185 protein-coding genes and 13 pseudogenes (1 of these 198 cut by a window edge) are annotated in these 230686 nt (G+C 67.8%); 118 read left to right on the forward strand and 80 right to left on the reverse strand.

What is annotated here, in order from left to right:
• On the reverse strand, positions 1–97 hold the 5' end (the start) of the coding sequence (locus QAD21_RS03755) for a DUF6882 domain-containing protein (RefSeq protein WP_280360547.1). The gene continues 659 nt to the left of window position 1, outside the view; 97 of the gene's 756 nt are visible here — the first part of the coding sequence; it begins with the start codon at positions 95–97; its stop codon lies off the left edge, out of view.
• Positions 98–278: 181 nt separating this feature from the next.
• On the opposite strand from QAD21_RS03755, the gene QAD21_RS03760 reads away from it, so the two are divergent.
• From QAD21_RS03760 to purB, 3 genes are all read left to right on the forward strand, one after another.
• Entirely contained in the window at positions 279–872 is a 594-nt protein-coding gene (locus QAD21_RS03760) for a TetR family transcriptional regulator (protein WP_171011670.1), read from the forward strand.
• A gap of 99 nt (positions 873–971) precedes the next feature.
• The gene (locus tag QAD21_RS03765) at positions 972–1373 is read left to right on the forward strand and encodes a hypothetical protein (protein ID WP_065631490.1); all 402 of its coding nucleotides are present in this window, start codon (positions 972–974) and stop codon (positions 1371–1373) included.
• Positions 1374–1436: 63 nt separating this feature from the next.
• On the forward strand, positions 1437–2864 hold the full coding sequence (purB, locus tag QAD21_RS03770) for an adenylosuccinate lyase (protein ID WP_058251227.1): 1428 nt from the start codon (positions 1437–1439) through the stop codon (positions 2862–2864).
• A 223-nt stretch (positions 2865–3087) separates the two neighbouring features.
• Here purB and QAD21_RS03775 read toward each other — a convergent pair whose 3' ends face one another.
• Complete coding sequence (locus QAD21_RS03775) at positions 3088–3375, reverse strand: SelT/SelW/SelH family protein (protein ID WP_058251226.1); 288 nt, start codon at positions 3373–3375, stop codon at positions 3088–3090.
• A gap of 89 nt (positions 3376–3464) precedes the next feature.
• On the opposite strand from QAD21_RS03775, the gene QAD21_RS03780 reads away from it, so the two are divergent.
• Entirely contained in the window at positions 3465–4361 is an 897-nt protein-coding gene (locus tag QAD21_RS03780) for a phosphoribosylaminoimidazolesuccinocarboxamide synthase (RefSeq protein WP_137810234.1), read from the forward strand.
• A complete protein-coding gene (locus tag QAD21_RS03785; RefSeq protein ID WP_280360548.1) occupies positions 4361–6529 on the forward strand; it encodes a S9 family peptidase in 2169 nt (722 codons plus the stop codon). Before QAD21_RS03780 ends, QAD21_RS03785 begins: the two co-directional genes overlap by 1 nt.
• Before the next feature lie 154 nt (positions 6530–6683).
• On the opposite strand, the gene QAD21_RS03790 is transcribed toward QAD21_RS03785, so the two are convergent.
• Both QAD21_RS03790 and QAD21_RS03795 read right to left on the reverse strand, forming a co-directional pair.
• Positions 6684–8231, reverse strand: a complete 1548-nt coding sequence (locus QAD21_RS03790) for a DHA2 family efflux MFS transporter permease subunit (protein ID WP_280360549.1) — start codon at positions 8229–8231, stop codon at positions 6684–6686.
• A gap of 132 nt (positions 8232–8363) precedes the next feature.
• The gene (locus tag QAD21_RS03795; RefSeq protein ID WP_159370083.1) at positions 8364–8870 is read right to left on the reverse strand and encodes a MarR family transcriptional regulator; all 507 of its coding nucleotides are present in this window, start codon (positions 8868–8870) and stop codon (positions 8364–8366) included.
• Positions 8871–8996: 126 nt separating this feature from the next.
• On the opposite strand from QAD21_RS03795, the gene QAD21_RS03800 reads away from it, so the two are divergent.
• From QAD21_RS03800 to QAD21_RS03815, 4 genes are all read left to right on the forward strand, one after another.
• Positions 8997–9479, forward strand: a complete 483-nt coding sequence (locus QAD21_RS03800) for a glutathione peroxidase (protein WP_159370084.1) — start codon at positions 8997–8999, stop codon at positions 9477–9479.
• Positions 9480–9574: 95 nt separating this feature from the next.
• Positions 9575–9814 (forward strand): phosphoribosylformylglycinamidine synthase subunit PurS, encoded by a 240-nt coding sequence (purS, locus tag QAD21_RS03805; protein ID WP_010844201.1) that lies wholly within the window; start codon positions 9575–9577, stop codon positions 9812–9814.
• A gap of 10 nt (positions 9815–9824) precedes the next feature.
• Positions 9825–10505, forward strand: a complete 681-nt coding sequence (gene purQ, locus QAD21_RS03810; protein WP_280360550.1) for a phosphoribosylformylglycinamidine synthase subunit PurQ — start codon at positions 9825–9827, stop codon at positions 10503–10505.
• Between the two features lie 14 nt (positions 10506–10519).
• Positions 10520–11812 (forward strand): M18 family aminopeptidase, encoded by a 1293-nt coding sequence (locus tag QAD21_RS03815; protein ID WP_280360551.1) that lies wholly within the window; start codon positions 10520–10522, stop codon positions 11810–11812.
• A gap of 495 nt (positions 11813–12307) precedes the next feature.
• Here QAD21_RS03815 and QAD21_RS03820 read toward each other — a convergent pair whose 3' ends face one another.
• Together QAD21_RS03820 and QAD21_RS03825 are read right to left on the reverse strand one after the other, a co-directional pair.
• Entirely contained in the window at positions 12308–13075 is a 768-nt protein-coding gene (locus QAD21_RS03820; RefSeq protein ID WP_280360552.1) for a lytic murein transglycosylase, read from the reverse strand.
• Between the two features lie 218 nt (positions 13076–13293).
• On the reverse strand, positions 13294–14604 hold the full coding sequence (locus QAD21_RS03825) for a PQQ-binding-like beta-propeller repeat protein (RefSeq protein WP_137810228.1): 1311 nt from the start codon (positions 14602–14604) through the stop codon (positions 13294–13296).
• Between the two features lie 117 nt (positions 14605–14721).
• Here QAD21_RS03825 and QAD21_RS03830 point away from each other — a divergent pair, with 117 nt between their 5' ends.
• On the forward strand, positions 14722–15195 hold the full coding sequence (locus QAD21_RS03830; protein ID WP_165630580.1) for an anthrone oxygenase family protein: 474 nt from the start codon (positions 14722–14724) through the stop codon (positions 15193–15195).
• Position 15196: 1 nt separating this feature from the next.
• On the opposite strand, the gene QAD21_RS03835 is transcribed toward QAD21_RS03830, so the two are convergent.
• The 3 genes from QAD21_RS03835 to QAD21_RS03845 all read right to left on the reverse strand — a co-directional run bounded on the left by QAD21_RS03835 (position 15197) and on the right by QAD21_RS03845 (position 18007).
• Positions 15197–16528 (reverse strand): VOC family protein, encoded by a 1332-nt coding sequence (locus QAD21_RS03835; RefSeq protein WP_280360553.1) that lies wholly within the window; start codon positions 16526–16528, stop codon positions 15197–15199.
• Complete coding sequence (locus tag QAD21_RS03840) at positions 16525–17064, reverse strand: RNA polymerase sigma factor (RefSeq protein ID WP_175404299.1); 540 nt, start codon at positions 17062–17064, stop codon at positions 16525–16527. The genes QAD21_RS03835 and QAD21_RS03840 overlap by 4 nt, the downstream gene beginning before the upstream one ends.
• A gap of 73 nt (positions 17065–17137) precedes the next feature.
• On the reverse strand, positions 17138–18007 hold the full coding sequence (locus tag QAD21_RS03845) for an alpha/beta hydrolase (RefSeq protein ID WP_165630578.1): 870 nt from the start codon (positions 18005–18007) through the stop codon (positions 17138–17140).
• A 68-nt stretch (positions 18008–18075) separates the two neighbouring features.
• On the opposite strand from QAD21_RS03845, the gene QAD21_RS03850 reads away from it, so the two are divergent.
• The gene (locus tag QAD21_RS03850; RefSeq protein ID WP_165630577.1) at positions 18076–18678 is read left to right on the forward strand and encodes a TetR/AcrR family transcriptional regulator; all 603 of its coding nucleotides are present in this window, start codon (positions 18076–18078) and stop codon (positions 18676–18678) included.
• Between the two features lie 13 nt (positions 18679–18691).
• On the opposite strand, the pseudogene QAD21_RS03855 reads toward QAD21_RS03850, so the two are convergent.
• From QAD21_RS03855 to QAD21_RS03870, 4 genes and pseudogenes are all read right to left on the reverse strand, one after another.
• Positions 18692–20259, reverse strand: a pseudogene (locus QAD21_RS03855) (GMC family oxidoreductase N-terminal domain-containing protein).
• Positions 20256–21782, reverse strand: coding sequence for an aldehyde dehydrogenase family protein (locus tag QAD21_RS03860; RefSeq protein WP_068970472.1), 1527 nt, complete (start codon positions 21780–21782; stop codon positions 20256–20258). The pseudogene QAD21_RS03855 and the gene QAD21_RS03860 overlap by 4 nt, the downstream one beginning before the upstream one ends.
• A pseudogene (gene betT, locus QAD21_RS03865) lies at positions 21779–23967 on the reverse strand (choline BCCT transporter BetT). Before betT ends, QAD21_RS03860 begins: the two are co-directional and overlap by 4 nt.
• Positions 23968–24040: 73 nt before the next feature.
• A complete protein-coding gene (locus tag QAD21_RS03870) occupies positions 24041–25663 on the reverse strand; it encodes an HNH endonuclease signature motif containing protein (protein WP_068970500.1) in 1623 nt (540 codons plus the stop codon).
• Positions 25664–26295: 632 nt separating this feature from the next.
• On the opposite strand from QAD21_RS03870, the gene QAD21_RS03875 reads away from it, so the two are divergent.
• Both QAD21_RS03875 and QAD21_RS03880 read left to right on the forward strand, forming a co-directional pair.
• Positions 26296–28836 (forward strand): ATP-dependent Clp protease ATP-binding subunit, encoded by a 2541-nt coding sequence (locus QAD21_RS03875; protein ID WP_058251205.1) that lies wholly within the window; start codon positions 26296–26298, stop codon positions 28834–28836.
• Between the two features lie 149 nt (positions 28837–28985).
• The gene (locus QAD21_RS03880) at positions 28986–29852 is read left to right on the forward strand and encodes an enoyl-CoA hydratase-related protein (protein ID WP_068970474.1); all 867 of its coding nucleotides are present in this window, start codon (positions 28986–28988) and stop codon (positions 29850–29852) included.
• 4 nt (positions 29853–29856) lie between these two features.
• Here the strand turns inward: QAD21_RS03880 and QAD21_RS03885 are convergent, their stop codons facing one another.
• Positions 29857–30231, reverse strand: a complete 375-nt coding sequence (locus tag QAD21_RS03885) for a hypothetical protein (RefSeq protein WP_058251203.1) — start codon at positions 30229–30231, stop codon at positions 29857–29859.
• A 356-nt stretch (positions 30232–30587) separates the two neighbouring features.
• Between QAD21_RS03885 and QAD21_RS03890 the strand changes: the two genes are divergently transcribed.
• Positions 30588–31085, forward strand: coding sequence for an HNH endonuclease (locus tag QAD21_RS03890; protein ID WP_058251202.1), 498 nt, complete (start codon positions 30588–30590; stop codon positions 31083–31085).
• A gap of 27 nt (positions 31086–31112) precedes the next feature.
• On the opposite strand, the gene QAD21_RS03895 is transcribed toward QAD21_RS03890, so the two are convergent.
• From QAD21_RS03895 to QAD21_RS03905, 3 genes are all read right to left on the reverse strand, one after another.
• A complete protein-coding gene (locus QAD21_RS03895; RefSeq protein WP_068970475.1) occupies positions 31113–31775 on the reverse strand; it encodes a DUF305 domain-containing protein in 663 nt (220 codons plus the stop codon).
• Positions 31772–33247, reverse strand: a complete 1476-nt coding sequence (locus tag QAD21_RS03900; protein WP_189340055.1) for a hypothetical protein — start codon at positions 33245–33247, stop codon at positions 31772–31774. The genes QAD21_RS03895 and QAD21_RS03900 overlap by 4 nt, the downstream gene beginning before the upstream one ends.
• Positions 33248–33497: 250 nt before the next feature.
• Positions 33498–33824, reverse strand: coding sequence for a hypothetical protein (locus QAD21_RS03905; protein WP_068970477.1), 327 nt, complete (start codon positions 33822–33824; stop codon positions 33498–33500).
• Positions 33825–33984: 160 nt separating this feature from the next.
• Here QAD21_RS03905 and QAD21_RS03910 point away from each other — a divergent pair.
• Positions 33985–34829 (forward strand): annotated as a pseudogene (locus QAD21_RS03910) (3-hydroxybutyryl-CoA dehydrogenase).
• Between the two features lie 142 nt (positions 34830–34971).
• A complete protein-coding gene (locus QAD21_RS03915; RefSeq protein WP_068970479.1) occupies positions 34972–35838 on the forward strand; it encodes an oxygenase MpaB family protein in 867 nt (288 codons plus the stop codon).
• Here the strand turns inward: QAD21_RS03915 and QAD21_RS03920 are convergent.
• Entirely contained in the window at positions 35835–37121 is a 1287-nt protein-coding gene (locus tag QAD21_RS03920) for an MFS transporter (protein WP_068970480.1), read from the reverse strand. The two genes, QAD21_RS03915 and QAD21_RS03920, sit on opposite strands and share 4 nt — an antisense overlap.
• A gap of 62 nt (positions 37122–37183) precedes the next feature.
• On the opposite strand from QAD21_RS03920, the gene QAD21_RS03925 reads away from it, so the two are divergent.
• The gene (locus QAD21_RS03925; RefSeq protein WP_159370094.1) at positions 37184–37876 is read left to right on the forward strand and encodes an SDR family NAD(P)-dependent oxidoreductase; all 693 of its coding nucleotides are present in this window, start codon (positions 37184–37186) and stop codon (positions 37874–37876) included.
• Between the two features lie 114 nt (positions 37877–37990).
• On the opposite strand, the gene QAD21_RS03930 is transcribed toward QAD21_RS03925, so the two are convergent.
• Together QAD21_RS03930 and QAD21_RS03935 are read right to left on the reverse strand one after the other, a co-directional pair.
• Positions 37991–38539: a DUF2716 domain-containing protein gene (locus QAD21_RS03930; RefSeq protein WP_159370095.1), complete on the reverse strand. Its 549-nt coding sequence runs from the start codon at positions 38537–38539 to the stop codon at positions 37991–37993.
• 61 nt (positions 38540–38600) lie between these two features.
• Entirely contained in the window at positions 38601–39005 is a 405-nt protein-coding gene (locus QAD21_RS03935) for a hypothetical protein (RefSeq protein WP_159370096.1), read from the reverse strand.
• 163 nt (positions 39006–39168) lie between these two features.
• On the opposite strand from QAD21_RS03935, the gene QAD21_RS03940 reads away from it, so the two are divergent.
• Complete coding sequence (locus tag QAD21_RS03940) at positions 39169–39447, forward strand: hypothetical protein (protein ID WP_139114201.1); 279 nt, start codon at positions 39169–39171, stop codon at positions 39445–39447.
• Positions 39448–39515: 68 nt separating this feature from the next.
• On the opposite strand, the gene QAD21_RS03945 is transcribed toward QAD21_RS03940, so the two are convergent.
• The 3 genes from QAD21_RS03945 to kstR all read right to left on the reverse strand — a co-directional run bounded on the left by QAD21_RS03945 (position 39516) and on the right by kstR (position 41759).
• Positions 39516–39977 (reverse strand): MaoC/PaaZ C-terminal domain-containing protein, encoded by a 462-nt coding sequence (locus QAD21_RS03945; protein WP_058251191.1) that lies wholly within the window; start codon positions 39975–39977, stop codon positions 39516–39518.
• The gene (locus QAD21_RS03950; protein WP_065629288.1) at positions 39974–40984 is read right to left on the reverse strand and encodes an alpha/beta hydrolase family protein; all 1011 of its coding nucleotides are present in this window, start codon (positions 40982–40984) and stop codon (positions 39974–39976) included. The genes QAD21_RS03945 and QAD21_RS03950 overlap by 4 nt, the downstream gene beginning before the upstream one ends.
• 124 nt (positions 40985–41108) lie before the next feature.
• Positions 41109–41759, reverse strand: a complete 651-nt coding sequence (gene kstR, locus QAD21_RS03955) for a cholesterol catabolism transcriptional regulator KstR (protein WP_065629124.1) — start codon at positions 41757–41759, stop codon at positions 41109–41111.
• A gap of 134 nt (positions 41760–41893) precedes the next feature.
• On the opposite strand from kstR, the gene QAD21_RS03960 reads away from it, so the two are divergent.
• The 7 genes from QAD21_RS03960 (at position 41894) to QAD21_RS03990 (ending at position 50913) form a co-directional block, all read left to right on the forward strand.
• A complete protein-coding gene (locus QAD21_RS03960; RefSeq protein ID WP_165630576.1) occupies positions 41894–44101 on the forward strand; it encodes an acyl-CoA dehydrogenase in 2208 nt (735 codons plus the stop codon).
• Between the two features lie 123 nt (positions 44102–44224).
• Positions 44225–45379: an acyl-CoA dehydrogenase family protein gene (locus tag QAD21_RS03965; RefSeq protein WP_165630575.1), complete on the forward strand. Its 1155-nt coding sequence runs from the start codon at positions 44225–44227 to the stop codon at positions 45377–45379.
• Entirely contained in the window at positions 45369–46532 is a 1164-nt protein-coding gene (locus QAD21_RS03970; protein WP_068970485.1) for an acyl-CoA dehydrogenase family protein, read from the forward strand. Before QAD21_RS03965 ends, QAD21_RS03970 begins: the two co-directional genes overlap by 11 nt.
• Positions 46529–47590, forward strand: a complete 1062-nt coding sequence (locus QAD21_RS03975; protein WP_205333416.1) for an OB-fold domain-containing protein — start codon at positions 46529–46531, stop codon at positions 47588–47590. Before QAD21_RS03970 ends, QAD21_RS03975 begins: the two co-directional genes overlap by 4 nt.
• The gene (locus tag QAD21_RS03980) at positions 47587–48042 is read left to right on the forward strand and encodes a MaoC family dehydratase (RefSeq protein WP_240198815.1); all 456 of its coding nucleotides are present in this window, start codon (positions 47587–47589) and stop codon (positions 48040–48042) included. The genes QAD21_RS03975 and QAD21_RS03980 overlap by 4 nt, the downstream gene beginning before the upstream one ends.
• Positions 48042–49214, forward strand: coding sequence for a lipid-transfer protein (locus tag QAD21_RS03985; protein ID WP_205333417.1), 1173 nt, complete (start codon positions 48042–48044; stop codon positions 49212–49214). The genes QAD21_RS03980 and QAD21_RS03985 overlap by 1 nt, the downstream gene beginning before the upstream one ends.
• A 64-nt stretch (positions 49215–49278) precedes the next feature.
• Positions 49279–50913, forward strand: coding sequence for an AMP-binding protein (locus tag QAD21_RS03990; protein ID WP_205333418.1), 1635 nt, complete (start codon positions 49279–49281; stop codon positions 50911–50913).
• Here QAD21_RS03990 and QAD21_RS03995 read toward each other — a convergent pair whose 3' ends face one another.
• Both QAD21_RS03995 and QAD21_RS04000 read right to left on the reverse strand, forming a co-directional pair.
• Positions 50914–51558, reverse strand: a complete 645-nt coding sequence (locus tag QAD21_RS03995; protein WP_205333419.1) for a LysE family translocator — start codon at positions 51556–51558, stop codon at positions 50914–50916.
• A gap of 184 nt (positions 51559–51742) precedes the next feature.
• The gene (locus tag QAD21_RS04000; protein ID WP_065629130.1) at positions 51743–52087 is read right to left on the reverse strand and encodes a nuclear transport factor 2 family protein; all 345 of its coding nucleotides are present in this window, start codon (positions 52085–52087) and stop codon (positions 51743–51745) included.
• 124 nt (positions 52088–52211) lie between these two features.
• Between QAD21_RS04000 and QAD21_RS04005 the strand changes: the two genes are divergently transcribed.
• Positions 52212–53039, forward strand: coding sequence for a MerR family transcriptional regulator (locus QAD21_RS04005; RefSeq protein ID WP_205333420.1), 828 nt, complete (start codon positions 52212–52214; stop codon positions 53037–53039).
• A 34-nt stretch (positions 53040–53073) separates the two neighbouring features.
• Here QAD21_RS04005 and QAD21_RS04010 read toward each other — a convergent pair whose 3' ends face one another.
• Together QAD21_RS04010 and QAD21_RS04015 are read right to left on the reverse strand one after the other, a co-directional pair.
• Positions 53074–54369 carry an SLC13 family permease gene (locus QAD21_RS04010; RefSeq protein WP_205333421.1) on the reverse strand — a complete coding sequence of 432 codons (1296 nt, stop codon included), beginning with the start codon at positions 54367–54369 and terminating at the stop codon, positions 53074–53076.
• Between the two features lie 13 nt (positions 54370–54382).
• Complete coding sequence (locus QAD21_RS04015) at positions 54383–56041, reverse strand: MFS transporter (protein ID WP_205333422.1); 1659 nt, start codon at positions 56039–56041, stop codon at positions 54383–54385.
• A gap of 219 nt (positions 56042–56260) precedes the next feature.
• Between QAD21_RS04015 and QAD21_RS04020 the strand changes: the two genes are divergently transcribed.
• Positions 56261–56458: a hypothetical protein gene (locus QAD21_RS04020; protein WP_065629132.1), complete on the forward strand. Its 198-nt coding sequence runs from the start codon at positions 56261–56263 to the stop codon at positions 56456–56458.
• Between the two features lie 52 nt (positions 56459–56510).
• On the opposite strand, the gene QAD21_RS04025 is transcribed toward QAD21_RS04020, so the two are convergent.
• The 7 genes from QAD21_RS04025 to QAD21_RS04055 form a co-directional block, all read right to left on the reverse strand.
• The gene (locus QAD21_RS04025) at positions 56511–56942 is read right to left on the reverse strand and encodes a hypothetical protein (protein WP_058251180.1); all 432 of its coding nucleotides are present in this window, start codon (positions 56940–56942) and stop codon (positions 56511–56513) included.
• 125 nt (positions 56943–57067) lie between these two features.
• Positions 57068–57931 (reverse strand): MaoC/PaaZ C-terminal domain-containing protein, encoded by an 864-nt coding sequence (locus tag QAD21_RS04030; protein WP_280360554.1) that lies wholly within the window; start codon positions 57929–57931, stop codon positions 57068–57070.
• A 4-nt stretch (positions 57932–57935) separates the two neighbouring features.
• Complete coding sequence (kstD, locus tag QAD21_RS04035; RefSeq protein ID WP_068970492.1) at positions 57936–59675, reverse strand: 3-oxosteroid 1-dehydrogenase; 1740 nt, start codon at positions 59673–59675, stop codon at positions 57936–57938.
• A 262-nt stretch (positions 59676–59937) separates the two neighbouring features.
• Positions 59938–63651, reverse strand: a complete 3714-nt coding sequence (locus QAD21_RS04040) for a P-loop NTPase fold protein (RefSeq protein WP_139115458.1) — start codon at positions 63649–63651, stop codon at positions 59938–59940.
• Between the two features lie 222 nt (positions 63652–63873).
• Entirely contained in the window at positions 63874–64962 is a 1089-nt protein-coding gene (locus tag QAD21_RS04045) for an acyl-CoA dehydrogenase family protein (RefSeq protein WP_068970494.1), read from the reverse strand.
• Positions 64959–66107, reverse strand: coding sequence for an acyl-CoA dehydrogenase family protein (locus QAD21_RS04050; RefSeq protein ID WP_068970504.1), 1149 nt, complete (start codon positions 66105–66107; stop codon positions 64959–64961). The genes QAD21_RS04045 and QAD21_RS04050 overlap by 4 nt, the downstream gene beginning before the upstream one ends.
• Positions 66104–66919 (reverse strand): enoyl-CoA hydratase-related protein, encoded by an 816-nt coding sequence (locus QAD21_RS04055; RefSeq protein WP_068970495.1) that lies wholly within the window; start codon positions 66917–66919, stop codon positions 66104–66106. The genes QAD21_RS04050 and QAD21_RS04055 overlap by 4 nt, the downstream gene beginning before the upstream one ends.
• Before the next feature lie 144 nt (positions 66920–67063).
• On the opposite strand from QAD21_RS04055, the gene QAD21_RS04060 reads away from it, so the two are divergent.
• The 3 genes from QAD21_RS04060 to dmpG all read left to right on the forward strand — a co-directional run bounded on the left by QAD21_RS04060 (position 67064) and on the right by dmpG (position 69914).
• Positions 67064–67852, forward strand: a complete 789-nt coding sequence (locus QAD21_RS04060) for a 2-keto-4-pentenoate hydratase (RefSeq protein WP_068970496.1) — start codon at positions 67064–67066, stop codon at positions 67850–67852.
• 65 nt (positions 67853–67917) lie between these two features.
• Complete coding sequence (locus QAD21_RS04065) at positions 67918–68823, forward strand: acetaldehyde dehydrogenase (acetylating) (RefSeq protein WP_068970497.1); 906 nt, start codon at positions 67918–67920, stop codon at positions 68821–68823.
• Positions 68820–69914 (forward strand): 4-hydroxy-2-oxovalerate aldolase, encoded by a 1095-nt coding sequence (gene dmpG, locus QAD21_RS04070; RefSeq protein ID WP_068970498.1) that lies wholly within the window; start codon positions 68820–68822, stop codon positions 69912–69914. The genes QAD21_RS04065 and dmpG overlap by 4 nt, the downstream gene beginning before the upstream one ends.
• Before the next feature lie 35 nt (positions 69915–69949).
• Here the strand turns inward: dmpG and QAD21_RS04075 are convergent, their stop codons facing one another.
• Positions 69950–70867, reverse strand: a complete 918-nt coding sequence (locus QAD21_RS04075) for a LysR family transcriptional regulator (protein WP_083229332.1) — start codon at positions 70865–70867, stop codon at positions 69950–69952.
• Positions 70868–70969: 102 nt separating this feature from the next.
• Between QAD21_RS04075 and QAD21_RS04080 the strand changes: the two are divergent.
• Together QAD21_RS04080 and QAD21_RS04085 are read left to right on the forward strand one after the other, a co-directional pair.
• A pseudogene (locus QAD21_RS04080) lies at positions 70970–72122 on the forward strand (TDT family transporter).
• A gap of 201 nt (positions 72123–72323) precedes the next feature.
• Positions 72324–73568, forward strand: coding sequence for an HNH endonuclease signature motif containing protein (locus QAD21_RS04085; protein WP_280360555.1), 1245 nt, complete (start codon positions 72324–72326; stop codon positions 73566–73568).
• A gap of 129 nt (positions 73569–73697) precedes the next feature.
• Here QAD21_RS04085 and QAD21_RS04090 read toward each other — a convergent pair whose 3' ends face one another.
• Both QAD21_RS04090 and QAD21_RS25305 read right to left on the reverse strand, forming a co-directional pair.
• The gene (locus QAD21_RS04090; RefSeq protein ID WP_068971140.1) at positions 73698–75233 is read right to left on the reverse strand and encodes an MFS transporter; all 1536 of its coding nucleotides are present in this window, start codon (positions 75231–75233) and stop codon (positions 73698–73700) included.
• A 176-nt stretch (positions 75234–75409) separates the two neighbouring features.
• Positions 75410–76203: pseudogene (locus QAD21_RS25305) on the reverse strand (VOC family protein).
• A 206-nt stretch (positions 76204–76409) separates the two neighbouring features.
• On the opposite strand from QAD21_RS25305, the gene QAD21_RS04105 reads away from it, so the two are divergent.
• Positions 76410–76925 carry a hypothetical protein gene (locus QAD21_RS04105; RefSeq protein WP_280360557.1) on the forward strand — a complete coding sequence of 172 codons (516 nt, stop codon included), beginning with the start codon at positions 76410–76412 and terminating at the stop codon, positions 76923–76925.
• Here the strand turns inward: QAD21_RS04105 and QAD21_RS04110 are convergent.
• The 3 genes and pseudogenes from QAD21_RS04110 to QAD21_RS04120 form a co-directional block, all read right to left on the reverse strand.
• Positions 76900–77416: pseudogene (locus QAD21_RS04110) on the reverse strand (NlpC/P60 family protein). The gene QAD21_RS04105 and the pseudogene QAD21_RS04110 sit on opposite strands and share 26 nt — an antisense overlap.
• 135 nt (positions 77417–77551) lie before the next feature.
• Positions 77552–77950 (reverse strand): hypothetical protein, encoded by a 399-nt coding sequence (locus QAD21_RS04115; RefSeq protein WP_065629138.1) that lies wholly within the window; start codon positions 77948–77950, stop codon positions 77552–77554.
• A gap of 25 nt (positions 77951–77975) precedes the next feature.
• A complete protein-coding gene (locus QAD21_RS04120; protein WP_068971143.1) occupies positions 77976–79214 on the reverse strand; it encodes a Rieske 2Fe-2S domain-containing protein in 1239 nt (412 codons plus the stop codon).
• Positions 79215–79439: 225 nt separating this feature from the next.
• Between QAD21_RS04120 and hsaA the strand changes: the two genes are divergently transcribed.
• The 7 genes from hsaA to QAD21_RS04155 all read left to right on the forward strand — a co-directional run bounded on the left by hsaA (position 79440) and on the right by QAD21_RS04155 (position 86080).
• Complete coding sequence (hsaA, locus tag QAD21_RS04125) at positions 79440–80624, forward strand: 3-hydroxy-9,10-secoandrosta-1,3,5(10)-triene-9,17-dione monooxygenase oxygenase subunit (RefSeq protein ID WP_065629140.1); 1185 nt, start codon at positions 79440–79442, stop codon at positions 80622–80624.
• Between the two features lie 96 nt (positions 80625–80720).
• Positions 80721–81632 (forward strand): iron-dependent extradiol dioxygenase HsaC, encoded by a 912-nt coding sequence (hsaC, locus tag QAD21_RS04130; RefSeq protein WP_068969867.1) that lies wholly within the window; start codon positions 80721–80723, stop codon positions 81630–81632.
• A 16-nt stretch (positions 81633–81648) separates the two neighbouring features.
• Positions 81649–82248, forward strand: a complete 600-nt coding sequence (gene hsaB, locus QAD21_RS04135) for a 3-hydroxy-9,10-secoandrosta-1,3,5(10)-triene-9,17-dione monooxygenase reductase subunit (protein ID WP_068969869.1) — start codon at positions 81649–81651, stop codon at positions 82246–82248.
• Positions 82245–83489 carry a hypothetical protein gene (locus QAD21_RS04140; protein ID WP_068969866.1) on the forward strand — a complete coding sequence of 415 codons (1245 nt, stop codon included), beginning with the start codon at positions 82245–82247 and terminating at the stop codon, positions 83487–83489. Before hsaB ends, QAD21_RS04140 begins: the two co-directional genes overlap by 4 nt.
• Positions 83486–84277: an SDR family oxidoreductase gene (locus QAD21_RS04145; protein WP_068969865.1), complete on the forward strand. Its 792-nt coding sequence runs from the start codon at positions 83486–83488 to the stop codon at positions 84275–84277. Before QAD21_RS04140 ends, QAD21_RS04145 begins: the two co-directional genes overlap by 4 nt.
• Positions 84270–85412, forward strand: coding sequence for a sulfotransferase (locus tag QAD21_RS04150; protein ID WP_068969864.1), 1143 nt, complete (start codon positions 84270–84272; stop codon positions 85410–85412). The genes QAD21_RS04145 and QAD21_RS04150 overlap by 8 nt, the downstream gene beginning before the upstream one ends.
• 38 nt (positions 85413–85450) lie before the next feature.
• The gene (locus QAD21_RS04155) at positions 85451–86080 is read left to right on the forward strand and encodes a TMEM175 family protein (RefSeq protein ID WP_068969863.1); all 630 of its coding nucleotides are present in this window, start codon (positions 85451–85453) and stop codon (positions 86078–86080) included.
• A 7-nt stretch (positions 86081–86087) separates the two neighbouring features.
• Here QAD21_RS04155 and QAD21_RS04160 read toward each other — a convergent pair whose 3' ends face one another.
• The 6 genes from QAD21_RS04160 to QAD21_RS04185 all read right to left on the reverse strand — a co-directional run bounded on the left by QAD21_RS04160 (position 86088) and on the right by QAD21_RS04185 (position 92435).
• A complete protein-coding gene (locus tag QAD21_RS04160) occupies positions 86088–87194 on the reverse strand; it encodes an acyl-CoA dehydrogenase family protein (protein WP_068969862.1) in 1107 nt (368 codons plus the stop codon).
• Positions 87191–88159, reverse strand: coding sequence for an acyl-CoA dehydrogenase family protein (locus QAD21_RS04165; RefSeq protein WP_068969868.1), 969 nt, complete (start codon positions 88157–88159; stop codon positions 87191–87193). The genes QAD21_RS04160 and QAD21_RS04165 overlap by 4 nt, the downstream gene beginning before the upstream one ends.
• Before the next feature lie 5 nt (positions 88160–88164).
• The gene (locus QAD21_RS04170) at positions 88165–89331 is read right to left on the reverse strand and encodes an acyl-CoA dehydrogenase family protein (protein ID WP_058251161.1); all 1167 of its coding nucleotides are present in this window, start codon (positions 89329–89331) and stop codon (positions 88165–88167) included.
• Positions 89332–89337: 6 nt separating this feature from the next.
• On the reverse strand, positions 89338–90252 hold the full coding sequence (locus QAD21_RS04175) for an enoyl-CoA hydratase (RefSeq protein WP_068969861.1): 915 nt from the start codon (positions 90250–90252) through the stop codon (positions 89338–89340).
• 658 nt (positions 90253–90910) lie between these two features.
• Positions 90911–91384 (reverse strand): hypothetical protein, encoded by a 474-nt coding sequence (locus QAD21_RS04180; protein WP_058252577.1) that lies wholly within the window; start codon positions 91382–91384, stop codon positions 90911–90913.
• 121 nt (positions 91385–91505) lie between these two features.
• On the reverse strand, positions 91506–92435 hold the full coding sequence (locus tag QAD21_RS04185; RefSeq protein WP_068972226.1) for a helix-turn-helix domain-containing protein: 930 nt from the start codon (positions 92433–92435) through the stop codon (positions 91506–91508).
• Positions 92436–92497: 62 nt separating this feature from the next.
• On the opposite strand from QAD21_RS04185, the gene cysD reads away from it, so the two are divergent.
• The 3 genes and pseudogenes from cysD (at position 92498) to QAD21_RS04200 (ending at position 96172) form a co-directional block, all read left to right on the forward strand.
• Positions 92498–93460 (forward strand): sulfate adenylyltransferase subunit CysD, encoded by a 963-nt coding sequence (gene cysD, locus QAD21_RS04190; RefSeq protein WP_171011707.1) that lies wholly within the window; start codon positions 92498–92500, stop codon positions 93458–93460.
• The gene (gene cysC, locus QAD21_RS04195) at positions 93460–95322 is read left to right on the forward strand and encodes an adenylyl-sulfate kinase (protein WP_068972225.1); all 1863 of its coding nucleotides are present in this window, start codon (positions 93460–93462) and stop codon (positions 95320–95322) included. The genes cysD and cysC overlap by 1 nt, the downstream gene beginning before the upstream one ends.
• Positions 95323–95393: 71 nt before the next feature.
• Positions 95394–96172 (forward strand): annotated as a pseudogene (locus tag QAD21_RS04200) (3'(2'),5'-bisphosphate nucleotidase CysQ).
• Between the two features lie 12 nt (positions 96173–96184).
• Here the strand turns inward: QAD21_RS04200 and QAD21_RS04205 are convergent.
• From QAD21_RS04205 to eccA, 3 genes are all read right to left on the reverse strand, one after another.
• A complete protein-coding gene (locus tag QAD21_RS04205; protein ID WP_068972223.1) occupies positions 96185–96724 on the reverse strand; it encodes a hypothetical protein in 540 nt (179 codons plus the stop codon).
• Between the two features lie 14 nt (positions 96725–96738).
• A complete protein-coding gene (locus tag QAD21_RS04210) occupies positions 96739–97167 on the reverse strand; it encodes a hypothetical protein (RefSeq protein WP_068972222.1) in 429 nt (142 codons plus the stop codon).
• 64 nt (positions 97168–97231) lie between these two features.
• On the reverse strand, positions 97232–99013 hold the full coding sequence (eccA, locus tag QAD21_RS04215; RefSeq protein ID WP_068972221.1) for a type VII secretion AAA-ATPase EccA: 1782 nt from the start codon (positions 99011–99013) through the stop codon (positions 97232–97234).
• Between the two features lie 200 nt (positions 99014–99213).
• Here eccA and purL point away from each other — a divergent pair, with 200 nt between their 5' ends.
• The 3 genes from purL (at position 99214) to QAD21_RS04230 (ending at position 102471) form a co-directional block, all read left to right on the forward strand.
• On the forward strand, positions 99214–101508 hold the full coding sequence (gene purL, locus QAD21_RS04220; RefSeq protein WP_171011706.1) for a phosphoribosylformylglycinamidine synthase subunit PurL: 2295 nt from the start codon (positions 99214–99216) through the stop codon (positions 101506–101508).
• A 146-nt stretch (positions 101509–101654) separates the two neighbouring features.
• The gene (locus tag QAD21_RS04225; RefSeq protein WP_058252586.1) at positions 101655–102026 is read left to right on the forward strand and encodes a CD225/dispanin family protein; all 372 of its coding nucleotides are present in this window, start codon (positions 101655–101657) and stop codon (positions 102024–102026) included.
• A gap of 88 nt (positions 102027–102114) precedes the next feature.
• A complete protein-coding gene (locus QAD21_RS04230; protein WP_068972231.1) occupies positions 102115–102471 on the forward strand; it encodes a DUF2752 domain-containing protein in 357 nt (118 codons plus the stop codon).
• Here QAD21_RS04230 and QAD21_RS04235 read toward each other — a convergent pair.
• Positions 102457–103323 carry a glycerophosphodiester phosphodiesterase family protein gene (locus QAD21_RS04235; RefSeq protein ID WP_068972232.1) on the reverse strand — a complete coding sequence of 289 codons (867 nt, stop codon included), beginning with the start codon at positions 103321–103323 and terminating at the stop codon, positions 102457–102459. The genes QAD21_RS04230 and QAD21_RS04235 overlap by 15 nt on opposite strands.
• A 302-nt stretch (positions 103324–103625) precedes the next feature.
• Here QAD21_RS04235 and QAD21_RS04240 point away from each other — a divergent pair, with 302 nt between their 5' ends.
• The gene (locus tag QAD21_RS04240) at positions 103626–104705 is read left to right on the forward strand and encodes a diacylglycerol kinase (RefSeq protein ID WP_068972219.1); all 1080 of its coding nucleotides are present in this window, start codon (positions 103626–103628) and stop codon (positions 104703–104705) included.
• 43 nt (positions 104706–104748) lie between these two features.
• Here the strand turns inward: QAD21_RS04240 and QAD21_RS04245 are convergent, their stop codons facing one another.
• The 3 genes from QAD21_RS04245 to QAD21_RS04255 all read right to left on the reverse strand — a co-directional run bounded on the left by QAD21_RS04245 (position 104749) and on the right by QAD21_RS04255 (position 108430).
• Positions 104749–106368: an HNH endonuclease signature motif containing protein gene (locus QAD21_RS04245; protein WP_280360558.1), complete on the reverse strand. Its 1620-nt coding sequence runs from the start codon at positions 106366–106368 to the stop codon at positions 104749–104751.
• Between the two features lie 365 nt (positions 106369–106733).
• Positions 106734–106856, reverse strand: a complete 123-nt coding sequence (gene ykgO, locus QAD21_RS04250; protein WP_033205406.1) for a type B 50S ribosomal protein L36 — start codon at positions 106854–106856, stop codon at positions 106734–106736.
• Positions 106857–106921: 65 nt separating this feature from the next.
• Positions 106922–108430: a glutamate--cysteine ligase gene (locus QAD21_RS04255; RefSeq protein ID WP_068972217.1), complete on the reverse strand. Its 1509-nt coding sequence runs from the start codon at positions 108428–108430 to the stop codon at positions 106922–106924.
• Between the two features lie 55 nt (positions 108431–108485).
• Between QAD21_RS04255 and QAD21_RS04260 the strand changes: the two genes are divergently transcribed.
• The 3 genes from QAD21_RS04260 (at position 108486) to purM (ending at position 111859) form a co-directional block, all read left to right on the forward strand.
• On the forward strand, positions 108486–108893 hold the full coding sequence (locus QAD21_RS04260) for a sterol carrier family protein (RefSeq protein WP_068972216.1): 408 nt from the start codon (positions 108486–108488) through the stop codon (positions 108891–108893).
• Positions 108894–109044: 151 nt separating this feature from the next.
• Positions 109045–110655: an amidophosphoribosyltransferase gene (gene purF, locus QAD21_RS04265; protein ID WP_065629157.1), complete on the forward strand. Its 1611-nt coding sequence runs from the start codon at positions 109045–109047 to the stop codon at positions 110653–110655.
• Between the two features lie 97 nt (positions 110656–110752).
• Complete coding sequence (purM, locus tag QAD21_RS04270; protein WP_065629158.1) at positions 110753–111859, forward strand: phosphoribosylformylglycinamidine cyclo-ligase; 1107 nt, start codon at positions 110753–110755, stop codon at positions 111857–111859.
• Between the two features lie 485 nt (positions 111860–112344).
• Here the strand turns inward: purM and QAD21_RS04275 are convergent, their stop codons facing one another.
• Positions 112345–113286, reverse strand: coding sequence for a helix-turn-helix domain-containing protein (locus QAD21_RS04275; protein ID WP_003941078.1), 942 nt, complete (start codon positions 113284–113286; stop codon positions 112345–112347).
• A 108-nt stretch (positions 113287–113394) separates the two neighbouring features.
• Here QAD21_RS04275 and QAD21_RS04280 point away from each other — a divergent pair, with 108 nt between their 5' ends.
• Together QAD21_RS04280 and QAD21_RS04285 are read left to right on the forward strand one after the other, a co-directional pair.
• Complete coding sequence (locus QAD21_RS04280) at positions 113395–113706, forward strand: antibiotic biosynthesis monooxygenase (RefSeq protein ID WP_048547633.1); 312 nt, start codon at positions 113395–113397, stop codon at positions 113704–113706.
• A 637-nt stretch (positions 113707–114343) separates the two neighbouring features.
• Positions 114344–115665: pseudogene (locus QAD21_RS04285) on the forward strand (ISL3-like element ISPfr2 family transposase).
• Between the two features lie 195 nt (positions 115666–115860).
• On the opposite strand, the gene QAD21_RS04290 reads toward QAD21_RS04285, so the two are convergent.
• From QAD21_RS04290 to QAD21_RS04300, 3 genes and pseudogenes are all read right to left on the reverse strand, one after another.
• Positions 115861–116040 (reverse strand): DUF3073 domain-containing protein, encoded by a 180-nt coding sequence (locus QAD21_RS04290; protein WP_083229484.1) that lies wholly within the window; start codon positions 116038–116040, stop codon positions 115861–115863.
• A 94-nt stretch (positions 116041–116134) separates the two neighbouring features.
• Positions 116135–116800, reverse strand: a complete 666-nt coding sequence (locus QAD21_RS04295) for an MOSC domain-containing protein (RefSeq protein WP_068972215.1) — start codon at positions 116798–116800, stop codon at positions 116135–116137.
• Between the two features lie 8 nt (positions 116801–116808).
• Positions 116809–117992: pseudogene (locus tag QAD21_RS04300) on the reverse strand (folate-binding protein).
• Positions 117993–118050: 58 nt separating this feature from the next.
• Here QAD21_RS04300 and QAD21_RS04305 point away from each other — a divergent pair.
• The 5 genes from QAD21_RS04305 to cydC all read left to right on the forward strand — a co-directional run bounded on the left by QAD21_RS04305 (position 118051) and on the right by cydC (position 125245).
• Complete coding sequence (locus QAD21_RS04305; protein ID WP_280360559.1) at positions 118051–118920, forward strand: aminodeoxychorismate lyase; 870 nt, start codon at positions 118051–118053, stop codon at positions 118918–118920.
• Between the two features lie 226 nt (positions 118921–119146).
• A complete protein-coding gene (locus QAD21_RS04310) occupies positions 119147–120730 on the forward strand; it encodes a cytochrome ubiquinol oxidase subunit I (RefSeq protein ID WP_065629162.1) in 1584 nt (527 codons plus the stop codon).
• 12 nt (positions 120731–120742) lie between these two features.
• Positions 120743–121825 carry a cytochrome d ubiquinol oxidase subunit II gene (gene cydB / locus QAD21_RS04315; protein ID WP_065629163.1) on the forward strand — a complete coding sequence of 361 codons (1083 nt, stop codon included), beginning with the start codon at positions 120743–120745 and terminating at the stop codon, positions 121823–121825.
• Entirely contained in the window at positions 121822–123543 is a 1722-nt protein-coding gene (gene cydD, locus QAD21_RS04320; protein ID WP_068972214.1) for a thiol reductant ABC exporter subunit CydD, read from the forward strand. Before cydB ends, cydD begins: the two co-directional genes overlap by 4 nt.
• Positions 123533–125245 carry a thiol reductant ABC exporter subunit CydC gene (cydC, locus tag QAD21_RS04325; protein WP_068972213.1) on the forward strand — a complete coding sequence of 571 codons (1713 nt, stop codon included), beginning with the start codon at positions 123533–123535 and terminating at the stop codon, positions 125243–125245. The genes cydD and cydC overlap by 11 nt, the downstream gene beginning before the upstream one ends.
• Positions 125246–125439: 194 nt before the next feature.
• Here cydC and QAD21_RS04330 read toward each other — a convergent pair whose 3' ends face one another.
• The 3 genes from QAD21_RS04330 to QAD21_RS04340 all read right to left on the reverse strand — a co-directional run bounded on the left by QAD21_RS04330 (position 125440) and on the right by QAD21_RS04340 (position 128067).
• The gene (locus QAD21_RS04330; protein WP_068972212.1) at positions 125440–126939 is read right to left on the reverse strand and encodes an aldehyde dehydrogenase; all 1500 of its coding nucleotides are present in this window, start codon (positions 126937–126939) and stop codon (positions 125440–125442) included.
• Between the two features lie 129 nt (positions 126940–127068).
• A complete protein-coding gene (locus QAD21_RS04335) occupies positions 127069–127704 on the reverse strand; it encodes an LON peptidase substrate-binding domain-containing protein (RefSeq protein ID WP_068972211.1) in 636 nt (211 codons plus the stop codon).
• Positions 127705–127758: 54 nt separating this feature from the next.
• Positions 127759–128067, reverse strand: coding sequence for an antibiotic biosynthesis monooxygenase (locus QAD21_RS04340; RefSeq protein WP_035717146.1), 309 nt, complete (start codon positions 128065–128067; stop codon positions 127759–127761).
• Between the two features lie 111 nt (positions 128068–128178).
• Here QAD21_RS04340 and QAD21_RS04345 point away from each other — a divergent pair, with 111 nt between their 5' ends.
• Positions 128179–129009 (forward strand): alpha/beta hydrolase, encoded by an 831-nt coding sequence (locus QAD21_RS04345; protein WP_068972230.1) that lies wholly within the window; start codon positions 128179–128181, stop codon positions 129007–129009.
• Between the two features lie 69 nt (positions 129010–129078).
• On the opposite strand, the gene QAD21_RS04350 is transcribed toward QAD21_RS04345, so the two are convergent.
• Together QAD21_RS04350 and QAD21_RS04355 are read right to left on the reverse strand one after the other, a co-directional pair.
• Positions 129079–130029, reverse strand: a complete 951-nt coding sequence (locus tag QAD21_RS04350; RefSeq protein ID WP_068972210.1) for a hypothetical protein — start codon at positions 130027–130029, stop codon at positions 129079–129081.
• A gap of 163 nt (positions 130030–130192) precedes the next feature.
• Positions 130193–131089 (reverse strand): A/G-specific adenine glycosylase, encoded by an 897-nt coding sequence (locus tag QAD21_RS04355; RefSeq protein WP_280360560.1) that lies wholly within the window; start codon positions 131087–131089, stop codon positions 130193–130195.
• On the opposite strand from QAD21_RS04355, the gene QAD21_RS04360 reads away from it, so the two are divergent.
• From QAD21_RS04360 to QAD21_RS04375, 4 genes are all read left to right on the forward strand, one after another.
• Positions 131088–131738: a carbonic anhydrase gene (locus tag QAD21_RS04360; protein WP_055475232.1), complete on the forward strand. Its 651-nt coding sequence runs from the start codon at positions 131088–131090 to the stop codon at positions 131736–131738. The two genes, QAD21_RS04355 and QAD21_RS04360, sit on opposite strands and share 2 nt — an antisense overlap.
• 133 nt (positions 131739–131871) lie before the next feature.
• Positions 131872–132642 carry a hypothetical protein gene (locus QAD21_RS04365; protein ID WP_058252679.1) on the forward strand — a complete coding sequence of 257 codons (771 nt, stop codon included), beginning with the start codon at positions 131872–131874 and terminating at the stop codon, positions 132640–132642.
• A gap of 283 nt (positions 132643–132925) precedes the next feature.
• Positions 132926–133726, forward strand: a complete 801-nt coding sequence (locus tag QAD21_RS04370; protein WP_280361580.1) for an alpha/beta hydrolase-fold protein — start codon at positions 132926–132928, stop codon at positions 133724–133726.
• A 29-nt stretch (positions 133727–133755) separates the two neighbouring features.
• Positions 133756–133908: a hypothetical protein gene (locus QAD21_RS04375; protein WP_280360561.1), complete on the forward strand. Its 153-nt coding sequence runs from the start codon at positions 133756–133758 to the stop codon at positions 133906–133908.
• Between the two features lie 53 nt (positions 133909–133961).
• Here the strand turns inward: QAD21_RS04375 and disA are convergent, their stop codons facing one another.
• Positions 133962–135047, reverse strand: a complete 1086-nt coding sequence (gene disA / locus QAD21_RS04380; protein WP_055475230.1) for a DNA integrity scanning diadenylate cyclase DisA — start codon at positions 135045–135047, stop codon at positions 133962–133964.
• A gap of 127 nt (positions 135048–135174) precedes the next feature.
• Here disA and QAD21_RS04385 point away from each other — a divergent pair, with 127 nt between their 5' ends.
• Positions 135175–135702 (forward strand): PaaI family thioesterase, encoded by a 528-nt coding sequence (locus QAD21_RS04385; protein ID WP_171011614.1) that lies wholly within the window; start codon positions 135175–135177, stop codon positions 135700–135702.
• A 22-nt stretch (positions 135703–135724) separates the two neighbouring features.
• Here the strand turns inward: QAD21_RS04385 and radA are convergent, their stop codons facing one another.
• On the reverse strand, positions 135725–137104 hold the full coding sequence (radA, locus tag QAD21_RS04390; protein WP_055475228.1) for a DNA repair protein RadA: 1380 nt from the start codon (positions 137102–137104) through the stop codon (positions 135725–135727).
• An 86-nt stretch (positions 137105–137190) separates the two neighbouring features.
• A complete protein-coding gene (locus tag QAD21_RS04395; RefSeq protein ID WP_280360562.1) occupies positions 137191–137874 on the reverse strand; it encodes a hypothetical protein in 684 nt (227 codons plus the stop codon).
• Between the two features lie 446 nt (positions 137875–138320).
• Between QAD21_RS04395 and QAD21_RS04400 the strand changes: the two genes are divergently transcribed.
• The 3 genes and pseudogenes from QAD21_RS04400 to ispF all read left to right on the forward strand — a co-directional run bounded on the left by QAD21_RS04400 (position 138321) and on the right by ispF (position 139995).
• A complete protein-coding gene (locus tag QAD21_RS04400; protein ID WP_004020903.1) occupies positions 138321–138809 on the forward strand; it encodes a CarD family transcriptional regulator in 489 nt (162 codons plus the stop codon).
• Positions 138810–138839: 30 nt separating this feature from the next.
• Positions 138840–139531, forward strand: a pseudogene (ispD, locus tag QAD21_RS04405) (2-C-methyl-D-erythritol 4-phosphate cytidylyltransferase).
• Positions 139528–139995 carry a 2-C-methyl-D-erythritol 2,4-cyclodiphosphate synthase gene (ispF, locus tag QAD21_RS04410; RefSeq protein WP_055475225.1) on the forward strand — a complete coding sequence of 156 codons (468 nt, stop codon included), beginning with the start codon at positions 139528–139530 and terminating at the stop codon, positions 139993–139995. The pseudogene ispD and the gene ispF overlap by 4 nt, the downstream one beginning before the upstream one ends.
• Here ispF and QAD21_RS04415 read toward each other — a convergent pair.
• Together QAD21_RS04415 and QAD21_RS04420 are read right to left on the reverse strand one after the other, a co-directional pair.
• A complete protein-coding gene (locus tag QAD21_RS04415) occupies positions 139992–141224 on the reverse strand; it encodes a nucleotide disphospho-sugar-binding domain-containing protein (RefSeq protein WP_055475224.1) in 1233 nt (410 codons plus the stop codon). The genes ispF and QAD21_RS04415 overlap by 4 nt on opposite strands.
• Positions 141221–142579, reverse strand: coding sequence for a hypothetical protein (locus QAD21_RS04420; RefSeq protein ID WP_055475223.1), 1359 nt, complete (start codon positions 142577–142579; stop codon positions 141221–141223). Before QAD21_RS04420 ends, QAD21_RS04415 begins: the two co-directional genes overlap by 4 nt.
• Positions 142580–143076: 497 nt before the next feature.
• Here QAD21_RS04420 and QAD21_RS04425 point away from each other — a divergent pair, with 497 nt between their 5' ends.
• The 5 genes from QAD21_RS04425 (at position 143077) to rlmB (ending at position 149784) form a co-directional block, all read left to right on the forward strand.
• On the forward strand, positions 143077–144585 hold the full coding sequence (locus QAD21_RS04425) for a condensation domain-containing protein (protein ID WP_068972229.1): 1509 nt from the start codon (positions 143077–143079) through the stop codon (positions 144583–144585).
• A complete protein-coding gene (locus tag QAD21_RS04430) occupies positions 144585–146036 on the forward strand; it encodes an acyltransferase (RefSeq protein WP_068972203.1) in 1452 nt (483 codons plus the stop codon). Before QAD21_RS04425 ends, QAD21_RS04430 begins: the two co-directional genes overlap by 1 nt.
• Positions 146033–147379, forward strand: coding sequence for a condensation protein (locus tag QAD21_RS04435; RefSeq protein WP_068972202.1), 1347 nt, complete (start codon positions 146033–146035; stop codon positions 147377–147379). Before QAD21_RS04430 ends, QAD21_RS04435 begins: the two co-directional genes overlap by 4 nt.
• A gap of 63 nt (positions 147380–147442) precedes the next feature.
• Positions 147443–148834: a cysteine--tRNA ligase gene (gene cysS, locus QAD21_RS04440; protein ID WP_065629179.1), complete on the forward strand. Its 1392-nt coding sequence runs from the start codon at positions 147443–147445 to the stop codon at positions 148832–148834.
• A complete protein-coding gene (rlmB, locus tag QAD21_RS04445; RefSeq protein ID WP_068972201.1) occupies positions 148834–149784 on the forward strand; it encodes a 23S rRNA (guanosine(2251)-2'-O)-methyltransferase RlmB in 951 nt (316 codons plus the stop codon). The genes cysS and rlmB overlap by 1 nt, the downstream gene beginning before the upstream one ends.
• A 15-nt stretch (positions 149785–149799) precedes the next feature.
• On the opposite strand, the gene QAD21_RS04450 is transcribed toward rlmB, so the two are convergent.
• A complete protein-coding gene (locus QAD21_RS04450; RefSeq protein WP_055475217.1) occupies positions 149800–150558 on the reverse strand; it encodes a 5-oxoprolinase subunit PxpA in 759 nt (252 codons plus the stop codon).
• A gap of 99 nt (positions 150559–150657) precedes the next feature.
• Here QAD21_RS04450 and QAD21_RS04455 point away from each other — a divergent pair, with 99 nt between their 5' ends.
• Positions 150658–152208, forward strand: coding sequence for a carboxylesterase/lipase family protein (locus QAD21_RS04455; RefSeq protein ID WP_068972200.1), 1551 nt, complete (start codon positions 150658–150660; stop codon positions 152206–152208).
• A gap of 471 nt (positions 152209–152679) precedes the next feature.
• Here QAD21_RS04455 and QAD21_RS04460 read toward each other — a convergent pair whose 3' ends face one another.
• Positions 152680–153483, reverse strand: coding sequence for an alpha/beta hydrolase (locus QAD21_RS04460; protein WP_068972228.1), 804 nt, complete (start codon positions 153481–153483; stop codon positions 152680–152682).
• Between the two features lie 221 nt (positions 153484–153704).
• Between QAD21_RS04460 and QAD21_RS04465 the strand changes: the two genes are divergently transcribed.
• The 4 genes from QAD21_RS04465 to QAD21_RS04480 are packed head-to-tail and all read left to right on the forward strand — an operon-like array spanning position 153705 to position 160490.
• On the forward strand, positions 153705–155666 hold the full coding sequence (locus QAD21_RS04465) for an LPXTG cell wall anchor domain-containing protein (RefSeq protein ID WP_137809742.1): 1962 nt from the start codon (positions 153705–153707) through the stop codon (positions 155664–155666).
• A gap of 5 nt (positions 155667–155671) precedes the next feature.
• Positions 155672–157282 carry a hypothetical protein gene (locus QAD21_RS04470; RefSeq protein ID WP_165630538.1) on the forward strand — a complete coding sequence of 537 codons (1611 nt, stop codon included), beginning with the start codon at positions 155672–155674 and terminating at the stop codon, positions 157280–157282.
• Positions 157279–158838, forward strand: a complete 1560-nt coding sequence (locus tag QAD21_RS04475) for a glycosyltransferase (protein ID WP_165630537.1) — start codon at positions 157279–157281, stop codon at positions 158836–158838. The genes QAD21_RS04470 and QAD21_RS04475 overlap by 4 nt, the downstream gene beginning before the upstream one ends.
• Positions 158835–160490 (forward strand): glycosyltransferase family 39 protein, encoded by a 1656-nt coding sequence (locus tag QAD21_RS04480; RefSeq protein WP_165630536.1) that lies wholly within the window; start codon positions 158835–158837, stop codon positions 160488–160490. The genes QAD21_RS04475 and QAD21_RS04480 overlap by 4 nt, the downstream gene beginning before the upstream one ends.
• Positions 160491–160514: 24 nt before the next feature.
• On the opposite strand, the gene QAD21_RS04485 is transcribed toward QAD21_RS04480, so the two are convergent.
• Complete coding sequence (locus QAD21_RS04485) at positions 160515–161663, reverse strand: beta-mannosidase (protein ID WP_280360563.1); 1149 nt, start codon at positions 161661–161663, stop codon at positions 160515–160517.
• A gap of 13 nt (positions 161664–161676) precedes the next feature.
• Between QAD21_RS04485 and QAD21_RS04490 the strand changes: the two genes are divergently transcribed.
• On the forward strand, positions 161677–162222 hold the full coding sequence (locus QAD21_RS04490) for a DUF2599 domain-containing protein (protein ID WP_165630535.1): 546 nt from the start codon (positions 161677–161679) through the stop codon (positions 162220–162222).
• 52 nt (positions 162223–162274) lie between these two features.
• Here the strand turns inward: QAD21_RS04490 and QAD21_RS04495 are convergent, their stop codons facing one another.
• Genes QAD21_RS04495 through QAD21_RS04505 form a run of 3 tightly spaced genes read right to left on the reverse strand, consistent with a single transcriptional unit; the run spans position 162275 to position 164966 of the window.
• A complete protein-coding gene (locus QAD21_RS04495; RefSeq protein WP_058252624.1) occupies positions 162275–163144 on the reverse strand; it encodes a metal ABC transporter permease in 870 nt (289 codons plus the stop codon).
• Positions 163141–163935 carry a metal ABC transporter ATP-binding protein gene (locus tag QAD21_RS04500; protein WP_223259038.1) on the reverse strand — a complete coding sequence of 265 codons (795 nt, stop codon included), beginning with the start codon at positions 163933–163935 and terminating at the stop codon, positions 163141–163143. Before QAD21_RS04500 ends, QAD21_RS04495 begins: the two co-directional genes overlap by 4 nt.
• Before the next feature lie 44 nt (positions 163936–163979).
• Positions 163980–164966 carry a zinc ABC transporter substrate-binding protein gene (locus tag QAD21_RS04505; RefSeq protein ID WP_137809735.1) on the reverse strand — a complete coding sequence of 329 codons (987 nt, stop codon included), beginning with the start codon at positions 164964–164966 and terminating at the stop codon, positions 163980–163982.
• A gap of 127 nt (positions 164967–165093) precedes the next feature.
• Here QAD21_RS04505 and mshA point away from each other — a divergent pair, with 127 nt between their 5' ends.
• The 3 genes from mshA (at position 165094) to QAD21_RS04520 (ending at position 168820) form a co-directional block, all read left to right on the forward strand.
• Positions 165094–166449, forward strand: a complete 1356-nt coding sequence (gene mshA / locus QAD21_RS04510; RefSeq protein ID WP_137809734.1) for a D-inositol-3-phosphate glycosyltransferase — start codon at positions 165094–165096, stop codon at positions 166447–166449.
• A 60-nt stretch (positions 166450–166509) separates the two neighbouring features.
• Positions 166510–167130: a YbjN domain-containing protein gene (locus tag QAD21_RS04515; RefSeq protein ID WP_065629192.1), complete on the forward strand. Its 621-nt coding sequence runs from the start codon at positions 166510–166512 to the stop codon at positions 167128–167130.
• An 82-nt stretch (positions 167131–167212) separates the two neighbouring features.
• Complete coding sequence (locus tag QAD21_RS04520; protein ID WP_137809733.1) at positions 167213–168820, forward strand: AMP-binding protein; 1608 nt, start codon at positions 167213–167215, stop codon at positions 168818–168820.
• A gap of 71 nt (positions 168821–168891) precedes the next feature.
• Here the strand turns inward: QAD21_RS04520 and QAD21_RS04525 are convergent, their stop codons facing one another.
• A complete protein-coding gene (locus QAD21_RS04525) occupies positions 168892–170340 on the reverse strand; it encodes an APC family permease (protein WP_280360564.1) in 1449 nt (482 codons plus the stop codon).
• Positions 170341–170491: 151 nt separating this feature from the next.
• Here QAD21_RS04525 and QAD21_RS04530 point away from each other — a divergent pair, with 151 nt between their 5' ends.
• The 4 genes from QAD21_RS04530 (at position 170492) to QAD21_RS04545 (ending at position 173875) form a co-directional block, all read left to right on the forward strand.
• On the forward strand, positions 170492–171238 hold the full coding sequence (locus tag QAD21_RS04530; RefSeq protein WP_058252630.1) for a phosphoglyceromutase: 747 nt from the start codon (positions 170492–170494) through the stop codon (positions 171236–171238).
• An 81-nt stretch (positions 171239–171319) separates the two neighbouring features.
• Positions 171320–171640, forward strand: coding sequence for a GNAT family N-acetyltransferase (locus QAD21_RS04535; RefSeq protein WP_058252631.1), 321 nt, complete (start codon positions 171320–171322; stop codon positions 171638–171640).
• Between the two features lie 139 nt (positions 171641–171779).
• Positions 171780–173192, forward strand: coding sequence for an ATP-binding protein (locus QAD21_RS04540; protein WP_058252632.1), 1413 nt, complete (start codon positions 171780–171782; stop codon positions 173190–173192).
• On the forward strand, positions 173189–173875 hold the full coding sequence (locus QAD21_RS04545) for a response regulator transcription factor (RefSeq protein ID WP_058252633.1): 687 nt from the start codon (positions 173189–173191) through the stop codon (positions 173873–173875). Before QAD21_RS04540 ends, QAD21_RS04545 begins: the two co-directional genes overlap by 4 nt.
• A 26-nt stretch (positions 173876–173901) precedes the next feature.
• On the opposite strand, the gene QAD21_RS04550 is transcribed toward QAD21_RS04545, so the two are convergent.
• Positions 173902–174762 (reverse strand): hypothetical protein, encoded by an 861-nt coding sequence (locus QAD21_RS04550; RefSeq protein ID WP_068970362.1) that lies wholly within the window; start codon positions 174760–174762, stop codon positions 173902–173904.
• Between the two features lie 55 nt (positions 174763–174817).
• Here QAD21_RS04550 and QAD21_RS04555 point away from each other — a divergent pair, with 55 nt between their 5' ends.
• From QAD21_RS04555 to QAD21_RS04605, 11 genes and pseudogenes are all read left to right on the forward strand, one after another.
• The gene (locus QAD21_RS04555) at positions 174818–175795 is read left to right on the forward strand and encodes a Ppx/GppA phosphatase family protein (RefSeq protein WP_171011611.1); all 978 of its coding nucleotides are present in this window, start codon (positions 174818–174820) and stop codon (positions 175793–175795) included.
• Between the two features lie 54 nt (positions 175796–175849).
• Positions 175850–177646, forward strand: coding sequence for a hypothetical protein (locus QAD21_RS04560; protein WP_165630533.1), 1797 nt, complete (start codon positions 175850–175852; stop codon positions 177644–177646).
• Positions 177647–177698: 52 nt separating this feature from the next.
• Complete coding sequence (locus tag QAD21_RS04565) at positions 177699–178601, forward strand: sugar phosphate isomerase/epimerase (protein ID WP_078113004.1); 903 nt, start codon at positions 177699–177701, stop codon at positions 178599–178601.
• Between the two features lie 38 nt (positions 178602–178639).
• Positions 178640–179497 (forward strand): thioesterase family protein, encoded by an 858-nt coding sequence (locus QAD21_RS04570; protein WP_058252638.1) that lies wholly within the window; start codon positions 178640–178642, stop codon positions 179495–179497.
• Positions 179498–179503: 6 nt separating this feature from the next.
• Positions 179504–180363, forward strand: a pseudogene (gene proC, locus QAD21_RS04575) (pyrroline-5-carboxylate reductase).
• Positions 180364–180551: 188 nt separating this feature from the next.
• Entirely contained in the window at positions 180552–180785 is a 234-nt protein-coding gene (locus QAD21_RS04580) for a helix-turn-helix domain-containing protein (RefSeq protein WP_004019963.1), read from the forward strand.
• Between the two features lie 293 nt (positions 180786–181078).
• Positions 181079–181180 (forward strand): AURKAIP1/COX24 domain-containing protein, encoded by a 102-nt coding sequence (locus QAD21_RS04585; protein ID WP_003402602.1) that lies wholly within the window; start codon positions 181079–181081, stop codon positions 181178–181180.
• A 97-nt stretch (positions 181181–181277) separates the two neighbouring features.
• Positions 181278–182330: an NAD-dependent epimerase/dehydratase family protein gene (locus QAD21_RS04590; RefSeq protein ID WP_058252640.1), complete on the forward strand. Its 1053-nt coding sequence runs from the start codon at positions 181278–181280 to the stop codon at positions 182328–182330.
• Positions 182331–182522: 192 nt separating this feature from the next.
• Complete coding sequence (locus QAD21_RS04595; protein WP_171011610.1) at positions 182523–183698, forward strand: lysophospholipid acyltransferase family protein; 1176 nt, start codon at positions 182523–182525, stop codon at positions 183696–183698.
• Between the two features lie 71 nt (positions 183699–183769).
• The gene (locus QAD21_RS04600) at positions 183770–184933 is read left to right on the forward strand and encodes a zinc-binding dehydrogenase (RefSeq protein ID WP_137809731.1); all 1164 of its coding nucleotides are present in this window, start codon (positions 183770–183772) and stop codon (positions 184931–184933) included.
• Positions 184934–185299: 366 nt separating this feature from the next.
• The gene (locus tag QAD21_RS04605; RefSeq protein WP_280360565.1) at positions 185300–186988 is read left to right on the forward strand and encodes an HNH endonuclease signature motif containing protein; all 1689 of its coding nucleotides are present in this window, start codon (positions 185300–185302) and stop codon (positions 186986–186988) included.
• A 36-nt stretch (positions 186989–187024) separates the two neighbouring features.
• Here QAD21_RS04605 and QAD21_RS04610 read toward each other — a convergent pair whose 3' ends face one another.
• Positions 187025–188152, reverse strand: coding sequence for an HAD-IB family hydrolase (locus tag QAD21_RS04610; RefSeq protein ID WP_068972464.1), 1128 nt, complete (start codon positions 188150–188152; stop codon positions 187025–187027).
• Positions 188153–188332: 180 nt separating this feature from the next.
• Between QAD21_RS04610 and QAD21_RS04615 the strand changes: the two genes are divergently transcribed.
• The 9 genes from QAD21_RS04615 to QAD21_RS04655 all read left to right on the forward strand — a co-directional run bounded on the left by QAD21_RS04615 (position 188333) and on the right by QAD21_RS04655 (position 196434).
• Positions 188333–188587, forward strand: coding sequence for a glutaredoxin family protein (locus QAD21_RS04615; RefSeq protein ID WP_226512566.1), 255 nt, complete (start codon positions 188333–188335; stop codon positions 188585–188587).
• Positions 188588–188737: 150 nt separating this feature from the next.
• The gene (locus tag QAD21_RS04620) at positions 188738–189544 is read left to right on the forward strand and encodes a redox-sensing transcriptional repressor Rex (RefSeq protein WP_226512567.1); all 807 of its coding nucleotides are present in this window, start codon (positions 188738–188740) and stop codon (positions 189542–189544) included.
• The gene (locus QAD21_RS04625; protein WP_226512568.1) at positions 189541–190920 is read left to right on the forward strand and encodes a glutamyl-tRNA reductase; all 1380 of its coding nucleotides are present in this window, start codon (positions 189541–189543) and stop codon (positions 190918–190920) included. Before QAD21_RS04620 ends, QAD21_RS04625 begins: the two co-directional genes overlap by 4 nt.
• On the forward strand, positions 190917–191861 hold the full coding sequence (gene hemC, locus QAD21_RS04630) for a hydroxymethylbilane synthase (RefSeq protein ID WP_065629205.1): 945 nt from the start codon (positions 190917–190919) through the stop codon (positions 191859–191861). Before QAD21_RS04625 ends, hemC begins: the two co-directional genes overlap by 4 nt.
• Before the next feature lie 49 nt (positions 191862–191910).
• Positions 191911–193602 carry a bifunctional uroporphyrinogen-III C-methyltransferase/uroporphyrinogen-III synthase gene (locus QAD21_RS04635; RefSeq protein WP_068972462.1) on the forward strand — a complete coding sequence of 564 codons (1692 nt, stop codon included), beginning with the start codon at positions 191911–191913 and terminating at the stop codon, positions 193600–193602.
• A gap of 17 nt (positions 193603–193619) precedes the next feature.
• Positions 193620–194597, forward strand: a complete 978-nt coding sequence (gene hemB / locus QAD21_RS04640; RefSeq protein WP_159370155.1) for a porphobilinogen synthase — start codon at positions 193620–193622, stop codon at positions 194595–194597.
• A gap of 48 nt (positions 194598–194645) precedes the next feature.
• The gene (locus tag QAD21_RS04645; protein WP_280360566.1) at positions 194646–195437 is read left to right on the forward strand and encodes a hypothetical protein; all 792 of its coding nucleotides are present in this window, start codon (positions 194646–194648) and stop codon (positions 195435–195437) included.
• On the forward strand, positions 195434–195859 hold the full coding sequence (locus QAD21_RS04650; protein ID WP_078113010.1) for a hypothetical protein: 426 nt from the start codon (positions 195434–195436) through the stop codon (positions 195857–195859). The genes QAD21_RS04645 and QAD21_RS04650 overlap by 4 nt, the downstream gene beginning before the upstream one ends.
• Positions 195860–195864: 5 nt before the next feature.
• A complete protein-coding gene (locus QAD21_RS04655; protein WP_065629209.1) occupies positions 195865–196434 on the forward strand; it encodes a DUF3093 domain-containing protein in 570 nt (189 codons plus the stop codon).
• On the opposite strand, the gene QAD21_RS04660 is transcribed toward QAD21_RS04655, so the two are convergent.
• Together QAD21_RS04660 and QAD21_RS04665 are read right to left on the reverse strand one after the other, a co-directional pair.
• The gene (locus QAD21_RS04660; protein ID WP_280360567.1) at positions 196416–197120 is read right to left on the reverse strand and encodes a hypothetical protein; all 705 of its coding nucleotides are present in this window, start codon (positions 197118–197120) and stop codon (positions 196416–196418) included. The two genes, QAD21_RS04655 and QAD21_RS04660, sit on opposite strands and share 19 nt — an antisense overlap.
• 249 nt (positions 197121–197369) lie before the next feature.
• Complete coding sequence (locus tag QAD21_RS04665; RefSeq protein ID WP_137809723.1) at positions 197370–199463, reverse strand: acyl-CoA dehydrogenase; 2094 nt, start codon at positions 199461–199463, stop codon at positions 197370–197372.
• 157 nt (positions 199464–199620) lie between these two features.
• On the opposite strand from QAD21_RS04665, the gene QAD21_RS04670 reads away from it, so the two are divergent.
• Both QAD21_RS04670 and QAD21_RS04675 read left to right on the forward strand, forming a co-directional pair.
• Positions 199621–200316, forward strand: coding sequence for a TetR family transcriptional regulator (locus QAD21_RS04670; RefSeq protein WP_078113015.1), 696 nt, complete (start codon positions 199621–199623; stop codon positions 200314–200316).
• Between the two features lie 170 nt (positions 200317–200486).
• Positions 200487–201650, forward strand: a complete 1164-nt coding sequence (locus QAD21_RS04675; RefSeq protein ID WP_078113016.1) for an acyl-CoA dehydrogenase — start codon at positions 200487–200489, stop codon at positions 201648–201650.
• 83 nt (positions 201651–201733) lie between these two features.
• Here QAD21_RS04675 and QAD21_RS04680 read toward each other — a convergent pair whose 3' ends face one another.
• Positions 201734–202999 (reverse strand): hypothetical protein, encoded by a 1266-nt coding sequence (locus QAD21_RS04680; RefSeq protein ID WP_280360568.1) that lies wholly within the window; start codon positions 202997–202999, stop codon positions 201734–201736.
• A gap of 248 nt (positions 203000–203247) precedes the next feature.
• Between QAD21_RS04680 and QAD21_RS04685 the strand changes: the two genes are divergently transcribed.
• From QAD21_RS04685 to QAD21_RS04740, 12 genes and pseudogenes are all read left to right on the forward strand, one after another.
• Positions 203248–205431, forward strand: coding sequence for a protein kinase (locus QAD21_RS04685; RefSeq protein ID WP_280360569.1), 2184 nt, complete (start codon positions 203248–203250; stop codon positions 205429–205431).
• The gene (locus QAD21_RS04690; protein ID WP_280360570.1) at positions 205359–207521 is read left to right on the forward strand and encodes a hypothetical protein; all 2163 of its coding nucleotides are present in this window, start codon (positions 205359–205361) and stop codon (positions 207519–207521) included. The genes QAD21_RS04685 and QAD21_RS04690 overlap by 73 nt, the downstream gene beginning before the upstream one ends.
• Entirely contained in the window at positions 207518–211123 is a 3606-nt protein-coding gene (gene pglX, locus QAD21_RS04695; protein ID WP_280360571.1) for a BREX-2 system adenine-specific DNA-methyltransferase PglX, read from the forward strand. Before QAD21_RS04690 ends, pglX begins: the two co-directional genes overlap by 4 nt.
• The gene (locus QAD21_RS04700; protein ID WP_348534491.1) at positions 211054–214848 is read left to right on the forward strand and encodes a phage resistance protein; all 3795 of its coding nucleotides are present in this window, start codon (positions 211054–211056) and stop codon (positions 214846–214848) included. The genes pglX and QAD21_RS04700 overlap by 70 nt, the downstream gene beginning before the upstream one ends.
• A 74-nt stretch (positions 214849–214922) precedes the next feature.
• Positions 214923–216449 (forward strand): annotated as a pseudogene (gene pglZ, locus QAD21_RS04705) (BREX-2 system phosphatase PglZ); the annotation flags it as partial.
• Positions 216450–216541: 92 nt separating this feature from the next.
• A complete protein-coding gene (pglZ, locus tag QAD21_RS04710) occupies positions 216542–217510 on the forward strand; it encodes a BREX-2 system phosphatase PglZ (RefSeq protein ID WP_280361585.1) in 969 nt (322 codons plus the stop codon).
• A complete protein-coding gene (brxD, locus tag QAD21_RS04715; protein ID WP_280360572.1) occupies positions 217507–218787 on the forward strand; it encodes a BREX system ATP-binding protein BrxD in 1281 nt (426 codons plus the stop codon). The genes pglZ (QAD21_RS04710) and brxD overlap by 4 nt, the downstream gene beginning before the upstream one ends.
• Positions 218787–220896 (forward strand): annotated as a pseudogene (locus QAD21_RS04720) (DEAD/DEAH box helicase). The gene brxD and the pseudogene QAD21_RS04720 overlap by 1 nt, the downstream one beginning before the upstream one ends.
• A gap of 242 nt (positions 220897–221138) precedes the next feature.
• On the forward strand, positions 221139–222962 hold the full coding sequence (locus tag QAD21_RS04725) for a DUF2075 domain-containing protein (protein ID WP_280361588.1): 1824 nt from the start codon (positions 221139–221141) through the stop codon (positions 222960–222962).
• Positions 222962–223465, forward strand: coding sequence for a hypothetical protein (locus tag QAD21_RS04730; RefSeq protein WP_280360573.1), 504 nt, complete (start codon positions 222962–222964; stop codon positions 223463–223465). The genes QAD21_RS04725 and QAD21_RS04730 overlap by 1 nt, the downstream gene beginning before the upstream one ends.
• Before the next feature lie 57 nt (positions 223466–223522).
• Complete coding sequence (locus QAD21_RS04735; RefSeq protein ID WP_280360574.1) at positions 223523–226333, forward strand: PD-(D/E)XK nuclease family protein; 2811 nt, start codon at positions 223523–223525, stop codon at positions 226331–226333.
• A 1-nt stretch (position 226334) separates the two neighbouring features.
• A complete protein-coding gene (locus tag QAD21_RS04740) occupies positions 226335–229577 on the forward strand; it encodes a UvrD-helicase domain-containing protein (protein WP_280360575.1) in 3243 nt (1080 codons plus the stop codon).
• Positions 229578–229581: 4 nt separating this feature from the next.
• Here QAD21_RS04740 and QAD21_RS04745 read toward each other — a convergent pair whose 3' ends face one another.
• The gene (locus QAD21_RS04745; RefSeq protein WP_280360576.1) at positions 229582–230676 is read right to left on the reverse strand and encodes a hypothetical protein; all 1095 of its coding nucleotides are present in this window, start codon (positions 230674–230676) and stop codon (positions 229582–229584) included.
• Positions 230677–230686 lie beyond the last annotated feature (10 nt).

The following is a 230686-nucleotide window of genomic DNA, read 5'->3' on the forward strand; positions in this document are numbered from 1 at the left end:
CGAGCCGTTCGCGCAGGAAGTCGGCGAACGCGACCTGCCGCAGACAGGTGTAGAGCGCCGCGTAATCGGCGACAGCATGGAGGCCGTCGAACTGCATGAGGTCACGGTAACCGCGGGTGTGGTCGTCGTACCCCTCTGTCCGACGTCCGACTGACGGTCGACCGCCGTCGGGCATTCCGCCGAGGTCAGCGGGCTTATACGGGAATCCGCCTGGGCGTGTATCGCTTTGGTGAAAGCGATACGACGGTACCGGCCCTTTGGCAGCATTGACTCCCATGATGACCTCGGCGGCGACACCGAAGGGTGCGCGGCGGCGGTCTCGACTGATCGAGGCTGCCGGCGAGTTGCTGCTCGAAGGAGGCTTCGATGCAGTGCGTCATCGCGCGGTGGCCGAGCGCGCGCAACTACCGCTGGCGTCGACCACCTATTACTTCGGTTCCCTCGACGACCTGATGGCCGAGGCCGCCGCCAATCTGTGCGCGCACGACGAGACCGCAGTCGCCGCCCGCTGCAACGCCCTTCCGCGCCGGCACCGGGGCAGCACGGCGACGGCGGGTGCCCTCGCCGACGTCTTCGTCGGCTCCGACACCACCCTCCAGCAGCTGTCCGCGCGGTACGAGATGATCGCGCTCGCGGCGCGGTATCCGCTTCTGCGCGAGGTCGTCGCGAGTCGGGGACAATCGCTGGCGTTCCACCACTGCGAGGTCCTGGTGAAGTCGCACCGGGTCGCCGATCCGGCGCACATTGCGCAACTGATCGGCATCGAGGACGGAGCCATCGTGGGAGCGTTGTCCCAGACGGCGGTGCGACCGGTCGACGCGGTGCGCGACGCGCTGCTCGACGTCGTCGACGTCCTCGCCCCGCGGGAGTGACCGGACGGAGCGCCCGGGCCGAACCTCGCGAACTCACCGCGCGGTGGACGCGGCGATGACACGATGGGGCGTCAGGTCACCGACGGGGAAGGGGATCGCGTGTCAGCGAGACGATGGATGGTGGGAGTCGGGGCCGCGCTCGGCGCGGCGGTCATGGGGGCCACGGCGTTCGTCGCCCCGACGGCGCAGGCGGCGCCGGCCGGGCGGGTCGATGCGTCGATCCCGTTCTCCTCGGCGGTCTACGGCACCGGCTGCACCTATCCGCTGACCGTGGCGGTCAACTCGTCCGGCTGGGTCGAGTTCTTCGAGGTCAAGGCGGGTCTGCCGCCGCGTTTCGTCGGCCGCGACCTGCCTCAGGGGGCTCTCGCCTCGACCACGTGGGTCCCACACCGGACCGGTGACAAGTATCTGTATGCCGTGCAGAACGGGAAGGTGTCGGCGCCGACGTTCGTCCGCGTGCGACAGGGTTACGGGTCCAATGGAGCGTGCATCGCATTCTGACCGCGCGTGCGCGGCCCTCTCCGGGTTTTGAGGATCGCGACGGCCGCGACCTACACTGACCGGGTGTCGAAGCCCGTCATCGCCAACGTCCTGGCCAGCCGCTATGCCTCCGCCGATCTCGCCGAACTGTGGTCGGCGAGCACCAAGATCGAGCTCGAACGGCGACTGTGGATCGCGGTCCTCAAGGCGCAGCGCGACCTCGGCATCGATGTACCGGCCGACGCCATCGCCGACTACGAACGCGTCGTCGACCAGGTCGATCTCGCATCCATCGCGGAGCGTGAACGGGTCACCCGCCACGATGTGAAGGCCCGGATCGAGGAGTTCAACGCCCTGGCCGGCCACGAGCAGATCCACAAGGGCATGACCAGCCGCGACCTCACCGAGAACGTCGAGCAGCTGCAGATCCTGCGTTCGCTCGAACACGTCCACGCCCACGGGGTGGCCGTGCTCGCGCGCATCGTCGCGCGCGCCGCCGACTACTCGTCGACGGTGATGGCCGGACGCAGTCACAACGTCGCCGCCCAGGCCACCACGCTCGGCAAGCGGTTCGCCTCGGCGGCCGACGAGCTGATGATCGCGCTCACCCGGTTGCGCGAACTCATCGACCGCTACCCGCTGCGCGGGATCAAGGGGCCGATGGGCACCTCGCAGGACATGCTCGACCTCCTCGGTGGCGACGCGGTGAAGCTCGCCGACCTCGAGGGCCGGGTCGCCGACCACCTCGGGTTCGCCCGCTCGTTCACCTCGGTCGGCCAGATCTATCCGCGGTCGCTCGACCACGACGTGGTGTCGGCACTCGTGCAGCTGGCGGCCGCGCCGTCGTCGCTGGCCCACACCATCCGGCTGATGGCGGGCCACGAGCTGGTCACCGAGGGCTTCCAGCCCGGTCAGGTCGGCAGCTCGGCGATGCCGCACAAGATGAACACCCGCAGCTGCGAACGCGTCAACGGGCTCGCGGTCGTACTCCGCGGATACGGCTCGATGGCCGCCGAACTGGCGGGCGCGCAGTGGAACGAGGGCGACGTCTTCTGCTCGGTCGTCCGTCGCGTGGCCCTGCCCGACGCGTTCTTCGCGATCGACGGACTGATGGAGACCTTCTTGACCGTGCTCGACGAGTTCGGCGCCTACCCGGCGGTGATCGCCAACGAGCTCGACCGTTATCTGCCGTTCCTCGCGACCACCAAGGTCCTGATGGCCGCGGTGCGCGCCGGCGTCGGGCGGGAGACCGCGCACGAGGCGATCAAGGAGAACGCGGTCGCGGTCGCGCTCGCCATGCGGGAGGAGGGACGCGAACCCGACCTCCTCGACCGGCTCGCCGCCGACGACCGTATCCCGCTCGACCGCGCGCAGCTCGACGCGTTGCTGGCCGACAAGACGGCCTTCGTCGGTGCCGCCGAACAGCAGGTCGCCGACGTCATCGCGGCCGCGGAGAAGATCATCGGGCAGTACCCCGACGCCGCGGGCTACTCGCCGGCGCCGATCCTGTAGCTCTCCGCCACCTCACTCCGGCTCGCTGACGTCGGAGTGCCTGCTACCCCTGCTCCCTGAGGAGCGCGACCCCGTCTGCTCCCTGAGGTGCGAGCGAAGCGAGCCACGAAGGGCTCCGCAACGTGTCTCACCAGGCCCTTCGTGGCTCGTCGCTATCGCTCCTCACACCTCAGGGAGCAATGGGGTCGCTCCTTTCGGATTAGGGAGCAGAAGGTCGGCTCTGTCACTCGGGGGTCGAGACGTCGGAGTGGCCGAGGTTCCAGTCCGGGAGCGCGGTGTCGCGCACGCGACGCTTGAGTTCGGGAGCACCGGGGAAGCCGCCGTCGCGCTTGCGTTCCCAGATCTGGGTGCCGTCGACGTCGATGACGAACACCCCGCCCGTGCCGGGGACGAGGGTCACCGAGCCGATCTCGGTGCCGAAGGTGTTCAGCAGTTCCGAGGCCATCCACGACGCCCGCAGCAGCCAGTTGCACTGCGTGCAGTAGGTGATGGTGATGTGCGGCTCGCTCATCGATCCAGGATCGCAGACCCCGGGGCCCACGGCTGGACGGGTGGTCCCTGCCGCCCCGCGGGGTCACCTCACCCTCTAGGGTCGAGTCCATGCGTCCTGAACTGCAGTCCTACCGTCATCTGGCGTCGGGGAAGGTCCGCGAGATCTACGAGATCGACGCCGACACCCTGCTGCTGGTGGCGTCCGACCGGATCTCGGCCTACGACCACATCCTCAGTCCCGCGATCCCCGACAAGGGGCGCATCCTCACCGCGATGAGCTTCTACTGGTTCGACGAGCTCGGCGTGCCCAACCACCTGGCCGGCGGCCCCACCGACGAACGGATCCCGGCGTCGGTCGTAGGCCGGTCGATGGTGGTCCGTCGACTGCCGATGGTGCAGGTCGAATGCGTTGCCCGCGGCTACCTGACCGGCTCGGGCCTGCTCGACTACCAGGCGACCGGGTCGGTGTGCGGCGTCGAACTGCCGGCGGGACTGGCGGAGGCGAGCAAGCTCCCCGAACCGATCTTCACGCCGGCCACCAAGGCCGAGCAGGGTGAGCACGACGAGAACATCAGTTTCGAGCGGGTCGTCGAGCAGGAGGGGGAGGAGTTGGCGCAGGCGCTACGATCGGCCACCCTCGACATCTACGCCCGCGGCGCCGCCGTCGCCGCCGAGCGCGGAATTATCTTGGCCGACACCAAATTCGAGTTCGGCCGCGGGGCCGACGGTGAACTCGTCCTGGCCGATGAGGTGCTCACCCCCGACTCGTCGCGGTACTGGGAGGCCGCCACCTACGAGGCCGGCAAGGTGCAGCCCAGCTTCGACAAGCAGATCGTGCGAAACTGGCTCACCGGTGCCGAATCCGGGTGGGACCGGGCCTCCGATGAAGCGCCGCCGCCGTTGCCCGACGACGTCGTCGACCGCACGAGGCAGCGCTATATCGATGCCTACGAATGGATCTCGCGAAAGTCCTTCGCGGACTGGCCCGACGCAGAGGTGATCTGATGACCGACGAGAAGACCATCATGAACGCAGCGCCGGTCACCGCGCCGGTGGCCAAGAAGGTGCCCACCGAACGCACCCACCACGGCGACACCTTCGTCGACGACTACGAATGGTTGCGCGACAAGGACGATCCGGAGGTCATCGCCTACCTGGAGGCGCAGAACGCCTTCACCGAATCGCACACCGCGCAGCTGGCGGACCTGCGCACGCAGATCTTCGGCGAGATCAAGAGCCGCACCAAGGAAACCGACATGTCGGTGCCCAACCGGCGCGGGCGGCACTGGTATTACGGGCGAACCCATGAGGGCAAGCAGTACTCGACATCGTGCCGCTGCCCGATCCGGTCCGAGGACGACTGGACCCCGCCAGAGGTGGGCGACGACCCGCTGCCCGGCGAGGAGATCCTGCTCGACGCCAACGTCGAGGCGGAGGGTCACGATTTCTTCAGCCTCGGGGCGCTGACCGTCAGCGACGACGGCAACTGGCTCGCCTACAGCATCGACATCGTCGGGGACGAGCGATACACCCTGCGCGTCAAGGACCTTCGCACCGGGGAACTCCTCCCCGACGAGGTCCGCGACACCTCGGGGGGTGCGGTGTGGTCGGCGGACGCCCGGCACGTCTTCTACTCGACGGTCGACGCCGCCTGGCGCCCGGACACGGTGTGGCGCCACGACATCGGTGCCGGGACGGCCGACGTCAAGGTCTTCCACGAGCCCGACGAGCGGTTCTGGGTCGGGATGGGCACCACCCGGAGCGACAAGTACCTCGTCATCGGCGTCGGGTCCAAGATCACCTCGGAGAGCTACCTGCTCGCCGCCGACGACCCGACGGGTGAATTCCGCAGCGTCGCACCGCGGGTCGACGGGGTCGAGTACAGCGTCGAGCACGCCGTCATCGGCGGCGAGGACTATCTGGTCATCGTGCACAACGAAGTCCGCGACGGGCAGAAGGCGGAGAACTTCGCCATCGACCTCGCGCCGGTCGCCGACCCGTCGGACCGTCGTCCGCTGATCGCGCACGACCCGCAACGCCGGATCGAGGACCTCGACGCCTTCGCCGACTACCTGGTCCTGTCCTACCGCCGAGATGCGTTGCCGCGTCTCGCGATCGTCGATCTGCGGCAGATCGACGGCATACCGGTCGAATCGGATTTCCGCGAGGTGACGTTCGACCAGGAACTCGGCTCCGCGGGCCTCGGCGCCAACCCGGAATGGAGTGCCCCGAGGCTCCGCATCGGATACGGCAGTTTCATCGAACCGGCGGAACTGTTCGAGCTCGACGTCGCCTCCGGCGAGCGGACCCTGCTCAAGCGGCAGCCGGTGCTCGGCGGTTACGACCCGGCCGACTACGTGCAGTCGCGGGAGTGGGCCGTTGCCGAGGACGGCACCCGGATCCCGCTGTCGGTGGTGCGGCGCAAGGAAACCGACGCCGCCAAGCCGGCGCCCCTGCTCCTCTACGGCTACGGCTCCTACGAGGCGAGTATCGACCCGTACTTCTCGGTGGCGCGACTGTCGATGCTCGATCGCGGCATGGTGTTCGTCCTGGCGCACATCCGCGGTGGTGGGGAGATGGGTCGCTACTGGTACGAGAACGGCAAGGAACTCAGCAAGCGGAACACATTCACCGACTTCGTGGCCGCGGGACGGCATCTCGTCGACACCGGGTGGACGACACCGCAGCAGATGGTCGCCGAGGGCGGGTCCGCCGGCGGATTGCTGATGGGTGCGGTCGCGAACCTCGCGCCCGAGTTGTTCAACGGGATCCTGGCGTCGGTGCCGTTCGTCGACGCGCTGAACTCGATCCTCGATCCGTCGTTGCCCCTCACGGTGATCGAGTGGGACGAGTGGGGTGACCCGCTGCACGACCCGAAGGTCTACGAGTACATGAAGACCTACACGCCGTACGAGAACGTCGACGCGAAGCCGTATCCGCCGATCCTCGCCTTGACCTCGCTCAACGACACCCGGGTGCTGTTCACCGAGGCGGCGAAATGGGTTGCGCGACTGCAGGAGAAGACCACGTCTGGCAATCCGGTACTGCTGAAAACCGAGATGTCCGCCGGCCACGGCGGCGTCAGCGGACGCTACAAGCAGTGGGAAGAGGTCGCGTTCGAGATCGCGTGGATCCTGCAGCAGTCGGGCGCGCTCGATACTCCCGCCGGTTGAGCTCACCCTTCCGCTGGTTGAGCTCACCTTCCGCTGGTTGAGCTCACCTTCCGCTGGTTGAGCTCACCCTTCCGCTGGTTGAGCTTGTCGAAACCACAAAGCCCCACCGACCCGGAAGTCGGTGGGGCTTTGGTTTGCGATCAGCAGGAGATGATCAGTGCATCATGATCGGACCGCGGTCCATGTCCTCTTCGGTGAGGGGCGACGCGATCTTCTTGCGGGGCAGGAAGAACGCGGGGATCAGGGTGAGGACGATCAGGACCACCGAGATGGTGAACGTGCTCGAGAACACGTCCGCCGCGGTCTCGAAGAACGACTCCGGCAACGGGTTCGGCACGCCCGGCGGCAGCGGATCGTCGGAGGTGTTCGCCATGATCGCCAGTCCCGCCTCGGGTCGGCTAGCCAGGCTGCTGGCCAGGATCACCGAGATGACGGCCGTACCGATCGACGTGGCCGACTGCTGGATGACGTTCAGCAGCGTCGAACCGTCCGGGACCTGCGGGTTGCTGAGGGTCGCGAGGGCCGCGGACATGATCGGCATCATCGTCATGCCCATGCCGAGACCCTGCACGAACAGCGAACCGCAGATCAGCCAGTACGAGGTCTCGGCGCCGAGGAACATGAACGTACTCAGACCCAGCACGATCAGGACGATGCCGGCGAGCACGAACTTGCCCGGACCCATCTTGTCGGTGAGACGGCCGGCGATCGGCATGGTGAGCATGGCGCCGATGCCCTGCGGGGCCAGCAGCAGACCGGCGGTCAACGTGGACTCGCCGCGCACGCCGATGAAGTACTGCGGGAACAGCAGCGCCGCACCGAAGAACGCGACCATGAACAGCACCATCGTGATGACGGAGATGCTCAGTGTGCGGTTCGCGAAGAGCCGCAGGTCGAGCAGCGGGTTCTTCTTGCGCAGGGCGTGCACGATGAAAGCGACGATCAGGATGGCACCGATGATGGTCGGCACCAGAACCGATGCCGTGACGAACGTGCGGTGCTCGGCGCTCGAGGAGATACCGAACAGGAACAACGCGAGACCCGGCGACAGGAGCAACAGACCGACGACGTCGATCGAGGGGCGGCTGGTCTCCGCGTCATCGCGCAGGACGATCCACGAGTAGACCAGGGCGATGATGCCGATCGGGACGTTGATCAGGAAGATCCAGTGCCAGCTCAGCTGCTCGATGAGGACGCCGCCGAGGATCGGGCCCGAGATCGGACCCAGGAGCATCGGGATACCGAGCACGGCCATGACCGAACCGACCCGCTCGGGACCGGCCGCCTTGGTCAGCATCATCATGCCGATCGGCATCAGCATGCCGCCGCCGAGTCCCTGGATCACGCGGAAGGCCACGAGCATGCCGATGTTCGGCGCCAGCGCGCACAACACCGAACCCACCGTGAACAGGACCAGCGAGACGAGGTAGACGCGCTTGGTGCCGAAACGCGATGCCGCCCAACTCGACAACGGGATCACCGCCGCCAGTGCGAGGGTGTAGCCGGTCGCGGTCCAGGCGGCGCCCGCGGCGTCGGTGCCGAACTCCTGCTGGAAGGTGTTCTGGGCGACCGCCACCACGGTGACGTCGAGGATCGACATGATCGCGCCGAGCACGACCACGCCGGCGACCAGCAGGACGTGGCGGTCCAGCTTGGTGTCGGGTGGGCCGTCGTGCAGGTGGCCACCTGTGGATGAGGTCATTCGCGTGTTCCTATCGGTCGGGCGAGAAATGGGCGTGCCGCGGCCATCCGCGGCAGAGAAGTCTGTGGGCTCGTTCGACCCCGTGAGGGTCGGTGGTCAGAGATCAGGGAGCGACGAGGTAGGAGAGGGGAGTCACGAGGCCTGCCGTCCGTCGGTGGGCAGACAGAAATGGTCGACGCCGTCGTCGACGATGGGACGCAGTGCCGCGCAGAGGTTGTCGCGCATGTCTGCGGGCAGGTTGGCGACGAAGTGCCGGATGGTCCCGCGCTTCACGGCCAGATGGGTCTCGAGGTAGCGCCGGCCCGCGTCGGTGAGGGATATGCGCTTGACCCGACGGTCGGACGGGTCCTCTCGACGGTCGACGAGACCTCCGGTCGCCAGCTTGTCCACCGTCCGGCCGGCGGCCGCGAGGGACAGCTGAACGCGATCGGCGATCGCGTTGACCGGCATCGGCCCGGGTTGACATGCAAGCGTGGAGAGGATCCGGAGCTGCGAGAACGTGACCTCGCTTGCCGCCAGACTCTCCAGCGCCTCGGGCCGGCTCAGATCGAGGAGCCGCTCGAGGAAGGCGTTGAGCGCCGACGACGCAGCGTTCACCGACTCGTCGGCGCCGCTGTTCGACCTGCATTCTCCGGACACCGGAAGATGCTAACCCGAATGCAACTATTGCCGAAACGCAATTAACGGTGACGTTGCGCATACCGTGGCGGCACCTGTGACCCGGGTCTCCCGAAGGCGGCGCGGGCGCCGTCTAATCTGGCAGCCATGGCCAACATCAAGGACATCCCCGTTACCGCTCTGGACGGCTCCGACGTCTCGCTGAAGGACTTCGGCGGACCGCTGCTCGTGGTGAACGTCGCCAGCAAGTGCGGCCTCACGCCGCAGTACGCCGGGCTGGAGGAACTCGCCAAGACGTACGGAGACAAGGGACTCACCGTCGTCGGAGTGCCCTGCAACCAGTTCATGGGGCAGGAGCCGGGTACCGCCGAGGAGATCGCGACCTTCTGCTCGGCGACCTACGGGGTGACCTTCCCGCTGCTGGAGAAGACCGACGTCAACGGCGAGGCGCGTCACCCGCTCTACGCCGAACTCACCCAGCACGCCGACGACGACGGGGAGGCCGGCGACATCCAGTGGAACTTCGAGAAGTTCCTCGTGAACGCCGACGGTGAGGTGGTCAACCGCTTCCGTCCGCGCACCGAGCCGACCGATCCGACGGTCGTCGCCGCCATCGAATCCGTGCTCTGAGCCGATTTGGCGCACCCGGTAAGCTGACCGGCGTGAACTGATCGGGAGAACACCGGTCAGGCGACAACCGACCAGCAGACATTGAGGAGCGGTCCATGGCGCGAGTGGTGGTCGACGTGATGCCCAAAGCCGAGATTCTCGACCCGCAGGGGCAGGCCATCGTCGGCGCCCTGGGCCGGCTCGGGTTCAGTGGGATCGGCGACGTCCGTCAGGGCAAGCGCTTCGAGCTCGAGGTCGACGACACGGTCGACGACACGACGCTCGAGCGCATCGCCGAGGAGTTGCTGACCAACACCGTCATCGAGAACTTCAACGTCTCGCGCGTCGCGGAGTAGAGAGCAGCACATGACAGCACGAATCGGGGTCATCACCTTCCCCGGCACCCTCGACGACGTCGACGCCGCCCGCGCGGTCCGGCTGGCCGGCGCCGAGCCGGTCGCCCTGTGGCACGGCGACGCCGACCTGAAGGGCGTCGACGCGATCATCGTCCCCGGCGGATTCTCCTACGGCGACTACCTGCGCGCGGGGGCCATCGCCCGCTTCGCCCCGGTGATGGGATCGGTCGTCGAGGCCGCCGGCAAGGGGATGCCGATCTTGGGAATCTGCAACGGTTTCCAGGTGCTCTGTGAGGCCGGGCTGCTGCCGGGCGCGCTGACCCGCAACGAGGGCCTGCACTTCATCTGCCGGGACGAGTGGCTGCGCGTCGAGTCGAACACCACGGCCTGGACGACCCGCTTCGAGCAGGGTGCGGAGATCCTCATCCCGCTCAAGTCCGGCGAGGGACGTTACGTGGCCTCGCAGCGCAAGCTCGAGGAGCTCGAGGGTGAGGGACTCGTCGTGTTCCGGTTCCCGGAGCGGAACCCGAACGGCTCGTCCCTCGACATCGCCGGTATCTCGAGTCCGAACGGGCGGATCGTCGGCCTGATGCCGCATCCCGAGCACGCCACGGAGCCGCTCACCGGACCCAGCGACGACGGCCTCGGCCTGTTCTACTCGGCGATCGACTCGGTCCTCCCCTCGGCGTGAATGCGCGTTCGTCGATGAGTGCGTCCGCCAGGATTCCGACCAGCGCGACCGCACGCGGCCTCGGCGAGTTCGTCGACGCCTCGCCGTCGCCGTTCCACGTCTGCGCGACGGTGGCCCGCGAACTCGAAAGTGCCGGGTACACAAGGCTGTTCGAGGATCAGCCGTGGGCGGACGCCGGCCTCGACGCCCCGTCGGCGCGGCACTACGTCATCCGTGGCGGCTCGATCATCGCCTGGGAGACCGGGCAGACCGGCGCCTTCCGCATCGTCGGCGGACACACCGACAGCCCGAACCTGCGGCTCAAGCAGCATCCCGACCGCTCGTCGGCCGGGGTCGCGATGGTCGCGCTCGAACCCTACGGCGGCGCCTGGCTCAATTCCTGGCTCGACCGCGATCTCGGCCTCTCCGGCCGCCTCGCGTACCGATCGGGGAACTCGGTGGCGCACACGCTGGTTCATGTGACCGAACCGGTGGTGCGGGTACCCCAACTCGCCATCCACCTGTCCGAGGACCGGAAGGGCGTGTCGCTCGATCCGCAGCGGCACGTCAACGCGATGTGGGGGATCGGCGACGACGTCCCCGACGTCCTCGGCTGGGTGTCGGAGTACGCGGGCATCGACCCGGACGCGCTCCTCGGCTGGGAACTCATGACCCACGACGTCGCGCCGTCGGCGATCATCGGAGCCGACGGAAACCTGCTCAGCGCACCGCGATTGGACAACCAGGGCACCTGCTACACGGGTCTGCGCGCACTGCTCGACGCCGGTTCATCGGCGCACACGAAGATGCTGGTGCTGTTCGACCACGAGGAAGTCGGCAGCGGTTCCGAGCGCGGTGCCGCTTCGGACTTCCTGGGGTCGATCTGCGAACGAATCGTGCTCGCGCGCGGCGGATCACGCGCGGACTTCCTCCAGACGATGGCCGCGAGCATCTGCCTGTCCGGCGACATGGCCCACGCGACCCACCCGAACTATCCCGAGCGCCACGAACCCGGGCACCGCATCTCGATCGGCGGCGGACCGGTGCTGAAGGTCAACCAGAACCTGCGCTATGCGTCGGATGCGGTGGGAGAGGCCGTCTTCGCGCTCGCGTGCGACGCCGCGGGCGTCCCCATGCAGCGATATGTCCATCGCGCGGATCTGCCGTGCGGGTCGACGATCGGGCCCATCACGGCGTCACGCACGGGCCTCACCACGATCGACGTCGGTGCGCCGCAGCTCGCGATGCACTCGGCGCGCGAGCTCATGGGTGCCGACGACGTGCCGATGTATTCGGCTGCGCTGCAAGCGTTTCTGACGCAGGGCTAGGAACGACGCGCGAGTCGACGAGCGCCCCTGAGGAGCGAGCTTGCGAGCGCCTCACCTCGCTCCCTGAGGAGCGAGCTTGCGAGGAGCGTCTCACCTCGCTCCCTGAGGAGCGAGCTTGCGAGTGCCTCACCTCGCTCCCTGAGGAGCGAGCTTGCGAGCGTCACGAAGGGTCTCGCAAGCCCAGTCGCCGGACCCTTCGTGGCTCGTCGCTTGCGCTCCTCGCACCTCAGGGAGCGGTGGTGGGCGTTCCTCGACTTCAGGGAGCGGTGGTGGGCGTTCCTCGATCAGGGAGCGGTGGTGGGCGTTCCTCGACTTCAGGGAGCGGTGGTGGGCGCTCCTCGACTTGTGGGAGCGGTGGTGGGTGCTCCCCGACTTCAAACCGGTGGTGGGCGCTCCCTGCATTTGTAAGTGGCGCGAGCGTCGCCTACCGCTCCCTGAGGAGCGCCCGGAGCTTGCGGAGGGCGCGTCACGAAGGGTCCTGGTGAGGTAGCGGGATCAGTATTCGCGGGCGAACCCGAGGACCTTGTTCACGTACTCCATCGAGTTGTTGTACCGCAGGACAGCGGTCACCAACGAGGACGAGTCCCGCAGGTCGAGATCGTCGTCGCACAGGTAGTTCGCGGTGGTCAGCGCGGCGTCGAAGATGTTCTGCGGGTCGGACTTGCCGTCACCGTTGCCGTCGGCGGCGTACATCTTCCACGTCGACGGCAGGAATTGCATCGGGCCGACCGCGCGGTCGTAGACCGGGTCGCCGTCGAGTTCGCCGCCGTCGGTGTCACCGATGACCTGGTTGCCGGCGAGGGAGCCGTCGAGGCGCGGACCGAAGATCGCGCTGCGCAGGACGCCGTCGGGGTTCACGTTGCCCTGGTCGGCGTGGTGGGACTCGACCCGGCCGATCCCGGCGATGACCTTCCAGTCGATGCCGCAGCGCGGGTGGGTGCTCGTGACGGACTTCGCGGCCGCCTCATACGCGTCGTAGTTGGTCACCGGGACCGCACCGGTCGTCACGCTCGCCGGACGGACCGGCGGCGGCGGCGGGGGAGTGGGTGCCAGTGGGTGTGCCTTCACAGCCGGTGTCACGGACGGTGGCGTGGTCGGGGCCTCGGACGTCACCTGCGGCGCGGACACCGGCGTGGGGGCCAGCGTGTTGCCGGAGAGTTCGGCCCCGGCGGTCGCCGCGCCGGCCAGAACGCCCACCGGTAGCAGAGCGGTGGCCCACAACGGTGTGCGTGACCTCTTCCGTGGCTTGGAGTGCTTACCCAAAACTGATCGACCTCGCGTGTACATCTCGTGGTTCGTGGTTGCGGAACCGAGCCGACCGTACACGCGGCCGTGAGCAAAGCGTTACCTTGTCGTGATCAATTCAGGTCTGGACACCACCACCGATTTGTGTCTTTGCAGGTGAGGCCGGAAGCTCGGCCCGGCATGTGAAACGGCCCACAAAGGGGATTGAGACCCTCGGGTTAACGGGAAGACCGGGGTCAATTCGGGCGGAGCATCGACAGGGTGCTGCCTTCGCTGACGACGATGTATCCGTCGACGACCCGCACGAGTCCGGGGGAAGACAGGCCGCGCTCCCAGGCCGCGGTGTTCGCCGGGGTGAGCCCGGTCAGCAGGCCCTGGTTGACGACGACCATGGTGGTGCCGCTGGACCCGACGCACCGCGGGTTGGCGAGGATCGGCTGCTGCGGTCCCGGCGGCGGTCCGCTGCCGATGTGCGTGCCGTCGGCGAGCGCGTAGGTCGTCCGCGAACCGTCCAGGCGACCGAAGTTCACGAGGGACCCGCACGCGATGGCATTGGCCTTGGACAGTTCACCGTCGCGGATCTGCCACAGTGCCCCCGGACGTGCCGGGTCGCGGACCTCGTACTGCCCCTCGGCGGCGAAGACCAGGTTCGCCGCGTTCAGGACCGGGAGGGTCGACGGCCCGGGCAGCACGCTCAGACCGTCGGCCTCGGCGACCGGATCGGCGTCCACCCGGCCGTTGACGGTGGCGTAGGTGACCACCTTCTCCTCGCCGTGCGTCTGGTGGTCGACGGTCACCCCGGTCGGGTAGAGCTTGATGCTGCACTGATCGCAACCGATGCGGTCCTCACCGGTGGCGGGGTTGACCAGGTGTTCGCTCGCGTCGGCGGTCCTGATGACCACGGTGTCGCCGGTGACCTCGATACCGACGACCGGTGCCGCGAAGGTCCGAGCCCAGATGCCGTTGCCGGCCGGTGTGTTCAGGGTGACCTGGTGCCCGACCCGGTTGACGCGCAGGAAGTTGTTGCCGAGGCCCTCCACCGATTTGGTGTCCAGGTATTCGGCGGTGCGGGTCGGGATGCCGGCGTCGTCGACGAGGTAGAAGCCGTCCTCGAGTGGGGTGCCGAGCTGTACCGCGCAACCGACCTGGCCGGCTTCGTTGACCGCGCAGTCGCCCTGCCCCGCGTTGATGGGGCTGTCCCACAGCAGGTTTCCCGATCGCCGGTCCACCATCACGAACGAGCGCCCCAGCCCGGAGGGGTAGGTGATGAGCCATCCCTCGTCGGAGGTGTCGGCGATCTCGATGGTGACCTCGCCGGAGTAGTCCGGTAGATCCTCCTGCCCGACGATCGTCCAGGCGGTCCCCGGTTCGCGTTCGTAGCCGCGCAGCTCGCCGTAGGCGTAGTCGCCGTCGTCGGTCTGGGCGGTGCCGCTCGCCAGCACCACGCCGCCGGTCACGACCAGCGCGGCGCACAGGGCGAAGACGACGGTCCCGATGCCGAAGGGCAGACGCGCGGACAGGGCCCGGACGCGGGAGCGAGAGGACATGGGTAAGAGTCAACCATGACGGTGGTGGCCGCTCCGGAGCCGGGAGCCGGACGGTGGAGCAGGAATTTCGCCGGTCCGATCATGGTTTTCGCGCCCGCAGGGCACTGGACTGTTCCCATGGACCTGTTGCGTGAAGTGTTGGTGACCCTGACGGTCGTGACCACCGGCCTCAGCGCCGGCGTACTGGCGGGGTTCGGGTATGCCGTGATCCCCGGCCTGACCCGGGCCGGCGCCGACGTCGCGGTCGCGGCGATGCAGCGGATGAACAGCGCGATCCTCAACCCGCTGTTCGCGGTGATCTTCGGCGGCGGCGTGGTGTTCGGCGCGCTGACCGTCTGGGTCTCGTGGGGTTCTGGGCTCCGATGGTGGGTCCTGACCGCGACGGTCCTGACCGCGCTCGGTGTCGTCATCACGATGGTCGTCAACGTCCCGGCCAATGACCGCCTCGACGCCGCGGGTGTTGTCCGCGGCGACGAGGCGGTGCGGGTCTGGACGCGGTTCACCGCCGTCTGGGTGCCGTGGAACATCGTGCGGTCCGTGCTGACCACCGCTGCGGCGGCGGTGCTCGTCGTCGGGTTGACCGTGGGGTGACTCAGAACAACTGACCGAGGTAGAACTGAGCGCCCTGGTCGTCGGTGCACCGCGCCGAGATGCCGTAAGGGGCCGCGTTCGGTTCCTCGAGCACCGTGCCGCCCGCGGCCCGGACACGTTCGACCGTGGCCACGACGTCGTCGGTCGTCCACATCGGCACCGCCACCGAGCTCTCGGCGCCGCCCGCGAGCCCGACCTGCGGTCGCGAGTCGTCGACCTCCCAGCCGTCGTCGATGCGTCCGCCGTGGAACGTCCAGCCGAGGACCGATCCGTAGAACGCGCGGAAGCGTCCGCTGTCGGGCGTCAGCACCGTCAGGTAGGTCATGGCCCCGGGATCGCGCGGGTGTGCCTGCGGCCGTTCGTCGGCGGGGTTCGCGGCGTAGACCGCGAACCGGACGCCCTGATCGTCGACGGCGTCGACCAGGCGATGACCGTCGGGACTCGAACCGAACTCGCCCCGCCCGCCCGCTGCGACGATGCGCTCATGTGCGGCCTCGAGATCGTCGACGGCGTACGCGCAGAAGATCGTCGGTGCGCCGTCGGTCTCGAAGATGCCGAGGCGATGGCCGACGTTGGTGACGCGTCGGCCCTCGGCGTCGAACTCCCAGCCCAGGACGTCGGCGTAGAAGCGTCGGGCGCGGACGGCGTCGGGGGTGTTCAGCGACATGTAACCGATGTCGCCCTGATGGACCATCTCGGTACCCACGGTCTTCGACGGTCCACTCAGCATCCAGCGGTGGCCGAACGGGTCGACGATCACCGCGGTGCGGGTGCCGTGGGCTTCGTACGGCTCTCGGGTCACCGCGGCTCCCGCGCGGGCGGCCGACGCGACCGCGTCGTCGGTGTCGTCGACGGCGACCATCAGGCTGACCGAGACCTGTCCGGGTGCGGGCGCCCGGAGTCCGAGGTCCGGGAACTCGGCGGCGAGATAAACGGCGCCGCCGCCCAGTTCGAGTTCGGCGTGACCGATCACGCCGTCGGACATCACGATCGGCTCGCCGCGCAGCCGGGCGCCGAGCGTGTCGACGTACCAGTCGATCGCGGCCTGCGGTTCGGCGACGACGAGATACGGGAGGGCGCCGGGGCGTTCGACCGTCGGTTCCGGTCGGGCGGGCGCCTCGGTCCGGACGGTCTCGGTTGCGTCGAGTTGTGTTGCGGTGGCCATGACGACTCCTTCGGGTAGGGTCGCCCCGCGCTCGAGGCGGTCCCGCAGCGCGGCGGCGAAATCCAGGTCGGGACGGACCGGATCGTCGAAGCCCGGCGTGCGCGCTGCGTTCAGGACGTGCAGCGGATCTCGTGCTGCGTCGAAGCGCGAGCTGTTCCGGGTGCTCATGCGTGACCTCCTCTCCCGCTGGGCTGGGGTTGTGTTTCGGGGTAGGCGGCGCGGAACGCCCGCTTGGCCCTGGTGAGAAGCGCCTCGGTGGCGCCGACCGTGCGGCCCAAAATCTCCGCGCACTCGCCGACGGGGAGATCGTCGACATAGCGCAGCGTCAGCACCGAACGGTGGATCGGCGACAACTGGCCGAGCGTGTGATGGGCGACCATCCGGTCGAGTTCGGTGTCCCACGGGTCGTCCCCGTGGTCGGGCAGGTCGTCGACCGGTTCCGGCGTGCGCTGTGCACGTCGCCAGTGGTCGGCGAGCTTGTGCCGGGCGATCCCGATGAGCCACGGAGTGGTCGGTTCGGTGTCGCGGCGTCGTCGGACGGAGTCCATGGCGGCCAGGAAGGTCTCCGAGGTGACGTCCTCGGCGGTACGACGATCCGTGCAGCGCCGCACGACGAAGCCGTACACCTCCGGCAGTGCCTGGTCGTAGACCGCCAGCAATCCCTCTGGTCCCCGGGCCGAAGAAACCGGTTGGTCGCTGCTCACATCTCTATCGTCGCGGCCGGACCCGATGATCCGACGCCCGTGGCGAAAAAAACTCGCGCCGTTCTCCGGGCGGTCACGGAGCGGTGCGTTCTCCGACGGTGAGCTCGATGATCTCGTCGGCCAGAATCTGTGGCTGGTCGAGTGAGACGAAGGTCCGGGCGTCGGGAACCTCGACGAACGGCGCCCCGCCCGGGAAGACGGCGGCCAGGCGGCGTCCGTGGGCCGGGGTGAAACACCGGTCGTCGCGACCCCACACCATTCGAACCGGGAGGTCGACGCGCGACATCCGCGGGGTGATCTGCGCCAGTTCGGCGGGGCGGATGCCGCGGAGGAACGCGATGAAGTCGTTGCGGATGCGTACGTCGCGCTGTAGCGGTTCGAAGACCGAGCCGGTGAGGGCGGGATCGGGATCGTTCAACAGCAGACCGACGCCCAGCGCGGAATGGCGCAGTGCACGCAGGCGCATCGCCTCGGCCAGCGGTTTCAGCAAAAGTCGGTGCTTCATCAGCGCGAAGTACAACCGGAACGGCTGCGGCGGAAAAAGATCGAAGGCATCGCAGTTGGTGAACACCAGCCGGCTGACGAACGCGGGATCGTCGTCGAGAGCGAATTGGGTGATGGCGCCACCGGAGTCGTTGGCCACGAGGGTCGCGTCCGACAGGCCGAACCGGTCGACGAACTCACGTAGGAGCTTGCTCATCCCGCGCGGCGAGCGGTCGGCTCCGGGTCCGAGCGGGATGCGGTGCGAGCCCAACGGCATGAGGGGCACATGGCACCGGAATCCGCGCTCGGCGAGCAACCGTGCCGTCGGTTCCCACAGCCGATGGTCGACCACGGCCCCGTGCACGAACACGACCGGCGGATGCGCCGAGTCGTCCGGACCGTAGGTCGCGTACTCGAGGGCGCCGGACGGAAGTTCGACGGTCGGCAATGCAGTCGTCATGGCGAGACCCGCTTCTCGTAGACTCGGTAACTTACGAACACTCAGTACGAAAGTTACGTGCAACCTGTATGAAAGTCAACCGTCGTACCCAGGCCGAGCGGACCGCGGCGACCCGCGCGTCGTTGATCGGCGCCGGCCGGAAGCTGTTCGGCGAACGCGGCTTCGCCGACGTCGGCACCCAGGAGATCGTCGCCGAGGCCGGCGTGACGCGCGGTGCGCTCTACCACCAGTTCGACGACAAGAAAGGGCTGTTCGTCGCCGTCTACGACGACGTGGAACAGTCGATCGTCGCGCAGATCGCGGCGGCCGTGGGGGAGCGCGCCGGCGAGGACCCGCTCGCCGCGCTGAAGACGGGTATGCGTCTGTTCCTGCGGCTGTGCACCGAGCCGGAGGTGCATCGGATCACGCTCGTCGAGGCGCCGTCGGTGCTCGGATGGAGTGAATGGCGTGCTCGCGGAGAAGAATTCGGATTCGCACTCGTCGAAGGCCTGATCGCGGCCGCGATCGCCACGGGCCAGGCGGTCGAGCAGCCCACGCGCCCGCTGGCCCACGTCGCGATCGGCGCGCTCGACGAGGCGGCGCTCTTCGTCGCCGCCGCCGACGATCGCGAGGCCGCCACCGAACAGGTCGCCGCCGTCCTGGAACGGATCGTCGACTCCTTCGCGACCTAGTCGCTCCTGGCGGTCAGCTGCTGTCGGCGCGCACCAGCTCGGCGCAGCGTTCGCCGACGAGCATCACGGTGAGGTTCGGGTTCACCGTCGTGTGTTCGGGGAACACCGATGCGTCGGCCACCCGAAGTCCTGCAACGCCTTTCACGCGGAGTTCGGGATCGAGGGGTGACAGCTCGTCGTCGGGCGCACCCATCCGCACGGTGCCGACCGGATGGTAGACGGTGTTGTGGGTGCGGGTGATGTAGTCGGCCAGTTCCGCATCGCTCGCGGCGGCGGGGCCCGGATAGAGTTCGCGCGCAACCCACGTCGCCAGCGGCTCCGCGGCGGCGATCTCCCGCGCCCTGCGCAGGCCCGCGATCATGATCCGCATGTCGTAGCCCTCGAGATCGGAGAAGTACCGCGGGTCCACGCGGGGCTTGTCGCGGAAGTCACGGGAGCGCAACCGCACCGTGCCCCGTGACCGCGCGTGCGTCACGTTCGGTGTCAGGCAGAAAGTGTTGTCACTGGTCGGATAACCCTGACGAAGGGTGTGCATGTCGAACGGCACGCTGCCGTAGTGCATCATCAGGTCCGGCCGGTCAGACCCGCATCGACGGTGGTGAAGATGCCCGCCTCCCACCACTGGGTCGACTCGCGGACCATCGGCTTCGCGGTCTCGAACCCGATCACCCCTTCGGGGTGGTCCTGCAGGTGTTCACCGACCCCCGGCGCGTCGACGAGGGCCTCGATCTCGTGCTCGCGCAGGTCGTCGGCCGGCCCGATTCCCGAGAGCATCAGCAACTTCGGGGAGTCGATCGCCCCCGCCGACACGATCACCTCGCCCCGGGCCTCGATCCGTGTCGTGCGACCGAACGCGTTGTCGGTGATGTCGACGCCCACGGCACGCAACTCGCCGTCGACCCGCTCGATGACCACCCGTTTTGCCCACGATCCGGTGCGGATGGTGAGGTTCGGCCGGTCGAGGTGCGGGTGCAGATAACTGACCGACGACGAGGCGCGCACACCGTCGGGTCGTCGGTTGATCTGGAAGAAGTTGGCGCCGTTGACAACCGTGCTGCCGCTGTTGAACTCGACGCGGGGGATGCCGACCGACTCGCAGGCCTCGAGCAGGGCGACCCCGCACGGGTCGTTCGGCGGCACCGTCATGAGGTGGACCGGACCGCTGCGACCGTGGTGCGCGCCCGGCGCGTCGTTGGTCTCGATCTGCGGGTAGAGGCGGTACAACTCCGCCGAACCCCATCCGGCGCACCCGAAGTCACGCTCCCACGAGTCGAGGTCCTCGCGCGGCGCCCAGAAGGCGATGCAGCTGTTGTGCGAACTGCACCCGCCGAGGACCTTCGCCCGGGCGTGGCGCATGAAGTCGTTGCCGTTCTCCTGCGGTTCGATGGGATAGTCCCAGTCGTAACCGGATTCGAGGAGTTCCATCCACCGGTCGAGCCGCAGGATCGCGTCGTCGCCGACATCGGACGGACCCGCCTCCAGCAGGCACACCGAGACCGAGGGGTCCTCGGACAGCCGCGACGCCACCACGGCACCCCCGGAGCCGCCGCCGACGACCACGTAGTCGTAGGTCTCGCTCATCGTCGCTCCTCGCCGTCTCCGGACCGGTCCGCGAACCAGCCGGTCACGCCCGGTCGGAGATTCTCGTAGACATGTTTGGCCTCGCGGTACTCCGCCAGACCGGACGGTCCGAGCTCCCGCCCGAAGCCCGACTGGCCGTAACCGCCCCACTCGGCTTCCGGCAGGTACGGCCCGAAGTCGTTGACCCACACCGTTCCGGCCCGGATTCGTCCGGCGATGCGGCGGGCGCGTGCCGCGTCGGCCGACCAGACGGCCCCCGCGAGACCGTAGACGGTGTCGTTGGCCAGGGTCACGGCCTCGTCCTCGGTGGCAAAGGTCTCCACGGTGACGGTCGGTCCGAACGCCTCGTCGTGCACGCAGGCCATCGAACGGTCGGCGCGATCGATCACGGTGGGCAGATAGAACCATCCGTCGTCCAGGCGCCCCGAACCCGCATCGCCCGTGGCGAACGCGCCACCGGTGCGGATGATCGCGCCATCCGCACGAGCCTGTTCGACGTAGGCGTGCACCTTGTCTCGGTGTGCCGCCGAGATGAGCGGTCCGGTCTCGGTGCCCTCGGAGTAGGGCAGGCCCAGCCGGATCTGCTCCGCGCGGCGGACCAGCTCATCGACGAAGCGATCGTGTGCGGACTCCTCGATGATGAGCCGGGCTCCGGCCGAACAGACCTGCCCCGAATGCAGGAACGCCGCGTTGAGCGCGTTGTCGACCGCTGCCGCGAGGAGTTCGTCGGTGGCGCAGGCGTCGGCGAAGACCACGTTCGGGTTCTTGCCCCCGAGTTCGAGCGCGACCTTCTTCACCGTCGCCGCCGCCTCGCGGGCGATGACCCGGCCGGTCACGAGCCCACCGGTGAACGAGACCAGGTCGACGTCAGGATGAGACGACAGCGGAGCGCCGGCCTCGGCGCCCGCGCCCAGGACGAGGTTGCCCACGCCCGCCGGGAGACCGACCTGCTCGAGGACCTGCATGAGCAGGATCGACGTGTGCGGGGTGAGTTCGGCGGGCTTGAGCACGAAGGTGTTGCCTGCCGCCAGTGCCGGCGCGACCTTCCACGCCGCCTGCAGCAGCGGGTAGTTCCACGGTGTGATCAATCCGCAGACGCCGACCGGTTCGTACACGATGCGCGAATCGGCGTCGGGTGACCCGGTGTCGACCACACGCCCGGCGTCGGCCGCCGCGAGCTTGCCGAAGTACCGGAAGCAGTTCGCGATGTCGGTTATGTCGATGTCCGACTCGTAGGGCCGCTTGCCGGTGTCGAGGGTCTCGGCGCGGACGAACTCGTCTCGGCGCTCGGCGATCTGGGCGGCGACGCGGAGAAGGAGGTCCCCACGGTCGGCGGCGGGTGTGGCGCTCCACTCGCCGGCGTCGAACGCGCGGCGGGCCGCCGCGATGGCCTGCTCGGTGTCGGACACCCCGGCCTCGGCCACCACGCCGACGACTGAGTTGTTTGCGGGACACCGGATCTCGCGGGTCTCGCCGGAAGCGGAGGGCCGCCAGCGGCCGCCGATGTAGAGGGTCTCGCTCATCGAGCCGGTGCTCCTTCGGAACTGCTGTCGGGAATGTCCGTGTCGCTGTCGGGCACGGTACCGTCGCCGGCGGCTGCATCGGGTCCGGGGTCGTGGTGATCACCGGCTGCATCCCGCAGATGCAGGTAGCCGAGATGGCGTTCGTACTGGTCGAGGATGTCACCGATGATCTGGTCGCGGGTGTACCCGGTGAGCGAGTAGCCCTGGGACCCCTCGGTGAGATACACCTCGCACCGGAAGTATCGATCGTCGGATCGCTGGGTCCGGACCGCGTACGTCGGGGTCGGCGCCGAGACCGGCCAGACGCAGTACTCGAACCGGGGGACCTCGGCGAGTTCGACGATCAGGCGCGGCGACGGCAGCCCTTCGTTCTCGGCCGACTCGTCGACCGTCGCGGTGATCCCCTCCCGGCCGAATTGTTCGGCGACCTCGGTCATGGCCGGTACGACGTTGGCTTCGATGAACTTCCGGGTCGCAACCGGCCGGGGAAGCGCAGGGTGCCGATGAGTCGCTGTCGCCAGCTGCCGTGTTCCGTCGGGCCGCGCCCGACGGCGATCACCTTGGGCAGCGTCGTCCGGAAGCTGTCGAGTTTCACCGACTCGTTGCGGACGGCACGGAGCAGTGAGATGCCGATGAGCCCGAGGACGAAGGAGAACGGCAGGCCCATGATCACCGTCGCGGCCTGCAGGGTGAGGATGGACCCGTCGCCGCCGCCGGCGAACAGCATCGACAGGGTCAGCAGACCGATCGCCACCGACCAGAAGATACGAAGCGACCGTGTGCAATCGGCCATCGGGTCGTCGAGGCGGCTGGTGAAATTGCCCATCACGAGCGAGCCGGAGTCGGCGCTGGTCACGTAGAACAGCAGGCCGGTGATGGTTGCGATCCCGATGAGCAGCGTCGAACCCGGGTACTGATCGAGCAGCGAATAGAACCCGGCCTCGGGTGTGGAGGCCGTCGTCTCGGCGAAATCCGCATCGCCGCGGGCCACCTGCAGGGCACTGTTCCCGAAGATCGAGATCCACACCAGGATGAAGCTGAACGGGACCACCAGCACGCCGAAGATGAACTGCCGCAACGTGCGTCCGCGCGAGATGCGGGCGAGGAAGAGTCCGACGAACGGCGCCCAGGCCACCCACCACGCCCAGAAGAACAGGGTCCAGCCGTCGACGAAGGCGCGGGCGTCGTTGCCGGGCGGCGGGTTCATCTGGTCCCAGGCGAAGGTGTCGAGTGTCCGGTCGGCAAATGTGGACACATAGTCGCCCGCGTTCTGGACGAGCCCGTTGAGCAGGAAGTCCGCGTCTTTGGCGACCGTGATGTATATGAGCAGGCAGATGGCCAGGATGACGTTGATCTCGGAGAGGCGTCGAATGCCCCTGTCGACACCAGAGGTCGCAGACGCGGTCGCGATCACCACAGCCAGGACGATCAGGCCGATCTGGGCCGCCTTGCCCTGCTCGATCCCGAAGATCTCGTTCAGCCCGAAGTTGAGCTGGACGACCCCGATCCCCAGTGAGGTGGCGATGCCGAAGATGGTGCCGAGGACGGCCGCGACGTCGATCGCGTCGCCCCAGCGGCCTTCGACACGTTTGCCGAAGATCGGGTAGAGCGCTGCCCGGATCGTCAGCGGGAGATTGTGCCGGAAGGCGAAATACGCGAGTGCGCCACCCATGAGCGCGTACATCGCCCAGCCGGTCACGCCGTAGTGGAAGACCGTCCAGGTGACCGCCTCACGTGCCGCTTCGTTGGTCTCCCCGGCCCCGGTCGGCGGGTTGAGGAAGTGGGTCACGGGTTCGGCGACCGAGAAGAACATCAGATCGATGCCGATGCCCGCGGCGAACAGCATCGACGTCCAGGTGAAGAGGCTGTACTCCGGACGCGATTCCTCCGGTCCGAGCCGGTAGCGCCCGTACTTGCTGAGGCCGAGGAACACCACGAGACCAACGATGGCGGTGGCGAGGATGAAGTACCACCAGCCGAACCAGCGGGTGATGAAGTCGCGTACGTCGTTGATCGTCGACTCGGCCGCTGCCGGTGCCGCCAGCGCCCAGACGGCGAAGGCGACCACGATGACAGCCGAGGCTATGAAGACGGTCAGATTGACCCGGCGCGTGGGCAATCGCCGCTCGCCGGTCTTGGTCTCGGCATGGACCGACGTGGACGGTCGAGCGGCGTCATCACTCATGGACCACGACGCTAGTCCGATCGCCGATGGGGCGGACCGTTTGGACGGATCCGTGTGAGTTGTTCTACCCGGTTCAGTGGGTGGCGAGTAGCTCCATCAGGTGTGCTTCGACGAGGGAGGGGCGGACCTGTCGTCGGCCGGGTCGGGGTGGTCGGACGTCGATGACGTGGCTGATCGTCGCCCATGAGCGGCGTGCGTCGTCGTGGGTGTGGCCGTCTGGGCGTGGTTGATCGCCGGGCCGGGTTGGTGGTCCGTGGATCTCGTCGCGCACGGTGTTCAGATGTTGTGCGAACCGCCTGGGTATGTCGGGTCGACGGTTGAGGCGTTCGGGGTTGGGTGGCGCCCCGGGTTCAGCATTCAACCGCCACATGCAGCGACCTTCGTCGGGCCCGGACCGGACGATGCGGGTGGTGTACTGCCCGGGCTTGTCGCCGACCATGCGGTTGTGGCGTGGGCACGCCGGGGCGAGGTCGTCGATGTCGGTGAGACCACCCTTGGCCCAGTCCTTCTGGGCGTGATGCATGTCGACGTGGGTGGCGGGCTGATCACACCCGGGTGCCGAGCACACTTCGCCGTCGGGGCGGGCGAACGAGACGAGGCGTTGTTCGCGCGTGGCGAGACGTTTCCCCCTACCGAAGTGCAGCGGCACGGTGGTGTGGTCTTTGAAGATCGCCAACCACGGTTGGATGTCGGCGGCCATTGCGATCAGGTCCGGGATGGGCAGCAGGGTGCCGGTGGCGGTGGTCGCGAGGCCGGCTTCACGAATCAGATCAGCGAGGTCGGCTTTGATGATCAGCTGCATCGGCAGCCCACGATGCGTGGTGCCGAGAGTGCCGTCAGCAAATTTGGCGGCCAGTGCGGCGTCGAGGGCGTCGTGATTGGTCTGGGCGGGGGTGCGGCCGTCGCGGTCGGCGGCGGCTGTCAGGGTGTCGGGGTCGGCGGTGCCGGCCGGTCCGCAGGGCGACTGTGGGTCGTCGGGGTTGTTGAGTCCGGGTTTGCCCCAGACGGCGAACATCATCGTCAGCCGGGCGTGGAGTTCGGGAGTTAGGGTGCCGGAGATGGTGGCGGTGCCATCGGCGCGTTGCCGGCCGATCCACAGGCCGCGGCGCCGTTTCTGGTCCGAATCGTCGGCGAGGGTGCCGTCGGGGTCGAGGTGAGCGAGCAGCCGGGCACCGAGTTGGGTGATGTCAGCAGGCGTGTGGTCGACGGCGATCTCGGCCATCTGTCGTTCGGCGGCGACCTTGATGTCGTGGTCGACGGCTACCGGGATGCGGTCGAGGACATCCAGGGTGGCCTGCACGTGCCCGGAGCCAACAGCTCCCACAGCGAACGCCTCGGCCAGCGTGGGGTGTTCGGGCTCCAGAATGTCGCCGCCCAGGCTGGTCCGGTGGGAGGTGGCATCCATCTGTATTCGGCGCCGCACCGGGTTGGACACCCGCAGCCGGTGGGTCATGAACTGCATGAGTGTCCTGCAGCCTGCCTTGCGGGGGAGGTCGCGGGCCTCGACCTGATCGATCTGCCGGTCACCGGCCACGGTCAGCCGGGCGATCGCTTTCTCGGTGTCGGCCGCCAGATCGGCCAACTCGGTATCGGTGCACGGCGCCAGGTCCACGGTCTGTAGTTCGTCGAGGATGCGGTGGAGGTCGGCCACCAGCTCGACGGCACGTGGTTGCGCCGTGGTGGTTTCGTCAGACATGGTCACCTCCCCCGAGTACCGTTGCTGCGAATGTACGTTCGAGTGTACACGGCCATCGGTCGCCGTCAATACCAAAAATGTTGTCGTGCAACAGAACTGAGCGCCTACATCTTGTCGGTGTCGTGTGATAGGCGTCCGCCGCGTGTCGTGGCCGTGCTCGCCGTGTACCGGGCCGTACCCGGATGCACCCTGCTGCTCGTTGGTGTGCGACGGTCGCAGTCAAGCGAGGGCCAGATCTACCGAGGCCCGGCAGCGGCCCGGGTGGTCCCCATTCGCCTCCTGTGGTCTCGTCGGCCGGCGGTTTCCGCGATACCCGGCTGCTGTCGGGCACAACGCGGGCGCCGCGTCGCGGGTCCCAGCGCCCGGTGGGGGCGCATCCCGGGCCGTCGGCGGCCCGTTCGCTCTCGGCGTAGACGGCGGGGAACACAGCCCCGGCCTGCGCAGTTGTACTGGGCACATCCCCGCCGCAACGGGGGATCCATGCACTCTGCGCAGGCGTTAACTGCAGGTGCACCCCAGACGACCTCTAGAGTGGAAGCAGGCTGGTCGTCGTCTATCCGCACCGGTTGTCCTCCGGGACCTCCGAGGTGGTCTCCGCGGCGGCCGGGGCGCTAGCAATGTGAGGGAGAACAATGTTCGAACGGTTCACCGACCGCGCGCGTCGGGTTGTGGTTCTGGCCCAAGAAGAAGCGCGCATGCTCAACCACAACTACATCGGTACCGAGCACATCCTCCTCGGCCTCATCCACGAGGGCGAGGGCGTGGCGGCCAAGGCGCTCGAGTCGCTCGGGATCTCGCTCGAAGGGGTTCGCAGCCAGGTCGAGGAGATCATCGGCCAGGGTCAGCAGGCGCCGTCGGGACACATCCCGTTCACCCCGCGTGCCAAGAAGGTGCTGGAGCTCTCGCTGCGCGAGGCCCTGCAGCTCGGCCACAACTACATCGGTACCGAGCACATCCTGCTCGGCCTGATCCGCGAGGGCGAGGGCGTCGCTGCCCAGGTGCTGGTGAAGCTCGGCGCCGACCTCAACCGGGTCCGCCAGCAGGTCATCCAGCTCCTCAGCGGATACCAGGGCAAGGAGCCGCAGGAGGCGGGCACCGGCGGTCGCAGCAGCGAGTCCGGCACCCCGTCGACCTCGCTGGTCCTCGACCAGTTCGGTCGTAACCTGACCGCCGCGGCCTCCGAGGGCAAGCTCGACCCGGTCATCGGCCGGGAGAAGGAAATCGAGCGGGTCATGCAGGTGCTCAGCCGCCGCACCAAGAACAACCCGGTGCTGATCGGTGAGCCCGGCGTCGGCAAGACCGCCGTCGTCGAGGGCCTGGCTCAGGCCATCGTCAACGGCAAGGTCCCCGAGACCCTCAAGGACAAGCAGCTCTACACCCTCGACCTCGGTTCGCTGGTCGCGGGCAGCCGCTACCGCGGTGACTTCGAGGAACGCCTCAAGAAGGTGCTCAAGGAGATCAACACCCGCGGCGACATCATCCTGTTCATCGACGAGTTGCACACGCTCGTCGGCGCAGGTGCCGCCGAGGGCGCCATCGACGCCGCCAGCATCCTCAAGCCGAAGCTGGCCCGCGGCGAGTTGCAGACCATCGGCGCGACGACCCTCGACGAGTACCGCAAGTACATCGAGAAGGACGCCGCACTCGAGCGTCGCTTCCAGCCCGTGCAGGTGGGCGAGCCGTCTGTCGAGCACACCATCGAGATCCTCAAGGGCCTGCGCGACCGGTACGAGTCGCACCACCGCGTCTCGATCACCGACGGCGCGCTGGTCGCCGCCGCCACGCTGGCCGACCGCTACATCAACGACCGGTTCCTGCCGGACAAGGCGATCGACCTCATCGACGAGGCCGGCGCGCGCATGCGCATCCGCCGGATGACCGCGCCGCCAGACCTGCGTGAGTTCGACGACCGCATCGCCGATGCGCGCAAGGAGAAAGAAAGCGCGATCGACGCTCAGGACTTCGAGAAGGCCGCCAGCCTCCGCGACAAGGAGAAGCAGCTGGTCGCCGAGCGCGCCGAGCGCGAGAAGCAGTGGCGCAGCGGTGACATGGACGTCGTGGCCGAGGTCGACGACGAGCAGATCGCCGAGGTCCTCGGCAACTGGACCGGCATCCCGGTGTTCAAGCTCACCGAGGAGGAGACCACGCGTCTGCTCCGCATGGAGGAGGAGCTGCACAAGCGGATCATCGGGCAGGAGGACGCAGTCAAGGCGGTCTCGAAGGCGATCCGTCGTACCCGTGCCGGCCTGAAGGATCCGAAGCGGCCGTCGGGCTCGTTCATCTTCGCCGGTCCGTCCGGTGTCGGTAAGACCGAGCTCTCCAAGGCGCTGGCGAACTTCCTCTTCGGCGAGGACGACGCCCTGATCCAGATCGACATGGGCGAGTTCCACGACCGCTTCACCGCGTCGCGTCTGTTCGGTGCCCCTCCCGGGTACGTCGGCTACGAAGAGGGCGGGCAGCTCACCGAGAAGGTGCGCCGCAAGCCGTTCTCGGTGGTGCTGTTCGACGAGATCGAGAAGGCCCACTCGGAGATCTACAACACCCTGCTGCAGGTCCTCGAAGACGGTCGTCTGACCGACGGTCAGGGCCGCACGGTCGACTTCAAGAACACCGTGCTGATCTTCACCTCGAACCTCGGTACCTCGGACATCTCCAAGGCCGTGGGCATGGGCTTCTCGTCGAGCGACGGAACCCAGTCGAACTACGAGCGGATGAAGCAGAAGGTCAACGACGAGCTCAAGAAGCACTTCCGCCCCGAGTTCCTCAACCGCATCGACGACATCGTCGTGTTCCACCAGCTCACGCGGGAAGAGATCATCCAGATGGTCGATCTCATGCTGACCCGCGTGGAGGGTGCATTGAAGAACAAGGACATGGCTCTCGAGGTCACCGACCGCGCGAAGGCCCTGCTGGCCAAGCGTGGCTTCGATCCGGTGCTGGGTGCGCGTCCGCTGCGTCGCACCATCCAGCGCGAGATCGAGGACCAGCTCTCGGAGAAGATCCTGTTCGGCGACATCGCTCCCGGACAGATCGTCCTGGTCGACGTCGAGAACTGGGACGGCGAGGGCGACGGCGACGACGCCCGGTTCGTCTTCACCGGCTCGGAGAAGCCGCGCATGGTTCCCGACGCACCGGTCGAGCTCACCAAGGCCGGCGAGGCCGACGCGAGCTGATAGCCGATCCGCGTGATCTGATCTGACACGATCGACGGCGGCGTCACCCGACAGGGTGGCGCCGCCGTTGTGTTGTGCCCGGCTGGTGCGCGGCTCCGCGCATTGACACAGCCGACGCGGAGTGTCCCAGCGCCCGATAGCATCGATCTGTGACGAGCGATACATCAGAGGTCGGGCGCAAGTCCCGACAGGACCAGCCCACCATCACCGTCGAGCGAGATGGGGAGATCGCGATCTTCCGGCTCAATCGACCCGACCGGCTCAACGCCTTCACCATGCAGATGGGGGAGGAACTGCGGGCCGCGTTCGACGAGACCGACGCCGACGACTCCGTTCGTGCCGTCGTGCTGACCGGCAACGGCCGCGCGTTCTGCGCCGGCGCCGATCTCGAGGCGGGCGGGTCGACGTTCGACGCCTCGTCAGTGGTGGACTCAGACGAGGTTCCGGCGGACGAGGGCGGGAAGTTGACGCTGCGGATGTTCGCCTCGCTCAAGCCGATCGTGGTGGCGGTGAACGGTCCGTCGGCCGGCGTCGGCGTCACGATGACGCTGCCCGCCGACGTCCGGATCGCCTCGGAGGACGCGAAGTTCGGGTTCGTCTTCGCCGCCCGCGGCCTGGTGCCCGAAGCCGCGTCGAGCTGGTTCCTGCCGCGGCTCGTCGGGTTGCCGACCGCACTGCAGTGGACGATCGGCGCGAAGATGGTGCCCGTCGCCGAAGCCCATGAACGCGGGCTGATCCAGCAGGTGGTCCCCAAAGACCAGGTGCTCGAGACCGCGATCGCCGTCGCCCGCGAGATGACCGCGAACAGCGCCCCCGTCTCGGCGGCGCTGACCCGACAGCTGTTGTGGCGGATGGCCGGTGCGCCCAGTCCGCTCGATGCCCACCACGCCGACTCGAAGGCGATCTTCTACCGCGGGCAGTCCGGTGACGTGTACGAAGGCGTCATGTCGTTCCTGGAGAAGCGTCCGGCGACCTACCCCAACACCGTGTCGGAAGATCTACCCGAGATCTTCTGATCACTCAGTCGAGGGTCCCGGCCTGGATGCCGATCTCGAGTACCACGAAGATCATCGCCAGCTGGATGGCGCAGCACCACGCAGCGGCCGGCCAGGCCGGGAGTCCTCGGCGCACGCGGCGGACGACGAGGGTCACCGACACCGCCACCAGCACCACGGCCGACCCGATGCCCACCCCGATGGCCACCTCGGTCCAGACCGGACTCCCGCACTCCTCGTAGGCGCACGCGTCGGTGACGAAGACCGTCAGACCCGCGACGGCGATCGTGATCAGCGCCAGCACCGCGTGCACCAGTCCCAGCACCACCGACGCGAACGCGTCGAGGGTCGACACGGGTGGCTGCGGAGGGGGATTCTCGGCGGTCTCCTCGGTGGGCATCCGCCGACGATAGCGCCGGACATTGTCCCGCGGGACCGGCACGCGGTGAAAAACTCCTGCAAACAGCCCGTGTGAACTGGGTGAACATCCGAACACGCCGGACATAAACGGTGGCAGCGTCCATCGACCGCGGTTATCGTGGCGACAGAGCAGGCCAGACCAACGAGAGGAGGTGACGCAGATGTCGATGGGTGACAAGGCTTTCGCCGGCGAGTGGCGGACGGCCCCCTCCGACCGTCCGTGCGGACTGAAGTCCGACGGAAGGCCGGGACCGATCACATCACGCGTCACCAGTTCCTGAGGTCATGAACCTCGGTGGTCGGCGCACTCACTCGCCCACGCATCGAGGAGCTGTCATGACCATCTTCGTCACCAACGCCGGACTGCAGATCCTGGCGCGCGTCACCTGGCGTCGCGCCGCGGTTCTGTTGACCACCGAGGTCGCGCGGAACGTCGAGGGCACGCCGCTGGTCCGCGTCGTCCATTCGCCGACGCTGTCCCTGCCGATCCACAAGGTGGTGGCGATCAAGCGAGATGCCTACCGCCCGTTCGCCGGTAAGACGATGGACTCCTACGCGTCGAACGCGACCATCCTGCGGCGCGATCAATGGATCTGCGCCTACTGCGACGGTCCCGCCGACACCGTCGACCACATCGTCCCGGTCTCGCAGGGTGGGCCGAGCACATTCGGAAACCAGGTCGCGGCGTGCAAGTCCTGCAACGGTTTCAAGGCCAACCGGACGCCGCGCAAGGCGGGGATGGCCCTACGGCACGCCCCGTTCGTCTACGACCCCTGGGCCGCGGACCAGAAAGAGGTGTGGGAGATGTTCATCCTGCATCCGAAGACGGACTAGACGTTCGATCCGTTGCCGCCCCTGCCATCAGGTCGGCAACGGGTCGGCGCCACGTTCCGCGAGCAGCATCGTCATCAGACCGATCTCGTCGCCCTGGTCGCCGATCATCATGAGCGCGAGGTCCTTCGTCGCGGAACCGGTCCGCTCGTCGTTGTATGCCGCCTGGGCCATCGACATCCCGCCACGGTGGTGCCGAATCATCAACTGCAGGAACAAGATCTCCGCCTCGCCGGGTGGCAGGGTGGAGAGACTGCCGATCTCGTCGATACTCGCCATGCCGGGCATCGGCCGAGGGGATTCGTCGTGATGGGTGCCCTCGTGGTGAGGGTCTCCGCCGGACATCCAGGACATCGGCTCCGGCGCGGTCACCGGTTCGTCGAACCACAGCAACCAGCCACGCATCGTGGCGGTTTCGGCGGTCTGCGTGTGGACGATCCGGTCGGCGACGCCGCGGATCTGCGGCGCGACTCCGGGCACCGCACCGATCGTCCGCGACATGAGGATCGCCTGGTCGTGGTGCGCCGACATGTCCTGCGCGAAGCCGATGTCGGACACGCTCATCGCGGATGAGTCGTGATCGCGTCCCTGCCACACCGCCCCGACGACGACACCCATGGTGACGAGCAGGGCCGCGGTCACGCCGAGGACCATCGCGCGCACCAGCGGGACGCCGAGGCGAGAAGCGCTCATCCGATCGAGGAGTTCTGGTCCGGCGGTGGCGTGTACACCGCGGGACTCAACCGCAACACCTGGAAGCCGCCGTCGGAACAGGTGACCCGCAGCTCGTTTCCGCGGAACTCGGGTGGGGACATGCACCAGTCCGTCGACATGTCACCGCCGACGATCATCCCGCTACGTGGACCGACCATCTCGTTCAACCGGACCTTGCCGTTCGCGATCGACATACCGAGGCTGAGGAATTCGACGGCGGGCAAGCCCATCAGCGAGCCGACGACGTGCGGCGAGTTGGGCGACTCCGCGATCGTGGTGCCCTTGCGGGCCGGCGGGTTGTAGTAGGCGATCTCGCGAATCCGGTCGAAGTCGCGGATGTCGAAGACCCGGATACCCGACGATTCCCAGCCGCACGCGAGCGCGGTGGGATCGGTCGCCCGGTCGACCGTGCAGTAGTGCGGATTGCTGCTGAACAGCGACCCGCCGGTCGACGACCGCAGATTGGTGTCGAGGTGCTCGGGGAGATTGATCTCGAGTTTGATCTGCGCGGTGTATCGGGGCTTGTTCACCCGCGTCACGTCGAAGATCTTGACGCCGCCCGAACCTGCTTCGTCGGCGGTGACGATGTGGGGCCGGCCCCGGTAGGTGATCGGGATCGAGTGCTGGTTCAGCTGGCCGTCCGGCCAGAGATAGGCCGCGGTGTGCGGGACCTGCGGGTGCGGCCGTCGCTCCTGGACGTCGCTGACGTCGAGCACCGTCACACCCGCCATGTTGGACAGGTACATCCGGTTGCCATCTGGCGACATGCCGAAGCCGTGACCGAGGAACGAGTGGAGCCCCTGCCAGATCACGCGGGGCGACCGGGGATCGGCGATGTCGATGGCACTGAGGTGCCCGGGGAACACCCCGGACGCCCAGTAGGTGCGGCCGTCGGGGGAGAAGCCGCCCTCGTGCGAGGTGAACGGCAACGGCGTCGTCGTGCCCGGGCCCGTGTTGAGGAGTCTGGGGCGGGTGCAGTCGGAGATGTCGTATACGGCGAAGAACCCGCCGCCCCAGAGCAACGGCACCGACGTCGCGGCCAGGAGCTTGCGTTCTTTGTTGACCTTCAGCGTCTCCCACGTGCCGCCGCGCATCGCCGGATCCGTCAGGGACCCGACGACTCGCGGCGCGCTCGGGTCGGATGCGTCGATGACCTGTACGCCCGGCGGGTTCACCCAGTTGTTTCCGGGGAACAGGCTGCCGGTGTAGCTGCAGTGCTCGAAGTTGGCCGAGACGATCCCGCCGCCGGCGCCGCGGACACCGCCGATCCGTGTGATGTTGCATCGGTAGCCGCGCATGCTGCGTCCGGACAGGCGGTCCTCGGCGCTGACGTCCCCCTGCAGGCCCGGTTCGGGGAGCGAGCCCGGTCCGCAGTCCGCCTGGGGAACCGCGACCTCGGAGATGTCGGGGAAATAGTGGTTGGCCGCGCCGGCCGGTGCCGCCACCAGCATTGTCGAGAGAAGTGTCGCGCCGGCCAGGAGGCAGGTGACGGCATGGCGACGGCGGCGCCGGCGGACCCCCGAACGGACCCTGTGTCGCGCGTCGAAACGAGTAGGCATCATCGCATCCCCCGATCGTGATCTGAGACACGCTAGTGGGCGAGCCGAGACGACATCGGCGAATCGTCGAATTCGAACGGACGAACAGAGCCGGCCCGGGGTTTCCGGGCCGGCTCGTGTCGGGTGCAGGGTGCGTCAGACGTCAGACGGCGTCGCCGCCGTCGATGCTGCCGAAGTCACCGACCTCGACATTGCCCTCGCCGTCGACCGCGGTGTCGAAGGTGCCGTCACCGTCGGTGTCGGCGACGGCGATGTCGGTGAGGCCGTCGGCGTCGGTGTCGGCCTCGATCACGTCGATCTCGCCGTCGGCATCGGTGTCGTAGGCGATCGAGTCGGCCTGGCCGTCGCCGTCGGTGTCGAGGATGGCGTCGGTGGTGCCGTCACCGTCGACGTCGGTGAGTGCGGCGTCGACGGCTCCGTCGCCATCGGTGTCGACGAGAACGGCGTCGGCAGGGATCTCGGTGCTCATTGGTATGTCCTTCCAAGTGGGGTGAGTGCTTCTGGGCGGTTCATGTACTTGGAGGCGACGTCGGGGACGAATGTTCCCGGGGTGCCGGGAGTCGTTCGGATGACCGATCCGGCGACCGACTACCGTTTGGTCTCGTATCACTCGACTTCGGAGGTTCACTGTGCAACAGATCGGCGTCATCGGCGGAGGCACCATGGGAGCGGGCATCGCGGAGGTGTGTGCGAAGGCCGGCAGCGATGTCGTGATCGTGGAGGTCAAGCAGGAGTTCGCCGACGCCGCGCGGGCGCGGGTGGAGAAGTCGCTGGCCAAGGCGGTCAGCAAGAACAAGCTGGCGCAGGACGACGCCGACGCCGCCCTCGGACGTCTGCGGGTGACGACCGACTACGCCGACCTCGCCGATCGCGAGCTGGTGATCGAGGCGGCCCCGGAGATCGAGGAGCTCAAGCGGCAGATCTTCGCGAACCTCGACGAGGCGACCGGCGCGAACACCATCCTCGCGACCAACACGTCGTCGATCCCGATCATCAAGGTCGCGACCGCGACGAAGACCCCCGAACGCGTTGTCGGCGTGCACTTCTTCAACCCGGTACCGTGATGCCGCTGGTCGAGATCATCTCCACGCTGACCACCGCGCCGGAGACGGCCGACGCCGTGAGCGCATACGTCACCGACACCCTCGGCAAGACCGCGGTCCGCGCGGGTGACCGCTCCGGCTTCATCGTCAACGCGCTGCTCATCCCGTACCTGTGCCAGGCCATCCGGATGTTCGACTCGGGCTACGCCTCGGCCGAGGACATCGACCTCGCGATGAAGGGCGGCTGCGGCTACCCGATGGGTCCGCTGACCCTGCTCGACACCATCGGTCTCGACGTGACGCTCTCCGCCGCGGAGTCGCTGTACGCGGAATTCGCCGAACCCCACTACGCGCCGCCGGCGCTGCTGCGTCGCATGGTCGATGCCGGCCGCCTCGGACGGAAGACCGGTCACGGTTTCTACACCTACTGACAGCTGGATCGCCGACGCCGAGCCCCGGCTCACCTTCGGGTGAGCCGGGGTTCGGCGTATGGCGGAGTCTTTCGGCTCCGGGATTGTCGGCCCGCGTGCTCCCCGCTAAGCTGACAGCAATCAGACAACAAGCGTTATCAGAATGGGTGGGGTCATGACGCAATCCGATGAGCGGATGTCGCGGGTGGAGATGGACAACATCGACAGCAGCTTCTTCGCGCGTTCCCTGCTCTCGATGGGGCAGACGATGAGCACGACGAACGTCATCATGCAGCTCGCCAATCCGGCGGTCGGCTACGGTGTCGCGCACAGCAAGGTCGAGAACGGGCGGCTCGACAAACATCCGGTCAAACGCGCACGGACCACCGCGTCGTATCTGGCGGTCGCGATTCTCGGCAACGCCGACGACCGGCGCCGGTACCGGCACGCCGTCAACCGCCAGCACGCGAAGGTGCGCTCCGACGAGAACAGTCCCGTGGAGTACAACGCGATGAACACCGACCTGCAGCTCTGGGTCGCGGCGTGCCTCTACTTCGGGTGGGAGGACATCTACGAGCGTGTCCACGGACCGCTGCAGGGCGCGGATCGCGAGAAGTTCTACCAGCAGGGCAAGGTCTGCGGGACGACGCTGCAGATGCCGGCCGAGGCGTGGCCCGCCACGCGCGACGAGTTCACCACCTACTGGGACGACCAGGTCTCGCGCATCGAGATCAGCGACGAGATCCGGGACTTCCTCCTCGACATCGCCAATTTCGGTTACGCGCCGGAACGCATCCAGGAGAAGTACGGTCCGGTCAAACTGCGGCGGACCATCGGCTATCTGCCGCAGCCGTTCCGCGACGCACTCCGGGTCGAGTGGACCGACGAGGATCAGGCGTGGTTCGACGGCTACGTCGGCCGGTTGGTGGAGAAAGAGCGTCGCACTCCGCTGTGGGTGTCGCAGTTGGGTTTCCGGCTCCTGCTGGCCGATGTCCGGCTTCGGGTCAAGATGGGGCGGCCGCTCGTCTAAGAGGCGCCGGCGCCGCTCCGGCGCGCGGCCAGGAAGGCGAGTGTTCCGGCGCCCAGGCACGCAACGGCGCCGACCGCGAGACCGACGCGCGCGCCGAATGTCTCGATGATCGCGCCGACGATCGGACCACCGATCGGCGTCGAGCCCATGAACGCCACCGACCACAGCGCCATCACCCGGCCCCGCATCCGCGGTTCGGAATTGAGCTGCAGGGTCGCGTTTCCCGTCGACATGAAGGTGACACTCAACCAGCCGACCCCGAAGAGTGCGCAGATCGCCGTCGGGAGGTTCGGGGCGAGTGCGGTCGCCGCGACGGCGACCCCGAAGCCGAAGGCCGCCAGCGTGAGTGGGCGCAGTCCGGTGTTCCCGCGAGCCGCGACCACGAGTCCGCCGACGACCGCACCCACTCCCATCGCCGACGTCATGAAACCGAGGGCTTGCGGCCCGCCGTCGAACACGAAGTCCGCGGCGGCGGGCAGCGTGACCGGGAAGTTGTACGTCAGGGTGCCGACGAGCGCCATCGTGGCGAGCGGGATCCACAGCACAGGACGACTCCGCACGTATCGAAGACCCTCGCGCAGCTGGCCTTTGGCGCGCGGAACCGGTGATTCGGCGGTGATCTTCGATGAGTCGAGCGCAAGCAGCGACGCGACCACGGCGATGAAGCTGACCGCGTTGATCGCGAAGCACAGACCGGAACCGACGAGGGCCAGGATCACCCCGGCCACCGCCGGGCCCACGGCGCGAGCGGCGTTCACCATGACCGAGTTGAGGGTGACCGCGTTGCGGATGAGGTCCTTGCCGACGATCTGATGGATGAACGCCTGTCGCGCCGGCTGTTCGAAGGCGTGGCCGAGCCCGAGCATCACCGCCAGCACGCCGACGTGCCAGACCTGCACCACCCCGGTGAGGGTGACGGCGGCGAGCGCCGCGGCCAGCAGCCCCATCATCGACTGCAGGACGATGAGCAGGCGTCGGCGGTCGACGCGATCGGCGATAACGCCCGCGTACGGCCCGATGAGCAGAACCGGTAGCGCCTGCAGAGCGACGATGAGTCCCAGGACGGACGCCGATCCGCTCAGCGTCAGCACGAGCCACGCCTGCGCCGTTGCCTGCATCCACGAACCCGTCATCGAGACGGCCATGCCGGCGTAGAACAGGCGGTAGTTGGGGATGCGCAACGACGCGAACATGCTCGTCCGGTCGGCGTCGTCGGGGCGACGACCGCCCGGTTCGCGCTCCCGCGGCACGTCTCCGATCTCGGGAACACGGTCGTCGGTCATCGACGACCATCGTAGGCGCGTGCGCCTCCACCCAGGGGTCCGCCTCCAGTAGGGTCGGCGGGATGACGCAGACGGTGATCGTGTCGGGCGGGACGGGCGGCCTGGGGTCGGCGGTCACCCGCACGTTGCTCGACGACGGATGGCGCGTGGTGGTGCCCGGGCGCACCGAAGCCGGGTTGTCACGCCTCCCGGAATCGGACCGGTTGGTCGGTGTGCACGCCGACCTCTTCGACGAGGCGTCGGTCGCCGAGGTCGTGGCGATCGCCGCGAGCGACGCGTCGGCGCCGGTCACCGCGGTGGTGAACCTGGTGGGCGGGTTCGCGATGGGGGAGCGGGTCGACGCGACGCCGGTCGACGAGTTCGAGCGACTGCTCCGGCTCAACCTGCGGCCGCTGTATCTGCTGTCCGCGGCGGCCATTCCGACGATCATCGAGGCCGGCGGCGGGTCGATCGTCGGGGTGTCGGCGAAGGCGGCGTTCGCGCCCTTCTCCGGTGCGGCGGGCTACATCACGTCGAAAGCAGCGGTGTGGGCGTTCATCAGTGCGCTCGCCGCCGAGTACAAGTCCGACGGCATCCGGGCCAATGCGATTCTGCCGTCGGTGATCGACACCCCGGGCAACCGCGCCAGTCAACCGGATTCGTCGCGGGCGGGCTGGGTGTCGCCCGAGTCGATCGCTCAGACGATCTCGTTCCTGGTCTCCGACGCCTCGAGTGCGATCACCGGCGCGCAGGTCCCCGTGCCGGGCGTCGGCTGAGCCGGAGAACCGCTGGTGCGCAAGAATCTGCGTTGAGCGATGGTGTAATCGATCGCACCGCAGACGATTCAACGATGCCTGCGTGGAAGTCGCATGCGGGATCGCATCTGTCGACTACCCCGGCAGCGGGTCACCGTTCTCGCGCTTGCGCGGGAGCCATGTTGCGAGGGTCCGGCCCAACGTCTGAACCAGCTCGGAACCGAACACGCACAGCGTCTTCTCCCACGGATGTCCGAATGTGCCAGTGCTGAAGTCGGGCCGAGCGAAGATGTAGTAGTCGCCGTTCGGGAACACCGGCACCGGCCACTCTGCGTCGAACGTCTCGGCATGTGCCGCTGCATTGAGCCGATAGCCGGGATGCTGCCAGTCGAGCACAATCCAGTAAGGATCGTCCTGCACGTGGACGAAGCAACGCTGCGCCTCGGCGTTGATCGCATCGAATTGGGCGCTCCACACGCCGGGAGAGTTCTCCGGGACAGACAGGTCGAAGGTTACCGACGGAGCAGGATCGACAACTGCGGGCCAGTCTGTCGGGTAGATGCTGGGCCGGAACGATCGAAACCGATCACGGAACAACTCCCACGCCACGTCCTCTTCGTCTCGGGGCAGGTAGCTCCATCCCGGCGGTAGCGGGTTTCCGTGGTCGAGGGCCCAACGCATCATCGGACCATCGTCGCAGAGCGTAGCGGGCGGAACACCTTCATCACGTTCCGCCACAGCACTCTCAGACGACATCCGATGGTGCGCGGCGCCAGACGAAGAGACCCACCGCGACGAGGATCTGCCCGCAGATCAGCGCGGCGGGGAGGGCAAGCAGTTCCCAACCGGTCGTGCCGAAGTTCGTCGCCCACACGACGATCGCTGCGCCGAGCGCTAGGGTGGTCAACTGGCCGAGGGTCGTGAGGATCGACGCCACCGTGCGCGAGCGTCCCCGAAAGACACACGCGCCGCCGACGATCAGTGCAACGAAGGCGCACAGCAAGCCGATCAGCGTCGGGAACACCACCATGTACTCGAAGCCGCCTGAGACCTCGACAACACCTGACAGAACGAGTGATGGCACGACGAACGACAAGATGACCACCGTGCACAGCACCGAGATGATCGAGGCGAATCGCAGTGTCTTCATCCAGTCACGGTATCTGCGGTACGGATTCCATTCGGTTCTCCGTCCGTCGTGTCTCGTCCCCCCACGGCCAGGGGTTCGTTCCGACCGTCGGCCCACGCGGATGTGGCCGGTCCACAGCAACGAAAACAGCCGTACTGCTGCCGTCAACACGTACATTGAGCATGTGCTGCTCGCCGAGGCCGGACTGTCGGAATGCGCGAGAGACGCTGCGTGCAGCGCTGACTTCAACCGGCCGTTCTACATCGCGTTCGCATTGCTGGTCTTGTTCTCGGTGTGGTTCACCCTGTCGATGTTCGCGACCGTCGACGTCGTCGGTCATCATCTCGGCCTACGAGGCAGTCTGTCGTGGGTGGGGGTCGTGTGGCTTGTCCCGGTCGTCGGAGCAGCTGTGTGGCGGCTGAGCCGGTGGCAATGGCTGGTCAGGCGCAACTCTCTCGAGTGACGCGAGGACTCGAACGTGATGGAAGCCGGAGACGTACGGTGAGAACCGCGGCAGCGCAACCGAAGATGTCAATCGCGATTGGGTCGCGCGTGCACATAGGCTTCGACGACGGTGCGCATCACCGGTTTTCCGTCACCGTTGCGCAGCTCCGCCGACGAGGTGACCAGAGCGCGGGCACGGTCATCGAACTCGATCGCGTCGATGACGGTCGACCCGGTGAGGGTGTCGCCGGGGCGGACGGGACGCAGGAATTCGACGTCGCCCAGTCGCTTGCCCGCGATCACCCGCCAATTGTTCAGCACGCCGGTGACATTGAGCCTCTGGTAGATCGACATCGTGTGCAGCCCACTGGCGATCAGCCCGCCGTAGGGGCCGCGTTCGGCAACGGCCTTGTCCACGTGGAAGTCCTGCGGATCCCATGCGCGGGCGAAGTCGAGCAGTTCGTCTTCGCTGACGTGATGCGTGCCGAACTCGAAGATCTGGCCCACGGACAGGTCATCGGCCCACAAGCGGTCCGATGCGTCGCTCACCTCAGGTCTGCCGCGATCTTCGGCCAGGTGGTCTCGAGGTCGCGTTCCCAGTAACCCCAGGAGTGGGTGCCGCTCGGCCGGAAGGTGACTTCGTGCGGCACCTTGAGCGCCCGCATGCGCGACACCATCTGCTTGGTGCACTCGTTGACCGCGGCCTCGATGATGCCGCCGATGACCATCTGGTTGGCCAGTGTCAGCGGATCGCCGGCGACCAGCGGTGCCTCGAGCCGGTCGAACTGTCCGGGCATGCCGGTGCCGCTGGTCATGTAGACCTTGGTGCCGCGCAGCTTGTCCGCGTGGATGTACGGGTCGTTGTCCCGCCACCCGGCCGAATTGACCGGTCCCCACATGTTGTTCAGGTTGCCCTGCCCGCGGTCGGCGACGACCATCCGGATGTAGGCCTGTCCCACCGGGTCGCTGGTACGCGCGCATCCGCTGTAGGCGGCGGCCGACCGGTAGAGCTTCGGTGCGGCGATCGCGAGGTTGAGCACCGATGTCCCGGCCATCGAGATCCCGGCGATGGCGTTGACCTTGGTGGTGTCGAATTCCTTGTCCACCAGCGGCGGGAGCTCCTTGGTGAGGAACGTCGTCCACTTGTTGCGGCCGAGTACCGGATCGTCGTGCTGCCAGTCGGTGTAATAGGAGAACGCGCCGCCGATCGGCGTGACGACGTTGACCTCTTTGTCGGAGAAGAACTTCGCGTACTGGGTCTTGGCCGCCCAGGTCGCGGAGTCCTCGCCGCCGCCGGCGCCGTTGAGCAGGTAGAGCGTGGGGCGCGACTTGGTGGTGTCCTTGGGGCGCAACACGTTGACGGGGATGAGTTTGCGCATCGCCGCCGAGTACACGATGAGTGTCGACTGCTGGGCGGAGTCGTGGACCACGGTGTCTATGCGAGCGCGATCGGGATCGGGGGTCGGCTCGGCCAGCGCGGCCGGAGCCCATCCGGCGGTCGCGACCGCAACGGCAGATCCGACGACGCACAGTCGTCGCAACCAGGAGGATCGCACCACTAGCCCCTTCTGTTAACAGAATTCTCAGACGTAACAAAGGTAGCCGAGTTCGACTGGCGCTCCCAAGTCGAGAAGGTGCTCGTCACCCAGTTGTGACGTCACGTTCGAGGGGAGAACCCGATTACTTGACGCGATCCTTGAGCAGGAGCCGGACGGTGAGTTCGAGCCGGTTCGTGACGTCGGTCGCCGACGCGCGACGGGTCAGCCACTGCACCAGGTTCGACATCCACACATCGGAGAGGACGCGCGCGATCGCGAGATCTTCCTCGGTGGGTTCGCCGTCGTCGACGATCGCTCCGGCGAGGAGCCGGTCGATGATCCCGGCGACCTGGTCGACCTCGGCGGTCGCCGACGCGTCGGCGAACATGAACGCACGCGTCATCGCCTCGGTGAGAAGCGGATCGCGCTGCATGGCGAAGGTGATCATGTCCAGGACATGACGGAGGCGGTCGATCGCGGTGTCGCCGCGCAACTGCGAACGATCGACCTTCGACTCGACTCGCTCGAACTCGCGGGCGAGCGCGGTGACGAGAAGGTGGACCTTCGACGGGAAGTAGCGGTACAGCGTCCCGACGGCGACGTCGGCCTTGTCGGCGACGGTGCGCATCTGCACGGCGTCGTATCCGCCCTTGGACGCCAGCGCGAGGGTGGCGTCGAGGATGCGGCGGCGGCGTTCGCGCTGCGCGGTGGAGCCGGCTTCGGGCGAGGCGGCCGGCGCCGCAGCCCCGTTGGGGGCGTCGACCGCGGCGTTGCCGGGTGCAGAACGGGCCATGTGCTCTCGAACATCCTCACGTGATCAAACGTCTCAATGGGTGGATCGTGGGTGGCTACCCGATCCGAGTACACCCATGGCATATTAGAACAGGTTCTAATTATTCGGCACAACTCGACATACAGGGATTGCCAGTGACAATCGCCACGTCTTCCGAGCAGATCGCGGTCCGTGACAGCATCGCGTCCTGGGCGCGCTCCACCAGTGTGACCGACATCGTGCGGTCCGACCTCGACAAGCCGAGCGACCAGTGGACCGGTCTATTTTCGCAGATCGCCGATCTGGGCGTGTTCGCCGCCGCGGTCCCCGAGGCGTCCGACGGTCTCGGCGCGAGTTTCCTCGACGTGGCCGCCATGCTCGAGCAGTGTGGGGCCGATCTCGTCCCCGGCCCGCTCGGTCCGACGGTGACCGCAGCGATCGCGCTGGCGGTTCGCCGTGCGGATTCGCCGCAGGGCGACACCGACCGGTCTGCCGGACTGCTGGGCGAGGTGCTGGCCGGGTCGGTGCCGGTGGTGACGCCCGCGACGAGTTACGCCGGGGTGGCCCTCGAACTGTCCGGCGGCGACCTCGACCTCGGACTCGTCGGCGGGTACGTCGAGGGGTGCGCCGTGCTGGTCGAATTCGGGACCGACGATCGGGAACGGTCCTGGTGGATCCTCCCGCCGGGTGCGGGAGTCGCCGACGTCACGCCGCAGACCCCGCTCGACGGAACCGCGTCGGTCAGCCACGTGACACTGTCCGGGGTCGCCGTCGAGGACCTCGTCGAACTGGGCGACGGGACGTTCGTCGCGGGCCTGCTGTCGGCGGCGCTCGCCGCTTATCAGAGCGGCGTCACCCGGTGGGCTCTCGACACCGCCGTCGAATACGCGAAGGTCCGCACCCAGTTCGGGGTGCCGATCGGGTCGTTCCAGGCGATCAAGCACATCTGCGCCGAGATGCTGTGCCGCAGCGAACGCGTCACCGCGGTCGCGTGGGATGTCGCCGGCGCGGTCGACGACGTGCTGGCGGCCGGGGCGGGGGACGGGCTCGCTCCGGCCCTCGAGCAACTCGAGATCAGCAGGCTGGCGGCCGACGTCGTGGTCGGTCGCGACCCGGTCGCCAACACCAAGGACTGCGTTCAGGTCCTCGGCGGCATCGGGTTCACCTTCGAGCACGATGCCCACCTGTATCTGCGCGCCGCACTCGCCGCGCAGGCGTCGCTCGCGAACGCGTCGTCGCACGCCGCCACCCTCGCCCGGCGCGGGCTCGCGGGGGCGCGACGGCGCTTCCGTCTGGACCTCTCGCAGGTCGAGGACCGGCGCGACGAGGTCCGCACCACCGTCGCGAGGATCGCCGACGCCGAACCCGATGATCGTCGCCGTCTCCTCGCCGAGACCGGCTACCTGACCCCGCACTGGCCGGCGCCGCACGGTCTGGGGGCGGATGCTGCGATGCAGCTGCTGATCGACACCGAGCTCGAGGCGGCCGGGATCGACCGGCCCGACCTGGTGATCGGCGCATGGGCGATCCCGACGATCCTGGAACACGGCACCGACGCGCAGCGCGAGCGGTTCGTCGCCCCGACGCTGGCCGGCGACATCGTGTGGTGCCAGCTGTTCTCCGAACCCGAGGCCGGCTCGGACCTGGCCGCGTTGCGCACACGGGCGGAACGGGTCGACGCCGGCTGGCGCCTGGACGGCCAGAAGATCTGGACCTCGCAGGCGCACAACGCCCAGTGGGCGATCTGCCTCGCGCGCACCGATCCCGAAGCGCCGAAGAACAAGGGCATCACCTACTTCCTCGTCGACATGGGTTCGCCTGGCATCGACATCCGGCCGCTGCGCGAGCTCTCCGGGCGGGCCAACTTCAACGAGGTCTTCCTCGACGGTGTGGTCGTGCCGGACGACTGTGTCGTCGGCGAGATCAACGGCGGCTGGCGGCTGGCCCGCACCACCCTCGCGAACGAGCGGGTGGCGATGGGCGGTACCGGCCTCGGCAAGGAGATGGAGTCGCTGCTCTCGCAGGTGCGGTCGATGGATCGGGAGCTGACCGCCGAGGAGCTAGCGTCGCTCGGCACCCAGCTCGCCGACGCCCACGTCGGCCGGGTCCTCGACGCGAGGGCGGCGACCAGGCAACTGGCCGGGCTCGACCCCGGTGCGTTGTCGAGCGTGCGCAAGCTGATCGGCGTCGAACATCGCCAATCGGTACCCGATCTCGCGCTGCGGCTCCTGGGGGTCGCGGGTCTGGCGGCGACCGAGGCGTCCGACGCGGTCCTGCAGAACCGCTGCCTCTCGATCGCGGGCGGCACCACTCAGATCCTGCGCACGGCCGCGGCGGAACGCATTCTCGGTTTGCCGCGGTAACCGGCTGCGGCGAAAGTGCCGAAACCGCAGATAAACGCCGATTCCGACACCCTTGCGCGCGGACTCTGATACAACTAGAACAGGTTCTAGTTCTTGACGGGTTCATGGTGAGGGAGGCACAGGGTGGACTTTGCCCTGGACGGCACGGCGATCGCGGTTCGCGACGTCGCCGAGGACGTGTTCGCGCGACGACAGCCCGACTGGGAGTCGACGTTCGGTGGGCGTCATTCCGGTGGGACGGCAGCGGCCGAGCAGGAGGCGACCCGCGGCGGGTTCGAGGCCGATGGCTGGCAGGCGCTCGTCGACGCCGGACTGCTCGCCCTGCCCCTTCCGGCCTCGCTCGACGGTGACGAGGTCGACGAGTCGGGTCTGCTCCCGTTGTTCCGCCGGATGGGCCGGGCCGCGGCGGTGACGCCGGCGCTCGGATCGCTGACCGCGGCGCTCGTGTTCGCCAGGGCCGCCGCCCACGACGGCGAGGGATCGGTGTGGGCGCGGTTCGGGGGTTCGCTCACCGGCGGCAGTTGGGTGTCGGTGGCGATCGGCGAACACGGCGACGCCCTGACGGCGCATCCGCGGACCTCGGTCCGTGACGGGCGGCTCACCGGCACGAAGGTCGGCGTCCTGCACGCCGACGGTGCCTCGCTGTTCCTGGTGGCCGCCGATGCCGGTGTCGTCGCCGTCTCGCCCGCCGCCGACGGGGTCACCATCACGCGCACGCCGACCTCGAGCGGCTGGGGCGAGTACACGGTGGCCTTCGACGACGTACCCGTCGACGACGCCGACATCGTGGTCCGCGACCTCGCGATCCTCCGTGATCGCTACCGCCTGGCGCTGTGCGCCTACGCCGACGGCCTGGTCGCCGGCGCCACCCGACTGACCGCCGACCACGTCTCCACGCGCGAGCAGTTCGGCAAGCCGATCGCCTTGTTCCAGGCGGTGGGCCAGCAGCTCGCCGACATCTACGTCGTCGGCCGGTCGATGGAACTCGCGACCACCTCGGCGGCCTGGCGGTTGTCCGAAGGTCTGGACGCCGCAACCGATCTCGCGATCGCCGCCTACTGGCTGGCCGAGGAGGTCCCACCGACCACGCGGACGATGACCCACCTGCACGGCGGCATCGGCGTCGACATCACCTATCCGCTTCACCGCTACTTCTCGCTCACCAAAGACCTCGCGCGTCTGGTGGGCGGAGCGCACGTGCGGCTCGACGAGCTCGCCGACATCACCGACGTCCCCGCCGACGACACCCGTATCGCAGAGGTGCCCGATGTTCATTGATCTCACCCCCGAACAGCGCGCGCTGCGCGCGGAACTGCGCGAGTACTTCGCCGACCTCGTCACTGCCGACGAGGCAGCGGTGATGCTGACCGAACGCCACGGCCCGACCTACCGCAAGGTCATCAAGCGGATGGGTGACGACGGCTGGCTGGGCGTCGGCTGGCCGACGGAGTTCGGCGGCAAGGGTTTCGGTGAGATCGAACAGCAGATCTTCACCAACGAAGCCGTGCGCGCCGACGTCCCGCTGCCGGCGGTGACGTTGCAGACCGTCGGGCCGACGCTGCAGGTCCACGGCACCGAGGAGCAGAGGCAGAAGTTCCTGCCCGCGATCCTGGCCGGTGATGTGCACTTCGCCATCGGGTACACCGAACCCGAGGCCGGCACCGACCTGGCGTCGTTGACCACCACCGCCGTCCGCGACGGCGACCACTATGTGGTCAACGGCCAGAAGATCTTCACGACCGGCGGTCACGACGCCGACTACATCTGGCTCGCCGTCCGCACCGATCGGGATGCTCCCAAGCACAAGGGCATCTCGATCCTCATCGTCGACACCTCCGACCCCGGTTTCACGTGGACGCCGATCATCACCGCCGACGGCGCGCACCACGTGAATGCCACCTACTACCAGGATGTTCGGGTTCCGGTGTCGATGCGGGTCGGCGAGGAGGGGGGCGGGTGGAAGCTGATCACCACCCAGCTCAATCACGAGCGCGTCATGCTCGGCCCCGCCGGTCGTATCGACGGACTCGCGGCCCGGGTGCGTGCCTGGGCGCAGCGGCCGGGCCCCGACGGGACGGTCATCGCCAAGCATCCCGACGTCCGTCGCGCGCTCGCGACCATCGACGCCTACGGCCGCATCAACGAGTTGCTCAACTGGCAGGTGGCCGCGACAGGTGAGGCCATCTCGATGGCCGACGCGGCGGCCACCAAGGTGTTCTCGACCGAACGCATCCAGACCGTCTGCCGGATGGTCGACGAGATCATCGGGCGCTACGGCGATTTCGCCGATCCGGAGACCGCGGCGCTGGTGAACTGGCTCGACGTCCAGGAGAAGCGTCACGTCGTCATCACGTTCGGCGGTGGCGTCAACGAGGTCATGCGCGACATGATCGCGACCGCCGGCCTCGGACTCCCGCGGGCCAAGCGGTGAGCGCGCCCGAGCTCGCCCGCGACGGCGTCGCCGGAGACGAGGCGATCCGAGCCGCCGCGCAGGAGATCATCGACGCCGGACCGAGCGTACCGGTCGCCGGGCGGGACCCGATCAATCAGCCCATGATCAACAACTGGGTCGAGGCGATGGGCGACACGAACCCCGTCTACACCGACGACGCGGCGGCCCGGGACGCCGGCCATCCCGGCATCGTCGCGCCGCCCGCGATGGCGCAGGTGTGGACGATGCGCGGCCTTCACGGGGTGCGGACCGCGGACGATCCGCTGGGTCGCGCGAGCGAACTCTTCGACGAGGCCGGCTTCACCTCGGTGGTGGCGACCAACTGCGACACCGTCTATCACCGCTACACCCGCCCGGGCGAGGAGGTCGCGCTGTCGGCCGAACTCGTCGAGGTCGTCGGGCCGAAGAACACCGCGCTCGGCGAGGGCTGGTTCTTCACCACCCGCAACGTCTGGTCGGTCGGCGGAGACGACGGGGCGCGTGAGGTCGTCGCCGAGATGCGGTTCCGCATCCTGAAGTTCCGCCCCGCCGCACGCGCTGCCGCCGAGCCGGTTTCCGACGCCGGGGTGCCCGACGATCTCGACCCGGCTCGCTTGCTCAAGCCGAGCGCGTCGAGGGACACCGCCTTCTTCTGGGAGGGCGTCGCCGCCCACGAGTTGCGCATCCAGCGCGACGGCGACGGTGCACTGCGGCATCCGCCGGTCCCGGCGACCTGGAAGCCGCGCGAGGCCGACGGAACCGTCCCGCCAACGGATTACGTGGTCGCGGCCGGTACCGGCACCGTCTACAGCTATGTCGTGCATCGAGCGCCGAAGGTGCCCGGGCGGCGGTTGCCGTTCGTCGTGGCCCTCGTCGAACTCGACGAGGGAATCCGTATGCTCGGTGAGCTCCGGGGCGTCGAACCCGAGGAGGTGGCCATCGGCATGCCGGTGCGCGCCACCTATCTGGATTTTCCGGCCGATGACGAGGCCGGGACCCCGGCCTGGACCCTGCACGCGTGGGAGCCGGCCGTGCCTACCGAAGGGGATCCCGCATGACGAGCGTTGCCACCGACCCCGCTGCCGTCGGAACGACGCTGCCGGCGTTGACGATCGAGGCGACCCCGACGTTCGTCGTGGCGACCGCGCTCGCCACACGCGACTTCCAGGACGTGCATCATGATCGCGATCTCGCGCAGGCGAAGGGGTCCAAGGACATCTTCGTCAACATCCTCACCGACACCGGGCTGGTCGAGCGGTTCGTGACCGATTGGGCTGGCCCGACCGCCCGAATCCGCTCCATCGCGCTGAAACTCGGTGTGCCCTGGTACGCCTACGACACGGTCGCCTTCACCGGCGAGGTCACCGCGGTCGACGCCGGGGTCATCACCGTCGCCGTGACCGGGACGAATTCGCTGGGCAAGCACGTCATCTCGACCGTCACGCTGACGATCGGTGCGACCGAACCCGACACGGTCGGTTCGCCCGCGGGTCGAGGGGAGGGACTCTGATGGGATCACTGTCCGGTCAGGCGGTCATCGCCGGCATCGGCGCCACCGAGTTCTCCAAGGATTCCGGACGCAGCGAACTACGACTCGCCGCGGAGTCGGTGTCGGCGGCGATCGCCGACGCCGGTCTCACACCCGCCGACGTCGACGGTCTCGTCACGTTCACGATGGACACCAACAGCGAGATCTCCGTCGCCCGGGCCGTGGGGATCGGGGACCTGACCTACTTCTCGCGCATTCACTACGGCGGTGGTGCGGCGTGTGCCACGGTGCAGCAGGCCGCGATGGCGGTGGCCACGGGTGTCGCCGACGTCGTGGTGGCATATCGCGCGTTCAACGAACGGTCGGGACTGCGCTTCGGGCAGGTCAATTCGGCGGTGGCGAACCAAGAGAACTCCTCGGGCACCGAGAACGCCTTCACCTACCCGCACGGGTTGTCGACACCGGCCGCGTTCGTCGCGATGATCGCGCAGCGCTACATGCACGACTTCGGCGCCACCAGTGAGGATTTCGGGCGGATCGCCGTCGTCGACCGCAAACACGCGGCGGTGAACCCGGACGCGTTCTTCTACGACAAGCCGATCACCCTGGAAGACCACCAGAACTCGCGGTACATCGCCGAGCCGTTGCACCTCCTCGACTGCTGCCAGGAATCCGACGGCGGTGTCGCGCTGGTGATCGTGTCCCCGGAACGCGCGAAAGACCTGCCGCACAAGCCCGCCGTGATCGCGGCCGCCGCGGCCGGCAGTGCTGCCGACCAGTACATCATGACCAGCTATTACCGGGACGAGCTCGCCGGTCTGCCGGAGATGGGGCTCGTCGGCCGGCAGCTGTGGTCGCAGTCGGGTCTGAACCCCGACGACATGGACATGGCGATCCTCTACGACCACTTCACCCCGTACACACTCCTGCAGCTCGAGGAGCTGGGATTCTGCGGTCGGGGCGAGGCCAAGGACTTCGTCCGGGAACCGGGTGCCCTCGAGGTGGGTGGCCGGTTGCCGCTGAACACGCACGGCGGCCAGCTGGGCGAGGCCTACATCCACGGCATGAACGGGATCGCCGAAGGGGTCCGGCAGATCCGCGGGACCTCGGTCAACCAGGTCGAGGCGGCCGAGAAGGTCGTCGTGACCGCCGGGACCGGCGTTCCCACAAGCGGATTGGTGCTGACCGCATGACAGCTGACTATCCGATGCACTTTTTCTCCACCAATTCACTCCGTAGAACCAAGGAGCGCGCACGATGAAGTTCAACCTCGCCGATGTCTTCGAGACCGTCGCCGACTCGGTGCCCGAGCGGATCGCGCTCAGCTACCAGGGCCGCCAGATCAGCTACGCCGAACTCGACACCCTCTCCAACCAGGTGGCACATCTGTTCGCCGGCGCGGGGATCGGTGCGTTCGACAACGTCGCGCTGTTCCTGAAGAACAGCATCGGCCACGTGACGAGTCTGCTGGGGCTGCTGAAGGTGCGCGCGGTCCCGGTCAACGTGAACTACCGCTACACCAACGCCGAACTGCAGTACATCTTCGACAACTCCGACTCCCGCGCGATCATCGTCGAACTGCCGGAGCACCAGCGCAGCGTCGCCGCGCTGCTCGCCGAGACCCCCACCGTGCGAACGGTGTTCGTCCTCGGGGACATCGTCGAGGAACTCCGTGCGGCGGTCGCCGACCTGCCCGACGGGCGCGTCGTGGAGATCGTGTCGTTCGCCGACGCGGAGTCCAAGCCCGACGGCCGGGACTTCGAGCCGCGCAACGGCGAAGAGCTCTACCTGCTCTACACCGGCGGCACCACCGGGTACCCGAAGGGCGTCATGTGGCAGCACGACGACTTCTTCCGCAAGCCGCTGTCGGGGGGCAACCCGTACGGCGAGGCCCGCAAGGATCTCGCGGAGATCGGCACGGCGGTCAAGGATTTTCCGCCCATCGCGTTCCTGCTCGCGGCGCCGCTCATGCACGGCGCGGCGTCGTACTCGTTGTTCACGTTCTTCACCCTCGGTGGCCGGCTGGTCATCCAGCGCGACTTCGACCCCGAGGCGATCGTGACCGAGATCGAGAAGGAGAAGGTCAACATCGTCCTCATCGTCGGCGACGCCATGGGCATGCCGCTCGTCGAGGAGCTCGAGAAGCGGAAGGACTCCGTCGATCTGTCGTCGATGTTCTCGATCACCTCCGGCGGCGCGATCTGGTCTCAGCACGTGCGGGACCGGATGCTCGCGGTGAAACCGGATCTGGTGCTGCGCGACAACTTCGGCGCCTCGGAGTCGGGTAACGACGGCGAGATCATGATGGACGAGAACGGGAATCTGAAGGTCCCGCCGACGGACCGGATGATGGTCGTCGACGAACGGCACAACAAGATCGAGCCCGGCTCGGGCGAGGTCGGTTACATCGCGCGCATCGGCAACGTCCCGCTCGGCTACTACAAGGACGAGGAGAAGACGGCGAAGACCTTTCCGACGCTGGCCGACGGCACCCGGATCTCGATCCTGGGCGACATGGGCACCGTGGAGGCCGACGGTTCGATCGTGTTCCTCGGACGTGGTTCGCAGTGCATCAACACCGGCGGCGAGAAGGTCTACGCCGAGGAGGTCGAGGCGGTGCTGCACGCGCATCCGGCGATCGCCGACGCACTCGTCGTCCCGGTTCCCGACGAGAAGTACGGCCAGCGGGTCGCGGCGGTGGTCAACGTCGCCGACGGGGTCGACGAGCCCTCGTTGGAGGAGATCCAGGACCACTGCCGGGAGACCCTCGCCCGCTACAAGGTGCCCCGCACGGTCGTCTTCGTCGACGAGGTCAAGCGGACCCCGGCCGGCAAGGCCGACTACCGCTGGGCCAAGGCCGCGGCCGCAGCGAACGAGGCCGCCCCGGTCTGATCAGCCCTCGAGTGCCAGGCGCACTCCGAGCCCGATCAACGCGACTCCGCCGATCGCTTCGACGCGACGGCGGATTCGTGCGCTCTGCAGCCATCCGGCGATACGGCCCGCGGCGCCCACCAGCACGGTGAAGTACGCGGCGGTCAGCGCGATGTAGATGGCCCCCAACCCTAGGGTCGTCCATCCCGTCGAGTAGCCGTCCGGCACGAAGCCTGGCAAGAGACTGATGAACAGGATGCCGATCTTCGGGTTGAGGATGTTGGTGAGCAGGCCGGCGGTGAAACCGGAGAACAGCACTCCCGCCCTCTGGCCCGCGGGCGGCTCGACCGCGTCCTGCGATGCCGCGAGATCAGGTGCGGCGCGCAGCAGCGCGCGGACCGAGCTGATACCCATCCACACGAGGTAGCCGGCCCCGACGATCTTGAGGATCTCGTAACCGGTCTCGCTGGCCTGCAGCAATGCCGACAGGCCCAGGACCGCGGCGGTGACCCAGACCATCAGTCCGCACACGATGCCGGCGGCGGTCCGGAAGGCTTCGCCGCGTCCACCGCGGACCACTCCGCGCAGGACCACCAGGGTGTCCGGACCCGGCAGCAGCACGATCAGCGTCGCGGTGACGATGAAGGACAAGAGCGCGGCGAGCATGAAGGTCATGGTAGGAACCGGGGCGCGGGCGAGCGCGCCGGGGGCGGTGGCCCGCGGACTGTCGAGGGCCCGCGGGGCGCCCGGATGACTACGCCTGGAACGGGGAATTCGTTTCTGGACGCCGCCGCGGCGAATGCCACCCCGAAGCCGCCCGGTGTCCCCCCGGTGATGAACCATCGTCGGGTCACGGCTCGATCACCAGCCGGCTGATCAGGGCGCCGTCGAGAACGAATCGGTAGTGCAGATCGGCAACGCCTCCGGGGAAGTCGCCCTGCAGATGTTGTCCGACGTCGACGGTGTCGCCGGTCGCGGTCGCGCCGGTGAACTCGGACGTGTAGGTGTACTCACTGCCGCTGACCGAGGCGGCCAGCCAGGCGCTGATCTCGTCGCGTCCCGCGTGGTCGTGGCCCTCGTCGGTCACCACCGCATCGGCGGTGAACATGGCGAGCGCCTGGTCGTCGTCCCGCGCGTCGAGCGCGGTCATGAAAGTCCTGATCGTGTCGGGGAGTGCATCCCATTCTGTGTTCATGACCCCACCGTGGGGCTTCCCCCAAGGGGAGGGTCAACCCAGCATGCTGCAGTGTTGACCTTGCCCCGGGGGAAGGTTGCACGATGTTCTCACCTGGCACACCGGATCACCGAAGAGCACGCACATGGGGGCACGGGTCTCGATCGGTGACTTCGCGGTGATGACCGGCCTGAGCCGGAAGGCGTTACGGCACTACCACGACATCGGCATTCTCGAACCGGTCCAGGTTGACTCCGACACGGGCTATCGCTTCTACGACACCGGCCAGGTCGACCACGCGCACATCATCCGCCGGTTCCGCTCTCTGGGCATGTCCATTCCCGACATCAAGGCGCTGCTGAGTGCCGTCGACGCCGCGACTCGCACCGAGATCATCACGACTCATCTCGAGCAGATGGAGGCGCAGCTCCAGCAGACTCGGGACAGCGTCGGCGCCCTGCGCGAATTACTCTCGCCGGTACGCACCCCCGCGTCGATCGCGGTGCGTCACGAACCCGCGCTTGCCGTGTGGTCCGTCGGCGGCACCATCGACACCGCGGAGATCGACGACTGGTTCGCGGTGACGCTGAGCACGCTGCGGGACGCGGTCGCCACGGCGGCCGGCGCGCCGGTGTCGGTCGTGCCCGGGGGTCTCTACGACCGCGCCCTGTTTCTCGAAACACGCGGCGAGGCAACCATGTTCGTCCCCGCACCGCCATCCGCCACCCCTCCGGAAGGTGTCCGTGCCGAGGTTCTGCCGGCGGCCGAGTACGCGGTGCTCGCCCACTCCGGCGGTCACGACGGCATCGACCGCAGCTACGGGGCCCTGGGCACATTCGCGAACGAGCACCTGATCAGCCGTCAGGGCCCGATCCGCGAGCACTACCTCGGCGGCACGATCGCCGATCCGACCGCGTTCACCACCACCGAGATCTGCTGGCCGATCCTCGGCACGAGCACACCGTCGGAATGACATCAGCCCGACACCGGGGGCCGCAGGCGGCGCGTCAGGTCAGCCGCAGCACGCCCCACAGTGCGAACACCGCGACGACGAGCGTGGCAGGAACGGTGAGTGCGCCGAGGCGTAGGTACTCGCGCGAGGTCGGGGCGCCCGTGCCCCCGCCGGAGCCGTCGCGGTGCATGATGTCGCGCCACAGCAGGTTGGCCAGCGACCCGAAGTAGGCGAGGTTGGGTCCGAGGTTGACGCCGAGGAGCATCGCCAGGACCAGGCCGGGTTCGTGGGCGACGAGCGGGATGAGCAGCAGGGTGGCGGGCAGGTTGTTCACCAGGTTGGCGAGGACCGCGGCCAGCGCGGCGACCGCGAACAGCGCGAGGAGTGATGAGTCATCCGGGATGAGGTTGCCGATCCAGTCGCCGATCGGGCCGGTTCGCACCGGGAGGATGACGACACCGAGCACGGCGACGAATCCGAGGAACGGGATGTTCAGGGCCTGCAGCGTCTCCTGCACAGTGGGCAGCGGTGCGTCGAGCAACCGCGGCACCGTGAAGGCGACCGCGCCCACGCCGGCCACCGCGGCCAACGGGACGCCCAGCGGTTCGGTCACGACGAAGGAGAGCAGCAGCAAGCCGAGCATCACCAGCATGAGGGTGGGGCGGGGCGGAGCATCCACCGGAGCCGGATCGCCGGCGATCGAATCGGCTGCCGGGGCAGCGCGCGCGAGCGAGTCGGCGAAGTACATCCGGAAGATGAGGTATTCGACGACGATCGCGGCGATCCAGGGTGCCAGCATGACGCCGGTGAAGCCGAGGAAGGTCAGCCCGGTCGCGGTGAACGCCAGGAGGTTGGTCAGGTTCGACACCGGCATGAGGGTCGACGCGGTGTTGGCCAGGTGTGCGTTCGCGAACGCGACCGGGGTCACCGGCGCGCCGATCCGCCGTGCGGTGGCGACGGCGACAGGCGTCAGCAGGACGATCGTAGTGTCGATACTGAGGACCGCGGTCGTCGTCGCCGCGGCCAGGAAGACGATGCGCAACAACCGATGTGGCGAGGCCCGACTCCACCGGGCCAGGAGGGCGCCGATCCAGGTGAAGACCCCGGCGCGGGCACAGGCGTCGGCGATCACCAGCATCGCGGCCAGGAAGCCGATGGTCGGCGCCATCGTGGCGATATCGTCGGCGGCCTGCTCGACGTCGGCCAGGCCGAGCGCGAGGAGCAGCGCGGCGACCGGTGCGGCCACCACAACGGCCGGAACACGCTGGGCGACAACGGTCGCGACGATCACCACGAGCAGGGCGGCGACTCCGACCAGGGTGCCGGCGATGCTGTCCGCGGTGAGTACCACCGGGACAGGCTACTCAGTCGCGGGCGTAGGTGTCGTCGCGGTCCTGGTCGGGGTCGGACTCGATGGTCGGCGGCACCTCGACGATGCGTCGCGGCGTGAGCCACAGCAGCGCGACCGAACTGACGAGCATGATCCCGCCCAGGACGAGGCAGGCGTACTCGAACGGCACGTAGAACGCCTCTTGACTGCCGTCGGCGATCTTCTCCGCGAGCGATGCGGCCTGACCGGACAACCGGTCCACGACGACCGTCGCCTCGGCGAGGGATCGCTCGATCAGCGTCCCGGCCTGGTCGGCCTGGGCGACCATGGCCTGGCCGCCGGCGGTGTCGCCGGCGGCGATGCGCTGCTCACCGGCGGCGGTCAGTTGATCGCGGGCCAGTTGTGCGGTCTCGCCGATGCGCGACTGGTATCCCGCGGCGACGATGCTGCCCGCGATCGCGATACCGATCGCCGCGCCGATCTCCCGGGCGGTGTCGTTCACGGCCGAGCCGACGCCCTGGTTGTCGAGCGGGGTGTTGGACATGATGGCCGTCGTGGCGGGCGCCGACGCCAGACCGATCCCGACCGCTATCAATGCGACCACGCCGGCGAGCGTCCAATACGTCTCGTACCGGAACGATCCGAGGAGGATCAGCCCGACGCCGGACAGCAGGGCGCCGGCGGCGATGACGAACTTGAGCGAATCCAGTCGTACGGCAAGCCAGTTCGCGATGAGCGTGGTGAGGCCGACGCCGGCCACGAACGGCATCAGCGCGACCGCCGACTGCAGCGGGGTGTAATCGAAGACCAGCTGCAGCAACTGCAGCAGCAGGTAGAACATGCCGAACGAGGCGAGGAACTGGACCGCGACCGACAGCGCCCCGGACCCGAAGGCGCGGTTGCCGAGCAACCGGACGTCGAACAGCGGCGACGTCGAACGCAGTTCCACGGCGACGAACCCGCCCGCGAGCAGGACGCCGCCCACGATGCAGATCAGGACAACGGGATCCGCCCAGCCCCGATGAGGTGCCTCGAGCAGACCGAGGACGACGCCGGTGATGGCCAGGACCGAACAGACGGTCCCCGGGATGTCGAAGCGACCGGGGTCGCTGTCCTTGGAGGTGCCGATCGTCAGGCACAGCGCGGCCGCGACGGCTGACGCCGCGGCGAAGGTGATGAAGATCGAGTGCCAGGAGAAGAACTCCAGGAGAAGCCCGGTGACCAGGAAGCCGGCGATGGCGCCGCCGCCGGCGATCGCCGACCAGATGCTGATCCCGACCGCGCGTTGACCTTCCGGCATCCCGGACGTGATGAGGGACAACGTGGTGGGCATGATCAGCGCCGCAGCGGCGCCGGCGAAGCACCGGGCCAGGATCAGCTGGGTCGGGCCGTCCACCCAGATCGCCACCAGCGAGGCGATGCCGAAGAGGAGAAGGCCGGCGATCAGTACCTCACGGCGCCCCAGCCGATCGCCGATCGCGCCCGCCGGGAGCAGGAGCGCCGCGAGCGCCAGGGTGTAACCGTCGACGATCCAGGTCATCTGACCGGCGTCGGCGCCGGTGTCGATCGCGATGTCGGGCAGGGCCGTGTTGAGGGCGGCCATGGCGGCCACGACCATGCTGACCGACAGGCAGGCGACGAGGACAAGCCAGGCGGACCGGGCGTCGAGGCGGATGGCGGACGGTAATCTCATTCGGCGTCCTGCGCTTTCGGGGTCGGCATGCGGAACCGGTTCGGTCGGCACGTTCGCCGCCACCGCGGTGTTGCGGTTTCGTTATCGCGACACGCTATGTGGGCGCCGACGCTACTCGAGTAACTTGTGACACATTTATCACTGCAGTATCGATACCGGGCGAACGCGAGACCGCGCCGGTCCCCGTTGGCCCCGGACAACCGAAAGTGGTGACAGGTCATGGCCTCACCCCGAATCGCACGAACCCCCGCCGCTGCTACTCCCGCTGCCGCGACCGCGGCCGCATCGCCCGACGTCGCCCCGAACGGGACCGAGATCTCGCCCGCCCGCGTCCATGTGTGGCGTGTGCTGTCGATGCTCGCCGCACTCATCGGCGTCGTCGTGGCACTCGTGGCCATCGCGTCGTCAGCGGTCTGACCCGACCCTCTGGGGAGGTCGGTGCGACCGCCGACGACGCGCGCGCCGACTGCTAGGCGGCGTGCCGCTCGATGGCGGCACCCAGACGCGGCAGTGCCGCGATCACGTACTTCTTCCCCTTGCCGCGCAGCGAGTTGTACGCCTTCGCGAGTGCGGGCTTGGCGGTCTCGGCCTGCTGGTCGGTCACCGACAGCAGGGCCTCGGCCGCGGCATCTCCGTTGGCCGAGAGGTGATCGCCGAAGGCGACACCGGCAGGCTTGGAGTCCCAGAACGGCGCCAGCGCCTTCAGGAAGTCCTCGGCCATCTGATCGGTGGCGCTGCGCACAACACCGGGCTTCACCTTCTGCACCGCGGAGTAGGCGGTCTTCACAGCGGCGCCGCTCAGACCCGACTGGTCGGCCACCTCGGCGTCGATGACACCGACGAGGTCGGTCACCAGTGCACTGCGGTTGTCGGCGAGTAGGGGCGTCAGCGAATCGCTCATGGGCGTCTCCTCGGGGATATGCGACGTGGAACCTGCGGGCCGCCTCGCGGTCCGCGTGTGTAGCGTACTGGCCCCACCAGACAGCGGCTCGGGGCTGCTGCGCCCGAGCCGCCGCGGCGTCGGTACTACTGGCGACGTTCGCAGACCACATTGCCGAGGGCCTTCGCGCCGTCGCGTTCGACGACGGTCGCGGTGGCCAGCAACCGGGAGCCGTCCTCCCAGACCTCGACCGCGAGGGTCTCGCCCGGGAGCACCACGCCCGCGAACGACGCCGAGTAGTCGGCGACCGCGGTCACGTCGCCGTCGAGGACCGCGTCGACGATCACGCGGCAGACCGTGCCGTACGTGCACAGGCCGTGCAGGATGGGCCGGGGAAAGCCCGCGCGGGAGGCGAATTCGGGGTCGGAGTGCAGCGGGTTGCGGTCTCCGCACAAGCGGTAGAGCAATGCCTGCTGGGGGAGCGTCGCAACGGTGAGGCGATGATCCGGCGCACGGTCGGGATAGTCGACCTTGGCCGACGAACCGCGTTCGCCGCCGAAGCCGCCCTCGCCCTTCGCGAAGATCGACGAGCGGGACGTCCAGAGGGTCTGCCCGCCGTCGTCGGTGGTCACCGACTCCTGCACGATCACTGCGGCCGACCCCTTGTCCTGGATCTCGGCGATCCGGGTGCGGGTGGTCGCCTTGCCGGCGGCCGGCAGCGGCCGGTAGGCGGTCACCTGCTGGCTGCCGTGGACGACCTTGGCGAGGTCGATGTCGATGCCGGGGAACGAGACCTTCGGGGGTTCGGTGGTGTGGAACCCGGCGGCCACGGTGGCGAAGGTGGGCAGCACCTTCGGCGTCGCGTCGTGGATGTACTCGAGCCCGGTGGTGTCCATCGGGTCCGCTGCGGCACCCACCGCAAGGTTGTAGAGGGCGGCGTCGGACGCCGACCATTCGAAGCTCACCTCGGGCAGTTCGGTACCGAGGGCGACGGAGAGGTCGATGGGCATCGGGTCAGGCTCCTGTCGATGTCGGGGTGGCGGCCTTGGCGGCGATGTCGGTGGCGGCCAGGTATCCGAAGACCATGGCCGGACCGATCGTCGCGCCCGGGCCGGCGTACGTGTGCCCCATGACCGGCGCGCTGGTGTTGCCCGCCGCGTAGAGACCCTCGATGACGGAGCCGTCGGCCCGCAGTGCCCGACCCGAGGCGTCGGCGTTGATCCCGCCCTTGGTGCCGAGATCGCCCGGGACCATCTTGACCGCGTAGAACGGACCCTTGCTGACCTCGCCGAGGCTCGGGTTGGGCTTGTTGGTGATGTCGCCGTAGTAGTGGTCGTAACCGCTTGTGCCACGGCCGAAGTCTTCGTCGACACCCTTGCGGGCAAAGCCGTTGAACCGCTCGGTGGTCGCGGTGAGCGCGTCGGCCGGGACGCCGATCTTGTCGGCGAGTTCGCTGATGCTGTCGGCCTTCACGACGACGCCCGACTCGAACCACTTCTTGGGCAACGGCTGTCGCGCGTTGATCCCGGCGAAGAGGTAGCGGTTTCGGCACCGCTGGTCGAAGATGAGCCACGACGGCACGTTCTCGCCGGGGCCCTCGCCCTGGCCGAACTCGCCGCCGTACATCTGGTGTACCGCTTCGACATACGGCAGCGACTCGTTCATGTAGCGCTGCCCGCGCGTGTTCACCATGAAGGTGCCCGGTACCGCCCGCTCCGACAGCGCGAACCACGGACCGCGCGGCAGCGGGATCGTCGGACCCCACCAGGCGTCGTCCATGAGCGACACCGCGGCGCCGATCTTGAGGCCGGCGTTGATGCCGTCGCCGGTGTTGCTGGGGGCGCCGGTGGTCCACTCGGAGCCGATCGGGTCGCGCTGATACTTCTTGCGCATCTCGTCGTTGTGTTCGAATCCGCCGCAGGCGAGGATCACGCCGTGGCGGGCCCGGATCTCGACGCGCTTGCCGTCGGATTCGGCGATCACGCCGACGACGCGACCGTCTTCGGTGATGAGGTCGGCCAGGCCGGTGTTCAACCGGATCGGGACGCCTGCCTCGCGGACACCGAGGAGGAGCTCGGCCGCGAGGGCGGCACCCATGGCGATCAGCTTCTTGCCGCGGCTGCGTGCCCAGAAGAACCGGCTGCCGACCTTCGCCATTCGCAGCGGGCCGCGCCAGTGCCGCAGGCCGGTGTTGAGCCAGCGGTAGTCCGACTGCAGCACGACCATGTTCAGCGGCGCCTTGGTGTACTGCGGGTGCAGCGTCTTCAGGTCGTCACCGAGGCGGCGCGCGTCGAACGGGCGCGGCTCGATCGACCGTCCGGCGAGCCGGCCGCCGGGCGCCTCCGGGTAGTAGTCGGAGTAGTTCTTGACCCACTCGAGGTCGAGGGGGGCGTGCGCCATCAGGAAGTCCAGCGCCTCGGGTCCGCGGTCGATGTAGGCGTCGATGCGGTCGGCGGGCGCGTGTTCGCCGATGATCGCGTGGACGTACTCGCGGGCCTTGTCCGGGGTGTCGGTCACGCCGTCGCGGCGGAGGACCGAGTTGTTCGGGATCCAGACCCCGCCCCCCGAGCGCGACGTCGAGCCGCCCCAGTACGGCGATTTCTCGATCAGGACCGTCGACAAGCCCTTCTGAGCTGCGGTGATCGCCGCGCTCAGGCCCGCAGCTCCGGCCCCGACGACGACGACGTCGAAGGTCTCGGGTCCAGGGGTCTCGGGTTGGGTACTGGTCTGTTCTGGTTCGGTCGAGCCGGCCATGGGGTCCCCTTCGTGCGCGCAGCTGGAACGTGTTCTACCTGAATTAGAACACGTTTCAGAAATGGGGCGCCAGGGGTAGGGGCCGCAGGTGCAGATCTGTCCATGTGGCGCAGGGACGAGTTGCTGGTCGGGGCGGCGCGGATCCCACTGCTTGTAGGTTTCCCTCTTGCGAGAGAGGTCGATTGAACACACCTCAAAGTGGCCCGGGGCGTGGTCTCGCCTACGTACGACCACACAATTGGCGGAGGAGAAGAAGTCGTGTTTACGCCAGCGTGACTCGTCTGCGGTTCCGGGCACCACCACGAGGAAGTTCAACGAGACCAGCACCTCGGATCTGATTCAGAACCTCTTTGGTCGACTCAGTAACCGGCACGTCAAACTGGTGTCCAGGCGGACCGCCGAAGCCAGAGTAGTCGCCTCCCATCACTCGGAGGAGGCCAACAATGGCCGTCCCATCGAGACCATCGGCCGTGGTCGCTATCTGCCACATCAAGTGTTCTGGGTCGGTTACGTGAGGAGCGATCAACTCGAGCTGCGAGAGCGGTAACGGCACCTTGTTGGTATATGCGAAGGACGCGGCCTCGCGGAGCGTCTGCACATCGCTTGAGTCTGGGTATGCTGACAGCTCTCCTACTACTTGAGCCTTGATCTTCCTGGGGACGTGCGGGTCCCTCAGCAGGGTTGCTACGTGGCCGCCAACAAGCTCAGGTGAGATGAAATCTGGCGCCGCTGCAGAGGTCGCGAACGCCCTAGATACTGCGTTCCATCCTGCAGATACGAAGTGCTTGAAGCTCTCCGCCGTGTCGGGTACGAGCTCGGATTCAAGTAAGTCAGCCAGCAGGTCATCGCCGGATGGTTCGAGTTCGCTGACCTCAACGGCCCCAGTGGAGAGCTGGAGCGCGAGATTGACGCGGTCACGCGACCCAAGAACGGAGGACGCGTTGAGAATGCTCACCATCAATTCTCTGACGGTAGTCGGTTCCGCGTCTTCCACTGCAGCTATCTCAACTTGGACCCCAGACTCAACCATGAGCAGGTTGGATAAACTCTCGTCCACACCGTGGACAGTTGCATAGGCATGAAGATTGACTGCACTGGGTACTACGCGGCGTGTCGTAACGAATACTGGCCACACCTCCTGCGGAACTTGAGTGATGTCGCTCAAACTTGCTGCGGGAGCACTCCGCTCGAGCAACCCCTTGATTTGATCGCTGGACCAGGACTCGCACTCTTCGGAGACGACTTCAATCAGTACAGACGGTGTCTGTACTGCGTAGATAGTTGAGCTGTCTTGACCAACAGTGTCCAAGTATGCGCCGAAGTCGTTCTTGCACCGTTCCCAAGTGGGCGCATGATTGCGAACTTGTTCCAAGGCGATTGGCTCCTCGTCAGGGAGACCAATGGCTATACGTAGGTTGTCTGCTGTGAGTTCGTACGCACCGCGCTCAGCAAATAGTGGGCGCATTGAAGCGGACAATGGGCGCAGCGAAGGGGCGAGAAGTCCCGCTCTACTAACAAGTTCGAAAATAGTCCGAGCCGTGTCCGCTTTCTGCTCTATGGTCAGCGCCTCAAACTTCGTGTGTCGTTCGACTATTAGCGCGCGAGTCTGTTCGCTGAGGTCGTAGGAATGGTCAGCCCTTGCGCTTAACAGAGCCGCATCTAGCAAAGAAGTCCTGGTTCCCTCATCGAGGACATATTCATCTAAAGCCAGGCGATCGAACAACTCCCGCCAGGGTAGGTCAGATAAAAGTTTGACCAGCTCTGACTTACAGGTCGCTTCTTCTCGTAGAAAAGCTTTCAAGAAATCTTGCGCATCCGGGCCAAAATCGGAAACTAGAAAGCGCACCACTTCCTGCGCCTTGCTGGTCGATTCCCGTAGCATGTAGTCCACGATTTGAATGTTAAGACAGCTGCGGGAGCGGGTAAAATCCGCGGGCGCTTGCTCAATTACGTTTTCAATTGCGCTACGCGCTGAAAATTGAAAATCCGGTTTCATTTTGTTTGGCCATACACTGTTGCGGAAAAAGTTCGCGACGTCAACACCAATAAACGCACCATAAAAAGCAGCCGAGTATTCCGCGTAGTATCGATTAACAAAACCGCCACGCACCAGGTCACGGGCAAGCTCCGACTCAAGAACTTCGTTGACAGCCGCATTGAAGGTTCTCCCGCCCAGAGTGAAACGGTTCTCTGTCGCGAGGGATGCGTAGTCTGCACCACGAATCGCAGCAATTTCACTATTGAGTTCAGCCACCTTAGCCGACGTCTCCTCGCTATCGGGACCTTGCCAGAGGCGGACGTCCAGTGCCTCTGAAAATAGCTGGTTCAGATCTTCCTGTCCAAATGTTGGATTGTCCGCATGGCCAGACTTGTGACGTAACGTGACGCTGAGTTGGCGGTTCTTGGCCACTTTGGACCAGAATGATGCTTGATGGATTACGTCTGCGTTTAGGGTTTCATTGCCGACTGCCAAGGAAGCGATTGAACTACCTGTATCTTGGTATAGCAGGAGGAGTCGTTTACCGAGTAGCGCAGCTATCTGCGCTTGATCTCGACGGAGGCGTTCACCGCTCAGTAGTTCCTGCTTTTCTTCTTGAAGTTGCTTAACGGCATGTGCAACCAGTAAATCTCGCTCGTTATCAAGCGAGTCCAAAGCACTCTCGCGATGTGCTAATCGCTCAAAATCCGCCAAGTGAAAGTTCTTGTACACCACAAGGCTAAACAGAGTGTCTTGGGTCAAACCTGGAGCTGGCGAGTCAATCCACAGAAGACGCTGGGCGAACACCACGAATTCGTTACAAATGTTTTTCATTAGGCGCATGTCGGTGGTATGCCGCGCGACGAGGTCAAGCAATCCACGAGAAATCTGCGAATCTCTAGGGAGTTGTCTGGCATCGATTTCTATCTGCAACAGATCTCGCGCGTTATTGTGCGATAGGAATGGAACTACTGGGACTACCACTTCGAAAAATTTGGTTCTATTGGCGCGCTCTACTGCTTCTTTTGCTGTATCGACTTTAGTCGCGACGGGTGAGTCTGCGAGCGAGTTTTGTCCATTCGTTGATGGGTTCTCGGCTACAGGCGGTTTGGCGTCGCCTAGATCTTCACCGAGCTTCTCGAAAAGGCTATCTTTTATTGCATAGATAAACTGGAGTGGGTGCATACGGTCTGCCCAGTGGGCGGACGCATTGATCAGGGTATTAAGTTCACGCAACGAGTCAAATATACGAGGATCATCAAAACGATCCAAGTCCTCAAACAGCACAAGGTCCGGCCTGGTAGCCTCGAAGAATGCCATGATTTCATCTAGATATTCATCGAAGAAAGAGTCTGTGCGCTCTTCGAACGAGATCGAGGTACCGCCCGTCGAGAACTGGGAGACTAGACGGTTACCGACAATCCAGCGGCCCGCCCACGCGGTAAGAGTAACCAAGATGAAAAAGGCGAGAAATGACAGAACAGAGCTATCGGGACCCAGTGCATTTTGAACTGGTCGAACTCCAAACAGCCAAAGCAGGCCAACGAGTACAGCACTAGCGCAAACAGCTTCTGCGAGAGTGTTCTTCCAAGTCAGAGTCCGCCGGCGTGCGAAACGAGACCGACGAATCTGACCGGGCTGTGCGCGGTAAACTAGTTGTTTTACTAGTTCCTTCTGAATCCGGTTCGTGAGGTCGTCGTCGTCATCTGGGCCGAGGGTGTTGATGCTCACGCGCAACGTCTTCTTGTTCGCCTTATGCTGCTGCTCGACGAAGCGATCGAGGATACTTGACTTCCCGGAACCGTACCGGCCCGTCAGTGCGATGTTTCTATTTCTCGGATCTACAATCGCGGACTCGAGATGGCGCACGTAGGTCGCGTGCTGTGTTTCGAGATACTCAGGGGCTAGCGATCTCAACTCGATCGAGGAGCCAGGCGGTGAATCCGCGGAGACTCCTGCTTCTTCCGCGGAATGTTGCGTGCGGTGTCGGTTCAACATCGTCTAAGTATGGACGGAGCGACTGACAACCGGAGTCATTGGGAATTTGCTCAGCGGGTGTGCTCTGGTGGGCGCACGTCGCTGGCTGTCACGAGGCCAGAAACCAGTCGATCCGTGCAACTCGTGGAATGCCCGTTTGACTACCCCATAACAGTCCCGACAGGGTTCTTAACTGACAGGTGAAGGGCTCGGCCGGCTCGGCGCCCGAAAGGAAGTTGGGGCTCAGCTGCCGGCGGGTCCTGCAGAAGGGGCGACGTCATCAGTCGACGCGCCGGTGATGATGTGCCAGGGGTCGAGGCCGTCGTCGAGGATGCGCGCCGCCAACTCCTCCGACCATTCGTGCTCGGTCCCGTACCGGTCGCGCCACGTCCACAACGCGGTGGTGAAGCGCCCCAGCGCGTGCTCGGCGGTGAACCCGATGGCGCCGTGGATCTGATGGGCGGCGGCCGCGACCTCGTGCGCGGACCGCGACGTGACGATCTTCGCGGCGGCGATCGCGTCGCGGGCCGTAACGATGTCTTCCGACGCCGCGTCGGTCGCCGCTCGGGCGGCGGTCTCCATCATCGTGCTCTGCGCGGCCATGTGCGCGAGCCTCTGTTGGATGGCCTGGAACTTCGTCAACGGCCGGCCGAACTGGACCCGCTCGGCGGCATACCGGACCGTGCGTTCGCGGACTGCCCGCGCTGCGGCTGCCAAGGCGACCGCGTAGACGAGCGCCCCACGCGTGCGGAGATCGTCGACCGTGACCGGCGACGGGGCGGAGAACGTGACCTCGGCGTCGTCGAAGACGATGTCGCTGCAGTCCGACCCCATCAGGTCAGTGCCGGGCTCGATGCGTGCCCCCGGTCCGCGGCCGTCGACCACCGCGATCACCGCATCGTCGGTGGTCGAGGCCAGGATCACGATGACGTCGGCCGAAGCGGCGTACGGGACTCCGATCGCGATGCCGCTGAGTCGAATTCGCTCTCCGTCACCTCGGACGGCCGCCTCGTCGACGACCGCGACGGTCGCACTCAGCCCGTCGAGCGAGTGATCGACGCGTCCCGCGACCCACGCCGCCAGCAATGCGTGTTCGACATACGGGGTGACCGCGCCGGCCTCGGTGAGCGTGTCGAGGACGGCGAGAGCGTCGGCGAGGTCGGCGCCCTGACCGCCGGCCGCCTCCGGGACGTCGAGAGCGGTGAACCCGGCGTCGACGAGTGCCTTCCACAATGTGGGGTCGGGTTCGGTGGCCGGGGTCCGCAGGTCGACGGGAAACCGTGCGACCATGGCGGCCGTCGCGGCGGCGAGTTCTGCTGCCAGATCGGTCATCGCATCCCCAGTCCGCGCGCGACGATGCCGCGCAAGATCTCATTGGTACCCCCACGCAGAGTGAAAGCCGGTGTTTGCAGGACGGATTGAGTCAGCACGCGCTCGAAGGCGGTGCCGCCGGTCCGACGTGGCCTCATGCCCGAGACATCTCGGATCGCGGACACCAGATCGCCTTCGAAGGTCGAACCCAGGTCCTTGACCATCGCCGCGAGCACGTCGGGTTTGCCGCCGGCCGCCAGGTCACGCGCCACCTGCAACGACATCTGACGCAATCCCCAGGCCTGTGCAGTCAGTTCGCCCAGGATTTTTCGCTGGTGCGGCGTCGCACCGTGCTGGCGGAGCACGTCGGTCCAGGCACGCAGCAGCGGCAGTGTACTGAGATAGCGTTCGGGTCCCGAACGCTCGAAGGCCAACTCGCTCATCACCTGTCGCCAACCTTCGCCGCGCACACCGAGCAGGGCCGAGGAGTCGACGACGGCATCGTGGAAGATCACCTCGTTGAAGTGCGCCTCGCCGTCGATGCTCGCGAGTGGACGGATCTCGATGTCCGGGTGGGGGAGGTCGACGACCAACTGCGAGAGTCCCTGCTGTCGGTCGTCGGGTGTGCCATCGGTGCGGGCGAGCAGCACCATTGCGTGCGCTATGTGCGCGCCGGTCGTCCAGACCTTGGTGCCGCTGATCGTCCACGAGTCCCCGTTGTCGGTGGCTCGGGTGCGGACCGCCGCCAGGTCGGAGCCGGCATCGGGCTCACTCATCCCGATCGCGAAGAACATCGTGCCCGCTGAGATCTGCGGAATGTAGCGCTGCTTCTGTACCTGCGTCCCGTTGGCGAGGACGCCGGGGGCCATCTGGCGGTCGGCGATCCAGTGTGCGGCGACCGGTGCACCGTGCGCCAGGAGTTCTTCGGTGACCACGAAACGCTCGACGGCCGTGCGCCCCTGGCCGCCGTATTCGACGGGCATGGTCATCCCCAGCCAGCCATGCTCGCCGAGGCGTCGGCTGAAGGCGGGGTCGAAACCCGTCATCCAGCTGTCGACGTCGGGACGGAAAGCACCCTCGTCGAGTTCGGTCCGAAGGAACTCACGCACCTCGGACCGCAGGGCGCGCAGGACGTCGTCGGAAACGTCCACGGCTTCCTGGCTCATGACCGGCCGGGACCGCGGGACGACCAGTTCTGCCCCTTGCGTGCCATCGACCACATCTGGGTTCCGCGTTCGATCTCGATCGCCGAGTCCCACGTCACCGCGGGCGGTCCGAGCTCGAGTCGGACGCTCGCCATCACGCGGCGTGTCAGCTCGGGGTCGCGTGCGGCGGGCCCGGTGAGGCCGTCGACCATCGGGGGGATCTCCGACACCGGCGCCGCTGCGTATGCCAGGCCGCGCTCGACGGCCTCCGCGCCGGACAGCGACTGTCCGCATACCGCGAGGGCGATGGTGTTCGCCCGGCCCACAGCGCGGTTCAGCAGGGTGAGGTGCCCACCCCCGGGGTGGATGCCGCGAGCGAGGAATCCGCTGTCGAGAACGGAGTCTGGTGTGGTGATGAGCAGATCGACGGCGAGTGCGAGGTTGAGGCCCGCCCCGACGGCCCCGCCGATGACCACTCCCACCGTCGGCACCGGCAGCGAGCCGACCCGCACGAACGCGCGGTACACCGCGGACAGCTGTGCCACCGACTCGGGCGCCGCGGGGTCGGCCGAGGCGCCGGCGAGGATCCGCGTGTCCGCTCCGCTGCAGAAGTACGAACCGGCCGCATCGACGACGACCGCGCCGATGTTGCCGTCCGCAGTGACCCGGTCGCAGAACTCCTCGATCGCCGCGGCCATCTCGAGGGTGATGGCGTTCTTGCGTCGTGGGTTGTTGAGCGTCAGCCTTCCCACGCCGTCGTCGAAGGAGGTCAGGACGGCCTCGCCGGTGTCGTCGGTGTCCGGCGAGACGGGATTCGGGGACTCGGAACTCATGACGAGAACCGTAGTCGCCCGGTGCTCACGTCATCACCGATCTCGGCCACGCCTCCAAATGCACGACGATCGGACCGAGGACTGCCCGGAGACTGCAACGTGTTCTAAACTAGAACACGTTCACATGCGGAAGGTGAGGGCACGATGACGGTTGAGCAGGGGATTCGCGGGCAGATCGCAGCCGATCTGGCGCGGGCGGAGGCGACGGCGACCGCCATCGACCGCCCCACCGACGCCCACCCCGAACTCGACGTGGTCGACGCGTACGAGATCCAGTTGATCAACATCCGTAAGCGGCTCGACGCCGGCGCGAAGGTCGCGGGACACAAGGTCGGCCTGGCCTCCGAGGCCATGCAGAAGATGATGGGCGTCGACGAACCGGATTACGGTCATCTGCTCGACGACATGCAGTACTTCGAGCACACTCCGATCGATGCCAAGAAACTCTGCTTCCCGCGCGTCGAGGTCGAGGTCGGTTTCATCCTGGGCGAGGACCTGCCGGGCGAGGGCTGCACCAATGAGGACGTGATCGACGCGGTCGCGTGGGTGGTGCCCTCGATCGAGCTGATCGACTCGCGGATCAAGGACTGGAAGATCACCCTGTGCGACACGATCGCCGACAACGCGTCGTCGTGTGGCTGGATTCTCGGACAGCAACGCGTACCGATCTCCGAGATCGACACCGGCGACATCGAGGCGACGCTGACGCGCAACGGCGAGATCGTGGCGAAGGGCAACTCGTCTGCGGTACTGGGTCATCCGCTGAATGCCGTGAGTTGGCTCGCGCGCAAGGTCGAGGGCTTCGGCGTGCGCCTGCGCAAGGGCGACGTGATCCTGCCGGGCACCGCGACGCGGGCCATCGACATCGCATCGGGTGACCATTTCGTGGCCGACTTCGCCGGTCTGGGCAGCGTCACCCTCGACTTCACCTGACACGAAGTGTCCCTCGATTTCACCGAGTCCTGAACAACTTTCACACCGAGCAAGAGGAGGAACCCGTGGCAGCCAAGCTGACCGCAGCGATCATCGGGTCGGGCAACATCGGCACCGACCTGATGTACAAGCTGGAGCGCTCCGAGGTGATCGAGCCGCGCTGGATGGTCGGCATCGATGCCGCCTCCGAGGGCATGAAGCGCGCGGCCGATCATGGCCTCATCACGATGAGTGGTGGTGCCGACGAGCTGCTGGCGTCGGCGGAACGTCCGGATCTGATCTTCGAGGCGACCTCGGCCTATGTGCACCGCGAGTACGCACCGAAGTACGAGGAGGCGGGCATCATCGCCGTCGACCTCACCCCGGCCGCGGTTGGCCCCGCGGTAGTGCCGCCGGCCAATCTCCGCGAGCATCTCGACGCGCCGAACACCAACATGATCACGTGCGGCGGGCAGGCGACCATCCCGATGGTGCATGCCGTGAGTTCGATTGTGCCGGTGCCATATGCCGAGATCGTCGCGTCGGTGGCCTCGGTGTCGGCCGGGCCGGGCACCCGCGCGAACATCGACGAGTTCACCGCGACGACCTCGGCGGGTGTCGAGACGATCGGCGGCGCGCAGCGCGGCAAGGCGATCATCATCCTGAATCCGGCGGATCCGCCGATGATCATGCGCGACACCATCTTCTGTGCCATCCCCGAGGATGCGGACACCGATGCGATCGCCGAGTCGATCCACCGGCGGGAGAAGGAGATCCAGGCCTATGTGCCGGGATACCGGTTGCTGCAGGATCCCCAGTTCGACCCGCCGAGCGTCCTCAACGGCGGACACGCCCGGGTGTCGATCTTCGTCGAGGTCGAGGGTGCGGGGGACTTCCTCCCGCCGTACGCCGGGAATCTGGACATCATGACCGCTGCCGCCACGAAGGTCGGCGAAGAGATCGCAAAAACGAAGTTGGGAGTCCCGGCATGAGCACCAATGTGGTTCTGACACCGCGCGACCCGAAGCTGATGGCGAACGCGCGCAAGTACTCCGACACCCTCGACATCCGCATCACGGACTCGTCGCTCCGGGACGGCAGCCACCACAAACGTCACCAGTTCACCGAAGAGGAGGTGCGTGCCATCGTCGGCGCACTCGACGAGGCCGGGGTGCCGGTCATCGAGGTGACCCACGGTGACGGTCTGGGCGGTTCGTCGTTCAACTACGGTTTCTCCAAAACCCCTGAGCAGCAGCTGATCAAAGCCGCCGCCGAAACAGCGAAGCGAGCGAAGATCGCCTTCCTGATGCTGCCGGGGCTGGGCACCAAGGACGACATCCGCGCGGCGCAGGACAACGGCGGTCAGATCTGCCGCATCGCGACGCACTGCACCGAGGCCGATGTCTCGATCCAGCACTTCGGACTCGCGCGCGATCTCGGCCTGGAGACCGTCGGGTTCCTGATGATGAGCCACAGCCAGCCTCCGGAGGTCATCGCCAAACAGGCCCGCATCATGGCCGATGCGGGGTGTCAGTGTGTGTACGTCGTCGACTCCGCCGGTGCGCTGGTCCTCGAGGACGTGACCGTTCGGGTGCAGGCCCTGGTGGCCGAACTCGGCGACGACGCGCAGGTCGGTTTCCACGGGCACGAGAACCTCGACATCGCGGTCGCCAATTCGGTCAACGCGATCCGCGCGGGCGCACAGCAGATCGACGGCTCGATCCGGCGTTTTGGGGCAGGGGCCGGCAACACGCCCACCGAGGCCTTCGTGGGTGTGTGTGACAAGCTCGGCATCACCACGGGCGTCGATTTCATGAAGATCGCCGACGCCGCACAGGATGTCGTCCGTCCGGCCATGCCGTCGGAGTGCCTGGTCGACCGCTCCGCGATGATGATGGGTTACGCCGGGTGCTACAGCTCGTTCCTCAAGCACGCCGAGGGTCATGCCGAACGATACGGCGTCTCGGCGGCGGAGATCCTCCTCGAGGCGGGTAGCCGCAAACTGGTCGGCGGCCAGGAGGACCAGCTCATCGACATCGCGCTCGAGCTCAAGAAGAAGCAGGACGCGAACGCGGGGGTCTGAGCAGAAATCCGGCTGGGGTCGTCGCCGGTTGCCGCTCAGCTCCGGCCGATGTGCGCGAGGAAGTCGCGCGCGGCGCCGGCGGTCGGTTGTGGGCCCGAGAGCCACACGGCGCGGAGCGGCCGGGCGAGATCGAGGTCGGTTATCGGGACGTGGGTGAGCCGGTGGCCGAGGTCGTCGGCGACCGAGAGGTCACTGAGTACCGCCGGGCCGGCGCCGGCGATCACCGCTGCCCGCACCGACGCCGTCGTGGACAGTTCCAGGACGGGTGGCGCGGCCTCTCGTCCGGGGCCGAGGGTCCTGGTCAGGGCGCGCTCGAGAAACTCTCGGGTGCCCGAGCCCTCCTCACGCGTCACCAATGGAGTGCGGGCGAGATCGGCGGCCGTGACCGGCCGCCGCAGCCGCGTCCACGGATGACCCGGCGGTACGACGAGGATCAGCTCGTCGCGCGCGACGGTCCGGCTGCGCAGACCGGTCTGGATGCGGGACCCTTCCACGAAACCCAGTTCGACGTCCCCCGCACGGACCAGGTCGTACACGTGATCGGAGTTGGTCGCGGTGAACGACACCTTGGGAGCGGGCTGATGCTGAGCGGCGAACGAGACGAGCCAGCGGGGGAGGAGGTGCTCGGCGACGGTCAGGCTGGCGGCCAGACGTAGCTGGTCACGTCGTTCGAGGCGTAGTGCGGCCAGCCCGGCGTCGAATTCGCCGGCCAACGTCAGCAGGCGGTCGGCCCATTCGGCGACGAGTCGCCCGGACTGGGTGGGCACCGATCCGCGCGGTGTGCGTGTCAGCAGGGCGACGCCGAGCTGCGTCTCCATGGCGCGGATGCGCGCTGACACCGCCTGCTGGGTGACGCCGAGTTGGGTCGCGGCGGCGTTGAGGCTGCCCGTCCCGACCACTGCCTGCAGGGTCTCCAGCGACGCGAGGTCGGGCATCCGCGGACTCAGCACCATCGCTCGAGGGTACAAGCATCGGTGGTACCCCGGGTACAAACGGCGGTTGTATCCTGCCAAGGATTCGGGTCCTACCGGCGTCGTGGGTTTCGCGGGAACGTGATGAACATGACCACGACCACTGCCTCCGCCGGACTCGCAGCACCGGACCTCGGGACCGCGACAGCCCGCGGGGTGGGGCGGCGTCGCGCCTCCTACGTGCCGCCCAACTGGTTCGCCGCGGTGATGGGCACGGGGATCATCGCGATCGCCGCGCACAGCCTGCCCTGGCAGCCCACGGGTCTGGCGGAGGTGGCAACCGTTTTCTGGCTGTTGGCCTGCGCGGTGTTCGGCCTCGTGCTGGTCGCCACGGTCCGGCACTGGGTCCGCGACCCGGAGGTCGCCCGCGGTCATCACGCCCACCGCGTCGTCGCCCACTTCTACGGGGCGGTGCCGATGGCGATCATGACGGTCGGGACCAGCACGATGGTCGTCGGAGCGACGGTGATCGGCCGGGATCTGGCGTTGGGGATCGACCTCGTGTGCTGGGTCGTCGGCACGATCGGCGGGGTCGTCACCGCCGTGGTCATCCCGTACCAGCATCTCATCGTCGGGCGCGACGGTTGGTGAGGCGTTCGGCGGCTGGTTGATGCCGGTCGTCCCCCCGATGGTCTCGGCGTCGGCGGCCGCGGTGCTCACCCCGCAGTTGTCCGCTGGTTGGGCGTCGCATGTGGTGATGGGGATCGGTTGCGCGATGTTCGTGCTGGCCGCACTCGCCTCGCTCCCCATTCTGTGGGTGCTGGCGTCGCGGCTGCGCACCGGCGACGTCGGCGCCGCGCACATGGTCCCCACCTGGTGGATCGTCCTCGGACCTCTCGGCCAATCGGTCACCGCGGCGTGCCTGCTGGCCCACGTCGCACCCCATGTCGTCGACGCGCCCATGGCTGAGACCTTGCATTCGTTCGCGGTCGGTTATGGCCTCGCCGTCTGGGTGGCAGCGACCCTCTGGATCGGTGTGGCTGCTCGGCTCACCGCGCGGACCCTGAGGTCGGGGATGCCGTTCGCAATGACCTGGTGGGCGTTCACCTTCCCCCTCGGCACCTACGTCACGGGTTCGAGTGCGCTGGCCCTCACCGTCGGCGGGACGGCCTTCGAGGTCGTGGCCGTCGCCGGGTTCGCAGTCCTCGTGGTGGCATGGAGCGTGGTGGCGGTTCGCACGGTCCGCGGGGTGGTGTCGGGAGAACTTCGCCGCGCTCCTCTGGTCCCCGTGAAGTAGAGGTCCGCTGAATTCAGCGTCTTGGTGCACCCGCACGGGACGTCTTAGCTGCTGTGACTGGTGGGGTTTCTGTTCACCACAGTCCACCACGGTCCACCGCTGGGGCACGAGCAACAATGATTGCTTTGCAACAGGATTCGATGACGATGAGGGCTGTGGAGAAATCTCGTCGTCGAACGTGATTGCGAGTAGCTTGGTGTCATGCCCTCGATCACCGAGCTCCGTGACACCCTCATCTCCCTGCCGTCACCACCCGACGACGGTAGTGGCCGCGCCCTGCACGAGCGGCTCGACGAGTTGCGTGTGCTACGCAACGTGCTGGATCACCAGATCGCCGTGCATGTAGCGCTTTTCGACGCATCTGGCGCGTCAGTGCGTGCGGGGTCGACCACACGGAACGCACTGATCGAGATGGGCATTCCGCCCGCGGCCGCGCACCGCTATGTGCGCATCGCCGGCGGAGTGGAGTCGGTGCCGAAGGTCGGAGACTGTGCCGCCGAGGGCTATCTGTCTGCCGAATGTGTCGACGCGGTGATCCGCGGGTTAGCGCTCATCGACAAACGTTCTGCCACAGCGCTGTCCGACGACGAGCGCTGCGGATATGAGAGCGAATTGCTTGCGCAGGCATTCTCCGGCGCCACCCCGACCGAGATCGACGGCCACGCCCGCGGGATCACCCAGCGGGTCGCCGACACCGACCCCAGCATCGTGGAGGCGGCCGATGACGCGTCGCTGAACACCGTGCACACCCACATCACCGAGGAGGGTCGGGTCGCGATCACCGCAGATGTGACCGCGGTGATCGGGGAGAAGTTCGTGTCCATGATCGACGAACGGTCCTGTCCGCGTCCCGAACCCGACGGCGCCGCCGACCGTCGAGGCGCGGCCGAGCGCCGAGCAGATGCACTGGAACTGTTGTTGGATCAAGCTGCAATCGGCGCGGCGATGACCACCGCCGGCGCACCCCGCACCCAACTCCTGGTCACCATCCCTGCCGACGGCGCTGACCCGGCACGCCTGCCGTGGGTCGGGGCGGTGTCGGGGTCGACGGCGCGCCGGTTGTCGTGTGATGGCGGGGTGGCCGAGATCGTCCTCGACGACGAAGGGGTGCCGTTGCGGATGGGCACCACGAAGCGGTTGTTTCCGCATCACCTGCGGCAGGCGATCATCGTCCGCGATCGGTGTTGTGTGAAATGCGCTGCGCCAGAAGCGCATACGCAAGTTCACCACTTGGTCCACTGGGCCGACGGCGGCCCCACCGATCTGGACAACGGGTGCCTGCTTTGTCAACGCTGTCACACCCAGGTCCATCACCACGGCTGGCAGGTGGTGATGGGTCCTGACCGGCATCCGTGGCTGATCCCACCGGCCGACATCGACCCGAAACGCCTACCCCGACCCGCCTACAACCGGCGCACCATGCGACTCGACGACGCCCTCGTCTAGGCGCCCCGCCCACAGACCCTCGGGCGTCGACCTCGGCGCCACACGGCCTTTGACAACTCCATAGTGTGAAAGACCCGCCCGCCGGGATCTCGTAGCGAGAATCGGTTTGTCCGGTGGCGCGCCTTCGCGCTACGAAATTCCGGTGGGCGCGGGTTGCGAAGTGTGCGCGGGCCCCGTCTGCACCGGTGCCTCATGCATCCGGTCCACGTCCTCCAGGCTGAGTCCGGTGGTCTCGACTCGGAAGGTCCACGTGACGAACGCGCCCAGCATCGACGTTCCGGCCAGGAGGAGCACGATGATCGCCGTTCCCCAGGCGTCGAGGAGGATGGGGAACAGGAAGGCGGTGAGAACTGCGCCGACCTTGGCGACCGAGGCGGCGACGCCCGCGCCGGTCCCGCGCAGCGAGGTGGGGAAGACCTCGCCGGCGAGGAGGTAGGTCATGGAGTTCGGACCCACGTTGGTCATGAGGTTGAACAGCATGAAGCCGACGAAGACGAGGATGATCTGCAGGGTGCCGTCGAGCAGGGTGGATGCGGCGGCTATCACCAATCCGACCGCACAGCCGAGGAAACCGAAGACCTGCAACCGGATTCGGCCGAACCTGTTGACCAGGTAGATCGCCAGCACGATGCCGATGAGCAGGAAGGCATCGATGAGGACCGCGCCTTCGGTGCCGTGCAGGTCGTCGGCGACGACGCCGCTGACGGTCGAGTCGTTCGCAGCGGCGGTCCCGATCGTCGCGGCGATGATCGTCGGGGTGAAGATGCCGATCCCGTAGGTCCCGAGGTCCTGGAGGAACCACGGGATCGAGGCCAGGATCGTCGATCGTCGCCAGGGTCGGCGGAAGAGTGCCGTGACATCGGTGGTCGAGGTGGCGCCGGACCCGGATCCGTCGTGGCGCGTGAGGGTGACGGTGGTCGGGTACTGCGGTCGGCGAGCCAGTAGGCGTTTCAGTTCGTACTCCGCCTCGTCGACCCGGCCCGTCCCGAGGAGCCAGTGCGGGCTCTGCACAACGAAGAGCCGGCCGACGATCACCAGTACGGACGGTACGACCGCCACACCGAACATCCAGCGCCAGTCCGACAACTCGTCGCGATTGCCGAGGATGATCACTCCGACCAGGGTTCCGGCGAGTGCGCCGACGGCTTGGAAACCGAACGCTGCCAGCACTCCTCGACCCCGGATGCTGGTCGGCATGGTCTCGGAGATCATGGTGTGGGCGGTCGGGTAATCGCAACCCAACGCCAGTCCCATGCCGATGAGGCAGACCACCAGCATCGGAAAGCCGGTGCTGACCGTGACGCCGACCAGGAAGGCGGTGAACAGGATCATCTCGGCCAAGAACATCTGGCGGCGACCCCACCGGTCGGACAGTCCGCCGAGGGCCGACGCGCCGACCATGATGCCGAGCAGCGGCGCGGCTGTCACGACGCCGGACTGGGCTGAGCTGAGCCCGAATTCGTCGATGATCAACGGCAGGGCCACGCCCACCATGAAGACGATCATGCCCTCGAGGAACTTGCCTGCGGAGGCCAAAAGCCAGATCCGCTTCTGCATGGCGGTCATCGCGCCTGCGGTGGCGGGTGTGCCGTCTCGCCAGGTGGGGACCTCGTCGAGGTAGCTCTGCACGGAGGCGGGAGGGACGGCCGAATCGTGTGCCGACATGCGAATCCTGTTCTACGCCGACGAGTTCCACGCGATATGACGGTGAATCGTGTCTGTGGAAGTCGGACGCTACAGGGTGCCGTCGGCCATCGCGTTGCGGCGGGATGAACGTTTGACGCCGCCGATGACCTGCGCGGTAGGACTCGGTGCGCACCGAGCCCTACCGCGGCTGCGCGTCACATGCCGGCGGGCGGATGTCCCAGACAGATCAGGGCGCCCATCGGATCCTTGATCGCGGCCAGCGTCCCGTATGGGGTGTCCTCGCCGGCCATGAGGATCTCCGCGCCCAGCGACTTGGCCTGCTTCACCGTGGCCGCGACATCGTCGACGGTGATGTAGACCTGCCAGAACGACGGCACCCGGCCGGGAAGAGCTTGACCGAGTCCATGATCCCCGCGTGTGACGTCTCGCCGTAGAAGATCTGGCCGTAGCTGTCGGGCCCGACGGCGTCCGGGTCGCCACCGGTGCCGATCTCCTCGATGCGCGCGCCGAGCACGGTCCGGTAGAACTCGACGGACTTGGGGTAGTCCATGCTCTGACACTCGAACCAGTAGGGCGTGCCGTGCTCGCCGAACTCGGTGTACCCCTTGTGATTCTTCGGTTGCCAGAACCCGATCGCCGCCCCCGCGGTGTCGAAGGCCATCAACATCGTGCCCTCCTCGCCGATGGCCATCGGCGGCACCATGATCGAGCCCCCGGCCGACTCGACGGCCTTCACCGTGGCGTCGGCATCCTCGGTGTGGAGGTACACCGTCCAGATGTCGGGCGGCCCGGCGCCTTCCATCACCGGGCTCAGCCCGGCCACCCGCTTGCCGTTCTTGTGAAAGTTCCGATAACCGCCCATCTCCTCGTCGGGGGCCTCGGCCTCCCAGCCGAAGATCGCGCCGTAGAACTCCTCGGCCCTTGCGGTGTCACTGCTCATCAGGTCGAACCAGATCGGTGCCCCGGAGGGGGCTGCATACTCGGCCATTGCTGGGTCCTCTTTCTTGCTCCGCGTGAACTGGTGGACGACTGCCCGTCGGAACTTCTGACTGGCAGGGTCGCGCAAACTCATCGGTCGCGGACGGCGTTGCGGATAGTCCGACTCATATCCACCGACGTCGGCTCATGGCACCCTGATCGGATGACCAAGCATGCAGGGACGGTCGAACGACTCCGCGGCCTCGCGTGGCGACGATGCTGGGGGGTGGTCTGCTGCTGGTGCTCCTGGCACAGGTGCAGTGGGGCAGTACCGATGAGGGCGTGAAGCCGTCGATCACCGGGCTGGGACGCGTCACAATCCTGGGCGCCAGCGACGACGATGTCGCGTTCTTCTTCGAGGACAACACCGGCCGCCCGGGCCTGAGCGTGGTGGTGCTCGGTGCCGTGATCGCGGTGGTCGCCGCCCTCGGCTGGTGGCGCCCACGTCTGCGCCCGTCCGCCATCGGCCTCATCGGGCTGGCGTCGGTCATCGTGCTCGTCGTCGGCATCCGCACGCTGAGCGACCCCGCCGCGCATCTGTTCTCCGACCGCGTGTCCGAGGCGCTCGACGCCGACCTCCCCGACATGCAGGCGGGTTACGGACTGATCGGGACCGTCGTGGTCGCGATCCTGCTCCTGGTCGTCGTCGGATTCTGGGTGCTGAGCACCGTGTGGCCGCGTGCGGGTGCCGCCGACCGAGTCGAGATCAACCGAACCGACGAATCGTCTTGATGTAGCCCATGTCCTTCAACTTCGTGAAGCCGATCCGGGACGCCGTTGGGGCCGTAGGCGTTGAACACCCGACCGGCGCCCGCGTAGATGCCGACGTGCCCGGCGTCGCGACCGAAGATGATGATGTCGCCCGGTGCCAGGGCGCGAAACGGTATCGCGTGTCCGACCTTCGCCTGCTGCTGGCTGGTCCGGGGGAGCTGGACGCCGGTCGTGTAGAACGCCCACCGCACCAGCCCGGAGCAGTCCCACGAATGCGGGCCGACGCCGGCCCACTTGTACGGCTTGCCGATCTGGGTGATCGCCGCCCCGAGCGCGTTGAGGCCGACGGTGGTCGGGATCGGCAGATAGATCGGGACCGACCCGGAGGAATCCGACGATCCCGCGGCCGCGGCGTGACCGGTGTCGAGGAGTGGGGAGCCGGCAAGGGGAACGCCGACCGACAACGCGGCAGTGAGTGCGATGGTGCAGGTCACGCGCCTGGCGCGCGTCATCGAAACGGACATGACGACAGCTTGGCCGAGGCGGGACGGCGTGTCGTCGATCGTTCCCCAGGAGTGACGAACGTGTGACCGGTGTGATGCCTGAGCCTTGTGTTATCTAATGGTGCTGCAGTTCCGGTTAACCGATCACCAGTAGCCGTCGGGATCGGTGGCGGGCGACTCGGCCGGGATGATGCCCTCGGTGACCCCGTGGTCGATGCTCGCCGACAGCCGGGCGCACGTCGGCATCATCGCTCCGGGCAGCAGCGGGCCGTTCCCGTCGTCGCCGCCGGCGCGCATCTGCTCGAGGCCGAGGCAGCGGTCCCGGGCGTCGGCGTTCCACTGCACGCTGGTGTGGAACGAACTGGTCTTCTTCACCAGCACACAGGCGTGGCATGCCCGGCACTCGATCTCGCGCATCCCACCCTGCAGGTAGTGCTCGCGGTCGCGGCGGGTGGCCTCGTGAACCCGGGCGAGCCGGTCCGGATCGTTCTGGAAGTCGGGCGCCTTCGCCCAACGGTCGGAACCCCCGGGAGCCCCTGCCATCCGAACCCCTGCCGCCCGGGTCACGTCAGACCTCGGCCTTCTCCGTGGTCTCCGACGCCGTGGATTCCGCAGCCTTCTCGGCCTCCTGGCGGCGCAGGTTCTCCTGGATCTCCTCGTTCCAGCTCTCGAGGGCCTTGGAGGTGTCGATTTCGTACTCGAACCGGCCGGTCATCTCGTCGGTGACGTCGGCCTTGTCGACGTAGAACTGGTCGTACCAGCGGCGGAGCTGGTAGACCGGGCCGTCCTCCTCGACGAGGAGTGGATTGTCGATGCGGGTCTTGTTCTTCCAGATCTCGACGTCCTGAAGGAAGCCCACCTCGACGCCGGCGCTGATCTTGGTGGCCATCTTCGACGCCTGTTCGGCGGTCAGGCCGTCCGGGACCTTGGCCATCACGCCGTACATCAGAACGAAGGAGTTCTCGTCGATCGGGTAGTGGCAGTTGGTGAGGATGGTCTCGACCGCGTAGCCGCCGTAGTACTGGATCATCGGGTTCAGCATGTACGACGGGCCGTAATACGCCGCGATCGATTCGAGGCGGCTGTCGCCGTAATTGGTGCCGAGGGTGACGTCGGGCCGGCCGTGCGAATTCATGTACTGCGCGGCGATCTCACCCTCGAAGACGTTCTTGAAGTAATCCGGAAGAGCGAAATGCACGTAGTAGAAGTGCGCCATGTCGACGACGTTGTCGATGATCTCGCGACAGTTGGACCCCTCGATCACGATGCGGTTCCAGGTCCAGGGCGTCCACTCGTCGGACCCGAATTCCTCGAGTTCGGGGATGATGCACTCCTCCGGGGGCGGATTGCCCTCGGGATCGTTGTAGACGAAGATCTGGCCGTTGCGGACCATCGACGGCCACGAGCGCGTCTTGGCGAGCTTCGGGTTGCGTTTGGCGTAGGGCACGCCGGCGCACCGTCCGTTGCCCTTCCACAGCCAGCCGTGGAACGGGCACGCCACGTTGTCACCGGACAGCTTGCCCTGGGAGAGGTCGCCGCCCATGTGCCGGCAGAACGCGTCGAGCACGTTCACCTCGCCCTTGGTGTCGACCCAGACCACCAGCTTGGTGCCGAAGATCGTGACGGAGTGGGGCTTGCCGTCGTCGAACTCCTCGTGCAGGCCGAGGCAGTGCCAGCCGCGCGCGAACCGGGTGGGCGGTGCACCCGTGTCGATCTCCCGGATACCCACATCGGCCCCGTCGGAGGCGACGGCTGCGCTCGGCGTGCCGGGGCTGCTCGGGGTCATCGTCTCGGGTCCTGAAGACATGTGCCCTCTCCTGTCTGTGGCTGGTGTCGCGTCGAAGAACTGTACCCAATACTAGAACACGTTTCAGATTTGTCAGCCCGATCGTCGTCCCGAACACCGATCGGGCCTGTACATGGGCATAAAGTCCCAGTCCTCGACAGAAATGAGAACGTGTTCTAATCTCGAACTCGATGGGTACAGCGGCCGGCTCGTCCGGCCGAGGAGAGACGAGTAGGAGCAGGCGAGATGCCAGCACAACGGAGCGAAGCCGCCGAGCAGGTCCTGGAGAAGATCAACGTCCTGCTCCCGGAACTCGAGCAGCGTGCGCAGTCGACCGAGGATCTGCGTCGAATCCCCGACGAGACCGTCTCGAGCCTCGAGACCGCCGGCTTCTTCCGGCTGTTGCAGCCCGAGCAGTGGGGTGGCTACCAGGTCGACCCGGTCACCTTCTACGAAGCGGTCCGCCGGATCGCGTCGGCCTGCGGGTCCACCGGCTGGGTGTCGGGCATCATCGGCGTCCACAACTGGCACCTCGCCCTCTTCGACCAGCAGGCGCAGGAAGACGTGTGGGGTTCGGACACCAACGTCCGGATCTCGTCGTCGTACGCGCCGATGGGCATGGGTGAGGTCGTCGACGGCGGCTACAAGGTCAACGGTTCGTGGGCGTGGTCGTCGGGTTGCGAGACTGCTGACTGGGTCTTTGTCGGGGGTCCGGTCATCAAGAACGGCAAGCCCGTCGACTTCGTCAGCTTCCTGATCCCGCGTGAGGACTACACGATCAAGGACGTGTGGAACGTCGTCGGTCTGCGCGGCACCGGGTCCAACACCATCGAGGTCAAGGACGTGTTCGTGCCCCGGCACCGCATGCTCAGCATGCGCACGATGTCGATGGGGCAGAGCCCGGGCCTGGAGCGCAACACCGCGCCGGTCTACAAGATGCCATGGGGCACCATTCATCCCAGCACCATCGCGACGCCGATCGTCGGCATGGCCTACGGCGCCTACCGCGCCCACGTCGAGCACCAGGGCAAGCGGGTCCGGGCCGCCTACGCGGGCGAGAAGGCCAAGGAGGATCCGTTCGCCAAGGTCCGGATCGCCGAGGCCGCCAGTGACATCGACGCCGCGTGGCGCCAGCTGTCGGGCAACCTGCAGGCCGAGTACGACCTCATCCTCGCCGGCGAGGAGGTCCCGATGGAACTGCGCCTGTCCGCTCGACGCGACCAGGTGCGTGCGACCGGACGTGCGATCGCCGCCATCGATCGGCTCTTCGAGAACTCGGGCGCCCACGCCCTGGAGAACGGGACACCGATCCAGCGCTTCTGGCGCGACGCCCACGCCGGCCGCGTGCACGCCGCGAACGACCCGGAGCGCGCCTACGTCGCATTCGGCAACGGCGAGTTCGGGATTCCCATCGGCGACACGATGGTGTGACCCTTCGTGACGCTCGCAAGCTCGCTCCTCAGGGAGCAGGGAAGTGGCTCGCAAGCTCGCTCCTCAGGGAGCAGGGACAAGACAGGATTGATCGAGATGAGTGACAGTCCGATTCGCTCGTTGGGGTACATGAGGATCGAGGCCACCGACATCGAGGCGTGGCGCACCTACGGCCTCAAGGTCCTCGGCATGATCGAGGGCTTCGGTCTCACCGACGGTGCCCTGTATCTCCGGATGGACGATTTCCCGGCCCGTCTGGTCATCGTGCCGTCCGAGCACGACCGGCTCGCCTGCGCGGGCTGGGAGGTCGCGAACGCCGCTGAGTTGCAGGATGTCCGGGATCGGCTGTCGCGTGCGGGTGTGGTCTTCCGTGAGGGCAAGGACGAGGAGGTCGCCGACCGTCGGGTCGCCGAGATGATCGTCTTCGACGACCCGGCGGACAACACCCTGGAGGTCTTCCACGGTGCCGCGCTGGAGCACCGGCGCGTCGTCAGCCCGTACGGGCACCGCTTCGTCACCGAGGAGCAGGGTCTGGGCCACGTGGTCCTCACCTGCTCCGACGACAAGGCAGCGCTCGAATTCTACCGGGACGTACTCGGATTCAAGCTCCGGGACTCGATGCGCCTGCCGCCGCAGGTGGTCGGCCGCGAAGAGGGCGACGAGGTGCCGTGGTTGCGCTTCCTCGGGTGCAACCCCCGACACCATTCGCTGGCGTTCCTGCCGATCCCGAACAGCACCGGCATCGTCCACCTGATGGTGGAGGTGGAGAACGCCGACGACGTCGGCCTGTGCCTCGACCGCGCGCTGCGCAAGAAGGTGCCGATGTCGGCGACGCTCGGCCGACACGTCAACGACCTCATGCTGTCCTTCTACATGAAGACGCCGGGCGGCTTCGACATCGAATTCGGTTGTGAGGGGCGCACGGTGAAGGACGACGAGTGGATCGCCCGGGAGAGCACGGCAGTGAGTCTGTGGGGGCATGACTTCAGCGTCGGGTTCAAGGGCTGAGATGCCCTTGTCCGAGATGCCCTCCGGCGCCGCGACCCGGCAGTCCACACGTTCGCCCTACGGGTCTGCCGATTTCGACTCCCGTCAGTTCCGAACGGCGATGGGCCAGTTCTGTACCGGGGTCACCGTCATCACGACCCTGGACGACGCGGGCAAGCCGGTCGGGTTCGCGTGCCAGTCGTTCGCCGCGTTGTCGCTCGATCCGCCGCTGGTCCTCTTCTGTCCGATGAAGACCTCCCGGAGCTGGAAGGTCATCGAGAAGACGGGCAAGTTCTGTGTGAACGTCCTGTCGAACCGCCAGCAGGACGTCAGCGCCGCCTTCGGCGCCCCCGGCGACGACAAGTTCGCGAACGTCACCTGGGACCCGTCGCCGGCCGGCCTCCCCGTCATCCGGCACAGCCTGACCTGGGTCGAGTGCGACGTGGAGACCGTCACCGACGGCGGCGACCATCACATCGTCATCGGCCGCGCACTGACTCTCGGAGAAGTGCTGCAGGACAAGCCGTTGCTGTTCTACCGTGGCGGCTACCTGTCGACCGAACACCCGCGGGTCACGCCCGCACAGGCAGAGTTGGAAAACTTCCTCACATGGACGGGCGGGGACACCTGGCTATGACCGTCGACGACGCGACGAGCACCGAGACAGCGACGACCGAGACATCGTCAACCGAAACAACGAGTGGCGCACCGCTGGTCACGCAGCCCCTCCTCGACGCGATCGCGGAGGCCGAGAAGCTGGTCGCATCGGCCGATTTCGCCGAGACCGACCAAGATCTCGCCGAAGGCTACGACTACCTCGCGGGGAGTATCGCCGCCATCGTCCAACTGGTGCGCGCCCGGTCCATCTCCCACCCGAACTTCGTGACGTCCACCGGGCCGTCGACGAAGATGGGCCTGGACAACCCGGACACGCTCTACTATCACGCCGACGTCGAACCCACCGGCACCTACCGGGTACGCGGGCGGCGGGGTACCACAACCGATCTCAGCTTCCAGGTCCTGCGCGGCGACTACACGGCCTCGTCGGTACCGGGCGGCGAGGATGCGTTCGACGACCGGCGGCTGACGATCGCCGACGACGGGTCGTTCGAGCTGACCTTCGGCCCACCCATCCCGGATGCGCCGGACGACTACTTCCCGCTCGGCGAGGGCGCGTCGATGCTCGCGGTGCGCGAGGTCTACTCCGACTGGTCCGAACGCAAGGGGTCGATCACCATCGAACGGGTCGACACCATCGGGACCGCGCCGCCGGAGCCGGACCTGGCCCGGGTGTCCCGCCGGTACGCGACGGCCGGCAAGATGCTGACGGCTCGCATCAACACCTGGTTCAATTTCCCGAAGTGGTTCTACCTCGACGAACCGGTCAACACGTTCACCGAACCGCGGCAGACCCCGGGCGGCCTCAGCACGCAGTTCTCCTCCGTCGGACACTTCCGGTTGGGGCCCGACGAGGCGATGGTGATCACCATTCCGCGGTCCGACGCCCCGTACCAGGGATTCCAGCTCGGCAGCATGTGGTACATCTCGCTGGACTACGTCAACCACCAGACCAGCCTGAACTCCGCTCAGGCGCAGGTGGATCCGGACGGCATGATCCGCATGGTGGTGTCCCACCGCGACCCGGGCGTCGCGAACTGGATCGAGACGACCGGCCGGTCGACGGGCATCCTGCAGTTTCGGTGGCAACGCAGTGATTCGCCGATCGGCCCGGACCTGGGCCCGACCGCACAGGTCGTCGCGCTCGACGAAGTCGCCGGCCATCTGCCGCACCTCGAGCACAACAGGATCGACGCCGACGGCTGGGCGGAGCGGATCACGGCACGTCAGCGCGGGTTCGCCGAGAGGATGCTGGGATGAGCGCACAGGGGGGTCTGCTCGCTGACAGGGTCGTCGTGGTCTCGGGTGTCGGTCCGGGACTCGGGCGGTCGATCTGCCTGCGTGCGGCCGCGGCGGGCGCACGGGTCGTCCTCGCCGCCCGTACGGAATCAAGGCTGAAGGAGGTCGCCGCCGAGATCGACGCCGCCGGCGGGACCAGTCTCGTCGTGCCGGCCGACATCACCGACGACGCCGCCGTCGAGAACCTGGTGGCCACCACCGTCGCCGAGTTCGGCCGGGCCGATGTACTGGTCAACAACGCCTTCGCCCTCCCGTCGATGAAGCCGTTGTCCCGCACCGACTTCGATCAGATCGCGAGCAGCATCGACGTCACCGTGCTGGGCACGTTGCGGGTGATCCGCGCGTTCACCGACGCGCTGGGCGAGTCCGACGGCTCGATCGTGAACATCAACTCCATGGTCATCCGGCACTCCGAACCCCGTTACGGCAGTTACAAGATCGCGAAGTCGGCGCTGCTGGCGATGTCGCAGTCGCTGGCCTCCGAACTCGGCGACAAGGGGATTCGCATCAACTCGGTCGCACCGGGTTACATCTGGGACGACCAGCTGAAGTGGTACTTCGGCGAGGTCGCCAAGAAATACGGGATCTCACCCGACGACGTCTACGAGCAGACGGCGTCGAAGTCCGACCTCAAGCGATTGCCGGAGCCGGACGAGATCGCCGACGCCGTCGTGTTCCTCGCCTCGCCGATGGCGCGCGCCATCACCGGGCACACCCTGGACGTGAATTGCGGTGAATACCATGACTAGTGCGGCACGCACCGACGTCGGCACGATCGAAGACCTGCATTCCTCGGCCACTCGCGCCACCGGCCTCGACGACTTCGGGGACACCGAGTACCTGGAGCCGCTGGGCATCCTGCTCGACTCCTACCGCTCCGAGGCGGGGCTGACCGAGATCGGTAGCAAGATGTTCCGCTTCTTCCTCAAGGGTGCGTTGGTCGCCCGGTTGCTCAGCGAGGCGTCGTGGAAGGCGAACCCGGGGTACGCCGACGTCGAGGTGACGCGGCCGATCTTCGTGACCGGCCTGCCGCGCACGGGAACGACTGCGCTGCACCGACTCCTGGCCGCCGATCCGGCGCACCAGGGCGTCGAGATGTGGCTCGCCGAGTTTCCGCAGCCCCGGCCGCCGCGCGAGACCTGGTCCGACAACCCCGTCTACCAGCAGATCCAGGCCGGGTTCGAGCAACATCACGTCGAGAATCCCGAGTTCATGGGGTTGCACTACATGGACGCCGGCGAGGTCGAGGAGTGCTGGCAGCTGCTCCGCCAGAGCGTCATGTCGATCTCGTACGAATCGCTCGCGCACATCCCGACCTACTCGAGGTGGCTCGCCCAACAGGACTGGACGCCGGCGTATCTCCGACACCGCAAGAACCTGCAGCTGATCGGGCTCAACGATCCCGGCAAGCGGTGGGTGCTCAAGAACCCCAGCCATCTGTTCGCGCTCGACGCGCTCATGGCGGCGTACCCGGATGCCCTGGTGATCCAGACGCACCGGCCGCCCAGCACTCTCATCGCGTCGATGTGCAGCTTGGCCGAACACGCCACCCCGGGATGGTCGACGACGTTCACCGGCGAGCAGGTGGGCCAGGACCAGCTCGAGCTGTGGTCGCGCGGACTCCGTGAGTTCTCCACCGCACGGAAGCGGTACGACCCGGCCCAGTTCCTCGACATCGACTTCACCGATCTGCGCAACGACCCGATGGGCACCGTCGAGCGGGTGTACGCGGCGCTGGACACCCCGATGTCGGAGGACGCGCGTGCGGCGGTGACCGCGCTCGACGAGGAGAGCCGGTCGGGTGCGCGCAAACCGAAGCACCGGTACCAGCTCGCCGATTACGGACTCGACGAGGCAACGGTCGAGGCGGCCTTCGCCGTCTGACCCACAGGCCGCCCGTCGGTCGTTCTACAGTGCTTCGCATGGCAGAACCGGAGAACCGACAGTCGGCAGAGGGACTGAGCCGGCTCATCGCATTCGCCGACGCGGTGGTCGCGATCGCGCTGACCCTGCTGGTGCTCCCGCTCGTCGACATCGCGAACGACCTGCGCGAGGATTCGTCGGTCGCGGACGTGGTGTCCGACAACTCGATCGAACTGGTCAGCTTCATCATCAGTTTCGGCGTCATCTGGATTTTGTGGCGCCAGCACCATCAGACGATGGAGTACTTCCGCGCCTACGACCGCACGCTGATCAACCTCCACTTCATCTGGTTGCTCACGATCGTGGCGCTGCCCTTCGCGACGGCCCTCATCGACGGCGCCCACATCGAACAGGCCAACATCCTCTACATCGGTGTGCTGGCCGTCTCGGTCGGCTCGCTCATCGGGATCGCCGAATGGGGCCGTCGGCACCGGGAACTGCTCGCCGACGACGACGCCACCGACCGATGGGTTGCCTCGTCGAGCGGAGTCGCCACGTTCATCATCCTCGCGGTCGCACTGGGCGTCGCGATCGTGTTCCCGCGCAGCGGAAATCTGCCGCTGTTCCTACTGCTGCTGACCGATCCGGTCGAGCGGCTGCTCGCCCGGTGGCGGCCGCGGCGGCACTGAGGTCGGGTCAGCGCAGTGCGCGGGCCGCTTCGGTCACCGCGGTGTGCGGGGCACCGAACATCTGCGACGTGGCCTGTGCGCGTTTGAAATAGAGCTGGATGTCGTGCTCCCAGGTGATGCCGATGCCGCCGTGCAGCTGGATGGCCTCGCCCGCGACACGACGATAGGCATCGGAGCAGTACACGTGGGCGGCCAGCGCCAGATCGGCGGCATCCGGGTCGTCGGCGGCGAGGGCGGCCACGGCGGCGCGGGAGATCGACCGCGCCGTCTCGACCAGCACGTACATGTCGGCCATCCGATGCTTGAGGGCCTGGAACGAGCCGATGGTGCGCCCGAACTGCTTGCGGGACTTGGTGTAATCGACCGTGAGGTCGAGCGCTCGCTGCGCGCCCCCGACCTGCTCGGCGGACAGCAGGGCCCAGGCGAGCGCACGGAGCCGGGACGCGAGATCGTCCGGCGCGGGGATCGCCGCGGACGCCACCTCGTCGAAGCGCACCGAGGACAGCGCCCGGGTCGGGTCGAGGACGGGCATCGGCGACACCGAGACGCCGTCCGCATCGGCGGCCACCTCGTGCAGGGTCAGGTGTGTCCCGGGGCCGGCCGCGAGCACGAGGAGCACGTCGGCCGACTCGCCGTCGACGACGAAGTGGGCTGTCCCGGTGAGGAGTCCGGCGTCGGCACGCACACCGGGGGTCTGCCAGCCGCGTTCACCGGCCCAGCACACCGCCGCGGTCCGCTCGCCGGCGGCCAGGGCGGGCAGAAGTCGCGACGACGCGTCGTCGTCACCCGCGAGCAGGATCGTGCCGGTGGCGAGTGCGGAGCCGAGCGCGGGGACGGGACTCAGTGCGGCGCCCAGTTCTTCGAGCACCGCGGCCGACTCCATCCATGACGCCCCGGCACCGCCGAATCGCTCGGGGACAGCAAGCGCGGCGACCCCGATCTCGGTGCACAGCGTCTGCCACAGGGTCGAGTCGATGCGCCCGGGAGCGCACATGGCCGCGCGGACCGTGGTCGAATCGCCCCGGCGACGCAGGAGATCCCGCACCGCCTCGACGAGTGCCTCCCGTTCCTCCGCGCCGATGGCCGGGCTTTCGATGCCGGTACTGACGGTCACAGCGTCTCCAGGATCCGTTGGCGGTGCACGGCGGGGGAGCCCCAGGCGTTGAGCAGCGCCCGGGTCTTGGTGATGTACAGCGAGATGTCGTGCTCGGCGGTGTACCCGATCGCCCCCATCACCTGCAGCGAGCGGCGGGCCGACAGGTCGCCGGCCTCGGCGGCCGCGACCTTCGCCGCCGAGATGTCGCGCGAGACGTCGGTGCCCTCCGGCACCTGGCCGTCGACGCCGAGGGCGGCCGCGTGAACGAGGGGGCGGGCCATCTCGATGGCGATCGCCACGTCGGCGAGATGATGTTTGACGGCCTGGAACGACCCGATCGGTCGGCCGAACTGCTTGCGCGACTGCGCGTATTCCGAGGCGATGGACAGCATCGCCTGACCCAGGCCGAGCAGCTGAGCAGCCGTGGCCAGTGCGCCCGCGTCCGCGGCGTCGGACGCATCGACCCCGGTGGCCAGGACGTCGCCGGCGGTGACCCGCGACAACGTCCGGGTGCTGTCGACCGAGGGCTCGGTGCTCTGCACGGTGGCCCGCGAGAGCACTCCGTCCTCGACGAGGTAGACATCGGCGGAGGCGGTGTCGGCGGCCAACGGCTGGAGCGGTCCGATCGCGCAGGTCGCCAGCCGCCCCTCGGCGAGGTCGCTGAGCGGGCCCGACACGTCGGCGTCGTGCAGCAGGATCGGCAGCACGGCGACGCTCTCGACGATCGGGCCCGGGGCACAGTGGCGTCCGAGTTGCTCGACGGCGACGACCATCTCGACGGCCCCGGCGCTGCTGCCGCCGTGTGACTCGTCGATCAGGAGTCCGCTGATGCCCGCGTCGGCCAGCTGTGAGTAGACCTTGGCGACAGCCGCGCGGTCACCGGCCGCCCAGGCGCGCGTGGCGGTCGGCATGTCGGCCTTGCCCAGCATGGCGTCCACCGTCGAGGCGAGGTCGGTGTGGATGTCGGAGAGTCGGAAGTCCATGATGATCACCGATCTCCACGGGGAAGGCCGAGCAGGCGCTCGGCGATGACATTGCGCTGGATCTCGTTGGTACCCGCGTAGATCGGCCCGGACAACGAGAAGAGGTAGCCATCGGTCCACCGGTCGTCGAGCTCGGCGGCCGGGCCCTGCAGGTCGAGGGCGGTCTCGTGAGCGGCGATGTCCCACTGCGACCAGAACACCTTGTTGATCGACGACTCCATGCCGAGCGAACCACCGGCCGCAAGACGACTAACCGTCTGATACGTGGACAGCTCGTAGGCTCGCGACCCGATCCACGCATCCGCCACGCGCGCATCGGTGTTCGCCGTCGACGGGACGTCGTCCCGGTTCGACCGCCACAGTTCGACGAGGCGGTCGGTGGTGGCCAGGAACCGGCCGGGTGCGCGCAGCGACAGCCCGCGTTCGTTGGCGGCGGTGCTCATCGCGACCCGCCACCCGTTGTCCACCTCGCCGATGACACCCGACTCGCCCGGATTCGACGGATCGTCGGGGACGAAGACGTTCTCCAAGAACAGCTCTGCGAACCCGGCCTCGCCGTCGAGCTGTGCGATCGGCCGGACGGTCACGCCCTCGCTGCGCAGGTCGAACATGAAGTAGGTGAGACCCTTGTGGCGCTGTGCCTGTTTGTCGGTGCGGAACAGGCCGAAGGCGCGGTCGGCGAAACTCGACCGCGAACTCCAGGTCTTCTGACCGTTGAGCAGCCAGCCGCCGTCGGTGCGAACGGCGGTCGACCGCAGCGAGGCGAGGTCGCTGCCGGCCTCGGGTTCGCTCCACGCCTGACCCCAGATGTCGTCGGCGTTGGCCATCCGCGGCAGGATGCGTTCCAGCTGAGCAGGACTCGCGTGCTCGAACAGGGTGGGTGCGAGCAGGAAGATGCCGTTCTGGCTCACGCGTCCGGGAGCACCCGAACGGTAGTACTCCTCCTCGAAGATGACCCAGTGCAGCAGCGGGGCATCGCGGCCGCCGTATTCCTCCGGCCAGCTGACGACCGACATCCGGTCGGCGGCCATCGTTCGCTCCCACTCGCGGTGCGCCTCGAATCCCTCGGCGGTGTCCATCGACGGAAGCGGTTCGCGCGGAACATGATCGGCCAGCCAGGTGCGGACCTCGGCGCGGAAGTCGTCGGCGGCGTCGTCGAACAGCAGGTCCATGTCAGCTCACCGATCCCGAGTGCCGGTCGACGCCGACGCCTTCATCGACTTCGCGTCCATCCCGCCGAGCGAGTCGCCACCCGCCTCGGAGTTGGCCGCGTGCGCGAAGTGGTGCCAGCCGAACACCGAGTCCATCGAGTTGCGCAGGCCCATCTGGTCTTCGCAGATGTTGACGGCCTTCTTGCTCAGGAAGAGCCCCTGCATCGGCATGGCGACCGCCTTCTCGGCGATCTCGTTCACCTTGGTCTCGAGGGCGTCCCGGGGAACGACGTGGTTGACCATGCCCCAGTCGGCCGCCTGCGTCGCCGTGAAACGTTCACCGGTGAAGAGGATCTCCTTCGCCCGGCGCGGGCCGAGCGCGAAGGCGTGGGCGAAGTACTCGACGCCGGGGATGCCCATGCGGGCGACCGGGTCCGAGAAGAACGCGTCGTCGGAGGCGACGATGAAGTCGCAGATCCAGGCGAGCATGAGACCGCCGGCGATGCACGCGCCATGGACCTGGGCGATGAGGGGTTTGGGGATGTCGCGCCAGCGGCGGCACATCCCCATGTACACCTCCATCTCGCGGGCGAGACGCTGGTCGGCACCGGTCTTGTCGGTGTGGTCCCAGTGCAGGACGGCCGCGTTCTCGTAGTAGGTGTCGAAGTCGCGTTCGGGGGTGCCGATGTCGTGTCCGGCCGAGAAGTGCTTGCCGTTCGCCTGCAGCACGATCACCTTCACCGAGGCGTCGTCGACGGCCTTGCGGAACGCGGCGTCGAGCGAATAGGTCATCACCGAGTTCTGCGCGTTGCGGTACTCCGGGCGGTTCAGCGTCACATAGGCCACCGCGCCGTCGGGGCCGCCGGTCTCGTAGGCGACCGGTGAGGTATCCGGGCCCAGATCGTCGGGTCCGAGCGGAGGTGGGATGACGGCGTCACTCATGCCCCCGAGACTAACCTAGCAAGTGCTTGGTTGGTAGTCGGTGTGGGTGATCGCCGGGGTCAGAAGTGCGGTGTGGGGCGATAGGTGAGCTCCTGGATCCGGCCGTCGAGGAGGCGGCTGTCGTCGGCATCATCTCGGCGAACTCGCGAAACATGTTGGCGACGATCACCATTCGATGTTTCCTCTGCTGTTTAGCCCTAAAGAACACCATAACCCCTGCTCCCTGAGGTGTGAGGAGCGCAAGCGACGAGCCACGAAGGGCGGGCGAGCATCGAACATGGCCCTTCGTGGCTCGCTTCACTCGCACCTCAGGGAGCATGAACAGAACGCTCTCGAGCGTTGTCTGCCGGTCACATGTCGGGGCAGCGCAAGTTCCGTCGAAGTGGCGCCGTTGTGTCGGGCCGGCAGCGTTGCAGGTCTTGCGTGGACTACGAAAGAACACTCTTAAGCGTCCACATCTCTGCTCCCTGAGGTGCGAGCGAAGCGAGCCACGAAGGGCTCCGCAACCTGTCTCACCAGGCCCTTCGTGGCTCGTCGCTATCGCTCCTCACACCTCAGGGAGCAATGGGGTCGCTTCTTTCGGATTAGGGGGCGGTTGGGTCTCCCCTTGTTCCTCGCACCTCAGCGGTCTGTCGGGGGGCGGTGGCGGGAGCCCCGCTCAGGGGATGACGATGCTCCCGCTGCAGCTCGTGGACGGCACGCTCCAGAGCGCGTTCCGGTTGACCGCGCTGAAGGTCACGTTCACCCGGCCCTTGCCGATCTGGTTGACGGGGATCACGAAGTAGTGGACGCCCTGGTACGGCGGGTTCACGCGGACGTTGCTGACCTTCGAGCCGCGCTTGCCGGTGGCCAGGTTGTGCCAGTCCAGGCGGGCCGAGGACTGGTAGCCGCCGGGAAAGTAGCTGGTGAAGTCGGCAGCGATGTAGGCGTTGCCGGCATACGTGCTCACGATCGTGCGTCGCGCCAGGAACGGGACGTCGACGACGTTCGGGCTCAGGCCCACGCAGGTCGACAGCGGATACTCGCGGGACACCGCGTTCGCGTCGCCGGTGGCCGCGACGCCGAGCCCGGCAGCCGAGGTCAGAGCGATGGCGGCGGCGGCCAACCGGGTGATCGTCTTGGTGCTGGGCATATCTCGACTCCCTTGCTGGTGGCGACGGTGACGTGTCGTGATCACCGGTCAGTTTTCCGCAGGAGGTCCGTTTCGTGGGTATTTCCGGGCGCAGTGTTCATTCGTTCGGTCGACCCGCCCCTCAGCTGAGATGACTCGAGATCTCGTCGGCGGCGGCACGCGTGGCCTCGCCGAGTCGGCGCACTTCGTCGACGTCGAGGGTGGTGTTCGGGCAGACGACGATCGCCGCGACCACCCGACGGGCGGAGTCGAAGACGGGGGCACCGATGGTGACCACGGGTACCCCCGTGCCGTCGGCCGCGCAGGCGTCGATCTCCTCGGGCAAGTAATCGATGACGGACAGCTCGGTGAGCAGGTCGCCGACCCGCGCGCGCAGGGTGTCCGACATGGTGTCGAGGGAGCTGAGGGCCTCGATCATCGCCACGTGGTCGTCGGTCATCCGCTCGATCGAGTAGCCGCGTTCGGCGACGACGTCGAGCACCATGCCCAGCCGGGTGCGGGTGGACTCGGCGGCCTGGCCGATCCAGTTCGACCGGGCGTCGTCCGGGTCGAAGGCGATGAACTCCCGACAGATCGGCGGGCGGAGCCGGATGCGGCTGCCGTTGCGCAACCAGGGATGCTGCGCGGTTTCCGGTGCCAGGTGGGGCGGAAAGGCGTGCGACGCCAGGGTCACCGCGTCGGCCGAGGTCCGTCGGGCGACGAAACAGGGGACGTCGAACCGTTCGCACAGGTCGCGCGCCGCCGACGCCGCCCACCGTACGAGGTGGTCCGCGCCGTCGGCGTTCCGGACGAGGCCGACGAAGGCCGGTCCGACGCCGAAGGTGCCGGCCGACGGGTCCCGGATCAGCCATCCGCAGTCGACGAGTTCGGAGACTACGGCGTGCGCGGTGGCGCGCGACATCGAGGTCTGACGCACGATCTCGGCCAGCGTCAGCGCCGGTTGTTCGGCGTCGGCGAGGAGTTCGACGATGCGGACGACCCGGGCGGTCGGTGGCGACGCCGCACGTGCCGGTTGACGTGCGTCGGAGAAGTCACCTACGGTTTGTGTCACATTGTCAACACATAGTGTCGAATATTCGACATGTCAAGGGGGTTGCTCCGGTGGCCATCACCATCGACGCCGACGACGGACGTCGTCCCGACGACACCGAGGACCGGCGTCGTCGTCATCACGGTTATGAGCTCTCGCATCTCGCGGCGCTCGAGGCCGAATCGGTGCACATCTTCCGCGAGGTCGCCGCGACCTTCGAGCGTCCGGTGCTGCTGTTCTCCGGCGGTAAGGACTCGGTGGTGATGTTCCATCTGGCCCGCAAGGCCTTCTGGCCGGCGCCGATCCCGTTCCCGCTCATGCACGTCGACACCGGGCACAACTTCGACGAAGTGATCGAGTACCGCGATCGCGTGGTCGCCGAGACCGGGGTTCGCCTGCTCGTCAGTTCCGTGCAGGACGACATCGATGCGGGACGGGTCGTCGAACAGACCGGGCCGGGGGCCAGCCGCAACCGGCTGCAGACAGCCGCGCTGTTGCGCGGCATCACCGAGAACCGATTCGACGCGGTCTTCGGCGGCGCCCGGCGCGACGAGGAGAAGGCGCGCGCGAAGGAGCGCGTGTTCAGCTTCCGAGACGAGTTCGGCGCATGGAACCCCCGCGAGCAGCGGCCCGAACTGTGGCGGCTGTACAACGGACGGCACGCCAAGGGCGAGCACATCCGGGTCTTCCCGTTGTCGAACTGGACCGAACTCGACATCTGGCAGTACATCGCGGCGGAGGACATCGATCTACCCGAGATCTACTACGCGCACCAGCGCGAGGTCATCCCGCGCGACGGCATGCTGCTCGCGAAAACCCGCTTCCTGCAGGAGCTCCCGGGTGAGGAGGTGCGGACCGAGACGGTCCGGTTCCGCACCGTCGGTGACGCCACGTGCACCGGTTGCGTGCTGTCGGGCGCCGACGACGTGATGAAGGTGATCGAAGAGATCGAGGTGACGAGGCTGACCGAGCGGGGCGCCACGCGCGCCGACGACCGGATCTCCGAGTCGGGGATGGAAGACCGCAAGAAGGAAGGCTACTTCTGATGGGCGACCTCATCGCCGCCGGCGGCGCGACCGAGTTGCTGCGTCTGGCGACCGCGGGCTCGGTGGACGACGGCAAGTCGACACTCATCGGTCGGCTCCTCTACGACTCGAAGGCGATCTTCACCGATCAGCTCGAGTCGATCGAGCGCACCAGCGCCGAGCGCGGGGACGAGTACGCGAACCTCGCGTTGCTCACGGACGGCTTGCGCGCCGAACGCGAGCAGGGCATCACGATCGACGTCGCCTACCGGTACTTCGCCACGCCCAGAAGGAAATTCATCATCGCCGACACCCCGGGGCACGTGCAGTACACGCGCAACATGGTGACCGGCGCCTCCACCGCCGATCTCGCGATGATCCTCGTCGACGCCCGCAAGGGCGTGCTGGAGCAGACGCGGCGGCACGCCTTCCTGTCGTCGTTGCTCGGCATCCCGCATCTGACGGTCTGCGTGAACAAGATGGACCTCGTCGACTGGTCGCAGGAGCGATTCGACGAGATCTGCGCGGACTTCGTCGATTTCGCGACCAAGCTCAACGTCGTCGACCTGACCTTCATCCCGGTGTCGGCGCTGCGGGGCGACAACGTCGTCGAACAGTCCGTGGCCATGCCGTGGTACGAGGGGCGTCCGCTGCTGAATCACCTCGAGCACGTCTACATCGCCTCCGACCGCAACCTGATCGACACCCGTCTGCCCGTCCAGTACGTGATCCGGCCGCAGCGCAGCGACGGCGCCGACCACCGCGCCTACGCGGGCACCGTTGCCGGCGGTGTACTCGCCAAGGGCGACGAGATCGTCGTCCTGCCCAGCGGTTTCAGCACGACCATCACCGAGATCTGGGCGCCCGGCGGCCAGCCGGTCGACGAGGCCTTCGCGTCGATGGCAGTGTCCGTCGAACTCGCCGACGAGATCGACATCGTGCGCGGCGACATGCTGGCCCGCCCCAACAACCGGCCGTACGTGGGACGCGACCTGGACGCGATGGTGTGCTGGTTCGCCGACGACGCCGAACTGCGACCGGGCAACCGTTATCAGCTGCTCTGCGGAACCCGGTTGACCCGCGCGCAGGTCAACGGGCTCAACTATCGCCTCGACGTCAACTCGCTGCACCGCGACGAGGACGCGGAGGGATTGTCGCTCAACGAGATCGGACGCGTCACCCTGCACACCCAGGAGCCGGTGACCTTCGACTCGTACCGGCGCAACCGCGACACGGGCAGCTTCATCCTGATCGACGAGGCCACGAATCGGACGGTCGCTGCGGGGATGATCACGGCGCCGGTGAGTCACGACAGTCATGTCGTCTGGCAGGCGACGAAGGTCGGGCGTGAGCACCGTGCGCACCGCGGCGCGACGATCTGGCTGACCGGTCTGTCCGGCTCCGGGAAGTCGTCGCTGGCGGTCGAACTCGAGCGGCGCTTCGTCGCCGAGGGGCGTCCGGCGTACCTGATGGACGGGGACAACCTGCGGCACGGCCTGAACTCGGATCTGGGCTTCTCCGACGACGACCGCCGGGAGAACATCCGCCGGACCAGCGAGGTGGCGGCGCTGTTCGCCGATTCGGGTTCGGTGGCGATCGTCTCGCTCATCAGCCCGTTCGCCGAGGAACGGCAGCGGGCCCGGGAGATCCACGCCGAGCGCGGGCTGCCGTTCTACGAGATCTTCGTCGACACCCCGCTCGCCGAATGCGAACGACGCGACCCGAAGGGGCTGTACGACCGCGCGCGGCGGGGGGAGATCAGTCAGTTCACCGGCATCGACTCGCCCTACGAGCGTCCGTCCGACCCGGATCTGCACATCACCCCCGACGACGGCCCGCCTTCCGAGGTCGCCGACCTGGTGCTGCGTAACCTGGGTCTGTGAGCGCAGCCTCATAGCCGTCCGGCGCGAAGCGCCGCGTCCTGCCACCGGTATCCCGACCGAGAGGAAACCCCGTGACCGACGATCGTGCCCTGGCCGGTGAACTGGCCACCGCCGCAGGTGAACTCCTGCTCGACATCCGACGCTCCAGCGGATTGACGGGCAAAGAGCTCGGTCAGGAGGGCGACCGCCGGTCCGACGAGTTCATCCTCGGGCGTCTCGCACAGGAGCGGCCGGACGATGCGGTGCTGTCCGAGGAGTCGGCCGACGACAAGTCGCGGCTGTCGGCGTCGCGCGTGTGGATCATCGACCCGGTCGACGGCACGCGTGAGTACGGCACCTACGAACCCGGCGGCGGCCGCAGCGACTGGGCCGTGCACGTCGCGCTGTGGTCGGCCGACGACGGGCTGATCGCCGGTGCGGTCGCCTTGCCGGCCCTCGGGGTGACCTACCTCGACGACGGTTCCGCCGTCGAGCCCGTGGAAGGCCTGGCCTCCCGGCCCCGGACCGGGTCCCGCGCGTCGTCGTGAGCAGTTCGCGCCCACCGGCCTTCGCCGACGAGGTGGCCGCGGCGATGGCCGGCGAGGTGCTGCCCATGGGGTCCGCCGGTGCCAAGGCGATGGCGGTGGTGCGCGGCGAGGCCGACGCCTATGTCCACGCCGGCGGCCAATACGAGTGGGATTCGGCCGCACCCGTCGCCGTCGCGAAGGCGAAGGGCCTGTGGTGCGGGCGGATCGACGGTTCGCCCCTCGTCTACAACAACGAGGACACCTACCTGCCCGACCTCGTCATCTGCCGGCCCGAGTTCACCGAGGCGATCCTCACGGTCACCACCGAGGGTGCCGGCGGCTGACGTCCGAGCGCCTCAGTGCGTGACCACGACCTTGATCGCGACGATCACGGTCGCCACCAGCGTGACCGCTCCGGAGCTGAACAGCGTTGCCCGACTCGGTCGTTCGTTGTTGAGACGGTCGATGACGAAGACCGTGCCGCCGATGCGCAGAAGGATCACGATCTCCGCGACGAGCTGGGCGGTGCGGGGCTCGATCCAGCCGATCAGACCGAGCAACAGGATCGCGCAAGGTAGGAGCGCCGAGGTCAGGATCGGCACCGAGTCGCGGAGATGGCCGAGTACCTCTGATCGCGTCGGCTCGACCTTGCCGTCCGACACGCGCCGGGCGACGCCCTCGGCGAAGACGTGCGCGATGAAGGTCGACGCGGCGGTGCCCGCGAGGATCGCGATACCGACGAAGTCGTCCTCGACGTGCAACGGGATGAGCACGGCCAGGATCAGGATGTTGCCGTAGATGTAGGCACTGATGCGCGGCGCGGCGTGCTTGCGTTCGAGCGGGCTGTCCCGACTGAACAGCGGCCCGTGCAGTAGGGACCACGGACTGTTGCTCATAGCTGGTGAAACTATCAGCGCGGGAGGAGTTCGGCGACGACAGCGGCGATGGTGTCGTCGGGCCGCGTCAGGCAGACCGTCGCCGCCACGGTGGCCACCTGCTGGACATTGTCGGTCACGTCCAGATCGGTCAGGACCGCCGCCCGCCGGGCGTCGTCGAGTTCGCGGAACTCCGTGCACGTCATGGTCGACGCGGAGCCGGACCCGGTATCGGAACCGGACTCGGAGCCGCGCGACGGTGACGCACTGGCCCGGCTGCTGTCCGCAGATGTGGCGGGGCTGCTCGTCTCGGTGGCGCTCGTGGTCGGGACCGCTCTGTCGGGTGAAGGCGCGGGCGCGGCGTCGTCGGACGAACACGCACCGATCGCCAGCATCATCATCGCGGCCATCGACAGGCCCGCGGCCAGCTCGGCGGGGCGGGATCGGCGGGCGGGAACAGACATCACGGAACTCCTCGGGAAGCGGACCGGGTGGTGACCCGGTGGTGCGGGATGGGATGGGGTGCGGTCAGCGCATGAGGCCGGAGAGCACGCCCGAGATGGCGGCCCGGACATCCGTGGTCTCGATGCGCATCAGGTCGTCCTGGCTGAGTGAGTCGAAGTCGCCTGCGGTGCTGAGCCGGAACTCGCGCTCCTCCTCGGCCGCCTCGATGATGTTGCGGATGAAACGGCCGTTGCCGGCGAGATCGGTGGCGCGCCGCGCGGTGCCCTGATGCTCGCGGACGTCGTGGTACAGCGGAGCGCACGCCTGCTCGATCTCGAGCATCGCCTCCCGGGTCAACGACGAATCGCGTTTGCGCGCAATGAAATCGGCGATGCGGGCGAGCTCGTCGGGAGTGTAGGAGTCGAACCGCACCCGGCGCGCGAAGCGCGACGCCAGTCCGTCGTTGGAGGCGAGGAACCGATCGATCTCGGCGTCGTAACCGGCGATGATCACGACCAGCCGGTCACGGTCGTCCTCCATCCGGGCCAACAGGGTGTCGACGGCTTCGCGACCGAACGCGTCGCCGCCGGACAGCCCCTGCTGGATGAGCGTGTACGCCTCGTCGATGAACAGGACGCCGTCCATCGCGGAGTCGATGAGCGCCGCGGTCTTGATGGCGGTGCTGCCGAGGTGTTCACCGACCATGTCGCGGCGCGTGGCCTCGACGACCTTGTCGGATTTGATGAAGCCGAGGCCGCAGTAGATCTTGGCGACGATGCGGGCCACGGTCGTCTTGCCGGTGCCGGGCGGTCCGGTGAAAGCCAGGTGCAGGCTGCGGGCCGACGTCGACAGCCCGCGGTCGGCGCGGACCTTCGCCAGGGTCGCGGTGGACTGCAGTTTGGCCACCTGCTGCTTGACCGACTCGAGCCCGATCTGTTCGGCCAGCTCCCGTTGCGCCTCGGTCACCAGCGAATTCTGTTCAGCGGGGTCCCCGGAGGTCGACACCAGGGTCTCGGCGCGATCGGGCACCGACTTCGGGTCCCACCGGTCGGTGCGCTCGGCGATCTGCTCGGGCGTCGTGGGGGGCATCCGGTAGGAGGGCGACCGGATGGCGTCGGCCGCGCCGGTCAGCGACGGGTCACGGGCGTAGGCCTGCTCGAACATCGACTTCGCCTTCTCCTCGTGGCCCTGCTCGCGCAGCGCGAGGCCGTAGACGAAGATCGCCTGCGTCGAACAGGACGGGATCGGGCCGTCGACCGCGTTCTGCAGGCGCCGCATGCCCTCGCCGTACATGCCGAGATGCACGCACGACGTCCCGGCCATGAAGTCGGCGACGGCCTGCATGTACGGGTCGTTCCACCGGTCGGACCTGGTCAGCGAGGTCAGGACGTCGGGCCAGCGCTGGGTGGCGAAGTGCAGGAACGCGCGGACGAAATCCACGATCGGCACGCGGTGCGCCGGGGGTACCTCGTCGAGGACCTCTTCCGCACCGGCGAAGTCCGCGCCGCGGACCAGACTGGCCGCGTAGGCCGCGGTCGCCTCGACGGCATTCGACGCCGGGAAGTCGATCAGCATCCCGGTGTACCAGCGCCCCGCGATCGTGCCGGGCGGGAGCCCGAGCCGGCGCTGCTCCGCGCCGATCGACCCGCGGGCACGATAGAGGCCCAGGAGGACCTCGTTGCTGCTGTCGCCGCAGGCCAGCCGGCCGATCCAGGCGTCGCCCAGGGCCGGGTCCCATTCGGTCGCACGGGTGAAGGCCTTGGCGGCCTGAGCGGGATTGTCGACCGGTTCCTGACCTTCGACCGGGATGTTCAGGGACAGGACGCCGAGTTCGAAGAGTGCCCTCGCCTTGCGGACATCGGCCATCGTTTCCCCCTGTGTCGTCCCATCGGCGCACACCGACCCCGAACCGTTCTCCCCGGGTACCACGACGACACACCCCGGGGGGCGGTCGCCGGAGACAGAGTATCGCTAGACCGGCGTGACATCCGTCGCAGATCTCCCAGGGCGCGCACCCGAGGCGCCCCGGCGGCCGCAACCGCCCGCGCACGCCTAGACTTGTCCGGGTGAGTGCCCAGGTGGATACCGTCTCAGCCGCTGCCCAGACCCCGGACCATCCGCAACCCTTCCGCGAACTCGGTCTCAAGGACGACGAGTACGCGCGCATCCGCGAGATCCTGGGTCGCCGGCCCACCGACGCGGAGCTCGCCATGTACTCGGTCATGTGGTCCGAGCACTGCAGCTACAAGTCGTCGAAAGTGCACCTGCGCTACTTCGGTGAGACCACCACCGACGAGATGCGCGCAAGCATGCTGGCCGGCATCGGCGAGAACGCCGGCGTCGTCGACATCGGTGACGGGTGGGCGGTGACCTTCAAGGTCGAATCGCACAACCATCCGAGCTATGTCGAGCCGTACCAGGGCGCCGCCACCGGAGTCGGTGGCATCGTGCGCGACATCATGGCCATGGGCGCACGCCCGATCGCGGTCATGGATCAGCTGCGCTTTGGCCCGGCCGACGCCCCGGACACCCGGCGCGTCGTCGACGGTGTGGTGCGCGGCGTGGGTGGCTACGGCAACTCCCTCGGCCTACCCAATGTCGGCGGTGAGACCGTCTTCGACGCCAGCTACGCGGGCAACCCGCTCGTCAACGCGCTGTGCGCGGGCGTGCTGCGCACCGAGGACCTGCACCTGGCCTTCGCCTCGGGCGCGGGCAACAAGATCATCCTGTTCGGTGCGCGCACCGGTCTCGACGGCATCGGCGGTGTCTCGGTCCTGGCATCGGAGACCTTCGACGATTCCGAGGGCTCGGGTCCGAATCGCAAGAAGCTGCCCAGTGTCCAGGTCGGCGACCCGTTCACCGAGAAGGTGCTCATCGAGTGCTGCCTCGAGCTCTACCACGCCGGACTCGTCGTGGGCATCCAGGATCTCGGCGGTGCCGGATTGTCCTGTGCCACGAGCGAACTCGCCGCAGCCGGTGACGGCGGCATGCACATCGACCTGGAGAAGGTGCCGATGCGCGCCGAGGGCATGACCCCGGCGGAGGTGCTCTCCAGCGAGTCGCAGGAACGCATGTGTGCCGTCGTGACCCCGGACAACGTCGAGAAATTCCTCGAGGTCTGCCGCAAGTGGGATGTGCTCGCGACCGTCATCGGCGAGGTCACCGACGGCGATCAGCTGGTCATCACCTGGCACGGCGAGACCGTCGTCGACGTGCCGCCGCGCACCGTCGCCCACGACGGTCCGGTCTACGAGCGTCCGGTCGCCCGTCCCGACTGGCAGGACACGGTCATCGCGTCGACGACCGAACCGCTGCAGCGCCCGAGCACACCCGACCAGCTGCGCGAGACGCTGCTGGCCATGCTCGCCTCGCCCGCGCTGTGCAGCCGCAAGTTCATCACCGACCAATACGACCGCTACGTGCGCGGCAACACCGTCCTGGCCGAGCACGCCGACTCGGGGATGATCCGCATCGACGAGGAGTCCGGGCGCGGCATCGCACTGGCGACCGACGCGTCGGGCCGCTACACGTTCCTCAATCCCTACCGCGGCGCGCAGCTCGCGCTCGCCGAGGCCTACCGCAACGTCGCGGTGTCCGGGGCGACGCCGAAGGCCGTGACCAACTGCCTCAACTTCGGTTCCCCGGAGGACCCGGCGGTGATGTGGCAGTTCCAGCAGGCGGTCCGGGGACTCGCCGACGGCTGCGCCCAGCTCGGCATCCCGGTCACCGGCGGCAACGTGAGCTTCTACAACCAGACGGGCGCGACGGCCATCCTGCCGACCCCGGTCGTGGGCGTCCTCGGCGTCATCGACGATGTGCACCGCCGCATCCCGACCGGCATCGGAACCGAACCCGGTGAGACACTCATCCTGCTCGGTGAGACCCGCGACGAATTCGACGGCTCGATCTGGGCCCAGGTCAGTCACGACCACCTCGGTGGCGTCCCGCCGCAGGTCGACCTCGAACGCGAACGTCTGCTCGCCGATATCCTGTCCGCATCGTCGCGCGACGGATTGATCTCCGCGGCACACGATCTCAGCGAGGGCGGCCTCATCCAGACCGTCGTCGAGGCGGCCCTGGCCGGCGAGACCGGCTGCCGCGTCCTGCTGCCCGAGGACGCCGACCCGTTCGTCTGGCTGTTCTCCGAGTCGGCCGGGCGCGTGCTCGTCGCGGTCCCGCGCACCGAGGAATCGCGGTTCACCGCCATGCTCGACGCGCGTTCGATGCCGTGGACACGCATCGGTGTGGTCGACCAGGGCAGCGACGCCGTCGAGGTCCAGGACTACTTCTCGGTGCCCCTCGCCGAACTCCGTGAGGCGCACGAGGGCACCCTCCCGAAGTTGTTCGGCGACACGGTCTAGGACACGCCGTAGTTGCATCACGCAACGGTCCGGCCTGCGAGGATTCCGTTGTATGTCAATGGAATCAATATCGTTTCCAGGCATGTCGCGCCCGGTGACGAACGGTTACGCTCCTGGAGTTCTCTGACCGAGTCGAAAGGGCGCAGATGAGCTACCCCAATGATCCGAACCAGCCGCCGAACTACGGCGCGGGTGGCTACGGACAGCAGCCGTACGGCGGGTTCCCGGGCGGCAATCCGGCCGGCCCGGAACCCGACAACAACCTCGTGTGGGCGATCCTGTCCACGGTGCTCTGCTGTCTGCCGCTCGGGATCGTGTCGATCGTGAAGTCGACCTCGGTCAGCAAGCTGTGGGCCGCCGGCGACTACGCCGGTGCGCAGAAGGCGGCCGACGAGGCGAAGAAGTGGGCGATGTGGAGTGCGATCTCGTCGGTCATCATCTGGGTCCTGATCATCATCGTCTATGTCGTCCTCTTCGTCATCCTCCTCGGCGCCTCCGCGTCCACGTCCACGTACTGAGCGTTTCGAGAGGGCCGTCCTCGGACGGGTGTCGGCCCTTTCGAAGCATCGGTACCTCGGTCCGGCGACGGTCGTCGCCGGGACCGGGATGGTCTGCGCGGCCGTGTGGTTCGCCGATCCGACGACACCGGGCGGTGCCCTGCCGGTCTGTCCGACCAAGCTGATCTTCGGGGTGACGTGCCCGGGCTGCGGGTCGCTACGGGCGATCTACTCGCTGCTGCACGGCGATGTCCCGGCGGCGCTGCACTACAACGCCCTCGGCGTGCTCGCGATGGGGTTGCTGCTCTTCGCCTTCGGCGCGTACTGCCTGCGACTGTGGACCGGCCGCCGGGTTCGCAGCTGGCAGCACCTCCGCTACTCCGGGGTCGTCGTGCTGGTGGTCGTGCTTGCCTGGTTCGTCGTCCGCAACATCCCCGTCGAACCGTTATGGTCACTGCACGTCTGAGCGTCGGGTGCCGCCGCGGATCCAGCGCACCAGGCGCGAACCGGGATCGCGTGCGGGGGCGTCGAGGTCGAGCGTCGCCAGGGCCTCGGGATCATCGGTCGTGATCTGATCGACCCGTAACTCCAGCAGTCGCCTGATGTCCGGGATGACGCGCGGTCCGACCCGCGTCACCGTGTACCCGTCAACGAGCCGACCGCGCTCGTGGAACGCGCCGATCAGGTCGTGGCCGCGGTGGTCGGCCGCCAGTATCAGCCGGTTCTCCAGGTACACCATCTCGGCCTTCGGCGATGCCGCCACCGCGCGATCGACGAAGCCGTCGAAATCCCCGGAGCGGATCGCCGCGTCGGCGGCACCGTGATGGCAAGGGTCGTAACCGATCCGGATGCCCGGTGCGGCCGAGGTCAACGTGTCGACCGCCGCGGCGTCGCCGCACGACAAGATGTAGTGCCGAGCGTGGGGTGCGACACTGCGGGCGAACACCGCCACGGCCTCGGGATCGAGCGCGGCGTCGTCCTCCTTGAAGTCGAGCTGGAGGGACGCGGTGGGCGCGATGTCGACGCCGTCGAAGAGTTCGGTCAGGTCCTCGAGCAGGAGGACGTGCTCGTCGACGGGCCGGCCGCGGTTGTCCCGCAGGGACAGTTCCCGCAGATACGACACCGGGAGCGCGGACACCGCGCCGGTGCCGGTGGTGGCGTGGTCGACCGTGCGGTCGTGCAGGACGGCGAAACCGCGCTCGGCGTGGATCACCAGATCGATCTCGACACTCGCGCCGAGCCGCATGCCCTCGACGATCCGGGTCGAGGTGAACGCCGTGTCGTCGGCGCGCCGCCGGCCGCGGTGCCACTTGAGCATCGTCCGATGGCCGTCGTGGTCGATGTGGATCGGGGCGGCGGGGTCCGGGGGCGACGTCGCGGTCACAGCTCCCGACTCTAGTGGTGTGCCTCGGAAATAAACGACTGGTCTCCAGCGCTCGATCGGCGCCTGGCTGCGTTGTCGTCGGTCGAGATAGCTCCGCTATCCCTCCCTCCTCCGCCTTGCCAGACCACCGATCGCTCCACCGGATACCGGCCACCTATTTCCGAGACACACCACTGGCGAGGCGCATCTCGCCGAATCCGCACGGCGAAGTTGGAACGTGTTCTAGTTTGGATCGCATGACATTGCGCGTGGTCGAGTGGTCGACCGGAACCGTCGGACGACATGCCATCGCCGGGATCGACGCCCGGCCCGACCTCGAACTCGTGGGTGTGTGGGTGTCCGACCCCGCCAAGGTCGGCAAGGATGCCGGCGAACTCGCCGGGCTCGACCGTGAGCTGGGTGTCGCGGCGACCGGCGACCGCGACGCGCTGATCGCCCTGAAACCCGACTGCATCGTGCACACCGCGATGACCGACGACCGCGTGCTGGAGTCGATCGAGGACCTCATCCACTTCGTGGAGAACGGGATCAACGTGGTGTCGAGCGGACCGGTGGTCCTGCAGTTCCCCCATGGCATCCTGCCCGACTCGCTGCTGGATCGGATCGCCGCCGCGGGTGCGGCGGGTGGCGCGAGCCTCCACGTCAACGGCATCGACCCGGGTTTCGCGAATGACGCACTGCCGCTGGCGATGACGAGTCTCTCCCAGCGCATCGACGAGATCCGCTGTCAGGAGATCGCCGACTACTCGACCTACTACCAGCCGGTCGTCATGCGAGACCTGTTCGGCTTCGGGCAACCACTGGACGCCACGCCGCTGCTGTTCGCGCCGGGCATCCTGTCGATGGGGTGGGGGAGTGTCGTGCGACAGATCGCCGCGGGCCTCGACCTCGTGCTCGACGAGCCGCTTGTCGAACGCGTCGATCGGGTGGCGGCCGATCGTGACTACTCCACGGTCTCCGTCGAGATCCCCGAGGGCACGATGGCCGCGGTGCGCTTCGAGGTCGTCGGCCAGGTCGACGGCGTGGATCGCGTTGTGCTGGAGCACTACACGCGCACCCATCCCGACCAATGCCCGGACTGGCCTACCCCGCACGAGGGCGACGGTTGCTATCGCATCAGCATCTCCGGAGAACCCGAGATGACCGTCGAGTTCGGGCATCACGGCGAGAACGGCGACCACAACGTCTCCGGCATGATCGTCACCGCGATGCGTCTAGTCAATTCCGTTGCGGCGGTTGTCGATGCGAAACCCGGCCTGGTCACCGCGCTCGACCTCCCGCTCGTGACGGGTCGGGGGCTCTTCGTGCAGAAGTAGCCGCGCTCGACGACGGCGGGCGATGTGATCCGACAGGCGCGAGTCATCGACTGGCGAGTAACTCCATGAGGTGTGCTTCGACGAGGGACGGCCTGGGTGTGCGTGGTCCTGGGCGGGGTGGTCGGACGTCGATGACGTGGCTGGTTTTCAACCATGATCGGCGCGCGTCATGTGGGCGTGGCTCATCGCCGGACGTGGTGCGTCCGTGGATCTCTCGCCGCACCTGTTCTAGGTGGGCCTGCAACCGCTTGGGTATGTCGGGTCGGCGGTTGATGTGTTCGGGGTTGGGTGGCGCGCCGGGTTCGGCGTTGAGTCGCCAGGCGCAGCGGCCTTCGTCGGGTCCGTCGCGGACTACCCGTGTTGTGTATTGGCCGGGCTGGTCGCCGACCATCCGGTTGTGTCGGGGACAGGCCGGTGCGAGGTCGTCGATGTCGGTGAGACCGCCTTTGGCCCAGTCCTTCTGGGCGTGATGCATGTCGACCTGGGTGGCGGGCTGATCGCAACCGGGAGCCGAGCACACCTCCCCGTCAGGGCGGGCGAACGAGACGAGGCGTTGTTCGCGGGTCGCGAGGCGTTTGCCGCGCCCGAAATGTAGGGGGACGGTGGTGGCGTCTTTGAAGATCGCCAACCACGGCTGGACCTCACCGGCCATCGCGATCAGGTCCCGGATGGGCAGCAGGGTGCCGGTGGCGGTGGTGGCGAGTCCGGCTTCTCGGATCAGGTCCCCGAGGTCGGCTTTGACGATCAGTTGCACGGGCAGGCCTCGGTGCGAGGTGCCGAGAGTCCCGTCGGCGAAGCCTGCGGCCAGGGCGGCGTCGAGGGCGTCGTGATTCGTCTGGGCGAGGGTGCGGCCGTCGCGGTCGGCTGCGGCTGTGAGGGCTTCGGGGTCGGCGGCTCCGGCCGGTCCGCTGGGTGAGGCGGGGTCGTCGGGGTTGTTGAGTCCGGGTTTGCCCCAGACGGCGAACATCATGGTGAGTCGGGCGGCGAGTGCGGGTGTCAGGGTGCCGGAGATCTTGGCGGTGCCATCGGCGCGTTGCCGACCGATCCACAGGCCGCGGCGTCGTTTCTGGTCGGTGTCGTCGGTCAGTGTGCCGTCGGGGTCGAGGTGGGCAAGCAGGCGGGCACCGAGTTGGGTGATCTCGGCGGGGGTGTGGGCTTCGGCGATCTCGGCCATCTGTCGTTCGGCGGCGACCTTGATGTCGTGGTCGATGGTGCCCGGGATGCGGTCGAGGACGTCGAGGGTGGCTTGTACGTGGGCGGTGCCGACTGCGCCTTGTGCGAAAGATTCGGCGAGGCAGGGGTATTCGGGTGGGAGGACCTCGCCGCCGAGGCTGGTCCGGTGGGCGGTGGCGTCCATCTGCTTACGGCGGCGCATCGGGTTCGACACCCGTAGCCGATGTGTCATGAACTGCATCAGGGTGCGGCAGCCGGCCTTGCGGGGCAGGTCGCGGGCCTCGACCTGATCGATCTGCCGGTCTCCGGCGACGGTCAGACGCGCGATGGCGCGTTCGGTCTCCGCGGCCACCTCGGCCAGTTCGGCATCGGTACACGGCGACAAATCCACCGACTGCAGTTTGTCCAGGGTGCGATGCAGATCAGCCACCAACTCGACCACCCGGGGAGCCGGCACGGACGCGTCGTCGGTGTGTGTGATGCCGGACATGACGGTGACCTCCCCCCGAGAACCGTTGCAGCGAATGTACGTTCGAGTGTACACGAGTCCGGCGGGTCTAGCCACGAAAACAATTGCCCGGCAATATGAATCAGAGTCATTGCGTTGCGGGAACTTGTCGGTGGGCGCCGGTAGGATCTCGCGGGACGACGACCACGTTGTCTGGGTCGGGCGGCATCATCGCCACGACGGCAGGCCGCGCCTCGAGTTGAGCGCGCAGTTCCTGCCGTCTGTGTGACTACTCGACGCCGCCCGTCGACGCGGGGACCCTGATGCTGCAGTCGCAGCACGAATGTCGTTTCCAGCGGAGTTGCTCGGCCGCGACGATAGCATTCTGGGCGGCGAGTGCTCGACGATCAGCCCTGGCGCGCCTTGAATCTGGGGTTGCCCTTGTTGATCACGTAGATGCGCCCCTTGCGCTTGACCACTTGTGAACCGGGTTGGTTCTTCAACGACCGGATGGATGCACGGACCTTCAACGGAGCCTCCTTAATGGAAATTGTTTCCATTAAAGCAGGTCCGTCGACGAGCGCCGAGGCGGGTGTCAGACCTCCCAGGTGTGCACCGGCTCGCCCTCGTGCATCTGGGTGACGTAGTCGCGGAGCATCCCGTGCAGCGCCTGTGTCCGGCTCTCGCCCGCGCGTTCGCGGGCCGCGACCGCCTGGCGTTGCCAGACCGATCCCGTCTGGCGGGAGATGCAGCGGCCCTCGATGACCGACAGGTAGCGCTTGCGGGCCTTGTCGGAGACGCCGAACCGCTGCAAACCGTCCTCGGCGAGCACGAGCAGCCGGCGCAGGACGAGTTCGTCGGGTCGCACCCAGCCGACGTCGGGCCAGTAGAGCTGCGACTCCATGCCGGTGCGGGCGCCGGACTGCAGGTTCTCGGCGGCGGCGTTGAACGACATCCGCGACCACAGCGGCCGGTCGGATTCGACGAGGCCCCGGACGACGCCGTAGTAGAACGCGGCGTTGGCCATCGTGTCGACGACCGTGGGACCGGCGGGCAGCACGCGGTTCTCGACGCGCAGGTGGGCCTGTCCCTCGTGGATGTCGTAGACCGGACGGTTCCAGCGGTAGACGGTCCCGTTGTGCAGACGCAGTTCGTCGAGGGTGGGGATGCGTCCGTCGTCGAGCTCGGCGAGCGGGTCGGTGTCGGTGCAGACGGGGAGGAGCGCGGGGAAATAGCGCGTGTTCTCCTCGAAGAGGTCGAAGATCGTGTTGATCCACCGCTCTCCGAACCACACTCGCGGCCGGACACCCTGGTTCTTCAGCTCCAGCGGCCGGGTGTCGGTGGCCTGTTCGAAGACCGGGATGCGGCTCTCGTGCCACAACGCGGTCTCGGCGAGGAAGGGCGAGTTCCCGGCCAGGGCGACCTGCACCCCGGCGATGGCCTGTGCCGCATTCCAGTGCGAGGCGAAGTCTTCCGGCGCCACCCGCAAGTGAAGCTGTAGTGAGGTGCAGGCCGCCTCGGGCAGGATCGAATCGGTCGAGGTGCGCAGGTGCTCGGTGTGGTGTCCATCGGTCAGCGGGACGCCGGTGATGTCGATCTCGAGATCCTCGCCGCGGGCGGCGAAGATCTGCTCGTTCAGCAGGTCGTAGCGCGGGTTCGCCGAGATCCAGTGATGCGCGAAGTGTTCGGACTTCAGTGTCGGCAACATGCCGATCATGACCAGGTGGCTCGACGTCTGTGCGGCCCGCTGCTCGGCCCGGTTGAGCGACGTCCGCAACGCCTGCTCGAGCGAGATCGTATCGTCGGTCGTGAACGGTCGCGGCGAGACGTTGATCTCGATGTTGAACTGGCCGAGTTCGGTCTGATAGTCCGGATCGGCGATCGCCTCGAGGACGGCGGCGTTCGCCATCGCGGGTTGCATGTCCTCGTCGACGAGGTTCAGTTCGACCTCCATGCCGAGCAACGGCTTCGGCGGACGGCCCTGATCGGTGAACAGCCCGTCGGCGAGCATCCGCGCGATCGCTTCCGTGCCGCGACCCACCTGACGCCGGAAACGAACCCGGTCCTCGCCGGTGAACTGCTGTTTGGACACCTCGGCTCCCATGCGGTCAATACTGCCCGATCCGCATCGGCGCGAACCCCCTTGCGAAGATGGCCGGGTGCCACCACGCAGGAGAGTGGACCCCGCCGAGGTCCGGGCCGCGGTGCTGGCCGTCTCGGACTGGCTCGTCGACCCGACCGTGCCGACCCCGGGACGCGCCGCCCTCGCCGACGCCGTCCGTCGATCGGCCCGGACACTCGAGCAGCTCGCCCCCGGGAACTCGGTCGAGGTCCGGATGCCCCCGTTCGTCGCGGTCCAGTGCATCGAAGGTCCCCGTCACACCCGCGGAACGCCGCCGAACGTCGTCGAGATGGCGCCGCGGACCTGGCTGCTCCTCGTCACCGGTGTCCTCACCTACGACGACGCCCTCGCCGCGGGCCTGGTGGATGCGTCCGGGCATCGCGCGGCACTCATCGCCGACCTGCTGCCGCTCATCCCGATCGGCCCGCCGGGCGACCGGGAGTAGGAGTGTGATGCATCACTCGACCGGGGCGTCGGGAATGACCCGCCGGTCGACACCGCTGGAAGATTCGCATCGGGAGCCGACCGACCCGTAAACTCACGCGTGTCTCCCAGCCCACTCGACGGACCGATTCGCAGCCCCAGGGAGCTAGTCGATGCCTGATCATTCGATCGCCCACATGAACCTGCTCGCTGCCACGACGCCGGCGGGCGGATGCTCCGCACGCGGCTCGGGTGCGATCAATCCGGCCCCGCTGGACGATCTCGAGAACGAACCGCGTGAGGAATGCGGTGTCTTCGGTGTCTGGGCGCCCGGCGAGGACGTCGCCAAGCTGAGTTACTACGGCCTCTACGCCCTGCAGCACCGCGGCCAGGAAGCCGCGGGCATCGCCGTCGGCGACGGCAGCCAGGTGGTCGTGTTCAAGGACCTCGGACTCGTCAGCCAGGTCTTCGACGAGCAGACCCTGGGTGCGATGAGCGGGCATGTGGCGATCGGCCACTGCCGGTACTCCACCACCGGCTCGACGACCTGGGAGAACTCGCAGCCGATCTTCCGCACCACCGACGCCGGGACCGGCGTCGCCCTGGGCCACAACGGCAACCTGGTCAACACCGCGGACCTCGCGGCGCGTGCACGCGAGCAGGGGATCAAGAGTTCGGCGGCGACGTCGGACTCCGATGTCGTCGGTGCGCTCCTCGCGCACGGCGCCGCGGACAGCTCGATCGAGCAGGCCGCGATGGAACTGCTGCCCACCCTCAAGGGCGCGTTCTGCCTGACCTTCATGGATGAGCACACGCTCTACGCCGCGCGCGATCCGCACGGTGTGCGCCCGCTGTCACTCGGCCGCCTCGACCGCGGCTGGGTCGTCGCCTCGGAGACCGCCGCCCTCGACATCGTGGGTGCGTCGTTCGTCCGCGACATCGAGCCGGGCGAGCTCCTGGCCATCGACGCCGACGGCGTGCGCAGCACGCGCTTCGCCGAGCCGACCCCCAGCGGCTGCGTCTTCGAATACGTCTATCTCGCCCGTCCCGACTCGGTGATCCACGGTCGTTCGGTGCATTCGACCCGCGTCGAGATCGGTCGCCGACTCGCCAAGGAACACCCCGCCGACGGTGACCTGGTCATCCCGGTACCGGAGTCGGGCGTGCCGGCGGCCGTCGGGTTCGCCCAGGAATCCGGGATTCCGTACGGCCAGGGACTGATGAAGAACGCCTACGTCGGCCGTACCTTCATCCAGCCGTCGCAGACGATCCGCCAGCTCGGTATCCGCCTAAAGCTCAATCCGTTACGCGAGGTGATCCGCGGCAAACGGCTCGTCGTCGTCGACGACTCGATCGTGCGCGGCAACACCCAGCGCGCGCTCATCCGGATGCTGCGCGAGGCCGGTGCCGCCGAGGTGCACGTCCGCATCGCGTCGAGCCCGGTCCGGTGGCCGTGCTTCTACGGGATCGACTTCGCGTCCCCGGCGGAACTGATCGCCAACGGCATGGAGTCCGAGGCCGGAATGGTCGAGGGGGTCCGGCAGGCCATCGGTGCCGATTCGCTGGGGTACATCAGCATCGACGAGATGATCAACTCGACCGGGCAGGCCGCGTCGAGCCTCTGCGCTGCGTGCTTCGACGGCAAGTACCCGATCGAGCTGCCCAAGGAGACCTCGATGGGCAAGGCGGTCCTCGAACAGATGCTGGCGAGCGCGGCCGGCGACCGCTCGGTGGACCCGCTGACCCAGCCGAACGACAACGTCAGCGCGGTCATGCGGCCCTGATTTCGTGCCGTAGGCCCTCCGGTACCGTATGACCCGTCGGCGAACACGCCGGAAACAACGTTCGACCGAGATTTTCTGGAACGGGAGTGCTGCGGTGATGACGGAGCGGGATGCTGCTGCCGACGAGACGGCCGGGAGCTCGACACCGGCGTCGTATGCGGCGGCCGGGGTCGACATCGACGCCGGTGAGCGGGCTGTGGAACTCATCGCGCCCCATGCCAAGCGTGCGTCTCGCCCGGAGGTTCTCGGCGGGATCGGCGGTTTCTCCGGTCTGTTCGCACTCAAGGGCAACTATCGGGAGCCGGTCCTGGCCGCTGCCAGCGACGGCGTCGGCACCAAGCTCGCCGTTGCACAGGCCATCGACAAGCACGACACCGTCGGCCGCGATCTCGTCGCAATGTGTGTCGACGACCTGGTCGTCTGCGGCGCCGAGCCGCTGTTCCTGCAGGACTACATCGCGGTCGGCAAGGTGGTCCCCGAGACGGTGGCCCAGATCGTCGCCGGCATCGCCGACGGCTGCGTCGAAGCCGGTTGCGCCCTGCTCGGCGGCGAGACCGCCGAACACCCCGGCCTGATGCAGGACAACCACTACGACATGTCCGCCACCGCGGTCGGTGTCGTCGAAGCCGACAACGTGCTCACCCCGGACCGCGTCCGCGCCGGCGACGTCGTCATCGGCATGGGGTCGTCGGGATTGCACTCCAACGGGTATTCGCTCGCCCGCAAGGTGCTGCTCGAGTGGGGTCACATGGACCTGTTCGGTCATGTCGAGGAGTTCGGTCGCACCCTGGGCGAGGAGCTGCTCGAGCCGACCCGGATCTATGCCCGCGACTGCCTGGCCCTGATCGCCGAGGCTGACGTGCGTACATTCGCGCACATCACCGGCGGCGGCCTCGCCGAGAACCTCGCGCGTGTGATCCCGAACGGGCTGGTGGCCGAGCTCGAGCGCAACACGTGGACGCCGGCCCCGATCTTCGCGCTCATCGGTCAGCGCGGCCGGGTCGAACAGCTCGAGATGGAACGCACCTTCAACATGGGCGTCGGCATGGTGGCGGTCGTCGCGCCGGAGGACACCGACCGCGCGCAGGCCGTGCTGACGGCACGGCACGTCGACAACTGGGTCCTCGGCACCGTCAAGCGCGCGAGTGACCGCTCGGACAACGACTCTCGCGTCACCCTGCTCGGGGAGCACCCGCGCTTCTAGCGCGATCGGTGAATCCGCAACTCTCGCAGGAACATTGGAGCGGGGGAGCAGCCGCACACACAACACCGACGCCCGCCGGAGGGATTCCCCGGCTCTTCCCAGATGAGGGTGTAGGTCGGCCGAACGCGTCGGTCCGCAGGTAGACGTCGAGGTCTCCCGACGATGGAGGTTCCTACGCCATCCATCCGAAAGACCTCGACGTGACCGACGCTACCCCGCCGGCAGGCTTCGGCCGCCCTGACCTGACCGCCTTCGCGTCTCATCCCAATCGACCCTGATCGAGTCTGCTGACCCCCTCGACGAGAACGCAGCGACATCACAGCCACCCAACCCCGACCGTCCGGGAAGCCTCGACACGTCACATGGCCTGTGCTGCGGGCGTGTCGAGTGGGTCGTCCAGGGGCGACGCAGGAGCGTCGACGCGACGTGCTGAGAGGTGGTTCCAGTCGAGCACTTAGGACACCGGCTACAGGCATGGCGATAGGTCAGGAACGGCGTCGCTCCCTACGCAGGAGGGAGCGCAGAGTCTCGGCGTTCGCGTAGCCGACCCGTAGCGCGATCTCGGCGGAGGTGAGGTCCGTGGTTGCTGAGAGGTGCCGAGCTCGTTCGATGCGAAGCCGTTGGACGAAGCCGAGCGGAGTGAGGTTGAGCGCCGCACGGACTCGTCGTTCGAGGGTGCGCCGGCTGGTGCCGAGCGACTGCGCGACGAAGGCGACGTTGAACGGTTCGTCCAGGCGGGCGCGCACGAAGCGTTCGAACTCGACGACGATCGGGTCCTCGTGCCGAAGATGTTCGTAGGCGACGAAGGCCGCCTGCGACGGACGCTCGTCGATGATGAGGAGCTTGGCGACATGTTGGGCCAGGTCGGGGCTGATCGATCGCACGAGTGAGAGCGCGAGGTCGATGTGGGCGAACGCGGCGCCGGCGGTGACGAGGTTCCCGTCGACCACGACCATGGTGTCGAGATCGAGGGCGACGGTCGGATAGCGCTTCAGGAACTCCGGCCCCAGGAACCAGCTGGTCGTCGCCCGCCGATGATGCATCCGTCCGGTCTCGGCGACAGCGAACACGCCGGTGCACGCCGCGGCGATCCGGGTGGTCGCGTCGTCGAGGCGCCCGAGCGAGGCGATGACCGAACGAGCATCTCGGCTCTGGAGGGCGTCGTTGGTAGCGGCGGCCGTGAGGGTTCCAAGCGCAGGGACGACGACCACGTCGAACTCTGCGGACTCCGACAGCGGGTGGTCCACCGACAGGGTCATCGATGCCGTCGTGGTCACTCTCCGTTTCGGTCCGAGGATGGCGAGTTCGATCGGGTCGATCCGCGGGTCGACATCGCCGCGGGCTCCGTCGGCCACCCGCACGATGTCGATGACCGACGCGACAGCCGAACCGAAGCAGCCGTCGATCGCGATCAGTCCGATACGCATGGCGCGAACAATAGCAATACTGCCGTATACGCCACTTCTCACATGCCCTTGCTCGCCATACGCTGAACTCGCTTCACCAAGAAACCTCGACACCTAGGAGAACCCCTCATGTCCACACCCGCATCACTTCCGTATGCCTTCGTCGCCAAGATCGTCGCAGCCGATGGACAGCACGACGCGCTCGCCGATCTGCTCGCCGGCGCTGTCGCGCTCGCCAACGAAGAAGTAGGAACGATTGTCTGGTTCGCGGTCAGGACCCACGCCGACACCTTCTGGATCTTCGATGCATTCCCTGACGAGGCCGCTCGCGACGCCCACGCCAACGGCGCCATCGTCGCAGCCCTGATGGCCAACCAGCACCTCCTCGGCGCAGCACCCGAGATCCTTCCGGCCGACGTCCTCGCGTCCAAGCTCCCGTAGTCCGCCAACGCACTAGACGATCGCGCCCCGCCGAGCCGTCGCCAGGTCGCGACGCAACGCAACGCCACGCTGCGTTGCCGAGCGGTGCGAGGCCTATCGGCACACGGACAGGATGCCGGCCGCGAGCGCTCAGCCGGCGAGGGGTCCGTCGCAGAGGAGAGCGACGTCGGTGTCGGGCAGAGCCGTGAGGCCAGCGCATCGCGCGACCACCAGAACCGAATCGCCCCTGCCCTGCGTTTCCGCAGGTCAGGGGCTGTTCGCCGGAGCCGCCTGTCGGAATCGAACCGACGACCTAATCACGTCGGCTTTGCGTCTATCGCTTGATGCGCCCACTGGGCGAACGAGCCGCTGACCTGCGCAAACGCCGAGCGTGGGGGACGCCGCCATCCGGTGGTGACCGACGACGACCGACCAGTACCGACCGTTTCACCGGAGCTTGCGGCGGCGTCGAAGCCGAGCAAGCTCCATTCCTTTAGCTAACCGCGCCCTCCTCCTCGCCGGTCCCGTCGTCGTCGAAGACGTTTCAGGGGTCTTCTCAGATGACGGTGTAGGTCGGCCGAGCGCGTCGGTCCGGAGATAGACGTCGAGGTCTCCCGACGACGGAGGTTCCTACGCCTTCCATCCGAAAGACCTCGACGTGTCCGACGCTACCCCGCCGGCCGGCTTCGGCCGCCCAGACCTGACCGCCTTCGCTCGACTCGACGGCCTCGGTCTGAGCGTGACCGGACAACGGCTTGAACCGGATCGTGCGGTCCTCGCGTGCCGCGTGGTGGAACCAGATCAGTGGTGCCGACGGTGCGGCCGCGAAGGCGCTGCTCGTGACACCGTGATCCGGCGGTTGGCCCACGAGCCGCTGGGCTGGCGACCGACCGTGCTGGAAGTTGTAGTGCGCCGCTACCGCTGTGCCGACTGCGGACACGTGTGGCGCCAAGACACCAGCGCCGCGGCGGAGCCACGCGCGAAGCTCTCGCGCACCGGGCTGCGGTGGGCGCTGGAAGGGATCGTGGTCGCACACCTCACCGTCGCCCGTGTCGCCGAGGGACTCGGGGTCGCGTGGGACACCGCCAACGCGGTCCTGGCTGAAGGCAAGCGGCTGCTGATCAACGACCCCACGCGGTTTGAGGGCGTGAAGGTCATTGGCGTCGATGAGCACGTCTGGCGCCACACCAGGCGTGGCGACAAGTGCGTCACCGTGATCATCGACCTCACCCCGGTCCGCGATGGCGCCGGCCAGCAAGGCTGCTGGACATGGTCGAGGGCCGGTCGAAGGCGGCGTTCAAGACCTGGCTCGCCGACCGCGACGACGCCTTCCGTGACGTGGTCGAGGTGGTCGCGATGGACGGCTTCACCGGGTTCAAGACCGCCGCTGCAGAGGAGATCCCGGACGCGGTCACGGTGATGGATCCCTTCCACGTCGTGCGCCTGGCCGGTGACGCCCTCGACAGGTGCCGGCGCCGGGTCCAACTCGCGATCCACGGGCACCGTGGGTTCAGGGACGACCCGCTCTACAAGTCGCGGCGCACGCTGCACACCGGCGAGGACCTGCTCACCGACAAGCAGAGCGACAGGCTACGCGCGCTGTTCGTTGATGACGCTCACGTCGAGGTCGAGGCGACCTGGGGTGTCTACCAGCGCATGATCGCCGCCTATCGCCACGAGGACCGGCAACGTGGCCGCGAGCTCATGGAGAAGCTGATCACCGACCTCAGCGCCGGCGTCCCCAAGGTGCTCACCGAGCTCACCACCCTGGGCCGGACCCTGAAGAAGCGAGCCGCTGACGTGCTCGCCTACTTCGAACGACCCGGCACCAGCGACGGGCCGACCGAGGCGCTCAACGGACGGCTCGAACACCTGCGCGGCTCCGCACTCGGGTTCCGCAACCTGACCAACTACATCGCCCGAAGCCTGCTCGAGACCGGCGGCTTCAGACCCCAACTCCTACACCCCCGATTGGGATGAGCCGGATTCCCTCGGCGGGCGTCGGTGTCTTTCATGGCGGGATCACCCCGGAACGTGCGTATGAGCACGCACCACCCATCAGAAACGGGTGGTGCGTACGAAATCATGGTCCCGCGTCGCCGCGGGTCCGCTCATGCGGAGAGAATGTGGGGTGATCCCGGGCGTCGAGAGATCAACGCCCGAAGAGTGTGCGCGTCAAGCGCGTCGCCACTCCTCTTCGTCCAACCAGTCGTCCACCGGATCCGGTCGTTCTACAACCGGATCGCCCTGTCCGGAGAGCTCACGCTGCAAGCTTTCCAGGTCGGTGTTCGGAGTGGAGTACTTCAGCTGACGTGCAACCTTCGTCTGCTTTGCCTTTGCCCGGCCGCGGCCCATATGGGACCCCCTCGCACAATGACGGGGCGGCCAAACAATTGGCGGCCCCGTTCTCTTGAAGTAATTCTGTCGTGGGGACCAGTCTAGCGCGCCTCTAGGATTTGTGTTGTCCACCCTGTGTTGCCGCGCCGACGCGTCTTTCCGACTTGTTCACCATCTTGGTCGCCTCGCGGCGGACCTTCGCGGGTAGATCGTCCTGCGCGAGCAACGACCGGATCGCCTCGACGTCACCGCCGGCGAGCAGATCACGTGATCGCACACCGTGACCGGGGCGGTAAACGACGGTGATCCGATCGCCCTGCGCCACCGTGCCGTTGCGGACAACGCGCAGGTAGGTGCCGAAATCTGCCTGCGCCAGGAACCGCTTCATCCAGCGTGGCTCACCCGCCCACACCGCGAAGGTCTTGCAGGGGACGCGAGGGATGGTCACCTCGAGGACCGGCCCGTCGGTGCCGACTTCCCATCGCTCCCCGACGACCGCATCGGTGACCGCCATCCCGTCGATGCGCAGGTTCTCCCCGAACCATCCGTAAGGAAGCTCACGTCCGAGCTCGTCGGCCCATCGGCGCGCCTCGGGATCGGCGTAGGCGTACACCGCCTGATCGACGCCGCCGTGGTGTCGCTTGTTACCCACGTGGTCGTCGACGAGACCGAGTTCGTCGACGTCGAGGCGCCCTCTGCGGGGCCGCTTGTCGATGGCGGAGGGGCCGATGCCCTCTAGGATCACGTCGTCGCCGGCCGCGCACACGGCCAGCACCACACCCGTGCTCAACCGTTGCGTCCCGGCGCCGCCGAACCGCTGCGGAGTCGTTCCACGGCCGCGCGTCCCGCCTGGACCCGATCGTCGTCGCGAATCGAATCCGGATCGATCCGCGCGCTGACGGCGGACTCGGCCCCGACCGACAACTCCACGTCGCGCCGACGTTGCGCTTGACGAGTGCCAGCGCGATGGGACCCCACTCATGGTGGTCGACGACCGTGCCCACCCGGCCGACGGTTCGTCCGCCGACGGTGACCGGGTCGCCGGGGACGGGTCGCTCGTCGACGCTCCCGTCCAGATGCAGCAGGACCAGCCGTCGAGGCGACTTGCCGAGGTTGTGTACGCGGGCGACGGTCTCCTGGCCGCGGTAGCAACCCTTGTCCAGGTGGACCGCGCCGAACTCGTCCGGACCGCCGATCCAGTCGACCTCGTGCGGGATCGTGCGTTCGTCGGTGTCGGCGCCGAGCCGGGGTCGGCGGGCGGCCACGCGCAGGGCTTCGAAAGCCCAGCTGCCGGCCATTCGCGCGCCGGCCTCGGACAGCGTGTCCCACCAGCGGGTCAGCACGTACTCGGGCACCACGAGGTCGACGACCGGCAGGTCCCGGTCCTCGCCGAGCGGGGGCATGCGCCGCCAGAAGCCGAGCGGTTCGTCCTCGTGGTGCGACTCGGGCAACCCGCCCGCCTGGTACACGACGGCGTCCGCGCCGATCTCCAGGAGATCAGCGACCGGACCGTCGAGGGCCCCGGGCCCGATCAGCGTCAGGACCTTCATGTCCGCACGCGCGGCGGGTTCGGCCTTGGCCCAGAACACCATCTTGGTCAGGAAGTCGAGCAGCGGTCCGCCGCGCGAACCCTCGGTGTCGATCCACGTCACGCCGTCGATGTCGGTGAGGACGAAATGCTCTTCGACACGACCGTTGAGGTCGAGAGAGAGGTCTTCGGCGCTCGACCGGTCGGCGAGGGTGGCGATGTGCTGGCTGCTGATGGTGTGCAGCCAGGTCAGGCGTTCGGCGCCGGCGATCTCGAGAACGGCGCGGTCGGACCTGTCGGCGATGATCACGCCACGTTGTGCGGCTCGTTGTTCGCCGAGGGGGTCGCCGTAGTGCCACGCGGTGTCGGCGGAGAGGAGGTCGCCGGGGCCGGGCACCGCCCCGCCCTCGGAATGCCTGGTCAGGATGGGTGAGCGGCTCACGCGTCGATTCTACGGGTCGATTCGGCGCGGGGCTGCGACGCATGACAACCTTCTATCCATGGCGGATTCGATCCTTGTCTCCCTCGACGGCACCCGACACGATGCCGACGCTCCCTTCCTCCACGCCGACGACCTGGCCGCGGTGCGCGGTGACGGCATCTTCGAGACGCTTCTCGTGCGCGGCGGCCGGGCGCGATGCGTCCGACTGCATCTCGAGCGACTGGCCCGGAGTGCGGCCGCGATGGAACTCGACAAGCCCGATCTCGACGAGTGGCGGGCGGTGATCGAGACCGCGACGCAGGCGTGGACGGAGAAGCACGGGTCGTCGGGTGAGGCACTGCTGCGGTTCGTCTACTCCCGCGGACGCGAGCACGGTTCGGCGCCGACCGCGTACGTCACCGTCGACGCGGTGCCCGACCGGGTGTCGGCGGCGCGTGCGGACGGTGTCCGGGTGGTCACCCTCGCTCGCGGCTTCTCGATCGACCTCGCCGCCACGGCGCCCTGGCAGCTCCTCGGCGCGAAGACCCTCAGCTACGCCACGAACATGGCGGCCCTGCGCCACGCGTCGGCCGAGGGCTTCGACGACGTGATCTTCGTCAGCAGCGAGGGCGCCGTCCTCGAAGGGCCCCGAGCCACGGTCGTCGCCGTGTACTCCGACACCCTGGTCACACCGCCGACCGAGATCGGGATTCTCGAGTCGACCACCGTGCGTGCGGTTTTCGATGTCGCGGAACAGGAGGGTTGGACGACCAAGACCGACGTCCTACGGCCCGAGGATCTGGTGGCGGCCGACTCGGTCTGGCTGGTGAGCAGCGTGACCCTCGCGGCGCGGGTCACCCATCTCAACCGGTACGTGATGCCGCTCGCCGCGGACGCCGCGAAGTTCACCGATCTGGTCGACCGGGCCATCTCGGTGGACGACAATTGATCCCGGTCACCCCCACCTGATCTCGTCCGCCTGGGGCACACACCCGCGTGGGTGAGAGGGAAGACACCGCTTCGAACTGGTCGGCGGGACCTTTGGCGCTTGTAAGGGCCCGGTGACCAGGCGTAACGTCGCGCCTACGACCTACTACTACCGCTAGTAGTAGGTACCCGGCAGGTTTCGACCTTGCCCCCGCAGCCCGGGGGCCGGCAACTCGATTCGAGGCGATATGGACGCTCTGGACGTCTCCAGATGGCAATTCGGGATCACGACCGTCTACCACTTCATCCTGGTGCCGTTGACGATCGGCCTCGCGCCGATGATCGCGGTGATGCAGACGGTGTGGCATGTCACCGGCAACGAGCAGTGGCTGCGCGCCACGAAGTTCTTCGGCAAGCTCTTCCTGATCAACTTCGCGCTCGGTGTCGCGACCGGCATCGTCCAGGAGTTCCAGTTCGGCATGAACTGGAGCGAGTACAGCCGGTTCGTCGCCGATGTCTTCGGCGCGCCACTGGCCCTGGAGGGTCTCGTCGCCTTCTTCCTCGAATCGACGTTCATCGGGCTCTGGATCTTCGGCTGGGACCGCCTGCCGCGCCGCGTGCACCTGGCCTGTATCTGGTTGGCCGCCATCGGTGTGAACGCGTCGGCGTATTTCATCATCGCCGCGAACTCGTGGATGCAGCACCCCGTCGGCGTCACATGGGATGACGAACGCGGCCGGCCTGCCATGAACGACTTCGTCGCGGTGCTCACCAACAACACGACCCTGGCGGCCTTCCCGCACGTCATCGCCGGCGCCTTCCTCACCGCCGGTACCTTCGTCGCGGCCATCGGCATCTGGTGGATGGCGCGGAACTCATGGCGGGCCAAGAAGATCCGCGAGGCCGCGGACACCGGTGACCTGTCCGAGATCCCGGACAGCACCTCGCCGAGCCACGTCGACGCCACACCCGAGGACCTCGAGAAGGACGCCCGCGACCTCTGGCGGCCGGTCACGAGACTCGCGTTGTGGATCACCATCGTCTCCGGTGTCGCGCTGTTCATCACCGGGGACCTCCAGGCGCAGATCATGTTCAAACAGCAGCCGATGAAGATGGCGTCCGCGGAGTCGCTGTGCGAGACCGAGACGGGTCCGGGTTTCTCGGTTCTGTCGATCGGCCGCCAGAACAACTGCGAGAACATCGAACACGTCATCGAGATCCCGAAGATGCTGTCGTTCCTCGCGAATCACGACTTCGATTCGACTCTGCAGGGCGTCGAGGAACTACAGGAGCAGTACACCCGGGCCTTCGCCGGACAGCCGAACGTGCCGGCGAACCAGAACTTCGCACCCAACCTCTTCGTGACCTACTGGGGCTTCCGGGCGATGATCACCTGGGCGCTCGGCTCGGTGGTCGTGGCCTTGGGCGGACTGTGGTTCACGCGCCGTAAGCGGGTGGTCGAATCCAGACGCTTCGGCTTCATCGCCCTGTTGATGATCCCGACGCCGTTCCTGGCCAACAGTTCCGGCTGGATCTTCACCGAGATGGGACGCCAGCCGTGGGTCGTGGCGCCCAACTGGGAGGACGACCTCGACCCGCTCCGGATCAGCATGCTGGTGCAGAACGGTGTGTCCAACCATTCGGCAAGCACCGTGCTCGTCACGCTGATCGGTTTCACGCTGCTCTACGGTGCCCTCGGCATCGTGTGGTTCATGCTGCAGCGGCGCTATGTCATCGAGGGCCCGGCCGCACACGATGCGCGACCGCCGGGCCACACCGACGACGACGAGTCCGATTCCGATGAACCCAAACAGCTCTCGTTCGCGTACTAGAGGAGCGTGCTCATGAGTCTCGAAGAAATCTGGTTCCTGGTCATCGCGTTCCTGTTCGTCGGGTATTTCGTACTGGAGGGCTTCGATTTCGGTGTCGGCATGCTGATGCCGATCCTCGGTTCGAGTCACACCGGCGGCGACGACAAGGTCGCCGCCGACGATCCCGAAGCCGACCCCGACAAACGGCGCCGCGCGCTCCTCAACACCATCGGCCCGGTCTGGGACGGCAACGAGGTCTGGCTCATCACCGCGGGTGCGGCGTTGTTCGCGGCCTTCGGCGGTTGGTACGCAACCATGTTCAGTGCGTTCTACCTACCGCTGTTCCTCATCCTCATCGGGCTCATCGTGCGGGTCTGCGCGATCGAGTGGCGGGGCAAGATCAACAACCCCCGCTGGCGCGTGTGGTGCGACGTCGGAATCGGGCTGGGTTCGTGGATTCCGGCGATCCTGTGGGGTGTGGCGTTCGCCAACATCGTGCGCGGGCTCCCGATCGACGCTGACGCCCAGTACACGGGTGGGTTCTTCAACCTCCTCAACCCGTATGCCCTGCTCGGCGGCGCCACGACCCTGCTCGCGTTCCTCACCCACGGGGCGGTGTTCATCTCGCTGAAGACCTCCGGTGTGCTGCAGGAGGATTCGGCTCGCTACGCTGCCCGGCTGGCCTGGCCGACACTGATCGTGGCCGCCGTGTTCCTGCTGTGGACCCAGTTCGCCTACGGCAGCTCGTGGACCTGGATTCCGGTGCTCATCGCCGCCGTCGCCGCGGTGGGCATGGTGGCCGCCACCCAGATCCGCCGCGAGGGTTACGCATTCATGTTCACCTGCATCGCGATCGCCGGCACGGTCGCCACGCTGTTCGCCGTGCTCTTCCCGAACACGATTCCGTCGACCCTGAATCCGCAGTGGAACCTCACCATCGAGAACACGTCGTCGAGCGATTACACCCTCACGATCATGACGTGGGCGGCCGTGCTCATCACCCCGGTGGTGATGGGCTACCAGGCCTGGACCTATTGGGTGTTCCGAAAGCGACTGTCGGTCGCGCACATCCCGGACCCGGCCGGACTTCCGTCGTTGCGAATCCCGAGCAAGTGAGACGCACCGCCCGGCCTCCGCTCGACCCCCGGCTGCTGCGGTATTCGCCGACGACGCGGCGGTATGTCGGGGTCACCGCGGCGTTCGCGGTGGCCGAGGTGGTCGCGATCATCGTGGTGGCCGCGATGGTGGCGTCGATCGTCTCCGAACTGATCGTGTCGCCCGGGGCGCGGTCGTTCGCCGCGCAGGGCGTTCACCTGACCGTGTTGGCCGCAGCACTGGCGGCCCGGGCCGCGATGGCATACGGACACGACCGATACGCGCACCGCGCCGCCGAGCGTGCGATCGCGGAGATGCGTGCCGAGGCCCTCGATGTCCTCACCGATCCGGCCCGCACGTCGCCGCGATCGCTGACGGCGATCCGCGAACACGCGAGCACTGTCCTCCTGCGCGGGCTGGACGCCCTTGGGCCGTATCTGTCGGGCTACCTACCGGCCCTGGTGGCCGCGGCGGTTCTGACGCCGACGGTCACGGTGGTCATCGCGTTCGCCGACTGGCCGTCGGCGCTCATCATCCTCGTCACCCTGCCCCTCATCCCGCTGTTCATGGTGCTCGTCGGACTGATGACGCGCGATCGCACCACACGCAAGCTGGCGACGATGAGCCGGCTGAGTGCCCAGCTCCTCGACCTCATCGCCGGATTGCCGACGTTGCGCGCACTGAACCGGGCCGGCGCCCCGGCGGTTCGGGTCGGTGAACTCGGTGAAGCCCACCGCCGCAGCACGATGAGTTCGCTGCGGGTCGCGTTCCTGTCGGGCGCCGTCCTCGAGTTACTGGCCACGCTCTGCGTCGCACTGGTCGCCGTGGGGATTGGTCTCCGTCTGGTCTATGGCGAGATGTCGTTGTACGCAGGAGTTTTCGCGTTGATCCTGGCGCCGGAGGCATACCTGCCGCTGCGTCGGGTCGGCATGCAGTTCCACAATTCCACCGACGGCCTCACCGCAGCCGAGCAGGTCTTCGAGCTCATCACACCGCAGTCTGAGGCGGCCACGCTGTCCGCCACCGGGAATCGTGGGGTCAGCGTCGCAGGCGAACCGATCACCGTGCTCGACGTCGGCATCCACGGGCGCGACGGATGGGCGCCGGAGTGCCTCCGCACGACGATCGAACCCGGGGCGCTGACCGTGTTCGCCGGACCGAACGGGTCGGGCAAGTCGACGATGCTGGCGGCGATGATGGGCCTGCTCGCTCCGGACGCGGGATCGGTGCTGATCGGGTCCATCCCCGTCGCCCAGGCCGATCCGGCGGCGCTGCACGAACAGATCGCCTGGCTGCCCCAGCAACCGGTGATCGTGCCGGGCACGGTCGCCGAGAACCTGGAGCTGCTCGGCGCGCTGGACCGCGACGCCTTCGAATCGGTGTCCACGGCAACAGGCTTCGCCGCGGTCCTGGGCGAGTTGCCGGTCCGGTTCGGCACGGTGCTGGGAACCGGCGGGGTCGGGCTCTCCGCGGGACAACGGCAACGCCTCGCCCTGACCCGAGTCCTCGCCTCGCCGGCGCCGCTGCTGCTGCTCGACGAACCGACCGCCCACCTCGACGAGGCGTCCGAGCGCGACGTGTTCGCCGCACTCCGCGATCGCGCTCGGGCCGGGGACACCGTCGTCGTGGTGGCGCACCGGGGAGTCGCCCGCGAGTACGCGGACCGGGTGGTGGACTTCCCGGCGGCCACCGGCACAGCAGCCGCGGGCACGGCCGAGGAGGTGGACCATGCGCGGTGATCCGTTGATCCGGGCCCTGGGCTTCCTCGGCCTGCGCCGGCGTCCCGCGCTCACCGCGCTCGCGCTCGGTGTCGGCGGCTCGCTCTCGGCCCTCTTCCTGGCGGCGCTGTCGGCCTGGCTCATCACCCGTGCGTGGCAGATGCCGCCGGTGCTGTACCTGTCGGTCGCGATCACCGCGGTCCGGGCGCTGGGTATCTCGCGCGGTGTGTTCCGCTATCTGGAACGGCTGGCGACCCACGATCTCGCTCTGCAGGCCATGGCCACCGCGCGGCAACGGGTGTACACGGCGTTGGCGTCGGGCGCACCGGGTTATTCGGTCACGCTGCGGCGGAGTGAACTGCTGAACCGGACCAGTGACGACGTCGACGAGATCGGGAACGCCCTCATCCGCGGCCTCATCCCGATCGGCATCGGTGCCACGACATCGCTTGCGGCAGTGGTGGTGATGGCGCTGGTCTCGGTGCCCGCGGCCGTGGTGCTCGCACTCGCGCTGGCCGTCAGCGGCGGTGTGGCGCCGTGGCTGGCCGCACGCGGTGGTGCCCGGTCGATCCGCGACGGCGCGCAGGCCGCGTCCGAGGCCACGGAGGCCGCCACGACGGCGCTGTGGCACGCGCCTGAACTCGTCGTCGCACGCAGACGCCATCACGCGCTGGCAGCGGCCGCAGCGGCGGATCGCCGCCATCTCGACGCCACGGACCGGGGTATCCGGTGGCAGGCATCCGCCGCGGCGGCGACTCCGCTGGCATTGGGTGCGTCGCTGATCGCGGCATGCGTCATCGCCGTCGAATTGGCCTCGGCGACCTCGGGTTCGCTCGCCGGGGTGAGTTCGGGGGCTGGACTGACGCCGATGATCCTCGGTGTGCTCGTCCTGCTGCCGCTGTCGGCCTTCGAATCCACCGCGCCGCTCACCGAGGCCGGGCTGCAGATCGAGCGGAGCCGACAGAGTGCGGCCCGGCTCATGGCGCTGGTGGACGGGGCGCACGCCGACGGAACAGTCGATGTAACCGACGCCGAGGTGTATCGGTCTCCGGTGCGCCTGAGGACCACGGGCTTGCGCTGGGGACACCGGGATCGGGAGGTCCTCGGTCCCGCGGCGGGCGTGGATCTCGACCTGCGACCTGGTTCGCGTCTGGTGGTCACCGGCCCGAGCGGGGCGGGGAAGTCGACGCTGCTCCTCACCCTCGCCGGGTTGTTGCCGCCGATGGCCGGGGACGTCGAGGCGGTCGACGTCGGCGACGGTTCGATCGTCGGGTTACGTTCGGCGGGATGCTATTTCGCCGAGGAGGCGCACATCTTCTCGACGTCGGTCCGCGAGAACCTGCGCGTCGCCCGCGGTGACATCACCGACGAGGAGATCGACACCGCGCTGGCGGCCGCCGGGCTGCAGCGCTGGGCCGCAGCACTTCCCGACGGTCTGGACACCGTCCTCACCGGTGGGGCCGATGCGATGAGCGGCGGGCAGCGGCGGCGACTGCTGCTCGCCCGCGCACTGCTGCATCCCGCGCCGGTCGTCCTGCTCGACGAACCGACCGAGCATCTCGACGAGGCGGACTCCGACGAGCTGTTGCGGCGCCTCCTGGGGATCGAGCGGGACCTGTTCGGGCCCGACCGCATCGTCGTCGTGGTGACGCACCAGCCACCGGCCGATACCGGTGCGGTGGAGGTCCTCGAATTGGCGGGCCGGCCCCTTTCTGCTCCCTGAGGTGCGAGCGAAGCGAGCCACGAAGGGCTCCGCAGCGTGCCTCACCAGGCCCTTCGTGGCTCGTCGCTATCGCTCCTCGCACCTCAGGGAGCAATAGTCAGCGGCTCTCTGCCTGTGGGCGGGCACGAAACAAGAACCGGGGCCGGACGTACACGTCGTCCGGCCCCGGTTCCCCCCTGTGAGAGGCGGGAGGGCTAACCCGTGGACACCTCGTATCCCATCGGCAGCATCGTCGACTTGTGCTCGAGGAAGGACTCGAGACCTTCTCGGCCGTTCTCACGGCCGATGCCCGAGTTCTTGTAACCGCCGAACGGTGACTCGGGATCGATGGCGTACCAATTGATCCCGAAGGTGCCGGTGCGGATCTTGGTGGAGATCTCGATGCCGCGCTCGACGTCGTTCGTCCACACCGTGCCGGCGAGTCCGTAGCTCGAGTCGTTGGCGATGGCGATGGCCTCGTCGACGTCGTCGTAGGCGATGACCGACAGCACGGGACCGAAGATCTCCTCCTGCGCGATGGCCATGTCGTTGGTGACGCCGGTGAAGATCGTGGGGGTGAGGAAGTAGCCGGAGTCGAGTCCCTCGGGACGCTCGCTTTCGAGAACCGCGGTGGCACCGGCCTTCTTGCCGAGTTCGACGTACTCCTCGACCTTGTTCCGCTGGTTCTCGGTGATCAGCGGTCCGAGCTGGGCCTCCGGATCGGAGGGCAGCCCGACCTTCATCGCCTTCGCGGCCTCGACCATCGCGGCCACGATCTCGTCCTGTCGGCTGCGCGGCACCAGAATTCGCGTCTGCGCGACGCATGCCTGGCCCGTGTTGAACAGGCCGAGGAACGTCAGCATGAAAGCGTTCGCGGCGAGGTCGACGTCGTCGAGGACGATGGCGGCCGACTTGCCGCCCAGCTCGAGCGAACACCGCTTGAGGGTCTGGGCGCAGGCGGCGCCGATCGCCTTGCCGGCCGCGGTCGAACCGGTGAAGGTGATCTTGTCGACGTCGGGATGCGCGACGAGCGCCTGCCCGGTCTCGGCGCCGCCGGTGACCACCGAGATCGCCTCGGCGGGCACGCCTGCCTCGATGAACAGCTGCGCGACGTAGTTGCCGGTCATGGGGGTCTCGGGTGCGGGTTTGAGCACCACCGAGCAGCCCGCGGCCAGTGCGGCACCCATCTTGTTGCAGGTGATGAACAGCGGGACGTTCCAGGCACAGATCGCGCCGACGACGCCCACCGGTTCGCGGGTGATGCGGGTGGTGCCGAACAGGCCGGTGCGGTATTCCTCCCACTGATAGTCACGGGCCGCGTTGGCGTAGGCGCGCAGGACACCGGTGCCGGGGAGCTGTTGGAGGGTGCTGATCGCGCTCGGCGGCGCGCCCATCTCGGCCGACACGAGCGCGGTGATCTCGTCGCCCCGCTCGTCGATCAGATCGGCGACCTTCGCGATGATGTCGGCGCGCTGCGCGGGCGGCGTCGAACTCCAGACCCCGGAGTCGAAGGCCGCGCGCGCCGCGCGGACCGCGGCGTCGACGTCGGTGGCGTCGGCGAGCGGTACCGAACCGACGCGCTCACCGGTGGCGGGGGAGTGGACCTCGAGGGTCTCGGTGGAATGGGGATCGGCCCATCGGCCGCCGATGAGCAACTGGGGTTGATCGCCCCCGCCGGTGAGGGTGGCGGGTTGGGACTCCACGGTCTCGGTCATTACGCGTGTGCTCCTCAGAGGACGGGGCCCTGTCCGGGCGTGGGCGGTCGACAGCCGCCGACGGACAGGTGTGAACTACGGCACACGCAATACTAGAACACGTTCTAACTCTGATGCCAGGGGTGGTCGTCAGGAACTCCCGAAGGCCACCCGGGCCTCCATCCCCTGCATCACGTCGTGGAGGATCTCGATCTGATCGGTCGGGTCCTCGGCCTCGAGGAGTCGTTGCTGGTCATGCGGTTGTCCCGCCGTCTGCGCCGCCCACCGGTGGATGGGCGAGAGGTCCGCGGCCCGGGGATCGGAGTCGATGAGGGCGAAGGCGGCGATGATCGGCTCGGGATCCTCGCCGGCGGCGCGGAACTTCCGCCGGATCAGCTCGCGGTGTCGTTCGGCGAGGTCGCGCAGACGGGCCAGATCGGAGCGGCTCGGGGTCCGCTCGGGCAACACCGTGATGCGGGCGCGCGGATACGGATCGTCGGGCAGCCACTCCTCGACCCGGAACCGGTGTCGGCCGATCGCGGTCAGCGTCGCGCGGCCGTCCGGTAGCCGGGCGGTGATCTCGGCGTGCGCCAGCGTGCCGACGCGGCAGCGTGACTCGCCGCCGCCGACCTCCGAACCGCGCTCGATCAGCACCACGCCGAATCGGACCGTGGGTGGATCGGTCGAGGTGTCGACGTGGTCGTCGAGCATCTGCCGATAGCGCGGTTCGAAGATGCGCAGCGGCAGTTCCGCGCTCGGCACCAGGGCGGTGCCGAGCGGGAACATGGGCGCGACGAGCGACGCGCCCGCCGCCGGTTCAGGGGTCAGGGCGTGCTCGTCTCAGGACTTGGGCCGCGCGTCGAGCACGACCTCGAACTCGAGCAGATCGGCACCCGAGGCGACCGGCTTGGCGCGCTCACCGGAGTGCGCCTCGCGGGCCGGACCCGCCGACCAGGCCTGGAAGTCCTCTTCGGACTCCCACTCGGTGACGACGAAGTAGCGGTCGTCGCCCTTGACCGGACGCAGCAGCTGGAATCCGAGGAACCCCTTGGACCCGTCGACCGAGTGGGCGCGATTGGCGAACCGCTTCTCCAGTTCGGGGCCCGCGCCCTCGGGGACGGAGATGGCATTGATCTTCACAACAGACATGCGTCCACCATAGGCGCTGTGCGGGGGCGGTCGTCTGGGGAACGACGACACGGTGGTCGGGCCCCGTGCCGGTCGTCGGTGGCACTGCGGTTCTGCGACTACAGTTCTGGCATGTTCGACGGTGAGGTTCCGCAGGAGACCGGACTTCGCGACCACGGTGGTCCCGAAGTCGCGGACGAAGCGAACGGATCGTCGGCCACAGTCGAGCGCGCGGCGCCGCCCATCGTGTTGCTGCACGGCCTGATGGGCCGCGGACGGACATGGCGCCGCCAGGTCCCGTGGCTGCGCCGGTACGGCCGGGTGTTCACCTACGACGCCGCGTTCCACACCGGCGCCTACGCCGAACAACCCTGCGACGACGGCGAACTCGCGACGGAGCGGTTCGTCGCCGACCTCGCCGAGGTCCTCACCTGGATCGACCGCGGGCCTGCGGTCCTCATCGGGCATTCGATGGGAGCCCTACACGCCTGGTGCGCGGCGGCGGAGTACCCCGAACTCGTCGCAGCGCTGGTCGTCGAGGACATGGCCCCCGACTTCCGCGGCCGGACCACCACGAGCTGGACCCCGTGGTTCGAGTCCTGGCCGGACCGATTCGCCTCCGAGGCCGAAGCCGTCGAGATGTTCGGGCCGGTGGCCGGCCGCTACTTCTTCGAGGCCTTCGACGACGGCCGGTTACACGGTCGGATTCCGTTGTGGGCCGCGATCGCCGAGGAATGGGGCCGACGCGATTTCTGGACGCAATGGCGTTCGGTCGGCGTGCCGGCGCTGCTGATCGAGGCCGAGCACGGGGTCACCCCGCCGGGGCAGATGCGGACGATGTGCGCGGTCAACGACCACGCCCGGCATCTCCGCGTGCCGGATGCCGGACATCTGATCCACGACGACGCGCCACATGTGTATCGCGGTGCGGTGGAGGCATTCCTGTCCGGCCTCGACCGCTGAGACCGCCGCGCAACGTAATTCGGGGCGTACACGACGAATCGTGTACGCCCCGAGGAGGAACGGGTGGCGTCAGGCGGGGTCGGCCGGCGCGATGGGCGCGCCGTTGAGCCGACGCCAGCAGTGCACCAGGAACAACTGGGCCACCGGAGCCGCGACGATGAGTCCCACGTAGCAGAGGAGCACGCCGACGAGGTTGATGGCGTAGGTGACCAGCAGGGTCAGGATCGAGTCGCCGACCTTCGACTTGGTCAACTCGAAGGACGCCTTCATCGCGTTGATCGGCGACAGACTCTTGTCGATGGTCGCGACCACCGAGAACATCAGGAAGAACATCGCGATGATGCCCGGGATGATGCACAGCGCGTAGCCGATACCCGTGATGAGGCCGACGAGGATCGCGGTTCCGATGACCGGCCCGAAGCGGATCGGGGTCAGGAACGACTTCGCCGTCACCGGTTCGCCGTTGGCCACCCGGACCGCGCCCGAGATGATGCTCGCCTGGATGTAGAGGAGGCCCAGGATGAAAACGAGGTACACCAGGCCGAGGAGGATGCCGCCGCCGAGGCCGAGCGACGTCTCCTCGTAGTAGAAGCCATTGCCGTAGTCGACGGTCTCGGTGGTGCCGAAGATCGACACCGCGGAGAACCCCACCGCGATGAGTGCTGCGCCCAACAGGAACACCGCGAGGCCCGGCAGGATCATCGCGCCGACGTTGTTCTTGAACTTGCCGAAGGCCCACGAGAACGCGGTGCCCACGTCGATCTTGCCCGAATCTCCCGGCGCGCCGTAGGGATCCGGGGCTCCGGGATAGGCCCCGGCGTCACCGTACTGCGGCCCGCCCGGAGGCGGCGGAGGCGGGGCCTGGCCGTACTGCGGCTGCGGCGGCGGCTGCTGGCCGTACGGCGGTTGCTGCCCGTACTGCGGCGGCTGCTGCCCGTATTGGGGCGGCTGCTGCCCGGGGAAGCCGCCCGGTTGCTGCGGGTCCGGCGGCGGGACAGGGGGATACGGCGGCTGACTCATGGATCGGGACATTAGCAACGATCCGGGCGTGGTGGGAGACTATCTCCGAACGATCAAACGACTGGTCAATGAACCCGGCACGGATTATGAGGTCTGTCATCGCCGGCTCGAGCGGAGTTCCGGTACAGCCGTCTCGGTGCCGTTCGGCGGAGTCCCGGCGGAGCTATGCCTCGCCGGCGAGGCAGTAGCGTCCGCTTGCGGTGATCTCCACGAGCCCGTCGACGAGCAGCGAATCCAGGGCCCGGTCGCGCTGGGCGGTGTCGGAGGTCCACACGACGTCGAGTGCGGCGCGGTCGACGGCGCCGCTCGTGTTGCGCAGGACATCGAGGAGCAGCCCGCGCACCTGGCGGTCGGTGCCGGCGAACTTCTGCACCCGGCGCGGCGGTCCGGAGTGCGTCGGCCGGCCGAGGCCGACCCAGGTGCAACCGTCGACGAGAGGGCACTTGTCGCACTTGGGGTTTCGGGCCGTGCAGACGAGCGCGCCGAGTTCCATCAGCGCCGCCGAGAAGCGTGGTGCCGACGCGGCGTAGGTGCCGTCGTCGGACCGGGGGAGCAGCGCCTGCGCGTCGGCGAGATCCCGCCGCGACGGATTCGCCGGTTGTTCGCGCCCGTGAACCGCGCGGACGATGACCCGCCGGACGTTGGTGTCGACCACCGGCACGGCCTGTCCATAGGCGAAGCAGGCGACCGCCCGTGCGGTGTAGTCCCCGATACCGGGCAGTCCCAGCATGGTCTCGACATCCTCGGGAACCCGATCGCCGTGGTCGGCGGCCAGCACCTTGGCGCACTCGTGAAGGCGGAGCGCGCGTCGGGGGTAGCCGAGCTTGCCCCACGCCCGCAGGACCTCCCCGGCCGGTTCGACCGCCATCGCCGAGGGGGCCGGCCATCGCCGGACCCACTCCCGCCAGGGTTCGACCACCCGGGACACCGGCGTCTGCTGCAACATGATCTCGCTGATGAGGATCTGCCAGCCGCTACACGACGGGTCACGCCACGGAAGATCCCGTTCATGCATATCGAACCAACCGAGCAGATGGCCCGATGGCACACTATTGGGCATGACCGCAACGACACCACGGCAGGCCTGGCGCATCCTGCGCGACGGCAACAACCGATTTGTGACAGGTGAATCTCAGCATCCCAGCCAGGGTATCGAGGACCGGGCGCGACTCGCCGGGGGCCAGCATCCGCACGTCGCGCTCTTCGGTTGCGCCGACTCGCGGCTGGCGGCCGAGATCATCTTCGACCAGGGTCTCGGCGACATGTTCGTCGTCCGCACGGCCGGTCAGGTCATCGACTCGGCGGTCCTCGGTTCGCTCGAGTACGCCGTCGAGGTGTTGCAGGTGCCGCTCATCGTGATCCTCGGGCACGACAGCTGCGGGGCGGTGAAGGCCACCCTCGACGCGCTCGACGACAACCAGATCCCCGGCGGTTACATCCGGGACGTCGTGGAACGGGTCACCCCCAGCATCCTCGCCGGCCGTAGCGAGGGCCTGACACGAGTCGACGAGTTCGAGGCCCGCCATGTGGTGGAGACCGGGCAGCTGCTCATGCAGCGCAGCCGGATCATCGCCGATCGGATCAGTACCGGCCGCCTGGCGATCGTCGGCCTGACCTACCAGCTCAGCGAGGGGCAGGTGAACGTCCAGGGCGTGTACGGGGACATCGGTGAACGCCCGGCGCCCACCGCGGTGGCCGAGTCTGCCTGACGTCGTATTCGTCTCCGCATGCGGTGGACCTGAAGGCGAACTCTAGACTTTGCCTGCTCGGGACCGCTTTCCCGCTGCGACACGCCGCACGTGATGAACCAGAAGTCAAGACCCGGCCGTTAGCGTTGTGGTCGTGATCGAACCCCAGGGCCCGCTGCCACCCGAGATCTACTGGCGACGCCGCGTCGTCGCCGCGGGTGGTGCGCTGGTCGTGGTCGGTCTGGTCGTAGCACTGATCGTGTGGATGACGTCGGGAAGCGGGGATCCGCAGAACACCGCAGCCACCGCGAGCGTGTCGTCGAGCTCATCGGCGTCGTCGACGACATCCGCGCCGCCCGCGTCGGAACCGCAGGCGGGTGGCGCCTCCGGTGAACCGGATGCGGGGGGCGGCGCCGGCGGCGGGGCGGGTGCTCCGGCGGGGCCGCCCGCGGGGTCCGCGACCCCGGTCGAATCGGCAAGTCCAGCAGGCGTTCCCGGAGCGGCCGGCGGGCCGGCCCTGTGCCCGGATCAGGCGATCTCGGTGGTCCTCTACACCGACAAGCCCACCTACACGATCGGACAGAACCCGGTGTTCACCATCGTGACCACCAACGCGGGACTGTCCGAGTGCACCCGCGACGTCGGCAAGGCCGTGCAGAACGTCATCGTCCGCACCCTGGACGGCACCCGGACGCTGTGGTCGGCGCGCGACTGCTCGCCGCTGAACACCGTCAACAACGTGGTGCTCAAGCCTGCGCAGCAGGTCAAGGACACGATCACCTGGTCGGGCACCACCAGCAGCCCCGGTTGCGAGCGCCCGCGGACCCAGGTGCCCGCCGGCTCCTACTCCGCCATCGGCAAGATCGGCGAACGTGAATCGTTCCCGATCACGTTCAACATGGTCGCCCCGGCCCAACAGCCCTGAGCGACGGTCACGTTCGCCGGGCCAGGCGACTAGTCGTAGCGCTCGATGCTGGTCTCGGCCAGGCGGGTACCGCGAACTATTCGTTCGCTAGGTAAAGTACCGACTCGTTGAGTATCAATGATGAGATCTCCTACCTCGGTCTCGTCTGGCGGGGAGGTCTCTCATCCGAGTCGGATTCAAGGCGTTCATGCGTCGCTGTGTGGTTGCCGCGGGCGTTGCGGTGACGTGCGCATCATCAGCGCTGGTGTGGGGCAGCGGGCCCGCAGTGGCATCCGACCCGGAGATGCTCAGGGCTGACGCGGGTTGCGTCTGGAGAACGCCGGCCGAGCGCGCTCAGAACCTACAGACTTGTACCTTCGACTCGACTGCGCTCGGGCGAGAGGCCACGGTCCAGATCCGAGCCGCAGACACACGAGAGCGCCAGGCAGGGCGCGGAATCTACTTCCTGGACGGATTGGGGTCGAATCCGGAGTTCAGTACGTGGACAGCGGAGCCTGAAACCGTCGCTGCCTACGATTCCGTCAACACTCTCGTCTTTCCGGCCGGTGGTGCAGGTGAGTGGATGACAGACTGGGAGAAAGCGCCCACCGGTCAGTCGATTCCGCCGCAATGGAGCTCGTTCATCGGGGTCGAACTGCCGAAGTATCTGCAGCGGAACTTCGATGTGCCGAGATCGGGCAACGGCATCGTCGGGGTATCGATGTCCGCGGGTCCGGCGATCGTCCTTGCGCTGGACCATCCAACGGTGTTCAAAGTGGCCCGTTCCTACTCCGGCTACTATCCGACTGACAACCCGCTCGGGTGGTTGGGAATACCTGCCATCCAGCGTGAGCGTGCCGACATCGAGAACGGACGCACCGCGATGTGGGGAGACCCTGAGGCGCCGGGTAACCGCTGGGCACAGAACGACGTCCTGTCCCGTATCGGCGAAGTCGCGCGAACTCGCCAGACCGTGATTGTTTCCTCCGGGAACGGAATTCGACCAGCAATGAACTCCGCGAAGCCAACCAGGTCCTTCAGGAACGATTGGCTGCTGATCCCGGATCGGGTCCGAAGCTCGTGCAGCAGGCGGCAACCGCGCTAGCTCTGGGAGTTGCGCTGGAGTCTGGCGCTATGTTCTCGACGGTGGCCCTCCAGGCCGTATCGACACGTCTCGGACTGCCGATCTCGTTCAACTATCGGAACGGCGGACACAACTGGTATGCGTGGTCGGCGGACGCGAACGATGACGCGCAGATGATCGAACGAGCACTGCTGTCCAACTAGCGGCCTCGCGGCCGTTGCCGTGATCGAGGTACCAGTCGCCCGAATACGCGCGATCAGTCGTAGCGCTCGATGCTGGTCTCGGCCAGGCGGGACAGTCCCTCACGGATGTGGCGGGCCCAGATGCTGCCGATACCCTCGACCGCCTGCAGATCGGCCGACGAGCTCGCGAGCAGCGCCTGTAGGGTCCCGAAGCTGCGCACGAGCCGGTCCACGTGGGCGAACTGCAGCCGCGAGATCCGGGCGAGCAGACGGTAACCGCGGGGACTCATCGCCGTGTCCTGGGCCTCGATCGTCGTCGGGTACCCGAAGGCCCCGGCGAGCAGGGTGAGGTCGAGAAGGTCTGCGTCGCTGAGGTTCTCGACGACCTCGAGCGCCTGGCGGACATCCTCGGCGGTCGCCGGCTCGGGGCTGGCGTAGTAGTCGCGGACGAGCAGTTCGCGCATGGTGTCGTTGTCGCTGATCAGCTCCTCGAGCTGCAGGCTGACCTGCCGGCCGTTCACACCGAGTTCGAGGACGTACTCCTCGATCTCGGCCGACACACGACGGACCATCTCCATGCGCTGGGCGGTCGACATCGCGTCGCGCAGCAGCACGTAGTCCTCGATCTCCGCGCGCGACAGCGCCGAGATCACCTCGTCGAGCCGGGCCTTGTACCGCTCGAGGGTGGCCAGCGCGACGTTGGCGCGGGACAGGATCGGGTCCGGGCTCTCGACGACCCGGCGGGCGCCGTCGACGTAGACGCTCACGATCGACATCGACGCGCTCACCGAGATCACCGGATGCCCGGTCTGGATGGCGGTCCGCTCCGCCGCGCGGTGACGGGTGCCCGACTCCTCGGTCGGGATGGAGGGATCGGGGACCAGCTGGACGTTGGCCCGCACGATGCGCTTGCCGTCGGTGGAGAGCACGACTGCGCCGTCCATCTTGGCGAGCTCGCGCAGTCGCGTCGGCGCGAACTCCACGTCGAGGTGGAAACCGCCGTCGCAGATCTTCTCGACGTCGGAGTCGTGCCCCAGCACGATGAGGGCGCCGGTGCCGCCTCGCAGGATGCGTTCGAGGCCGTCACGAAGCGGCGTGCCGGGCGCGACGCGCGCCACCGTGTCGCGCGTCAGCTCGGATCTGACCACCTCGGCAACCATGACTTCCCTCCAGTGACCCGTCCGTCCCCGCGGGGACGGCGCCCACCCGCGCCGGGCCGGATGCCAGCGACATCGGCCGTTCTGATGGTGACTAGGGTACCGGGGTGTGAAGAGCAGCAGTTTCGTGGTGCCCGACGACCTGGACGAGGTGGAACGCCACCCGAAGGCGGCGAAGCCGGGCGAACCCGTCCGCATGCACAACCCGACCTGCTACGGCTGCGGACCGGACTCCCCGCAGGGCCTGCATCTGGTGGTGCATGCGGGTGAGGGGTTCACCGTCGACGCGTCGATGGAGGTCGAGACCCGGATGGAGGGCGGCCCCGGCGTCATCCACGGCGGCATCCTGAGCACCGCGTTCGACGAGGTGATGGGCACGATCCCGCTCCTGATCGGGCCCTCCGGGGTGACGGTGCATCTCGAGGTGGATTACATCCGGCCCATCCCGGTGGGCTCGACGCTGCAGTTCACCGGCACCTTGCTGGGCCGACAGCGCCGCAAGATCTTCACCGAGGCGGTCGCCCACATCGGTAATCCGGACGAGCCGGTGGCCAGCGCACACGCGATCTTCGTGACGATCGATGTGCGGAAGCACTTCGCCGCCCATGTCGAGAAGAGCGCCCGGGCGGAGGAGTACAAACGCCGGATGTACCCCTAGGCGTAGCGGCCAGGGGGACGGGTCAGAAGGGCGCGTCCACCGGATCGGCGTCGCGGAGACCGACGGCGTCGCCGAGGTTCGCCACACGCAGGATCCGGATGCCCGTCGGCAGTTCCTCGTCGGTGGCCGCGGGGATGATCGCCTCCCGGAAGCCGAGTCGCTTCGCCTCGGCGAGTCGGCGCGCGACGGCCGAGACACGACGGACCTCACCGCCGAGCCCGACCTCGCCGACGACCACCGTCGACTGCGGGATCGGCTGGTTCTTCACCGTGGAGTACACGGCGAGCGCGATCGCGAGATCGGCGGCCGGCTCGGTCACGCGCATGCCGCCCACCGTGGAGAGATACACCTCGCTCTTCGCGATCTGTTTCAGACCCCCGCGTGCCTGCAGGACCGCGAGCACCATCGAGACGCGGTTCATGTCCAGGCCGGAGACCGCCCGGCGCGGAATGTTCATCTCGGTGCCGTTCGCCAGCGCCTGGACCTCGCCCACCAGTGCGCGTTTGCCGTCCATGGTCACCAGGGTCGCGCTGCCGCTCACATCCGAATCACGTTGATGCAGAAAGATTCCGGAGGGATCCGGGACCTGATGGATGCCGTCGTCGCGCTGTTCGAAACACCCCACCTCGTCGGCCGCACCGAACCGGTTCTTGACACCGCGGACCATGCGTAGCGTCGAGTGCCGGTCACCCTCGAACGCGAGTACGACGTCGACGAGGTGCTCCAGCGACCGCGGCCCGGCGACCGCGCCCTCCTTGGTGACGTGGCCGACGAGGATGACCGCGACCCCGCGGTTCTTGGCGAGCGAGACCAGTGCGGTCGTGACCGCCCGGATCTGGGTCACGCCGCCGGTGACGCCGTCGGCCCCGGAGGCGACGAGGGTCTGTACCGAGTCGACGATCATGAGTGACGGCGCGACGGAGTCGACGTGGCCGAGGATCGTCGCGAGGTCGGTCTCGGCGGCCAGGTAGACGTTCGGGTGCACCGCGCCGGTGCGCTCGGCCCGCATGCGGACCTGCCCGGCAGATTCCTCGCCGGTGATGTAGAGCGCCGTGCGGTCCTGTGCCGCCCAGTGTTTGACGGCTTCGAGCAGCAGCGTCGACTTGCCGACGCCGGGCTCACCGGCCAGCAGGATGACCGAGCCCGGGACGACGCCGCGGCCCAGCACCCGGTCGAGCTCGCCGATGCCCGTGGGGATCGCGGCGGACGATTCGGCGTCGACCTCGGTGATGCGCAGAGCGGGGCTCGACGGTGCGACCGCCGCGGTCGAGCGCGCCGACGGTGCCGGCCCGGCCACCTCGCCGATGGTGCCCCATTCGCCGCACTCGGGGCAGCGGCCCACCCACTTGGGCACCTGATGGCCACACGCGGTGCAGCGGAAGGACGTCTTGGTTCTGGCCACCCGGTCAGCCTAGGTGGCGGGGCCGACAGAACGAGCGAGGCCCGGCGGGTGCCGGGCCTCGCTCGTGGAAGTGGTTCGACCGGTGGTCAGTGGCCGCCTTCGCCGTGACCCTCGCCGTCGGCGCCGTGTTCGCCGGTGCCGGCCCCGGAGCCCTCTTCGCCGTGGCCCTCGTCGCCGTGATGCTGGTTGTAGAACGTCGGCTCGGCGTTACGTGCCACGTCCTGGCGCTCGAGCTCGGCGCCGCCGTCGACCGGGGCGTCGACGGTGGTCTGGCCGGCATCGACCCAGCGGCCGTCGGCCTCGCGCTTCTCGAACACGAACGTCAGCTCGGTCGTCAGACCCGCCGCGACCGTGTCACCGGTGTTGTCGAGCTCGACGCTGAGGCGCTTCTCGAACTCGGCGTTGGCGCCGACCGGGGTGCCGCCGCGCAGCGCCCCGTTGGGCGGGATGACGCGGTCATCGGCCTCAGCGCCCTCGATGAAGGTGACCTGCCCCTCCTCGGGGTTGATCCCCTTGAGGCGGTAGTAGACAAGCGGATCGGAGTTGGCGATGACGAACGCCAGCTCGAACGGTCCGCCGTCGCCGAAGACCGTCGATGCGTCGTTCTCGGGGTAGAGGATCTGCACGTCGCGGAGCTCGAGTTCGTCGTAGTTGACGTTCGCGCCGTTGATCGCGGGCAGCTGATTGGCGGTCTGCGAGATCTGACCCGCACCGCAGCCGGTGGTGCCGAGGGCGACGGCGATGCCGATCGCGGCAACCGCGGTCACCATGCGAGATGGCCGAACCGCCGACCGCCGCGCGGAAAGTGATAGCACTGACACCCGATCCTCCCAGGTCAAACGAAGCCGACATGCAGCGCGCGAAACCCTGCACTACGCAGCGTAGTGGGCGCGGTGCGGAAAAGTCCGGCCGGGTACCCGATTGGTCTGTCGCCGTCGCCGGCGCCACGGCCCCGCAGCGGTCGCCGGGTGGTCGTGCCCACGTCGTCCCAGGGGTCGGCGGGCGGTGCCGGGGAGCCCGGTCGACACCGTGGTGGGGCGTACCCCGCGCCAGGCCGACGGGGAGCTCCGGTGGGGTAGCGCACCCTCACCGCGCACCCCTCGCGACCTCGCAAGAGCCTGTCATGAAACCTGTTCACCGCGTTGACCTGCACCGTTGGGTGGGTGCCTCGGAACGCCCGTGCTAGACTGGCTTCACTCGAAAGGGGCAAGGAACATTGAATTTCAAAGTTGGCGACACCGTCGTTTACCCCCATCACGGTGCTGCCCGGGTCGAAGACATCGTGACCCGGACCATCAAGGGTGAGCAGATCGAATACCTTGTTCTCAAGGTTGCCGACGGTGACATGACCGTTCAGATTCCCTCGACGAAGCTCGAGTACGTGGGCGTTCGCGACGTCGTCGGGCAGGAAGGTCTCGATCAGGTCTTCCAGGTTCTGCGGGCCCCGCACACCGAGGAGCCGACCAACTGGGCGCGCCGGTTCAAGGCGAACCAGGAGAAGCTGATCTCGGGCGACATCATCAAGGTCGCCGAGATCGTCCGCGACCTCTGGCGTCGCGAACAGGATCGTGGGTTGTCGGCCGGTGAGAAGCGGATGCTGACCCGAGCCCGTCGCGTTCTGGTCGACGAGTTGTCACTCGCCCAGAACACCGACGACGAGAAGGCCACCAGCATGCTGGACGAGGTTCTCGCCGCCGCTTCCTGACCGCCGGTCGCACCTGGTTCAGGACTCTTCGTGACCCCTACGCCGGAGCTTTCCGGCGCAGAAGTCTGTGTCATCATCCCGGCCGCCGGGTCGGGAACCCGGCTCGGTGAGCCGGTGCCCAAGGCCTTCGTGGACGTGGGTGGACGGACGATCCTCGAGCGATGCGTCGACAACATCCCCGCCTCGCTGGGGGCGACCGTGGTCGTCGTGGTGCCCGCCGACCTCGTCGAGCGGGCATCGGCGTTGCTGACCGGCGTGCGCGTCGTCGCCGGTGGCGCTCACCGGTCGGATTCGGTGCGCGCCGGCATCGCCGCCGCCGGCCACGCCGGCATCCTGCTCGTGCACGACGCCGCGCGACCACTCACCCCCGCGCGGTGTTCACCGACGTCGTCGCCGCGATCCGCGCCGGGCATCAGGCGGTCGTCCCCGCCGTTCCCGTCGTCGACACCCTCAAACAGGTCGAGCCCGGCCCGGCCGGTCTCGAACGCGTGACGCGGACCGTCGACCGCGAGGAGTTGCGCGCCGTACAGACCCCCCAGGGTTTCACCCGTGACGCCCTCCTCCGCGCGCACGCCGATGACGCCGGTATCGCGACCGACGACGCCGGCCTCGTCGAGACATGCGGAATCGATGTCCACCTCGTCCCCGGAGACCCGCTTGCCATGAAGATCACCACGCCCTGGGACCTGCGTATCGTGCGCGACATGGTCGGTGGGCGATGAGGGTCGGCATCGGTACCGATGCCCATCGCGTCGACGCGTCCGCCGAGTGCTGGATGGTCGGTCTGTATTTTCCCGACGAACCGGGGTGTGAAGGCCACTCCGACGGCGACGTCGGCGCCCACGCGCTGTGCGATGCGGTGCTGTCGGCGGCGGGTCTGGGTGACGTGGGTTCCGTGTTCGGCACCGGTCGCCCGGAGTGGGAGGGTGTCTCGGGAGTCCAGATGCTCTCGCACGTACGGACTCTCATCGAGGCCGACGGGCTCCGCGTGGTGAACGCGGCCGTACAGGTGGTGGGCAATCGGCCCAAGATCGGACCGCGCCGTGCGGAGGCGCAGCAGGTGCTGTCCGACGTGCTGGGCGGCCCGGTGTCGGTGTCGGCGACAACGACCGACGGCCTGGGCATGACCGGCCGCGGCGAGGGGATCGCCGCGGTGGCCACCGCGCTGCTGGACGCCGCGGGCTAACCCCCCGAGCTCAGCAGGATGTCGCAGGCCCGGCCGGTGGCCTCGGCCGGCGGGGTGAGACGCGCGGCGAGACCGGCCGCGCCCGCCGCCACCGCGGGATCGGTGAGGGGGGCCAGATCGTCCGGGCCGAACCGGGCGAGACGATTGCCCGCTCCGGCGCCGGCTCCGCGCAGGGCGGCCGCCCACATCGGCTGATCGGCGCTCAACCACGCGACCACCGACGGGATCCCGGCGCGCGCCACGGCCGCCGTGGTGCCGGCGCCACCGTGGTGAACGGCACCCCCGCACTGCGGCAACAGGAGCTCGTGGTCGACGGGCCCATCGATGTGCAGCAGCCGGTCGTGGTGTGGCAGCGGGTGTTCGGTGTGCCCGATGACGCGCAGGCCGCGGGCGAGCAGAGTGGACACGATGGCGGTGATCTGCTCGCTGCTGATCTTCATGCTGCCGAAACCGACATAGACGGGTGGTTCGCCTCCGCCGATCCAGTCCAGCGCGGCGGCCGTCGCGTCGTTCCCGGCCGCCATCGCACTCCGGGACGCTTTGTCGGGCAACAGGAATCCGACCAGCGGACGCTGCGCGCCCCACTCCTCGTCGAGACCGGGGAAGAGCGCGGCGTCGTAGGCCTGGATCTCCGGCACGCCCCGCGCGCGGAGTCGGCTTCCGAGTGGGCCTTTCGCGACCGGTAGGTCGAGTTCGTGGCGGAGTCGACGGTCCGCCCCGCGCACCGTCAGCCAATAGGTGCGGTCGGCGAGCAGCCACATCGCTCGCGAGACGGGCCGGGGGTAGCGGCGGTAGCGGACGTCGAGGCTCGCGTTGGGCCGCAGCGGACAGAAGTGCAACGGCACGAACGGGATTCCACGACTCTGTGCGATCGCCTCGCCGCGGTCCTGGGCGAGCGGACCGGTCACGAGCAGATCCGAGGAGTCGGCGAGCTCGCGCATCACGCGCTCGGAGGTCGCGCGCCCGTGTTCGGCGACCTCGCCGAGTGCACGCAGACGTACGCGCGGGTTCTTCGATTTGAGGCGTTCTTTCACCAGTGGGCTCGCGAGGAGCTCGGCGGTCGACGGTGCCAGCACCTCGGTCGGCAGACCCGTCGCGGCGGTCATGTCGACCAGATCCTCCGGTACGGCCAGACGTACCCCGTGTCCGCGCCGGGTGAGCTCGGCGCCGAGCGCGATCGCCGGCTGGATGTCACCCCGGCTGCCGTGGACCGCGAATGCGAACCTCATGCGCCCCAGGGCTTTCCCGAGATCCCCCAGGCGGCGAGCTCGTCGTCGACGAGGGACCGCAGGGACGCGGCGTCGGGGATGCGGACCGGGTCGAGGGAACTGACGCTGAACATCACGTGGCCGTCGTTGATCGCGAGCCAGCCGCTGACACCGCCTTTGCGGTCGCGCAACCGCACCGGGTCGCCGGTGGCGGTGATGGCCCGGATCGACAGTGCACCAGCGGTTCCGGTGCCGAGCGTCGCGAACTCGTCGGGGGCCTGGCCGACGTTCGACGCCAGGCACAGCGGTGTGGTCACCTTGGACGCCAGGCGCCGCGTGATCGACGGGCTCAGCGCCTGCAACACGACGGCTCGTTGCGCGACGGCGCCCGAGTTCGCGGCGAGTCTGCCGTAGGCGTCCTTGCATGCGGTGCGCACCGCGGTGAGGTCGTCGTAGCGCCCGGGGACGACCTCCACGAAAGCCGTTGCGCCCGAGCTGGCGTTGGCCCGCCGGTCGTCGAGCGTGCGGGAGGAGACCGGCAGCGAGACCGGGACGACGTCCCCCTCCGACACGCGGCCGCTGCGCTCGAGGATGCCGACCATCAGGGCGGCGAAGAGACTGTTGTCGGTGCCCCCGCGGGACTTCGCCGCCCCGGTGTAGTCCGCCTGCGGGATCAGGACCGTGACATTCGGCGCGGTCTCGGCGCCCGCGACGTCGGTGTCGGTGTCGGGTGTGGGCCGGCCGGTCACCCGCACGGGGGAGGGCGGCGGGGTGGACCGGCTCGCGCGCCAGATGCGCGCGGCGGTCGTGCCCGCGGTCCACAGCAGGTCCGCCGCATCGCGGACGTCGGAGACGAGGCCGGGTTCGGCGCCGGGCACGTAGTCGAGGCCGTGGATGGCCTCGATGACCGCGACCGCTCCGGTGCCGCCGTCGGCGATGACATGGGAGATGATCAGCGAGACCAGCACCGAGTCGTCGGCGGCCGCGCGGGCGACGACGAGCCGCCACGCCGGCCCGTTCTCGAAGTCGAGCGGGGCGTCCGCCTGTGCCCGCCCCCAGGCCTCCTCGTCGCCGGCCGGTACCGGTTCGGTCTGCACCGAGACCGCGCCTGCCTCCGGGGTGTACCGCCAGTACGCGCGGCCCGGTCCACGGTGTCGGGTGACGAGCCTGCTCAGGCGCCCATAACGCAACTTCTGGCCGAGTGCGGTGATGGTGTCGACGTCGACCGTGCCGGGGAACCGCCAGAGTGTCTGGTTCACGACGGGGAGGCCGAGGACGACGTCCATCCGGACGAACAGGTCGTCGTCGGCGGTCAGGCGGTCGACGGCCTCCGGTGCCGACGTGCGGTCGGGGCGGACCAGGGATGCAAAATTCATGCTTGCCTTGCCGTTGGTTGATCGGGTCAGGTGATTGCCGGTACGGACTCCGCACTCTTCACCGCAAGACGCGCACACTACCGGACGCCTCTCCGGGAAACACGAGAGGGAAACCGAGGTTCGGTAGGGGTTCTGACGATGAGATCTTTCACACCGAGTCAGGGACCAACGGGCGACTCCCGCGCGCCCAGCGGTCATTGCTACGGCAGAAAAGCGCTCCGGCGACCTCAAAACTAAGGGTCAGAGCCATACGAGCACGTTAGTCGGACCTACGGACGTTCGAGTTCGGGTTGTCGGCCGACTCTTGCCACCGCATAGCCTTCCATTCATTTTGCTCGCCAAACTATCAATCAAGGCGGATCCGGGTTACTGTCTTGACCGTTGATAAGGGCGTCCTAACCGCGTTGGTGCGATCGGCTGTGGTGTCTGGGTCTGCGGTGGTGTCGTTGAGGACGTCTACCGAGGTGCTCGAACGCGTGGCGAACACGGAGGAAGTTGTGGAATACACCGAGCTGACCGACTATTCGATGCCCGGCGGCACCGTCACCGCCTGGGAGCCGCAGGTCGACGCCACCGAGTGGCAGACGGACTCCCGACAGCTGTCCTACATGCACCTCGAACACGCCCGCCGGGCGGTCCGCGAGGGGTCGGAGTGGTACAGCCAGTGGATCGGCACCGCCTTCCGGATCGAGCATCCGCTCGACCGGGAAGCTCTCTCCCGCACCATCATCGCGTGGTATCGCCGGCACGAGGCCTTTCGGACCTCGGTACGCGTCCACGAACCGGAGCATCCGCAGGGCGACCTGACCCGGATCACCATCTCGGCCGATTCGATCACCGTCCGCCAGCGCGACTTCGGGTCGGACCTGGCTGCCGACGAGGTCTCCGGCCTGGTCACCGACTACTTCAATCGCACGGTCACGCCGTTGAGCTGGCCGCACTGCATCGCCGTGACCGTGGAGCCGACCGGTGACGACACCGGATTCCTGCTCGTGTTCGCGGCCGACCACACCGTGATGGACGCCTACACCCAGGTGTTCGCCATCCGCGAGCTCACCGCGCTCTACGCCGCCGAGGTGACCGGTGAACCCCACGCGCTGAACCAGTTCGGCAGCTACCTCGACTTCAGCGACGCCGAGCGTCGACTCGGTGAGCAGATCGACGCGAACAACGTCGCGGTCAGTCAGTGGCGGGACTTCTTCGACGACACCCCGACCGCCGTGCAGCCCGAACCCGTCCCACGTTTCCCGCGGTTCGAGGTGCCGGCCGGTTCGCCGCGCACCATCGTGTCGGAACGCTTGCCGGACAACGGGTTCCAGGCGACCTTGTCGCACTGGCTGCTCGACGCCGCGGACACCAAGCGCTTCGACGCGGTGTGCAAGGGTGCCGGATCGTCGATGGCGGCGGGGATCTACACCGCGCTGTCCATGACCTCGGCCGCGCTGTCGGGCAGTGCGGATCTGCGATTCATCGGCCCGGTGCACACCCGTAACGCCATCGAGTGGGGCGAAGCCGTCGGCTGGTTCGTCGGCATCATCCCCGTCGCGATCCGGCCCGGCCGGCCGGCGAAGTTCACCGACGCGCTGACGGCCGTGGCGGCGACCTCCGCGCAGTACAAGAGCGTGGGTGCGGCCCCGTTCGCGCCGGTGGCCGAACTCATCGGCGGCGACGTGACGCCGCCCGGCTTCGTGGTGTCCTACATCGACCTCCGTCATGCCGAGGGTGCGGCCGACTGGACACCTCGCCAGGCGCGCGTGCTGCGCAGCGCGACGCGCGACGCCGACGAGGTCTACTTCTGGATCAACCGGATTCCGACCGGGCTCAACGTGTCCGCGCGATTCCCCGCCGACGAGAACGCCGCCGCCGTCGAGGTCTTCCTCTCCACGTTCCGCGAGATCCTGACGACGATCGTCGCCGACGGTGACTGCGAGTACACCTACCGTGCGGTCGAATCCGTGCCGGCCGGAGCGCACACCGGAGGGTCGACGGCCGCACTCGGCAGCTGATGACCGGCGCCGTGCGGACCGTCTTCGCCACGCCCCGGTTCGGTGCGCCGGGCTCGGTGGTGGTCCCGCTGCGCGACCACCTGATCGGCGGTCGGACCGTCGAGTGGGAACTGCGCGACGCCGATCGAGTGGGCCGTGCCGCGCAGCAGTGGGGGAGCGGGGTCTCGTTCCTGCAGTCCGACCACCTGGCGACGATGGGCGACAAGCGGCGTCGCGGCGAGGTGCACACCGGATTCCTGCTCGCCGCCATGCGTTTCGACACCGTCCTCGACGAGGGCGCGATGGCCGCGGCGCTCACCGACTTCGTGCGTCGGCACGAAGAACTGCGCGCGCACTACCGCCCCGGACCGGACGGTCCCCAGCGGTGGGTGGCGCCGCCCGAGGAGTACGTGATCGAGGTCGCCGACACCGAATCCGTCATCGTGGCCGGGGCCGATCTCGGCACCTGGGTCGGGCGTCGGGCGTCGGAAAAGGCTCGCGCGGAACTGGTTCCGGGGTCCTGGTGGGCGGCGACCGTCGACGACGGCGGTTTCACCTTCTTCGTGGCCACGGATCACGCGCACGGCGACGGATATTCGTCGGTGCTCGCACTGACCGAGATCACCGCGCTCTACCGTGCACACTGCGCGGGGAGGACACCCACACCGCCGGCGCCGGGCGCGTTCGGCGAAGCCGTGCTCGCCGAACGGTCCGCGGCGGCCGCGCTCCCGCCCGACGACGAGCGGGTGGCGATGTGGCGAGAGGTGTTGCTGGCCAACGACGGTCGCGCACCGCGGTGCCCGCTCGACCTGGGCCTCACCGACGACGCCCCGGCCCCGGCGGTCGCGGTGGAGCAGTGGTTGCTCGATCCGGATGCGCTCGCGCGCTGCGACGCCCGACTGGACCGGACCGGCGAGGGATTCGCCGGTCTCCTGTACGCCACCCTGGCGGTGCGTCACCGCGAGATCACCGGGGAGTCGCGGTTCTTCGTCTCCACGGTGCTCGCCACCCGCGACGCCGGGACCGCGTGGACCCAGGGCTGGCTGTGCAACTTCGCCCCGATCGCAGTGGAGCTCCCCGCCGAGCCGACGCCCTTCGACGACGTGGTGCGCGCGGCCGGACGTAGCGTGCGCGCCGCGCGCCGCGCGAGTTCGGCGCCCGCACACGGGGTCCTGGCGTTGCTGGCCGCCGAAGGCGTCTTCCGGGGCCTGGACGGCAGCCCGTACATGGTGTCCTACACCGATCTGGCGCGACTACCGATCGGCGACGACCCGGCCCTGACGACGATGCAGACCTCGAGTGGCGTCGGCCCCACGCGCAACGCCAACCTGTGGTTCACGCGGACCCCCGCGGGCCTCGTCGTCCGGTGTCATCTCCCCGACAACGACGTGGCACGCACATCGGTCGCCGACCACCTCGCACGTGTCGGCGGCATCCTCGACGACTATGCGAGCGGGAGGCCGCAGCGGTGAAGCTCTCGAGTTCGGAGACCTGGGAGGTCGAGCCGGGGGAACTGATCCGATGGCTTCCGCTACCCGGCGGCTGCGCGGCGTCGTCGAGCGCGCCGGTGTCGGAGAACGAGCGATTCCACCTGGACTCGATCGCGCAGGGGCAACCCGGCTGGATCGCGCTCACGCTCGACTTCCCCGAGCGGCTCGAGCTCGCGCGCCTTGGCGAGGTGGTGTCCACCGTCATCGCGCGGCACGACGTCCTGCGCAGCCACTACGTGGCGACCGACACCGGATACCAGCGAGTGCTGCACGGCGGCGTCGACGTCAAGGAGGACTCGCACGAACCCGACGCCGGGCTCGGGCCCGCGGAGTTCGCGGCCGAACTGGCCGGACGGATCACCGCCACGTGCAACCCGTTCGAGCCGGTGCCGCACTTCCTGGCCGCCGTCCGCAGAGCGTCGAGCACGACCCTCGTCTGCGGGTTCGACCACTGCTACGTCGACGCGCGCTCGATGGCGCTGCTGTCCTCCGAGATCTGCGATCTGCTCGCCGGCGCGGCCCTCGCTCCCGCGGAGTCCGGGCTGGACGCGCTGCGTCGGGTCGCGGGCGACGAGGCGGCGGTGCCCCCCGACGACCCCCGACTGGGCGAGTGGGGACGATTCCTGGCCGCGACCGACTGGCAGGTCCCGGAGTTCCCCGTCGACCTCGGTGTCCCGGCGGGCGAATCCGTGGAGATGCGCACGATCGTCGAGACCCTCCTGCCGGGCGATAAGGCGCGGGCATTCAGTTCGGCGGTCCACCGACACGGCGGGCGGACGTACCCCGCGGTGCTCACCTGCGCGGCAATGGCCGTCAAGTCGCTCGGCGGGCCCGACGAGCTCGCCACCGTGGTGCCCACCGGCACCGGCGCGGGCCCCGGCTGTGTGGGCTGGTCGGTGGGCAACGCGCCCCTGCGGATCACCGGCGGCGACGATCTGTTCGGGGCGGCGGAGATCAACACGGTCCGGCTCGCCGCCGCCCTGCCGCTGGCCGAGATCGGGCTGACCCCGGTCTACCTCGCCTTCGGCAACCGGCTCCGTCAGCGCCGGTCGGACGTCTTCATGATGTCCTACGTCGACTACACGCGACTGCCGGGTCCGCATCGGGGGGTACGGGCCGAACAGGTCTCCAGTGCCAAACCGACCGACACCGCGCAATGGTGGTTCTGGCGCGATGCGGACGGGATCCACGTCCGCGTGCGGCATCCCGCCACCGAGCGGGCAGTCGCAGTCCTGTCCGCGACCATCGCGGAGATGAGGGCGACCGCCGCCGCCGTCGCCGCGGAGCCGGCCGGCCCGGTCGGCGTCCCCGGTGAGGGTGCGTGAGGTGCGCGCACCTGCGGCTCGGGCCGTCGGTGGCCAGGTCAGGGTCCGGTAGGATTGCCGGTCGTGACCCTGCGCCTGTATGACACCGACTCCCGAGAGGTGCGCGACTTCGTGCCGCTGCACCCAGGCCAGGCGTCGGTGTACCTGTGCGGGGCGACGGTCCAGGGAGTTCCGCACATCGGGCACGTCCGCAGCGGTATCGCCTTCGACATCCTGCGGCGCTGGCTGACCCACCAGGGCCTCGACGTGCTGTTCGTGCGCAACGTGACCGACATCGACGACAAGATCCTGCGGAAGGCCGCGGACGCGGGACGGCCGTGGTGGGAATGGGCGGCCACCCACGAGCGTGCGTTCGACGACGCCTACCGCGCGCTGGGGGTCCTGCCGCCGTCGGCCGAGCCGCGGGCCACGGGGTTCGTCACCCAGATGATCGAATACATGGAGCGACTGATCGACCGCGGGCACGCCTACGTCGCCGACGGCAACGTGTACTTCGACGTCCTGAGCCTGCCGGAGTACGGGTCGCTGTCCGGACACCGGCTCGACGACGTGCATCAGGGCGAGAGCGCGGGGACCGGCAAACGCGATCCCCGCGACTTCACCCTGTGGAAGGCGGCCAAGCCCGACGAGCCGTCCTGGCCGACGCCCTGGGGCCCCGGCCGTCCCGGCTGGCACCTCGAGTGCTCGGCGATGGCCACCTCGCTGCTCGGCGCTGAGTTCGACATCCACTGCGGCGGAATGGATCTCATCTTCCCGCACCACGAGAACGAGATCGCGCAGGCACACGGTGCGGGAGATGCGTTCGCGCGCTACTGGTTACACAACGGCTGGGTCACCATGGGTGGCGAGAAGATGAGCAAGTCGCTGGGCAACGTGGTGTCGATCCCCGCGATGCTGCAACGGGTCCGGGCGGTCGAGCTCCGCTACTACCTCGGCAGCGCGCACTACCGGTCGATGCTGGAGTACTCGTCTGGCGCGCTCACCGAGGCCGCCGCCGGCTATCGGCGCGTCGAGTCGTTCGTGGCCCGGGTCGGCGCGCGCGTGGGCGAGGTGGTCGTCGGGGATGTCGACCCCGAGTTCGCCGCCGCGCTCGACGACGACCTCGGCGTCCCGGCCGCACTCGCGGTCGTGCACAACGTGGTTCGGCAGGGCAACACCGCGTTGGAGTCCGGTGACGGAGCCGCCGCGCTGGCGGCGGCATCCACGGTCCGCGCGATGATGGGGATTCTGGGCGTCGACCCGCTGGACGACCGGTGGGCGGGTGCCGCCGACGAGTCGGCCACCACCTCCGCACTCGACGTGCTGGTACAGGCGGAATTGCAGCGACGCGCCGACGCGCGCGTCGCCAAGGACTGGGCGACCGCGGACGCGGTGCGGGATCGGCTGGCGCAGGCCGGTATCGAGGTCACCGACACCCCCGACGGTGCGCAATGGGCATTGAAGGGTGAGGCGTGATGGCAGGGAACTCCAAGCGCAGAGGCGCGATTCGCAAGGACGGCACCAAGAAGGGGCAGACCGTCGGCTCGGGTGGTCAGCGTCGCCGCGGCCTCGAGGCCCGTGGCGCGACACCGAAAGCGGTTGACCGGCCGTATCATCCGGCCCACAAGCGAGCCAAGGCGGCGTCGAAGTCGGCGGCCGGCCGCGGCGGGGCGCGGGCCCGGGACGAAGGCCCCGAGTATGTCCTCGGCCGCAATCCGGTCGTGGAATGCCTGCGCGCCGGCGTGCCGGCCACCGCGCTGTACATCGCCACCAACTCCGAGCCCGACGAGCGGGTCGCCGAGGCGGTGAAGATCGCCGGTGACTCGGCGATCTCCATCCTCGAGGTCGGCAAACCCGAACTCGATCGCCTGTCCACCAACGGAATGCACCAGGGCATCGCGCTGCAGGTGCCGGAGTTCGAGTACACCCACCCGGACGACCTGATGGCGGAGGCCAAGGCCAGCGGCACCCCGCCGCTGCTCGTCGCCCTCGACAACATCACCGATCCGCGCAACCTGGGCGCGGTGATCCGCTCGGTCGCGGCCTTCGGCGGGCACGGCGTGGTCATCCCCGCACGACGCAGCGCGAGCGTGACGGCCGTCGCCTGGCGGACCAGTGCCGGTGCCGCGGCGCGCCTACCGGTCGCCCGCGCCACCAATCTGACGCGCACACTGAAGGATTGGGCCGACGCCGGGGCGCAACTGGTCGGTCTCGACGCAGACGGTGACGTCACCCTCGACGACTACGACGGCAGCGGCCCCACCGTGATCGTGGTCGGTTCGGAGGGCAAGGGGCTCTCTCGCCTCGTCCGCGAGAGCTGCGACTCGATCCTGTCCATCCCGATGGCCGGCGACGTCGAGAGCCTCAACGCCTCGGTCGCCGCCGGTGTGGTCCTCGCCGAGTTCGCCCGCCAGCGACGCCGCTAGCAGCATCCCTGCCGGTCAGGCCGGTGGCGCGCCGATGACGATTCCGGCGGCGGTGAGTGCGTCGCGCACGGCCTGCGCGTGTCCGACCGCGCCCGGGGTGTCGCCATGGAGGCAGACCGATCCGGCGTCGACGTCGATCAGGGTTCCGTCGATCGCGCCGATCCGGCCCGTCGTGACGAGTTCGACCACCCGTCGCGCGATCTCGGCGCTGTCCGACAACACCGCGCCGTCGGTTCCGCGCGGCACGAGGGTGCCCTCCGGGGTGTAGGCGCGGTCGGCGAACGCCTCGGAGATGGTGTCGAGTCCCGCCCGTCGGGCGCGTGACAGCACCTCCGATCCCGGTAGCCCCATGACCGCCAATCCGGCGTCGACATCGCGGACCGCGGTGACCACGGCCTCGGCCTGCTGCTCGTGATGGACGATGGTGTTGTACAGCGCGCCATGCGGTTTGACGTAGGTGACGGCCCCGCCGACCGATCGGGCGAGGGCGTCGAGCGCGCCGATCTGGTACACTAGGTCGGCGACGAGGTCCGGAGTCGTCATCTCCATGAACCGGCGCCCGAAGCCGCTGCGATCGGGGTAGGACACCTGGGCGCCGATCCGGACCCCGGCGTCGACCGCGGCCCGGCAGGTGGCGAGCAACTGCGCGGGGGTGCCGGCGTGAAAGCCGCACGCCACGTTGGCGCTGGTGACGATCCCCAGCATCGCCGCGTCGTCACCGATGCCCTCACCGAGGTCGGCGTTGAGGTCGATGCGTGCCGCGCCGGAACCCATGAGCGCATCGTAGTGGTGGCCGACCAGCGGGGACCGCCCGATCGGTGTGTGCGCGGCGGCGGGTAGACGAAGTCGTCGTTTTCGTCTACGGTGGTGGGTATGGCATTACTCGACAGTAAAGTGACCACCCGTAACGGCGTGGTCGAGGGCGCCCGGGGGAAGCGGCTGCGCAAGGGGACCATCAGCTGGCGAGGCATCCCGTTCGCGGCACCGCCGGTGGCCCATCGCCGGTTCCGTGCACCGGAGCCCGCCCACGACTGGCCCGGCGTCCGCGACTGCACCAAGGTGGCCAAAGCGGCCATCCAGGAGAAGCGGTTCACGGCCATCGCCCCGGGCAAGTTCGCGCCGATGGCCGAGGACTGCCTCACGCTGAACGTCTACTCGCCCGACGTCGCGTCGTCGACTCCGCGACCGGTGATGGTGTTCATCCACGGCGGTGCGTTCATCCTCGGCACGGCCGCCACCCCGCTCTACGACGGCGCCTTCCTCGCGCGTGCCCAGGACGTCGTCGTCGTCACCATCCAGTACCGGTTCGGTCCGTTCGGCTTCCTCGACCTCGGTCAGTTCGCCACCGAGGACCGTCCGTTCGACTCCAACGTCGGCCTGCGTGACCAGATCGCGGCCCTGCAGTGGGTCCAGGACAACATCGAGGCGTTCGGCGGGGACGCGGAGAACGTCACGATCTTCGGCGAGAGCGCCGGCGGGTCGTCGGTGCTCTCGCTGCTGTCCGCCCCGTCGACGACCGGTCTCTATCACCAGGCCATCGCGCAGAGTCCCGCCCCGGAACTGCTGATCGTCGAGCAGGACGCGGCGAAGATCTACGCGGACGAGTTCGTCCGGCTGTTGCGCGACCCGCAGCGTCGGGCGACCTCCTTCGAACGGGACGAGCCGCCCGTCGACACGGTCCACGCCCAGCGTCTGCTCACCTCGCCCAACCCGGCGTTGCTGCTGGCGGCGGGGAACCGGCTGATGCGATTCGCCACCAAGACCGCCGGTGGTGCGATCCCGTTCGCGCCCGTCGTCGACGGCGATCTGCTGCCGCGGTCACCGCTCGCCGCCGCCGCGGGTGGGCTCACGCAGCCGGTGCCGCTCGTGATCGGCAGCAACCGCGACGAGGGCAAGCTGTTCGCCAAACTCTGGAACGTCCTGGCCGACGCCGAACGCGCCCTGATGCGCGTCGAGGACGAAGAGGTCCGGCGCGAGATCGCCTCGCACTACGAGGACGGGGACCGGGATCGCATCCGGCTGGCCGGCGACTCGATCTTCTGGGCACCGATGAGCGCCTTCGCCGACGGGCACAGCGCCGTCGCCCCGACCTACGTGTACCGCTACGACTACCAGACGAAGGTGCTCGAGGCCACGGGCTTCGGGGCCACGCACGCCACCGAGCTGTTCAGCGTGTTCGGTGCCTACCGGGCCCCGATGGGTGCCGGTCTCGCCCTCGCCGACTGGCCCGCCACCGGCCGGGTCACCAAGAACGTCCAGACCCGCTGGGGCGGGTTCGCCCGCACCGGCGACCCCGGTTTCGGCTGGCCCGCCTACACCACCGCCGACCGCAAGGTCCTCGTCCTCGACGACCCCGACCACGTCGAGGCCGACCCGGACACCCTGCGGCGCCAGGCGTGGTACCGGGTGCATTCGCCGGCCTAGGCGGCCGTCGTGCACAACGAGAGAACACCCCTCAGCATCCACATCTCTGCTCCCTGAGGTGCGAGCGAAGCGAGCCACGAAGGGCTTCGCAACGTGTCTCACCAGGCCCTTCGTGGCTCGTCGCTTACGCTCCTCACACCTCAGGGAGCAAAGGGGCAGTCGCTGACGCTCCTCGCACCTCAGTAACTGCGGCCTGGCGGCCGTCGTGGACCACGAAAGAACAGTGAGCGTCCACATCTATGCTCCCTGAGGTGCGAGCGCAGCGAGCCACGAAGGGCTCCGAGACGCGTCTCACCAGGCCCTTCGTGGCTCGTCGCTAACGCTCCTCACACCTCAGGGATCAAAGGGGCAATCGCTGACGCTCCTCACACCTCAGGGAGCAAAGGGGCAGTCGCTAACGCTCCTCGCACCTCAGGGAGCAGAGGGAGCACCCCACAGACCCGCCGCGGTTTGTTGTTCTTTCGGAGCGGGTCAGCCGAACTCCCAGACCGACGGGGGGTCGGCGGCCAGGAACGACAGGACGAGCGGGTTGAACAGCTCGGGCGATTCGACGGGCAGGATGTGGGTGCCCGGGATCACGGCCAGCCGGGCCGCCGGCAGCGTCCGCGACAGCTCGAGCGCGTGCTCGAGGCGGACGAGCCCGCGATCGCCGACCACCACCAGCGTCGGTACCTCGACGCCGGTGAATTCGCTGACCTCGCACTCCGGTTCGGCGGCGAGCATCCGGACCGCCTTGTCGAAGACCGTCTCGAAATGCTCGGGCCCGTCCGGTGACGTGGTGTCGTAGTAGATGCGCAGGTAGTCCATCGTCACCGGGTCGCGGCGAGACACCCGGGAGATGAACTCGTCGGCCATCCGGCCGGCACGGTTCAGGTATCCGCCGACGAACACCAGCCGATGGACGAGGTCCGGGCGGTCCCGGGCGACGAGCAGGGCGACGGTGCCGCCGTCGGCCCATCCCACCAGATTGGCAGGCCGGCGCACGACGGTCTCGAGATAGACGATCGTGCGTGCCACGATCCGGTCGAGGTGGAACTCGCCGGGGAGGTCGGGACTGTGACCGTGACCGGGCCGTTCGGGTACGAACACCTGCTGACCGGCGTCGAGGAAGGCGGGGATCTGCGTTCCCCACGTCGACGCCGACGCGAACAGCCCGTGGAGCAGGACCATCGGCGGGCCGTATGACTCGCCGGCGGTGAAGTGCCAGATCGTCGCGTCGGCGATGTCCACGTAGACGCCGCCGTCGACGCGTTCGCCGGCGTGAACCTGTCGCATCGCGCTCCCTCGAATCTCGCCGGACGTGTCGACCTGCAGGACATGGTCGCAGAGTCGGGTGCCGGTTCGGGGCATCGTTGGCGAATCGAGATGGCACGGATGACTCGCACCGGGCGGCCCACCGGTCCGATCGCGTGAAAATATGTGCCGAGCCGTGTCGTGGGATAGGTTTCCTTCGGGGCGTTTGAGGGTCGGGACGGGGGTCACTCGAAGGGTGACGAATGCACGTGTCCTGGAAAACCCGCGGCGAGTCGCGTTGTCGACGTAGCCGTGGGCCGGCGTTGTTGCTGGTGGGCCTGCTGTTGGCCGGCATCGCCTCGATCGGGGCGCCGTCGACACCGGCCGCGCAGGCGGCGCCGGGGGATCCGCCTGCGCCGCTGAACCTTCGCGATCTCGGTTCGTCGCCGACCATCGCGTTCCCGGGACAGCAGGGCGAGGTGAGTCTGTCCCTCGCGGTACCGCCGGATCTCGCCCCCACCGAATTGCGCGGCGTCACGCAGTATCCCGCTTTCGTCACCGGCGGCAACATCGACGTCCTGCAGGAAGGCCGGCTGATCTCGCGGACGCCGATCAATCCGGCTGTGAATTCGCCGATCTCGCTGTCGCTACGCGGCGTGCGGGTCGAACGCAACGCCGCCGACATCGTCCTGCGGACCTATCTGCGCACGGCCGGATCGTGTCTGTTCGACCCCGATTCGGGGTTGCGCATCCAGAATGCGACCGTCACATACGGTGGCCGGGAAGCCGCGCCGAACAGCGTCGCCGAGTTCCTGCCGCCGGTCCTGCGCAAGCTGACCATCTTCGTCCCCGACGACGTGCGGCCCGCCGAGGGCGCTGCGGCCGTGTCGCTCGCGACCGCCGTGATCGCGAATTACGGTGCGGCGACAGTGGAGATCGAGACGGACTCGCTGCCGCGCGGCGATGCCGCACCCGACGAGGAGATCGAATCGCTCGAACGGCAGATCGTCATCAACTCGGCTCTGCCCGACGGACTCAGCCTGGGGCCGGGTGCAGGCTGGCCGGTGTTGCGGATAGGCGGCAGCGAGGACGACCTGGAGACCCAGGTCGAGTTCCTCACCTCTGATCTCTCGTCGATCGCCGTCAGCTCCGCGGCCGTGGCCGGACCGCCTTTTGCCGCACCGCAACTCGCGCCGGAGGTCACCACGCTCGCCGAACTGGGCGTGGGGGATCAGCGCGTCTCGGCGACCGGCTGGCCGACCATCTCGTTCGGGGTCGACCAGACGCGCCTGGGACGGCCGTCTCAGAACGTGCGAATGCAGCTGAAGGGCACCTACACCCCGATGGGCGGCCAGATCGCGGTGTCCGTCGGGGACCGGGTCATCGCCTCCTGGCCCGCCGACTCCTCCGGCAGCTACAACTCCTGGGTCGACATCCCCGCCGATCTGCTGACGCGTTTCACCGAGGTCACCGTCACCTACAACCACGGCGACGTCGGCGAGCAGTGTGGCGCGGGAGTGCGCAGTTCGCTGAGCCTGGACTCGTCCGGGGAGGTGCGATCCGAGGTCGCCGACCCGCCGACACCATCCGGGTTCGCATCGTTGCCGCAGGCGTTGATGCCGCGGAACTCGTTGGCCTGGACCCGCGGTGACGTCGCCGACGTCGCCCGCGCGGTGGCGCTGATGTCGGGCCTGCAGCGACTGTCGGCGGTGCGTCTCGGAGTCGACGTCGTACCGCTCGACGACGCCATGTCGGCCTCGGCCCCCGCGGTCGTCATCGCCGCGGACGGCCAGGGATTGCCCGAGCTGTCGCTGCCGGTGACCGCCGACGGCGGCACGGTCTCGGTGCTCAATCCCGACGGCCGGCGCGCCGAGGTGCTGCTGTCGCCGACCGTGCGCTTCGGTTCGCTGCAGGTGGCCCGTGATGCCGGCCGGTCGGTGCTTGTCGCGACCTCGACGAACGACGCCGCCGATCTCGACGCCCTGCTCGACTGGCTGGCCGCCGATCCCGATCGCTGGCCGTCGCTGAACGGCGACGCCTTGTTGCAGGTGTCCGGCCAGGAGCCCGTCCTCGTGGTCGATGACGACGCGCAGCAGCCGGAATCGTCGACCGGCGACACCTCCTGGGTGGCGTTCGCGGTCGTCGGGGTCGGCATCGTCGTGGTGGCGGCCGTCGCGGCGACCCTCATCCTGCGCCGTCGACGGCAACGGACCGCCGAGAGCTGACCGGCGTGCCCGAGGCTCCCGCGACGACCACGGCCCAGAACCCGGAACCGTCGACCCCGGATCCGGGGTCGGCCGGTGCGACGAGTGCGGTCGCCACGCTCGTCGGCGTCGTCACGCGCCGCAAGCCCGAGACGCCGCACCCCGCTTTTGTCGATCACCCGGAGTGGCTGGTGGCGGCCCGGTGGCTGTTCCTGATCGGGTGCACGGCCCTGGGGTTCTGGAACACGATCGTCGCGATCGTCGACGAGTTGATGGCGCAGACGCTCATCCTCTACGTCCCGGTGCTGGTCGTCCTCGCGCTGATCGCCGTCATCGGGGTGTCGTGGCGCACCGTCGACGAACTGCCGATCTACGACCGGCAGACCGACGTCATCGTCGGCATCGTGGTGCTGATCCTCGCGCTGGCGATGAAGTATCTGGTCAACCCGCGCTATGCGCGCGCGTACCTCACCACCCACATGGATCTGCTCGCCCTGTGGTTGTTCGTCTTCGGCGCGGCGGTTCTGCTCTTCGGGCTGCGTCCGGTCGCCCGCTACCGGTGGGTGTGGCTGCTGTTGGTGCTCATCTTCCCGCCGCCGGTCCGCGCCGTCGTGCTGATCATGGGTGGGACGTCGCTCGCCGCCGGTTTCGTGGTGGTGCTGATGGCCGTCGCCGCGACCGCGATCGCGGTGGGTCGGACGTGGCGGCGGAAGCTGCTCGCGGCGTTGCTGGCCGGTGCGGTGGGCCTGGTCGCGCTGTTCGTGCTCGACGCGCTCGGCGCGCCCCGGAACATCGTCGTGCCCTATCCGGGCCTGATCGCGGCCCTCGCGACGTCGGCCTACATGCTGGTCGACTATCGGCGGCGCGGCGGCCGGAAGTGGTCGCCGCCCGAGGCCGGCCGGATCAGTCCGCCGAAAGTCCCGTTCGTGGGCCGGCCGGGTCTGGTGGTGCTGCTCGTGGCGGTCCTGCTGGCGCTGTGCCCCACCCCGCCGGTGGGTAGCAACTACCAGAGCAATCGCTATCCGCAGCTCGGTATCGGTGAGCCGCTCGTGGTCCCGGTCGGCTGGCGGCAGGAGTCCCTGGGTGTCTACGGGTGGGTGTCACGCCTCTACGGGCCGGGGTCCGTGCTGATCCGCCAGGTCCTGGTGCAGACCCGCGGCAACCGCGCCTACGACAAATTCGCGCGTCCTCGGCGGGTGGTCGTCGACAGCGTCGACAGCAGGCGGCCACTCGTCCTCGACGTCTACCCGGACATCTTCCGCTACGACCTGTCCAGCGAACGCACGAGCCTTCCGATCGAGGTGGACCTGTCGAACGGGGTCCGGGGTCGGGTGTGGAGTGTCGTCGACGACGAGCGCTACCTCACCTACACGGTGTTGTCCTGGCGATGGAACAACGGCAACCGGACCCAGCAGGTCATGCTGTGGGCAGTCGACAACCACGAGCCCGAGGCCTACTTCCCGGAGCCGCGCATCACCATCCTCGCGAACATGAACTCGCTGATGACGATCCTGCTGCGGGGCAACTCGGTCCTGCTGGACACCGACCCGCAACTCAAGGACGAGGCCCTGCTCATCGGCTTGGCCGGGGAGCTCATCCGGGCCCAGCTCGGGGCCGGTCGGGGGGCCGGTGCATGAGCATCGACGAGGCCGGCCCCGGGCACGCCGCAGCCGCCGACAAGCCGGGGGTCGCGCGCAGCACCAGACCGATGCGTCCGGTGGCCGAACTGCTCGCCGACCCGGACTACCGGGCGCAGGCCCTCGAAGACGCCGTGAACCGTCTCCGCAACGCCGACGAGGACATGTCGGCCTCGGTGGCCTTCAGCCGGATTCAGAAGATCATCGGGTTCACGCTGCTCGGCATCATCGCCGTCGCGATGGTGATCGAACCGGTCGGGACCTGCGCGACCATGGTCTCGATCGCCACGATCGGATATGTGGTGACCCTCGTCGACCGCCTGGTGATCTTCCGGCGGGGGCTGGTCAACGGTGCCATCCGCGTCTCCGACGAGGACGCCCGGTCCATCCCCGACGACGAGTTGCCCGCCTACACCGTGTTCGTCCCGGCCTACGGCGAGCCGGAGGTGGTGGGTCAACTGGTGGCCGCGATGGAGACGATCGAGTACCCACGGGACAAGCTCCAGGTCCTGCTGCTGCTGGAAGAGGACGACGAGCCGACGATCGAGGCGGCGCGCGGGGTGGAGGAGAACGGGATCGTCACGGTCGTCCTGACACCCCCGGCACAGCCGCGGACCAAACCGAAGGCCTGCAACTACGGCATGCACTTCGCCACCGGCGACATCGTCACCATCTTCGACGCCGAGGACAAACCCGACCCGTTGCAGCTGCGTCGGGCGGTGTACGTGCTGAACAACTCGGGCGACGACTCGGTGGTCTGCGTGCAGGGCAAGCTCAGCTTCCACAACGTGCGCGACAACATGCTGACCGAGTGGTTCACGGCCGACTACGGCATCTGGTTCGGCTTCCTGCTGCCGGGCATGATGGTCAGCCGCGCGCCGATCCCGTTGGGCGGCACGTCGAATCACTTCCGGCGCGATGTCCTCGACACGATCGGCGCCTGGGACCCCTACAACGTGACCGAGGACGCCGACCTCGGGGTCCGGATCGCCGACCACGGATACCGCACCCTGGTGCTCGACTCGGTCACGATGGAAGAGGCCAATGTCGATGCCATCAACTGGGTCCGCCAGCGCTCCCGTTGGTACAAGGGCTACATGCAGACGTGGCTCGTCCACATGCGGCACCCGGTCAAGCTCTGGCACATCCTCGGGCCCGTCGCGTTCGTGCGCTTCACGCTGCTGATCGCCGGGACCCCGGTGATCGCCTGTCTGAACATGGTGTTCTGGCTGATCCTGGCGCTGTGGATCGGCGGACAGCCACCGGTCGTCGCCGAGCTGTTCCCCGGACCCATCTACTACCTGTCGCTGATCTCGCTGCTGCTGGGCAACGGGGCGGCGCTGTACATGAACCTCATCGCGATCCGCGAGGACGATCGCAGCGAACTGCTCGGTTCGGCCCTTCTCATCCCGCTGTACTGGCTGATGATGAGTGTCGCCGCCATCAAGGGCATGTGGCAGATCCTGGTCAATCCGTCCTACTGGGAGAAGACCTTTCACGGTCTGTCGACGAGCAGTTCACCGGACACCGATCCCGACGGGCAGGAGACGACGTGACCCGCCGTGTCCCGGCCTCGGTGCTGATCTTCCTCGCGACGTGGATCCCGTACCTCGTCATCGGGGTCTACCTCGTCAGCGAGGTGCACCTGTTCTTCGGCGACGCGCTCTCGAGGGTGCAGTCGGCACAGAGCGTACTGTTCAGTCGGACACCGCATCTCGCGGCGATCGGATTCATCTTCACCCCGCTGACCGCCATCGTCCAGCTGCCGCTGACCGCGCTCACCCCGTGGTTCCCGGAGATGACGACGCAGGCGCTCTCGGCGGTGATCATGTCGTCGGCGTTCATGGCCGGATCGGTGGTGCAGGCGTCGGGGATCGCGCGCGACCAGGGCCTGCGTCCGCTCGTGGCAGGCACTTTCACGATCTTCTACGCGATCAATCCGATGATCGTCCTCTATGCCGCGAACGGGATGAGCGAGGCGCCGTACCTCTTCTTCTTGGCCTGGGCCACCCGTCGTCTGATCCGGTGGGTCTCCTCAGACGACGTCCACGAGCTCGTGGTGGCCGGGATCGCGCTCGGCCTGTCCTATCTCACCCGCTACGACGGCGGTGCCGCCGCATTGGCCGCGGCCTTCGTGGTCGGATGGGTGACCTACACACGCCGCGACCGCCGAAAACGGGTGTCGCGCACGCTCCTCGACATCATCCTGGTGGTGGCGCCCAGCGCACTGGCCTTCCTCGCCTGGGCGGCGGCGGGCTGGCTCATCACGGGTGACGCGTTCGCGCAGTTCACCTCTGAGTACGGCAACGCCGCGATCATCGCGCAGTCCGGCGGTAGCGGGTCGTCGACGACCGGGGATGCGATCGGGTTCTCCCTCACCGAGATCTTCATCCTCGCCCCACTGCTTCCGATACTCATTCTCGGAGTCATCGGGGTCCGTGCCCGACGTCATCGGCTTGCGGCGATGTTGCCCGCACTGTTGATCGTGGCCGTGCTGGCGTTTCAGGTCTTCGGTTACTCACGCGGTTCGACGTTCGGCTTTCTTCGGTTCTACATGACCGTGGTCCTGCTCGCCGCCGTCATCGCCCTGTTGTCTGTGCCCCTGCGGGAGCAGGTTCCGATGCGTCGCGAGGGCAGGCATTCGGACATTCTGCCGGCCCGCCCCTATGCCTCGCGTTGGAGTAACAAGATCGCCGCGACGATCGTGATCGTCGTGGTCGCCACCGCGATCCCGGTCACCGCCGCCGGGATGACGTCACCCAAGTACGCGCCCCAGGAGTTCGCGCTCGGATCGGTGGTCGATCCGCGCCCGGACTCGGTGGACCAGAAGTACCTCGGCGAGCAGCGCATCGTGCGGTCGTTCTCCACCGAGCGGGCGCTGGCGCAGTATCTCGACGGTCTGGACCTGCCCGACGGCGCGGTGTTGTGCGACACCGTGTACGGCTTCGCGGTGGTGGTCCAGTCCGAGCGGCCGCGCCAGTTCGTCATCCCGTCGGATCGCGACTTCGCGCAGCTGCTCAACGACCCGGTCGGCGGCGGTGTGCGCTACTTCCTCACCGTCCCACCGGAAGGTCGGGGACTCTCCGACGCGGTCAACCAGCGGTATCCGACCATCTACGAGAACGGCGCCCAGATCGGGGTTCTCGTCCTCGAGGCGCGCAACCAGGGCGCGGATCTGCCGGACTGGCGGCTGTATCAGCTGGTGTGAGCCCGAGCGGACCGTCGCATGCGATCAGGAGACGTTCTCGCGCACCACATTCCAGGCCGGGTCATGCAACCCGATGTCGTACGAGCACTGCGCGCCGCGCGGGTCCGGCACGAAGGACCACAGCAGCGCGCCGGCGACCCCGGCGTCGCGGTGGCGCGCGATGATGGTCTCGAACTGTTCGGCCCGGTTCGCGATCGAGCCACATGAGCCGGCGTGTATCCCGATCTCGTTGACCACGAGCGGTTTTCCGAGCTCGCGAGCCTGCGCCAGTCGTGCGCGCAGATTGCTGCCCGCGGGCCCCGATTCGGGATCGACATCGGAGCGGTAGTCGTGAAAGTCGAGCACGTCCACGCCGGCCGAGCCCAGGACCTCGGCATAACCCGCGCCCGCGAGGCCGCACTGGTCGCCGCCCACCACTCCAGAGAAGATCGGACGGTCGGCGTCGTAGGCCCGGAGATGGGCGCCGGCGCGGTCGAAGAACGCGCGCAACACGGCCGTGGCATCGTCGGGACACGTTCGCGCCTCCCAGTTGCACGAGGCCGGACCGCATTCGCTCGCCTCGGGCTCCCCGACGAGTTCCCAGCCGGCGATCGACGGCTCGTCGTGCCAGCGGGTCACCGCGATCTCGACCCACTCCGCGTACGTCAGCCCGCCGACGATCTCCTCGGTCTGCCAACCGTCGACATAGAAGTCGCGTTCCTTGAACCGCTCGTCCTCGCAGTCGCCCGAGCCTCCGGTGAGGACCGGCAGGACCATCTGGTGATGCCGGGCCGCGGCCTGGAAGACCCGGTCGATCGGCCCGAAATCGATGAGCCCGCTGCGCTTGTCGACGGCGAAGACCGAGTACAGGTTGAATCGGGTCAGCGCGCGGGGCGGGAGTCTGTCGAAGTACCCGTCGGCGTCGACCTGGGCGCCGCAGCCGCGGTTGACCGACCAGTCGGTGCTGAGCTGATACGCATTGAAACCCGCGGGCCACCAGGGTTTTCCGTCGAGTACCAGGCCGGTGGGAGTGGTCGAGGCCCGATGCGACTGGGTGATCTGGGGAGGTCCCGGATCGGGGGTGCGCGCACACCCCGCGAGGCACAGCACGACGACGGCGATCGCGGTGACGAACAACCCGACCGCCCGCTTGTGCGCGCGCCGGCGGACCACAAGGTGCAGGCTACCCGTCACCTAGGGTGTCGGTATGTCGACGGGGTTGCGCAGGGCGGGTGCGGGAGTGGCCGACGGAGGGCGGCGGCGGTGGCGCGCCGCGGCCGGCGCGCTGGCCGTCGCCGCGGTCCTGTCCGCGTGCGGGACAGACACGGTCGAGCCCGCAGCACCGGGTCCGACCACGACCGGCTCGAGCACGACGAGCCCGTCGCCCACCCCGTATTCATCGGGCCCGTACTCGCCCACCGAGAGCGCGCCGACGATCGTCTACCGCCCGCCGTACATCGAGCGGACCGAGTGGACCGACACCGACGTCGGTCCGAGCCTCTCGGTGTTCCCCACGAATTCCGGGCGCTACACCACCGACCCCGGCGCGATGGCCGCCGCGTGGGCGGAGGTCGTCGCTCTCGACCCCACCGCCGACACCCCCGGAATGCAGGCCCAGTTCGATTGCCACTGGCGGTTCGCCCGCATCGTCGAACCCGAGAAGCCCAGCTGGAACCTTGAACCCGGCCGGCCGGTCGTCGCCGAGGAGGACATGGTCGGCGCCGGCTGCAACCCCGGCTTCGCCGAGGAATGAAAGGTACTGCGGTGCGAGCGAGGCGGCCCGGCAGTGGTTGTGTTCTGTCGGATCAGCGCGTGCGATGCACGCGGCGGTTGCCGATGATCCGGCACACGACGTAGATCGCGAACGAGATGATCGTGACGAAGACCGACACGGGCAGCTTGGGAGCGAGCGACATCAGCAGCCCGCCGACCGCCGCGACCTCGGCGAACACGACCGACAACACCAGCGTGCGCGTCGGATTCGACGTGACGCGGGCGGCGGCGGCGCCCGGGGTGATCATCAGCGACATCACCAGCAGCGCGCCGATGATCTGCACGCCCTGCGCGGCCGCCAGGCCCATGATGATCGCGAACACCACCGACAGGGTGCGGATGGGTACCCCCCGCGCCTGCGCGACCCGGGGATCGGTGGAGGCGAACAGCAGTGGCCGGTAGATGACGGCCAGCACGACGACGACGATGCCCGTGGTGATGGCGATCGCGACCAGGCCGTTGATGCCGACGCTCACGACCTGACCGGTCAGCAACGCGAAGCCGGTCCCGATCCGGCCGTACAAGGCCAGGAACAGGACGCCGATGCCGAGGCCGAACGCCATCACGACGCCGATCACCGAGTCGCGCTCCCGCGCCTTGTTCCCGAGGAAGCCGAAGACCGCCGCGGCGATGACCGCGCCGATGACGCCGCCGAGGTTCACGCTGAACCCGATCAGCAGGGCCGCCGCGGCACCGGTCACCGACAGTTCGCTGGCGCCGTGCACCGCGAAGGACATCTGCCGGGCGACGATGAGCGGGCCCAGCAGGCCGCCCAGGAGGCCGAGCAGCACCATCGCGAGCAGTGCCTGCTGCATGAAGTCGTAACCCAGCAGGTCGATGGTGGTGGAGAAATCCCAGAGGTCGCTCAGCGAGCGGTCGACGGAGAGGTGGGTGACGCTCACGCCGGACCGCCTCGCCTCGCGACACCCGGTTCGCTGTCGGCGGCGCAGTGGTGGGCGTCCTCGCCGCCGATCACGACAAGACGGCCGTTGACGCGCAGCACCTCGACATCGCTGCCGTACAGCTCGCTCAGCGTCTCCGTCGTCATCACCTCATGCGGCTCGCCGATGCGGAACCGGCCGTCGACGAGGTACAGGACCCGGTCGACAAAGGGCAGGATCGGGTTGATCTCGTGGGTCACGAACACGACGGCCGTCCCGGCGTCCCGGCGCCGGCGATCGATGAGGTCCACGACCACCTGCTGGTTGGTCGGATCGAGACTGGCGAGCGGCTCGTCGCAGAGCAGCAGCGCGGGATCGCTCACCACCGCCTGGGCAACGCGTAGCCGTTGCTGCTCGCCGCCGGACAGGACGCCCAGCGGGGCGTCGGCGTACGGCAGGGCATCCACCGAACCGAGCGCGGTGTCGACGAGTGCGCGGCGTCGTGCCCGGCCCCGGAGTCCGACACCCCAGCGGCCGCCGTCGACACCGAACCCGACGAGGTCCCGGCCGCGGATGGCCATCGGGTCGGCGTCGTCCTCGGCGTGCTGCTGGGGGATGTAGCCCACCGCATCGGTGGTGGTCACGGTGCCGCGGTCGAGCGCGTACTGGTGCAACAGGACCCGCAGGAACGACGTCTTGCCGGAGCCGTTGGGCCCGAGGACCGCGACGAACTCACCGGGTTCGATCGTCAGGTCGAGGTCGTCCCAGAGAACCCGGTCGCCGAACGCGAGCCGGGCGCCGGTGAACTCCACGACCGGCCTGCCCCTGCCTGTCCCGGTCGAGTCGCCTGCCCCGGTCAATTGGGGCCGGAACCCAGCGCCGCGGTCAGGTCGTCGATCTGGGCGCCCTGCCACACGACGTAGTCGGTGACGCCGTCGGGCAGGGTCTCGGTGAACTCCACGACCGGGACGCCCGCGGAGCGCGCGACGTCGAGCATGGCCTGTGTCACCGGGTCCACGGCCTGGGTGTTGTAGATCAGCACCTTCGCCCGACGGTCGGCCAGGATGTCCTGCAGTGCCGCACGGTCGGCGGCCGCGGGTGACTGGCCCTCCTCGACGGCCTGGGTGAAACCGGCCGGCGCGATGTCGACGAGCCCGGCCTCGGTCAGCATGTAGCCCGCGAGCGGCTCGGTCTGGGCGACCTCGGTGTCGGCGTGCTGTTCCCGGATGGTGGTGAGCTTCGCGCGCAGACCGTCGATGCCGGTGGTGAAGGTCTCGGCGTTGGCGCGGTAGGTCTCCGCGTTGCCCGGGTCCTTCTCGGCCAGCGCGTCGGCGACCCTGTCGGCCACCTGGGCGACGACGGGGAGGTCGTAGAAGACGTGCTCGTTCTGGTCGCCGTGCGCGTGGTCGTGGGCCCCGTCGGAGTGATCGCCGGACGCGTGCTCGTCGCCGTGGTCGGCGTGCTCGCCACCGGCCTCGTCGGCATGCTTGTCGCTGCCGAGCAGGGCGTAGGCGTCGACCGCCGTCGCGTCCGAGTTGGCCGCCGCCTCCTCCATGTAGGAGTCGTAGTGGCCGCCGTTGAAGACAAGGATGTCGGCATCAGCGATCGTCGCGGTGTCCGCTGCCGAGGGCTCGAACTCGTGCGGATCACCGTCGGCGTTGGTGTACAGCGCGGTCACCTCGGCGTTGTCGCCGGCGACCGCGGCCGCCACCGAGCCCCAGACGTTCGTGGACGCGACCACGGTCGGGGGGCCGTCGGTCCCGCCGGAGTCGCTGGAGCAGGCGGACAACACCAGGGCGGCGGCGGACAGCACACCGGCCGTGGCCAGCAGGGATTTCTTCATCGACAACCTTCACGCAAATGACAATCGTTACCGAAAGCAGTCTAGGTGATCGCGGCGACGGGCATGCAGGGTGTCCGCAGGCCGGGGGACTCCTCGCCCGACACGGCGTTTCTCTATGGTGGAGACCATGACCTCGAGCCCGTCCCCGCGGCGTGTCGCGCTGATCTCCGTGCACACCTCGCCGCTGGCGCAACCGGGCACCGGCGACGCCGGCGGGATGAACGTCTACGTCTGGCAGACCGCGACGCGGCTGGCCCGTCGGGGAGTCGAGGTCGAGATCTTCACCCGCGCGACGTCGTCGGCCGACCCGGCGTCGGTCGCCGCAGCGCCGGGGGTGACGGTGCGCAACGTCGTCGCCGGCCCGTTCGAGGGCCTCGACAAGCGCGACCTGCCCGCCCAGCTGTGTGCGTTCACGGCCGGGGTCCTGCGTGCCGAGGCCGCGCAGGCGCCCGGTCACTACGACGTCATCCACTCGCACTACTGGCTCTCCGGCCAGGTGGGGTGGCTCGCCCGCGACCGGTGGGGTGTACCGCTGGTGCACACCGCGCACACCCTGGCCGCGGTCAAGAACGCATCGCTGGCCGAGGGCGACACCGCCGAGCCGCAGCTGCGGGTCATCGGGGAGCAGCAGGTGGTCGGGGAGGCCGATCGCCTGGTCGCGAACACCCAGACCGAGGCGACCGAATTGCTCGCGATGTACGGTGCCGCCGCCGACCGTATCGACGTGGTGACCCCTGGTGCCGATCTCGACTGTTACACACCGGGTTCCGCCGCGGCCGCCCGCGCGGAGCTCGGCCTCGACCCCGACGAGATGATCGTGACGTTCGTCGGGCGCATCCAACCGCTGAAGGCCCCCGACCTCCTCGTCGCCGCGGTCGCGCCGCTCATCGGTGAGTCCGCCGCGACCGGGCGGAGGCTGCGGGTGCTCATCGTCGGCGGGCCGTCGGGGTCGGGGCTGCAACGGCCCACCGCGCTGATGGATCAGGTCGCCGAACTCGGGATCGCCGATTCGGTCACCTTCCTGCCGCCCCAGCCGGCGAACCGTCTGGTGCAGGTCTACCGGGCGTCGGATGTGGTTGCCGTGCCCAGTCATTCGGAGAGTTTCGGACTGGTCGCGATCGAGGCGCAGGCCTGCGGGACGCCCGTCATCGCCGCGAATGTGGGTGGCCTCGGGGTGGCGGTCGACGACGGCCGGACGGGAGTGCTGGTCAACGGGCATCGGGTCGGGGACTGGACGAATGCGCTGGAAAAGCTTCTCGCGCAACCCGATCGACTCGTCGAGCTCGGACAGCACGCCCGCGCCCACGCCGAGCAGTTCTCCTGGGAACACACGGTCGATCAGCTTCTCGAGAGTTACGGCCGGGCGATGCGGTCGTTCGCCGCGCACCAGCGCCCGGCATCGCCCGAGGTGTCCGCTACGGCCGCGGCCTCGGCGCGCCTCCGACGCCGCTGGGGTCGTCGGCGCAACCGGGTCACCGTCTGACGCTGCGCCGAAATCGCCCGCTGCGCAAGGGGTTCCCGATACCACCGACGAGAGGATGCCGTGAGTCGCAACGAGGTCGTCGACCTGCTGGAGAAGACGCTGGGCGAGAACGAGATCGCCTTCGCGCGCAAGAGCGGCGGCGGGGCCGACGTCGATCACGTGGTCGTCGAGCTGCCCGGCGAACGCAAACTCAAGACCACCGTGCTGCTGACGGCGAGCGAGCACGGCGTCCGGGTGGAGGCCTTCGTGTGCCGCCGGCCCGATGAGAACCACGCCGGCGTGTACAAGTACCTGTTGAAGCGCAACCGCCGGCTGTATGGCGTCGCCTACACCATCGACAACACCGGTGACATCTACCTCGTGGGCCGGATCTCCGCCGACGGGTTGAGTTCCGGCGAGGTCGACCGGATCCTGGGGCAGGTCCTCGAGGCCGCGGACGGGGATTTCAACACCCTGCTCGAACTCGGGTTCCTGACCTCGATCCAGCGGGAGTGGGCGTGGCGGGTGTCGCGCGGCGAATCGCTGCGCAACCTGCTCGCCTTCGAGCACCTCATCGACAAGGAGTCCCTGCCGGAGGCGGGGAAGCCGCTCGAAGGTCGCTACGTACCGGGTGAGTCGGTCGTCGACGGTGCGCAGAGCGTCACCGAGGATCCGTCGACCGCCGAATCGGACGAATCGTAGACTCTCTCGAGAGAGGTCCACGTCACACCGTGTCAACGTGCGTTGATACGATGCGGTCGAGAAATTCCCCAATGGAGGTGTCATGAGCTTCACGAGTCCGTTCCCCGACGTCGAGATCCCGGACGTGAGTGTGTTCGAGTTCCTGTTCGGCGCGGTGGCCGAGGAGGACCTCGCCCGTACCGCGCTGGTGGACCCGAAGTCGGGGGCGACGACCACCTATGCGCAGCTGATCTCGCAGGTCGAGGCGGCGGCGGGCGCGTTGGCGTCGCGGGGTGTCGGCGTCGGCGACGTGGTGGGCATCCTGTCGCCCAACATCCCGGCGTTCGCGACGGTGTTCCACGGGATTCTGCGGGCCGGCGGCACCGCGACGACGATCAACGCACTCTTCACCGGACCCGAGATCGCCAAGCAGCTGCGGGATTCCGGCGCCAAGATGCTGGTGACCATCTCGCCGATGCTGGAGCAGGCCAAGGCCGCCGCCGACGAGGTCGGGCTGGCGGATGCCGACCTGATCGTCCTCGACGGCGAGGGCCAGGACGCCTCCGGACACCCGAACGCGGCGGACCTCCTGGGCGCCGGACTGGCCGCACCGGAGGTGTCGTTCGATCCGGCCACGCACGTCGCGGTCCTGCCGTATTCATCGGGCACGACCGGGAATCCGAAGGGCGTCGCGCTCTCGCATCGCAATCTGGTCGCCAATGTCGCGCAGATCCGACCGTTGCAGGGCATGGGCGCCGACGATGTGGTGATCGCGGTGCTGCCGTTCTTCCACATCTACGGCATGACGGTGCTGCTGAACGCGGCGCTGTACAACCGGGCGTCGCTGGTCGTGATGCCGCGGTTCGACCTCGTCGAGTTCCTCGAGAACATCCAGAACCACAAGGTCACCATGGCCTACATCGCACCGCCGGTGGCCGTGGCACTCGCCAAGCACCCGATCATCGACAACTACGACCTGTCCTCGCTGCACACGATGATGTCGGGCGCGGCGCCGCTGGACGACGAGCTGGGCCAGGCCGTCGCCAAACGTCTCGACCTGCACATGCTGCAGGGCTACGGCATGAGTGAGCTGTCGCCGGTGAGTCACATCATCCCGGCCGACACACCCGGCCTGCTGGGTCAGCAGGACCCCCCGCTGTCCTCGACCGGGTGGGCGGTGCCGAACTCCGAGAACAAGATCGTCGACCCCGCATCGGGGGCGGAGATCGAGCTGCCGAGCGAGGGACTGTCCGAGCCGGGCGAGCTGTGGGTCAAGGGGCCGAACGTGATGCTGGGCTACCTCAACAACGATCAGGCGACCGCCGACACCATCGACGCCGACGGCTACCTGCACACCGGCGACATGGCGCAGGTCGATCCGACCGGCTGCGTCTACATCGTCGACCGGCTCAAGGAGCTCATCAAGTACAAGGGCTACCAGGTGCCGCCCGCCGAGCTCGAGGCGCTGCTGCTCACCAACGACAAGATCGCCGACGCCGCGGTCATCGGCGTGATCGAGGCGGAATCGGGCGAGGAGATCCCGAAGGCGTTCGTGGTCCGCCAGCCCGATGCGGAGATCACCGCCGACGAGGTCATCGAGTTCGTCGCGTCGAAGGTTGCCCCGCACAAGAAGGTCCGGGCCGTCGAGTTCATCGAGACGATCCCCAAGTCGGCCTCGGGCAAGATCCTGCGCAAGGACCTCCGCAAGTAGTCTCTGCGTCTGACATCCGTATGACGTTGTGCCCGGCAACCGGGCACAACGTCATACGCATTTTCTGTACGTCAGGGGATCTCGTGGGGCGGGATGTCGTCGTAGGAGGCGGCTTCGGCGCCGGTTCGCTTCTGATGCCAGTAGGTGAACGCCCACAGCACGACGCCGAGCAGGAGTAGCCAGGCCGCGATCAAGTACTGCTGATTGTCGGCGCGGGCAAACGGGAGGGTGAGCGCCCCGGAGGTCACGGCGCCGAGCACCGCAACCGGCGTATAGGTGCGGAAGTGGTTGTGTCCCACGTGATCCTTGCGCAGCACCAGGACGGAGACGTTGACGACGGTGAACACCGCGAGCAGCAGCAGTGCGGTGGTGCCGCCGAGCAGTCCGACGATGGAACCCTTCGGGTCGGCGCTGACGTAGACCAGTAGGCACAGCGCGATGACGGTGGTGAACACGATCGCGGCGAACGGGGTACGGCGTCCGGGATGGACGTAGGCCAGGAACTTGGGCAGGACCCCCTGCTTGGCCATGCCGTACAGCAGCCGGCTGGCCATCATCATGTTGATCAGGGCCGTGTTGGCCACCGCGAACATCGAGATCCACGGCAACAGCTCGGTCATCGGGAAGTCCGGGGCGGCGGTCTGCACGACGTCGACGAGCGGCGTCTCGCTCTCGGCGAGCACCCCCACGGGCACGATCGCGACCGCGAGGATCGCGATGAGCACGTACACCACCGCGGTGATCCCCAGACCACTGAGCATGACCTTGGGGAAGATCCTGGTCGGTTCTTTGCACTCCTCGGCCATGTTGACCGAATCCTCGAATCCGACCAGTGCGAAGAACGCCAGCGCCGTCGCCGCCGACACCGCGATGAGGATGTTCCTCTCCTCCGGCGATTCGAAAACCACCACCGCATCCCAGTGATCGGCGTTGCCACCGAACACGAAGAACAAGGCGATGAAGATGACCAGCAGGAGACCCGTCAGCTCGACAAGGGTCAGGACCACGTTGGTGCCCACACCTTCGGCGACGCCGCGGAAGTTGATGAACATGACCAGCAGCAGGAAGCCGATCGCGATGAACAGCAGAGCGGGGCGCGTCGCATCCGGGGACTCGCCGCCGTTGATGCCGGTCAGCATGTTCACCGCGAACGCGCGCGACGCGGTGGTCGCCGAGGTGATACCCGAGCACATGACGGTGAACAGCACGATGAACGTGATGAAGTGGACCCCGAAAGCCTTGTGTACGTACAGCGCAGCGCCGGCGGCCTGGGGATACTTCGTCACCAGTTCCAGATAGGAGAACGCCGTCAGCGTCGCGACCGCGAAGGCGATCAGGAACGGAAGCCACGCCGCGCCGCCGACCTCGCCGGCGACCTGTCCGGTGAGGGCATAGACGCCGGTGCCCAGGATGTCGCCGATGATGAACAGCAACAACAGCTTCCAGCCCAAGACGCGTTTGAGCTCGGGCTGCTTCTCCGCATTCTGGCCGGCCGAACCGGCGTCTGTACTGGCTGTCATGCGCTAACGCTAGACCCGCCCATGGCCGTTCGCGCGGCGAATCGACCGGTTCATTACCATTTCGTCGTCGCCAGGTGCGCGCCGGGGTCCGGCCGGGGGTTCCGGCGCCGGTGAGGAGAGGGTGCGCACCGACTGTGGAAAACTATCGGCCATGAGCAACGGCACCCTGATCCTGATGCGGCACGGCGAGAGCGAATGGAATGCGTCCAACCAGTTCACCGGCTGGGTCGATGTGGCGCTCACCGACAAGGGCAGGGCCGAGGCCGAACGCGGGGGCGAGCTCCTCGTCGAGCACGACCTGCTGCCCGACGTCGTCTACACGTCGCTGCTGCGCCGCGCGATCACGACCGCGCACATCGCCCTCGACCGGGCCGACCGGCTCTGGATCCCGGTGATCCGCGACTGGCGCCTCAACGAGCGCCACTACGGCGCGCTGCAGGGCCTGAACAAGGCCGAGACCAAGGAGAAGTTCGGCGACGAGCAGTTCATGCTGTGGCGTCGCAGTTACGACACCCCGCCGCCGGCGATCGAACCCGATGCCGAATACAGCCAGGTGGGCGACGCGCGGTACGCCGATCTCCCCGAGGTGCCGCTGACCGAGTGCCTCAAGGACGTCGTCGAGCGGTTCATCCCGTACTACCTCGAGACGATCGTCGCCGACGTCCGGGCGGGGAAGAACGTGCTGCTCGCGGCGCACGGCAACTCGCTGCGCGCGCTCGTCAAGCACCTCGACGGCATCTCCGACGACGACATCGCCGGACTCAACATCCCCACCGGCAACCCGCTTCGTTACGACCTCGACGACGACCTGAAACCGCTCAACCCGGGTGGTACCTACCTGGACCCCGAGGCGGCAGCCGCGGGTGCCGCCGCGGTGGCCGCCCAGGGGCAGAAGTAGCCGACGGGGTCCGTTCGGACATCCAGACGTGACACGTTTCGCCATGGCGTCGACGGTGTGGCGCGCGCTACATTAGACGGCATGGCGGACATGGGCACCCTGCGAATCGAGCACTCACCTGCCCAGGAGCGGTACGAGGCGATCCTCGTCGCCGATTCCCAGGGCGACGACGAGATCGTCGGTTATCTCGACTACGTCTCCGAGCCCTACCAGGTGGTCATCACGCACACCGTGATCCGCGAGCAGTTCAGTGGTCACGGGTACGCGGGCCAATTGGTCCAGGCGGTCCTCGAGGACATCCGGCGCGGCGGCAAGCAGGTCGTGCCGGTCTGCTCCTACGTGCAGCGCTTCATCGAACGTCACCCCGAGTTCGCGGACATGGCGGTTCCGGTTCCGCAATGACCGGTCCGGACACGGCCGCCCCGGTACCGGGGAAGCGCGCCGCCGCGTCGGCAGGGACTCCGGCCAACTCCGCGTGAACAACTGTCGAACACCTTCGTCAGATGTGCGTTCGGTGTTGGTCGAGCCGTAAGCTGCCCCTGTGACCGCCGCAATCTTCGCCGCGACGATCGCGTTCGTACTCGCGCTCTGCCTCGGTGTCGTGATCGGTCGACGCACCCGGGACCGGGACCGGTCTCGAGGGTTCGCGTTCCTCGATCGCATCCCGCGTCGTTCCGCATCCACCGCCGCCGAATTCGTTCCCGAGGCGACCCTCGGTCCCCGTGAGGTGCCGGCCTCGGCCGAGGTCCGTGACTCCGACGTGCAGGCGACCACCGACGACGGCCGGATGACCAAGGCCGGTCTGTTGAGCATGGTCGTGCGCAACACCGAGACCGCCATCGCCGTGGTCGACGAGTTCCGCGACGTCGTGCTGTACAACCAGCGGGCCGTCGAACTCGGGCTCGTACGCGAGATGCTGCTGGCCGACCCGGTGTGGGAGGCCGTGAAGGAAGTGCTCGACACCGGCGTCGAACGGCGCTTCGAGTTCAGCCCGCCGATGTCGAGTCTCGGCTTCGTCTCGACCGGACGGACGCCCCGGCCCAGTGTCGAGCACGTGCGCTGTCACGCGCGGATCGTCGCGCAGGGCGAGGAACGCTATGTCGTCGCGTACGGACTCGACGACACCGAACACAAACGCGTGGAGGCCACCCGGCGAGACTTCGTCGCCAACGTCTCGCACGAGCTCAAGACCCCCGTCGGCGCGATCGGGCTGCTCGCCGAGGCGTTGCTCGAGTCGGCCGACGACACCGATTCGGTGCAGCACTTCGGTCGCCGCGTCGTCGGCGAGACCAAGCGCATGGGCAACATGGTGAGCGAGCTGCTGGCGTTGTCCCGACTCCAGGACGGCGTCACACCGGAGTTCACCTGCATCGACGTCGACTCGCTCATCGACGACGCGCTGGCCGCGGCGACGCTCGCCGCCGAGGCGGCGGCCATCGAACTGCGCGCCGACGGTCCGATCGGCGTCATCATCCGCGGCGACCGTCCGCTGCTGCTCACCGCACTGAACAACCTCATCTCGAACGCCATCTCGTACTCGGCGTCGGACACCGTGGTCTCGATCAGCCGCCGCGTGATCAAGATCGACGGGCGGCCGATGGTCGCCATCGCGGTGACCGACCGGGGGATCGGGATCGAGCCGGAGGATCAGCAGCGGGTCTTCGAGCGGTTCTTCCGGGTCGACAAGGCCCGGTCCCGGATGACCGGCGGAACCGGGCTCGGGCTGGCCATCGTCAAGCACGTGGCCGCCAACCACGGCGGGACCATCAATTTGTGGAGCAAGCCCGGCACCGGCTCGACCTTCACGCTGTGCATTCCGGAGGACCTGTCCGACGCCGGCTGGCCGCCGGCAGCCCAGCAGGCACTGTCGGATCCCGATGCGCCGCCTCGCGCACTTCCCTCCGCGGAGGGTGACGACCCATCTGCCCGACCCACCGAAGGAAACAAGAGTTGACCCACGTTCTGATCGTCGAGGACGAGGAATCGCTGGCGGATCCGCTGGCCTTCCTACTGCGCAAAGAGGGCTTCGAGGCCAGCGTCATCACCGATGGCGCGCAGGCGTTGCCGACCTTCGATCGGGTCAGTCCCGACATCGTGCTCCTCGATCTCATGCTGCCCGGGATGTCCGGAACCGAGATCTGCAAGGCCTTGCGCACCCGGTCGAATGTCCCGGTGATCATGGTGACCGCGCGCGACAGTGAGATCGACAAGGTCGTCGGCCTCGAACTCGGCGCGGATGACTATGTGACCAAGCCGTATTCGGCGCGTGAGCTGATCGCCCGCATCCGCGCGGTGCTGCGGCGCGGCGGGGAGGTGCCCGACGACGGTCTGGAGATCGGGATCCTGGAGGCCGGGCCGGTCCGGATGGACGTCGAGCGACACACCGTGTCGGTCAACGGAACGTCGATCACTCTGCCGCTCAAGGAGTTCGACCTCCTCGAGTATCTGCTGCGCAACTCCGGCCGCGTCCTTACCCGGGGTCAGCTCATCGACCGGGTGTGGGGCGTCGACTACGTCGGCGACACCAAGACACTCGACGTGCACGTCAAGCGCCTGCGCTCGAAGATCGAGCCCGACCCGGCGAATCCGAAGCACCTCATCACCGTCCGCGGCCTCGGGTACAAGCTCGAGGCGTGAGCCGGCCGGGCCGCGGCGCCCGGGGACTACTCCGGGGGCTGCAGCTCGTATTTGACGTCGGTCTCGCGGCGCTGGGTCGCGGCCTGCGTCGCCGGGTGGATCGCGATGAGCCCCAGCCCGTTCCGGCGTCGGCAGGCGGCTGCCAGCGCCGCATAGGCGGCCTCGCCGAGCAGCGCGGTGAGCTCGGGTGCGTACGACTCCCACACCTGCTTGGCCCCGATGTGGACGTCGGGGGAACCCGAGCAGTACCACTTCAGATCGTGGCCGCCCTCGCCCCAGCCGCGCCGGTCGAATTCGGTGATCGTCGTCTGGAGCACCTGGGTGCCGTCGGGGCGTTCGATCCAGTCCTGCTCACGACGGATGGGCAGCTGCCAGCACACGTCGGGTTTGACCGTGAGCGGTTCGAGTCCCTTGCGCAGGGCCATCGAGTGCAACGCGCAGCCGACGCCGCCGGCGAACCCGGGTCGGTTCAGAAAGATGCACGCGCCCTTGTGGAGTCGCGTCTTCAGGGCGGGCTCGTCGTCGAGGTCGCTCTCCTCGAGGTACCCCTTCGGGCCGACCGGGTCCTTGCCGGAGCCCTTTTTGTAGAACTGCCAGTCCTCGGGCGTCAGCATCGCGACGCCGCGGGCGAGGGTTTTGCGATCGTCCTTGTCGGACAGGTATGCGCCGTGACTGCAGCAGCCGTCGGTCTCCCGGCCCGGGAGGATGCCCTGACATGCGGGTGTGCCGAACACGCATGTCCAGTGCGAGAGCAGCCAGGTGAGATCGGCCCGGATGACGTGCTCGGGGTCGGCGGGATCGGCGAATTCGTACCATTCGCGCGGAAAGTCGAGTTCGACCTCCGGCGCGGGATCGATGCGAGGCGCGGACGGCGAAATGGCGGTCACCTTTTACACGGTAGCCGGGATCGGGCGGTGCATGCGGCTGCACTACCGTTGACCCGTGCGCTTAGGAGTCCTCGACGTGGGCAGCAACACAGTCCACCTCCTGGTGGTCGACGCCCATCGTGGCGGTCACCCCACCCCGATGAGTTCGACCAAGGCGGTCCTGCGCCTGGCCGAACAGATAGACGCCGACGGCCGGATGAGCGATCGCGCCGTCGCCAAGCTCATCGAGTCGATCGACGAGTTCACCCACATCGCCCGGACGTCCGGTTGCGAGCAGATGATGGCGTTCGCGACGTCGGCCGTGCGCGATGCGACGAACTCCGACGACCTGCTCGACGAGATCGAGCAGCGGACCGGGGTGCGCGTGCTCGTCCTGTCGGGGCGCGACGAGGCCCGGTTGACGTCGTTGGCGGTGCGCCGCTGGCGTGGCTGGAGCGCCGGCCGCATCCTCGCTCTCGACATCGGCGGCGGCTCCCTGGAGATGTCGAACGGCGTCGACGAGGAACCCGACGTCGCACTGTCACTGCCGCTGGGGGCCGGACGACTCACCCGCGAGTGGCTGCCCGACGATCCGCCGGACCGGCGGCGGGTCGGCGTGCTGCGCGACTGGCTCGACGCCGAACTCCGCGCACCGGCGGCCCAACTGCTCGCACCCGGTGCGCCGGATCTGTGCGTCGGCACGTCGAAGACCTTCCGGAGCCTGGCCCGGCTGACCGGCGCGGCGCCGTCGAGTGCCGGACCGCGGGTGCGCCGCGAACTGACGACGAGCGGGCTTCGTCAGCTCATCTCCTTCATCTCCCGCATGACCAAGGCCGATCGCGCCGAACTCGAGGGCGTCAGCTCGGATCGGGCGGGCCAGCTGGTCGCCGGGGCGCTGGTCGCCGAGGCGGCGATGCGCGCGTTGCAAGTCGATACACTGGAAATCTGTCCGTGGGCACTCCGGGAAGGTGTGATCCTGCGCCGACTCGACGCGGAGCAGGCCGACGCGCTGGAGCCGACACCGGTGCAGGGCGTTCGCGAGGGCGTCGGCTGACACCCTGGTAGACCCGGACCCAAACGTTCGAGAACGAGGACGGAGAGCCACTACATGCCGAAGGATTCGGAGCCCGAATCCCGACCCATCTCGGTGTCGGAACTTCTCGCCCGCTCGCAGGGGTCCCAGGGGGACTCGCCGGCACGTACCCGTGACGGCCGCGGCCGCCGACGCGCCGGCCGGGACGGATCGTTCTCGGTGTCCGAGCTGACCGGCGAGATCCCGAAGGTCGCCGACGCGGGAGAGGGTTCCGCGGCGCCCGCGGCCCGGCCCGAGCCGGCAACCCGGCCCGAGCCGGCAACCCGGCCCGAACCCGCAACCCGGCCCGAGCCGGCTGCCCCACCAGCGAGCACCGCGCCTGCGGAGACGGCGGCCCCGGAGAAGGCAGCTCCGGAGAAGACTGCTCCAGAGAAGACGGCTCCGGAGAACGGTGCCCCGGAGCGGGACACGACCCCGCGGAACCGTCCGGCCGCGGCCGCCGCGCCGTTCCCGCGTTCGACGAACCCGGTCCCGCGCCGCCCGGCCGACGATCAGCCCGTCGTCGACCGGCCGCGCGCCGACCAGCAACACCAGGCACGGCCGGGTAACCGCACCGCCAGCGGGATGCCCGGTTACGGCCAGGAAGCCGTCCCGCCGATGTCGACGCGTGACTTCAGCTCCGAGGCGGTGGCACGTCGCCTCGGGCAGACGCCGCCGCGAGATTCCGCTCCCGTCGACCAGGAGTCGGCGAACGCCGTCACCGGCATCATCCCGGTGGTGGGTGAGAACGGGTCGGATCTGTCGGTCGTCGACTCCGACGACGTGGTCACCTACGACCTGACCGAGGTCGATGCGGGCACCGACGGCCCCCGCGAGCGCGGCGACGGCGGGTTCTCCGAGGTCATGGACTTCGACGCCTATCGCAACTTCGCAGATGTGGAGAGCGGGAACGACGGGCCGGGGGGCAAGGGCCGGTCCGGGGGCCCGGCCCGCAAGATCGGGGCGTCGAAGAAGACCGGTCCGTCGGGTGTCGTCGGGTTCGCGCGCAAGCTCTTCGGCGGCAAGAACCGGGACCGGAACGATCCCGATCGCCACACCGACGACCACCCGGACGCACACACCGACGGCAACGAGTCGACGCACGACTGGGCAGCCACCGCGGCCGCCGCCGCGACTGCGGGTGGCACGACGGCGGCGATCGCCGCGGCGCACCCCGAGACCCATGAGGCCGACGGTCGGTGGACCGGCTCGGACGAGACCGAGAGTCTCCAGACCGCCGACCGCCCCACCGACGACCACCCGACCGAGGCCATCGAACCGATCGAGTCCGCGTCCGAGGACGACGAGGGCCGGGTCGACCTGGTGAAGGAGCGCGAGCCGGAGGGTCCCGCCGAGCCCGAGGGCCCGGCGGAGTTCGATGCTCTGCACGACACCACGGACATCGACGAGACCTCCGATGACGACGCCGATCCCGACTCGGCAGCCGCCACGGCGGAACACGCCGGACAGGACGTCGTGCCTTCGGCCGCGGACGCGGAGTCCGCCGAGCGGACCGGCACCGTCGACACGCCGGCACCGGCACCGGACGGTCGGGCGACCGACGACGCCGAGGAGTCGCCGGTGAAGGCCTGGCTGGTGTTGTTCGGACAGGCGATCGTCGGCCTCGCGGTCGGCGTCGGCCTGTTCTGGGGTTTCACCGAACTGTGGCGATGGAATCCGTACTTCGCGCTGGTGCTCGCGGTCCTGGTGATCTTCGGCATCGTGACGCTGTCGCATGTGGTCCGGCGCACCAAAGACCTGCCGACGACGCTGCTCGCGCTCGGCGTGGGTCTGCTGGTCACCATCGGGCCGCTGGTGTTGTTGGCCGCGTGAGCCGGTGTGAACCGATGAACCCGTCGGGAGCGGAGCGAAGCGGGCGGACCGGATGAGACCCGACCTCCTGCGTCCGTCCGCCGAGATCCCGATCGGTCTGTCGACGGCGTCGGTCTATCCCCAGAACACCGAGGCGGCCTTCGCCTACGCCGCCGAACTGGGCTTCGACGGCGTCGAGTTGATGGTGTGGGGTGACGCTCTGAGCCAGGACATCCGGCGGGTCGAGTACCTGTCGGACCACTACCAGGTTCCGGTGCTGTCGATCCACGCCCCGTGTCTGCTCATCACCCAGCGGGTGTGGGGACGCGACCCGGTCGTGAAGCTGGCCCGTGCGGTGGAGGCGGCCGAGGATCTCGGTGCGTCGACCGTCGTCGTGCATCCGCCGTTCCGGTGGCAGCGTGGCTACGTCGCCGCCTTCGACGATCTCGTCGACGAACTCGAGGCGGACAGCGGGGTCGCGGTCGCCGTGGAGAACATGTTCCCCATGCGCGCCGACCGGCTGTTCGGCGCAGGGGAGCCCTCGGTCCGGCGACTCAGCAAGCGCGGCGGTGGTCCCGGTCTGGCGGCATCGGCGTTCGGCAAGTCGATCGATCCGACCGATGACGGCTACGCGCACTACACGCTCGATCTCTCGCACACCGCGACCGCCGGCGTCGACGCCCTCGCTCTTCTCGACCGGATGGGCTCGCGCCTCAACCACCTGCATCTCGCCGACGGCAACGGTGCCGCCACCGACGAGCACCTGATCCCCGGTGACGGGGCGCAGCCCTGCGCCGAGGTGTGCCGGCGCATCGCGGCGAGCGACTTCGCCGGGGCGGTTGTGCTCGAGGTCACCACGGGGAGCGCGCGCACCAAACCCGAGCGCAGCGCGCTGCTGGCCCGTTCGCTAGATTTTGCGCGGCGGCATCTCAAACGGGAGCTGCACCCCGAGCCCACCGGCCAGTTGAGCAGCTGATTCGTCGGGGGACGGGTCTCCTCGACGAAGGCGGGACGATGACCAGCAAGATCACCCAGGTGCAGGAGCTGACCGAGGTCGACCGTGGCGGTCCGGACTCGATCACCCTGCGGGCGCACATCGACGAGACGTTCACGATCGGCCCCAAGGTGCACGGCGGCACGCTGCAGATGGTGGTCGCGAAGGCGGCCCGGACCGCGCTGACCGCGCTCACGCCGGACGGCGACCGGCTCGCCGAGTCGGCGGCCGCGATGATCCCGGTGGCGATCTCCAGCGACTACCTCACCGCTCCCGATGCCGCGGACGTCGACCTGGTGATCAGTGTGCGCAAGCGCGGGCGCACCGTCACGGTCCTGTCGGTCGACGCCGTGCAACTCGGTCGGACCGTGGTGTCCTCGTCGGTGACGATGGCCCGTCCCGACAGCGGCCGGCCGCACCACTCCGGCCCCACGGTCCTCGACTCCGTGCCCGTGGAACCGTCGTCGACCGGCATCCCGCTCGACGGTTCGCCCATCGCCGAGGTCAACCACCTCGGCGCCGCCATCGACCTGGTCCTCGACTCGGAGACGTTCCCCGTCGTCCGCGGCGAGACCGGCGAGCCGCTCGTCCGCGGGTGGATCCGGCCGAAGGGCGTCGAACCCGACGAGTACTTCACGGTCCTGGTCGGTGACATCTCGCCCCCGGTCGTCATGAACCTGGCGCTGTTCGGATGGGCGCCCACGGTGCAGCTGACCACCTACGTCCGGCGCCATCCCGCGCCCGGCTGGCTGCGTTTCGCCGCGACGAGTTCCGAGGTCGGCCCCGGAATGTTCGAGGAGGACCACCTCGTGGTGGACTCGACCGGGACCGTCGTCGCACAGTCCCGTCAGCTCGCCCTCATCCCCGCAGGAAGGTAGACATCCGTGTCCGAACGCATCGCCATCATCGGCGGAGGCAAGATCGGTGAGGCACTGCTCGCCGGTCTGATCGGTGCAGGCACCCCCACCAAGGACCTCGTCGTCGCCGAGCGGGTGGAGAGCCGCGCCGCCGAGATCGCCGAGGAGTACGGCGTGCTGGTCACCGACGTCAAGAGCGCGGCCGAGTCGGCGCAGTATGTGTTCCTGGCGATCAAGCCCGACGACGTCGACTCGATCCTGCGCATCCTCGCCTCGGCGGAGGACAACGCGGAATCCGAGCGAGTGACCGTGACCCTGGTGGCCGGCCTGCCCTGTCGCGCTACGAGAGCGCGCTGCAGGCCGGGTCGCCCGTCATCCGGGTCATGCCCAACACCCCGATGCTCGTCAACGAGGCGATGTCGGCGGTCTCGGCCGGCCGGTACGTCGGCGACGAACAGCTGCAGGCGGTGGTCAAGATTCTGCAGACGGTCGGCCGGGTGACGGTTGTGCCGGAGAAGCAGATGGACGCGGTCACCGCGGTGTCCGGTTCCGGTCCGGCCTACGTTTTCCTGCTCGCCGAGGCGATGATCGACGCCGGCGTCGGCTTGGGGCTCACCCGTGCCCAGGCCTCGGAGATGGCGGTGCAGACCATTCGCGGCGCGGGCATCCTGCTGAGCGACTCGGGGCTGTCCGCGGTCGACCTGCGTGCGGCCGTCACCTCGCCCGGCGGAACCACCGCCGAGGCGATCCGGGAGTTCGAGGCCAACGGTCTGCGGCACGCGGTGTACCAGGCGACTCGTGCCTGCGCGGCCGCCAGCGCCCGCGGCGGACGTCGAGTGGAAGTCGAGGGTTTGGCGCAGGGACACGCCGTCACCGACACCCCATGAATTGTGGTCGAACGGCCGACAAACCCCAGCATGTTGGGGTCGAGTCACAGGAATCTCAGAAATACCGGTCTCTCACGTCGCTTTTTTCACATCTGCCACGCTAAGCTTCTTTAAGCACGTGCGTGTCTGATGTCCGCAGGAGGGGAAGCCTGCGGCCGCGACGCGTGCACCGGAGGTATGAGTGATTCATGGCACCTGCAGACACTCCTGGTGACAGGACAGGCGCAGTGAGCAACGCGGCTTCGGCGTCGCAGTTTCTCACCGTCGCCGAGGTTGCATCGTTGATGCGCGTTTCGAAGATGACCGTCTACCGTCTCGTCCACAACGGCGAACTGCCCGCGGTTCGGGTCGGACGCTCGTTCCGTGTGCACGCGAAAGCGGTCCACGACTACCTGGAGACGTCGTACTTCGACGCCGGCTGATCCGGCTTTCGCACCACGCCTGAACAGCAGTTTCTTCGAAAGGTCTCCGTGACCGGCCCACGCCGGTCACGGGGCCTTTTGCGTGTGGGCGTCCCCGGCCGCCGCTCGTTGGCCATCGCGATTTCCCGATCCGGCGTGCCGCCCGGTAGGCTCGGTGGTCGCGTACCTGGATGCGCCGGTGAGCCCTACGTGACACACCGCCGCTCGTCGCTTCGCTCCCGGCGCCGTACCCGGCTGAAGTGCAGACCAGGGCCGAACAAGTACATCAGTGTCAATCGTGAGGAAGCGCCCCGATGGGTTCAGTGATCAAGAAGCGCCGCAAGCGCATGTCGAAGAAGAAGCACCGCAAGTTGCTGCGTCGGACCCGGGTGCAGCGTCGCAAACTCGGTAAATAGGCTTTTCTTCGGCATCAGGACCCGCTACGGCGGGTCCTTTTGTCGTCCCGGGCCTCCTCGGTGCGCCGGAACGCCCGACTGGCGATAGCCTCGGGGCATGGCCGAATCCACCTCCGCACCCCCCAGGGTGGTCCTGGTCACCGGGGCGTCGACCTTCCTCGGCGGCTACCTGGTGGCCCGTCTCGCGGCCAATCCGGACATCGAGAAGGTGCTCGCCGTGGACTCGCGGGTGCCGCGCAAGGATCTCCTCCGCCGGATGGGGCGAGCGGAGTTCCTCCGGGTGGACATCCGGCGTCCCACGATCGCGAAGGCGCTCGCCGCCTATGACGTGGACACGGTCGTCCACGCCGCGACGTCGATCGCCGACACCGCCCCGCACTCCCCTGCGATCAAGGAGTTCAACCTCGTCGGGGCGATGCAGGTGTGCGCGGCCTGCCAGCGCACACCATCGGTGAAGCGTCTCGTGCTGCGTTCCACCGCCATGGTGTACGGCGCGGGCAGCCGCGACCCGTCGCACTTCGCCGAGGAGACGCGCGCTCCCCGGGAGCCGAAGCGGGGATACGGTCGAGATCTACTCGACGTCGAGGGTTACGTCCGCGGCCTCGGTCGGCGGCGTCAGGACATCGACATCACCATCGTCCGCCCGCAGGCCATGTTGGGTCCGCGCATCACCACCCGGATGAGTTCGTACCTCTCCCTGCCGGTCGTGCCGACGGTGATCGGATTCCAGCCGCGCCTGCAGTTCCTGCACGAGGAGGATGCGCTTGCGGCGATGGAGCACGTCACCCTCGCCGGGAAGGTCGGCACCTACAACATCTCGGGCGAGGGCGTGGTGACGCTCACGCAGGCGATCCGACGCGTCGGGCACATCGAACTGCCTGTTCCGAGCAGTCTGCTGGCGCCGATCGCGGGGGTGTTCCAGGACCTGCGGTCGGCGAAGCTGCGGTCGTCGCAGACGGAGTTCCTCACCTACGGCCGGGTGCTCGACACGACCCGCATGCGGACCGAACTCGGCTTCGTCCCGCGGTACACGACGCTGGAGACGTTGGACGACTTCATCGAACGCAGCGGGGTGACGCCGGTGATCGGGTCCGATTCGTGGAGATCGTTCGAGCGACGGGTCGTGTCGGCCGCCCACCAGTTGCAGTGAAATTCAGGGTCATGATGGCGGCGAAGTCGCCGTGAGCATGCGCAACGTGGGTGCAACCTCTAGACTTGGACGCCAGACCCACATCGCGCCCAGCGCTCCTACGCCGCGACTCGTTCGCCCCGGCGGTCCGAGTGCCGGCAGCAACCCGAGCCCAGACCCGGCCCGGATTTCGAACCCAGGACTCAGCTAGGGGTGAGCACTTTGGCAGGTGGCGGAGCGACAGATGCACGTACCGCGAAAGTCATTCAGCTCTACACATCGCCGACGGGTCCCGATGCCCGGGGTGTCCGGGAATCGGGTCGCCGACGCCATCCGAGTCAGCAGGTCGGTCGTGAACGATCGAAAAGCGCAGCGGCGCAACGGGGATCGTCGACGCTCGGACACCCCAACACCGATGGGTTCGGCCGCGCGCCCGCGCAGGTGACCCCGATCAGCGACGAGATCACCCTTCCCGACGAGGCGCTGGGCGTCGAACATCGCGGTCCGTCGAAATCGAGTCCGCTGTTCAGCCTGGGCGGTCTGCGCGGCGCGGTCGCCGACACCCTCACCTCGACCGCCGGGTTCATCCGGGAACGGATGGCGGGGGAGTACGAGGTCGACGAGTTCGGATTCGATCCCCACTTCACCGAATCGGTGTGGTTCCCGGCGATCCGGCAGGTCTACGAGAAGTGGTTCCGCGTCGAGGTCACCGGTGTGGAGAACCTGCCGCGCGAGGGTGGGGCGCTCCTGGTCGCCAACCACGCGGGCACGATCCCGGTCGACGCCGTGATCACCTCGCTGGCCGTGCGCGACAACCACCCGGAGGGCCGGTACCTGCGGGTCCTGGCCGCCGACATGGCCTTCGACACGCCGGGCGTCAGTGAGGTCGCGCGGCGGATCGGTGCGACGCTGGCGTGCAACTCCGACGCCGACCGTCTGCTGCGCGCGGGTGAGCTGACCGCGGTCTGGCCCGAGGGGTACAAGGGCATCGGCAAGCTGTACAAGGACCGCTACAAGCTCCAGCGGTTCGGCCGCGGCGGGTTCGTGACGACCGCGCTGCGCAACGCCGCGCCGATCATCCCGGTGTCGATCGTCGGCTCCGAGGAGATCTACCCGATGCTCGCCGACCTCAAGCCGCTCGCCAAGATCCTCGGCCTGCCGTACTTCCCGGTGACCCCGCTGTTCCCGTGGCTCGGGCCGCTGGGCATGGTGCCGTTGCCGTCGAAGTGGCACATCCACTTCGGCCGGCCCATCGAGACCGGCTCCTACGACGAGGCGTCCGCCGACGACCCGATGGTGGTCTTCGATCTCACCGACCACGTGCGCGAAGAGATCCAGCAGACCCTCTTCCGGATGCTGAGCCGGCGCGGAAGCGTCTACTTCGGCTGAGCTCGGTGTCGCGCGGGGGCGTGGCGCGCGTTCGACGCCCGTTCCGGTCCGTCAGCTGATACTCATGGAGCATGCGTGCAGTCGTGTGCCGGCAGGGCGAGCTGACGGTCGAGGAGATCCCCACCCCGGAGCCCGGCAAGGGTCAGGTACTGCTCCGCGTTCTCCGCGCGGGCATCTGTGGTTCGGACCTGCACGCCCGGGTCCATGCCGATGCCACGGCGCAGGTGTCCGCCGAGGTCGGCTACGACGCATTCATGCGATCCGGGCAGTCGGTGGTCATGGGACACGAGTTCGCCGGCGAGGTGGTCTCCTACGGGCCCGGTTGCCGTAAACGCTGGTCTCCCGGGACCCCGGTGGTGTCGGTCCCGATGATCCGGCACGGCGCCGACGCCCACCTGACCGGACTGTCGGAGTCCGCGCCGGGCGGGTACGCCCAGTTCGTCCTGGTGTCGGAGGACATGACCTTCGAGATCCCGGAGAACCTGCCCGCCGAGCATGCTGCGCTGACCGAGCCGATGGCCGTCGCCCATCACGCGGTCCGACGCGGGGAGGTGGGACGCCGGGATGTCGCGGTCGTCGTGGGTTGCGGCCCGATCGGGCTGGCCGTCATCACGATGCTGAAGGCCGACGGAGTTCGCACGGTCATCGCGAGCGACCCGTCACCCGGCCGCCGGGTGCTGGCTCATCGCGTGGGGGCCGACATCGTCGTCGACCCGACGGTGTCGTCGCCGTTCGAGCGATGTGCCGAGGTCGGCAAGTACATCACTCGCGCCCAGGATCTGCTGGGCGCGGCGTTCGATGCCATGCGGACCCTGCGGCGGATTCCGCTGGCGCCATGGTCCTCGGTCTTCCGCATGGCCGACCGGCTGGGTGCCACGCCGAAGGGCCCTGTCGTCTTCGAATGTGTGGGGACGCCCGGGATGATCGAGCACGTCGTGTCCGAGGCGCCGTTCCGGTCGCGGATCGTCGTGGTCGGGGTGTGCATGGAACCCGACACCTTCCGCCCGGCGATGGCACTCAACAAGGAACACGAGTTGCGGTTCGTGTTCGCCTACGACCCCGCCGAGTTCCACGACACGCTGCACATGATGGCCGACGGCAAGGTCGACGTCGCACCGCTGATCACCGCGACGGTCGGTCTCGACGGCGTGGGAGCGGCATTCGATGCCCTCGGCGGCGCCGAACACCACGCCAAGGTCCTCATCGACCCGATGAGTGAGGTGGACTCGCTGTAGGCGGAGGGTTCGTCGATCGTGCGCCGGATTCCGTCGACTGTGCGGCCCCTCCGCTGGTTGAGCCGGCCCCGAGCGGAGCGAGGCGCCGTGTCGAAACCACCTGGCGACCACCCCCACCCCTCCGCTGGTTGAGCCGGCAACGAGCCGCTAGGCGAGTCGCCGTGTCGAAACCACCTGGCGACCCGACGATCTCAGCCACCACCGACCCGGACGGCACCATACCGCAACGCCCAGCGCACATTTCGTCTACGACGATGTCATCTGCTGTGGAGACTCATCCACGTTTTGTCGGTGGTCGGGTTTAGATTGGTTGGTAACAGCTCACCCAGCTCGGGGCGGGTGACGAAACAAGCGTCGGGGGGCGTTGTGAAGGCTTGGACCGATCTACCGGGCGAGTACATCGCCGGGGTCGATCCTGCCCACGCCGCCGAGACCGACATGGTCATGTTGATGGCCGGCCTCGACGCCACCCGACGCGGCGAGTCCTACCTCACCTGGCACCGCTATCAGACGATCGCGGCGATGACCGACCGCCTGATCACCACCAGCGCGTCCGGGTTCGTGATGGACGGCCACGCTGATTGCGTCGCCCGCATCGCCCGCCAAGCCGGGGTGTCCCGCCGGCACGCCGAAACCCTGATCGACGAGGCCATCGCACTGCGCGATCGGCTACCCGAGGTAGCGGACACGCTGCGTGACGGGGTCCTGTCGCAGTGGCAGATCCGGTTGGTCATCTCCCGCACCGAACTGATCCCCACCGATGACCCCATCACCCCCGCGTTGGATGCCGAGATCGCCGACACCGTGCGCCGCCGCACAGGTGTGTGGGACCGAGCGCGCCTGCGCGACATGGTCGACCGCCTGGTCTTCCGCCACGACCCCGACGCGGTACGGCAACGCCGCAAAGACGCGATGGATCAACGTGGGGTGTGGACCCACGAACTGCCCGACGGCACTGCCGAACTCACCGCGGTGATGTCGGCGGAGAATGTGCGGATCTCGGCCAAAGCCGTCGCCATCCTCGCCGACTCGGTCTGCAAGCGGGATGGCCGCACCCAGGGGATACGACGATCCGATGCGATGTTCGCGCTGTTGACCCGCACCAGCTTCGACTGCCAGTGCGACGATGAACAGCCGTGCACCGCCGACATCCCGGACCCGCAAAGCGTCCTCGACGCGGTCCGCGCCGAGGTCGTGATCCATGTCGTCACCGATGCCTCCACCCTGGCCGGAGCACCCGGGGTCGGGTTCCTCGACGAACACGGCATCATCAGCGACGAACACGTCCGTGACCTCGCCGCCCGCCCGGACGCCACGCTGTCCCCGGTCACCCCCGCCCGCACCCAACCCACCTACGCCGCCCCCAGCACCAACGACGATGACCAGCGGCGGACCGCCCAGCGCCCGGCACCAGCCGAGGACACCCGAGCCGACGACGCCACGACCGGCGCACACGGCGAAAACGAAACGGACGCAGCCGAACCCGATCGACCCGTCGAGACCACCGCGAGTGTCGCGGTGGTGTATCCGGCCACCCATCCCGGCAACGGGTACCGGCCCACCACGTCGTGCGCTGACTTCGTACGCGTACGCGACGGCTACTGCACCGAACCCGGCTGCACCCGTTCAGCGTTCGCCTGCGATCTCGACCACGTCACCGAATACGACCACACCGACCCCGCCCGCGGTGGAGCGACGTCGAGTGAGAACCTCAACGCCAAATGCCGTCCCGGTCACCTGTTCAAAACCCACGGGGACTGGGTCGATGTGCAATACCGCGACGACGACGGCCGCCTGGTCACCGAATACGAAACCCCCGAAGGGGTCACCCTGCCCGGCGACGCCGAAACGCTGGAAGACACCTTCCCCAACCTTCGGCGGATCCGGTTCGAACAAGCCGCCCAAGCCCCACCCACACCACGGGTCATCGCCTCCGACAACCCGGAGCGCACAACCAGCCGACTGGACGCCAAACTGGCCCGCCGGCGACAAGAACGCGCCCGCAACAAACGAGCCCGCGAAGAACTCGACCGCCTCGGCCCACCGCCCTTCTGATCCGGGGAGTTAGGGCCGGCAGCGTCGCAGGAACGATCAGCGCTGCCGCAGGAACCGCGCCGCGGCTGCGGCCCCACCGCCCGCGGCGCCCAGCACGATGGCGGTGCCGGCGCCGTACTTCGCGGCCTTACGCGCGGTACGGAAGTCGTACATCTCCCAGCCGCGGACCTTGGCGACGTCGCGCAGGTCCGTGTCGGGGTTGATCGCCACCGCGCGGCCGACGAGCGACAGCATCGGTACGTCGTTGTGTGAATCCGAGTACGCCGTACAGCGTTTCAGGTTGAGCCCCTCGCGGATCGCGAGCGCGCGCACCGCATGGGCCTTACCGGGGCCGTGCAGGATGTCGCCGACGAGCCGCCCGGTGAAGACCCCGTCGACGCTCTCGGCGACGGTGCCCAGCGCACCGGTCAACCCCAGCCGGTCGGCGATGGTCTGCGCGAGTTCGACGGGTGTCGCGGTCACCAGCCAGACCTGCTGTCCGGCATCGAGGTGACGCTGTGCCAACGCCCGCGTACCCGGCCAGATCTTGTCCGCGATGTAGTCGTCGAAGATCTCCTCGCCGAGCTCGACGAGTTCGGAGGTCGGCTTGCCCGCGATGAACGACAACGCCTTCTCCCGGCCCTCCGCGACGTCGCGCGCGTTCTCCTTGCCGGTGATCCGGAACTTCGCCTGCGTCCAAGCGAAATCCATGATGTCGCCGTACGTGAAGTACTTCCGCGCGGCGAGACCGCGAGCGAAGTGCACGATCGACGCGCCCTGGACCAGGGTGTTGTCGACGTCGAAGAAGGCGGCGGCGGTGAGGTCGCGCCGCGGTTCGCCCGGGATCTCGGCCGTCGGGCGCGAACGCAGCGAGTCGACGGCGGCCTTCGCGCTCGCCTCACCGGCCAGGGTCTGGCGGAGTTCGTGCGCGGTCTGCCGGAAGCGGCCGGTCGCGGCGGTCGCCCGCTGAGAGATCCAGGTGGTGACCCGGTTGGTCTCGTCGTCGACGAGTTCGTGGAGTTCGGCGTCCTCGTCGAAGTCGTCGGTGAACTCCACGCTCGCGGCGTGGGCCTCCCAGTCGTCGCCCGTCGGGCCGTCGCCCTGCATCGGATTCGGCGGGAGAAGTGCGGCGTCGTCGGGCGTCTCGTCGTCCTGCCGGTCTTCCGGGCCCGGGGTCTCGCCCACTGCCCACCTCCCACGCGTAGCGCCAGCACTGCTTGCCGGGTACAGCCTAGTGGTGCGCCTGGGAACCGGGCGACTGGTCTCCGGCGTTCGATCCCCACGCCCGGTGACGGACCGCACACCGTCGGCGGGGGAGGGTCACCCGGCTGATCCCGCGGGTGCTGCGCTGGGAGGATGGTCGGCATGACGGTGGAACTGTTGACCCGTGCGGGGTGCGCGGCGTGCGCGGCGGCCCGCTCCGAACTGACCCGGATCTGCGCCGAGATGGGCGTGGAGTTCACCGAGGTCGACGTCGACGAGGCGGCCGAAGGAGGCCGGCCGGACGTGCGCGCCGAGTTCGGCGACCGGCTCCCGGTGGTCCTCCTCGACGGTGACGAGCACAGCTACTGGGAGGTCGACGAACCGCGTCTGCGGGCGGATCTCGCGGCGCGGCGGTGATCGGCGACCACGTTCGACGAGACGCCTAACACAGCACCGCCGATCCCGAGGGGCCGTGTGAACAGATTCACAGGGAAGTTATATCCTCCGTTGGTCGGGAAGAGTCGGGTCCCGGTGTCTGGTGACGCCGGCAGATGTGTGGGAGTGCGAGTGGGCGCGGAGAGTGCGAAGTCGGCCGACGCCGACCCTCCTGCGTCCGCCGTCCCTCCGGTCGACGACCCCGCCACCGACATCCCCGGTCCCACGGTTGCCCGGTTGGCCACCTACCTGCACGTACTGCGCTCGTTCAGTCGTCGGGGCATCCTGCTGGCGTCGAGCGGCGAGCTCGCGACGGCAGCCGGGGTCAACCCGGCCATCCTGCGCAAGGACCTCTCCTACGTCGGCGCCAACGGCGTGCGCGGCGTCGGATACGACGTGGGCAAGCTGACCGCCCGGATCTCGATGACGCTGCACACCGACAGCATCCACACCGTCGCGCTCGCGGGCGCCGGCTCGCTCGGCCGTGCGCTGCTGTCGCACGCCGGCTTCGGACGCGGCTTCCGGGTCGCCGCGATGTTCGACGCCGATCCGGCCCTGACCGGCGCGGTTCTCGAGCCGGGCGGCCCGCGGGTCGCCCCGCTGACCGACATCGCCGCCGTCTGCGCACAGGTGGTCCCGGCCGTCGAGATCGCGGTGATCGCCACCGCCGACGACGACGCCCGACGCGTCTTCGATGCATTCGTGGCCGCGGGTGTCCGGCAGGTGCTCAACGTCACGCCCGTGTCGCTTCCGGCGGAGTCGGATGTTGTCGTCAGACAAGTTGATCTAGCCTTGGAACTACAGGTGTTGGCTTTCCAGGCCTCTCGCGGGCCGCGCGACGACGTCAAGGAGGCGCGCGAGGCGAAGCCGACGCGGGGGCACCGGGGAAGTGCCGGACACCAGGGAAATGTGATGGGTGAAGAAACGGTGACAGCGTGAGTGTTCTGTTGTTCGGGGTATCGCACCGCAGTGCTCCCGTCGAGGTGCTCGAGCGGTTGGCGGTCTCCGACCACGACCGCCCCAAACTGATCGACGAACTGCTCTCCTCGCGGGCGATCTCCGAAGCCATGCTCGTGTCCACGTGCAACCGCGTGGAGATCTATGCCGTCGTCGACGCCTTCCACCCGGCGCTCGAGGCGGTCGGCTCGGTCCTCGGCGACCACTCCGGCATGACCGTCAACGAGATGACCCGCCACGCCTACGTCCGTTACTCCGAGGCCGCCGTCGAGCATCTCTTCACCGTCGCGGCGGGCCTCGACTCGCTCGTCGTCGGCGAGCAGCAGATCCTCGGTCAGATCCGCAACGCCTACCTCAGCGCCGACGCCAACGACTCCGCCGGACGAGTGCTGCACGAGCTGGCGCAGCAGGCGCTGCGGGTCGGCAAGCGCGTGCACACCGAGACCGGCATCGACCGCGCGGGTGCCTCCGTGGTCTCCGTCGCGCTGCACCGTGCGAAGTCGCTGCTCGCCGATCCCGCGACGGGCGCGCATCGCCTGCGCCGCGCGGTGGTCGTCGGTGCCGGCGCCATGGGCGGTCTGGCGACCGCGCAGCTGGCCCGTGAGGGCGTGACCGAGATGGTCGTCGTCAACCGGACCGTCGACAAGGCCGACCACCTCGCGGGCAACATCGCCGCCAACCACGGCATCAGCGTCCGCGGCGTCGGGCTCGACGACCTGCCGGAGGCGATGGCCACGGCCGACGTCGTCGTCACGTGTACGGGCGCGATCGGCGCGGTCGTCGGCGTCGGGTCGGTGCACTCGGCGCTCGCGGCCCGTACCGGGGACGCAGCACCGCTCGTCATCTGCGACCTCGGGCTCCCGCGCAACGTCGACCCCGCCGCGGCCCGCCTGCCCGGCGTGCACATCGTCGACATCGAGGGACTGCGCGGCGACTCCGAGACCCAAGCCGCCGAGAATGACACCCTCGCCGCCCGGTCGATTGTCGCCGCCGAGCTCGCCGACTACCTCACGCACCAGCGTCAGGCGGAGGTCACCCCGACCGTCGCGGCCCTGCGCCAGCGCGCGGCCGACGTCGTCGAGGCCGAGATCCTGCGCCTCGAGACCCGCCTGCCCGACCTCGAGGGCGCACAGCGCGACGAGGTCGCCAAGACCGTCCGCCGCGTCGTCGACAAGCTGCTGCACGCACCGACCGTGCGCGTCAAGCAGCTCGCCTCGACCCCCAACGGGGATCACTACGCCGAGGCGCTGCGTGAGCTGTTCGAACTCAAACCCGGTGCAGCCGAAGCGGTTTCGGCTCCCGACCATCTCGGTGGCCTGCCTTCGGGCGACGCGGCCGGCGATCTGGGTGACCGATGAGCGAACCCTCCACCGCGCCGATCCGGATCGGTACGCGGGGCTCGCTGCTGGCCCGGACCCAGTCGCAGACCATCGCCGACGCCCTGACCGCCGCCGGACATCCCGCCGAACTGGTCATCATCAAGACCGCCGGTGACGCCTCGGCGGCCCCCGTCACCGAGATCGGCGTCGGGGTGTTCACCACGGCGATCCGCGTCGCGCTGCGGAACAACGAGGTCGACGTCGCGGTGCACTCGTACAAGGACCTCCCGACCGCCCCCGAGAACGACCTCACGATCGCGGCCATCCCGCCGCGCGTCGATCCCCGGGATGCGCTGGTCGCACGCGACGGAATGGTGCTCGGCGAACTGCCGCCCGGCTCGGTGATCGGTACCTCGGCCCCGCGGCGGGCCGCGCAGCTTAGAGCACTGGGTCTCGGTTTGGAAATCCGCCCCCTACGAGGCAACCTAGACTCTCGGTTGGGCAAAGTCGCCAGCGGCGAACTCGACGCAGTCGTGGTCGCCCGCGCCGGACTCGTGCGGATCGGACGGACCGACGTGGTCTCCGAGGCGCTCGAACCGGTGGTCATGCTGCCGGCGCCGGCGCAGGGTGCACTCGCTGTGGAGTGCCGCTCAGACGATGCCGAACTGGTGAGAATTCTCGCCGAGTTGGACGACCAGTCCACCCGCGCGGCCATCGAGGCCGAACGGGCGGTACTCGCGGCTCTCGAAGCCGGATGTACCGCACCGGTCGGTGCGATCGCCGAGGTGGTCGAGTCGATCGACGAGGACGGGCGCATCTTCGCCGAACTGTCGTTGCGTGCGGCGGTGGCGGCCGAGGACGGGTCGGACGTGATCCGCGCTTCGGTGGTGGGTCCGGTCGATCGTGCCGTTCAGCTGGGCAAGGACCTCGCCGCCGAACTGCTGGAGCTGGGAGCGGGCGACCTCGTCAACTCTCCCTAGCAGAGAACGAACTGCAGCCCTCGCCGAGAGGGCAGGAGAGTGCGAACCCATGAGCCGTACGAAGAAGGCAAATCCCGGACGGATCCTGTTCGTGGGGTCGGGTCCAGGGGACCCAGACCTGCTCACCGTGCGGGCACGCACCGTGATCACCAACGCGACCACCGCCTACATCGACCCCGATGTACCCGCGCCGGTGGTGTCGCTGATCGGCAGTGCGCATCGCGACGAACCCGCCGCCGACACTCGCCGATCCACCAAGAAGGCCGAGAAACCCGCTGACGACGCCGCGTCGACGCCCGCCGGATCGGCCGACGACTCGCAGGCCGTCGGTGACGAGGCCGGCGCGGCCGATGCCGGGCAGGCCGACGAGGAGTCGGTGGTCCGACCGGCGCTCGGCGACCCGGCCGAGGTCGCCAAGACCCTCGTGGCCGCGGCCCGCAACGGCGACGACGTCGTGCGCGTGGTCGCCGGCGATCCGCTGACCACCGATTCGGTCCTCGCCGAGGTCAACGCCGTCGCCCGTACGACCGTCACCTTCGAGGTGCTGCCGGGCCTGCCCGCCGCATCCGTGGTCCCGAGCTACGCCGGCATGCCGCTCGGTTCCACCCACACCGAGGCCGACGTGCGCGGCGAGGTCGACTGGGCCGCGCTGGCCGCGGCCCCCGGCCCGCTGGTGCTGCACGCGACATCGGGCCACCTGGCCGAGACCGCCAGCGCGCTCACCGAGCACGGCATGGCCCCCCAGACCCCGGCCGCCATCACCATCAACGGCACCACCTGTGCGCAGCGCACCATCGAGGCCACGCTCGCGACGCTCAACGAGCAGGGCAACGCGCTCACCGGTCCGCTGATCGTCACGGTCGGCAAGGTCGTGGGTGCGCGCGGCAAGCTGTCGTGGTGGGAGTCGCGCGCCCTGTACGGCTGGACCGTCCTGGTGCCGCGGACGAAGGACCAGGCCGGCGACATGAGCGAACGCCTCGTCAGCCACGGTGCGATGCCCAAGGAGGTGCCGACCATCGCGGTCGAGCCGCCGCGGAGCCCCGCGCAGATGGAACGCGCCGTCAAGGGTCTTGTCGACGGGCGGTACCAGTGGGTGGTGTTCACCTCCACCAACGCGGTGCGCGCGGTGTGGGAGAAGTTCGCCGAGTTCGGGCTGGACGCCCGGGCGTTCTCCGGCGTCAAGATCGCCTGCGTCGGTGAGGCCACCGCCGAGAAGGTGCGCTCCTTCGGCATCAACCCCGAACTCGTGCCGTCGGGTGAGCAGAGCTCGCTCGGTCTCCTCGAGGACTTCCCGCCCTACGACGACGTCTTCGACCCGGTGAACCGAGTCCTGTTGCCGCGCGCCGACATCGCGACCGAGACACTGTCCGAGGGACTGCGCGACCGCGGCTGGGAGATCGACGACGTCACCGCTTACCGCACCGTGCGCGCCGCACCGCCGCCCGCCGAGACCCGCGAGATGATCAAGACCGGTGGTTTCGACGCGGTCTGCTTCACCTCCAGCTCGACCGTGCGCAATCTCGTGGGCATCGCCGGAAAGCCGCACGCGCGCACCATCGTCGCGTGCATCGGGCCCAAGACCGCCGAGACCGCAACGGAATTCGGCCTCCGGGTGGATGTGCAGCCGGAGAACGCATCGGTGCTCGAACTCGTCGACGCGCTCGCCGAGCACGCCGCCCGACTTCGGGCCGAGGGCGCACTTCCGCCCCCGCGCAAGAAGTCTCGCCGCTCGCGTTCCTGAGTTCCGAGGAGATCTCAATGCCACCCGTGATCCGGCCCCGACGACTGCGGACCACCCCGGCCATGCGCCGGCTGGTCGCCGAGACCTCGTTGGAGCCGCGACATCTGGTGCTGCCGATGTTCGTCGCCGACGGCATCGACGACCCGGTACCGATCTCGTCGATGCCGGGCGTCGTGCAGCACACGATGGATTCGCTGCGGACCGCCGCGGCCGAGGCCGTCGACGCCGGTGTCGGCGGGCTCATGCTGTTCGGGGTGCCGCGCGCCGAGGACAAGGACGCCACCGGGTCGGGCGCGGATGCCGACGACGGAATCCTCAACCGGGCTCTGCGCACCCTCGGTGACGATCTCGGGGATGCCACGGTCCTGATGGCCGACACGTGCCTCGACGAGTTCACCGATCACGGGCACTGCGGCGTCGTCGACGGGCGGGGTCGCGTCGACAACGACGAGACCCTCGCACGCTACGTGTCGATGTCCCTGGCCCAGGCGCGGGCGGGTGCGCATCTCCTCGGGCCGAGCGGGATGATGGACGGCCAGGTCGCCACGATCCGGGCCGCCCTCGACGCGGCGGGCTTCACCGACACCGGGATCCTGGCCTACGCCGCGAAGTACGCCTCGGCGTTCTACGGCCCGTTCCGCGAGGCGGTCGGCTCGTCGTTGCAGGGCGACCGGCGCACGTACCAGCAGGACGCGGCCAACCGGGTCGAGGCGCTGCGCGAGGTCCGGCTCGACCTCGAGGAGGGCGCCGACATCGTGATGGTGAAACCGGCGATGAGTTACCTCGACATCGTGCGCGACGTCGCCGACATGAGCGACGTGCCGGTCGCGGCCTACCAGATCAGCGGTGAGTACTCGATGATCTCCGCCGCCGCCGAACGCGGGTGGATCGATCGCGACGCGGCGATCCTGGAATCGCTGACCGCCATCCGACGGGCCGGTGCGTCGATCGTCCTGACCTACTGGGCGGCCGAGGTGGCGCAGCGCCTGTCCTGACCTGAGCGTGTAGGGCTCGTCGTGCTGCCCGTTCACTAGGCTGGTCCCATGTCCGCACCGTACGACCCCGCGTCCGACCCCGGCGCGCCGTCGCGACCGAAGATCCCCGACTCCGTCTCCATCGCCGTCGAGCTGTGGGTGGTGGTGATCGTCGGGCAGATCGTGGCGATGTTCGCGCAGACCGGCACCTTCGTCGACATGATCCGCGATCAGGTGAGTTCTGCTCCGCAGGAAGGGGTCCCGCCCGAGCAGATCGACTTCATGACCTCGTCGGGGTTCGTGGTCGGTGTGCTGGTCGTGACGTCGCTGTTGCTCACCGCGATCACGGCCTTGGTCGTCTGGTTCACCCGTAAGGGCTACAACTGGGCGCGGATCGTGCTGTCGGCGATGGGTGTCTACGTCGTGGTCAGCCTGCTCTTCTCGCTGTTCGGTGGCGACACGTCGCCGGCCTGGGCGATGGTCCCGCAGGTGATCAGCGGCGTCGCGGCGCTCGGTGCGACCGTGCTCCTCATGCGCGGGGACTCGGAAAAGTACTGCCGGGAGATGGCCGCAGCGCGGAAGCCGCAGCCGGTCCACCCGCCGGCGCCCCCGTACCCCTACGGCCAGAACCCGTACGGCCAGAACCCGTACGGCCCGAACCCCTACGGCCCGAACCCGTACGGCCAGAACCCGTACGGCCAGAACCCGTACGGCCAGAACAGGCCGTATGGTGACAGCGAACAGCGCGGCGCGCCCGGCCCGTACTCCGACGACGCACGATCCGAGCCCGTTCACCTCGACAAGCCGCATCCGGAGAACCGGGGCACCGACAACCAGAACGAAGGACCGAAGAACCAGTGACAAGTCCTGATCCGGCGCTGCGTCCGAAACTCGTCGTCTGGGCCTACCGGTGCTGGCTGACCTCCGGCGCACTGCTGATCGCGCTCGGTGCACTGGTCATCGTCGTGTCGGCGGCCAGCGACACCGGGACCGTAACGTCCGGGGTGCTCGGCGCCATGGTCGCCGTCGTGGGTGTCGGGTACATCCTGCTGGGCAGCAAGGCCTACACCGGCGATGCGCGGTGGCGGTCGTCGCTGGCGGCGCTGACCCTGGTCGTCGTGGCCATGCTGCTGTTCCTGAGCCTGGGGATGAACTTCTTCGCGTTCCCGTTGCTCGCGGGACTCGTCGGTCTGTTCGGGTCCCTGCTGGCCTACCGTCCGCCCGCCGAGACCTGGTACACCGGCAAGGAGCCGGAACCCAAGACGCCGCGGTCGCGCAAGTAGGGCACATGACCGACGACGATCCGGAAGGTCACGACTCCGACCCCGTCGAGCCGGCGGGTGAGGTGCTGTTCGCCGAGTCCGGCGGCAGCTGGTGGGTGGTGCTGATCGGTCCGGTCCTGGTGGGCGCGGTCCTCGCGATGGAGATCGCCGGGCCCGGTCAGGTGCACTGGCCGGTGCTGGCGATCTTCTTCGTGCTGCTGCTGGGGTTCTCGCTCGTGCAGGTGTCGGCAGCCCGTCGGCATGTCAGCGTCGAGCTCACCGAGACCACGCTCCGCCAGGGAGCCGTCACGACGCCGCTGGCCGACATCGCGAAGATCTTCCCGCCCAATCACAGCCACACCCCCGAGGACTGGGAGAGTGCGTCCGCGTTGGGCGAGCTGCACGGTGTGCCGCGCCGCCGCAAGGGGATCGGCGTGCAGCTGACCTCCGGGCGGATCGCGCAGGCATGGGCCCGCGATGTCGAGCGGTTGCGCAGCGAGCTCACGCAGGCGCACGAGGCCGTCCGGCTGGGGCTGCCGCCTCGGGGGACGTCGACGACGGAACCGTCCTCGGAGGATCAGGACACGACGGAGTGACGTCCCGCCCGGCTGTCGCGATAGGCGCGGCGTCGTAGATCCCCGAGCCACGACGGGGCGAACTCGACGCCCTCGGGCCGGTGCAGGATGGGGTCGAAATCCACGTCGAGTCCGGTGAGGACGTGGTCGAGTTCGATCCGGACGACCGGCACGAATCGTCCGGCGCCGGCCTCCAGGACGATCACGATCGGTTGGTTGCGGCGGAGACGGGCGGCCAGGTCCTCGATCGACAGGCCCGACGAGTCCGACGGTTCGAGGATGCGCGCCCGAATCCAGTACAGGTCACCGTCGTACCGGTACGGCGTCAGGCTCGACACCGCGGTGGCCCAGTGCGTCGTCGGCAGCGGGACGGGCAGTCGGCCGTCGAGCGGCGCCGGGCCGGCGAGCAGGAGATCCCACGCGCCGGTGGCATTGGTCGACGGCGACACCCCGCCGCCGCCGACGGTGCCGGGGTCGGTCGACGGGAAGCGGATGGCCAGCCCGACGATGTCCGGTAGGCCGCCGGGTGTGCCGATTCCCTTGGACACCCGCACCGACACCGGTCCGCTGTGGAAGGGGAGTGGGTGGTCGGCCGACAGCGCGGCCGTGCCCCCACACAGCAGACCGTCGGGGTGGAACACCCGGGCGTGTCTGAGGGCGGCCAGCCAGCGGAACGGGGTCGTGATGAGGTCGGGTAGTGCGTTCATGAGAACTCCGGTTGTCGGTGCGTTCCTAGCCGGACGGGTCCGGATCGACGACGTCCTTGATCTTGCCCATGACACCCTTCTCGGTGCCGAACTGCGGCTTCTGCGGGGTGCCCATCGCGTTCGTCGTAGGTCGCGTAGAGCTGGTCGACGGCAGTATGCCCGTGATGCGCAGGCCCAAACACCGGTGCCGAAACGAAAACGCGGCCACCGTCTGTTCGACGGTGGCCGCGATGGTCTCGAGAGCGGGGGTCAGCCGTTCTGGAGCATGGGTGCGCGCAGCAGCTCTTCCGGGACGCCGAAGGCGTCGACGAGCGACCGGGCATGCGGCCGCAGTTCCTGGCAGAGCTCGTTCACGCCGCGGCGGATCGCCTTGGCGCGCTCCACCGAGATGTGCCGGTGCATCATGAACCAGGACAGGTCGTCCTCGAGTGCCGAGTAGACGAACAGGTCGCACACCTTGCCCAGAAGCTCTGCCGCCGAACGTGAATCGCAGTTCTCGATCGCCTCGACGAAGGCCTCGAGCACCACGCGTTCGATGTGTGCGTGCCCGACCTTCAGCAGGTGGTCCTGCGCGTTGTTGAACACCTCGAAGGCGTCGTTGTCGTCGTCGAGCGCGCGGCGTAGACGTTGCGCGCACGTCCGGACGAGGTGGTCCTCGCGGTTGCGGAACAACCTGATCTGGGTGCTGCGGTCGGTGAGCGCCGACTTCTCGGTGTCCTCGTCGGAACCGTCGAGCAGGGTCTGCACGACCTGCCGGACCGCGGTCTTCTCGGCCACCACGTCGCGGGCCATCCCCGCGATGAAGCGCACCCAGCCGCCCGCCGAGAGTCCTTGGACATCTTCGGAGTACGCCGACAGCAGCTCCTTGGCGATGAGCTGCGTCATGATCGTGTTGTCGCCCTCGAAGGTGGTGAAGACGTCGATGTCACCCCGCATGATCGACAGCTGGTTCTCGTCGAGATAGCCTGCGCCGCCGCAGGCTTCACGGCTGACGTTGATCGCGTGGGAGGCGTGCCACGTGGCGTAGGCCTTGAGGCCGGCGGCCTGCCCCTCGAGCTGGCGCTGGCGTCCGGCGTCGGAGTCGTCGGGTGCGACCGACTGGACCTCGTGCAGTTCGTCGACGATCTCGTTCTGCGCGAATCCGATCGCGTACGACTTCGCGATGAGCGGCAACAGCTTTCGCTGGTGACCGAGGTAGTCCATCACGGTGATCTCGTCGGTGCCCTCGGGCGCCTCGAACTGCTTGCGGATCAATCCGTAGCGGGTCGAGAGTGCCAGCGCCTTGCGGCCGGCGGCACCCGCGGTCGCCGCCACGCTGACGCGGCCGCGGATGAGGGTGCCCAGCATGGTGAAGAAGCGACGGTTGGTGTTCTCGATCGGCGAGCTGTAGCTGCCGTCTTCGGCGACGTCGGCGTAGCGGTTGAGCAGGTTCTCCGCGGGGATGCGGACGTTGTCGAACATGATCCGGCCGTTGTCGACGCCGGCGAGTCCGCCCTTGTACCCGCAGTCGCTGGTGGTGACGCCGGGCAGGTCGGAGCCGTCCTCGTCGCGGATCGGCACCACGAAACAGTGGACGCCACGACCTTCGGGCTCCTCGTCGGGCCCGCCGGTGACGAGCTGGGCGAACACCGCGGCGTACCGGGCGTGCGCGGCGGCACCGCCGATGTAGTCCTTGCGGGACGACGGGGTGGGGGAGTTGATCACGAACTCGCGGGCCTCACGGTCGTAGGTCGCCGTGGTCTCGATGGCCTGCACGTTCGAACCGTGCCCGGTCTCGGTCATCGCGAAGCACCCGAGGACGCTCAGGTCGATGATGCCGGGCACGTACTTCTCGTGATGCCGTGCGGTACCGAGGTTTTCGACGGCGCCGCCGAAGAGACCCCATTGCACGCCCGCCTTGACCATGAGGGACAGGTCCGCGTAGCCGAGCATCTCGATGGCGGTGATCGACGCGCCGATGTCGCCGCTGCCGCCGTGGTCCTCGGCGAAACCGGCGGCCGCGAAACCCTGCGAGGCGAGCTCGCGCATCACCTCGAGGGTGTGGGCGCGCGCCTCGTCGAGCGTCCGGGACGGGTCGGGCAGGAGGTCGGCGCGGTTCGAGTTCTCCCGCACCGTCTCCCTCGTCGCGCGCCAGCGACCGTCGAGGACGAACCGCAGATTGTCGACGAGCAGGGCACGCTCGTCCGCGGACAGTTCGTCGTCGGCGGAGACGTCGGTCGGGGCGACCGGGTCGTCGACGGTCGGTTCGGTCGCGATGGGTGTCGGACTCGTCGTCGACGGGGTCTTCTCCGTCGAGCTCTTCTCAGCCGGGGTCTTCTCGGTGGGAGCGGTGGGGGTTGCCATGGCTCCACCGTACGTAGTGACCACGCGTCGGACCCAGCTTTTGTGGCGGTCGCTACTGACGAGTAATGCGCACCGATCCGCTGCACGGGTCCGCGCCGAACTCCCGGTTCGGGACGGTCCGAGGGTCTCGTCGCCTCGATGTGGTGATACTTGTCCCATGTCAGTCGCGGACACCGATCCGGCCGCCTTCCGCACGCGTGTCGTCGCCGAGTCCATCCGTCTGTTCAGCGAGCACGGTTACGAGTCGACGACCGTCGAGCAGCTCGCGGCCGCCGCCGGGATGTCCCGTCGCACGTTCTTCCGGCAGTTCGGGTCGAAGGAGGACGTGATCTTCGCCGACCACGAGTCGCTGCTCGCGCAGGTCGGCGACCGGCTCGCGGCCTCCGACGAGGATCCGTGGCTGGCGGTATGTGCGGCGGCCGAGCTGGTCTTCGCCCACTTCGTCCGGGATCGCGAACTCGCGGTGCGGCGCGCACAGGTGGTGCAGGAGGTGCCCGCGCTGCGGGATCGGGAGCTGGTGACGACGTACCGCTACCAGGGTGCGTTCGAGGAGTTCCTGCGCGCACGGTTGCCCGGCGAGTCGCCGGTGCGGGTGGTTGCCTACGTCGCGGCGGTCACGGGCACCCACAACTTCCTGCTGCGGCAGATGATCCGCGGCGACGCCGAAGCCACCCCCGAACGACTGCGGGACGAGCTGCACCGAGTGGCGATGGCACTCGGTGCCGGGGGCGCCGGCGGCGCATCGGTCCCGGGCGGCGGGTCGCGCGGACAGGTCACCGTGGTTGCCTATCCGGCCGGGATGTCTCGCTCGGAAGTCGCACGTCGGGTGGCCGAAGAGCTGGGGGAGGACTGACCCGGCGGAGGGCTGCGGGACATCGGCGCCGGTTTCGGGGACAATCGGCGGGGACGGGGATTGCATCGATTGACATGGCACTCAGTGCCGTGCTGAACTGGTTGTCAACATCTGCCGGCACCCCGTGTGCCGGGAACGAACAGGCACTCGCTGTGCCGTGAGGAGTTGTCATGGGCTACGGAAATCCCGACTTCAACGTCTTCGAGCTCCCGGAAGAGCACATCGCGCTGCGCGAGGCGATCCGTGCGCTCTCCGAGAAGGAGATCGAGCCGCACGCCGCCGACGTCGACGAGAACTCGCGGTTCCCGCAAGAGGCGCTCGACGCCCTCGTCGCATCGGGTTTCAACGCCATCCACGTGCCCGAGGAATACGGCGGCCAGGGTGGCGACTCCATCGCCGCCTGCATCGTCATCGAAGAGGTCGCCCGCGTCGACGCATCGTCGTCGCTCATTCCCGCGGTCAACAAGCTCGGCACCATGGGCCTGATCCTCAACGGCTCCGACGAACTCAAGCAGCAGGTGCTGCCCGGCATCGCCTCCGGTGAGGACATGGCGTCGTACGCCCTGAGTGAGCGCGAGGCCGGTTCGGATGCCGCGGGCATGAAGACCCGCGCCCGTAAGGACGGCAACAACTGGGTCCTCAACGGGTCCAAGTGCTGGATCACCAACGGCGGCAAGTCCTCCTGGTACACCGTGATGGCCGTGACCGACCCGGAGAAGAAGGCCAACGGCATCTCCGCGTTCATGGTCCACAAGGACGACCCCGGCTTCACCGTCGGACCGCTGGAGAAGAAGCTCGGCATCAAGGGTTCGCCGACCGCGGAGCTGTACTTCGAGGACTGCACCATCCCGCTCGACCGCATCATCGGCGACGAGGGCACCGGCTTCAAGACCGCCCTGCAGACCCTCGACCACACCCGCCCGACCATCGGCGCGCAGGCCGTCGGCATCGCGCAGGGCGCGCTCGACCAGGCCATCGCATATGTCAAGGACCGCAAGCAGTTCGGCAAGCCGATCAGCTCGTTCCAGGGCGTCGAGTTCATGATCGCCGACATGGCGATGAAGGTCGAGGCCGCTCGCCTCATGGTCTACACCTCGGCCGCTCGCGCCGAGCGCGGCGAGAAGAACCTGGGCTTCATCTCCTCGGCGTCGAAGTGCTTCGCCTCCGACGTCGCCATGGAGGTCACCACCGACGCCGTCCAGCTCTTCGGCGGTGCCGGTTACACCCGCGACTTCCCGGTCGAGCGCATGATGCGCGACGCCAAGATCACCCAGATCTACGAGGGCACCAACCAGATCCAGCGCGTCGTCATGAGCCGCGCGCTGCTGCGCTGAGCACGGTTTAGCTCACCAGCTCACCAAGGGATTCGCCCCGTCGGCATCGCCGACGGGGCGAATTCTGTTCCCGCGGTGTGGCTTCAGTCCCGCCAATCGTCGTCAGGATACGGCGGTTCGGATTCTTCGGGCGGAGGCTCGTTCAGGTAAGGCACACCGTCTGCGTCCCGACACTGGGCCGACGACCCACTCGGATCGTTGGCTCTTGTGCGATCTGCCGCTCGAAGTGCATCCGACACCGTGGCGAGATCATCGGCGATCTTGCGCGTACGGCGTTCGTTTTCATCGGAACTGCCTGAAACAACCAACGAGCCGGTGTCGTAGGTCCTCACGACCGGAGAGCGGCGAAGGTCGGGGTCCTGGTTACTGGCGTACTGCCACGCGTCGTACGTGACGCGGCCGTGCAGCACAACGATTTCCAGTTGCGGCATCATCGATACGATGCGGGCGATGGTCGGTGCGCCACGCATCAGCTCCCCGGCGGAAGGTCGTCGATTGCATTCCCACGGGTAGACGTTCCACGACTGGACGGCGTCCGGGGGGATCCCGGCTCCGGTCAGGAACGCGAGATGTCGCGCCGCGAAGTCCCCCGGGTGTTCAAGGCTCAACATGCTTTCGGCGTCGTCGCCGGACAGCTGGGCCCACCGGCCGGTGTGTTGGAACAGGCAAAGGACGCGTGCATGAACCCCGCCGTATGTCGGGGCCACGTAAGGTACCCACTCGCCCTGTTCGCGACGCAATTCGTCGACGTACTGGTTGATCGGAGCGACATGCGTATCGGATGTGCCTGCCAGGAGTCTCGCGGCGTACCTCCTGTCCCTGCTCCTGCGGGGCTCCAACGCCGGCTGCTGGTTGTTGGTGACCAGCCACTGAACCCGCTCGTCGCTGCGGAACGTGCGCGACGCATTCTGTCTGCGCATCGCCCCTTCGACGTCGTCGAGGATGTCGTCGGGATAGCGGGTGGCCGTGAACCCGAGATTGTTGAGGTGATCTGTCAAGCCGCACAGCATCTCCCAGCAGGCCGCGGACACGTCCGGTGTCGACGACTCTTTGATGTCCGAGGGGAATCGGTTGACCAGGGCCGACACCTCGCGATTCACCGCGGCGACCGCAGCGCTCCGAACATACTGCGGGTCCTGGGGCACGAATTCGATGTCGAACGAATTCTTCCGTGCAGTCTCGCGGAGGTTCTCGTTGCATTCGACGAGCCCGTCGTAGAAGCGGTTTTCCAGATCGGCGACGACGGTGCTGGTTGCGCGCGACGGATGTGTTTCGAGGTACCTGCGTTCGCGGCGCTCATCGCGCTTGTCCCGTACGGTCCGGATCGCCTCGGCGGCGCGGTTCTGCACGCGTGCCCGTAGCCCCATCACTTCTCCTCACCGGCGCGGCCGTGCTCTGCGACACGGTGTCGAGCGAGAGTGTGGCATACGCCGCCGACGGCGGGCACGACATCGGGCGAGGCGTCGACCGGACAGGTGAACGGGTAGCGCTCCGGCGAATGTCGGTGCCGTCGAATACGGTCACCCCGCCCTGTCTGCTCCGGCACTTCGCGCTAGATTGAGTCGGACATCCACGATGCGTTCCGGAGGTGTATTCGGTGCACGATGAGCGGTGGGTCGAGATCTCACCGTCGCAGTTCGAGCATGAGGCGAAGGGGCTCGCCTACATCAAGAAGTTGCTGCCCGACACCGCTCCGTTCCGGGCTTGGTCGAATTTCGAGTTTCGTGACAACCGGGGACGCTGGCACGAGGTCGATCTCCTGGTCCTTGCGTCCGACACGCTATATCTGATCGAGCTGAAGTACTACAAGGGTGTGCTGCGCGGCAACGACCATGTATGGCAACGCGCCGGGCACCGGTCAGAGGACTCGCCGCTGCTGCTTGCGCGTCGCAAAGCGCAGTACTTCAAGTCGCTTCTCAAGGACCGGATCGAGGAGAGGACCGGTCAGCGAGGCGCGGGCAAGGTCATTCCGTACGTGCAGGAACTGGTGTTCCTGCATCACCCCGATTTCGTCTGTGAACTGCCCGCGAGCTCCACCATCAACATCTACGGGTTCGATGAGAACGAACGCACCAGCCGATTGCCCGGGATCGGGCAGCGACTCCTACAGTCCCCCAAGCACGAACCGATCAGCGAAGAGAAGTCGCTGTTGATCCGGGATCTCATGGAGGCGATCGGTCTTGCGCCGCGACGGCAACGCGAGGTCGGATCGTGGGTGATCGACGAGGAACCGCTCGGCGACGGCGAAGGCTGGCAGGACTGGCCGGCGTTCCATCACGTCGACACCGAGCGCCACGCCCGCATCCGCTTCTACCTACCCCGGCCCGGCGCAAGCCCGGCCGATCAGCACGCCCAGGTCCGCGCCGTCGAACACGAGTACCGGCTCCTGGCGCGACTACGACGCGACGGCCTGCAAGTGCCGGTCGACGTGGTGAAAGAACCCGAGCTCGGTATCGGCCTCGTATTCACCCAGTCGAGGGATGACGCACGACTCGACCTGTGGCTCGCGGACAACCGCACGCGGTTGACCCTGGACGATCAACTCGAACTGGTCGCCGAGATCGCCGAGATCATCCAGTACGCGCACCGGCACCGCGTGGTCCACCGAACGCTCAATCCACGTGCCATCACGATTCGCGCTCGGGGCAGCAAACTGCATCCGCAGGTGACCGATTGGGACACCGCCGGGGTGTTGCCGGCCAACGCCGAATCGGGGGTCACCCGGTTGACCGCCGGTGCGTTGAGTCTGATGGCCGGCGCCCTGAGCGAACAGGCGCGGTTGTTCGCCGCACCCGAGGACCTGAAGTCCACCGATCCGGCGCGATTAGACGTCTTCGGCGTGGGTGCGCTGGCGTTCTACCTGCTGACCGGGGGGCGGGCGCCGGCCACCGAACGCGGTGAGCTGATGGATCGGTTACGCCGCGACCACGGCCTGGACCTCGCCGCCGACATGCCGCAGGTGCCGTCGGCGCTGCGCGACTGGGTACTCAAGACAACCCACCCGGTTCCGGCCGAGCGGTTCTCGACGATGGCTGATCTGCTCGACGGACTCGAGCAGGTTCGCCGCGAACTCACCCAGCCCGACACGAGCCGTGACCCTCTGGAGGCCGGACCAGGGGACGACCTGGGCGATGGCCGGTTCGAATACAAACGACGACTCGGTGCGGGATCGACTGCCGTCGGCATCTTGGTCATCGACCGGCAAGCAGGTAACGCCGAGCGTGTCCTGAAGGTCGCCCGCGACGATGAGGCCGCTCGCCGCCTGCATGACGAGGCCCAGCTCCTCGGGAAACTCAACGACCCGCGGATCGTGCAGCTGTCGTCGGAAGTGACCGTCGGGGGACGCGACGCGCTGGTGGTGCAATACGCCGGTAGCACCACCCTCGCCGAAGAACTCACCGCCAAAGCCGGTCGGCTGTCGATCGATCTGCTCGAACGGTGGGGCACCGATCTACTGCAGGCACTGGTCGCTCTCGAACGTGCCGGAGTGATGCATCGCGACCTGAAGCCGTCGAATCTGGGTGTGTTCGCGCCCAGCAATCGCGCCGACACCCATCTGTTGATGTTCGACTTCTCCATGGCCGGGGTCGACCCCGCAACATCGAGGCCGGCACCCCGCCTTACCTGGACCCGTTCCTCGGCCTCGACGGCCGCCGCCAGTACGACACCGCCGCCGAGCGTTACGGCGCCGCAGTGGTGCTCTTCGAAATGGCCACAGGGCTTGCGCCACAGTACGGGACTGATCCCGAGGTCAATCCGGCGGCCACCGACGACGATGTGACCGTCAAGCCCGACATGTTCGAACCGGCGGTGGCTGCTGCGCTCACCGCCTTCTTCACGTCCGCGCTCTCCCGCCACGCGGCGACCCGTCCCGACACCGCCGAGGACATGCTGCACACCTGGCGGCAGGTCTTCACCGACCTGGACTCGGCAACCGCCGACTCCGTCATCAGCGCCGATGTCGACACGTCGACCGCTCTGCCGGATGCCGGACTCTCCGCCCGTGCGGTATCGGCTCTGGCAGCGGCGCAGGTCACAACCGTCGGTGAACTCCTCGCGCTGGATTCCACCAGGCTGAATCGGTTGGTCGCCAAAGAGGCGAAGCCGACCCGCCGGGAGATCCTGAACCGCTATCAGGCGTGGGTGAAGAAGCTCAACCCCAAGAAGAAGCGTCTCACCTCGCACAGTTCGAAAGAGTTGCTCGGGCTCGACGACGCGGTGACGCTGCTGCTGAACGCGGTCTCCACTCAGCGCGCCAGTACCCGGCGCCACGCAGCGGAACTGCTGCTGGGAACCCGTCCCGGACTCGACGCTTTCGCAAGCGGTCACGAGCTCGCCACCGCCTTGGGCAAGACCTTGCCGCGTGGTCATCAGCTCATCAAGGAGCTGCAGGCGGACTGGGGAGACAACAGTGAGACCCGCGCGTTGCTCGACGGACTGCTGGACGTCGCGAACTCGGCACTCAGCGATTCCGGTGGGGTGGTGGCGATCTCCACTCTCACTGCTGAGATTCGGAGCAGGTTGCCGCAAGCAGACGCCGGGGCGGCGGATGTCGCGGAGCGGACCCGCCGTGAACGAGTGGCCGCGGGATTGTTGCGTGTCGCCTACGACCGGCTGACCGAGCATGAATCCGCCGAAGGTAACCGGCAATTGGTGCGTCGACGGCACGGCGGCCGATTGAGCCTGGTCGCCGACGACGAAAAGCTGTTGGCCGCAGCCGAAGCCGCTGCCAGACGCGCCGACGAACTGGTCACTGCGGCGCACACGACCGGTACGGCCGATGGGGTGGTTTCAGCCGGGTCTGCAGTCCGAGAACTCAACCGCGCTTTCAGCCGCGCCTATCGCAGCGCCACCGACTCGGACGCCCAGGTTCCGGCGCCGAGCGACGGACGGCTGGTACGGCTGGCCGCCGCGATCTCGCGGCACACCGCAGTGTCCGGTCGCGGCGAATTGCATTCGCGGACTTTGGAACCGACCACCGCGTTGCGCCTTGCGCTCGGCGGTCTCGCCCAGACCGAAGAACTCACCGCGGCAGAAGTGCGGGCACGGGTGGCGGCACGGTTCCCAGAGTTGGATCGCCTTCCCCAGCGCCCGCACCTGGACCCGATTGTTGCGCGCGCCGGGCTCGGGCTCTGGTGGGATGAGTCCCGGTCGCGTTACCGCTACGAGACACAGGCGCCACCAAGCCAGACGTCCCTGCATACGCGGCCCGCCACCCACCAGGGATCGGCGCCGGCGGATGCTGAGCCGAAGTGGGCAGGCGGGGACGTTCGAGCCCAGCGGGACGTGTTGGCAACCTCTCTGCGCGAGAACGGATTCGTTGTCATCGGCGTACCGGTGTATCGACCCGGCGATCATGATGCGATCGCTCGCTCCTTGGCAGGTGATCACAGGGGAGAGCTATGTGACGTGACCGGCGCGATCATCGCGAGGATGCGAGACTTCTCCTCGGCCAAAGGTCTGCCCTGGGACTTGGTGCAGAGCGCCGACGCCGCGGAATCCGGCACTCGCGACGCCCGAGGTCTGCGGGCCGTCCTCGATCAGGTGATGCCGCAGTTCCGCATCGAGCTGGAACAGCAAGTGTTCGGCGAGAACGTGCAGTCCGGCAGCGGACCGCTGATCCTCACCGAACTCTCCCCGCTGGCCCGCTATGGCTACCTTGACGTGCTGGCCCACCTGAGCGACCTTTCAGCGCCACGCCGGCGCCCGGTGTGGGCGGTCGTCCCGCAGTTGCGTGGGCAACGCGGAGCGACGGTGGACGGGAAGCCCATCCAATTGGGCTCTCCGGGAGGGCAATTCGTTGTGTGGTCGACTGGGGCCAATTCAACACCCGCGCACGACGGCGATACGGAAGCAAGTGAGGTGGTGTGACCGTGGCGTTTGTTGCGGCGGAGTTGGTCAAGGCATTGCGTACACAGTTGGCCGGGCTTGAAGATGACCTGCGGGCCAGGGTCGACGGCGACGACGTCGCAGCCCGGCAGGCCGGTGTCGGCGAGGCGTGGCGCGCTGAGCATGCCGAAGCGTTGGCCGCGCAGCGGACGGCCGCGTCGTGGCAGGCGTGGCGCGATGAACGGGTCACTCAGTCGGCGGTGGCGTGGCTGCTACTGACCGTGTTCGCGCGTTATTGCGAGGATAATGCGCTGGTGTCGAAGGCGTGGATCGGTGGACCCGACGCCGACTCCCGCCAGGAAGCCCTCGACGCGCGGCGAACCTACTTCGCCGCCAATCTTGAACACACCGACCGGGATTGGTTGAACACGATCGCCGAGCACTTTTCGACGCTGGATGCGACGCGCGGACTGGTCGACTCCTACTCCCCGCTGCACCAAGTCGCGCCGTCGGGCGACGCCGCCCGTGAGTTGCTCGAGTTCTGGTGGGACAAGGACGATGAAGGTGAGCCACGTTGGACCTTCACCGGCGTCGACACCCGGTTTCTCGGCGACATCTACCAGGATCTGTCCGAGTTTGCGAAGCACACGTATGCGCTCTTGCAGACGCCGGATTTCGTGGAGGAGTTCATCCTCGACCAGACTTTGGAACCCGCGCTCGATGAACGTCCGCTTGAGGGTTTCACTGTCATCGATCCGACCTGCGGCTCGGGCCACTTCCTGCTCGGCGCGTTCCGTCGGTTACTGGATCGGTGGCAGCGTGAAGCCCCCGCGTTGGGACAGCGGGTGCTGGTGCAGCGCGCACTCGAGTCGGTGTACGGCGTGGACATCAATCCTTTCGCCGTCGCAATCGCGAGATTCCGACTCATTGTTGAGGCGCTCAACGCCAGTGGTGACAAGTCGATCGAGAAGCTGGTCGACATCCAGCTGAAACTCGCGGCGGGTGACTCGCTGTTGTGGGGGTCGCGGCAGGAAGCCATGAACGATGACCTGCTATCGGCCGGGTTATCGGAGTTCGCCCTGGCGACAGAGAACACGGAATCGCTGAAGGCGATCTTGCGTCGAGAACACGATGCGGTGGTGGGCAACCCGCCGTACATCAGCATCAAAGATGCCGCGTTGCGTGACCTCTATCGCCGTCACTACACGACATGTCACGGCAAGTACGTGCTCACTGTCCCCTTCATGGAACTGTTCTTTGAACTGGCCAAGGACGGTTCATCCGGGAAACCTGGGTGGGTAGGGCAGATCACGGCCAACTCGTTCATGAAGCGCGGGTTCGGCACCAAGCTGATCAAGGACTTCCTGGGATATAAAGACCTGCAGATGGTCGTGGACACATCCGGTGCATATATACCCGGTCACGGCACGCCGACGGTGATTCTGGTGGCCAGGAACCGAGGTATCGCCAACGCCGTGCCGACGGTCCGTGCAGTGCTTGGTGTCCGGGGCGAACCCGGTCGGCCTAACGACGCTGCGAAGGGCTTGGTGTGGTCCGCGATTACCGAGCACGTAGACGAGCCTGGATTTGAAAGCAACTGGATCAGTGTGACGGACATGCCGCGAGCTGCCCTGCAGCAGCACCCGTGGAGCCTGTCCGGGGGCGGAGCCGTTGAGCTGTTGAAGGCAGTAGAGGATAGTCGCGCAAGTATCTTGGACAAGATCGCGGCTTCCATCGGTATTACGTCCTTCACTCTTGAGGACGATGTGTTCATTCAGCCGCCTGGTGTCCTAGAGCGCGGTGATGCCATTGAGTCAACGCGCGAAATGGTAGCTGGTGACGAACTGCGAGATTGGAATCAACTACCGCACGACCAGGCGGTTTGGCCATACGACTCGGGCTTCAAAGTGATTCCGCTTGAGCACATCAACCGTACCGCAAAGTTCATGTGGCCGTTCAGAAATCAGTTGTCGCAGAACAAAATGTTCGGTGGTAAGACCAAAGTCGAAGCGGGGCTCAAGTGGCATGCGTTTGGCCGCCTGACCGCGGGTAAGCTCCGCACTCCACTCGCCATCACCTTCGCCGAAGTTGCGACCCACAATCATTTCGTCCTGGACCGCGGCGGAAAGGTGTTCAACCGTACTGCGCCGGTGATCAAGTTGCCGGAGGGGTCGAGCGAGGACGACCATCTGCGGTTGCTCGGGGTGCTGAACAGCTCGGTCGCTTGCTTCTGGTTCAAACAGAAGTGTCACAACAAGGGAAGCACAGTCGACAGTAGCGGTGCTCGAACAACGCTCGACCAATGGGAGAACTTCTACCAAATCAACGGAACGACGCTGAAAGACTTCCCGCTGCCGTCCTCGTATCCGTTGGTTCGTGCGCGCATGCTCGGCACTCTCGCTCACGAACTCGCGGCCCAGGCTCCTTCGGCGGTTGTAGAGCGTGCGGTGCCCACGGCCGAAGCTCTGGATGCAGCTCGTGTCGAGTCGGAGCGTCTGCGCGCGTTAATGATTGCCCATCAGGAGGAGCTCGACTGGGAGTGTTATCAGCTGTATGGCTTGATTGACGACGACCTCACGTATGCGGGAGATCTCCCGGGAGTTGCGCTGGGTGAGCGTGCCTTTGAGATTGTACTTGCCCGTGCTGTCGAGGGCGGCGAGTATACTGCCTGGTTTGAGCGCCACCGTTCCACGCCAGTCACTGAGATCCCGGCACATCTCCCGGCGGACTACCGCGAGGTACTCCAGCGTCGTCTGGACGTGATCGCATCGAATCCGGGAATCCGATTGTTGGAGAAGCCGGAACATAAACGGCGGTGGGCGAGTGATCCGTGGGACAAGCGCGTCACCGAGGCTCTGCGGGACTGGATGCTCGATCGGGTGGAGCATCGCGAGCTGTGGTTTGAGGACGGTCATCCGACTCCGCGTAGTGTCGCGCAGTTGGCTGATCGACTGGACCGCGACGAGGGCTTCCGGCGGGTGTTGCGGTTGTGGGCGGGAAGCCCGGATGTGTCGACCGGCGCGGCGCTGGAGAACCTCCTGGCCGACGAGGGCGTGCCGTATCTGGCTGCGTGGCGGTACAAGCCGAGCGGCCTCATCAAACGTGAAGCGTGGGAACATACCTGGGATCTGCAACGCCGCGAGGATGCTGGCGAGAAGTTGGACGCGCCGATACCGGTGCCGCCCAAGTACAAGCCCACCGACTTTCTCAAGACGTCGTACTGGTCGCGGCGCGGCAAGCTCGACGTCCCTAAGGAGCGGTTCATCTCCTACCCAGAAGCTGGTCGTGATTCCGACCCGACAATGCTGTTCGGCTGGGCCGGATGGGATCACGCCGAACAGGCCCTCGCGCTGGCCGGTCTGATCGATGAGCGCATCAGCTCAGACGGCTGGGATCAGACCAGCCGCGACAAGCTGGTGCCGATGCTGGCCGGACTGGCCGAACTGATGCCGTGGGTACGTCAGTGGCACGGCGAGATCGACCCCGAGTTCGGCGAGTCGGTCGCCGACACCATCGACGAGGTATTGCGTTCGCACAGCGTCGAACTCGGCATCGGACCGGACGAGTTGTCGGCATGGCGTCCACCGGCTCCCGTCCGCGGGCGTCGTACCCGGAAGAAGAAGACGGAGGACACTTCGGTATGAGCACCCTGTTGCGCGATGTCATCGACATTCCCGAACGCACCGGAGCCGACGACTACGTCCTGCGTCTGACCGACAGCACCGATGACGACGCACACATCCGGGCGACACTTGACCAGTACGTGCTCACCGAGTCGCTTGAAGCGAACTTCGCTGCGGCTCTTGGCTTGGTGGCCGACGGAATCGACAAGCAGACATCGCGAGCAGCATTCCTCACCGGCTCGTTCGGCTCCGGTAAGTCGCACTTCATGGCGGTGCTGTACGCGCTGCTCGGCAATCATCCGGCCGCTCGCACATCGAAGTACACGTCGCTCACCGGCCGCTACGACGAACAGCTCGGCGGCAAATCCATTCTGCGGCTCACCTACCACCTTCTGGGGGCAAAGAGCTTGGAGGAAGCGGTCTTCCGCGGGTACCTGCGGCAGATCGCCCGCCTGCACCCTGAGGCACACTTGCCCGCCATTCACGTCACCGACACTCTCATCGAGGATGCCGAGAGGCTTCGCGGTCAGATCGGCGACGCCGCATTCCTTGCCGGTCTCAGCGAGGGTGGCACCGCGGGTGACTCGTCCGACGCGTGGGGAGCGGTACTCGGTGGCGACACCTGGGACCTCGACACCTATTTGGCCGCGGTCGCCGCACCACCAGAAGACACCCGGCGAACCACCCTGGTGTCGGCGCTTGTGCGTAGCTACTACGGATCATTCGTGGAGCAGGCCACCTACGTCGACCTCGATCGCGGCTTGGTGGCCATCACCGAGCACGCCCAGTCGCTCGGTTACGACGCGGTCGTGCTGTTCCTCGACGAACTTGTGTTGTGGCTGGCATTCTCCGTGACTGACAGTGAGTTCTTCTCCCGCGAGTCGCAAAAACTGACCAAGCTCGTCGAATCGTCCGGTAGCCGTCGGCCGATCCCGTTGGTGTCCTTCGTGTCTCGGCAGATGGATCTACGCAAGTGGTTCGCTGATGCCGGGGCCTCCGGCGCCGAACAAGATGCGCTCGATCGTGCCTTCCACTACCAGAAGGAACGCTTCTACGAGATCGAGCTCGGCGACGACAACCTCGCCGAAGTCGCCCACGCACGGCTGCTGCGGCCCCGCGACGATGCTGCGGCCGCTGTGCTCGACGAGGCATTCCGTTCGGTCAACCGCAGTCCCGACGTGTGGGACGTACTGCGCGACAGCATGAATGCCACCGACAACCACACTGGAGCATCGGAGCGGGAGTTCCGGCTGACCTATCCGTTCTCCCCGGCGCTGGTCGCCACCCTGCGGCATCTGTCGTCGGTGATGCAGCGTGAGCGCACGGCCCTCAAAGTGATGCAGCGGATGCTGGTCGACCGTCGCGATACCTTGACCACCGCGGACCTGATCCCTGTAGGCGACGCCTTCGATTACATCGTCGAGGGCAACACCCCGATCGATTCGCACGCCGGCACGATGTTCACCGCGGCCTCGGATCTGTACCGCACCAAACTCCTCCCGATCCTGCTGCGCGCGCACGAGGTCACCGAGGAGCAGCTCAACGACGATCCGTCCTCTGTGCCGGTGGGATTTCGGGCCCACGAGCGGATCGCCAAAACGCTACTGTTGTCGGCGGTTGCCCCCAAGGTGCCTGCACTGCAGGACATCACCGCGTCCCGGCTGGCTGCACTTAACCACGGCTCGATCCGCTCCAAACTGCGCGGTGGCGAAGCCCGGGTGGTGCTCGGTGTGGTGCGCGGCTGGGCCAAGGACGTCCCTGAGATCACCGTGTCCGAGGGTGCCAATCCGATCATCCGTGTGCAGTTGTCCGACGTTGACTATCAGTCGGTACTGGATCGCATCAGGGCCGAGGACAATTCCGGTCGTCGTCGTGTGCTGATCCGGACTCTGGTGCACCGCGCATTGGGCGTCAGCACCGCGCAGGATGACCTTGTCGGGGCAGCCACCCGCACCATCATCTGGCGGGGGTCACGACGCGAAGTCGACGTCGTGTTCGGCAACGTCCGAGATCCCGGATCAGTGCCCGAACAGAGCTTCGACAACCGTCCGGGAACCTGGAAACTCGTCGTCGACTACCCGTTCGATGAACAGAACTTCTCCGCTGCCGACGACATCGTCCGTATCGATCGTCTGCTGGCCGGCGGTGATCGGCACTGCGTCGCGTGGTTGCCGAATTTCTTCTCCGCCAAGGCTCTCGACGATCTCGCGCTGCTGGTGAAGCTGGACTGGTTGTTCACCGGCAGCGGCGAGAGGTGGCAGGAGAACTCCGACCATCTTTCGGCATCAGATCGCGCGCAGGCACGTGGCATCCTGGAGAATCTGCACCGCGGCATTCTCACCTCGTTCGACCTGCTGCTTCGGCAGGCATACGGCATTGAGGCGCCAGACCCCAAGATGTTCGTCGACGACCCCGGCCACACCGAGGTACTGATCTCCCTCAGCAAGGATTTCAGCCCGAAACTGCCGGCTGCCCTGACGTTGAGCGAGGCCTTCGACAAGGTCATCGACCAGGCGTTCACCGCCGTCTATCCCTCCCACCCACAGTTCATCAACCCCTCCGAAGAGGTCACCGCCCGCCAGTACGAGGTCGTGCGCGACTACGTCGAGCGCGCAGCCACCGACAGCACCGGACGGGTGCCGACACTGCCGGGCACCGAACGCAAGACCGTGCAGCGGGTCGCAGAGCCACTACGTGTCGGCAAGGCCACCGAGGATCACTATCTCTTCGGCGAGGACACCTTCGCGTTCTGGGCCGGAGAGCTCGACCGGGCGGCCGCGGATGCCGATCGCGTAACCGTGGGGGTGCTGCAGCGACGCATCGACACCGTCACTCCGGCCTGGGGGCTACGACCTGAAGCGCGAGACCTCATCGTGTGGGCGTGGGCGTTGCTCCGCAAACGGGCGTGGTTCGACGCAGGGGCACCGGCGCGCTCGCTCAAGCTCGGCGCGTTGCGCGAGAGCATCGAACTGCGCGCCGAGGAACTGCCCGACGACACCGACTGGGAGAAAGCGCGGCTTCACGCCAGCCAACTGTTCGGGTACACGATGCCGCGGACCTTCCTGACCGGTGGCAATGTCGCCGAGTTCGCCGACACCGTGCGCACAAAGGCAGGCGAGCGTCGGGCCGAGCTGCAGAACGTCGCCGAACAGCTGGCCACCGCGCATCGCGCACTGGGGCTGGACGTGGCCGATTCCGATCGACTCGCCGCAGTCCGCGAGCTGTCCGAGTTCCTCGACGAACTCGCGGGGACGGGTGGCAACGTCGCGCTCATCACGAAACTGGCGCAGATGCAGCTTCTCGTCGCCGTCCAGACGGCCGGGCAGATGCGGGTCGACGCGGGTGCAGACGCGGTCGCGCTGCGCAGTTTCAAATGGCGTCTACTCGAATCCGTCGTCGCGGGCCGCGACCTCGGCGGCGAGCGGGGGGCCGCAGCACGATCTATCGTGCGCAGTTTCGAGGAACTCATCGTCACACCCGGCCGGTCGCTTCGCGACGAGGTTGGCAGGATCGAGGGCAAGGTCGTCGACTGGGTGGTGGACGGCCAGTCGAAGCCGAATGACGACGACGATGAGGACCGGAACGAGGACCACGACGACGGCGAATCGACCGACGCTGGCAAGCAACAGGCCACACACGACGTCAGCGTCGCCGGTGCGGCCGACGTCGACGATCTCGCCATATCGTTACGGGAGGCATTGGCCGCCAATGGGTCCCGGGTGCGGGTGAAGTGGTGGATCGAGTGAGCACCCTCACCGCGACACGGCCGATCATCGCTGCCCGGTTGCGGCAGGCAGTCGACAAGAGCTACCGACACGGCGTGCTCGGACTGCGCGCGTCGGCCACATGGAAGGACGGGACGTTCACCCACGACGGTGTGACGGTGACGGTCGCGCCCTGCCCGTCGACGCTGGCGGTGTGGGAAGCGATCGAGACCCGAGACGAACAGGGATGGTTGGTGATCCTCACCCCGGTCGACGAGAAGGAACTGGGTGACGGGGTCCTCGCGCACCTGATCGACAACCGGCTTCTCACCCCGGACCCGTGGGCGGCGCTGCGATCTATGTTCGCTGCCAATACGATCGAACCCGCCCTCTACCGGGTACCCGACGACCGTGGCCTCGCGCTCGGGCTGCTCGCCGCCCTGTCGAACACCGCAGTGACGCCCGCACCCGGTGGAGTCCTCACCCGCGATCACGCGATGTCGACACTGGCGTACGCGACGCTACGGGTGACCGATGACCCGCAGGTAGAGATTGATGCGTCGGCAGTGCTGGAATGGAGCCTGCGACGCGAGGTGTCCGACGATCTTGCACACCTCCGCGCCGTCGGCGGCGCCGCGGTAGCGGCGTCGGCCACCGAGTGGCTGGCCGAACGCGCGGGCCGGCTCGGCTCCGCGGTCGGCCGCCTGCTCGCCACCGATCGCATCGGAGACCTGGTGCCGCTGGGGCTGGTCGCCGGGCTCATGGTCGACAAAGCACCCGGCCGTGAGTTGGCCCGCGGAATGTTCCTCGGCCGCTACGGTCTCGGCCGTCTGACCGAGGCCGACCTCGTCAACTGGTCCGAGGACGTATCCGGGCTCGTGATCGGCCAACTCGACCGCGCGGCACGGCGCGTGGTCGTCACCACTGCAACAGCACTCGTCGACAACCTGGGGATCGCCGAACTGGCAGCTTCCTCTGAACTGTTGCCGCACGGCCTGTCGGCACGCTTCGACACACTGGCGCAGACGATCGTCGCAGCGATCCCCGACGATTCCGCAGCCGTACCGACCGCCGATGCTGTCGCCCGAGTCGAAGCCGCCTGGTACGAGGTGACTCGCCACTTGCTGGCGGCAGAAGATTCCTCGCTCGTGGGTGCCGAGGCCGCGGTGCGTCTGTTGCGATGGCTCGTCGAAGACGAAGACACTTCTCGCGGACTCGAGGCACTGATCGCCGGCTACGCCCGGGATGGCGCGTGGGTGGACGCCGCACTAGTCACCGCGCGCCGTGGAGTCGAGCACCGGGGCCTGGCCGAGGCCATCGCATGCGTCATCGATCGCGTCGTCGTCCGGCGTCGCGCTGTTGACCGGCGTTTTGCAGCGGCCTTGGCCGACACACCGCAACCCACCGGGTTGGTGGTGGAAAACCTCCTGCGCGACATTGTCTTCCCGTTGGCCGCACGCACCCCGACCTTGTTGATCGTGGTGGACGCACTGTCGATGGCGGCGGCTATCGACGTCGTCGCCGCGGCACGTGAGGCAGGCTGGAGCGAGGCGACAGTCGGCGGAGCGTCCCAGCGGACGGGCGCACTGGCAGTTTTGCCGACCCTGACCGGCCGCAGCCGATGCTCACTCCTGTGCGGTCACCTCCGGGAGGGAACGGACGCGACAGAGCGGTCGGGCTTCCTCGACGCCATCCGTGAGGCCGGGCTGCAGGCCGCCCGGGCCGAACCGACCCGATCTTTCACAAGAAGGCCCTCGACACGGTTCCTACCGGTGCGGATCTCGCCAGCGAAGTGGCCGACGCCATCGCCGACCCAGTTGGCCGTCCGGTTGTCGCGGCGATCCTCAACTACGTCGACGACACACTGCATCACACCGACCCGGGCGGCACCGATTGGTCCCTGAGCACCATCACTCACCTCCGTGCCTTGCTCCGGGACGCGCAACGTGCCGGGCGTGCCGTGATCATCACCTCCGACCACGGGCACATCATTGAACGGCGCGACTCGGTGAAGCTGGTGCGCGCCAACCATTACGGACAACGTGCTCACGGCCAGCTCGACACAATCAGTGACGGCGAGGTCTTGGTTCGCGGCCCGCGGGTGCTTACTGCCGACCACGCGGTTGTGTTGGCCGTCGACGAGACCATCCGTTATGGACCTGTCAATGCCGGCTATCACGGTGGGGGTACACCCGCCGAAGCCGTGGTCCCGGTCATCGGACTCTACACAGGCGATGTACCGGCCACCTTCCATCCGATGGGGGCCGTGGAACCGTCCTGGTGGCACACACCGGTGAGGAGAGACTCGGAGAAGTCCCGTACGACACCGACTCTCCCGACGGTATCGACCCCGACTCTGTTCGACAACGAGGAGCCGGTCGTTACGACGCCTCAAACATCGCTTGCTCAAACGGTTCTCGGGACTGCAGTGTTCGCGTCCCAGTGGAAGCTGGCCGGACGCATCGTGGTGTCCGACGCTCAGGTAGGTGCGCTCATCGACGGACTGCTGGCCACCTCGAACCGGGAGATCCCGCTGCGGCAGGCGGCCCGGATCCTCGGGATCGGAGAGAGCCGCGTCACCGGCGCTCTGCTGCAGATCAAACGGGTCCTCGACGTTGAAGGGTACGAAGTCCTCGCGCTCGACGGGCCGGTGGTGCGCCTCGACGAGCATCTGCTGCGCGAACAGTTCGGGGTCGGGTCGTGACGGCGGGAGTGTCACCGCGACGGCGACGCGAGATCCTCGACGCGCTGAGGCGGGGGACGGTCCCGTCAAACGGCCTCGACCAGTTGGCCGTGGGGCTCGGCCGGTTCGAGGCCGAGATCGAGACAGAGCTGGGTGTGGTCGCGGCCGGCGGAGCCATGTTCAAGGCAGTCCGGGGTGACTACGGCTCGGGTAAGACGTTCTTTGCGCGATGGCTTGGTGACCGTGCGATGAAACATGGATTTGCGGTGGCCGAGGTGCAGATTAATGAAATCGACACGCCGCTACACAAACTCGAAACGGTGTACCGGCGCAGCATCGAATCGTTGCGGACCGCCTCGATCCCGCCGTCGGCACTACGTCCCATCCTCGACGCCTGGCTGTACACCATCGAAGACGACGCCGCCAACCAAGGCGTCGGCATCGACGAACTGCTGGAACGACGTTTGGCCGCGGTCGCCACCAGCGCCCCGGTCTTCCCGATGGCCATCCGTGCCTACCGTCGGATGATCGCCGACGGCGACAACGACGGCGCCGACGGCCTCGTCGCCTGGCTCGGTGGACAACCCCACGTGGCAGCTGCAGTCAAACGTCGCGCCGGAATTAAGGGCGACCTCGACCACTATCTCGCTCTGGGTTTTCTTCGTGGTCTGCTCGCGGTGCTCTCCGACGCGGGCAATGCGGGCCTTGTGCTGGTCCTCGACGAGGTCGAGACATTGCAGCGCATTCGATCCGACGCCCGGGCGAAGGCACTGAATGCGCTGCGGCAGCTGGTCGACGAGGTCCATGACGGGCACTTTCCCGGACTGTATCTACTTATCACTGGGACACCCGCATTCTTCGAAGGACGGCAGGGAATCCAACTGCTCCCGCCGCTCGCCGACCGGCTGCACACCGACTTCACCCGCGATCCTCGCTTCGACAACCCGCGGGCGCCGCAGTTGCGACTGACCGGCTTCGACATCGACCGCCTGGTGGAACTCGGTGGGCGCGTCCGTGAACTGTTCTGCAGCGGAATCGAATCGGCCGATCGGGTGCGCGACACTGCAGATGACCAGTTCCTGCGGCGATTCGCCGAAGCCGTGGCCGGGGGCTTGGGAGGCAAAGTCGGGATCGCACCACGGCTGTTCCTGCGCAAACTCGTCGACGTGCTCGACGTCATCGAACTTCACCCTGACTTCGACCCGTATACCGACTACGACTTCACGATCAACGACGCCGAACTGTCAGCCGCAGAGCGCGAAGCGCTTTCGGCCGACGACATCGACCTCGACGCCTGATGACCACCGACCCGTTCGACCCGTTCGACCGGTTACACCCGGGTGTGCAGTATCACTTGGCAAACACTCTGCGCTGGAACGGGTTGCGGCCCACCCAGGCCGCCGCCGTCGGCCCGATCCTCGGGGGCGATGACGCCTTGGTGCTCGCGCCGACCGCGGGTGGCAAGACCGAAGCGGCAGCTTTTCCGCTGCTCTCGGCGATGGCCGAAAGTCGTTGGCAGGGCGTCTCGGTGCTCTACGTGTGCCCGTTGCGCGCCTTGCTGAACAACCTTCAGCCCCGCCTACACACTTACGCCCAGTGGATCGGACGCAGCGCAGACGTTCTGGCACGGCGACGTCGGACAGGCAGCGCGACAACGAATTCTGCGAGAACGTCCCGACATCTTGCTCACCACTCCCGAGTCACTCGAAGCCATGCTGGTGTCGACCAAGGTCGATCCGCGGGTTCTGTTCGACGGGCTACGCGCGGTCGTCGTCGACGAGGTCCACGCTTTCGCCGGTGATGACCGCGGATGGCACTTGCTTGCTGTTCTGGAGCGGCTCTCCCGGATCGCCGGCCGCCCGTTGCAGCGGATCGGGCTTTCGGCGACCGTCGGCAACCCAGACGAGCTGCTCGGCTGGCTCCAAGGCGGGTTCACCACCCGACCGCAAACCGTGGTTTCCCCGCCGGCCGAGATGACGGGGTCCGCACCGGAGATCACCGTCGATCACGTGGGTTCACTGCAGAACGCCGCCACCGTGATCGCGTCGCTGCATCAGGGCGAGAAGCGTCTTGTGTTCGTCGACTCACGCAGACGTGCCGAGGAGCTCGGTGCCGCCCTGCGAGAGCGGGGTGTAAACACCTTTCTGTCCCACTCCTCGCTGTCTGCAGCCGAACGCCGACGGTCCGAGGCGGCGTTCGCCGATGCGCGCGACACCGTCATCGTCGCCACCTCAACGCTCGAGCTCGGCATCGACGTTGGCGACTTGGACCGCGTGATCCAAATCGGGTCCCCGCGCACGGTAGCGTCGTTCCTGCAGCGACTCGGCCGCACCGGGCGGCGAACGGCGACTGTCCGTAACTGCCTGTTCCTGTGCATCGACCCGGAACAGCAACTCCTCGCTCTCGGAATGTTGCACCGCTGGGCGAGCGGATGGGTGGAACCGATCACTCCGCCACCGTCACCCCGGCACATCGCCGCGCAACAGATGATGGCGCTGTGCTTGCAAGAGCACCGCATCGGCCGCTCGTCATGGCTCGACTGGTGGGGCACGCTGCCGGTCTTCGACGAATCCGCCGACGAAATCATGAACTTCCTCGCCGCCGAAGGGTACTTCGAGCGTGACGGGGACTTCTTGCACATCGGCCCGGAGGCCGAACGACGCTTCGGGCGCCGCTACTTCTCCGACCTCACCGCGGTATTCAGCGCTCCGCCCGAGTTCACCGTCCTCGCCGGGCGCAACGAGGTCGGCACCATCGGCACGGATCTCCTCGTCGAAGAAGTGCAAGGTCCGCGTGTGCTGCTGCTGGGTGGACGGTCCTGGACGGTGACTCACGTCGACTGGCAACGGCATCGCTGCTTCGTCGAACCGGTCGAGTCCGGCGGACGTGCCAAGTGGTCGGGGCTCGGTGGCACCGTCTCGTTCGAGATAGCCCGGGGGATGCGTGCTGTGTTGCTCGGCGACACTCCTGAAGGAGTGACGCTCACACGCCGCGCACAGTCGGCGCTCGCAGACTTACGCGCGAGCTTCGACGGTGTCGTCATGGAAGACCGGATCGTGGCTGTGCTACCCACCCACGGAAGCGGCCGTTGGTGGACATGGGCAGGAACGGCCGCGAACCGCACTCTGCAGGCCTCGCTGCCGCGGCTGATCGACCCACGACAGCGTGTCGATGAGAAGTCGTTGCGCCTATTGCCGGGGATCTCGCGTGACGATCTTCGCCGCGGACTGTCCGAGGTCGAGTGGCGGCAACCAGATGTGACTCCGAACGCGCTTGCCGGGTTGAAGTTTTCGGCGGCGCTTCCAGCGGGACTGGCGTCTCAAACTTTGGGTGAGCGCTTGGGCGATCCGAGTAACGCAGAAGTCGTTGCGGGCGAGAGATTCGTGACGAGCGGTCCACAGGGCTGACACGAAGGAGCGAATGGTGGCCCTGCAAACGGATGCGTGGTCCCGTCCCCCTTCTGACCTACTGCAGTCCACGCGGTTCACCGGCAGGAACTCGCCGTGCGGCGGACGGTGTCTGGCACAGGCTCTAGACTGCACACGTAATCCGCTACGGCCCGACAGACGCGTCTCTATGACAAGGCTCCACCCGAGCGGGAAGTCCTTCGTGTCTTCCTGGAGCCGCATTGTCGCTGTTTCGAGCCTCGGTGTCGGGCGTGCGCGCCCAGATCACCGCGAATACCCTGATCCCCACATTGGTCGAGCAACACTTCTTCGAGTACGGCTACCACGCTTCCAAGGCGGAGGTGAGGTCTTGGGAACGCAGTGTCGCGGTTCTCGTCGGCGACCTGGAGGACGCCGGCCTGGAGCAGGCCGAGCTGCTCCTGGAGTACCGGCTGCCCCTCACCAGTAAGCGTGCCAACGTCGTCGTCTGCGGTGTGCACCCGAAGACGGGCGAGCCGTCCGATGTTGTCGTCGAACTCAAGCAGTGGTCCTCCGCCACGATGCTGGACGGCACCGAAGACGTCGTTCTGTACGACGGAGACCGTGAACGTCTCAACCCGGTTGAACAGGTCAGGCGGTACTGCTCCCATATCGCGGATTTCATCGCGAGTCTGGCGGGCAGCTCTGATCAACTCGCGGGTGTCGCCTATCTCCACAACGCCAGCGACGACGGGGTCCGCACGCTGTGGGGATACCCGGAATCCCACACGGGGCGAATGTTCACCGGGCAGCGTCGTGGCGAGCTCGTCGACTTCCTGAAGTCCCGGATCGCCGACAAACCCGGCTCCGACGCCGCCGACCAGCTGCTGTCGTCGGCAGTTCGACCGAGTAAGCAACTCATGGCACTCGCGGCCGACGAGGTCCAGCGCCGTGAGCAGTTCGTGCTGCTCGACGAGCAGAAGGTCGCCTACTCGCTCGTGATGCGCGCTGTCCAGAGAGCGGCCCGACAGAACACCAAGCAGGTCATCGCAGTGGTGGGTGGACCGGGTTCGGGAAAGTCGGTCATCGCTCTCAGTCTGCTCGGCGAACTCGCCAGGCAGGGCAGGAGCGCCGTACACGCGACGGGCTCGTCGGCGTTCACCAAAACCCTCCGCAAAGTGGCCGGCGCCCGAGCACCGCGCGTGCAGAAGCTCTTCACCTACTACAACAACTTCATCAATTCTGAGCCCAACGACCTCGACGTCCTGATCTGCGATGAGGCTCACCGCATCCGCGAGACCTCGACCAACCGGTTCACCCGCGCCATTCACCGCACCGACCGGCCTCAGGTCGAGGAGCTCATCGATGCCGCTCGTGTCCCGGTGTTCCTGCTTGACGAGGATCAGATCGTCAAGCCGACCGAGCGCGGAAGCGTCGAGGAGATTCGTCGAGCAGCCGAACGGATGGGCTGCACGTTCAAGGTCGTCTCCCTCGACGGCCAGTTCCGTTGCGGCGGAAGCCAGGCCTATGACTACTGGGTACAGCGTCTCCTGGAACTCAAACCCGGCGGACCCATCACGTGGGCTTTCGAGGTTTCGGTTGACGATGGTCCGTCGATCATCGAGACGCGCCTGCAACGGATGCTCGAAGACGGCTACTCGGCACGCATAGCCGCTGGATACTGCTGGAGCTGGAGCACTCCGGAAAACGGGGAGCCCCTCGCCGAGGACATCAGCATCGGTGGCTGGCGGCGTCCATGGAACAACCCGAAGTCGACCAAGCACGGCGAGGCGCCCGGCCGCGAATTCTGGGCGACCGACCCGGCCGGCTTCGGACAGATCGGGTGCGTGTACACGGCACAGGGATTCGAATACGACTATGGTGCCGTGATTTTCGGCCCCGACTTGGTGTGGCGTACCGACCACTGGGTTGCGCGACCCGAATACAGCCACGACAAGCAGGTCAAGAAGGCCGACCGTACCGCCTTTGATCGTGCGATCCGCAACACCTACAAGGTCCTGCTGACCCGTGGGATGCGTGGAATGCGGATGTACTCAACGGATTCCGAGACCCAGGAGTTCCTCCGTTCGCTGGTCGAGGCGAACTGATGCTGGCATCGGTGCTGACGACATACTCGGGTAAGTCCAGCGACGTGCAGCGAAATCTTCAGTTCGGGATCGCGAACGGACGATGGGGCCTGAAGCGGCAGCCTGTGGATTGGAACAAGGACTCGAGGTTCGACTGGCAGGTGATCGGCGCATGTGCCACCGGTCTCAAGCGAGGCCCCCGCTGCCAGCCGGAGGAATGGGTGACTGCTCTCCTCGACGTGTATGTATTCAAGGTGACATCCCCGCTGGTGCTTGAGTCGGGTGCCTATTGGCCAGACGAAGTTGCTGAGTCGGCTGTGAAGTATCCGTTCCGCTTTGACATCGAACTCATGGCGTCTGCGCGGGCAGTTCCGACTGCATACGGCGAGGTGTTACCGCGCGATATCTCAGAGGGGATTCGCCGGGCTGCGTCTCCAGGGGCCGAGTCAATTGCGATCATCGGCGATAGTGTGTGGTCCGAGTTTGTGGACCTGATTGCACACCGTGGTAGACGACACTCCTAACCGCTCGTCTTGACGAACCGGCCGAGTTTGTCAGACATGATTGGCATCATCGGGCCTATGACCGCCGATGTCGAGAGTCTGAATAAGGGCGTCGCGCGCGCCAAGTCCGGCTCACCGCTGACGCAGGTCACTGTCATCGTGCCGAGCCACGGCTCCGGCCGGGACGTCCTGCACCACCTGGCGCGGACGCAGGGGGTGGCCAACACCAGCGTCCTCACGCTTGCGCAGGTGGTGGACAAGCTCGCCGCCCCCGCGCTCGCGCCTCGCCAACCGTTGCCGTATCCGCTCCTGGAGGCGGCGGTCCAGCGGGTTCTCGCCGACGCGCCGGGCGTCTTCGCCGACGTTGCCGACGAGCCCATCACGTCGCAGGCGCTCGCGAGCGCAGCCTGGGAACTCACCGGTATCGCCGAGCCGGCGGTGCAGTTGCCGACGCCCCTCGTCGCCGACCTGCTGCGTATTCATCGCGTCACCACGGAGCGTTTGACCAGCTCGTATTACCTTCAGCACGAGGCGTATTCGGCCGCTGCCGAACGACTCGACGAGCTCGGGTCGGTGATCGTCTATCACCCGGCCGCTCACACGCCCGCCGAGCAAGCCCTTCTCCGTGAGCTCCAGCGCCGCGGCGAGACCATCGAGGGGAACACCCACGGCTCACCCACCCAGGTCATCCACACCTCCGACGCCGACGACGAGATCCGCGCTGTCGTCCGGCTGGTCCGCAAACACCTCGCCAGCGGGGTTCCCGGCCACCGCATCGGCATCTTCTACGGCACCGACGAGCCCTACCTGCCGCTGCTCCACGAGCACCTCACCGCCGGCCATATCGCGTTCACCGGACCCGAATGCCACACCCTCGTCGACCGTCCCACAGGTCGCGCACTACTCGGATTGCTGGCACTCGACCACGACGCCATGCCCCGACGGGAACTGTTCACCCTCCTCGCCGAAGGCGCACTCCGACGCCCCGAACTCGACGACACGCCGATCACGCAGCCCCAACTCGAACGCCTCACGCGCAGCGACGAACCCATCGTCGGCGGCGCCGACTGGGAGCGCCTCACCCGCGTCGGTGCCCACGAGAAGCACCACGCCAGGGCCGTAGCCGCCCACTCGTACGTCCGTCGGCTGCAGGCCGACCTGCGCGCTCTCGTCGACGCGCCGGACTGGGCCACCGTCGCCGAACATCTGAACACTTTGCTCGACACCTACTTTCGCACGCCGAAACGCGAGACCGCGGCCGCCGACCTCGCCACGATCCGTGCCGACTGCGCGGGAATCGCTCTGATGGACGGCATCGCACCGCAGCCCACCGCGGCTCGGGTGCTCGACGCGGTCTCGATCCGGCTGAACGCGCACCGAGGCAGGCACGGGACGTCGGGTGCAGGCGTCACGGTCGCGCCGATCGCATCGGGAGTCGGCCGCCACCTCGACGTCTGCGTCGTCATCGGTGCCGCCGAAGGCATCGTGCCCACACCCCGCCGCGACGACCCGCTTCTCCCGCCGGAACTGATCGGCATCACCGCCCGCGATCACATGGAACGCCAACGCCTCGCCTTCGCCGGTGCCGTGAGTGCCGGCCGCGCCGAACGGGTCGTCACGTTCCCGCGCGGCAACCTGCGCGGCGGTGCCGAGAAGGTGCCGTCCCGCTGGCTGCTGCCGGCGCTGGCCGACCTCGCCGGCCGCGACGTTGACGTTGTCAACTGGCAACGCGCGACGGAGAATTCGCCGCAGATCGTCGCAGTCGACTCCTTCGACGTTGCCGCCCAGCGCGCCGACGAGCGCATCGGGGCCTCCGCGGCCTCTGCCACCGAATGGCGTCTCCGAGAACTCGCCGCCGTCCCCGCCGACAGTCGTCGCGGCGCGCTCGACGATCCGATCATCAACCGCGGCATGCACATGCGCAGCGACCGCCTCAACGGCCGCTTCACCCGGTTCAACGGCAACCTGTCGTCGGTCAGCGAACTCATCACCACCTTCGATCAGCCGGTGTCGCCGACCGGCCTCGAACTGTGGGTGCAGAGCCCCTACCAGTATTTCCTCGAACACATCCTGCGGCTGCGTGCCCTCGACGACCCCGATGAGATCGCCCAGATCGATGCATTGACGCGAGGGACTCTGATCCACACCATCCTCGAGCGGTACGTCCGCGCGACGATGGACGGCGCAGAGCTCGACCTCGCCCGCCTACGGATTGTTGCCGCAGAAGTTCTCGACGAGGCGCAGGCCAACAGTCCGGGCTGGCTCGAACAGTTGTGGGCCAAGGACCGCGGCACCATCATGCGCGACCTGGACGAATGGTTCACCCACGACCACGCCGACGCCGCCGACGGTTGGCGGCCGACGCACGCGGAGGCGGACTTCGGTCTCGACGCGCACGGCAGTCACGAGGTGTCACTGGCGCTGGGCGAGCACAAGATTCGGTTCCGCGGGCAGATCGACCGCATCGATCGCCACCACGGTGGACGCATCCGCGTCACCGACTACAAGACCGGCAAGGCCGACAAGTACAAGGACCTCGCCGAGAGCACACCCACCAACTCGGGTCTGCAATTCCAGCTCCCGGTTTACGGCCTGTTCGCCCGCACCTTCGGCGCCGACGTTGAAGCCCGATACTGGTTCATCACCAGCAAAGGCAAGTTCGCCTCGGTCGGCTACCCCGTCACCGACGACGTCGTCGCCACCCTCATCGACGACATGACGCTCGTGCACAAGTCGATCCGGGCCGGCTACTTCCCGCCCAAGATCGAAGACACCCACTGGGACCTGCCGGTCATCGACCTCCTCGGACGTGCCGGGCTGCGACGCGCCTGGGCCGCACTGGAACACGTCGACGAACTGTCCGACTACGTGCAGAAGTACGGAGGCTGAGATGACCGCAGCACAACTCGCCGACCAGGCCGCGCGCGATCGCATCACCATCGATACCGGCGCCACCCTGTTCGTCGAAGCCGGCGCCGGCAGCGGCAAGACCCATTCGCTGGTCGGCCGCATCTGTCACCTCGTGTTGCACGACGGCATCGAACTCGACGCCGTCGCCGCCATCACCTTCACCGAGAAAGCCGCGGCCGAACTCCGTGAACGCGTGCGTGTCGAGCTCGCCACACACGACACCGACCGTGCGCGAGCCGCTCTCGAACAGATCGACACCGCGGCCATCGGCACGCTGCACGCGTTCGCGGCTCGCATTATCGGCGAGCATCCCCTCGAAGCCGGTGTGCCACCACGTATCGCGGTCGTCGATGCCATGGGCTCCCAGCTGTCCTTCGAACGCCGCTGGCGTCGCATGCGCACCCGACTGTTCACCGACGACGCCCCACCCATGCTGGTCGACGCGATGGGCATCGTGATGGCCGCCGGCGCATCGCTCGACCAGATGCGCACACTCGCCGACGCGCTGGACCGCAACTGGGATCGCCTCACCCTCGACGACAACCCAGAGGGCATCGCACCCGCCGACATCGACCGCATCCTGTGGGAGACCGACGCCATCATCGACAAGCTCGACGATTGTCTCGATCCGGAGGACAAACTCGCGGTCAAACTCGAGGAACTCCGCGAATGGCGGATCCTGGTTGCCGCCGAGCGTGATTCCTTCGGATGGGTCCCGATGGTGGACCTGTGCCCGAAGCTCGGCAACGTGGGTCGGGGGTCCGCGTGGCGCGGTGGTGTGGCGCAGTGCAAAGAGATCAAAGCCGCCGCCAAGGCGCTGCGCGAGGAGATCTGCTCCGACGTGGTCGGCACCTACGTCGACGGCGCGGTGCGCGTGGTGGTCCGCCACCTGTCGGAGATCGTCCTCGACGAGGCGCGCGACCGGCAGCGCAGCGGACAGCTCGAATTCCACGACCTGCTCGTCCTGGCCCGCGACGTACTCGGGAAGCCGGAGGTCGCCGCGGCCGCCCATCAGCGCTACCAGCGCGTCCTCCTCGACGAGTTCCAGGACACCGATCCGCTGCAACTCACGCTGGCACAACGCATCGTCGCCGGCCGAGACGAAGCGGGTCGGCTCTTCACCGTCGGCGACCCGAAACAATCCATCTACCGTTTCCGCCGCGCCGACATCGCGGCATACATGTCCGCGCGGGATCGCACTCCGCCGGCCGACGTCGTACAGCTGACCACCAACTTCCGGTCCACGCGACCCGTCCTCGACTGGGTCAACGCCGTTTTCGGCCGGCTCATCGTCGCCGAGCATCACGTGCAGCCCGAGTACACGCCGCTCGACCCGGCCCCGGGCCGACCCCGCTGGGACCTCTCCTGGGGGCCGAAGCCGTTCGTCTTCCCCGACACCGAGGAACCCGTCGACGACGAGGACGCGCTTTCGCCCGCCGAAGCCCTCCGCGCACGCGAGTCGCGCAACGTCGCGAGGATCATCGCCACCGCTGTCGAGAACGGCTGGTGCAAGGAGACATTCGACGGCGATGCGTACCAGCATGTCCCATTGCGCTGGAAGGACATCTGCATCCTCATCCCGTCGCGGGCGGTACTGCCGTTCCTGGAGAAGAGCCTTGACGCCGCGGGCATCGAGTTCCGTTCGGAGGCATCGAGTCTGGTGTACTCGACGCAAGAGGTGCACGACCTCCTCGTCACCTGTCGCGCACTTGCGAACACCGCCGACGAGGCCGCCCTCGTCGCCGCCCTGCGTACCCCGCTGTTCGGCTGCGGCGACGACGACCTGCTCCGCTGGAAGGCCGCCGACGGCCGATGGAGCATCTACGCCGATGCGCCCACCGAGGAACTGGTCGGATCGCCGGTGGCGGCCGCATGTGCATACCTGAAGGCTCTGTCTTCGGAACTGGGGGACCTGAACCCGGGCGCACTGCTGAGCCGCCTGGCCATCGATCGTCGGGTGTTCGAGGTGTCCATGGACTCGCCCCGTCACCGCGACGTCTGGCGGCGGCTCCGCTTCGTCATCGACCAGGCCCGCGCCTGGTACGCCGAAGATCGTGGGTCGCTGCGCGACTACATCGACTGGGCCGCCACCCAGGCCGACGAGAACGCGCGTGTCGCCGAGACCGTACTCCCCGAGATCGGCGTCGACGCCGTGCGCATCATGACCATCCACGCCGCCAAGGGATTGCAGTTCCCGATGGTCGTCGTCGCCGGCATGAGCGGCGGATTCCGCACGCAGCCCGAGCCGCTGCTGTGGGACGAGGACGAGAAGCTGCAGGCATGTGCGTCGAAGAACGTGACCTCGAAAGGTTATGCGGCAGCAGCAAAGACCGAGAAAGCGCACGCCGAGGCGGAGAAGAAGCGCCTGTTGTACGTCGCCTGCACGCGCGCCGAGAGTCACCTCGCGGTCTCCGGATACGTCGGGAAGAACGCATCCTGGGGTGCCGCGCTCGCGCCCGCCCTGGAGGGTCTGCCCAACGACGTTCCGGAGCTCGTCGAACCGGTCAGGCGCGACGACGAAGCCATCGCCCAGCACGAACGACAGGCCTGGATCGACTGGTCGGCAGAGACCGCCGCGATCGAGGCCGCCTCAACGATCCGCGTCTCCTACTCGGCGACGCGGATCGTCCACGGCATAGATGACGCCGAAACAGTTGTGCTGCAGGGGTACCGGGATTCCGGACGGCTGACAGCGCCGGTAGCCGAACAGATTCCGGTCGGCACCGCGAGCCCCGACAGCGGCGCGACGCTGGGTACCGCCCTGCACGCGCTCCTCGAACAGGTCGCCCTGGGTACCGCTGTCGACGACGGAGTCGACGAGACCGCTCGGCGCGCGGCCGCACTCGCCGGCGTCGTCGACGTGGATCATTTCGTGGCGCTGGCTCGGTCGGCGTTGCAGTCGGCACCCGTTCAGCGGGCTGCCGTCCGCGAGCACTGGAAGGAAATGCAACTCGCGGGTCCCGGACCCGACGGTGTCACCGTGGTCGAGGGCATCGCGGACCTTGTGTATCGCGACGACGACGGTTCGTTGGTCATCGTCGACTACAAGACCGACGTCGGAGTGTCCACCGAAACCCTTGAGGCGTACTGGGCGCAACTCGCGATCTACGCCGATCTGCTGCGAAATGCGACTAGGGAGAACGTTTCTCGGCTGGAGCTGGTGTTCTGCCGGACCGGGCATGCGGTGGTCGTCGAGCGTGCTCTGCGCGCGGCGGAACGATAAGACCCTACATCTCGTCAGTCCACGGCTGCCGGGTCTCCCACGTATGGGGCTCCGCAGACCTCACCGTCGTCGGGTCGACCAGGTAGATACGCCCGTCCTGCCCGACGAGCTCGTGGTGGATCACGTCGCCCCAGGCTGCAGAGTGGGGTCCCGGCCCTCGCGGCGCATACCGCCCGATGACGACCCGACCGGGCTCGCCCGTGCGTGAGTACGGTCGGTAGACCCCGTCGGGGATCGGCGCGATGCGGGCCCGAACCGCCACATCGTCGTCGAATTCGGCAGGCAACGGCTGGTAACCATCGTCGTCATCGGTCCACTCGTACTCGCATGCACCGCAGCGATATTCGAACGTTACCGGGTCGGATCTATCGCACCCGGCCAGGAGGGTTCCCGGTCCCGGTGGTCCCGCAGGGAATCCCCGGATCACCTCGTAGGTGCGCATCGCCGAACAGCGTGGGCACAACGGTCGGAAACCGAACATGAAGTCGTCGGAACTCGGTGCGAGCGGACGGTGGAGCTGGTCGTGGCAGATGAGGCAGACGACGATCGAGCTGGAGCCGAAGAACCTCAACTCCTGGATGTCGTCGAGTAGGTGATGTTCGAGGAGTGGTGCCTCGTCAGCCCACCTCCCGCAGCACGCACACGTGGCGTACGGTTCGAGAAGCTCGACGTGAGCAACGCATCCCCGCTCGTCCAACTCACGCCATGGCGTCGGAGACTTCTCCTCGGCCGAGATCGCCGCGATTAATCGTTCGCCCGTCGCCGTGTCGAGCGAGGCCGGGGCGCTCGGTAGGGGAGTGCCGAGCCGGCGTTCGACAGCAGTCAGCGAGAGTTCGAACGGTCCCAGATACTGGTCGTACGAGTCCGGACCCGTGGAATCGCAGAGGGTTTCCTCAACCACGACGACGGCCGGCGCCGGGCTGTCCGTCGTCACGATGACAAATAGATCTCCCGCGGCCCAGCGCGCGGGAAACGTGAACCCGAGATCGTCGAGGTCCAGATCGTCGTCGGGGTTGTAGTAGAAATCGACGGCCTGCCGCCACGGCGCCACGCCGACGAGGTGGATGCGGCGCCGTCCGGTCTCCGGGTCGTCTGGCATCTACTGTGCC

Source organism: Gordonia sp. SMJS1 (assembly GCF_029866425.1).
GTDB classification, from domain to species: Bacteria; Actinomycetota; Actinomycetes; order Mycobacteriales; family Mycobacteriaceae; genus Gordonia; species Gordonia hongkongensis.

What these genes read in the sequence shown, in the direction of transcription:
- QAD21_RS03760 (WP_171011670.1), top strand. Translation starts at nt 279, where the DNA reads ATGACCTCGGCGGCGACACCGAAGGGTGCGCGGCGGCGGTCTCGACTG.
- QAD21_RS03775 (WP_058251226.1), bottom strand. Translation starts at nt 3,375, where the DNA reads ATGAGCGAGCCGCACATCACCATCACCTACTGCACGCAGTGCAACTGG.
- QAD21_RS03780 (WP_137810234.1), top strand. Translation starts at nt 3,465, where the DNA reads ATGCGTCCTGAACTGCAGTCCTACCGTCATCTGGCGTCGGGGAAGGTC.
- QAD21_RS03785 (WP_280360548.1), top strand. Translation starts at nt 4,361, where the DNA reads ATGACCGACGAGAAGACCATCATGAACGCAGCGCCGGTCACCGCGCCG.
- QAD21_RS03790 (WP_280360549.1), bottom strand. Translation starts at nt 8,231, where the DNA reads ATGACCTCATCCACAGGTGGCCACCTGCACGACGGCCCACCCGACACC.
- QAD21_RS03800 (WP_159370084.1), top strand. Translation starts at nt 8,997, where the DNA reads ATGGCCAACATCAAGGACATCCCCGTTACCGCTCTGGACGGCTCCGAC.
- purS (WP_010844201.1), top strand. Translation starts at nt 9,575, where the DNA reads ATGGCGCGAGTGGTGGTCGACGTGATGCCCAAAGCCGAGATTCTCGAC.
- purQ (WP_280360550.1), top strand. Translation starts at nt 9,825, where the DNA reads ATGACAGCACGAATCGGGGTCATCACCTTCCCCGGCACCCTCGACGAC.
- QAD21_RS03815 (WP_280360551.1), top strand. Translation starts at nt 10,520, where the DNA reads ATGAGTGCGTCCGCCAGGATTCCGACCAGCGCGACCGCACGCGGCCTC.
- QAD21_RS03825 (WP_137810228.1), bottom strand. Translation starts at nt 14,604, where the DNA reads ATGTCCTCTCGCTCCCGCGTCCGGGCCCTGTCCGCGCGTCTGCCCTTC.
- QAD21_RS03830 (WP_165630580.1), top strand. Translation starts at nt 14,722, where the DNA reads ATGGACCTGTTGCGTGAAGTGTTGGTGACCCTGACGGTCGTGACCACC.
- QAD21_RS03835 (WP_280360553.1), bottom strand. Translation starts at nt 16,528, where the DNA reads ATGAGCACCCGGAACAGCTCGCGCTTCGACGCAGCACGAGATCCGCTG.
- QAD21_RS03845 (WP_165630578.1), bottom strand. Translation starts at nt 18,007, where the DNA reads ATGACGACTGCATTGCCGACCGTCGAACTTCCGTCCGGCGCCCTCGAG.
- QAD21_RS03850 (WP_165630577.1), top strand. Translation starts at nt 18,076, where the DNA reads ATGAAAGTCAACCGTCGTACCCAGGCCGAGCGGACCGCGGCGACCCGC.
- QAD21_RS03860 (WP_068970472.1), bottom strand. Translation starts at nt 21,782, where the DNA reads ATGAGCGAGACCCTCTACATCGGCGGCCGCTGGCGGCCCTCCGCTTCC.
- QAD21_RS03870 (WP_068970500.1), bottom strand. Translation starts at nt 25,663, where the DNA reads ATGTCTGACGAAACCACCACGGCGCAACCACGTGCCGTCGAGCTGGTG.
- QAD21_RS03875 (WP_058251205.1), top strand. Translation starts at nt 26,296, where the DNA reads ATGTTCGAACGGTTCACCGACCGCGCGCGTCGGGTTGTGGTTCTGGCC.
- QAD21_RS03885 (WP_058251203.1), bottom strand. Translation starts at nt 30,231, where the DNA reads ATGCCCACCGAGGAGACCGCCGAGAATCCCCCTCCGCAGCCACCCGTG.
- QAD21_RS03890 (WP_058251202.1), top strand. Translation starts at nt 30,588, where the DNA reads ATGACCATCTTCGTCACCAACGCCGGACTGCAGATCCTGGCGCGCGTC.
- QAD21_RS03895 (WP_068970475.1), bottom strand. Translation starts at nt 31,775, where the DNA reads ATGAGCGCTTCTCGCCTCGGCGTCCCGCTGGTGCGCGCGATGGTCCTC.
- QAD21_RS03900 (WP_189340055.1), bottom strand. Translation starts at nt 33,247, where the DNA reads ATGCTGGTGGCGGCACCGGCCGGCGCGGCCAACCACTATTTCCCCGAC.
- QAD21_RS03905 (WP_068970477.1), bottom strand. Translation starts at nt 33,824, where the DNA reads ATGAGCACCGAGATCCCTGCCGACGCCGTTCTCGTCGACACCGATGGC.
- QAD21_RS03915 (WP_068970479.1), top strand. Translation starts at nt 34,972, where the DNA reads ATGGGTGGGGTCATGACGCAATCCGATGAGCGGATGTCGCGGGTGGAG.
- QAD21_RS03920 (WP_068970480.1), bottom strand. Translation starts at nt 37,121, where the DNA reads ATGACCGACGACCGTGTTCCCGAGATCGGAGACGTGCCGCGGGAGCGC.
- QAD21_RS03925 (WP_159370094.1), top strand. Translation starts at nt 37,184, where the DNA reads ATGACGCAGACGGTGATCGTGTCGGGCGGGACGGGCGGCCTGGGGTCG.
- QAD21_RS03930 (WP_159370095.1), bottom strand. Translation starts at nt 38,539, where the DNA reads ATGATGCGTTGGGCCCTCGACCACGGAAACCCGCTACCGCCGGGATGG.
- QAD21_RS03935 (WP_159370096.1), bottom strand. Translation starts at nt 39,005, where the DNA reads ATGAAGACACTGCGATTCGCCTCGATCATCTCGGTGCTGTGCACGGTG.
- kstR (WP_065629124.1), bottom strand. Translation starts at nt 41,759, where the DNA reads ATGGCCCGTTCTGCACCCGGCAACGCCGCGGTCGACGCCCCCAACGGG.
- QAD21_RS03970 (WP_068970485.1), top strand. Translation starts at nt 45,369, where the DNA reads ATGTTCATTGATCTCACCCCCGAACAGCGCGCGCTGCGCGCGGAACTG.
- QAD21_RS03980 (WP_240198815.1), top strand. Translation starts at nt 47,587, where the DNA reads ATGACGAGCGTTGCCACCGACCCCGCTGCCGTCGGAACGACGCTGCCG.
- QAD21_RS03985 (WP_205333417.1), top strand. Translation starts at nt 48,042, where the DNA reads ATGGGATCACTGTCCGGTCAGGCGGTCATCGCCGGCATCGGCGCCACC.
- QAD21_RS03990 (WP_205333418.1), top strand. Translation starts at nt 49,279, where the DNA reads ATGAAGTTCAACCTCGCCGATGTCTTCGAGACCGTCGCCGACTCGGTG.
- QAD21_RS03995 (WP_205333419.1), bottom strand. Translation starts at nt 51,558, where the DNA reads ATGCTCGCCGCGCTCTTGTCCTTCATCGTCACCGCGACGCTGATCGTG.
- QAD21_RS04000 (WP_065629130.1), bottom strand. Translation starts at nt 52,087, where the DNA reads ATGAACACAGAATGGGATGCACTCCCCGACACGATCAGGACTTTCATG.
- QAD21_RS04005 (WP_205333420.1), top strand. Translation starts at nt 52,212, where the DNA reads ATGGGGGCACGGGTCTCGATCGGTGACTTCGCGGTGATGACCGGCCTG.
- QAD21_RS04015 (WP_205333422.1), bottom strand. Translation starts at nt 56,041, where the DNA reads ATGAGATTACCGTCCGCCATCCGCCTCGACGCCCGGTCCGCCTGGCTT.
- QAD21_RS04020 (WP_065629132.1), top strand. Translation starts at nt 56,261, where the DNA reads ATGGCCTCACCCCGAATCGCACGAACCCCCGCCGCTGCTACTCCCGCT.
- QAD21_RS04025 (WP_058251180.1), bottom strand. Translation starts at nt 56,942, where the DNA reads ATGAGCGATTCGCTGACGCCCCTACTCGCCGACAACCGCAGTGCACTG.
- QAD21_RS04030 (WP_280360554.1), bottom strand. Translation starts at nt 57,931, where the DNA reads ATGCCCATCGACCTCTCCGTCGCCCTCGGTACCGAACTGCCCGAGGTG.
- kstD (WP_068970492.1), bottom strand. Translation starts at nt 59,675, where the DNA reads ATGGCCGGCTCGACCGAACCAGAACAGACCAGTACCCAACCCGAGACC.
- QAD21_RS04040 (WP_139115458.1), bottom strand. Translation starts at nt 63,651, where the DNA reads ATGTTGAACCGACACCGCACGCAACATTCCGCGGAAGAAGCAGGAGTC.
- QAD21_RS04045 (WP_068970494.1), bottom strand. Translation starts at nt 64,962, where the DNA reads ATGACCGATCTGGCAGCAGAACTCGCCGCCGCGACGGCCGCCATGGTC.
- QAD21_RS04050 (WP_068970504.1), bottom strand. Translation starts at nt 66,107, where the DNA reads ATGAGCCAGGAAGCCGTGGACGTTTCCGACGACGTCCTGCGCGCCCTG.
- QAD21_RS04055 (WP_068970495.1), bottom strand. Translation starts at nt 66,919, where the DNA reads ATGAGTTCCGAGTCCCCGAATCCCGTCTCGCCGGACACCGACGACACC.
- QAD21_RS04060 (WP_068970496.1), top strand. Translation starts at nt 67,064, where the DNA reads ATGACGGTTGAGCAGGGGATTCGCGGGCAGATCGCAGCCGATCTGGCG.
- dmpG (WP_068970498.1), top strand. Translation starts at nt 68,820, where the DNA reads ATGAGCACCAATGTGGTTCTGACACCGCGCGACCCGAAGCTGATGGCG.
- QAD21_RS04075 (WP_083229332.1), bottom strand. Translation starts at nt 70,867, where the DNA reads ATGGTGCTGAGTCCGCGGATGCCCGACCTCGCGTCGCTGGAGACCCTG.
- QAD21_RS04085 (WP_280360555.1), top strand. Translation starts at nt 72,324, where the DNA reads ATGCCCTCGATCACCGAGCTCCGTGACACCCTCATCTCCCTGCCGTCA.
- QAD21_RS04090 (WP_068971140.1), bottom strand. Translation starts at nt 75,233, where the DNA reads ATGTCGGCACACGATTCGGCCGTCCCTCCCGCCTCCGTGCAGAGCTAC.
- QAD21_RS04105 (WP_280360557.1), top strand. Translation starts at nt 76,410, where the DNA reads ATGCTGGGGGGTGGTCTGCTGCTGGTGCTCCTGGCACAGGTGCAGTGG.
- QAD21_RS04115 (WP_065629138.1), bottom strand. Translation starts at nt 77,950, where the DNA reads ATGGCAGGGGCTCCCGGGGGTTCCGACCGTTGGGCGAAGGCGCCCGAC.
- QAD21_RS04120 (WP_068971143.1), bottom strand. Translation starts at nt 79,214, where the DNA reads ATGTCTTCAGGACCCGAGACGATGACCCCGAGCAGCCCCGGCACGCCG.
- hsaA (WP_065629140.1), top strand. Translation starts at nt 79,440, where the DNA reads ATGCCAGCACAACGGAGCGAAGCCGCCGAGCAGGTCCTGGAGAAGATC.
- hsaC (WP_068969867.1), top strand. Translation starts at nt 80,721, where the DNA reads ATGAGTGACAGTCCGATTCGCTCGTTGGGGTACATGAGGATCGAGGCC.
- hsaB (WP_068969869.1), top strand. Translation starts at nt 81,649, where the DNA reads ATGCCCTCCGGCGCCGCGACCCGGCAGTCCACACGTTCGCCCTACGGG.
- QAD21_RS04140 (WP_068969866.1), top strand. Translation starts at nt 82,245, where the DNA reads ATGACCGTCGACGACGCGACGAGCACCGAGACAGCGACGACCGAGACA.
- QAD21_RS04145 (WP_068969865.1), top strand. Translation starts at nt 83,486, where the DNA reads ATGAGCGCACAGGGGGGTCTGCTCGCTGACAGGGTCGTCGTGGTCTCG.
- QAD21_RS04150 (WP_068969864.1), top strand. Translation starts at nt 84,270, where the DNA reads ATGACTAGTGCGGCACGCACCGACGTCGGCACGATCGAAGACCTGCAT.
- QAD21_RS04155 (WP_068969863.1), top strand. Translation starts at nt 85,451, where the DNA reads ATGGCAGAACCGGAGAACCGACAGTCGGCAGAGGGACTGAGCCGGCTC.
- QAD21_RS04165 (WP_068969868.1), bottom strand. Translation starts at nt 88,159, where the DNA reads ATGGACTTCCGACTCTCCGACATCCACACCGACCTCGCCTCGACGGTG.
- QAD21_RS04170 (WP_058251161.1), bottom strand. Translation starts at nt 89,331, where the DNA reads ATGGACCTGCTGTTCGACGACGCCGCCGACGACTTCCGCGCCGAGGTC.
- QAD21_RS04175 (WP_068969861.1), bottom strand. Translation starts at nt 90,252, where the DNA reads ATGAGTGACGCCGTCATCCCACCTCCGCTCGGACCCGACGATCTGGGC.
- QAD21_RS04180 (WP_058252577.1), bottom strand. Translation starts at nt 91,384, where the DNA reads ATGCCCAGCACCAAGACGATCACCCGGTTGGCCGCCGCCGCCATCGCT.
- cysC (WP_068972225.1), top strand. Translation starts at nt 93,460, where the DNA reads ATGGGCGACCTCATCGCCGCCGGCGGCGCGACCGAGTTGCTGCGTCTG.
- QAD21_RS04205 (WP_068972223.1), bottom strand. Translation starts at nt 96,724, where the DNA reads ATGAGCAACAGTCCGTGGTCCCTACTGCACGGGCCGCTGTTCAGTCGG.
- QAD21_RS04210 (WP_068972222.1), bottom strand. Translation starts at nt 97,167, where the DNA reads ATGTCTGTTCCCGCCCGCCGATCCCGCCCCGCCGAGCTGGCCGCGGGC.
- eccA (WP_068972221.1), bottom strand. Translation starts at nt 99,013, where the DNA reads ATGGCCGATGTCCGCAAGGCGAGGGCACTCTTCGAACTCGGCGTCCTG.
- QAD21_RS04225 (WP_058252586.1), top strand. Translation starts at nt 101,655, where the DNA reads ATGAGCTACCCCAATGATCCGAACCAGCCGCCGAACTACGGCGCGGGT.
- QAD21_RS04230 (WP_068972231.1), top strand. Translation starts at nt 102,115, where the DNA reads ATGGTCTGCGCGGCCGTGTGGTTCGCCGATCCGACGACACCGGGCGGT.
- QAD21_RS04235 (WP_068972232.1), bottom strand. Translation starts at nt 103,323, where the DNA reads ATGCTCAAGTGGCACCGCGGCCGGCGGCGCGCCGACGACACGGCGTTC.
- QAD21_RS04240 (WP_068972219.1), top strand. Translation starts at nt 103,626, where the DNA reads ATGACATTGCGCGTGGTCGAGTGGTCGACCGGAACCGTCGGACGACAT.
- QAD21_RS04245 (WP_280360558.1), bottom strand. Translation starts at nt 106,368, where the DNA reads ATGTCCGGCATCACACACACCGACGACGCGTCCGTGCCGGCTCCCCGG.
- QAD21_RS04255 (WP_068972217.1), bottom strand. Translation starts at nt 108,430, where the DNA reads ATGGGAGCCGAGGTGTCCAAACAGCAGTTCACCGGCGAGGACCGGGTT.
- purF (WP_065629157.1), top strand. Translation starts at nt 109,045, where the DNA reads ATGCCTGATCATTCGATCGCCCACATGAACCTGCTCGCTGCCACGACG.
- purM (WP_065629158.1), top strand. Translation starts at nt 110,753, where the DNA reads ATGACGGAGCGGGATGCTGCTGCCGACGAGACGGCCGGGAGCTCGACA.
- QAD21_RS04275 (WP_003941078.1), bottom strand. Translation starts at nt 113,286, where the DNA reads ATGCGTATCGGACTGATCGCGATCGACGGCTGCTTCGGTTCGGCTGTC.
- QAD21_RS04280 (WP_048547633.1), top strand. Translation starts at nt 113,395, where the DNA reads ATGTCCACACCCGCATCACTTCCGTATGCCTTCGTCGCCAAGATCGTC.
- QAD21_RS04290 (WP_083229484.1), bottom strand. Translation starts at nt 116,040, where the DNA reads ATGGGCCGCGGCCGGGCAAAGGCAAAGCAGACGAAGGTTGCACGTCAG.
- QAD21_RS04305 (WP_280360559.1), top strand. Translation starts at nt 118,051, where the DNA reads ATGGCGGATTCGATCCTTGTCTCCCTCGACGGCACCCGACACGATGCC.
- QAD21_RS04310 (WP_065629162.1), top strand. Translation starts at nt 119,147, where the DNA reads ATGGACGCTCTGGACGTCTCCAGATGGCAATTCGGGATCACGACCGTC.
- cydB (WP_065629163.1), top strand. Translation starts at nt 120,743, where the DNA reads ATGAGTCTCGAAGAAATCTGGTTCCTGGTCATCGCGTTCCTGTTCGTC.
- cydC (WP_068972213.1), top strand. Translation starts at nt 123,533, where the DNA reads ATGCGCGGTGATCCGTTGATCCGGGCCCTGGGCTTCCTCGGCCTGCGC.
- QAD21_RS04330 (WP_068972212.1), bottom strand. Translation starts at nt 126,939, where the DNA reads ATGACCGAGACCGTGGAGTCCCAACCCGCCACCCTCACCGGCGGGGGC.
- QAD21_RS04335 (WP_068972211.1), bottom strand. Translation starts at nt 127,704, where the DNA reads ATGTTCCCGCTCGGCACCGCCCTGGTGCCGAGCGCGGAACTGCCGCTG.
- QAD21_RS04340 (WP_035717146.1), bottom strand. Translation starts at nt 128,067, where the DNA reads ATGTCTGTTGTGAAGATCAATGCCATCTCCGTCCCCGAGGGCGCGGGC.
- QAD21_RS04345 (WP_068972230.1), top strand. Translation starts at nt 128,179, where the DNA reads ATGTTCGACGGTGAGGTTCCGCAGGAGACCGGACTTCGCGACCACGGT.
- QAD21_RS04350 (WP_068972210.1), bottom strand. Translation starts at nt 130,029, where the DNA reads ATGAGTCAGCCGCCGTATCCCCCTGTCCCGCCGCCGGACCCGCAGCAA.
- QAD21_RS04360 (WP_055475232.1), top strand. Translation starts at nt 131,088, where the DNA reads ATGACCGCAACGACACCACGGCAGGCCTGGCGCATCCTGCGCGACGGC.
- QAD21_RS04355 (WP_280360560.1), bottom strand. Translation starts at nt 131,089, where the DNA reads ATGCCCAATAGTGTGCCATCGGGCCATCTGCTCGGTTGGTTCGATATG.
- QAD21_RS04370 (WP_280361580.1), top strand. Translation starts at nt 132,926, where the DNA reads ATGCTCAGGGCTGACGCGGGTTGCGTCTGGAGAACGCCGGCCGAGCGC.
- QAD21_RS04375 (WP_280360561.1), top strand. Translation starts at nt 133,756, where the DNA reads ATGTTCTCGACGGTGGCCCTCCAGGCCGTATCGACACGTCTCGGACTG.
- disA (WP_055475230.1), bottom strand. Translation starts at nt 135,047, where the DNA reads ATGGTTGCCGAGGTGGTCAGATCCGAGCTGACGCGCGACACGGTGGCG.
- QAD21_RS04395 (WP_280360562.1), bottom strand. Translation starts at nt 137,874, where the DNA reads ATGGTGACCGCGGTTGCCGCGATCGGCATCGCCGTCGCCCTCGGCACC.
- ispF (WP_055475225.1), top strand. Translation starts at nt 139,528, where the DNA reads ATGAGGGTCGGCATCGGTACCGATGCCCATCGCGTCGACGCGTCCGCC.
- QAD21_RS04415 (WP_055475224.1), bottom strand. Translation starts at nt 141,224, where the DNA reads ATGAGGTTCGCATTCGCGGTCCACGGCAGCCGGGGTGACATCCAGCCG.
- QAD21_RS04420 (WP_055475223.1), bottom strand. Translation starts at nt 142,579, where the DNA reads ATGAATTTTGCATCCCTGGTCCGCCCCGACCGCACGTCGGCACCGGAG.
- QAD21_RS04430 (WP_068972203.1), top strand. Translation starts at nt 144,585, where the DNA reads ATGACCGGCGCCGTGCGGACCGTCTTCGCCACGCCCCGGTTCGGTGCG.
- rlmB (WP_068972201.1), top strand. Translation starts at nt 148,834, where the DNA reads ATGGCAGGGAACTCCAAGCGCAGAGGCGCGATTCGCAAGGACGGCACC.
- QAD21_RS04450 (WP_055475217.1), bottom strand. Translation starts at nt 150,558, where the DNA reads ATGGGTTCCGGCGCGGCACGCATCGACCTCAACGCCGACCTCGGTGAG.
- QAD21_RS04455 (WP_068972200.1), top strand. Translation starts at nt 150,658, where the DNA reads ATGGCATTACTCGACAGTAAAGTGACCACCCGTAACGGCGTGGTCGAG.
- QAD21_RS04460 (WP_068972228.1), bottom strand. Translation starts at nt 153,483, where the DNA reads ATGCGACAGGTTCACGCCGGCGAACGCGTCGACGGCGGCGTCTACGTG.
- QAD21_RS04465 (WP_137809742.1), top strand. Translation starts at nt 153,705, where the DNA reads ATGCACGTGTCCTGGAAAACCCGCGGCGAGTCGCGTTGTCGACGTAGC.
- QAD21_RS04475 (WP_165630537.1), top strand. Translation starts at nt 157,279, where the DNA reads ATGAGCATCGACGAGGCCGGCCCCGGGCACGCCGCAGCCGCCGACAAG.
- QAD21_RS04490 (WP_165630535.1), top strand. Translation starts at nt 161,677, where the DNA reads ATGTCGACGGGGTTGCGCAGGGCGGGTGCGGGAGTGGCCGACGGAGGG.
- QAD21_RS04505 (WP_137809735.1), bottom strand. Translation starts at nt 164,966, where the DNA reads ATGAAGAAATCCCTGCTGGCCACGGCCGGTGTGCTGTCCGCCGCCGCC.
- mshA (WP_137809734.1), top strand. Translation starts at nt 165,094, where the DNA reads ATGACCTCGAGCCCGTCCCCGCGGCGTGTCGCGCTGATCTCCGTGCAC.
- QAD21_RS04520 (WP_137809733.1), top strand. Translation starts at nt 167,213, where the DNA reads ATGAGCTTCACGAGTCCGTTCCCCGACGTCGAGATCCCGGACGTGAGT.
- QAD21_RS04525 (WP_280360564.1), bottom strand. Translation starts at nt 170,340, where the DNA reads ATGACAGCCAGTACAGACGCCGGTTCGGCCGGCCAGAATGCGGAGAAG.
- QAD21_RS04530 (WP_058252630.1), top strand. Translation starts at nt 170,492, where the DNA reads ATGAGCAACGGCACCCTGATCCTGATGCGGCACGGCGAGAGCGAATGG.
- QAD21_RS04535 (WP_058252631.1), top strand. Translation starts at nt 171,320, where the DNA reads ATGGCGGACATGGGCACCCTGCGAATCGAGCACTCACCTGCCCAGGAG.
- QAD21_RS04560 (WP_165630533.1), top strand. Translation starts at nt 175,850, where the DNA reads ATGCCGAAGGATTCGGAGCCCGAATCCCGACCCATCTCGGTGTCGGAA.
- QAD21_RS04565 (WP_078113004.1), top strand. Translation starts at nt 177,699, where the DNA reads ATGAGACCCGACCTCCTGCGTCCGTCCGCCGAGATCCCGATCGGTCTG.
- QAD21_RS04570 (WP_058252638.1), top strand. Translation starts at nt 178,640, where the DNA reads ATGACCAGCAAGATCACCCAGGTGCAGGAGCTGACCGAGGTCGACCGT.
- QAD21_RS04580 (WP_004019963.1), top strand. Translation starts at nt 180,552, where the DNA reads ATGGCACCTGCAGACACTCCTGGTGACAGGACAGGCGCAGTGAGCAAC.
- QAD21_RS04585 (WP_003402602.1), top strand. Translation starts at nt 181,079, where the DNA reads ATGGGTTCAGTGATCAAGAAGCGCCGCAAGCGCATGTCGAAGAAGAAG.
- QAD21_RS04590 (WP_058252640.1), top strand. Translation starts at nt 181,278, where the DNA reads ATGGCCGAATCCACCTCCGCACCCCCCAGGGTGGTCCTGGTCACCGGG.
- QAD21_RS04600 (WP_137809731.1), top strand. Translation starts at nt 183,770, where the DNA reads ATGCGTGCAGTCGTGTGCCGGCAGGGCGAGCTGACGGTCGAGGAGATC.
- QAD21_RS04615 (WP_226512566.1), top strand. Translation starts at nt 188,333, where the DNA reads ATGACGGTGGAACTGTTGACCCGTGCGGGGTGCGCGGCGTGCGCGGCG.
- hemC (WP_065629205.1), top strand. Translation starts at nt 190,917, where the DNA reads ATGAGCGAACCCTCCACCGCGCCGATCCGGATCGGTACGCGGGGCTCG.
- QAD21_RS04635 (WP_068972462.1), top strand. Translation starts at nt 191,911, where the DNA reads ATGAGCCGTACGAAGAAGGCAAATCCCGGACGGATCCTGTTCGTGGGG.
- hemB (WP_159370155.1), top strand. Translation starts at nt 193,620, where the DNA reads ATGCCACCCGTGATCCGGCCCCGACGACTGCGGACCACCCCGGCCATG.
- QAD21_RS04645 (WP_280360566.1), top strand. Translation starts at nt 194,646, where the DNA reads ATGTCCGCACCGTACGACCCCGCGTCCGACCCCGGCGCGCCGTCGCGA.
- QAD21_RS04655 (WP_065629209.1), top strand. Translation starts at nt 195,865, where the DNA reads ATGACCGACGACGATCCGGAAGGTCACGACTCCGACCCCGTCGAGCCG.
- QAD21_RS04660 (WP_280360567.1), bottom strand. Translation starts at nt 197,120, where the DNA reads ATGAACGCACTACCCGACCTCATCACGACCCCGTTCCGCTGGCTGGCC.
- QAD21_RS04665 (WP_137809723.1), bottom strand. Translation starts at nt 199,463, where the DNA reads ATGGCAACCCCCACCGCTCCCACCGAGAAGACCCCGGCTGAGAAGAGC.
- QAD21_RS04670 (WP_078113015.1), top strand. Translation starts at nt 199,621, where the DNA reads ATGTCAGTCGCGGACACCGATCCGGCCGCCTTCCGCACGCGTGTCGTC.
- QAD21_RS04675 (WP_078113016.1), top strand. Translation starts at nt 200,487, where the DNA reads ATGGGCTACGGAAATCCCGACTTCAACGTCTTCGAGCTCCCGGAAGAG.
- QAD21_RS04690 (WP_280360570.1), top strand. Translation starts at nt 205,359, where the DNA reads ATGGCCACAGGGCTTGCGCCACAGTACGGGACTGATCCCGAGGTCAAT.
- QAD21_RS04700 (WP_348534491.1), top strand. Translation starts at nt 211,054, where the DNA reads ATGGCGTCCACCGGCTCCCGTCCGCGGGCGTCGTACCCGGAAGAAGAA.
- QAD21_RS04730 (WP_280360573.1), top strand. Translation starts at nt 222,962, where the DNA reads ATGCTGGCATCGGTGCTGACGACATACTCGGGTAAGTCCAGCGACGTG.
- QAD21_RS04735 (WP_280360574.1), top strand. Translation starts at nt 223,523, where the DNA reads ATGACCGCCGATGTCGAGAGTCTGAATAAGGGCGTCGCGCGCGCCAAG.
- QAD21_RS04740 (WP_280360575.1), top strand. Translation starts at nt 226,335, where the DNA reads ATGACCGCAGCACAACTCGCCGACCAGGCCGCGCGCGATCGCATCACC.
- QAD21_RS04745 (WP_280360576.1), bottom strand. Translation starts at nt 230,676, where the DNA reads ATGCCAGACGACCCGGAGACCGGACGGCGCCGCATCCACCTCGTCGGC.